Source organism: Paenibacillus sp. J2TS4, from assembly GCF_018403245.1.
GTDB lineage: Bacteria > Bacillota > Bacilli > Paenibacillales > NBRC-103111 > Paenibacillus_L.
On sequence record NZ_BOSH01000002.1, the window covers coordinates 288,358 to 519,043 of the forward strand.

General features: G+C 47.5%; 201 protein-coding genes, 12 pseudogenes and 2 other annotated features (2 of these 215 running past the window's edge). Of the genes and pseudogenes, 115 read left to right on the forward strand and 98 right to left on the reverse strand.

Features of this window, described 5'->3' with window-relative positions:
- The 3 genes in view from KJS69_RS05540 to KJS69_RS05550 are tightly spaced (at most 25 nt apart) and all read left to right on the forward strand, a layout consistent with a single transcriptional unit that may run on beyond the window.
- On the forward strand, positions 1-265 hold the final stretch of the coding sequence (locus KJS69_RS05540) for a LacI family DNA-binding transcriptional regulator (RefSeq protein ID WP_213582393.1). The gene continues 659 nt to the left of window position 1, outside the view; 265 of the gene's 924 nt are visible here — the last part of the coding sequence; its start codon lies beyond the left edge, outside the window; it ends in the stop codon at positions 263-265.
- 25 nt (positions 266-290) lie between these two features.
- Complete coding sequence (locus KJS69_RS05545; protein ID WP_213582395.1) at positions 291-1,643, forward strand: alpha/beta hydrolase; 1,353 nt, start codon at positions 291-293, stop codon at positions 1,641-1,643.
- The gene (locus KJS69_RS05550; protein WP_213582397.1) at positions 1,640-2,701 is read left to right on the forward strand and encodes an alpha/beta hydrolase; all 1,062 of its coding nucleotides are present in this window, start codon (positions 1,640-1,642) and stop codon (positions 2,699-2,701) included. The genes KJS69_RS05545 and KJS69_RS05550 overlap by 4 nt, the downstream gene beginning before the upstream one ends.
- Positions 2,702-2,746: 45 nt before the next feature.
- Here KJS69_RS05550 and KJS69_RS05555 read toward each other — a convergent pair whose 3' ends face one another.
- Positions 2,747-3,235, reverse strand: a complete 489-nt coding sequence (locus KJS69_RS05555) for a LysR substrate-binding domain-containing protein (RefSeq protein WP_213583054.1) — start codon at positions 3,233-3,235, stop codon at positions 2,747-2,749.
- A gap of 283 nt (positions 3,236-3,518) precedes the next feature.
- On the opposite strand from KJS69_RS05555, the gene KJS69_RS05560 reads away from it, so the two are divergent.
- The 20 genes from KJS69_RS05560 (at position 3,519) to KJS69_RS05655 (ending at position 25,084) form a co-directional block, all read left to right on the forward strand.
- Positions 3,519-4,715, forward strand: coding sequence for a D-alanyl-D-alanine carboxypeptidase family protein (locus tag KJS69_RS05560; RefSeq protein WP_213582399.1), 1,197 nt, complete (start codon positions 3,519-3,521; stop codon positions 4,713-4,715).
- 220 nt (positions 4,716-4,935) lie between these two features.
- Positions 4,936-5,913: a Gfo/Idh/MocA family oxidoreductase gene (locus tag KJS69_RS05565; RefSeq protein ID WP_213582401.1), complete on the forward strand. Its 978-nt coding sequence runs from the start codon at positions 4,936-4,938 to the stop codon at positions 5,911-5,913.
- A 199-nt stretch (positions 5,914-6,112) separates the two neighbouring features.
- A complete protein-coding gene (locus KJS69_RS05570) occupies positions 6,113-6,952 on the forward strand; it encodes an HpcH/HpaI aldolase family protein (protein ID WP_213582409.1) in 840 nt (279 codons plus the stop codon).
- Entirely contained in the window at positions 6,949-7,731 is a 783-nt protein-coding gene (locus KJS69_RS05575) for an SDR family oxidoreductase (RefSeq protein WP_213582411.1), read from the forward strand. The genes KJS69_RS05570 and KJS69_RS05575 overlap by 4 nt, the downstream gene beginning before the upstream one ends.
- A gap of 71 nt (positions 7,732-7,802) precedes the next feature.
- Positions 7,803-8,573 carry an SDR family oxidoreductase gene (locus KJS69_RS05580; protein WP_213582414.1) on the forward strand — a complete coding sequence of 257 codons (771 nt, stop codon included), beginning with the start codon at positions 7,803-7,805 and terminating at the stop codon, positions 8,571-8,573.
- A gap of 320 nt (positions 8,574-8,893) precedes the next feature.
- On the forward strand, positions 8,894-10,903 hold the full coding sequence (locus KJS69_RS05585) for an exo-alpha-sialidase (RefSeq protein WP_213582416.1): 2,010 nt from the start codon (positions 8,894-8,896) through the stop codon (positions 10,901-10,903).
- A 160-nt stretch (positions 10,904-11,063) separates the two neighbouring features.
- The gene (locus KJS69_RS05590) at positions 11,064-12,002 is read left to right on the forward strand and encodes an aldo/keto reductase (protein ID WP_213582418.1); all 939 of its coding nucleotides are present in this window, start codon (positions 11,064-11,066) and stop codon (positions 12,000-12,002) included.
- 186 nt (positions 12,003-12,188) lie between these two features.
- On the forward strand, positions 12,189-12,983 hold the full coding sequence (locus KJS69_RS05595; RefSeq protein ID WP_213582420.1) for an IclR family transcriptional regulator: 795 nt from the start codon (positions 12,189-12,191) through the stop codon (positions 12,981-12,983).
- 300 nt (positions 12,984-13,283) lie between these two features.
- Complete coding sequence (locus KJS69_RS05600; RefSeq protein WP_213582422.1) at positions 13,284-14,654, forward strand: ABC transporter substrate-binding protein; 1,371 nt, start codon at positions 13,284-13,286, stop codon at positions 14,652-14,654.
- 98 nt (positions 14,655-14,752) lie between these two features.
- Positions 14,753-15,625, forward strand: a complete 873-nt coding sequence (locus KJS69_RS05605) for a carbohydrate ABC transporter permease (RefSeq protein WP_213582424.1) — start codon at positions 14,753-14,755, stop codon at positions 15,623-15,625.
- A 43-nt stretch (positions 15,626-15,668) separates the two neighbouring features.
- Entirely contained in the window at positions 15,669-16,514 is an 846-nt protein-coding gene (locus tag KJS69_RS05610; RefSeq protein ID WP_213582426.1) for a carbohydrate ABC transporter permease, read from the forward strand.
- 119 nt (positions 16,515-16,633) lie between these two features.
- On the forward strand, positions 16,634-17,503 hold the full coding sequence (locus tag KJS69_RS05615) for an SMP-30/gluconolactonase/LRE family protein (RefSeq protein WP_213582428.1): 870 nt from the start codon (positions 16,634-16,636) through the stop codon (positions 17,501-17,503).
- A 181-nt stretch (positions 17,504-17,684) separates the two neighbouring features.
- On the forward strand, positions 17,685-18,542 hold the full coding sequence (locus KJS69_RS05620; protein WP_213582430.1) for a hypothetical protein: 858 nt from the start codon (positions 17,685-17,687) through the stop codon (positions 18,540-18,542).
- A gap of 47 nt (positions 18,543-18,589) precedes the next feature.
- Entirely contained in the window at positions 18,590-19,297 is a 708-nt protein-coding gene (locus KJS69_RS05625) for a hypothetical protein (RefSeq protein WP_213582432.1), read from the forward strand.
- 220 nt (positions 19,298-19,517) lie between these two features.
- Positions 19,518-21,374 carry an extracellular solute-binding protein gene (locus KJS69_RS05630; protein WP_213582434.1) on the forward strand — a complete coding sequence of 619 codons (1,857 nt, stop codon included), beginning with the start codon at positions 19,518-19,520 and terminating at the stop codon, positions 21,372-21,374.
- Positions 21,375-21,549: 175 nt separating this feature from the next.
- Complete coding sequence (locus tag KJS69_RS05635; protein WP_213582436.1) at positions 21,550-22,185, forward strand: ABC transporter ATP-binding protein; 636 nt, start codon at positions 21,550-21,552, stop codon at positions 22,183-22,185.
- A gap of 2 nt (positions 22,186-22,187) precedes the next feature.
- Positions 22,188-22,967: an ABC transporter permease gene (locus tag KJS69_RS05640; RefSeq protein WP_213582438.1), complete on the forward strand. Its 780-nt coding sequence runs from the start codon at positions 22,188-22,190 to the stop codon at positions 22,965-22,967.
- A 123-nt stretch (positions 22,968-23,090) separates the two neighbouring features.
- Positions 23,091-23,279, forward strand: a complete 189-nt coding sequence (locus tag KJS69_RS05645) for a hypothetical protein (RefSeq protein WP_213582440.1) — start codon at positions 23,091-23,093, stop codon at positions 23,277-23,279.
- 86 nt (positions 23,280-23,365) lie between these two features.
- Positions 23,366-24,763 (forward strand): RNA-guided endonuclease InsQ/TnpB family protein, encoded by a 1,398-nt coding sequence (locus tag KJS69_RS05650; RefSeq protein ID WP_213583055.1) that lies wholly within the window; start codon positions 23,366-23,368, stop codon positions 24,761-24,763.
- A 54-nt stretch (positions 24,764-24,817) separates the two neighbouring features.
- Positions 24,818-25,084 (forward strand): alpha/beta fold hydrolase, encoded by a 267-nt coding sequence (locus tag KJS69_RS05655; protein WP_213582442.1) that lies wholly within the window; start codon positions 24,818-24,820, stop codon positions 25,082-25,084.
- Between the two features lie 77 nt (positions 25,085-25,161).
- On the opposite strand, the gene KJS69_RS05660 is transcribed toward KJS69_RS05655, so the two are convergent.
- Positions 25,162-25,827, reverse strand: coding sequence for an SIMPL domain-containing protein (locus tag KJS69_RS05660; RefSeq protein WP_213582444.1), 666 nt, complete (start codon positions 25,825-25,827; stop codon positions 25,162-25,164).
- A gap of 1,126 nt (positions 25,828-26,953) precedes the next feature.
- Here KJS69_RS05660 and KJS69_RS05665 point away from each other — a divergent pair.
- On the forward strand, positions 26,954-27,502 hold the full coding sequence (locus KJS69_RS05665; protein ID WP_213582446.1) for a hypothetical protein: 549 nt from the start codon (positions 26,954-26,956) through the stop codon (positions 27,500-27,502).
- 551 nt (positions 27,503-28,053) lie between these two features.
- Here the strand turns inward: KJS69_RS05665 and KJS69_RS05670 are convergent.
- The 3 genes from KJS69_RS05670 to KJS69_RS05680 form a co-directional block, all read right to left on the reverse strand.
- Complete coding sequence (locus KJS69_RS05670) at positions 28,054-28,797, reverse strand: MerR family transcriptional regulator (RefSeq protein WP_213582448.1); 744 nt, start codon at positions 28,795-28,797, stop codon at positions 28,054-28,056.
- Positions 28,798-28,863: 66 nt separating this feature from the next.
- Positions 28,864-29,622 (reverse strand): ABC transporter permease, encoded by a 759-nt coding sequence (locus KJS69_RS05675; RefSeq protein ID WP_213582450.1) that lies wholly within the window; start codon positions 29,620-29,622, stop codon positions 28,864-28,866.
- On the reverse strand, positions 29,619-30,578 hold the full coding sequence (locus tag KJS69_RS05680) for an ABC transporter ATP-binding protein (protein ID WP_213582452.1): 960 nt from the start codon (positions 30,576-30,578) through the stop codon (positions 29,619-29,621). Before KJS69_RS05680 ends, KJS69_RS05675 begins: the two co-directional genes overlap by 4 nt.
- Positions 30,579-31,067: 489 nt before the next feature.
- Here KJS69_RS05680 and KJS69_RS05685 point away from each other — a divergent pair, with 489 nt between their 5' ends.
- The 3 genes from KJS69_RS05685 to desA all read left to right on the forward strand — a co-directional run bounded on the left by KJS69_RS05685 (position 31,068) and on the right by desA (position 33,664).
- Positions 31,068-32,027: an MsnO8 family LLM class oxidoreductase gene (locus KJS69_RS05685; protein WP_213582454.1), complete on the forward strand. Its 960-nt coding sequence runs from the start codon at positions 31,068-31,070 to the stop codon at positions 32,025-32,027.
- 237 nt (positions 32,028-32,264) lie between these two features.
- Entirely contained in the window at positions 32,265-32,465 is a 201-nt protein-coding gene (locus KJS69_RS05690; protein WP_213582455.1) for a cold-shock protein, read from the forward strand.
- Between the two features lie 188 nt (positions 32,466-32,653).
- A complete protein-coding gene (gene desA, locus KJS69_RS05695; RefSeq protein ID WP_213582457.1) occupies positions 32,654-33,664 on the forward strand; it encodes a Delta(5) desaturase DesA in 1,011 nt (336 codons plus the stop codon).
- A 151-nt stretch (positions 33,665-33,815) separates the two neighbouring features.
- Here desA and KJS69_RS05700 read toward each other — a convergent pair whose 3' ends face one another.
- Positions 33,816-34,775, reverse strand: a complete 960-nt coding sequence (locus KJS69_RS05700) for a TetR/AcrR family transcriptional regulator (protein ID WP_249730383.1) — start codon at positions 34,773-34,775, stop codon at positions 33,816-33,818.
- A gap of 153 nt (positions 34,776-34,928) precedes the next feature.
- Positions 34,929-35,172: a binding site (T-box leader), on the forward strand.
- Between the two features lie 105 nt (positions 35,173-35,277).
- Between KJS69_RS05700 and KJS69_RS05705 the strand changes: the two genes are divergently transcribed.
- On the forward strand, positions 35,278-36,462 hold the full coding sequence (locus KJS69_RS05705; protein WP_283777437.1) for an aminotransferase class I/II-fold pyridoxal phosphate-dependent enzyme: 1,185 nt from the start codon (positions 35,278-35,280) through the stop codon (positions 36,460-36,462).
- Positions 36,463-36,504: 42 nt separating this feature from the next.
- Here KJS69_RS05705 and KJS69_RS05710 read toward each other — a convergent pair whose 3' ends face one another.
- Positions 36,505-37,302 carry an IclR family transcriptional regulator gene (locus KJS69_RS05710; protein ID WP_213582459.1) on the reverse strand — a complete coding sequence of 266 codons (798 nt, stop codon included), beginning with the start codon at positions 37,300-37,302 and terminating at the stop codon, positions 36,505-36,507.
- A 172-nt stretch (positions 37,303-37,474) separates the two neighbouring features.
- On the opposite strand from KJS69_RS05710, the gene KJS69_RS05715 reads away from it, so the two are divergent.
- The gene (locus tag KJS69_RS05715; RefSeq protein WP_213582461.1) at positions 37,475-37,720 is read left to right on the forward strand and encodes a hypothetical protein; all 246 of its coding nucleotides are present in this window, start codon (positions 37,475-37,477) and stop codon (positions 37,718-37,720) included.
- Positions 37,680-38,720 carry a galactitol-1-phosphate 5-dehydrogenase gene (locus tag KJS69_RS05720; protein WP_213582463.1) on the forward strand — a complete coding sequence of 347 codons (1,041 nt, stop codon included), beginning with the start codon at positions 37,680-37,682 and terminating at the stop codon, positions 38,718-38,720. Before KJS69_RS05715 ends, KJS69_RS05720 begins: the two co-directional genes overlap by 41 nt.
- 363 nt (positions 38,721-39,083) lie before the next feature.
- Here the strand turns inward: KJS69_RS05720 and mgtE are convergent, their stop codons facing one another.
- Positions 39,084-40,442, reverse strand: coding sequence for a magnesium transporter (mgtE, locus tag KJS69_RS05725; RefSeq protein WP_213582465.1), 1,359 nt, complete (start codon positions 40,440-40,442; stop codon positions 39,084-39,086).
- A 204-nt stretch (positions 40,443-40,646) separates the two neighbouring features.
- Complete coding sequence (locus tag KJS69_RS05730; protein WP_249730407.1) at positions 40,647-41,579, reverse strand: phosphotransferase family protein; 933 nt, start codon at positions 41,577-41,579, stop codon at positions 40,647-40,649.
- A 466-nt stretch (positions 41,580-42,045) separates the two neighbouring features.
- Between KJS69_RS05730 and KJS69_RS05735 the strand changes: the two genes are divergently transcribed.
- Entirely contained in the window at positions 42,046-42,912 is an 867-nt protein-coding gene (locus tag KJS69_RS05735) for a M15 family metallopeptidase (protein WP_213582468.1), read from the forward strand.
- A 152-nt stretch (positions 42,913-43,064) separates the two neighbouring features.
- Here the strand turns inward: KJS69_RS05735 and speE are convergent, their stop codons facing one another.
- Both speE and pdxR read right to left on the reverse strand, forming a co-directional pair.
- On the reverse strand, positions 43,065-43,943 hold the full coding sequence (gene speE, locus KJS69_RS05740; RefSeq protein ID WP_213582471.1) for a polyamine aminopropyltransferase: 879 nt from the start codon (positions 43,941-43,943) through the stop codon (positions 43,065-43,067).
- Between the two features lie 117 nt (positions 43,944-44,060).
- Positions 44,061-45,530, reverse strand: a complete 1,470-nt coding sequence (gene pdxR, locus KJS69_RS05745) for a MocR-like pyridoxine biosynthesis transcription factor PdxR (RefSeq protein ID WP_213582473.1) — start codon at positions 45,528-45,530, stop codon at positions 44,061-44,063.
- 155 nt (positions 45,531-45,685) lie between these two features.
- Here pdxR and pdxS point away from each other — a divergent pair, with 155 nt between their 5' ends.
- Positions 45,686-46,570 (forward strand): pyridoxal 5'-phosphate synthase lyase subunit PdxS, encoded by an 885-nt coding sequence (pdxS, locus tag KJS69_RS05750; RefSeq protein ID WP_213582475.1) that lies wholly within the window; start codon positions 45,686-45,688, stop codon positions 46,568-46,570.
- A 17-nt stretch (positions 46,571-46,587) separates the two neighbouring features.
- On the forward strand, positions 46,588-47,181 hold the full coding sequence (gene pdxT / locus KJS69_RS05755) for a pyridoxal 5'-phosphate synthase glutaminase subunit PdxT (RefSeq protein WP_213582478.1): 594 nt from the start codon (positions 46,588-46,590) through the stop codon (positions 47,179-47,181).
- A gap of 182 nt (positions 47,182-47,363) precedes the next feature.
- Here pdxT and KJS69_RS05760 read toward each other — a convergent pair whose 3' ends face one another.
- The gene (locus KJS69_RS05760) at positions 47,364-47,696 is read right to left on the reverse strand and encodes a DUF2642 domain-containing protein (RefSeq protein WP_213582480.1); all 333 of its coding nucleotides are present in this window, start codon (positions 47,694-47,696) and stop codon (positions 47,364-47,366) included.
- Between the two features lie 360 nt (positions 47,697-48,056).
- Between KJS69_RS05760 and ade the strand changes: the two genes are divergently transcribed.
- The 4 genes from ade (at position 48,057) to KJS69_RS05780 (ending at position 53,734) form a co-directional block, all read left to right on the forward strand.
- A complete protein-coding gene (gene ade / locus KJS69_RS05765) occupies positions 48,057-49,880 on the forward strand; it encodes an adenine deaminase (RefSeq protein ID WP_213582482.1) in 1,824 nt (607 codons plus the stop codon).
- 66 nt (positions 49,881-49,946) lie between these two features.
- Positions 49,947-50,306: a Lin0512 family protein gene (locus KJS69_RS05770; RefSeq protein ID WP_213582484.1), complete on the forward strand. Its 360-nt coding sequence runs from the start codon at positions 49,947-49,949 to the stop codon at positions 50,304-50,306.
- A gap of 341 nt (positions 50,307-50,647) precedes the next feature.
- Positions 50,648-52,159, forward strand: coding sequence for a sulfatase family protein (locus KJS69_RS05775; protein ID WP_213582486.1), 1,512 nt, complete (start codon positions 50,648-50,650; stop codon positions 52,157-52,159).
- Between the two features lie 324 nt (positions 52,160-52,483).
- Complete coding sequence (locus KJS69_RS05780) at positions 52,484-53,734, forward strand: N-acetylmuramoyl-L-alanine amidase family protein (protein WP_213582488.1); 1,251 nt, start codon at positions 52,484-52,486, stop codon at positions 53,732-53,734.
- Positions 53,735-53,870: 136 nt separating this feature from the next.
- Here KJS69_RS05780 and KJS69_RS05785 read toward each other — a convergent pair whose 3' ends face one another.
- Positions 53,871-54,380 carry an AbrB/MazE/SpoVT family DNA-binding domain-containing protein gene (locus tag KJS69_RS05785; RefSeq protein WP_213582490.1) on the reverse strand — a complete coding sequence of 170 codons (510 nt, stop codon included), beginning with the start codon at positions 54,378-54,380 and terminating at the stop codon, positions 53,871-53,873.
- 117 nt (positions 54,381-54,497) lie between these two features.
- Positions 54,498-55,202, reverse strand: coding sequence for a DedA family protein (locus KJS69_RS05790; RefSeq protein WP_249730385.1), 705 nt, complete (start codon positions 55,200-55,202; stop codon positions 54,498-54,500).
- 512 nt (positions 55,203-55,714) lie between these two features.
- Here KJS69_RS05790 and KJS69_RS05795 point away from each other — a divergent pair.
- The 9 genes from KJS69_RS05795 to KJS69_RS05835 all read left to right on the forward strand — a co-directional run bounded on the left by KJS69_RS05795 (position 55,715) and on the right by KJS69_RS05835 (position 67,042).
- The gene (locus KJS69_RS05795) at positions 55,715-56,587 is read left to right on the forward strand and encodes a 5'-3' exonuclease (protein WP_213582492.1); all 873 of its coding nucleotides are present in this window, start codon (positions 55,715-55,717) and stop codon (positions 56,585-56,587) included.
- Between the two features lie 88 nt (positions 56,588-56,675).
- Positions 56,676-57,692: an AI-2E family transporter gene (locus KJS69_RS05800; protein WP_213582494.1), complete on the forward strand. Its 1,017-nt coding sequence runs from the start codon at positions 56,676-56,678 to the stop codon at positions 57,690-57,692.
- 164 nt (positions 57,693-57,856) lie between these two features.
- A complete protein-coding gene (locus KJS69_RS05805) occupies positions 57,857-58,621 on the forward strand; it encodes an HAD family hydrolase (RefSeq protein WP_213582496.1) in 765 nt (254 codons plus the stop codon).
- Positions 58,622-59,439: 818 nt separating this feature from the next.
- On the forward strand, positions 59,440-60,042 hold the full coding sequence (locus KJS69_RS05810; RefSeq protein WP_213582498.1) for a YqaA family protein: 603 nt from the start codon (positions 59,440-59,442) through the stop codon (positions 60,040-60,042).
- 412 nt (positions 60,043-60,454) lie between these two features.
- Positions 60,455-62,701 (forward strand): AraC family transcriptional regulator, encoded by a 2,247-nt coding sequence (locus KJS69_RS05815; protein WP_213582500.1) that lies wholly within the window; start codon positions 60,455-60,457, stop codon positions 62,699-62,701.
- Between the two features lie 203 nt (positions 62,702-62,904).
- Entirely contained in the window at positions 62,905-63,825 is a 921-nt protein-coding gene (locus tag KJS69_RS05820) for a type 2 periplasmic-binding domain-containing protein (RefSeq protein ID WP_213582502.1), read from the forward strand.
- 27 nt (positions 63,826-63,852) lie between these two features.
- Positions 63,853-65,172, forward strand: coding sequence for a phosphodiester glycosidase family protein (locus KJS69_RS05825; RefSeq protein WP_213582504.1), 1,320 nt, complete (start codon positions 63,853-63,855; stop codon positions 65,170-65,172).
- A gap of 179 nt (positions 65,173-65,351) precedes the next feature.
- The gene (locus tag KJS69_RS05830; RefSeq protein ID WP_213582506.1) at positions 65,352-66,140 is read left to right on the forward strand and encodes a sugar phosphate isomerase/epimerase family protein; all 789 of its coding nucleotides are present in this window, start codon (positions 65,352-65,354) and stop codon (positions 66,138-66,140) included.
- 398 nt (positions 66,141-66,538) lie between these two features.
- Positions 66,539-67,042 carry a hypothetical protein gene (locus KJS69_RS05835; protein WP_213582508.1) on the forward strand — a complete coding sequence of 168 codons (504 nt, stop codon included), beginning with the start codon at positions 66,539-66,541 and terminating at the stop codon, positions 67,040-67,042.
- 369 nt (positions 67,043-67,411) lie between these two features.
- Here the strand turns inward: KJS69_RS05835 and KJS69_RS05840 are convergent, their stop codons facing one another.
- Complete coding sequence (locus KJS69_RS05840; RefSeq protein ID WP_249730408.1) at positions 67,412-69,322, reverse strand: TOMM precursor leader peptide-binding protein; 1,911 nt, start codon at positions 69,320-69,322, stop codon at positions 67,412-67,414.
- Positions 69,323-69,592: 270 nt separating this feature from the next.
- Positions 69,593-70,411, reverse strand: coding sequence for an ATP-dependent sacrificial sulfur transferase LarE (gene larE / locus KJS69_RS05845; RefSeq protein ID WP_213582510.1), 819 nt, complete (start codon positions 70,409-70,411; stop codon positions 69,593-69,595).
- A gap of 112 nt (positions 70,412-70,523) precedes the next feature.
- On the opposite strand from larE, the gene KJS69_RS05850 reads away from it, so the two are divergent.
- The 12 genes from KJS69_RS05850 to KJS69_RS29915 all read left to right on the forward strand — a co-directional run bounded on the left by KJS69_RS05850 (position 70,524) and on the right by KJS69_RS29915 (position 81,799).
- Positions 70,524-71,228 (forward strand): GntR family transcriptional regulator, encoded by a 705-nt coding sequence (locus KJS69_RS05850; protein WP_249730386.1) that lies wholly within the window; start codon positions 70,524-70,526, stop codon positions 71,226-71,228.
- Positions 71,229-71,271: 43 nt separating this feature from the next.
- Positions 71,272-72,555, forward strand: coding sequence for a nickel-dependent putative hexonate epimerase (locus KJS69_RS05855; RefSeq protein ID WP_213582512.1), 1,284 nt, complete (start codon positions 71,272-71,274; stop codon positions 72,553-72,555).
- A gap of 866 nt (positions 72,556-73,421) precedes the next feature.
- Positions 73,422-74,435: a LacI family DNA-binding transcriptional regulator gene (locus KJS69_RS05860; RefSeq protein ID WP_213582514.1), complete on the forward strand. Its 1,014-nt coding sequence runs from the start codon at positions 73,422-73,424 to the stop codon at positions 74,433-74,435.
- A 32-nt stretch (positions 74,436-74,467) separates the two neighbouring features.
- Positions 74,468-75,073: an ECF transporter S component gene (locus KJS69_RS05865; protein WP_213582522.1), complete on the forward strand. Its 606-nt coding sequence runs from the start codon at positions 74,468-74,470 to the stop codon at positions 75,071-75,073.
- A 40-nt stretch (positions 75,074-75,113) separates the two neighbouring features.
- Entirely contained in the window at positions 75,114-75,866 is a 753-nt protein-coding gene (locus KJS69_RS05870) for an energy-coupling factor transporter transmembrane component T (RefSeq protein WP_213582524.1), read from the forward strand.
- On the forward strand, positions 75,863-76,726 hold the full coding sequence (locus KJS69_RS05875; RefSeq protein WP_213582526.1) for an energy-coupling factor ABC transporter ATP-binding protein: 864 nt from the start codon (positions 75,863-75,865) through the stop codon (positions 76,724-76,726). Before KJS69_RS05870 ends, KJS69_RS05875 begins: the two co-directional genes overlap by 4 nt.
- Entirely contained in the window at positions 76,723-77,553 is an 831-nt protein-coding gene (locus KJS69_RS05880; protein ID WP_213582527.1) for an energy-coupling factor ABC transporter ATP-binding protein, read from the forward strand. The genes KJS69_RS05875 and KJS69_RS05880 overlap by 4 nt, the downstream gene beginning before the upstream one ends.
- Before the next feature lie 46 nt (positions 77,554-77,599).
- Complete coding sequence (gene rbsK / locus KJS69_RS05885; protein WP_249730387.1) at positions 77,600-78,517, forward strand: ribokinase; 918 nt, start codon at positions 77,600-77,602, stop codon at positions 78,515-78,517.
- A 1-nt stretch (position 78,518) separates the two neighbouring features.
- Positions 78,519-79,493, forward strand: coding sequence for a nucleoside hydrolase (locus KJS69_RS05890; protein WP_213582529.1), 975 nt, complete (start codon positions 78,519-78,521; stop codon positions 79,491-79,493).
- The gene (locus KJS69_RS05895; RefSeq protein WP_213582531.1) at positions 79,493-80,422 is read left to right on the forward strand and encodes a nucleoside hydrolase; all 930 of its coding nucleotides are present in this window, start codon (positions 79,493-79,495) and stop codon (positions 80,420-80,422) included. Before KJS69_RS05890 ends, KJS69_RS05895 begins: the two co-directional genes overlap by 1 nt.
- Before the next feature lie 823 nt (positions 80,423-81,245).
- The gene (locus tag KJS69_RS29910; RefSeq protein WP_283777438.1) at positions 81,246-81,473 is read left to right on the forward strand and encodes a phosphoglycerate mutase family protein; all 228 of its coding nucleotides are present in this window, start codon (positions 81,246-81,248) and stop codon (positions 81,471-81,473) included.
- Positions 81,449-81,799 carry a histidine phosphatase family protein gene (locus KJS69_RS29915; protein ID WP_306434397.1) on the forward strand — a complete coding sequence of 117 codons (351 nt, stop codon included), beginning with the start codon at positions 81,449-81,451 and terminating at the stop codon, positions 81,797-81,799. The genes KJS69_RS29910 and KJS69_RS29915 overlap by 25 nt, the downstream gene beginning before the upstream one ends.
- Before the next feature lie 85 nt (positions 81,800-81,884).
- On the opposite strand, the gene KJS69_RS05905 is transcribed toward KJS69_RS29915, so the two are convergent.
- Positions 81,885-82,793 (reverse strand): DMT family transporter, encoded by a 909-nt coding sequence (locus KJS69_RS05905; protein WP_213582533.1) that lies wholly within the window; start codon positions 82,791-82,793, stop codon positions 81,885-81,887.
- Positions 82,794-83,051: 258 nt separating this feature from the next.
- Here KJS69_RS05905 and KJS69_RS05910 point away from each other — a divergent pair, with 258 nt between their 5' ends.
- From KJS69_RS05910 to KJS69_RS06015, 22 genes and pseudogenes are all read left to right on the forward strand, one after another.
- Positions 83,052-83,594: a P-loop nucleotide/nucleoside kinase family protein gene (locus KJS69_RS05910; RefSeq protein WP_213582535.1), complete on the forward strand. Its 543-nt coding sequence runs from the start codon at positions 83,052-83,054 to the stop codon at positions 83,592-83,594.
- 42 nt (positions 83,595-83,636) lie between these two features.
- Positions 83,637-84,512 (forward strand): phosphotransferase family protein, encoded by an 876-nt coding sequence (locus tag KJS69_RS05915; protein WP_213582537.1) that lies wholly within the window; start codon positions 83,637-83,639, stop codon positions 84,510-84,512.
- Positions 84,513-84,786: 274 nt separating this feature from the next.
- Entirely contained in the window at positions 84,787-85,107 is a 321-nt protein-coding gene (locus KJS69_RS05920; RefSeq protein ID WP_213582539.1) for a hypothetical protein, read from the forward strand.
- A gap of 506 nt (positions 85,108-85,613) precedes the next feature.
- Positions 85,614-86,780 (forward strand): amidohydrolase, encoded by a 1,167-nt coding sequence (locus KJS69_RS05925; protein ID WP_213582541.1) that lies wholly within the window; start codon positions 85,614-85,616, stop codon positions 86,778-86,780.
- A gap of 163 nt (positions 86,781-86,943) precedes the next feature.
- Complete coding sequence (gene purB / locus KJS69_RS05930; RefSeq protein ID WP_213582543.1) at positions 86,944-88,326, forward strand: adenylosuccinate lyase; 1,383 nt, start codon at positions 86,944-86,946, stop codon at positions 88,324-88,326.
- Positions 88,319-88,816: a GNAT family N-acetyltransferase gene (locus KJS69_RS05935; protein ID WP_213582544.1), complete on the forward strand. Its 498-nt coding sequence runs from the start codon at positions 88,319-88,321 to the stop codon at positions 88,814-88,816. Before purB ends, KJS69_RS05935 begins: the two co-directional genes overlap by 8 nt.
- A gap of 108 nt (positions 88,817-88,924) precedes the next feature.
- A complete protein-coding gene (locus tag KJS69_RS05940; RefSeq protein ID WP_213582546.1) occupies positions 88,925-89,731 on the forward strand; it encodes an amino acid ABC transporter substrate-binding protein in 807 nt (268 codons plus the stop codon).
- Positions 89,732-89,764: 33 nt separating this feature from the next.
- Complete coding sequence (locus tag KJS69_RS05945; RefSeq protein WP_213582548.1) at positions 89,765-90,436, forward strand: amino acid ABC transporter permease; 672 nt, start codon at positions 89,765-89,767, stop codon at positions 90,434-90,436.
- A gap of 13 nt (positions 90,437-90,449) precedes the next feature.
- Positions 90,450-91,196, forward strand: a complete 747-nt coding sequence (locus KJS69_RS05950) for an amino acid ABC transporter ATP-binding protein (protein WP_213582550.1) — start codon at positions 90,450-90,452, stop codon at positions 91,194-91,196.
- A gap of 90 nt (positions 91,197-91,286) precedes the next feature.
- Positions 91,287-92,627, forward strand: a complete 1,341-nt coding sequence (locus tag KJS69_RS05955) for an MmgE/PrpD family protein (RefSeq protein ID WP_213582552.1) — start codon at positions 91,287-91,289, stop codon at positions 92,625-92,627.
- A gap of 480 nt (positions 92,628-93,107) precedes the next feature.
- Positions 93,108-94,295, forward strand: coding sequence for an MFS transporter (locus KJS69_RS05960; RefSeq protein ID WP_213582554.1), 1,188 nt, complete (start codon positions 93,108-93,110; stop codon positions 94,293-94,295).
- 297 nt (positions 94,296-94,592) lie between these two features.
- Positions 94,593-95,068, forward strand: a pseudogene (locus KJS69_RS05965) (HAD-IIIA family hydrolase); the annotation flags it as partial.
- 49 nt (positions 95,069-95,117) lie between these two features.
- Positions 95,118-95,633 carry a GNAT family N-acetyltransferase gene (locus KJS69_RS05970; protein WP_249730409.1) on the forward strand — a complete coding sequence of 172 codons (516 nt, stop codon included), beginning with the start codon at positions 95,118-95,120 and terminating at the stop codon, positions 95,631-95,633.
- Positions 95,634-95,665: 32 nt separating this feature from the next.
- Positions 95,666-96,820 (forward strand): NUDIX domain-containing protein, encoded by a 1,155-nt coding sequence (locus KJS69_RS29920; RefSeq protein ID WP_213582556.1) that lies wholly within the window; start codon positions 95,666-95,668, stop codon positions 96,818-96,820.
- Between the two features lie 251 nt (positions 96,821-97,071).
- Positions 97,072-97,488, forward strand: coding sequence for a DUF1801 domain-containing protein (locus tag KJS69_RS05980; RefSeq protein WP_213582558.1), 417 nt, complete (start codon positions 97,072-97,074; stop codon positions 97,486-97,488).
- 386 nt (positions 97,489-97,874) lie between these two features.
- Positions 97,875-98,882: an ABC transporter substrate-binding protein gene (locus KJS69_RS05985; RefSeq protein WP_213582560.1), complete on the forward strand. Its 1,008-nt coding sequence runs from the start codon at positions 97,875-97,877 to the stop codon at positions 98,880-98,882.
- A gap of 95 nt (positions 98,883-98,977) precedes the next feature.
- Entirely contained in the window at positions 98,978-100,972 is a 1,995-nt protein-coding gene (fhuB, locus tag KJS69_RS05990; protein ID WP_213582562.1) for a Fe(3+)-hydroxamate ABC transporter permease FhuB, read from the forward strand.
- A 690-nt stretch (positions 100,973-101,662) separates the two neighbouring features.
- On the forward strand, positions 101,663-103,279 hold the full coding sequence (locus tag KJS69_RS05995) for an ABC transporter substrate-binding protein (RefSeq protein WP_249730388.1): 1,617 nt from the start codon (positions 101,663-101,665) through the stop codon (positions 103,277-103,279).
- A 137-nt stretch (positions 103,280-103,416) separates the two neighbouring features.
- A complete protein-coding gene (locus tag KJS69_RS06000; protein WP_213582564.1) occupies positions 103,417-104,463 on the forward strand; it encodes an ABC transporter substrate-binding protein in 1,047 nt (348 codons plus the stop codon).
- Between the two features lie 10 nt (positions 104,464-104,473).
- Positions 104,474-105,481 carry a FecCD family ABC transporter permease gene (locus tag KJS69_RS06005; RefSeq protein WP_213582566.1) on the forward strand — a complete coding sequence of 336 codons (1,008 nt, stop codon included), beginning with the start codon at positions 104,474-104,476 and terminating at the stop codon, positions 105,479-105,481.
- Positions 105,482-105,539: 58 nt separating this feature from the next.
- The gene (locus KJS69_RS06010; RefSeq protein ID WP_213583064.1) at positions 105,540-106,502 is read left to right on the forward strand and encodes a FecCD family ABC transporter permease; all 963 of its coding nucleotides are present in this window, start codon (positions 105,540-105,542) and stop codon (positions 106,500-106,502) included.
- Between the two features lie 362 nt (positions 106,503-106,864).
- Positions 106,865-107,737 carry an alpha/beta hydrolase gene (locus tag KJS69_RS06015; RefSeq protein WP_213582568.1) on the forward strand — a complete coding sequence of 291 codons (873 nt, stop codon included), beginning with the start codon at positions 106,865-106,867 and terminating at the stop codon, positions 107,735-107,737.
- Positions 107,738-108,059: 322 nt separating this feature from the next.
- On the opposite strand, the gene KJS69_RS06020 is transcribed toward KJS69_RS06015, so the two are convergent.
- The gene (locus KJS69_RS06020) at positions 108,060-108,998 is read right to left on the reverse strand and encodes a hypothetical protein (RefSeq protein WP_213582570.1); all 939 of its coding nucleotides are present in this window, start codon (positions 108,996-108,998) and stop codon (positions 108,060-108,062) included.
- On the reverse strand, positions 108,988-109,140 hold the full coding sequence (locus tag KJS69_RS06025) for a hypothetical protein (RefSeq protein ID WP_213582572.1): 153 nt from the start codon (positions 109,138-109,140) through the stop codon (positions 108,988-108,990). Before KJS69_RS06025 ends, KJS69_RS06020 begins: the two co-directional genes overlap by 11 nt.
- 207 nt (positions 109,141-109,347) lie before the next feature.
- On the opposite strand from KJS69_RS06025, the gene KJS69_RS06030 reads away from it, so the two are divergent.
- The 12 genes from KJS69_RS06030 (at position 109,348) to KJS69_RS06085 (ending at position 129,630) form a co-directional block, all read left to right on the forward strand.
- A complete protein-coding gene (locus KJS69_RS06030) occupies positions 109,348-111,129 on the forward strand; it encodes a vWA domain-containing protein (protein WP_213582574.1) in 1,782 nt (593 codons plus the stop codon).
- Positions 111,130-111,189: 60 nt separating this feature from the next.
- Positions 111,190-114,579, forward strand: coding sequence for a tubulin-like doman-containing protein (locus tag KJS69_RS06035; protein WP_213582576.1), 3,390 nt, complete (start codon positions 111,190-111,192; stop codon positions 114,577-114,579).
- Positions 114,580-114,623: 44 nt separating this feature from the next.
- Positions 114,624-117,038 carry a hypothetical protein gene (locus KJS69_RS06040; protein WP_213582578.1) on the forward strand — a complete coding sequence of 805 codons (2,415 nt, stop codon included), beginning with the start codon at positions 114,624-114,626 and terminating at the stop codon, positions 117,036-117,038.
- Positions 117,035-118,327 (forward strand): vWA domain-containing protein, encoded by a 1,293-nt coding sequence (locus KJS69_RS06045; protein ID WP_213582580.1) that lies wholly within the window; start codon positions 117,035-117,037, stop codon positions 118,325-118,327. Before KJS69_RS06040 ends, KJS69_RS06045 begins: the two co-directional genes overlap by 4 nt.
- Before the next feature lie 21 nt (positions 118,328-118,348).
- Positions 118,349-118,993 carry a hypothetical protein gene (locus tag KJS69_RS06050; RefSeq protein WP_249730389.1) on the forward strand — a complete coding sequence of 215 codons (645 nt, stop codon included), beginning with the start codon at positions 118,349-118,351 and terminating at the stop codon, positions 118,991-118,993.
- A gap of 63 nt (positions 118,994-119,056) precedes the next feature.
- Positions 119,057-120,319, forward strand: a complete 1,263-nt coding sequence (locus KJS69_RS06055; RefSeq protein ID WP_374706611.1) for a TRAFAC clade GTPase domain-containing protein — start codon at positions 119,057-119,059, stop codon at positions 120,317-120,319.
- Entirely contained in the window at positions 120,316-123,099 is a 2,784-nt protein-coding gene (locus KJS69_RS06060) for a GAP1-N2 domain-containing protein (RefSeq protein WP_213582582.1), read from the forward strand. Before KJS69_RS06055 ends, KJS69_RS06060 begins: the two co-directional genes overlap by 4 nt.
- Before the next feature lie 377 nt (positions 123,100-123,476).
- Positions 123,477-124,655 (forward strand): MFS transporter, encoded by a 1,179-nt coding sequence (locus KJS69_RS06065; RefSeq protein ID WP_249730411.1) that lies wholly within the window; start codon positions 123,477-123,479, stop codon positions 124,653-124,655.
- A gap of 131 nt (positions 124,656-124,786) precedes the next feature.
- Positions 124,787-126,538 carry an ABC transporter ATP-binding protein gene (locus KJS69_RS06070; RefSeq protein ID WP_213582586.1) on the forward strand — a complete coding sequence of 584 codons (1,752 nt, stop codon included), beginning with the start codon at positions 124,787-124,789 and terminating at the stop codon, positions 126,536-126,538.
- Positions 126,535-128,559, forward strand: coding sequence for an ABC transporter ATP-binding protein (locus tag KJS69_RS06075; protein ID WP_213582588.1), 2,025 nt, complete (start codon positions 126,535-126,537; stop codon positions 128,557-128,559). The genes KJS69_RS06070 and KJS69_RS06075 overlap by 4 nt, the downstream gene beginning before the upstream one ends.
- A 47-nt stretch (positions 128,560-128,606) precedes the next feature.
- Complete coding sequence (locus KJS69_RS06080; RefSeq protein ID WP_213582589.1) at positions 128,607-129,164, forward strand: non-canonical purine NTP pyrophosphatase; 558 nt, start codon at positions 128,607-128,609, stop codon at positions 129,162-129,164.
- Between the two features lie 64 nt (positions 129,165-129,228).
- Positions 129,229-129,630: a GNAT family N-acetyltransferase gene (locus KJS69_RS06085; RefSeq protein ID WP_213582592.1), complete on the forward strand. Its 402-nt coding sequence runs from the start codon at positions 129,229-129,231 to the stop codon at positions 129,628-129,630.
- A gap of 207 nt (positions 129,631-129,837) precedes the next feature.
- Here KJS69_RS06085 and KJS69_RS06090 read toward each other — a convergent pair whose 3' ends face one another.
- Positions 129,838-130,251, reverse strand: coding sequence for a VOC family protein (locus KJS69_RS06090; RefSeq protein ID WP_213582599.1), 414 nt, complete (start codon positions 130,249-130,251; stop codon positions 129,838-129,840).
- 348 nt (positions 130,252-130,599) lie between these two features.
- Here KJS69_RS06090 and erm point away from each other — a divergent pair, with 348 nt between their 5' ends.
- The 3 genes from erm to KJS69_RS06105 all read left to right on the forward strand — a co-directional run bounded on the left by erm (position 130,600) and on the right by KJS69_RS06105 (position 132,461).
- Positions 130,600-131,511, forward strand: coding sequence for a 23S ribosomal RNA methyltransferase Erm (gene erm / locus KJS69_RS06095; protein WP_306434394.1), 912 nt, complete (start codon positions 130,600-130,602; stop codon positions 131,509-131,511).
- 192 nt (positions 131,512-131,703) lie between these two features.
- Complete coding sequence (locus tag KJS69_RS06100; RefSeq protein ID WP_213582602.1) at positions 131,704-132,117, forward strand: DUF6157 family protein; 414 nt, start codon at positions 131,704-131,706, stop codon at positions 132,115-132,117.
- A 44-nt stretch (positions 132,118-132,161) separates the two neighbouring features.
- A complete protein-coding gene (locus KJS69_RS06105; protein WP_213582604.1) occupies positions 132,162-132,461 on the forward strand; it encodes an MGMT family protein in 300 nt (99 codons plus the stop codon).
- A 241-nt stretch (positions 132,462-132,702) separates the two neighbouring features.
- Here the strand turns inward: KJS69_RS06105 and KJS69_RS06110 are convergent, their stop codons facing one another.
- The 20 genes and pseudogenes from KJS69_RS06110 to KJS69_RS06210 all read right to left on the reverse strand — a co-directional run bounded on the left by KJS69_RS06110 (position 132,703) and on the right by KJS69_RS06210 (position 149,415).
- Positions 132,703-134,295 (reverse strand): M56 family metallopeptidase, encoded by a 1,593-nt coding sequence (locus KJS69_RS06110; RefSeq protein ID WP_213582606.1) that lies wholly within the window; start codon positions 134,293-134,295, stop codon positions 132,703-132,705.
- Positions 134,288-134,683: a BlaI/MecI/CopY family transcriptional regulator gene (locus tag KJS69_RS06115; RefSeq protein WP_213582608.1), complete on the reverse strand. Its 396-nt coding sequence runs from the start codon at positions 134,681-134,683 to the stop codon at positions 134,288-134,290. Before KJS69_RS06115 ends, KJS69_RS06110 begins: the two co-directional genes overlap by 8 nt.
- A 444-nt stretch (positions 134,684-135,127) precedes the next feature.
- Entirely contained in the window at positions 135,128-135,568 is a 441-nt protein-coding gene (locus KJS69_RS06120; protein WP_213582610.1) for a type II toxin-antitoxin system VapC family toxin, read from the reverse strand.
- Positions 135,562-135,813, reverse strand: a complete 252-nt coding sequence (locus KJS69_RS06125) for an AbrB/MazE/SpoVT family DNA-binding domain-containing protein (RefSeq protein WP_213582612.1) — start codon at positions 135,811-135,813, stop codon at positions 135,562-135,564. Before KJS69_RS06125 ends, KJS69_RS06120 begins: the two co-directional genes overlap by 7 nt.
- An 880-nt stretch (positions 135,814-136,693) precedes the next feature.
- Entirely contained in the window at positions 136,694-137,161 is a 468-nt protein-coding gene (locus tag KJS69_RS06135; protein ID WP_213582622.1) for an SRPBCC domain-containing protein, read from the reverse strand.
- A gap of 500 nt (positions 137,162-137,661) precedes the next feature.
- Complete coding sequence (locus KJS69_RS06140) at positions 137,662-138,006, reverse strand: hypothetical protein (RefSeq protein WP_213582624.1); 345 nt, start codon at positions 138,004-138,006, stop codon at positions 137,662-137,664.
- 6 nt (positions 138,007-138,012) lie between these two features.
- A complete protein-coding gene (locus KJS69_RS06145) occupies positions 138,013-138,444 on the reverse strand; it encodes a hypothetical protein (protein ID WP_213582626.1) in 432 nt (143 codons plus the stop codon).
- A 13-nt stretch (positions 138,445-138,457) separates the two neighbouring features.
- Complete coding sequence (locus KJS69_RS06150; RefSeq protein ID WP_213582628.1) at positions 138,458-138,823, reverse strand: DUF2089 domain-containing protein; 366 nt, start codon at positions 138,821-138,823, stop codon at positions 138,458-138,460.
- Positions 138,824-139,178: 355 nt separating this feature from the next.
- Positions 139,179-140,057, reverse strand: coding sequence for a hypothetical protein (locus tag KJS69_RS06155; protein ID WP_213582630.1), 879 nt, complete (start codon positions 140,055-140,057; stop codon positions 139,179-139,181).
- Complete coding sequence (locus KJS69_RS06160; protein WP_213582632.1) at positions 140,054-140,605, reverse strand: RNA polymerase sigma factor; 552 nt, start codon at positions 140,603-140,605, stop codon at positions 140,054-140,056. The genes KJS69_RS06155 and KJS69_RS06160 overlap by 4 nt, the downstream gene beginning before the upstream one ends.
- Before the next feature lie 319 nt (positions 140,606-140,924).
- A complete protein-coding gene (locus KJS69_RS06165; protein ID WP_213582634.1) occupies positions 140,925-141,800 on the reverse strand; it encodes an alpha/beta fold hydrolase in 876 nt (291 codons plus the stop codon).
- 91 nt (positions 141,801-141,891) lie between these two features.
- Positions 141,892-142,107, reverse strand: a pseudogene (locus KJS69_RS06170) (helix-turn-helix transcriptional regulator); the annotation flags it as partial.
- Complete coding sequence (locus KJS69_RS06175) at positions 142,104-142,736, reverse strand: type 1 glutamine amidotransferase family protein (RefSeq protein ID WP_213582638.1); 633 nt, start codon at positions 142,734-142,736, stop codon at positions 142,104-142,106. The gene KJS69_RS06175 and the pseudogene KJS69_RS06170, both read right to left, overlap by 4 nt.
- A 215-nt stretch (positions 142,737-142,951) precedes the next feature.
- Positions 142,952-143,476, reverse strand: coding sequence for an SRPBCC domain-containing protein (locus KJS69_RS06180; protein WP_213582643.1), 525 nt, complete (start codon positions 143,474-143,476; stop codon positions 142,952-142,954).
- Positions 143,477-143,517: 41 nt separating this feature from the next.
- Complete coding sequence (locus tag KJS69_RS06185) at positions 143,518-143,862, reverse strand: ArsR/SmtB family transcription factor (protein WP_213582646.1); 345 nt, start codon at positions 143,860-143,862, stop codon at positions 143,518-143,520.
- 248 nt (positions 143,863-144,110) lie between these two features.
- Positions 144,111-145,016, reverse strand: coding sequence for a Vgb family protein (locus KJS69_RS06190; RefSeq protein WP_213582648.1), 906 nt, complete (start codon positions 145,014-145,016; stop codon positions 144,111-144,113).
- Between the two features lie 49 nt (positions 145,017-145,065).
- A pseudogene (locus KJS69_RS06195) lies at positions 145,066-145,320 on the reverse strand (LbetaH domain-containing protein); the annotation flags it as partial.
- 506 nt (positions 145,321-145,826) lie between these two features.
- The gene (locus KJS69_RS06200) at positions 145,827-146,903 is read right to left on the reverse strand and encodes a sensor histidine kinase (protein ID WP_249730390.1); all 1,077 of its coding nucleotides are present in this window, start codon (positions 146,901-146,903) and stop codon (positions 145,827-145,829) included.
- Positions 146,900-147,574 carry a response regulator transcription factor gene (locus KJS69_RS06205; RefSeq protein WP_213582651.1) on the reverse strand — a complete coding sequence of 225 codons (675 nt, stop codon included), beginning with the start codon at positions 147,572-147,574 and terminating at the stop codon, positions 146,900-146,902. The genes KJS69_RS06200 and KJS69_RS06205 overlap by 4 nt, the downstream gene beginning before the upstream one ends.
- A gap of 62 nt (positions 147,575-147,636) precedes the next feature.
- Positions 147,637-149,415: an ABC transporter ATP-binding protein gene (locus tag KJS69_RS06210; RefSeq protein WP_213583069.1), complete on the reverse strand. Its 1,779-nt coding sequence runs from the start codon at positions 149,413-149,415 to the stop codon at positions 147,637-147,639.
- A gap of 84 nt (positions 149,416-149,499) precedes the next feature.
- On the opposite strand from KJS69_RS06210, the gene KJS69_RS06215 reads away from it, so the two are divergent.
- The 3 genes and pseudogenes from KJS69_RS06215 to KJS69_RS06225 all read left to right on the forward strand — a co-directional run bounded on the left by KJS69_RS06215 (position 149,500) and on the right by KJS69_RS06225 (position 152,084).
- Complete coding sequence (locus KJS69_RS06215) at positions 149,500-149,691, forward strand: hypothetical protein (RefSeq protein WP_213582653.1); 192 nt, start codon at positions 149,500-149,502, stop codon at positions 149,689-149,691.
- Between the two features lie 585 nt (positions 149,692-150,276).
- Positions 150,277-150,399, forward strand: a pseudogene (locus tag KJS69_RS06220) (mannonate dehydratase); the annotation flags it as partial.
- A 518-nt stretch (positions 150,400-150,917) separates the two neighbouring features.
- The gene (locus tag KJS69_RS06225; RefSeq protein WP_213582655.1) at positions 150,918-152,084 is read left to right on the forward strand and encodes an MFS transporter; all 1,167 of its coding nucleotides are present in this window, start codon (positions 150,918-150,920) and stop codon (positions 152,082-152,084) included.
- Between the two features lie 523 nt (positions 152,085-152,607).
- On the opposite strand, the gene KJS69_RS06230 is transcribed toward KJS69_RS06225, so the two are convergent.
- Positions 152,608-153,057, reverse strand: a complete 450-nt coding sequence (locus KJS69_RS06230) for a VOC family protein (protein ID WP_213582657.1) — start codon at positions 153,055-153,057, stop codon at positions 152,608-152,610.
- A gap of 123 nt (positions 153,058-153,180) precedes the next feature.
- Between KJS69_RS06230 and KJS69_RS06235 the strand changes: the two genes are divergently transcribed.
- Positions 153,181-154,119 carry a helix-turn-helix transcriptional regulator gene (locus KJS69_RS06235; RefSeq protein ID WP_213582659.1) on the forward strand — a complete coding sequence of 313 codons (939 nt, stop codon included), beginning with the start codon at positions 153,181-153,183 and terminating at the stop codon, positions 154,117-154,119.
- A gap of 183 nt (positions 154,120-154,302) precedes the next feature.
- Here KJS69_RS06235 and KJS69_RS06240 read toward each other — a convergent pair whose 3' ends face one another.
- The 5 genes and pseudogenes from KJS69_RS06240 to KJS69_RS06260 all read right to left on the reverse strand — a co-directional run.
- Positions 154,303-157,425, reverse strand: coding sequence for a hybrid sensor histidine kinase/response regulator (locus tag KJS69_RS06240; RefSeq protein WP_374706615.1), 3,123 nt, complete (start codon positions 157,423-157,425; stop codon positions 154,303-154,305).
- Between the two features lie 484 nt (positions 157,426-157,909).
- On the reverse strand, positions 157,910-159,328 hold the full coding sequence (locus KJS69_RS06245; protein WP_213582663.1) for a VWA domain-containing protein: 1,419 nt from the start codon (positions 159,326-159,328) through the stop codon (positions 157,910-157,912).
- A gap of 316 nt (positions 159,329-159,644) precedes the next feature.
- Positions 159,645-160,844 carry a VWA domain-containing protein gene (locus KJS69_RS06250; protein ID WP_213582665.1) on the reverse strand — a complete coding sequence of 400 codons (1,200 nt, stop codon included), beginning with the start codon at positions 160,842-160,844 and terminating at the stop codon, positions 159,645-159,647.
- 2 nt (positions 160,845-160,846) lie between these two features.
- Positions 160,847-161,631, reverse strand: a pseudogene (locus KJS69_RS06255) (DUF5682 family protein); the annotation flags it as partial.
- A 2-nt stretch (positions 161,632-161,633) separates the two neighbouring features.
- Positions 161,634-161,916: pseudogene (locus tag KJS69_RS06260) on the reverse strand (SWIM zinc finger family protein); the annotation flags it as partial.
- A gap of 362 nt (positions 161,917-162,278) precedes the next feature.
- Between KJS69_RS06260 and KJS69_RS29925 the strand changes: the two are divergent.
- Positions 162,279-162,344: pseudogene (locus KJS69_RS29925) on the forward strand (DUF1697 domain-containing protein); the annotation flags it as partial.
- A 14-nt stretch (positions 162,345-162,358) separates the two neighbouring features.
- Here KJS69_RS29925 and KJS69_RS06270 read toward each other — a convergent pair.
- The 6 genes from KJS69_RS06270 to KJS69_RS06295 form a co-directional block, all read right to left on the reverse strand.
- Positions 162,359-163,099: an ABC transporter permease gene (locus KJS69_RS06270; protein WP_213582667.1), complete on the reverse strand. Its 741-nt coding sequence runs from the start codon at positions 163,097-163,099 to the stop codon at positions 162,359-162,361.
- Positions 163,096-164,010 carry an ABC transporter ATP-binding protein gene (locus KJS69_RS06275; protein WP_213582669.1) on the reverse strand — a complete coding sequence of 305 codons (915 nt, stop codon included), beginning with the start codon at positions 164,008-164,010 and terminating at the stop codon, positions 163,096-163,098. Before KJS69_RS06275 ends, KJS69_RS06270 begins: the two co-directional genes overlap by 4 nt.
- A 73-nt stretch (positions 164,011-164,083) precedes the next feature.
- Positions 164,084-164,689 (reverse strand): response regulator transcription factor, encoded by a 606-nt coding sequence (locus tag KJS69_RS06280; RefSeq protein ID WP_213582671.1) that lies wholly within the window; start codon positions 164,687-164,689, stop codon positions 164,084-164,086.
- Complete coding sequence (locus KJS69_RS06285) at positions 164,686-165,786, reverse strand: sensor histidine kinase (RefSeq protein ID WP_213582673.1); 1,101 nt, start codon at positions 165,784-165,786, stop codon at positions 164,686-164,688. The genes KJS69_RS06280 and KJS69_RS06285 overlap by 4 nt, the downstream gene beginning before the upstream one ends.
- A gap of 568 nt (positions 165,787-166,354) precedes the next feature.
- Positions 166,355-166,753, reverse strand: coding sequence for a VOC family protein (locus tag KJS69_RS06290; protein WP_213582675.1), 399 nt, complete (start codon positions 166,751-166,753; stop codon positions 166,355-166,357).
- Positions 166,754-166,846: 93 nt separating this feature from the next.
- The gene (locus KJS69_RS06295; protein ID WP_213582677.1) at positions 166,847-167,650 is read right to left on the reverse strand and encodes a helix-turn-helix domain-containing protein; all 804 of its coding nucleotides are present in this window, start codon (positions 167,648-167,650) and stop codon (positions 166,847-166,849) included.
- A gap of 310 nt (positions 167,651-167,960) precedes the next feature.
- On the opposite strand from KJS69_RS06295, the pseudogene KJS69_RS06300 reads away from it, so the two are divergent.
- Positions 167,961-168,140: pseudogene (locus KJS69_RS06300) on the forward strand (PQQ-dependent sugar dehydrogenase); the annotation flags it as partial.
- 50 nt (positions 168,141-168,190) lie between these two features.
- On the opposite strand, the gene KJS69_RS06305 reads toward KJS69_RS06300, so the two are convergent.
- The 3 genes from KJS69_RS06305 to KJS69_RS06315 all read right to left on the reverse strand — a co-directional run bounded on the left by KJS69_RS06305 (position 168,191) and on the right by KJS69_RS06315 (position 170,965).
- On the reverse strand, positions 168,191-168,835 hold the full coding sequence (locus tag KJS69_RS06305; protein WP_213582679.1) for a hypothetical protein: 645 nt from the start codon (positions 168,833-168,835) through the stop codon (positions 168,191-168,193).
- 98 nt (positions 168,836-168,933) lie between these two features.
- Positions 168,934-169,590, reverse strand: coding sequence for an alpha/beta hydrolase family protein (locus KJS69_RS06310; RefSeq protein WP_213582681.1), 657 nt, complete (start codon positions 169,588-169,590; stop codon positions 168,934-168,936).
- Positions 169,544-170,965: a TolB family protein gene (locus KJS69_RS06315; protein WP_213582683.1), complete on the reverse strand. Its 1,422-nt coding sequence runs from the start codon at positions 170,963-170,965 to the stop codon at positions 169,544-169,546. The genes KJS69_RS06310 and KJS69_RS06315 overlap by 47 nt, the downstream gene beginning before the upstream one ends.
- Before the next feature lie 378 nt (positions 170,966-171,343).
- On the opposite strand from KJS69_RS06315, the gene KJS69_RS06320 reads away from it, so the two are divergent.
- The 4 genes from KJS69_RS06320 to KJS69_RS06335 all read left to right on the forward strand — a co-directional run bounded on the left by KJS69_RS06320 (position 171,344) and on the right by KJS69_RS06335 (position 176,103).
- Positions 171,344-172,018, forward strand: a complete 675-nt coding sequence (locus KJS69_RS06320; protein WP_213582685.1) for a hypothetical protein — start codon at positions 171,344-171,346, stop codon at positions 172,016-172,018.
- 451 nt (positions 172,019-172,469) lie between these two features.
- Positions 172,470-173,609: an ROK family transcriptional regulator gene (locus tag KJS69_RS06325; RefSeq protein ID WP_249730392.1), complete on the forward strand. Its 1,140-nt coding sequence runs from the start codon at positions 172,470-172,472 to the stop codon at positions 173,607-173,609.
- 17 nt (positions 173,610-173,626) lie between these two features.
- Positions 173,627-174,922, forward strand: coding sequence for a hypothetical protein (locus KJS69_RS06330; protein WP_213582688.1), 1,296 nt, complete (start codon positions 173,627-173,629; stop codon positions 174,920-174,922).
- Between the two features lie 2 nt (positions 174,923-174,924).
- Positions 174,925-176,103, forward strand: coding sequence for an MFS transporter (locus KJS69_RS06335; protein WP_213582690.1), 1,179 nt, complete (start codon positions 174,925-174,927; stop codon positions 176,101-176,103).
- 161 nt (positions 176,104-176,264) lie between these two features.
- Here KJS69_RS06335 and KJS69_RS06340 read toward each other — a convergent pair whose 3' ends face one another.
- Together KJS69_RS06340 and KJS69_RS06345 are read right to left on the reverse strand one after the other, a co-directional pair.
- Positions 176,265-176,621, reverse strand: a complete 357-nt coding sequence (locus KJS69_RS06340) for a GNAT family N-acetyltransferase (RefSeq protein WP_213582692.1) — start codon at positions 176,619-176,621, stop codon at positions 176,265-176,267.
- A 30-nt stretch (positions 176,622-176,651) separates the two neighbouring features.
- Entirely contained in the window at positions 176,652-177,071 is a 420-nt protein-coding gene (locus KJS69_RS06345; protein WP_249730393.1) for a GNAT family N-acetyltransferase, read from the reverse strand.
- Positions 177,072-177,405: 334 nt separating this feature from the next.
- Between KJS69_RS06345 and KJS69_RS06350 the strand changes: the two genes are divergently transcribed.
- Together KJS69_RS06350 and KJS69_RS29600 are read left to right on the forward strand one after the other, a co-directional pair.
- Positions 177,406-178,218, forward strand: a complete 813-nt coding sequence (locus KJS69_RS06350; RefSeq protein WP_213582694.1) for a class I SAM-dependent methyltransferase — start codon at positions 177,406-177,408, stop codon at positions 178,216-178,218.
- Between the two features lie 90 nt (positions 178,219-178,308).
- A pseudogene (locus tag KJS69_RS29600) lies at positions 178,309-178,503 on the forward strand (hypothetical protein); the annotation flags it as partial.
- Between the two features lie 139 nt (positions 178,504-178,642).
- Here the strand turns inward: KJS69_RS29600 and KJS69_RS06355 are convergent.
- The 6 genes from KJS69_RS06355 to KJS69_RS06380 all read right to left on the reverse strand — a co-directional run bounded on the left by KJS69_RS06355 (position 178,643) and on the right by KJS69_RS06380 (position 185,933).
- A complete protein-coding gene (locus tag KJS69_RS06355) occupies positions 178,643-179,371 on the reverse strand; it encodes a glycerophosphodiester phosphodiesterase (RefSeq protein ID WP_213582696.1) in 729 nt (242 codons plus the stop codon).
- A gap of 95 nt (positions 179,372-179,466) precedes the next feature.
- Positions 179,467-180,351: a carbohydrate ABC transporter permease gene (locus KJS69_RS06360; RefSeq protein ID WP_213582698.1), complete on the reverse strand. Its 885-nt coding sequence runs from the start codon at positions 180,349-180,351 to the stop codon at positions 179,467-179,469.
- 33 nt (positions 180,352-180,384) lie between these two features.
- Positions 180,385-181,269: an ABC transporter permease gene (locus KJS69_RS06365; RefSeq protein WP_213582700.1), complete on the reverse strand. Its 885-nt coding sequence runs from the start codon at positions 181,267-181,269 to the stop codon at positions 180,385-180,387.
- Positions 181,270-181,354: 85 nt separating this feature from the next.
- Positions 181,355-183,028, reverse strand: coding sequence for an extracellular solute-binding protein (locus KJS69_RS06370; RefSeq protein ID WP_213582702.1), 1,674 nt, complete (start codon positions 183,026-183,028; stop codon positions 181,355-181,357).
- A gap of 146 nt (positions 183,029-183,174) precedes the next feature.
- The gene (locus KJS69_RS06375) at positions 183,175-184,197 is read right to left on the reverse strand and encodes a response regulator transcription factor (protein WP_213582704.1); all 1,023 of its coding nucleotides are present in this window, start codon (positions 184,195-184,197) and stop codon (positions 183,175-183,177) included.
- A complete protein-coding gene (locus KJS69_RS06380; RefSeq protein WP_213582706.1) occupies positions 184,191-185,933 on the reverse strand; it encodes a sensor histidine kinase in 1,743 nt (580 codons plus the stop codon). The genes KJS69_RS06375 and KJS69_RS06380 overlap by 7 nt, the downstream gene beginning before the upstream one ends.
- 218 nt (positions 185,934-186,151) lie before the next feature.
- Between KJS69_RS06380 and KJS69_RS29605 the strand changes: the two are divergent.
- A pseudogene (locus KJS69_RS29605) lies at positions 186,152-186,247 on the forward strand (SDR family NAD(P)-dependent oxidoreductase); the annotation flags it as partial.
- A 28-nt stretch (positions 186,248-186,275) separates the two neighbouring features.
- Here the strand turns inward: KJS69_RS29605 and KJS69_RS06385 are convergent.
- Both KJS69_RS06385 and KJS69_RS30215 read right to left on the reverse strand, forming a co-directional pair.
- Complete coding sequence (locus KJS69_RS06385) at positions 186,276-188,531, reverse strand: ATP-binding cassette domain-containing protein (RefSeq protein ID WP_213582708.1); 2,256 nt, start codon at positions 188,529-188,531, stop codon at positions 186,276-186,278.
- A gap of 76 nt (positions 188,532-188,607) precedes the next feature.
- Entirely contained in the window at positions 188,608-188,769 is a 162-nt protein-coding gene (locus KJS69_RS30215; protein WP_374706612.1) for a Chromate resistance protein ChrB, read from the reverse strand.
- A 419-nt stretch (positions 188,770-189,188) separates the two neighbouring features.
- On the opposite strand from KJS69_RS30215, the gene KJS69_RS06390 reads away from it, so the two are divergent.
- Together KJS69_RS06390 and KJS69_RS06395 are read left to right on the forward strand one after the other, a co-directional pair.
- Positions 189,189-189,563 (forward strand): BlaI/MecI/CopY family transcriptional regulator, encoded by a 375-nt coding sequence (locus KJS69_RS06390; RefSeq protein ID WP_213582710.1) that lies wholly within the window; start codon positions 189,189-189,191, stop codon positions 189,561-189,563.
- Between the two features lie 9 nt (positions 189,564-189,572).
- The gene (locus KJS69_RS06395) at positions 189,573-191,090 is read left to right on the forward strand and encodes a M56 family metallopeptidase (protein ID WP_213582712.1); all 1,518 of its coding nucleotides are present in this window, start codon (positions 189,573-189,575) and stop codon (positions 191,088-191,090) included.
- An 82-nt stretch (positions 191,091-191,172) separates the two neighbouring features.
- Here KJS69_RS06395 and KJS69_RS06400 read toward each other — a convergent pair whose 3' ends face one another.
- From KJS69_RS06400 to KJS69_RS06435, 8 genes and pseudogenes are all read right to left on the reverse strand, one after another.
- A complete protein-coding gene (locus KJS69_RS06400) occupies positions 191,173-191,943 on the reverse strand; it encodes an alpha/beta fold hydrolase (protein ID WP_213582714.1) in 771 nt (256 codons plus the stop codon).
- Positions 191,944-191,956: 13 nt separating this feature from the next.
- The gene (locus KJS69_RS06405; RefSeq protein WP_213583071.1) at positions 191,957-192,424 is read right to left on the reverse strand and encodes an alpha/beta fold hydrolase; all 468 of its coding nucleotides are present in this window, start codon (positions 192,422-192,424) and stop codon (positions 191,957-191,959) included.
- Between the two features lie 191 nt (positions 192,425-192,615).
- Positions 192,616-193,671 carry an RNA-guided endonuclease TnpB family protein gene (locus tag KJS69_RS06410; protein ID WP_213582716.1) on the reverse strand — a complete coding sequence of 352 codons (1,056 nt, stop codon included), beginning with the start codon at positions 193,669-193,671 and terminating at the stop codon, positions 192,616-192,618.
- Between the two features lie 41 nt (positions 193,672-193,712).
- A pseudogene (gene tnpA / locus KJS69_RS06415) lies at positions 193,713-193,907 on the reverse strand (IS200/IS605 family transposase); the annotation flags it as partial.
- Between the two features lie 291 nt (positions 193,908-194,198).
- On the reverse strand, positions 194,199-194,675 hold the full coding sequence (locus KJS69_RS06420; RefSeq protein WP_249730394.1) for a GyrI-like domain-containing protein: 477 nt from the start codon (positions 194,673-194,675) through the stop codon (positions 194,199-194,201).
- 220 nt (positions 194,676-194,895) lie between these two features.
- Positions 194,896-196,836, reverse strand: a complete 1,941-nt coding sequence (locus KJS69_RS06425; protein ID WP_213582720.1) for an acyltransferase family protein — start codon at positions 196,834-196,836, stop codon at positions 194,896-194,898.
- A gap of 237 nt (positions 196,837-197,073) precedes the next feature.
- Positions 197,074-197,934, reverse strand: coding sequence for an anti-sigma-V factor RsiV (gene rsiV, locus KJS69_RS06430; RefSeq protein ID WP_213582721.1), 861 nt, complete (start codon positions 197,932-197,934; stop codon positions 197,074-197,076).
- Positions 197,935-197,948: 14 nt separating this feature from the next.
- Complete coding sequence (locus KJS69_RS06435; protein WP_213582723.1) at positions 197,949-198,437, reverse strand: RNA polymerase sigma factor SigV; 489 nt, start codon at positions 198,435-198,437, stop codon at positions 197,949-197,951.
- A 247-nt stretch (positions 198,438-198,684) separates the two neighbouring features.
- On the opposite strand from KJS69_RS06435, the gene KJS69_RS06440 reads away from it, so the two are divergent.
- The 5 genes from KJS69_RS06440 to KJS69_RS06460 all read left to right on the forward strand — a co-directional run bounded on the left by KJS69_RS06440 (position 198,685) and on the right by KJS69_RS06460 (position 201,272).
- Positions 198,685-199,161, forward strand: a complete 477-nt coding sequence (locus KJS69_RS06440) for a DUF2975 domain-containing protein (RefSeq protein WP_213582725.1) — start codon at positions 198,685-198,687, stop codon at positions 199,159-199,161.
- A gap of 9 nt (positions 199,162-199,170) precedes the next feature.
- A complete protein-coding gene (locus tag KJS69_RS06445) occupies positions 199,171-199,383 on the forward strand; it encodes a helix-turn-helix domain-containing protein (RefSeq protein ID WP_213582727.1) in 213 nt (70 codons plus the stop codon).
- A gap of 73 nt (positions 199,384-199,456) precedes the next feature.
- Entirely contained in the window at positions 199,457-199,687 is a 231-nt protein-coding gene (locus KJS69_RS06450; RefSeq protein WP_374706613.1) for a DUF3955 domain-containing protein, read from the forward strand.
- Positions 199,688-199,729: 42 nt separating this feature from the next.
- Complete coding sequence (locus tag KJS69_RS06455; protein ID WP_249730412.1) at positions 199,730-200,533, forward strand: DUF817 domain-containing protein; 804 nt, start codon at positions 199,730-199,732, stop codon at positions 200,531-200,533.
- A 247-nt stretch (positions 200,534-200,780) separates the two neighbouring features.
- Positions 200,781-201,272: a DUF3221 domain-containing protein gene (locus tag KJS69_RS06460; protein WP_213582731.1), complete on the forward strand. Its 492-nt coding sequence runs from the start codon at positions 200,781-200,783 to the stop codon at positions 201,270-201,272.
- A gap of 118 nt (positions 201,273-201,390) precedes the next feature.
- Here the strand turns inward: KJS69_RS06460 and KJS69_RS06465 are convergent, their stop codons facing one another.
- From KJS69_RS06465 to KJS69_RS06585, 25 genes and pseudogenes are all read right to left on the reverse strand, one after another.
- The gene (locus tag KJS69_RS06465) at positions 201,391-203,142 is read right to left on the reverse strand and encodes a sensor histidine kinase (RefSeq protein WP_213582733.1); all 1,752 of its coding nucleotides are present in this window, start codon (positions 203,140-203,142) and stop codon (positions 201,391-201,393) included.
- 10 nt (positions 203,143-203,152) lie between these two features.
- Positions 203,153-204,730 (reverse strand): response regulator, encoded by a 1,578-nt coding sequence (locus KJS69_RS06470; protein WP_213582735.1) that lies wholly within the window; start codon positions 204,728-204,730, stop codon positions 203,153-203,155.
- Positions 204,731-204,817: 87 nt separating this feature from the next.
- Positions 204,818-206,431 carry an extracellular solute-binding protein gene (locus KJS69_RS06475; protein WP_213582737.1) on the reverse strand — a complete coding sequence of 538 codons (1,614 nt, stop codon included), beginning with the start codon at positions 206,429-206,431 and terminating at the stop codon, positions 204,818-204,820.
- Between the two features lie 69 nt (positions 206,432-206,500).
- Positions 206,501-207,397 (reverse strand): carbohydrate ABC transporter permease, encoded by an 897-nt coding sequence (locus tag KJS69_RS06480; protein ID WP_213582739.1) that lies wholly within the window; start codon positions 207,395-207,397, stop codon positions 206,501-206,503.
- 18 nt (positions 207,398-207,415) lie between these two features.
- Entirely contained in the window at positions 207,416-208,336 is a 921-nt protein-coding gene (locus KJS69_RS06485; RefSeq protein ID WP_213582741.1) for an ABC transporter permease, read from the reverse strand.
- A 156-nt stretch (positions 208,337-208,492) separates the two neighbouring features.
- Positions 208,493-210,940 (reverse strand): glycoside hydrolase family 2 protein, encoded by a 2,448-nt coding sequence (locus tag KJS69_RS06490; RefSeq protein ID WP_213582743.1) that lies wholly within the window; start codon positions 210,938-210,940, stop codon positions 208,493-208,495.
- Between the two features lie 197 nt (positions 210,941-211,137).
- The gene (asd, locus tag KJS69_RS06495; RefSeq protein WP_213582745.1) at positions 211,138-212,214 is read right to left on the reverse strand and encodes an aspartate-semialdehyde dehydrogenase; all 1,077 of its coding nucleotides are present in this window, start codon (positions 212,212-212,214) and stop codon (positions 211,138-211,140) included.
- Positions 212,215-212,291: 77 nt separating this feature from the next.
- Positions 212,292-212,554, reverse strand: a binding site (T-box leader).
- A 252-nt stretch (positions 212,555-212,806) separates the two neighbouring features.
- Positions 212,807-212,947, reverse strand: coding sequence for a hypothetical protein (locus KJS69_RS06500; protein WP_213582747.1), 141 nt, complete (start codon positions 212,945-212,947; stop codon positions 212,807-212,809).
- Positions 212,944-213,825, reverse strand: coding sequence for a phosphotransferase (locus KJS69_RS06505; protein ID WP_213582749.1), 882 nt, complete (start codon positions 213,823-213,825; stop codon positions 212,944-212,946). The genes KJS69_RS06500 and KJS69_RS06505 overlap by 4 nt, the downstream gene beginning before the upstream one ends.
- A gap of 102 nt (positions 213,826-213,927) precedes the next feature.
- Positions 213,928-214,367, reverse strand: a pseudogene (locus KJS69_RS06510) (NUDIX hydrolase).
- A 424-nt stretch (positions 214,368-214,791) separates the two neighbouring features.
- Positions 214,792-215,676 carry a phosphotransferase family protein gene (locus KJS69_RS06515; RefSeq protein WP_213582751.1) on the reverse strand — a complete coding sequence of 295 codons (885 nt, stop codon included), beginning with the start codon at positions 215,674-215,676 and terminating at the stop codon, positions 214,792-214,794.
- 162 nt (positions 215,677-215,838) lie between these two features.
- Complete coding sequence (locus tag KJS69_RS06520) at positions 215,839-216,102, reverse strand: hypothetical protein (protein ID WP_213582753.1); 264 nt, start codon at positions 216,100-216,102, stop codon at positions 215,839-215,841.
- A gap of 156 nt (positions 216,103-216,258) precedes the next feature.
- Positions 216,259-216,978 carry a kasugamycin N-acetyltransferase AAC(2')-IIb gene (gene aac(2')-IIb, locus KJS69_RS06525; protein WP_213582755.1) on the reverse strand — a complete coding sequence of 240 codons (720 nt, stop codon included), beginning with the start codon at positions 216,976-216,978 and terminating at the stop codon, positions 216,259-216,261.
- A 440-nt stretch (positions 216,979-217,418) separates the two neighbouring features.
- Positions 217,419-219,179, reverse strand: a complete 1,761-nt coding sequence (locus KJS69_RS06530; protein ID WP_213582757.1) for an ABC transporter ATP-binding protein — start codon at positions 219,177-219,179, stop codon at positions 217,419-217,421.
- A 4-nt stretch (positions 219,180-219,183) separates the two neighbouring features.
- Positions 219,184-220,965 carry an ABC transporter ATP-binding protein gene (locus KJS69_RS06535; protein ID WP_213582759.1) on the reverse strand — a complete coding sequence of 594 codons (1,782 nt, stop codon included), beginning with the start codon at positions 220,963-220,965 and terminating at the stop codon, positions 219,184-219,186.
- A gap of 19 nt (positions 220,966-220,984) precedes the next feature.
- Positions 220,985-221,557, reverse strand: coding sequence for a TetR/AcrR family transcriptional regulator (locus KJS69_RS06540; protein WP_213582761.1), 573 nt, complete (start codon positions 221,555-221,557; stop codon positions 220,985-220,987).
- A 210-nt stretch (positions 221,558-221,767) separates the two neighbouring features.
- A complete protein-coding gene (locus tag KJS69_RS06545) occupies positions 221,768-222,556 on the reverse strand; it encodes a DUF4184 family protein (RefSeq protein WP_213582763.1) in 789 nt (262 codons plus the stop codon).
- A gap of 105 nt (positions 222,557-222,661) precedes the next feature.
- Positions 222,662-223,153 carry a hypothetical protein gene (locus KJS69_RS06550; protein ID WP_213582765.1) on the reverse strand — a complete coding sequence of 164 codons (492 nt, stop codon included), beginning with the start codon at positions 223,151-223,153 and terminating at the stop codon, positions 222,662-222,664.
- A gap of 126 nt (positions 223,154-223,279) precedes the next feature.
- Positions 223,280-224,392, reverse strand: coding sequence for an RNA-guided endonuclease InsQ/TnpB family protein (locus KJS69_RS06555; RefSeq protein ID WP_213582767.1), 1,113 nt, complete (start codon positions 224,390-224,392; stop codon positions 223,280-223,282).
- 368 nt (positions 224,393-224,760) lie between these two features.
- Entirely contained in the window at positions 224,761-225,519 is a 759-nt protein-coding gene (locus tag KJS69_RS06560; protein WP_213582768.1) for a class I SAM-dependent methyltransferase, read from the reverse strand.
- A gap of 474 nt (positions 225,520-225,993) precedes the next feature.
- Positions 225,994-227,433, reverse strand: coding sequence for a sensor histidine kinase (locus tag KJS69_RS06565; protein WP_213582770.1), 1,440 nt, complete (start codon positions 227,431-227,433; stop codon positions 225,994-225,996).
- Entirely contained in the window at positions 227,421-228,113 is a 693-nt protein-coding gene (locus KJS69_RS06570; protein ID WP_213582772.1) for a response regulator transcription factor, read from the reverse strand. The genes KJS69_RS06565 and KJS69_RS06570 overlap by 13 nt, the downstream gene beginning before the upstream one ends.
- A gap of 29 nt (positions 228,114-228,142) precedes the next feature.
- Positions 228,143-229,312 carry an ABC transporter permease gene (locus KJS69_RS06575; RefSeq protein ID WP_249730395.1) on the reverse strand — a complete coding sequence of 390 codons (1,170 nt, stop codon included), beginning with the start codon at positions 229,310-229,312 and terminating at the stop codon, positions 228,143-228,145.
- Positions 229,302-230,009, reverse strand: coding sequence for an ABC transporter ATP-binding protein (locus tag KJS69_RS06580; RefSeq protein ID WP_213582774.1), 708 nt, complete (start codon positions 230,007-230,009; stop codon positions 229,302-229,304). The genes KJS69_RS06575 and KJS69_RS06580 overlap by 11 nt, the downstream gene beginning before the upstream one ends.
- A protein-coding gene (locus KJS69_RS06585) for an efflux RND transporter periplasmic adaptor subunit (RefSeq protein ID WP_213582776.1) crosses the window boundary here: on the reverse strand, positions 230,006-230,686 show its 3' end. 789 nt of this gene lie beyond the right edge of the window; only the last 681 of its 1,470 coding nucleotides appear in the window; its start codon lies beyond the right edge, outside the window; the stop codon is at positions 230,006-230,008. The genes KJS69_RS06580 and KJS69_RS06585 overlap by 4 nt, the downstream gene beginning before the upstream one ends.

Below are 230,686 nucleotides of genomic sequence, written 5' to 3' on the forward strand. Positions count from 1 at the left end.
CGATTTTTTAAACAAGTTCACGGATCGCAAGGGACTTGTCATCAATGAGTTTCTCGCTAATGAAATTGTGCGGACCCGTGGAACTCAGGACCGGATTGCGGTTCTTTGTACAAGCCATTGTCCGGATATTTTGCCGGCTCATGTTGTGAATCTGTCATATGAATTAAACGATTATAAGCCGGTTGTGGGCATGATGAACGGCAATATCCAAGATGCAGATTACAGCAATCATAACAAATTCATTTATTTGTCCGTTACATCGTGACCCCCGGGTATGAGGAGAATGCCAGGTGGATGCATCGCGGTTAATTGAAATTAAAGATTTTCATTCTAAATTATTAAATAACGATCGGGATCTATTTATATATTTGCCCCTAAGTTATGCAAGTGAAGTCGATAAAAGGTATCCGGTTCTGTACATGCATGACGGGCAGCATGTCTTCTTTCAAGATCAGAAGGGCGAGTCGTGGGACGTTCATCTCACCGTTGACCGGTTAGTCGCAGAAGGAAAGATGCGGGAAATAATCGTCGTGGCGATCGCCCATGTGGAAGATGCAAGAATCGCCGAATATATGCATGCGAACCCGGACGGACGCGACGTGTTCGGCATGACGAACCAAGGGGAGCTATACGAGCAATTTCTGCTGCAGGAAGTCAAGCCTTTTATCGATAAGCAGTACCGTACCTTGCCGGACAAGGAGAATACCGCTCTGATGGGATCGTCTGCCGGCGGGCTTGTCTCGTACAATATCGGCTTCCGCCATCCGGACACGTTTGGCATGATCGGCGCGTTATGCCCTTTTTTTGTCAGCGTGGATTCGGCCACGATGGAGGAGCGATGGCTGAGCCAGGTGTATAAGCAGAAGGAGGAGCTGAAGATATGGATGGATATCGGCGATTCTGAAGGCTATACGGTAATGGAAAAGCATGTTCGCCAAGTGGCGGACATCCTTGTCCGGGCAGGCTTTAAGCCGGGAGAGGATTTCATGTTCCATATTGCGGTCGGCTCCGGTCATTCCCAGAAGGATTGGGCCGCCAGAGTTCATGCGCCGCTGCTCTATTTCTTCGGTGAGATCGGCTCGCCGATACGCGCCGAACTGCACGGTCCTAATGTCGTTGGTCTGGAAGGGCAGCGATGCTCGTTGAATGCAGTCGTGCACTACGACAGCGGTTTTATGATGACGGATTTGGACGCCCGCTATGAGGCAGCCAATCCGGAGGTCATTGAGGTCCGTGCAGATGGAACCCTGCTGCCGAAGAAGACTGGCAAAACGACGATAATCTATGCCGGACAAGATTTGACAGCCGGTCTTGATGTTGAAGTCATTCCTCACGTTTCCGAGACGGTTTCTATGGAGATGTATGTGAAGGTACCGGACAACACGCCACAGACGGACAGATTGTATGCCGGGATTGAGCTGCCGCTCGCTCAAGACGGGCTGTTCGGCGGTACGTTCGAGGTGCCGAGAAACGTAGCTTTTATGTTTCGGATATCCCGGGGGCTCGGCAAACATGAGACCGATGGGAAGGGGCATGAGGTTCCGTACCGGAGCTTTAAGGCGGAGGACGGATTGAAGCTGTATTACGAAGTGGAGAATTGGGTAGATATGTCGGGTGTGCGTTTGCAGGGGGGATTGCAATGACGAACAGGTCCACTATTTTACGCATCGAAAATTTTTATTCCGCGAGTTTCGATAACTGCAGAGATTTATTTATCTATTTGCCGCCAAGCTACCGGCAGGATACAACCAGGCGGTATCCTGTGCTGTACATGCACGATGGGCAAAATATTTTTCACCCGGCATTCAACGGTTACTCATGGAACGTGCACGAGACGGTCGACCGGCTCATTGACCTTGGCCGGATGGCAGAAATCATCGTGGTGGGCATCGCAAATATGGGGATGGAGCGGGCCGACGAGTTCACTCATGACCTGGAAGGCGTACAGTTTCGGTCCGATAAAGTGCAAATCCAGCCGAAAGGCCATTTGTATGAAGCATTTGTTATCGAAGAGGTAAAGGCCTACATCGATGCGGTGTTTCGGACCTCGTCAGGTCCGGAGCATACGGCGCTGATGGGGTCGTCGCGAGGGGGGCAGGTCACCTACCATATGGGGTTCCTACGTCCGGATATTTTCGGCAAGCTGGCGATCATTTCTCCGTATTTCTACTGCGTAGACCCCGCCCACGGCACAGAAGCGCCGCAATTGCATGTTTTTCGCCAGAAGCAGCCGTTGTCCAGCATCTGGATCGATCTCGGCGGCCGCGAAGGCACTCTAGTCATGGAGAAGCATGTGCGTGGAGTTGCGGAGCAACTGCTCGAATTGGGTTACACCGCTGACGGCGAGCTGGCGTATTATTGTGACCCGGAGGCCGGGCATGTGGAGAAGGACTGGGCGGCAAGACTGGCCTCGCCCCTCATTCATATGTTTGGGGCCAGGGGTGAGATACAGTCGCTTGCTTTGCACGGTTGCAAGGAGATAAAGCTTGCAGGGCCCGCATGCCGCCTCAATCCGATTGCGAAGTATAAAGACGGGGTTGCCATAACTGTTTTGCGGCCGGCTTATACGGCAGATGACTGTTCGGTGTTGGACGTGCGTGCAGACGGCACGATTGTTCCTAAGCAAGTAGGGGAGACGGAGGTCACGGTTGAATACGAAGGTTTAAAGGCAATTGCAATCGTCCGTGTAACCGCCGATTAGCTTAGCTTGAATCAAACGCCCGAGGTTTAGTAAATGCCCCGGAAGTCATTGATTCTGCATTCGTCCTGGTAGCGGATCGCTCCTATGGGAACAACACCATTTTACATGATACACAACATGGGGGCGGAAGCCTGCAGCCCGGCAGAATTCGTCATTCATGGTGCGAAAAGGATAGCCTTCCTTGTAGCCGACAAAAGGCTCATCTGCCGCTTGGCTTAAACAGATTCTATCCCGCTCCGCTAATCGGTGTCCGCTAGGAACGGCCAAAAACACCTCCTCATTCAATACAGGAAGTGCGCTAATTCCCGGACGTTCAATTGGCATCGCAGTGAAACAAAAATCGATCTCGCCATTCTCAATCAATTGTCCCATATCTTCCATAGAGGCCTGGGCAATGCGAAAGTTGACCTTCGGATACTGGGCCAAAAATGCGCCTACCGGCTCCTGGAAGTTCAAGGAGCCATCGATCTGAATCGATGGTACGCTCAGCCTGAGCTTTTTTGAATTCTGATAAGTGTCCCTTGCCTTTGAAATAAGAGGCGGGGCCCTTTTTTATTTATTCAATTATGGCCAAGGTTTGAATTTGCACGTCTGTTTTGGTATTATTTTTCAAAACTAAGTGAAAATCGTCTATCTATATTGTTGGTATTAATGAAATAGTCTATCGGTTTAACCGGGACCCCGAAAAGTTATGTAAGACCCTATTTTGAAGCTATGCCGACCCTGTTAAGGCGCGGGAGGATTTTGCTGCGAAGCATATCTTCGTTTTTTGGGGAGATAATGCCACTTATTTAGTCCATGAAAAGGAAAGGAAGCAATGAAACCTATTATCCAAACGTTATTTTTGTTTATTTTGTCGTTTATGATGGCTTTTCCAAATCTAGCATACGCAATGGAAGAAGATGAAGCGATATCGCTTCATAGTGAGGCGGCTATTTTAATAGACGCTGCTACCGGCGCTGTCTTGTTTGACAAAGAAAGTGACCGCCTCATGTATCCTGCGAGCATCACGAAAATCGTCACAGGAATTCTCGCGATAGAGGACGGCAATCTGGACGACATCGTTACGGTTAGCGAAAAGGCGAGAAATATCGATGGGACCCGGGTTTATTTGCTGGAAGGGGAGCAGGTTCCTTTATTAAAGCTGGTGCAAGGACTGCTCATCAATTCAGGCAATGACGCGGCTACTGCGATTGCAGAACATATGGACGGCAGCGAAGCTCAATTTGCCGAACGCATGAACCGCTTTGTTCGGGAGACGATCGGCGTCAAGAACACAACTTTCCAAAATCCACATGGCTTGTTCGATGAAAATCATCAAACCACCGCATATGATATGGCAAAAATTACCCAATATGCGATGAAGAACTCACTGTTTCGTTCGATTGTAGGAACGAAGGAAATGGAATGGATTGGCGAAGGGTGGGAAACGACACTTTACAATCATAACAAGCTTTTATGGCGATATGAGGGTACTACAGGAGTAAAAAACGGTTTCGTTAACGAGTCCGGAAATACTTTGGTGGCGTCAGTCCAGAGGGGGGAGTCCGAATGGATCGCTGTTACTCTGAAGGCCGATTCGGCAGAATCCGCATACAGCGATATGGAGACGTTATTTGATTACGGGTTTGCTCAATTTGAGACCCGGCAAGTCTCATTGCCCCCCGCCCTGTTGGAAGCTTATCAGGATCGCTTCGTCATCCCGCAGCAACTAACCTTCACAAGCCGCAAAGATGAAAATTTCGTGATCCAGATTAACGAATCCTCCGGTCAACTTGTCGTATCGAGTCTCGACGGAACCACGCTTTATTCCGAGGAGCTGGAAACCAGAGAGGGCGCCCATGTTCAATCTATGAAACCGATCAAGTCGCCGGACAATTCGGAAGGGACCTCTATGGAGAAAAAAGCGACTTCCTTTAAATTGAGCGCCAGTACAACTTTTGTGCTTACCATTCTCATTACGTTTGCCTTCTTGATCATAAGGAAAAGAATGAAAAGAAAAAATGCTCTCTAAAACATGGTTTAAATAATTGCAGCGAACTCTTGTAAAAGGGGGGCTGTTTTTTTTTTTTTATTTACGTTGGTTCCTGACTATTATATAATGGGGTTGTAGTCTATATAGGTATAGTGTCTCTATATATGAGACGATCTTATTTCTTCTTCCAAGAATGACATTGAAATGTGAGTGAATAGTTCAAAACGATTCAGATGACTAAGCCGTGGGGGGATAGAATATGGCCAACGCTTTGGTAGAAAGGGAAGTTATTCGTTTGGCGATGATCGGAATGGTTGATGGCAACGGGCATCCTTATTCCTGGAGCGCCATCTTCAATGGATACAATGAGAGGGCTATGCAGAGCTGTCCTTATCCCGGCATTCCGGAGTATTTGGCTAAAGAGCCGAAGGAGAATTTGCGCATTAAGGGAGCCGAGGTGACTCATATTTGGACGGATTCGCCGGAAGATGCCGCACTCGTTGCGGAGGCGTCCTTAATTCCCCATATTGTAAGCCATCCGGAGCAGGTTATTGGCCAGGTGGATGCGGTCATCATTGCAACCGACAAAGGGGGAGAGCATGTGGAGCGGTGCCGGCCTTTTGTAGAGGCTGGTCTTCCCGTGTTCGTGGATAAGCCGCTGGTGGATAACGAAAGCGATTTAGCTATATTTGCCCAATGGGCAAGAGAGGGCAGGGCGATCTTATCCTCCAGCTGCATGAGATACAGCAAGGAATATTTGCCTTACCGGCTGTCGACAGCGAATTTGGGTCGGCTGCGCTATGCAACGGTGGCTATGGCCAAGTCCTGGGAACGGTACGGCATTCATGCGCTGGAAGGAATCTATCCAATTGTGGGGCCGGGTTTTTTGACGGTGCGGAATACGGGCACGGAGGACCGGAACATCGTGCATCTTAAGCACCGGTGCGGGGCGGATATTGTAATCTCCGTTACAGCCGATATGTATGGAGGTTTTGGCCCCGTGCTTCTGTGCGGTACGGCTGGGCATGCGCATGTTTCTTTTCAAGATACCTTCTATTCGTTCAAAGCCCAGCTTCAAGCTTTTATCGATTATTTGCGCACAGGCAAAAGGCCATTTCCATTTGCGGAGACAGTTGAACTGATGAAGCTTCTCATAGCGGGAATTCGCAGCCGCGAACAGCAGGGAGCGGAAATTGCGGTGGACGATATAGCGCCTTCCCTTGCGGGGCTGGAATGACAGCATTGCTTAATTCTGTCAGCGGATCAGGCGGTCAGCAGAGGTGGCCGTTGGCCGATCAGCCGCCTGTCAGCCGTTGACGGACCAATCAAACGGTTAGCCTGTGACGGATCAGCCGACCGTTCAGTTGATGCTCCGGGAGCCGCAGTCAATACTTTTGCTGCTAACGATAACAACTCAATAATCAGGAGGAACCATTATGTCCGTAAGAAAGTACGCGATGCGGCCGAGCAGGGTGCTGCGAAGACTGCACGCGGGAGAAGTAGCTTATTGCACCAAGCTTAATCTGGCCGATTCCCGTACAGCGGAAATAGCCGCTATGTCGGGCTTTGACTGTATCTGGACCGATATGGAGCATGTGCCCAATGACTGGTCTGCAGTAGAAAAGCAAATTCTGGCCGCCAAGGCTCACGACGTGGATACGATTGTCCGCGTTGCACGCGGAAGCTATAGCGACTATATCCGCCCGCTGGAAATGGACGCTGCCGGCATTATGGTACCGCATATCATGAGTCTGGAAGACGCGAAGCGGGTGGTACGCAGCACGAAGTTCCATCCGCTTGGCTTGAGGCCGGTCGATGGGGGCAATTCGGACGGGGCCTACTGCAACGTGGACTTTAACGACTACATCAAGCAGGCTAATGAAGAACGCTTTTTGATCTTGCAGATTGAAGATGTGGAGCCGTTGGATGAACTGGAGCAGATCATCGCTTTGCCAGGGGTGGATATGATCTTTTTCGGTCCGGGCGACTTCAGTCAATCGATCGGAGCCCCCGGCCGGATGGATCATCCTTTGCTGTTGGAAACCCGGAAGCGGATAGCTGATCTTGCCAACAAATACGGGAAGTTCGCGGGCACCGTGGGGAGCCTGGACAACCGCGAGGAACTGATCGGGCTTGGTTACCGGTTCATCAGCATTGGAGCGGACGTCGTCGCTTTAAGCCAGTATTACAATGCCATTATGAAGCGGCTGATGTCGTCTGCCGGAAGAACGGCGAACAGCATCTACTCGGAAAGCTCGAAGGAGGGGACAACATGAATGTTATGTCATCTTTTTCACTCGAGGGAAAAGTAGCTGTCGTAAGCGGAGGCAGCGGCTTGTATGGGCGGCAAATTGCCGCCGCGCTCGCTCAGGCGGGTGCGATTACCCAGGTAACTTCCCGCAGCGGCGACAAGCTCGCCGAGATCGGATCGGGCTTTGCCGCTAAAGGGGTGCAGGTTACCGCCCGCCAGCTGGACCAGGCCGAGGAGCGGTCGATTCTGGCCCTAAGGGATACGCTGCTGGAGGAGTACGGACGCATTGATATCCTCGTCAACAATGCGGTGCTGCGTACGATGGGCTCCTGGCAAGACCCTTTGGATGCATTCACCAAGAGCATGGAGGTTAACGCCGCGGGATTATTCGCCATGACCCGCGCTTTTGGCGACGTGATGGCCGGACAGGGTGGAGGCTCTATTATTAATGTAGGCTCTATCCAGGGCATGGTGGGGCCTGACGCCGAAATTTACCGGGATGTCGATTTCCATGGCTTTGTTCCCGACTACTTCTTTCATAAGGGCGGCATGATCAATTTTACCCGCTTTACGGCCAGCTACTATGGGAAGAGCGGGGTGCGCTGCAATTGTATTAGTCCAGGTGGAATGGCTTCCGAGCGCACACCTCCGGCTTTTATTGATAGCTACAGCAGACGGACTTTCCTCGGGAGAATGGCGGGGGAAAGCGATCTGATGGGCAGCATCGTCTTTTTGGCTTCAGATGCTTCGGCTTATATAACCGGGGTTAACCTTCCGGTAGACGGCGGCTACACCGCCAAATAGCCGGTTTGCATAGCGTCAAGCGTCAGCACGGTAACGACCAGTATGGATTTGATAATTGAGGAGGCCTAAGCATGTACAAGAGTTTGTTTTCCTTGGAAAACAAAACTGTTATTGTCACCGGCGGAAACGGTTATTTGGGGCGTGAAATCGTTCGCGCCATGTCTGATTTCGGCGCTTCAGTGGTGGCGGCCGATCTGCAGCTCGCAGAGCATGAAGGAGAGAGAATCGTAAGCGCAGCTTGTGATGTTTCGGATACCGAATCGATTCGCCGCCTGTTCAGCGAAACGAGAGAAACGTTCGGCGGCATCGATGTTCTGATCAACTGCGCCACTTACGGGGCCGGGTATGGTCCGCTCGGAACCGTGGAGCGGATGTCCGACGAGGATTGGGCGCGCGGGTTGGACGGGGCGGTGGGCACCAGCTTCCGCTGTACCCGCGAAGCCGTGCCGCATCTGGAGGCTGCAGGAGGCGGAAGCATCGTCAATATCGCCTCCATGTATGGAATGGTCTCGCCCGACCCGTCCATCTACGGAACCAGCGGGGCGAACAACCCGGCCAATTACGGAGCCGGCAAAGCGGCCGTCATCCAGTTCACCCGCTATTGCGCGGCACATCTGGCTGCGAAGGGCATCCGTGTGAACAGCGTTACTCCGGGGCCATTTCCCAATCCCAAGGTTCAGCAGGACGAAGCTTTTTTGGCCCGGCTGAACAGCAAAACGATGCTTGGCCGAGTAGGAAAGGCGCATGAAATTGTGGGTGCCGTTCTCTACTTGGCATCCGGTGCCTCCAGCTTTGTAACCGGATCCAATATTGTAGTGGATGGCGGATGGACCGCTTGGTAGCTTCTTTATTCCATGCGCTGTTGTGTTTTGTGCCAATCCATCATTTGGGGAACAGCGATAATTCCGAAGAAATAATAAATTCACTAGAATTCACACATTCGCCCGCATCCAAGCATTCACCTTCACCCATGTTGATGTGCAACTAACTTGCATCTGTTACCGGGCAGCGTGTTATTGGAGGGAGGTGGGACGAGCAATCGGGAAAATGGACGAATAAATAGAAGTCGATTTCGGGAGTAGAGTCATTGGGACCTGCTGAGTGGCAGCCCTTCACTATGGCGTCGAGGTCTGCTAAATTTTCTAATTCGGAGGATGCTCTTATGAGAAAATTACCGATGATCATGCTGATGAGCTTGTTTTTGCTGATGATTCCCTTGGTGGCATTGGCTGCTGTGCCTAATCCGTCAGAGCCGGATGTGATTGTAGCCGCAAAGACGGCAGATGGTTACAATACCTTTTTCCCCTCTATGGAACAATTGCCGGACGGCAAGCTTATTGTAGTCTACTACAGTGCAACCGCTCATCAAAACACGAACGGCAGAATCGCTATGGTAGAGAGCACGGATGAAGGACTGACCTGGACTCAGCCGCGGATCATCATAGATACGCCAGAGGATGACCGTGATCCTTCCATTACCTTGTTGTCTGACGGAACGCTGCTGCTGAATTGGTTTAAACCCGATAACGGAGTAAACCAAGTATACGTATCCCGAAGCACGGATGAGGGCTTGACCTGGAGCGCGCCAGTCAAGGTACAAACGAACCTGATAAACGCAGCTGTTTCTTCCAAAATGATTGAATTGGATACCGGAGAGCTTCTGCTCCCTATCTATGGCTCCTACACTTCCGATCAAGGGGTTAGCCGATCGGTGGTTGTTCGCAGCTTGGACGGGGGTTTGACCTGGAATCCCTCGTTGGAAGCGACGATGGCCGAGCCGGTACCCTTGCCTCAGCCCAATCCGTTTCCGGCTATCGGATTTGTTGAACCGGTTATGGCCGATTTGGGCGGCGGGCACCTGATAAGCATGCACCGAACTTTTTCAAGCAGCGACAATGGGATTGCCTGGGAATCGGAGTCGTTTGATAACGGGCACACTTGGACTGCCGCGGTCAGAACCACGATGTATGCCCACTGCTCGGATCTGCTTGTGCTCAGCAACGGTACTGTGCTTCATACGTGGGGAGACCGCAAATTTGACTTCAGCAGCGGAAGAGCTGTAGTAGGACGAGTGTTGGAGCCCGGAACCGATTGGGATGATTGGGAGGATGCTCTCATCTATAAAAGCCCTGGCTCAACGGACATGGCTTATCCGAGTGCGGTTGAGCTTTCCGATGGGCGGATCTTTATCGTCTTCTACGATGCTCATTCCTCCAAGGGCTTCATAGGCGGAAAGTATCTTAACATGGAGGATGTAACGGTTGAGAAGCGCACCGACCGTATGGATCTGCTTGCCATGTATAATAATGGAAGTCTGCAGATTGATACCAATATGGACTATGAGGAGCCGGATACTCCTAGTCGCGTGCATGTCAAACCAACAGGAGCCATTGATGGAGTGGCGAGCTTGAATTACGCAGCTTGGGGAAGTGTCCCCATTCCGCCTGAATCCTATTACTACACTCTTATTTTACCAAAGACCTACAATATTAACGCTATCGGAATCAACTTGAAACCGCAAGCCGGAAGACCGGAGAGTGCGGTTGTTGAGTATAAGGATGGGCAGGGTCAGTGGAATTCCTTGTTCTCCTACACTGACGTTGTTCATGAGCAAGGGATTCTCGATATCCATGAATTTGATCCCGGTCTCCAGGTAAGGGAAGTTAGAGTGAGAATTACGAAAGTGTCCGGGCAAGCGGTTCTGAGCGAAATTGCATTATACGGCGAGCCTGCGTTGGCCCAGATTGATCTGCTGTCGCTATACAACAACGGCCAAATTCAGATTGATACCGATATGACTTATACATCGGGCAGGGTGGGCGTTACCGGGCCGCTGGACGGCAGTCTGAATTATTGGGATTCCGCCACGCGAAATTCTTCCACCCCACCGCCAGCATACTATACTGTAGAATTGGATGCCGTGAGAGAACTTGGTGCCATTGCGATCAATTTGAAGCCCAGAGAGTATGCGGAGGACGCTATCGTGTCGCTATCCGTAGACGGAACGACGTGGACGCCGGTTATTTCCTACACCGGGGCAAGGCACAACAGCGACTATTTGGATATCCATCATTTCGACACTGTCCAACCGGCCAAGTACGTCAAGGTGGAAATTACAAGATCAGAGGGCTGGCCTGTGCTGAACGAACTGAGGCTTTATGAAGAATACTAAACTAAACTATGAATAGGCAGCCACTAACTATCCGCTAGTCAGATAGGGCCATTGCTTACCCTAACGGTCAGGGAAGACAATGGTCCTGCATTTTTGTGTTGCAAAAAGACTGCGTATTGCTAGCTCGACGGTTGTTGAGTGAAGCGTGGAGAGGAGCATAATGATGGAACCAAATGCTGAACTGAAGGTATCGGGGCTTACTTTGGGTACGGTTCAATTAGGGATTCCATACGGCATTAACAACCGGGGAGGCATGCCTTCGGAGGAGCAGGCGCTGCGGCTTCTGGAGCTGGCTTGGAATGAGGGCATAACTTCATTTGACACTGCTGCAGGGTACGGCCGGGCGGAAGCGCTGCTCGGCCGGTTCAGCCGGGGCAAGAGTCCCTTCATTATTACCAAGCTGAAGATGGGGGCCGGCGGGAGGCTTGACCCCGATCATCTGGAGCAGGACATGCGAAGGCAGGCCATCGATTCCCTGCAGCTGCTCGGTATGTCCTCCATTCCGCTGCTAATGCTGCACAATACCGATGTTTTGAAGGAGCATGGGGACGTTGTTGAAGACGGCTTACGTTCCCTGCGTAAGGAAGGCTTGATAGAGCGTGCCGGCATTTCCATTGCTTTTAACACCGAGGAAGAGTATTCCGTGATTGGCAGCCGTTTGCTTGACGATCTTTATGAAGCGGTACAGCTGCCTATGAATCTGCTTGACCACCGCCCCTTGCGCAATGGCTGGCTGCGGAAGCTGAAGGAGAAGGGAAAGGTAGTGTTTGTGCGCAGTGTTTTCCTGCAGGGCCTTATCCTTATGCAGCCGAAGGAGCTTGGGGAAACGATGGCCAAGGCGAAAGCGCCGTTGATGGGGCTTCACGAACTGGCCGGGAAGTACGGGTTTCCGTTGTCCCAGATGGCGGTTTCCTTTGTCAGGGATTGCGGCGGAGTGGACAGTCTCGTTATTGGAGCGGAGACAGAGGAGCAGATTAGGGAGAACCTGCGGCTGATGGCGGGACCTCCATTGCCTGAAGGGCTTAGGGAAGAGCTCTTGAACCGTTTTGCACATGTAGATGATGCGGTTATTACCCCCCATTTGTGGACGGCCCGCTAACTTACGAAACTCGCCACGTCACTAATCGAGACAGCGTATTTTCTTTTTGGATTAGTTTGTGTATAATTTTATTATCCGTTTTCTTCGGATTTTTATTGAATGTAATGAAGCTATTATAGACTGTACGGCCTACAAAGGGGTTTAACCCGGCTAGTCTTTAATCACAGCGGGAGCAGGTGACTTGTCATGACAGACTCTTCCATCAAAACGAAAGATTCCCCCTACTTCCTGATCCAGTCCGTGGACCGGTCGTTGACTATTCTGCAAAGCTTTATAGAGGAAAGGCGCCCTATGGGGGTAACGGAAATTGCCAAGCGTCTTGGGCTGCACAAGAGCGTTGTTCACCGTTTAATGCTCACCCTGCAGGCACATGGTTATTTGCAACAGGTTCGGGATACCGACAAATATATGGTAGGCCCGAAGGCATTTGAGCTCGGATCCGTATTTACGGGCTCCACTTCCCTGGTAGACGAGGGCAAACAGATGCTTATGCAAGTGGTCGAGGAAATAGGCATGACTGCGCACCTGGCCATCCTGGACAGAGACTCGGTGCTGTATTTGGTGAACGTAGAACCGGATCATTTCAAGTATTTATTTGGAGCCGTCGGGCAAAGGAAGCAGATTTATAATACCGCCTTGGGCAAATCCTTGACCGCCTGGCTGCCGGAGGAAAAGACCAGGAAGCTGTTGGAAACCTGCAGCTTCGAGAAGCTGACAAGCACTACGATCGGCTCGGTGGAGAAATATTTGGAAGAGCTGGAGAAGGTCAGACAGAACGGTTATGCGATTGATAACGAGGAAGCGGTAGTGGGCATGAGATGCGCATCCGCACCGGTATGTGACCGTGGAGGCGATGTCATTGCGGCAATCAGCGTCAGCGGCTACAATGTCTCGTATGAGCAGATTCGTGAAATCGGAATCAAAATGAAGGGCCTTGCCGCACAATTTTCCCGCAGGTTAGGGTATTTTGGGGCAAGATAGAAATGCAGGACGGCAAGGCTATCCATAACAAGCCGGAGTTCCCACAAGGAGCTCCGGTTTTATTCTGCCCATTAACCTGATAAACATGTTAACTATAAAATGAAGGCGATTTCATTCCATGCTTGACACTAATTAGGCTCTATAATAAAATATAAGTAATTATTAGAGACTCTGTCTCTCATTGTGATACGCGAATATTTGCTTGAGTCCACCAGCAACGAATCGGCCCGGTGTTCCGTTTATAGCTGCAGGTTCGCCTGTTCCTATACATGACTATTATGATTTTAGGGGGGAAATGGGATGAGAAAGTTTCGTTTACCGATTATGAGCGGACTGCTCACGGTCTTATTAATGTTCACGGCTTGCGCCGGCCAGCCGGGAAGTTCTTCTCCGGGGGCCGGATCAGATGGGGCCGCCGGGGACAAGCCGGTCACCATCACTTATTGGATTGACCCGCGTTTTCAATTTATTGAGGGAATGGAAGATGAAACTAAAAATTACGGCGACTACGAGAAAATTCAAGCTCAGAAGTTTATGGATCTTCACCCTCATGTAACCATCGATATTCAAACGCTTACATGGGATGATCTTCCTAAGAAAGTGCCCATAGCCATCGCAGGAGGAACGCCTCCAGATATTTTGCGTGATTACCTTGGAAGAACTGCACAGTACGCCTATGAAGGGGTGCTGGAGAATCTGGAAGACCTGCTGCCGCAGGAGGAGCTGGATGATTATATTCAGGATTACCTGGATATGTATACCATTGACGGACACCTTCATGCGCTCCCTGCCTATGCGTGGGCGGCAGGCCTTGTCGTCAACAAGGAGTTATGGACGCGGCAGGGCAAGGAGGATCTCCTGCCGACACCTGAAAGCCCTTACTGGACGATAGAGCAGTTCGATGAGGCGATCCGTGCGATAGCCGAGAAGAACAAGGTCTTCCCATATGCCGCACAAATTGCGGTTTCGCAGGCCGACCAAGGCATCCTGAACTTCCTCTGGGGCTTCGGAGCCAAGCTGTTCAAGGACGGCGATTACAGCAAGACAGCTTTGAACAGCCCGGAGGCCATTAAAGCGCTGGAATATCTGGTTAAGCTGAACGACGAAGGCATGCTGCAGCCAAGTGCCGTTACGACTCAACACGGGGAATTAGATATGCTGATGTGGCAGGGTCAACTGGGCTCTTATAGCGATACATTGGCAGTCTGGGCCCGACTGAACGCCGCCAAGGAAGAAGGCAAGACGAAAGGGGAGCACGATCTGGTCATGGTCCACCAGCCTAATGACGAAAGAGTCAGCAATGGGGTTCCTGTAGGACCAACCGGCTTCGCCGTATTCAAACAGGATGACGAATACAAATTGCAATGGGTTATTGAATTCTTGTTATACCTCAACAATACGGAGCATCAGCAGGTGTATGCGAAGGGCGCCGGACAATTCCCGGTAAAAAAATCGGCCGGGGTTCCCATGGAAGAGGACGTTAACTACAAGGTGCTGCAGAAAATAATTGAAGAACGAGGGCTGGAGGATATGGGCCTGACCCATCCGAAATATGCGGAATTTCGCGTTCTGCTGCAGCCGGAAATTCAGGCGGTTCTATTAAAGCAGAAAACACCGGCCCAAGCGTTGGAGGATTACGAGCGGGAAGTAAATAAAATACTGGCGAAATAATATAGGAATGATACGGATGCCCGGGATAGCGGCATTCCGTACCCCTGTCTTTCGGTTTGCGTCTGCTTAGGGAATAGAAAAGGAAGGAGGGCATAAGGTTGATCAGAAAAATCGTACAGGCTAGATGGGCGTATTTTTTTCTCCTTCCGGCTTACTTCTTTTTTGTCATCTTTACATTATTGCCTTTGATTCAAGGAGTAGGCTTCAGCTTTTACGACGTTAAGCTGAATACGAGGGAATTCGTTGGGCTGCAGCATTATATAGCCCTCTATCATGACGATGCCTTTTGGAAGGCGTTAATCAACACGCTGCTTATTACACTGGGTGTCGTTCCGGCTGTTGTCGTTATTTCTATCCTGGTAGCCGTAGTGGTTTATCCGTTAAACAAACATGTCCAGACCTTCTTCCGGATGTCCTTCTACATGCCTGTTGTAGCGAGCGGAGTAGTCCTATCCATGGTTTGGGTATGGATTTATAATCCAACTTACGGGCTATTAAACTATTTGATCGGTCTAGTAGGGTTGGAGCCGGTCGCTTGGCTCGGAACTCCAGGCAAAGCGCTCGTTTCCATTATTATAGTTGTTATTACCTTGGTGCTGGGTCAGCCTATCATTCTGTATCTGGCCGCCTTAGGAGGAATTCCCCAAGATTTGCAGGAAGCGGCCATGATTGATGGGGCCAACAGCCGGCAGCGGTTTTTCCGGATTACGCTTCCTCTATTAAAACCGACAACGCTGTTCGTTATGGTGACGCAGACGATAGCCGTTTTCCAGGTATTTGTCGTTATCATGCTGCTTACCAACGGGGGGCCGGCTAACGGGACGCAGACGATTGTTTACCGCATTTATCAGACTGCATTTGATTTTTTTAATTTCGGTTACGCCTCCGCGCTTGGTGTGGTTATGCTGGTCATTGTCAGCTTCCTGGCCTGGTTTAACTTCCGCTTGCTCGGACAGGACACAGAGTTTTGATTTCCGAAATGACCGCTGATGGAAAAGGAGGACCCGTTAAAAGATGGATTACCGCAAAATGAGTGCGACAGAGAGAGGCTGGAGTGTGCTGGGGCTGGCGGTTGTGATTGTTCTGGCCCTGATTTCCCTAATGCCTCTGTACTGGATGCTGACCGGCTCCTTCAAAATTTTGTCAGATACGATGAAGATGCCCCCGGAATGGTTCCCGAAATCACCGACGCTGGCCAACTATGATCATTTGTTCACGAACAATCCGACCTTCCGCTGGCTGTTCAACAGCATTTTTGTTGCCGGCTGTGCCTCGATTGGGGCTATTCTGACCAGTACGACGGCAGGGTATGCTTTTGGCAAGAAGCAGTTTCCCGGGAAGAGGCCGTTGTTTTGGCTGATGCTGATCACGATGATGCTGCCGAATCAGGTCCTGCTGATTCCGCTCTACCTGTTAATCGCCGATTTGAAATGGATCAATACGTATGCCGGGCTGATCGTGCCTTTTATCGCTTATCCGTTCGGGGTGTTCCTGGTAAAGCAGTATATGCAATCGTTGCCCAATGAGCTTCTGGAAGCGGCCCGGATCGATGGAGCAGGGGAAATCCGAACGTTTATCAGCATAGTGCTGCCTATGGTTAAGCCGGCGATCGGCGCACTGGGGATCTTTTCGTTTGTGGCGGTATGGAATGAGTATTTGTGGCAGCTGGTCGTTACGGACAAGAGGGAAATGTTTACCCTGCCGCTTGCGGTATCGAAGCTGGCTTATGGAACGCAGAGCATTAATTTGGGGCTTGCCATGGCCGGGGCGACGGTCACTTTTATCCCTATGCTGCTGTTTTTCCTTGCTTTTCAGAGGTTTTTTGTAAAAGGAATTACGGTGGGCGCTGTTAAAGGCTGACGGTGCGTTGGGGGGCAAACTTGACAGCGCTTCCCAAACAAGGAAAAATAGCAAGCAGCGGGATAGAATTCGATTGGAAAAGGCGCCTTTCCCCAATTAAACAAATGAGGTGACGGATAATGGTAGAAACCGTAGCTGGTATTCAAGCAGTTCTGGGAGAAGGGCCGACATGGGATGAGCGGCGGAAAGTGCTATACATGGTGGATATTATCGGGCAAACGATTTACGAATACGATCCGCATAAGGAGACAATACATAAGACCGCCCTGAATCAGATGATCGGCGCAGTCGTTCCCCGCCGAGCGGGAGGCCTGCTGCTGGCGCTTCAGCATGGGTTCCATGCCTATGATCCAGAGAGTGGAAAGCTGACGGCCATTCATGATCCCGAACAGCAACTGCCTGGCAACCGCTTTAACGATGGGAAATGTGATCCGGCGGGCAGATTCTGGGCCGGAACGATGTCGTTAACCGGAGAGGGCGGCCAAGGAGCCTTGTACCGCCTCGACAAAGACTGGAAAGTATCGCGGATGGTGGAATCCGTATCTTGCTCCAATGGACTGGCCTGGAGTCCGGACGGGGACACTCTATATTACATCGATACACCAACTAGAGAGGTGGCCGCCTTTGACTACGAGGCGGTGACAGGGGCAATCAGCAACAGACGGGCGGTCGTCCGCTTGGAACAAGATCAGGGCTTTCCGGACGGAATGACGATTGACGAGGAAGGGATGCTGTGGATAGCTCATTGGGGCGGAGCCCGGGTGTCCAGATGGGACCCCGGAAGCGGCAAGCAGTTGGGAAAGATCGAGCTTCCGGTTCCACTTGTAACCTCCTGTACTTTTGGCGGCCCTAACCTGGATCAACTTTATATCACTACCGCACGGACAGGCATGTCTGAACAAGACCTGGAGGAGTATCCGCTAGCCGGCAGCCTTTTCCGAACAAAGCCGGGAGTAAAAGGGATGCAAACGATAGCGTTTCAAGGATGACAAACGGAACAATTGCTATATCGGCCATCGAAAGATCTGTCTCACTCCAAAAAAGAGAACAGCATGATGTAAATTTATGGTATGTTTAACTTGTCGGTGGCGAAATAGTGCCCATGGATGCAGGAATTACTCCTTGGGCATTTTTTCGTCATTCGTAAATCCCTGGTATGGAGTGATGACAATGGATTTGAATGTGCTGGCCAAGCAGGTGGAGGCAGGAAAATTCGAGCAACTTCTGGTTAAGCAATTTCCGGAAGAAACGGCTTTGCGTTTGGGCAAGATGACCGCTGCAGAATTGGAGAAAGAATTAAAGCAAGTGATCCGTGTCCCCATCCAGCTATCGGGGGAGATGGGCCCTGAACTGTTTGAATTGTTCTACACAGCATCATGGTTTAATCTTTTTGAGCGGCTGGCGGTCCCTGCCAATGCTATGCTTTTTGAAATTGCTGCGGGAGATACGGTTTATATTCCTAAAGCATTGGATGCGTATACAGGAAAGGGTGCACAATATGCAACCGCAAATCTGAACAAGGAATTGTCCCGCAATTTTAGGGCTAAAACAGCGGGGTTACGTATCGATATCCGGGTGATCGAGGATGACGGAGCCCATATTTTGAATTATTATGGGGGTGAATCCTTTGATGTCATCGCACTGCACCACGCCCTTAATGATATTATCCAGACGATCATCGCAAGCAAAGAGGGAATAGATACCGTAAACAGCAACTGGTGGACCATTGAGCCTCAATTGCTGCAGGCGGTGATGGATTATTATAACCGGGGAGAATTAAAGAACGCAGCATATGAAAGCTTTATTCGCATTATATCGACGCTAGGTAGATTGTTGAAACAAGGCGGGTATATGATTTTTGATAATTGCACTCATGCGGGTTACGAGAAATTAGGTTATTCTACGGAATTTCACAGCTCCTATATTCAATTAGCGAGAGAATGGATTCAAGAAGCCGATGTAGGCTTGGAAGAAGTGAAGCTTGAGCAATATAACAGCAAATGGTGGATGATTTTGCAAAAAAGATAGGGGAGTTGCAGTAAGGTAGAAAAATCAAAGCGAGTAAATTGAAGCCCATGAAGGAAAAATTCCAGAGAGCCTATCAGGCATTCCTAAATCAAACTTCACAGGACTCTGCGGTGTGTGGAGTTCTTTTTTTTGGATCGGTTCAGCAAGGACACGGCACAGATTCATCGGATCTTGATTTCTATATTGTCGTCCAGGGGAACGAAGGATGGAATAACAAGAAATATTATGAGGGAGTATTGGTGGAAGCCTACTATTATCCGGCTGCCTATTGGGAAAAAGCAATAGCAGAAAGTCAACCGGTGATGTTTGCCTTTGCGACAGGGTCGAAAGCATGGGATAGTCAGGGGCACTTGGAACAACTTATGGACAAGGCTCGGACTATCTACAGCCGGGGGCCGGAGCCATTAAGCGATCTCCAGATTAACAATTGGAGAATTACGCTAACCGAACTATTATCGGATATGGAAGGAATGAGCACAGCGGCCAGAGGGTCCAAAATTGGAGCGGCTTCGTTGATCACCCGGGCTTTGGAAGGCTACTGCGCTCTTAATAAAATTTGGTTGACGAAGCAAGAGAAGCTCGCAGAATCCGTATCACAAAGGGACCGGACACTTGGAAGTCTATTACACGAATACGAAGAGCATGGGAATCTGCAGCAGGCGAGAAATATTATTCAATACGTTCTAAACAGGCATGGCGGTCGAATGGATGAGTATGAAGGGCCGAGAATGAAGCTTGATAAAGAGAGATTATAGAGAAGAGAAGCGGCTAATTATAAGCCATCCTTCAAAGGCCTGATAGATATGCTGAGGTGGAACCATAAATTTGAGAAAGAAAATAAAAGGAAATTCCTTGAGTATATAGAACCATTTAATGATAAGCTGATCTTTGTAAAAGCAACCAAGAGATGACTTATGCGAAGCTTGCAGCCATCCAGAGCAGGAATAAGTCATTTGAATGAATGGGGGAGTTTGGATGAAAAGAAAACAAAAGCAAACGGCGCTGGCCTTAACCGCTGCCGCTATGTTAATCGGGTCAGCGACAGTATCGACCCACGGGGCGTTGGCCTCTAATGAGCTTTCTACGGAAGAGGAAAGTCAGGTATGGCGGCAGGAAGGACGGGCTCCCGGCTTCCCGTTGACTTTCGATGGACTTCAGGTCTATCTGCCTGCGCCCGCCGTCTTGGACGGCGATACGATGATGGTGCCGGCCCAAGCGTTGCTCGAAGGGCTAGGCTACCAATTGGAATGGGACGATTCGGAGAGGAAGCTGTCGGCTACCCGGCCTGCAGGCCCGACGCTGTATTATTGGGCAGATCGGCTGGAGGCGGGAATGGAAGGCCAGCCGGTATATACACTGCCTGCGGCCCCTTTCGTGGAAGAGGGGATGTTGTGGATTCCGTTGCGCCACGCAGCTGAAATGAGCGATCTGGACGTGCACTGGAATCCGGAAGAGCGCTCCGTCCTGGTGAGCGATCCGAATGCGCCGCTTAACTTCAGCATAGGAACTAGAGCAGATAATGGGGAAGCCCGTCCGCCGGAACAGCTGGTTGATTATATGAAAGAAGAAATGAAAGTGGATATCCGCTTCTCCCTGATTCCACCGGATCATTATAATGAGAAAGTCAATCTGATGATAGCAGCTGGGGACCCATCGGATTGGATGCTAATAGCGCATCCATACAATTATGACGACGAGCTGTTTCGTTCGTTTGCTTCCGATATGACGGACTGGCTGAAGTCTTTCCCCCGGCTCCAGGCTTTGGCGGAGAGCGGCGCTTCGTCCGCCCGGGTGATCGACGGCCGGATTTATGGCATCCCTCGTCCTTCCCATCCGCATGACTCCGCTTTCCCGGTAATGAGGCAGGACTGGCTGGAAAGACTCGGGCTGGTTGCTCCCGAAACGATGGATGAGCTTTATGAGGTGCTGCTTCGGTTTGCCAAGCAGGACCCTGACGGGGACGGCAAGGACAATACCGTTGGATTGACCGGGCGGATTGCCGGTAACGGACTGGGCTCCTTCTCCTGGGTGGAGCAGGCTTATTCGGGCATCCCGAGTCGCTTTGCAATCGATAACGGCGAGGTTCGCGATACGGTCATCGAACAAGGAGAGAGACAGGCTCTCGAATGGCTTGCCCGTGCCTACGCGGAAGGTCTGATCGATAAAGAATTTCCGGTGCGGAGTGAAGAAGCAGTGCTCCAGCAATTGAAGCAGAACCGGGCCGGAGCGGCGGCGTTAACCGTGGAGCAGGCTGCAGCGCTTATGGCCGATTCGGATCCCTCCGACGTGTGGGTGCCGATTTGGGTGCCGCTGCCGGCTATTCAAGCCAATAATGCTGCACCAGTGGTGCCCTGGGATACGGAAGGAGCCGGCTTGTACATTATTCCGCGCACCGTTTCGCCAGACAAAGCGCTGAAAATATTGGCATGGTTTGACCAAGGCCTGGCTATGCAAGAGGCAGGGGAATGGAAGGCCATTTCAGATTTGGAGGAGGTGGATCATTCTGCGCTTTCCAACGTATTCGGTTATTCCGAGCTGTTGTCTAAGCCCGGAACAGAACTTACCCAGCTTCCCGACGCGATCCGTGATTATTATGTCGAAGCCGTCTCCAATTGGGAGGGCTATTCCTATCAGGATATAACTATACCCGAAGCCCGGCTGGTGCTGCGCAATAAAGACTATATCGAGATGAATATGCTGTTGGAAGAATTGAAGGTTAAAGTAATTACCGGTAAAGCTACACTGGACGATTGGGACCGTCATATCGAACAGATGAAGAGCTCTGATGCTTACGAATCGATGATGGCGGAGCTGAATGCTCTGCTGCCGTAATCCGGCAGATCGATAGCTTATTCGAAGGAATAGAAGACTCTGCCAGAAATGGGGGCCGTTCTTAACAACGCCCCCTTTTTGCTTTATGGCTGCCGGATAAGGACAGTGTTAGTTTTGATAAATGCGGCTATAAGGCTGGCAATAAAGGATTAAACAATTAGGTGGTGACCGGGCGATGTTTCATTTGACCCATGTAAAAAAACAGATTCTCGACATTCCCGAACTGACGATTCCGGCTAATAAGGTAACTTGCATTGTCGGAAAAAGCGGCAGCGGAAAAACAACACTGCTCAAGCTGCTGAATGGAATGATCAGCTGTGACGAGGGGGAAATTTACTTTGACGGTGAACCGATCTCCAATATGGACTTGGTTGAACTAAGGCGCAAAGTAGTGATGCTGCAGCAAGCTCCCGCTATATTCAGCGGTAACCTTCGTCATAATTTGCTTATCGGTCTCCAATTCTCCAACAAACCTATGGTGACCGATGATGTCCTTTGTTCCACTCTGAATATTGTGCGGCTCTCTAAAGATTTGGAGCAGGACGGCGAACCCTTGTCCGGCGGGGAAAAACAGAGGCTTGCGATGGCCCGCGTGCTTTTGCTGCAGCCGCCGGTCCTCCTGCTGGATGAACCGACCTCCGCATTGGATGAAGGGACTTCGCATGAGATTATGGAGGCTCTCATCGAGCAATTCAAGCACAGGGGACAGACAGTCATAATGATTACACATTCTCCAACCGTCGTTCGTTCCTTTGCCGAATACATAATAGAGATTGACAATGGTCGTCTCATCCATGCAGGAGGTGCCTGATCATGAGCTCTGTCATCGATTTGGAATGGTGGCGTCTCGCCGCCGCATATTTATTTGTGCTCATCCTGATCGCCATTGTCAAAGCGAAAGGCATTTCCAGAGAAAAGGAAATCATCATCGCTACGGTACGAATGACGGTTCAACTTGTTATTGTAGGTTATGTTCTGGAATATGTTTTCACTAACGCTAATCCCTTCTATACCGTATTGCTAGTCGGAATTATGCTGGCTTTCGCTATTTACACGATCCAAAAACGGATTAAATCCGAGCTTAACCGGGCGATGAAAAATTTAGTTGCTCTTTCCATGTCGGCGGGAGTCCTGGTCAGTTTAATCTATTTCCTTCTTGTCGTAATCGGGGTGTCCCCTTGGTATCAGCCGACCTATGTTATTCCGATTGCCGGCATGATCGTCGGCAATTCGATGACTGGTATTGCGCTGGGCGTGAATACTTTAATGGGAGAAATGCATTCGAGAAAGCATTTGGTAGAAGCGGCATTGATGCTGGGAGCTACTCCCAAACAGGCCTGCAAGGAGATCGTAAACCGGGCCTTTGATGCGGCTATGATGCCGACTATCAATTCCATGGTCGGGATGGGGATTGTTTTTCTGCCTGGAATGATGACCGGTCAAATCCTCGGCGGTGCATCGCCAATCGTCTCTATTGAATACCAGATCGCCATTATGCTGGGAATTGTCGGCAGTGTATCCTTGTCGGTTATTTTATTCGTTCAGTTTGGCTATCGGACGTTCTTTAATCGCCGCAATCAGCTGGAGCTATAGCATCTTGCATCAGTTAATGATTAAGCTTGGACGATCTCCATGTGATGCTTGCAAATATTCGCTCTTGGGGGGCTCCAATCATGATAATATTTAGAGAGACGCCCACAGATAGGGGGATTATTGATGCTGTACATAGGCCAAGAGCAATTCGACGCTTATTACGAGGATTCGGTCCAAATGAGTACGTCCGCCCTTGTTAAAGTGCTTGAAGAAAATCTATCATTTCTCGCCGAGAGGACTCCCTCTTCTATAAGTGGCGAGGTGAATCGGCGACCTCCCGATTTTTCCCTCAAGATGCTCTTCCCTTCCTAAATCATTAGCGATATAATCGAATTAGGAACGTATATTCGTTTTTTTTGGCAGGGGAAGGAGGTGAGGTCGTGGCAGATTCAACATTCATGTACAGAACTCAGCAAGTGTGGATCAAGCCAGGCCATCGCTTGTTTGCTTACTTGGATCAAGCGTGTCAGTATGCCAAGAACGTATATAATACGACGAACTTTTACATCCGACAGGTATTTACTGCTTTTCGATCGAAGAAGCCATTACAGCCGTTACAGCAGCAAGTTTTGGATACGCTCACAGCGCATTTGGATTTGATGAACGAGCGGCGAAGCAACAAGAACCGTCTACATCCGTTCCAGTTGCCATCACAAGAAAAACCCTTTATTCATTACAACTTTTTGGACGCCTTGTTCAAAGTGATGGATCAAACCGATTATCGGTCGCTCCCGGCGCAGAGCAGTCAGGGGATCATGAAGGTCGTTTTCCACAATTGGAAGGCCTTTTTCCAGAGTGTCAAGGACTACCGCAAGCATCCGGATAAGTACAACGGGCCGCCCCGTATTCCGGGCTACGCTCGAAGCAAAGTGAAGGAAGTGGTGTTCTCCAATCAGGATTGTGTCATCAAACATCAGAAGTTTCTCAAATTTCCAGGGACGAAGCAGCAACTGAACATCGGCAAGTTGGGCTGTACCGATGGGAAATTGATGCAGGTGCGCGTCATTCCCAGCCATGGCCAGTACGTAGTCGAAATGGTCTTCGCGCATCCGATCGAAAAGAAGGAAGTCTCGTCAGAACATGTGCTGGCGATCGATCTTGGTGTCGACAATCTTGCAACCATCGTCACGACGACCGGGGCCAAACCGGTGGTAGTGAAGGGCAAGATCGTGAAATCGATCAATCAGTACTACAACAAAATGAAAGCGTACTATACCGGTATTCTTCGACAAGGGAAGAAGCCGCGTGAAGGCATGCACACCTCCAGACGATTAGAACGGCTGCATCTTAAACGTCAACGACGAATCAAGGACCTGTTTCACAAAGCGAGTCATCGTATCGTCGACATCGCCGTGGAGCAAAAGGTGGGTACGATCGTCATCGGTCATAACGATGGATGGAAGCAAGCCCCTGCGATGGGAAGGCGTAACAATCAAACCTTCTGTCATCTTCCCCACAAGAGGCTGATCGAAATGATTCGCTATAAGGCGGATGAACGGGGGATGAAGGTAATCCTGACCGAGGAATCCTACACTTCTAAAGCCAGCTTCCTGGATCAAGATCTGTTGCCGCGCTATGATGAAGAAGGAACATGGACCTTCACAGGCAGACGGATGCATCGCGGGTTGTATACAAGCCCCCGGGGCTTGATTCATGCCGACGTCAATGGTGCAGCCAATATCATGCGAAAAGTATTCCCAAACGTCTCCGCCAAAGGAGCGAATGGGATAGAGGGGTTGGGTGGTCACCAGGCCATCAACGTGTCAACTCCACTGGTGTTAAGCCTCCTGGGATAGCTCAGGAAGAGACATTAGAAACCTCCACTTCCATCGAAGCGACAGCGTAGATAAGTGGGGGAGTATTCATCCTACCGGATTCCAGATGGATTTAATAAAAATACGGCAAGAACATTAGTTCTGGTAGGGGGCCGGGAGAAAAAAGCACTCATTCAGTCAGCCCTCGCTCTCGTTCAGAGCAATGCGCGGTGCGAAGGATATGTCGCTCCAGGTATTGGCCACGGAATATCATTAGCCAATCCCGATTTGTTCAATCAAATCATACAAGCCTGGATGATGGATAAGAATCTGCCTAAAGAAATAGAGCCCCTGCCCATTTGAGGTAACACCTGACAGGGAAGAAAATAACCTTTCATTCTGTGAGAGATTGAAAGAGATCGTGTTTTCTTACATTTCATCTAGGAAAAAACATACCATACCCGAACAGCAGCAGAGATGGATAATTCGCCTGGTTGGACGGGGGTAACCGTACTGGCCGCAAGGACAGAGGCCTGATAGAGAACAGGCTCGGCAGGTCGGGATAGCTCTTGGACTTTACAGGGAATTGCGGTTAAGGACATACCCAAAGCATTGGCGATCGTTATCGCTTTGTTCCGGGCATTCCGAATGGCAAGGGACAGGGCTCGCTGCTGGTATACTTCTGGATGGGCCATTGTAAAGCGGATCCCTGTAACCCTATTCGCTCCATGGGCCACGGCGGTATCGACTATCTCTCCCGTTTGTCCTACTTTCTCTGTAATGATTTCCAGCAGGTGAGTCACATTATATCCGCGAAAAATTTGTTTGCCTTCCTGATAATCGTATTGAATTTCGATCCGATAATCCTGGGTCTGTATCTTTTGTCTTGGAATGTTAAGCGTAAGCAGGGAATGAATGATATTATTTACAACATTGGCGTTTTCAGCTTGGATCGTTTGCAGGACCGGGCCTTCCGTTACGGCTCCGAGAATGATTACAGCCCGATCAGGAATGGCCTGTACCACTCCTCCTCCCATGACTTCAATGACCGGCCGGCATTCAGAATGATTGGAAGCGGATGCCCTGTTAATGGGTTGACCGTTCATCGCGTCACTCCTTTCTTGTGAAGGTATACCTTAAATGTATGAAAAATTGGCCTTAAAGATGCTCTTCTTATATAAATCGGTGTAGGTAGTAAGGGTTTGTAGTTTGTATCGCAACACAAAGTAGTCACTAGTATGGAATTGAGCGCTTCCATATCAACGGCCATCAAACAACAGCACGATGAATGCATGTCAATGCCGAGGAACCATGTAAATATCGTCGTAGAAGACATGCAAAAATACATGTCAGTCGTCAGGAAACCGGTAAACATCAGTATACATCGCAGAAGTTCACAAACATTGCATCGAAAATTGAAGTTAGCTTCGAAAGCCTGCAATTGTACTGCCTTTTAATCCGTTTGTACCGGTTGCTGCAGCAAAGCTGCCAAAATACATCTTTCTTCTTGCTTCGATGGAGAATGGGGTGGTTTGGTACGGAAATTCATGTAGGATCGCAGGCATTTTCTCATTACAGCTTGTTTCGATAAGGAATCCATGTATAATTGCATGAATTCGTATTTCGTTTCGCAAGGGGAGTCGCTAGCCAACAACCCATCTCATCTCAAGTATGGACTAGTAAATGCGTACGCACAAAAAATACATGCCGTTCTCCACCAAACCGGGAAAATCGGTCAAATCACTAAATTCAGCTCCCCTAGGTGCGAACCCTAAGCTCACATGAAAACCCCGGGACATTCGCACCAGCGTAGCGACGCGGGTTTCGGGGATTTTACGAAAAAATACGGTCTGAAATAAGACGCAAAAATGGGGATTCGCACTTTCGGGCTCACGGGCCCTTGTGGTATGCTGTATTTGAGACTCCGCAGTCGCACTCTACATGAGTGCGTGGATTGAAATCGTACATCATCATTGTTTTGTTAGTTTTGTTTAAATGTCGCACTCTACATGAGTGCGTGGATTGAAATAGGTCACGCCAGCGCCGCATGGGTAACGCGATTGTCGAGTCGCACTCTACATGAGTGCGTGGATTGAAATGTCTCTCATAATCATCTACTATTAAGCTATCGCGGGTCGCACTCTGCATGAGTGCGTGGATTAAAATATGGGATACTTGTTGCATTCGGCCATAAGTCGCACTCTACGTGTGGCAAGGGATGAGGGGATTATAATGGTGTCGATTGAACTGTTTCATTATTATGAGCGGGAGACAGGGCCTTTTCGCAATCTATCGGATTTAAGTTTGGACGAGGCGAGGGACGTTCTCCATGAGCTTCGACAATCAGGAGAGGTTTTTTCCAGTCAACGCTCGGACGATTATATGGAAATCCGGCGTGATCTGGAGGATAGAGCGAGAGAGCTGTTTATTAGAAAGGGCGGTCAACCTATTCGCAAGCGTCCTCATTATATGACCTTGGGCGAATGCCCCTGGCTTAAGGGCTGGTATCGGGAAGGGCGGCAATTAATAATTCCTATAGAACAATTTGATGCTAAAGCCGTCAGTTTCACTTATGGGGATCTTTTTCCGACGATGAGATACAATGACGACAGACCCTATCGCAAGCAAGTCTATACTATGCAAGAAATAAGGGATATCATAGCCGAATATGGGATGCCTCAACAATGGAATAAAGACGGGACCAACGGTCCCGAACGATATATTGAGGCACAGGTATGGGACAATCGGCCCCTTTTGAAATACATGAAATCAGAGGTTTAAAGAAATCTGATGATATTTACTTAACTTTCGCAGCTTGAACTCGCTAATTTGCCGGGTCATGTCTGGATAAGGGCACAGCTACTCTGAAAATAAGCCATCATTATCACCCTACTGATGTGCTGCATGACGGTACCGTGATGCTTTCCGACTTCGTCTACCTTGAAAATCCGTCTACTTTCATTTTCTGCTGGTGCCGTACTTGCAGGGGGCTAAACAGCGGCCGTCTAAATGGATTTCATACAGCTAGTTTGCTCCTCTGGAGAGAAAGACGGAAACTAAGTGGAAAAACCGCAGCTAGTTTGTGCAAAAAAGGCGATTTCAGCAAAAAAACTCGATTCTAAATGCAGTTTTTCCATTTACTCTAATCACCCTCCACCATTGACTTGAATTTACCTACATGAAATACAGCTAAACCGTCTTTACCCATTAGAAAGCAATGGTTTTCTATTTGTGCAACATTTATATCCAAACTTATATTTCACCAGTTAAATCAATCTTTTAAATCGATTTTCGCTCTGCGAAAGTTGGGATATATTAATTAATGTTTCTCGTTATTCATTTTTCAAATAATTAGCTGCTGCTTTATTGAGAAAATAAGTGTAACCTACTTGCCATTGCTCTAACATATTTCTGTGAAAATCATCAACGATGAAAAACTCGGTCTGATTTAGAAAGTCTTGCGGTGTAGATGGATGCCCTTTTTTTTCTAAAAAGGTTAAATGTTCTTTTATACGTTCCAATACTTTCGGATCGTTTGCAGAGAAGCCTTCTTGTAAAAATCGAATCATATCTTCATTAAATGACTGTGCTTCCATGGCCGAGTCGTTCATTGATTCCACATCCATGGTTTGATTCGATAAGTCAAACTCATATTCGTTTTTCAAATGTTCATTGTGGTCTTTTAAGGCTTCGCGCCATTCTTTTTCCGTTTTAAACCCTTCAAACATAGTTTCCATATCTATAACGACTCCTTCTTCGGCACTTTTGATAGTAGAATTGATCGTCTTGATCAGTCCTTTAAATCTATCGATTTTATGTTCTAATAAATATTTTTGCTGAATCAACGTTTTTTCCCTGTCGATATTTCCGTCGAGCAATCGTTTGATTTCTTGAAGAGGAAAATCCAGTTCTTTATAAAACAGGATTTGCTGTAATCGTTCGATATCTTTTTTTCCATATAATCGATAGCCGGCGTCTGTCGTTTGTTCCGGAATCAAGAGACCTATTTTGTGATAATGATGTAACGTCTTCACTGTTGTATGAGCCAGTTTGGCAACTTCATGAACGGTGAACATTTCTTTTCCTCCTTTCCATATTCTTTATACTAAAGTATCCTCTAAGGTAAGAGTCAACTCATTGGTTCATTTTTTTCTTTGGGCCCCATACGTGAATATACAAAAGCAAACGGCTATAACAAGACTAGCTATAATCAGTAAATAGTAGCTGATTGCGGGTGAATGGCCGAATGTAGATTGTGATGCTCTAACTACCCAGTTCACCGGATTTATTATGGAAATAATACTTACCCACTGTGGCAACAGATTGTCCGGCATAAAGGCCGAGGATAAGAAAATCAATGGGAAGGACAGAAATTGCATCACAGCGATCATCGTGGAGTGCTTTTTCGTTAGAACAGCAATTCCTATGGAAATAGCTCCGATAAGACAAGAGAAGAGTGCTGGCGTAATGAGAAAAAGTAATGGAGAAAGAATCCCGGTCGGCAGTTTGAACCCCATAAAAAGGCCGATAATCACCAATAATAAAGATTGAATCCATTGAAAAATAAAAATATATAATAAATCACCAGCAATGAAAACGAGATTACGCTTTGGTGCGACTAAGTATCGGTTAAATATTCCTTCTCTCATGTCATCTAACGTACTCATTCCCAGATATATTCCACCAAATAGAGCATTCATGATCAAAATTCCGGGTAGAATATAAGCTGCGTAATTTGAACCTTCAAAACCGGTGACAGAAGAAATACTTGAAAATATCGTGCCAAATAGGACGAGAAAAATCAAAGGTTGAAACATTGAAAGGATAATTGCTATTGGATTTTTAATTAATGGTGTCCATCTCTTTTTTGCTAATAATAGGATTAACGATATATTGCTCATTGTATATCCCCTTTCTCTTTGAAGTTTGCCAAATAAAGATCATTTAAATTAGCTTGTTTAAGCTCGCTAGATGCAATGTCGGCATCGTTATGGATTAAAAATTTCAATAATTTGGACAAAATTTCTTGCCCCTTACTACTAATAACTGTTAACGAAGTGGGCTTTATTTGATAATCGACGACTTCAGTCAGGTCAGATACATACTCATCCAATGTCTGAGTCATTGTGGGATTTAGTGTGCTATAGTGAATTTCAATATGATCAGCTGCAAGTTGGTTGATTAGTTCTTTTGGTGTTCCCATATCCAGTATTTTTCCGTTGTTCATTAGTGCAATATCAGTCGCCACATCGTTCAATTCATCCAGATAATGGGTAGTTACAAAAATGGTGGTTCTTTCCCTGTAAGAAATAGTTGAAATGATTTGCCACAATGTATTTCTAGCTTCGGGATCTAATCCGGTTGTAGGCTCATCCAGTAAAAGAACTTCGGGTTGGTGAAGTAAACTTATGGCAATATCCAGTTTTCTTTTCATTCCACCTGAGTAAGTACCGACTAAATCATTGGATACTTGATGCAAGTTAAACTCCTTTAACAGGTATTCTCCTCGCTCCTTTATTTTTGAAGTTCTCATGCCATACATTTTTCCCGCAATCCATAAGTTTTCCCAAGCTGTTCCGGTTGAAAATACAGTTGTTTGCTGGAACGTGACTCCAACTTTTTTTCTAACCGGTTTCACATTAGAAACAACATCTAAATCTGAGATGGTTACGGTTCCTTCATCGGGTAACGATAACGTAGCTAAGATTCGGGTCAAAGTAGACTTTCCGGCTCCATTTGGACCCATCAGTCCAAAAATCGAGCCTTTTTTTACTTTGAGAGATACCTTATCCAAGGCCGTTTTTTTGCCAAATGCTTTGCTAACATCGTGTAAAGCTATTTCATAATGTTCATCCATACTGTTCCCTCCTCGTATTTCTTACAAAAGGAACTATAAGCTATCCTCTAAGAGGAGAGTCAACTATCTGTTTCACTTTTATAGTGAAGTCTATCATTTACACAATTTTACGAGCATATTTTACAGGAGCAGGAGGGTGTACTCTTACAGAAAATGGAACTCCTTCGTTCCAGCCTTGCAGCTATCGAGGCCCTTTGACAATGCGGATTGTATATCTTGCGTCCAATCTTTGAAGCCAAGGAAGAATGGTATCCAGCCTGTTGAGTACGCCAAAGAGCACCATCTCGATTTCTGGTCCAACTTGTACTAACGGAGTATATTAGACATTAAATATTAATGTTATTAATTATTAATGAAATAAATATTCGATAATTATTAAACTAAGCCCAGTGGCACCTCCCCGCGGAACAGAAGGGAAATTCACTTATTTCTTGTAAGTCATGATACAATGGAATTATACACACAGCGGGCAGAAAGAAGGGACTCTTCATGGCAATAAAACTTGGGGTGCTGGATCTGGTTCCGGTTCTGGAAGCAAGTGATTCGGCAGCCGCATTGGAGCAGGCCGTACGACTGGCCAGAACGGCTGAGGAGCTCGGCTACTCCCGTTATTGGGCCGCGGAGCATCATGACCTTCCAGGCTTGGCCTGTCCTGCGCCCGAGGTGCTGCTGGCTTATATCGGGGCACAGACGGAACGAATACGGCTCGGCTCAGGGGCATTATTGTTGCCACATTACAAGCCAATTAAGGTAGCAGAGACATTTCGCCTGCTGGCCTCCTTGTGCCCTGGCCGAATGGACTTAGGCATCGGGCGGGCTCCCGGCGGGTCAGCTCACGTCAGTCTTGCGCTGAGCGATAATTTTTTGGATAACGTCAGAAGACTGCCGGAGTCAATACAGGCATTATCCGCTTTGCTGACCGACCAATACGAGTTGGAGGGGCATCCGGTGACCGCCCGCCCGATTCCGCCCTGCCCTCCGGAATTGTGGATGCTGGGCACGAATGATCGGAGTGCCTCTTATGCGGCCCAATTCGGAACAGGCTATGTATTTGGTCAGTTTATGAGTGAACGCGACGGGGTGGAGGTGCTGTCTGCTTACAGAAAACAGTTCCAGCCTTCGGCACTAGCCCAAGCGCCTCAAGCGGTCGTTGCCATAAACATCCTATGTGCGGAGACCGAGGAGGAAGCTTTAAGACTTGCTTCAGAAGGAAGTTCTATGTGGAATCCGCATGGAAACAAGAAGGAAGAATCACAGACAGTTAAGCCCAATGGGCTGGTTGGAACCGCTGAACAGGTTAAAGCCCGATTGGAGGAATATCAAAAGCTGTATGGAGTCGATGAATTCCTCGCAGTGACTCTAACCGGCGATTACAATAGCCGCCTGCGCTCTTATGAGCTGTTGGCGCAAGCATTAAGCAGGTGCGAAGACGCTGATTTGAATGCGTAAGAAGACTTAACTAACATATAGATAAGATAGGGGCAGCAGTTAAGTAAAAGGTAAGTTAAAGGTAAGGTTGCTATGTGCGCAACAGTATGGTACTATGTGTTCGTAGACAAATTTTAACCTTAAATTTCACATATTGAAAAAGGTTGTCATTTGTGCGATGATCCCTTTTTCAATATGTGATTTTTGTTTGTCTGCAAAAAAAAACATGTTAATAAAATGGTTGGAGGTAATTCAATTATGGAAACAGGCACAGTGAAATGGTTTAACGCAGAAAAAGGTTTTGGCTTTATCGAAGTGGAAGGCGGAGATGACGTATTCGTTCATTTCTCAGCTATTCAAGGCGATGGCTTCAAAACTTTGGACGAAGGTCAACGTGTGGAATTTAACATTGTTCAAGGAAACCGCGGACCTCAAGCTGAGAATGTTGTAAAACTGTAACAGTAAGAAATTAAAAAACTGCCTTTAACATTGGTTAAAGGCAGTTTTTTTGGGAATATAAACAAATCAATACCTGTAACCCCGCGCTATCCTTCCCCGTATGACCGAGAAACCGCATATCATTCGCAGCCTCAGCATGGCTTATAGTCAGAAACAATATGATTCGATAGAGAGGAAGATCGATAAGAATGCTTCAGGAGAAAACAGGGGGTTGGCGAAAGAAAATTGCTCCTTATGAAAAATCTCGAATAAAACATAGTGTGTGGCAGCTCTTTAATACTCTGCTGCCGTTTTTTTTGCTCTGGTACTTGGCCTATCTGAGCTTATCCCTATCCTATTGGCTCACCCTTGCGCTAGCTGTGCTGGCCGGTGGGTTTTTGATAAGAATTTTTATTATTTTTCATGACTGCTGTCATTCATCATTTTTTAAAAATCGGCTGGCCAATGAGATCGTCGGAACGATAACCGGTATTTTGACTTATTGCCCCTACCACCAATGGCGCTACAGCCATTCTGTTCATCATGCTTCAAGCGGTAATTTGAATAAACGGGGGACGGGGGACATCTGGACACTTACCGTGGATGAATATTTATCCGCCTCTCCTCTAAAACGATTGGCTTATCGTCTCTATCGAAATCCTTTCGTCATGTTTGGTTTGGGTCCCATTTACATTTTTCTGATCGATTACAGGTTTAACCGGAAACGTGCGGGGCGTAAGGAGCGGCTAAACACCTATCTCACTAACCTCGGCATTGTTTCTATAGCGTGTTTACTATGTTGGGCTATAGGCTGGCAGGCATTTCTACTGGTGCAGGGTCCGATTTTCTTTGTCTCTGGGGCAGTTGGCGTCTGGCTGTTCTATGTTCAGCATCAATTCGAGGAAACGTATTTTGAGAAAGAAGAGGATTGGGATTACGTTAAGGCGGCTTTGCAAGGCAGCTCCTACTACAAATTACCGAAGCTTCTGCATTGGATCACAGGTAATATCGGCTACCACCACATTCACCATTTAAGTCCGCGTATTCCAAATTACAATCTCGAAGCGGTTCATAACCATCATCCATTCTTGCAGGATGTCAAGGCAGTCACAATAGCTTCCAGCTTCCGCTCACTCCGCTTTCGAATCTGGAACGAGCAAAGCAAATCATTTATTGGATTCAGAGAACTTCGGCGAATATCCGTCAAACGTAATGTATAGCCGAAGAACTATGCTTTAGAAAACGGACGAGCTAGAGGTTGTAAATACAGCACTTATCTACCCTTATGATCAAAAGTTAAAGCAGATGGTAATAAAAAATGGTGGCGCGGGAGCAGTCCTCGATCCACCATTCTTTATTTTGTATTAGCGTTCAGATTCCATGCAAATGCGAAATGGCGTGAGCCAGCTGCCGGGATTGTTCGTGTAAAATCTCCAACCGGTTCAAATTGGCCAGCATGCCCCGGAGAATAGCCCGGCGAGGATTCAGTTCCATCAATTCTTGTTCGAGAATATGAAGAGATTCCAGTGCGTCCTGTCGTTCCTCCTCCCCGATAGATAGGGAAGACAAGTTGGTTCTCATTTGTTGAGCCAATAGCAGAGGAGGAGGATTCCCGGCGGACTTCATATGAATGGCTTGAAACATAGCCGGCCAGTTATTCTCCGAAATTAAAGGAGCTGGCTGTTCCTCCTGCAGACCTCTCGCCACGTAATCGAGCGTAGTCATCACATACCCGCTGATCTGCTCGATATTAAGCTCTACCTCATCGACCAGGTTAATCCCCATAAAAGTAGCGGTTAGGCCCCCTAATATAATCGAAGCATCCAAAGTATAAGGCTGAAAGGAGTCCCCGTAGACTTCAATTAACGATTCCGTTAAGGCTTGCAAAGCTTTAATATGGATTCCCCGCAAAAATTGCTTGATTTCTGCATTGGAAAACCCGGGATTTTCCCGAATTTGGATTGTGACGAACTCGGGATATTCCAGCCACATGTTTAAATGGACCTCAATTTTTTTCAACAGACGTTGGCGAGGGCTAAGCTCTGTGTCTTGCTGGATCCATTGCATTCTATCGTCAAACAGCTGGTGAAAATATTTGTAAATGTCCAGCAGCAATTCTTCCTTGGAGGAAAAATGCAGGTATACGCTTCCTTTGGACATTTTGCAGTATTGCGCAATTTCCTGCATCGTCGTTTGTGTATATCCTTGAGTCGCGAACAGCTTCATGGCGGAGACGAGAATCTGCTGCTTTCGGTCAATAACTTTGTCCTGCATGATAACATTCACCTCAAAATGGGTCCGGTCCATCAATGACTCATGATTGACCTTCATCGTACCTGAGCATCCGTTAGGTTGTCAATCTGGAGGAATTCGGCATAGAGGCTCCGAGGCAAACCGTCGCAGCTAATAAAATTTTTTAGTAAATTTATCTTGAAATTCGGAACGAACCTAATTATAATGAGTTCAAATCAAATGAATGCAATTATAAATTCGATGATGAGAAAGAGTAAGTTATCGTTCCGATCTGACAGAGAGTTGGGGGAGCTGCAAACCAACGTTCGGAGCCTGACTGAAAGCCATCTCTGAGAAGCAGGCTGAAACTTTACAGTAAGCTCTGCCGCAGGTCCAGCGTTACAGGGAACGCGTATTGATAGATACGTTGCAGAGTGTCACGATTTATTTGGTCGTGAAACGAGGGTGGTAACACGGGTATAAACTCGTCCCTAGACAGGGGCGGGTTTTTTTGTTTTTTAGGATTTCCGTTATTTAGGATTCATAAAAGGGACATTGCAAATGTCCTGAATTAAACATTCTATACAAGGTGGGAATGAACATGGATAAAAGCTCAATGAAGGATTATTTATCACCGGCTGTACGGACGATACCACCTTCTGCTATTCGCAAATTTTTCGATTTGGTTGAGGGCAGTAAGGACATCATTTCGCTAGGAGTAGGAGAGCCGGATTTTGTTACTCCGAAGCTGGCCAGGGAAGCGTGCATGCTTGCTCTGGAAAAAGGAAGAACAACATATACCCCGAATGCCGGTCTTCCTGAGCTAAGGGAAGAAATCGCGAATTATCTGTATACCCAGTTTCAAGTAAAATACGATCCGGCGGATGAGGTATTGGTTACAGTCGGAGGAAGCGAAGCGATCGATCTCGCCTTGCGGGCACTAGTGACGCCCGGTGATGAAATATTGATCCCTGTTCCTTGCTATATTTCGTATTCGCCGATCACTTCGTTGGGAGGCGGCATACCGGTTGAAATCGAAACGTTCGCCCACAATAACTTCAAGCTTACGGCAGAAGCTCTGACAAGTAAACTCACGCCGCGCTCCAAAGTGCTTATCGTCTGTTATCCGAACAACCCTACCGGGGGAATTATGACTTATGAGGATTGGCTGCCCATCGCCAAAGTGGTTGAGGAGAATGATCTGATCGTCATTTCCGACGAAATTTATGCGGAACTGACCTATGACCGCAAGCATGTCAGCCTGGCTTCCATCCCCGGAATGAAGGAGCGAACGATTCTGGTCAGCGGGTTCTCCAAAGCGTTCGCCATGACCGGGTGGAGGTTAGGCTATGCCTGCGGCCATCCGGAGCTCATCTCTGCCATGCTGAAAATCCACCAATACACCATTATGTGCGCTCCCATTATGGGGCAGGTTGCCGCATGGGAATCGCTTCGCAACGGATTGGAAGAGAAGGACCGCATGATGGACTCCTACAATCAGCGGCGGCGGATGGTGGTCCAAGGATTAACGCAGATCGGCCTGCCTTGCCATGAGCCGCAAGGGGCGTTTTATGCTTTTCCATCCATCTCACATACCGGACTTAGCTCGGAGGAATTCGCCCAGCGGATGTTGGCAGAAGCCAAGGTTGTTGCGGTTCCAGGCAACGCTTTTGGGCATGGCGGAGAAGGCTTTATCCGCTGCTCCTATGCGACTTCGATGGCCCAACTTGAGGAGGCTCTAGCGAGGATAGACCGTTTCCTCCAAAGCTTGCCCAGATTCAGTTAGGACGATGGATTAAGAATAACGGGCTCAATGATGACTCGTTCTTCAATCTCTTGCTCCTCCTATCTGATTGGAAATTTGGTTAGCCGCACGCATGACTAATTGACCCGCCCGGTCCAATTTTTCCTGAGGAAGCCGCCATTTGGGACCGGCCACACTGATTGCGGCGACCACCTCGCCAAGATGATTGAAAATAGGAGCCGCGGCGCAATGAACTTCCGGTTCATGTTCTCCCAGATCCAAAGCATATCCGCGCCTCCGAATCGTATCCAGGTCTTGGAGGAGCTCGGAGCTGGTAGTGAGGGTATGCTCCGTAAACCGGACCAGGCCTTCATCGATAACGGCTTCGATAAGGGAGGGGGACGAGAAAGCGAGAATCGCTTTGCCAACTCCTGTGCAATAGAGAGGATTGCGGGTGCCCAGATTGGAATGCATGCGGATTGGTTTGCTCGTCTCCACTTTTTCGATATAGACGACCCGCTTCCCGTCCCTAATGACGAGGTGAACGGTTTCGCCGCTCGCTTCCATCAATTCATGCAAATGCCGGCTGGCTGCCCGTCTTAAATCTATATGCTTCATCGCGGCTGCAGCCAGACGCATACTGTACGTACCGATGACATACTTGTCTGTATGAGGATGCTGATCGACCAGTTGAAACTGCTGGAAGGCGGCCAGATGTTTACAAACGCTGCTCGCATGCTCGCCTGAATGACGGGCAAGCTCGGAAACAGAGACCCCTTCCGGCCGATCGGCGGAAAGAATCAACAGACTGTCCAATATGCGAAGAGCTTTAATTACGGTAGAAGAAGCGGCTTTATTGAGTAATGAATCCTTTTCTGTCATAGAATCCTCCTGTATGGATATGAAATGGAAATACCATTTAATTCAAAAATAATACTTGACGCGATCCAGAAACGTTAGCTAAGATTGCTATATACAATAAGAAATTAATTTCTATATTAGAAATTATACCTGCACAGAACCGGATTGCAAATAGGGGGCAAAGAAGCACGAATTGACACATGACCTTAATAATCAGGTTGCCAAGGGAGCGGAACTAATCTTCAAAGAGCTTCCAATAACAGCTGCCCTGTCTGGGATGCTGCCGGAGCTTCCTGCGGTTCAGAAGCTCGGGGGCATGATTTACGCTTCATATAAGCTGCCGACATCTATCAAGGATGAGAGAGAATGGCAACTAAACGCAGGAAGGGAGTCGAAGGATGCGAAATTTACGGGAGAAAATGAAAGCGCTTGTATATGAAGGGCCTCGAATCATGAACATGCGTGAGGTGGAGGTGCCTGTCCCCGGGAAGGGAGAGCTTCTTATTAAAGTGGAAGCGGCGGGTATATGCGGATCGGAGCTAGGCGGGTACCTGGGCCATAATTCTTTACGCAAGCCCCCCCTTGTGATGGGACATGAATTTACCGGAACGGTAGCGGTTGTTGGTGAGGGGAAGAGGCCGATTTTCCGGGCCGGGGACCGGGTAACCGTTAATCCTCTAGTATCGTGTATGCATTGCGATCGGTGCCGGGAAGGGGAGGCCCACCTATGTTCTGGGCGAAAACTGCTGGGAGCCGGCATACCGGGGGCTTATGCCGAATATGTGTTGGTTCCGGCGCGCAATACGTACCCTTTACCAGATGAGGTCAGTTTCATCGAAGGAGCCTTCACGGAACCCTTTGCCTGTGCCATTCATGTTTGCCGACTGCTGAACTTGAAACCGCAGGATCGCTTGCTGATCGTGGGAGCGGGTCCGATTGGACTCTTCACTCTTCAGGCGGCTCTCGGGTACGGGCTTCATCATATCGCCGTGCTGGATATCAATGAGGCTCGGTTGGAGATTGCGAAAGAGCTCGGAGCCGTGACGGCCACTCGGCTGGAGAATCTTAGAGCAGATTTCGTGAATTCCGAGCAGCCGTTGTTTGATGCGGCGGTCGATGCGGTCGGTATGACCGTGACGCGAAATCAATGCATGAACGCGGTCCGGGCAGGTGGAAAAGTAGTCTTTTCCGGACTGCATGAAGCCGACAGTTCATTGCCGATTAATTACGCGATTCGGAATGAACTGATTTTGATGGGAGCCTTCGCCTACTCTCCAGAAGATTTTGAATTAGCGCTGCAATGGGTGACCCGCCAACGGGTAAATTTACTGCCTTGGACAGAAATAGCCCCTCTGTCGGAAGGGGCTGCCTGTTTTGCAAAGCTCTTGGACCATCCGGGTAAAGTGGCCAAAATTATGCTGCAAGTAGCGGACGGATAGAGGCGGGAAATAGATGAATAAGGGCAGATATGCACTTCAACTCGATAGTTTTAGCAACTTTTGCGATTACCGTGTAATTGTGCACTTTAATTCCTTACTTTTTACGAAAAGGGACGTTTTCGTTAGGTCCAGAGGTATTTTTGCACTTCATTCCCATTAGCCGAAACGTTTCTGCTGTACCTCCGCTCTCCATGCAAGTATTGCAGGGTGGAGCGGATATATGATTTAAGGCTTAGCGAGTCCATGCTTCTGGACCAGTAACTTCGAAAGCTCGTGCTTACAGATGCTGAGGAGCAGAACTATGGGAACATTTCTATAAAACAAAAAGTAAGATAGCGAAAAGTTGTATAAAATTACACAAAGTCACATTAAATAGCTGATAAACATCGAAGCTGTGCCAAAGTATACCGTTAAGGAAAAAATATCATTCAACGTTGTAATAAGCGGGCCCGAAGCTACAGCCGGATCGACATTAAAACGATACAGAATAAGCGGGATGATAGTCCCGGCCAATGTGCCGATAATAAGAGTGAGGAACAGGGAACTGCCAACCACCAGGCCGAGAATGGGGCTGCCTTGCCAGAAATAGGCGATGCCGGCTATCAGCAAACCGCAGGTCGTTCCAATAATCAGTCCGACCCCTAACTCGCGAGAGACTAGGCGGATAACGGCCCGTCGATTCAAATCCTGCGATACCAGACCTCTAACGACAACAGCCAACGATTGGGTTCCCGTATTTCCTGTCATCCCGGCAATCATCGGCATGAAGAAGGCGAGGGCTACGACCTGCTGCAGCGTTTCTTCAAAGCCGCTTATAATACTGCCGGAAACGAGACCGAGAAAGAGCAGCAAAATCAACCACGGCAATCTTCGGATCGAAGCGGTCACGGCGCCGGTTTCGAAATCGATCGCTTTGCCGGAAGCCGCGAACTTGCCGATATCTTCATTCGCTTCCTGGATGAAGACGTCGATGACGTCGTCGACGGTAACAATCCCGATGAGCCGTTCGTCGTCATCCACAACCGGCACGGCAATGAAGTCGTATCGTTCAATAAGCCGGGCGACCTCTTCCTGGTCCGCATGAACGTTGACCGAAATGACCCTCGTAAACATGATGTCGTCAATTTGTTGATCGATGTCGGCCAGCAGCAGATCCCGATAGGAGACAACGCCGACCAATTTTTTATCGTTATCGAGAACATAGAGATAATAAAGATTTTCAGCCAATTCTGCAAAAGATTTAAGCTTGTCGATCGCCTCGCGGATCGTAAAATGCTTCTGAATCCATACATACCGGTTCGTCATTATTCCCCCGGCGGTTTCCGGAGGGTATTTCATCAGATTTTTAACGGACTGCTGCTCTTCTTCCTTCATGACAGCGAGAATTTCTTCAATTTTATCTACAGACAGCGTTCCCAGCAAGTCGGCCAGGTCATCGTTCTCCATCAGGTCCATAACGGCGGGCAGCTTGTCGATCCCCAATCTTTGCAGAACCTCGATTTGCGCCTTCACATCCAATTCCTGAATAAGAGCGGCGATTTGCTCGGGAGTCGAAAACAGCAGAAATCTCGTATGATGCTTGCTTGGAAGGTTTTTGTAAAGGACAGCCAGGTCATAGGGTTGAAGCTCGTCGACCGTCGTTTGGAACATTTCCTTATTCTGTTCCTTCAATTGTTTGATAATGAGTAAAGTAAGTTGATTTTCAGACATCTGTATAACCATGGCTACACCCCTTTCTATGTAAGGAACACGAATACGGACAGATCAAACCAAGGATGAATGACAGTCCATCCCGAACGTATGAATAAGTGTTCATTATGATTAATCTTGTAAAAATGGATATTTTCCTTATGATTCCACACGAGGTATAGATTTATGACGAGCCTAAAGCGGAGCTGTATAGCGTGAGGAGGGAAGGGTTGGATTTCAAGCCAGATGAACGGTGTTGATCTCCAATAAATTCAGCTGCCGGGACAGCTTATTATGATTTTCCTCATAAGCCTCTCTAGGTTCAGGGCTGCTTACAGCTAGCCGGTCCAAATAAAACAACAGCTTGCAAAAGGATTGCTTGAGCACATTCTGCGGCTCCAGAGCTTTGACTTGCTCATAACCTTCGTAAAAAGAAGGCAGGTAGCCAGGGAAGGAGGGGTCTAACCGATCATCGCTTTGCAGATCAAAAGCTGGATCTCCTGTGTGCGCCTGCTCGAACCCGATGATTCCAGTGAGCTCTCCGTTATGCTGCCACAATTGGTTCAAATGAAATTGACCATGCAGGAGAGAGGCCTTCTCCACTCGTTCGAATAAGGGGCGGAGCTTATCCAGTACCATTTTAATACGCGCTATGGTCGTTTTCTCTATCCTATCGGCATTGATGGCTTTCCGTGCATATTTTCTAAATTTATTCTGGATATAACGGTATCCGTTAGTAAATCCTTCATCACCGGGCGCAGCGGATAACGTCTTGAACGTATCAAAAGAATAAGTATGTATAGTGGCCAAGTAACGGCCTGCTTCCCTCGCAAGGTGTTCCCGGTCGGGAGCCTCCAAATCGGGCCAGCTTCTTGATAACGGTCCGCCCTTCAGTCGAGTTGTGATGAGGAAGCTGAAGGGGACAACCCGGCCGCTTTCGTCGAGAACAATGGTCTCGGGAACGGGAACGGATGCTCCTCTCAATATTCGATAAGCTTCTTTCTCACTATGCAGATCGACGGATTCATCCTGCAGGCTTGAAAAATGAATGACATATCGGTCATTCACAATATATCGTCGATAATCCGGGAGGAGGGATACGATCGATTGGACAGGAGCCAGGTTATATTCATGCCATATTCGTCGGATCGGTTCTTCCGCATTCATCATCACCGTAACAGCCCCCTTTGGTTTGCGCACCAAAGATAAACGCCTGCGGCGTCCTTGATTTCTGATCAAGAAAGCATGCGTTTACCATCGAAATTTACCGATAACGATTTTTATAAATTCTGGCGTTTAATTTAAATAAAAAACAAGCTTAGAAAAATCTTGTTTAATCTTACCATAAAGAAACAATGGGAGCAGTGTCAACTAAAAAAATAATGTCCCGAGGAGTAAAACGCGCCTTGGGATTATTTTTCCTGTTCTCCCCGGGAATAATCTATAAGGAAAAAGAAAAAGTTGAATTCATAGAAATGGATAGGTAGAATGGGCAGAGACGAGTATTCCTTGATACATATAGGGAACTTTATGCAAATATGAATTGTCATAAAGAGTAGAAGAGTGATGAAAAGCTAGAAAGAAAATCAAGAAGGTGGGATTAAGTTAGCCCAGCTTCGGATAGGAGGATCCAATCATGTTAAAAACTCGTTATTCTGCCGCTACTGCTATACTCCTTGCCGGATCTCTCGCTCTGCTATCCGCCTGTGGGGACCAATCTCCCGGACAGGCCGCCGAGACTCCGGGGGCGACTGCCCCGCCGATTGTGGAGAGTTCCCCCAGCGTTAGTCCCTCCCCTTCAATGAAGCCTGAAAAGCCTGAAGAGAATAAACCCGAGCCTACTCCTTCAGCAGAAGTTAATCAGGGAGGACAAGCGGGCTCCGATCCTGCAGACGATGCCGTTCAGGTAGCGGCGACCCCGGAAGCGATGAGCGTGCTTGTCAATAAGCAATTTAAGCTGCCGGACGGTTACAAGCCGGATGATCTGGTCGAGCCGGATGTTCATTTTATTTTTAGCGAGAAGCTTGAGAAGAGACTGATGCGCAAGGAAGCTGCGGAAGCTTTGGAGCTATTGTTCGAGGGAGCAAAGAAGGATGGCTATTTTCTAGGCGGGGTTTCCGGGTACCGGTCTCATGAATATCAAACCTCCTTGTTTAACCGATATGTGAAGCAGCAGGGCGAGGAAGAAGCGCGGAAGGTGAGCGCCGTTCCCGGACACAGCGAGCATCAGACGGGACTGGCGATGGATGTGTCGGACAGCAGCGGGAAATGCGCGGCTGAGGATTGTTTCGCCGATATGAAGGAAAGCCAATGGCTGGCTGGGCATGCTCACGAGTACGGCTTTATCATCCGTTACCCGAAGGGGAAAGAAGAGATCACCGGATATAGCTATGAGCCTTGGCATATTCGCTATGTGGGAACAGACATCGCCAAAGAAATATACGAACAAGGTATAACTTTGGAGGAGTACTATAATACGATACCGGTCTCGGCACAAAAATAAGCGGATTTCGTCGGGGCTGGTGAAATGAATAGCGTCTTAACATAATGCAGATAAGAGAAAAAAGGGAGGAGAATGGCTGGTTCATTCCCTCCCTTTTTTCTTTACACTCCATAACGGATGGTATAATAGCACTGCTCTATTAACGTTAAAAGCTATATGTGGATGGATTTTTTCTCCTCCAGAAGAGCTTTCACAAATTGCGGAAGCTGGAAGCAGCCGGTTAAAGCATCCTTGTTGGTATAGACCGTTTGTTTGTCGAAAGCCGCGATTCGGCTGAAATCGACTGGACGCTTGGAACCGAGAGTAAAGCTCCACATCCCTCCAGGGTACGTCGGAACGACGGCCCAGTACAGGTGAGATTGGAGGAACAGACTGTCGATGCGGCTGTAGGTTTCCGACATAATTTCCGGCTGGAAGATCGGAGACTGGCTTTGACAGACCATGATGCCGTCTTCTTTAAGCGCACGGTGGAGACTCTGATAAAAGCTTAGCTCGAACAACTGCTTGGCCGGTCCGACCGGGTCCGAGGAGTCCACAATGATGACATCGTATTCCCCTTGAACCTTCTTCGCATAATCGACTCCATCCGCGTAGATGAAGTTGACCCGCGGATCGGACAAATTGCCCGATACTTCAGGCAAATGAGCTTTGCTCGCAACGACGACGCTTTCGTCAATCTCCACCATATCAATTTGTTCTACCTTTCGGTATTTGCAGGCTTCCCGAGCAGCTCCGCAATCCCCTCCGCCAATAATCAACACCTTGCGCGGATCAGGATGTAACGTGAGAGGAGCGTGAACGATCATTTCGTTATAAATGTGACCGTCCATAGAAGTTGTCTGCACGGCCCCGTCAAGGACTAGCATTCTTCCGAAATCGTAAGAATCCAGGATCATTACATGCTGAAAACGAGACTTTTGTTCAAATACCACTTCTTTAATCCGGTAATTGATTTTAAGATTGTCCCTTTCGTTTTCGGTCAGCCAGAGTCCACCCTTATCCCGATGAAGATACATGGATAACCGTTCCATTTTCAACCCCCAATAAATTGATAGTAAGTTAGCAGGATCACGAGCCCGACCCAGCCACTGCCTTCATTGTACCAGAATCGGCTGGGGAAAGCTTGTCTTAGGCTTTTCAATTTGCCTTTAGAACAAAGGTGTGGTTCCTTTGCGAGTCCCGGAGTCGGCTAAATACGAGGCGATAACCGAGCATAATTCGGTTATTCCATGGCGCAGCTGCTCTTCGCTAACCTGAGAGAAGCTGATCCGCAAATGGTTCCATTCCAGATCGTTCGGATAGCAGGCCGACCCCGGCAGGAAGGTCAAATGGCGCGCTTCAGCTTCATCCAGCAGCTCGTTCGTATTCGCCTGCGGAGGGAGGGTCAGCCACAGGTTGAAGCCTCCTCTAGGGATGACCCACCGCACTCCTTTAGGCGCATGCCGCTTCAGCAGTTCAAGGGCCAGGTCGCGTCTTTGCTTGAGGGCGGTTCGCAGCTGCTGAAGCAAGCGTGTAATTTGGTTGGCCTCAAATATCGGCAGGATGACCTTCTGATTGAGCAAAGGGTTCCCGAGATCCGCGTTCGTCTTTGCCGTAATCAGTCGGTTAAGAATGGCGACAGAAGCTATTAAAAATCCGATCCGGCAGCCGGGCGACAGCATTTTGCTCAAGCCCTTCAAGTAGATGACATGCCCGTGGCGATCCATCGATTTGATATGCGGAGGCGGGACCGCGTCATAATAGATTTCACTCCACGGATCATCCTCCAGCACCAGACAATTCAAGTCTTCAGCCAGCTCCAGCAGCTGCTTGCGGCGCCGCAAGCTCATAACTTTGCCCGTGGGGCTTTGAAAGGAAGGCACCGTATAAATCAGCTTGGGGACGGCCTGATCGGCCAAGGCGGTCAGCCGATCGATCCGCATTCCTTCTTCATCCATCGGCACAGACAGAATCGTAGCTCCCCGGCTGCGAAAGACGTCGATAGCCGCCGCATAGGTCGGCTCCTCGGTAACGACAATGTCTCCCGGACCGATGAAGCTTCTGGCGACCAGGTCAATCCCTTGCTGGGAACCGTTTGTAACTAATATTTCTTGGGGCGATACGGAAATTCGTTCGTTGGTCAAGTAGGTTGCGAAGGCTTGTCTAAGCTCCAAATCTCCCTGGATTTCGCCGTATTGGGCGAGAACTTCCGGATAATAGCGAGCCAGATGTCTGAGACTTTCCGCCAGCTCTTGAGTAGGCAGCAAATCGGCTGCTACCGCCGACAAGGAAAAATTAATGGCTGCGGGCTTCTGGCTGTAGTGCATTGATTGAGAGCGGTGCAGGTAGTCGGGAAACGGCAAGGGGTGATTGTCGTCGTCTGGCTTGTCTTCCTTCGGTCTTTCTTCATAGACAAAGGTACCTTTACCCTGTATCCGGGTGATGAGCTTATTGGCTTCCAGCAGATCAAGAGCGTGCGACACCGTTACCGGGCTGACCTTCAGCATCCGGGTCAGCTGCCGGACCGAGGGCAGGCGGGACCCTTTAGGAAAATAACCGGACAGGATACGGTCGGCCAGCGCCTGATGAATTTGCTGCGCCAATGGAACCTGCGAGCTGCGATTCAGTTCGATTTTCATAAGATTTCTCTCCAGTTCTACTGTATTACTGTTCTACTCTTTCTCCAAACCGATCTTATAAGTAAAGTGTTACACTATGATATTGACTGTTACATACCATCCTACCTAAAATAACACCAAGAAACAATCTATGTAAAAAAAAGGAGCTGTCGAGAATGGCACAGACCGGGACAGATGTAGTCAAAAGAGGAATGGCAGAGATGCAAAAAGGCGGAGTCATTATGGATGTAATGAATGCGGAGCAAGCGAAGATTGCTGAGGCATCCGGAGCCTGCGCAGTTATGGCGCTTGAAAGAGTTCCTTCGGACATCCGAGCTGCCGGCGGAGTAGCGAGAATGGCCGATCCGACGATTTTGGAAGAGGTTATGAAAGTGGTTACCATACCGGTTATGGCGAAATGTAGAATCGGACACTACGTCGAAGCCAAAGTGCTGGAAGCGTTGGGCGCGGATTATATTGATGAGAGTGAAGTTCTCACGCCTGCGGATGATTTGTTCCATATTAATAAAAAAGAATTTACCGTTCCTTTCGTTTGCGGGGCCAAGGATATCGGCGAAGCGCTAAGAAGAATCGGCGAAGGGGCTTCGATGATGCGTACCAAAGGAGAGCCCGGCACAGGGAATATCGTTGAGGCTGTACGTCATATGCGGGTGATTAATTCGCAAATCAGAAAAATTCAGAACACTTCCAAAGATGAACTGATGGCAGAAGCCAAAAATTTGGGGGCTCCTTATGATCTTGTTTTATATGTCCATGAAAATGGAAAGCTGCCGGTCGTCAATTTTGCGGCCGGGGGAGTCGCTACTCCTTCCGATGCTGCACTGATGATGCATTTGGGAGCGGATGGGGTGTTTGTCGGCTCGGGTATTTTCAAATCCGAAAATCCCGAGAAGTTTGCCAAAGCTATTGTGGAAGCAACGACCCATTATCAGGATTTTGAGCTGATCGCCAATGTGTCCAAAAATCTTGGCGTGCCTATGAAAGGGATTGAAATAAGTAAACTGGACAGTTCTCAACGCATGCAGGACAGAGGCTGGTAAATTTCTGGGGTGAGTATATGAACATAGGGGTTCTAGGTCTGCAAGGAGCGGTATCCGAGCACCTTCTGATGCTGAGGTCGATCAACGTGGAAGGCAAGGTAGTCAAGCATGTGGAGGATTTGAGAGGGATCGATGGCCTGATTATCCCCGGGGGCGAGAGCACGACGATTGGCCGATTAATGAAGCAATACGGATTTATTGAACAGATCCGACAGTTTTCCAACGAGAAAAAACCTGTTTTTGGGACTTGTGCCGGCATGATTTCGCTAGCCTCCCAAATCAGGGATCAGCAGGAAAGCTATTTGGAGCTTATGGACATTACCGTAGCCAGAAATGCATTTGGCCGACAAAAGGACAGCTTTGAAGTATCCCTGCCGATTGATCACATTGGCGACGATATTCAAGCAGTATTCATAAGAGCGCCGCTTATCGAGAAAGTGGGTCCGAACGTCGAAGTGCTGGCATCTTTCGATGACTCGATTGTTATGGCCCGGCAAGAGCATCTGCTGGCCACTTCGTTTCATCCCGAGTTGACCAACGACTCTAGAGTGCATCAATATTTTGTTAATATGGTCTCCAAGTACGTGTTTGGGGACGATAGCAGTCTATGAGGCTGAGGTCGACAGCAAGGCTATAGTAACAAGCGAAAGAACCGGTTCAACAGGAGAGCCGGTTCTTTCGCTTGTTGGCGTAAATGGGGACAAATCTGCAGTTGCAGACATGGTATGGCCTTAAGTCTGTCCTTATGTTCTGTTATTCTTCATGGAAGCCCGATGGAGACTATGACGATGTTCTAAACGAAATAGATGATTTGATGATACAGAATATGATACTTTTTATCATGGGACGTCAAGGCGAGATGGTCAATGAAGGCGCCGTCCAGCTTTCCCTCCACTTTGCCTCCTGTAGTCATCACCGTTATTTTTTTGCCTTTGTGTTCCATGAGATGCTCCATAAACTTTGGTTTGACGATGGTCACTTCTTGAGGAACTCTCGTTTGGGCAGCTGCATGATCCGGGGAGGAACGGTTAATGTATGACGTGTTCCATGAATGACCGAAACCGGGGGTCGGGGACGCTGTTGTCCGCGCCGGCCATACGGGAACATTGCCGTAATACGAATTCATGCCGGTTACAACACTCCTCTGCAAACATTTATAAGACAGTTATACTATATGACAGATGCCCGTAAGGGGTTCCATCCAAACAATAATCGGTTTCTCGCAGGAGGTAATACTTAAAGGATGGGAGAACCGACAGTCCTTCGGAAAGAGGGCGTGTTGCCGCGTCCAGCTTTACCACAGAGAGTCCCGAACGGTATAATGGACAAGTAAGATATAATTCCCTAAAGCTGGATACAGCGATCCCCATCGAGGAGGGAAGGACATCCAACGCGTGATGGAGTCTACTTGACGAACATGCAAAGGAAAAGTTTTAGAAGTGTTTTACCAAATTAATCAAGATTCGAATAAAGGAGATTACATGGGATGACTAACAATACCTTATTTTCCAGACCCGAGCTGGCCGACTGCGTACCTGATTTGGTAGCGACCGCTCGAGGAGACAAGAAAGCAACGCTTGTTATTACGAATGCTCGTCTGATCAGTGTCACCTCAGGGGAAATTATAGAGGGAATGTCGATAGGCGTTCAAGGGGCGAGGATCGCCTTTGTCGGCAAGGACGCCAGTCATCTGATCGGGAAGCATACCCGGGTAATCGATGCTGCAGGACGTTACGTTTCTCCAGGATTTCTGGATGGTCACTGCCATATCGAAAGCAGTCAGATTACGGCGACCCAATTCGCCCGGGCAGTGCTTGTCAAAGGGACGACAGGAGGCTTCTTCGACGCGCATGAAATATCCAACGTTCTCGGGCTGCCCGGACTCAAGCTGATGCTGGAGGAAGCAAGGACGACACCGTTGGCCGCCTATCTGCAGGTAGCGTCCTGCGTTCCATCCACGGGACCGGAGCTCGAAACCTGCGGCGCGACGATAGGTCCGGCGGAAGTTGCCGAGGCGTTCACCTGGGGGCCGGATATGATCGCGCTTGGCGAAGTGATGAATTTTCCGGGAGTCGTATTCGGCGACGAGAAGATGATCGGAGAAATTCAGGCGGCGCTCAGGGCGGGAAGAGTAGCGGATGGCCATTATACCTGGCCGGTGAACGATTGGAGATTGTCGGCGTATGCGGCCAGCGGGATCAGCGGGGATCACGAGCCGGTCAGCGCGGAAGACGTTATCCAGCGGGTACGTCTGGGAATGTACGCGAAGATGCGAAGAGGATCGGCTTGGCACGATGTGGCCGCGACGATCAAGGCGCATACCGAGCATGGGATCGACTCCCGCCGCATGATTCTCGTCACCGACGACCGCAGTCCGGAATCGCTGGTCGATGAGGGCCATATCGACTTTGTAGTTCGCCATGCGATCCAGCAGGGAGTAAGGCCGGTAACGGCCATCCAGATGGTGACCATCAATACCGCTGAACGCTTTGGTGTCGCCCGTGATGTGGGGTCGATCTCTCCAGGGAATTTTGCCGATATCGTAATGATGGACGGCAACTTGGCGGACATCAACGTAGTGATGACGATTGCTGCCGGACAAGTAGTAGCGGAAAATGGACAAATGACGGTCGAATTGCCCGAATTCGTCTATCCCGAAGAAGCAATCCGTTCGGTCAAGCTGAGCCGCGAGCTGAAGGCGGCCGACTTTGTTATCCAAGCTCCGATCGCTTCAGGCGAAGTGAAAGCCAGGAGTATGGAAGTCCGCGAGAATCATGTGGATACGAAAGAGATTATCGTATCGGTTCCGGTGTCGGACGGACAAGTGAAGATCGATGCCAGCCGCGACTTATGCAAAATTGCTGTTATCGAACGGCATGGCATTAACGGGAACAAGGCGCTTGGCCTGGTGTCGAATGTGGGCTTTAATGTGCCTGCCGCTATTGCCACGACCGTTGCTCACGACTGCCACAATCTGATGGTCATTGGGAACTCGGACGAGCTGATGGCCCAGGCGGCGAATGCAGTAGCCAACGTCCAGGGCGGCATCGCCGTAGTGACCGAAGAAGGCGAGACCGTTCTTCCGCTGCCGGTAGCCGGCCTGATGTCGAACGCCCCGTTCGAGGAAGTAGCCGAGCAATCGCGTGCGATCGGTGAAGCATTGAAGCGGGCAGGCTGTACTATGAACTATGCGTTTATGACATTGTCCCTGCTGGCGCTGGTTGTCGTTCCGGAATTGCGATTGACCGATATCGGACTGGTCAAGACGACGGAGGCAGGCTTCGAGCTGGTGCCACTTTTTGTTGAATAATTCTGCCGGCGCTGACGGATTGCCTTATTGAACTCTCATTAAACTGAAAGCGGAGGAGCGTATTTGATGGAAAGGCTGTTTTTTATCGAACTGGGAATGGGAGCCGATCTGCACGGCCAGAATGTAACTAAAGCCGCCGTTCGTGCCGTTAAGAACGCGATACATCACAACTCGATGCCGGGTCTTCGCTCGGTGCTGCCTGATCACGATCTGAATCGGATGAAGGTCAGGGTGAAGCTGGCTGTCCCTTGTGATGTGGAGCAGCTTGATGTGGAGCAGGTGAAGGCTGTCATTCCTTACGGAGAGGTGACCGTAGAGGTCATGGACGGCGGCATGATCACAACGAGCGGTATCGTGCTGCCGGATAAAGATGATAGAAACGATCTTATCTACGTCGTTAACGCTTCGGTGGAAGTGGGATACTGATAGTATTGAATTGGGGCAAGCCATCCGATCCATTGAATCGGATGGCTTTTTGGCATCCACAATTCTGTATTCCATTTCTTCTGAGCAACATTTCCCGGGCAACCGCAAAATGTGAGAAATGTTTACAGACGGCGAGGAAAACTTTTGATCGTTTTCGACAGAATCCGGAATAAAGTGTCAAGCAGAAGGGGGGAGGCGTCCTTTAATTAAAATGATTTTGCAGGAAATGAAGAAATTTCAGTCTATACCTGACAAAATGACAAACGCTGCAGACATTCTTTCATTCCGAACGCCAGCCATACGCCCTATAATTAAAGGAAATAGCCAAGGGAGCTGAGACGGTGAAAAAGCCTAATATTTTGTTAATTACAAGTGATCAGCAGCATTGGAATACGATCGGGGCATTTAATAAAGAAGTCAAGACCCCTAACCTGGACCGGCTTGTTAAGGAAGGCACAACGTTTACGAGAGCTTATTGTCCCAATCCAACCTGCACACCGACCAGAGCCTCCATCATTACAGGCCAATATCCGAGCCAGCATGGAGCTTGGACGCTGGGAACCAAGCTTCCGGAAGAGCGGCATACCGTTGGGGAGGACTTGATGGCAGCAGGTTACCGTACCGCTTTAATCGGCAAAGCGCATTTTCAACAGCTGCAGGGGACAGAGGAGTACCCTTCTATTGAGTCATACCCGTATCTGAAGGATCTGGAATTTTGGAAGAGCTTTGATGATGTGTTTTACGGATTTGAGCATATTGAGCTCGCGCGAAACCATACGAACGAATTTTTGGTCGGTCAGCATTACGCTCTATGGATGGAAGATAAGGGCTGTGACAACTGGAGGGATTATTTCTCCCCGCCGGTTGGAAGGATGGACGAATCGATCCGCCATTCCTGGCCAATTCCAGAACGATATCATTACAACACTTGGATTGCGGAGCGGACGAACGCGATGCTGGAACAGTATCATCAGAACGAGGACAGCTTTTTCTTATGGGCAAGCTTTCCAGACCCGCATCCGCCGTATTTGGTGCCTGAGCCGTGGGATCGAATGTATGATCCGGACAGTCTGACCATTCCGACTGTGACTCCGGGGGAACATGTTCATAATCCGCCTCACTTTCAGATGACACAGGAGGATAGTCCGGATTTCTCGGCTTGGCAGGAGACCGGTCACCCGATTCACGGTTATCATTCCCATGTGATCCATTCGGAAGAGGAACGCAAGCAGTTGGTCGCCACTTATTATGGCATGATCAGCTTTATGGATAAATATATCGGCCGAATCCTGGACAAATTGGATGAGCTGGGTTTGACGGACAATACGATCGTAGTCTTTACAACGGATCATGGGCATTTCTTCGGCCAACACGGGCTGCAATTCAAGGGTGGCTTCCATTATGAAGATTTAATTAAAGTGCCCTTTATCGTTCGTTATCCCGGCCAAGTGAAAGCGGGGTGGCAGTCCCCGGCTATGCAGTCTTTGGTGGATTTGGCTCCCACCTTCCTGAGCTTTGCCAAGGCAGACATTCCGCGGACAATGACCGGGATCGATCAGCGCGAAGTGTGGACAGGCAAGGCCCAACACGCTAGAGATCATGTCATCTGTGAATTTCGGCACGAACCGACAACGATTCATCAGAAAACCTTTGTCGATGAAAGGTATAAAATTACGGTCTATTTCAATCAGACCTACGGCGAAATATTCGATCTTCAGGAGGACCCCGGTGAAATTCATAATCTATGGGACGACCCCGACGCCCGTGATTTGAAAACCCGGCTGTTATTGAAATACATCTGGGCCGAGCTCGGAAAAGAGCCCCTGCCAATGCCCCGGGTAGGCGGAGCGTAATTCTCCTGACCCGGCTAACGCGCGCCTATCCCGGCGCGCGTTGTGGCGCTGGCAGAAACCAGTCATGCCAACAACGGGAGTCTTGGGGACCTGGAATCATCAGATTTGTCGATTTATAAGAGAAGTTTCAGAGGCCGTTCGCTATAGTACTAGGAATATCGACTTAAATATTTAAAAACGATCATTCTTTTATCTTATTTTTGCCTTAAAATCTAGCAAAATACTTGTCAGAATCAGCTAATCAATGACATAATAGGGAAATCCCAATCTTTTACTCTATTCTTTATTTCTATCTTTAAATTTATTTTTTATAGGGAGGCCCAGATGAGAAATGTTCTTCGGTCGAAGTCCAATGGCCGTCTGACGTTATGGTGCTGTGCGTTTATTTTATGTTGGATTGTCTGGTCGGCTATACATATGCAGCAAGTCCATGCGGAAGCCGGAGCGGAAGCTTATACGGCTACCGTACACGCAACTTCTTTAAATGTCCGGGAAGAGCCTGCTATTAGCGCAACTATTATTGGAAGCCTCAAGCAAGGAGCAGAAATACAGGTGCTGAGCGAGCAATTCGGATGGGCGGAAATTAACTTCAATTCCGAACAGGGCTGGATCGCAGCACACTATTTGAATAAAGACCCTGCAGTTAAGACGGCTTTGGTCGAGGAGGAGGCAGGAAAGGAAGAACAGACCACGGCTTCACCTTCTTCAGAACCCGAGTCTCTTGTGCAGGCAACGCTTGGCAAAGTGACCGGCAAGGTGACTGCAGATGCACTGCGGATGCGGGCAGAGCCGGATCTCCAGGCGGAAATCATTGACCTGCTGCCGCAATCTTCGGCGCTTGAAATTTCCGGCCAGTCGGGCGAGTGGTTGGAGGTGACCACGGCTGACGGTCAGTCCGGGTGGGTATCCGGGGAATTTGTAGCTCTTGTTGAAGCCGGACAGAGTGAACCGGCGCCGGTTGCAACAAAGCCTCAAGATCCGCCGACGCCGACACCGACCAAGCCGCGTTTTGACGCCGCCGGTTTAAAGAACAAACGGATCGTCCTTGATCCGGGGCATGGGGGATCACAGCCCGGGACAATTGGGGTCAAGCTTGGAACATTAGAGAAGGATTTGAATTTATCTACTACGAAGCATGTTGCCGAAGCTTTGAAGGCGGCGGGGGCGGAAGTCATTCTGACGAGGGATACCGATAAGTTCCTTGATCTCTCTGATAGAGTAGAAATTAGCCAAGCGAATAAGGCGGATGTGTTCATAAGCCTCCACTATAATTCGGGCAAGGCAAATTCAAGAGGCATCATCAGCTTCTACTACTCCGAACAAAGGGATAAGCCGCTTGCCGCGGATCTTCAGAAGGCGTTAATCGCTGTCACGGGCATGGCAGACGGGGGCGATCGCTTTGGCAATTATCATGTGTTGAGAAACAATACCACTCCATCCGTTCTGTTGGAGCTGGGCTTCCTGTCGAATCCGAAGGAGGAAGAAGCGGTCAATACAGTCGATTACCAGCGCAAAGTAGCTGAAGCGGTCGTGCAAGGATTGCAGCAATATTTTGAGCCTGACAAGAAAGAATAACCTTCCTCTGCATTCCCGAACTTATGCAGCGAGGAATTTCATCACAATAAAAACAAGGACTTTATCCTCATCTGAGAAGCTTCTGGCGACCAAGCCAGCTTGCCAGCGAGGGTAGAGTCCTTTTTACGTTGCCAAACTATTGATCGGAAGAGGCTTCCAGCATCAGGATTTCTTTTTTTAATTGGCTTACTCGCCCTTGGCTAATGCCTAGCAATTCGGCCAACTGCTTCTGCGTAGCCTCCGGATTCCCTTGCAAAGCTTGACTTAATCGGAGCAGTGACTCTGATTTCTTGCTACGCTTCTTAGGAGAGAGGGTGGCGGCAGGCTCCTTCAGCTCGTAAACAGGATCATTTTCTGCCTGAACTTCCCCGCTAAAGGGATGGAGAGGGAGGGATTCAGGCACATCCTTCAATTCCGATATGCAGGATTGACAAACAAATTGCTGCTTATAATACGTTATGCTGTTTAATTCGCGGCAAAAAACGCACTCGGTAGATTTGTATTTTCTCATTACGATGGTGTTGTCGCTAGTAATAAAAAATTCCAGGGGGTCGCCAATATCGATGTTTCTGGTCATTCTGATTTCTGTTGGGATGACGATTCGACCGAGACTATCTAAAACGCGGATCATACCAGTGTCTCTCATAATTATTCCTCACCCATTAATTATTTTCCTTAGTATAACAGAAACTTCAATATTTTTACTATAGGATAAAATAAAATTGACATTAAACGGATTGAAATCCAAATTTATGTCAATAAGTTAACGGATATAGAAGCTTCCCGTTGCGAGCAAGAGCATAGCCTCCGTCATAGGATAGGCCCAATGGAACTTGGTCAAATCATTCGCCCGATGGCTGATCCAACGAGTCCCCTCGGTTATAAATATAAAAATAGATTTACGGTATTTGAAGCCTGTCCAGGCAGCAATTCCAAGCGAAGCAGTCAACAGAACCAGTTTTGCCATGGGCGTGGAGGCCAGCCGATGAAGAGCGTCCCAATTGGGGCCTAAGAGATGTCCCAGCGTTAGGAAGGTAAGCACCCAAAATATAGCTCCACTGTAAGCATACATGGCAAACGTACGGAAAGGAAGCTTGAGTATACCCGAAAAATATCCCGTAAAATGGCGAACTCCCGGGATAAAATAGGCGATGAATAAAATTTTATTTCCGTATTTATGAAACCAGCCTCCCGCCCGTTTCAATTTGGCGGGGGGAAGAAAAATGTATTTGCCATATTTATCGAAAAATACAGTTCCGAAGCAGCGGCCAATCCAATAAGTGATAGTAATGCCAATCATTGTACCAGCGGCGGAAATCAATACAGCGACAGACCAGTAGATCCGGCCGCTATAGCTGAGAAAGCCCGCATAGGTCATTACCGTTTCACCGGGAAAGGGTAGAGCCACGTATTCCAGAAGCAGGCCGAAGAATAGCAGCCAATAGCCATATTGCTCAAACCATTGCACAATTGTATCGATAGCGGTTCACCTCTTCATTACACCAAATCCAAAAGGCAGGCCTCCACCGCCTATTATTACAGCATCAGGGCACGCTTAACGGTTGCCCCCACCTGTAGAGACAGCAGCGATGTCATGCTCTTATATTAGTTACCAATCTATTATATCCCGAATAGAGCCGTTAAGCCTTTATTTAATCTTAAATTTTCCTTACTTTAAGCTTGTAATACGAACCAAATGGGTAAGCGTGCCATATCACGAATATAAAAACGTATAAACCACAGCTGCGAGATCAGAAGGTCAGGCCTACTTCTGGAGGAGTCCGTAAAATAATTAATAGAGTGAATCCGTAGTGGAATAGCGACTACGCCGCTCATCTCTATGAAGTTATGATATAATTTAATAGTCTGCTATACGGTCGGCAATTAAAAATAGTAGTCCATGAAGTAAAGAAAGAAAACTGAGTGGATGCTTGCTTCATTGCCGCATCAATAGTTCAATAAAATACGAAATTCGGAGAGATGAACGTGAATAATTCTTCAGTTATGCTTGTCGATGGAATGGCCTTATTATTCCGAGCTTATTATGCTACCGCTTATAGCGGCTATATTAGAAGAACGAGCGAAGGGCTGCCGGTCAATGCGATTTATGGATTCGTCCGATATTTCGCCGATGCGGTGCGAACGTTCGGTCCCTCCCATGTTGTCTGTTGTTGGGATATGGGGAGCCGGACGTTCCGCAGTGAGCAGTATGTAGATTATAAAGCCAATCGTCCGGAGGCGCCGGAAGATCTGGTGCCTCAATTCAGTATGATCAAGGAAGTCGTCGAATGCTTCGGCGTTCCCAATCTCGGGATAGAGGGCTATGAAGCGGATGATTGCATCGGCACGTTGGCCCATACATATAGCCAAGACATGGATGTGTATATTCTGACCGGGGATCACGATATGCTTCAGCTTATTACCGAAAAAACTAAAGTGATCATTATGAAGAAAGGCCACTCCAATTACCGGGTTTACGATCTGGCGGCTTTGTATGAGGAGAAGCAATTAACTCCGCGGCAAATTATCGATCTGAAGGGGCTGATTGGCGACCCCAGCGACAATTATCCGGGAGTCAAAGGTATTGGCGAAAAGACAGCGTTAAAGCTTCTAACCGAATACGAATCCATTGAAGGCATATTGGATAATCTGGCCGGGCTGCCCAAAGGGGTGCGCACCAAAATCGAACTGGATCAGGAAATGCTGCATCTCTCCCGGCAGCTCGCGACCATTAAGTGCGATGTTCCGCTGCAATGTTCGCTGGAGAGCAGTATTTGGAGACCGGACCTCAGTCGCATTCGGGCTAAATTTGAAGAACTGGAGATGGAGACGCTGGTCAAACAAATTAGCTGACCTTTTCCAACTGCTCCTTTGTTTTCGAAGGTTTACGTTGTATAATGAAAATGATTCTTCATACGGGTGTGAACAGGAGTTGTAGTCAATGTTTGAAGCCAAAACGTTGTTTCAAAACAGGGGGTTTCGCAGGTTCGTCATTTTGGCGACCATGGTTATTGTTTTGTACAGTATCCGAAGTATTTTGGATTTAATCCTAATAACGTTTATTTTTATTTTTCTCATGAATCGGCTTCAACATTTTGTGGTTACCAGATTGGAGAAAATCGTCAAGGTCAACCGAAAGCTAGTCATTCTGCTGCTATACACAGCCATTGTATTCGGCTTGGGCGCAGGCCTGTATAAATTTTTCCCCGTGATCGTTGTTGAAATCTCGCAATTGATTCGACAAATTACCGATTTCTATACGAGACCACAAGATAATGAAATCGTGAATTATATTGTTAACACCATTAAGGAAATTGAATTGACGGGTTATATGGAGAAAGGGTTTGACTTTCTGTACAAATCGATCAGCAATATTGGCAAATGGGGTTTACAAATCTTTCTGGCCTTGATCCTTAGTCTGTTCTTCCTGTTGGATAAACAGCGAATTCAACAATTTACATCCAAACTAAGGGAAAGCAAGATCTCTGCCTTTTATCAGGAATTGGAATATTTCGGGCAAAAATTTGTCGGATCCTTCGGCAAAGTTATCGAAGTCCAGTTCATGATCGCTCTGGTCAATTGCGTATTATCGGTGATCGTCTTGTCATTTATGGGCTTTCCCCATTTATTTGCCCTCGGCCTGCTGATCTTTGTTCTCGGGCTGATTCCGGTCGCTGGAGTCATTATTTCATTAATCCCTCTATGTACTATTGCCTTTACTATTGGAGGGATTCCCAAAGTCATCTATATTCTGATTATGATCGCCATCATTCATGCGGTGGAAGCCTATTTCTTGAACCCGAAGTTCATGTCCTCCAAAACCAATTTGCCGGTGTTCTACACCTTCGTCGTTCTAATCTTCTGTGAGCATTTCTTCGGCGTGTGGGGGCTGATTATAGGGATTCCGATGTTTATTTTTATTCTCGATGTGATCGAGGTGAAGGATTATAGTCACTAATTGTGTCGGGAGCTGCAGCCGGACAATCCCAATCGGTACACTTACACGTTAATTAAGGCCGTTCTTCCTATAACGGGGGAACGGTTCTTTTATTGATAGGCTTGTTTCCTTTCATTACATGTGCAAATGAGCTAGCACCTCACCACTCGATAGAGGAATATGATATGATATTAAACAATATGCGGCCGTCTGTTATGAGGATGGAGGAAGGAGGGACAGGATTGCACGGTCAAATTCGACTCATTCTATTTGACTTGGACGATACTTTGCTGCATTTTGACGATTATTGGGAGGCGAGTTCGAAGGAAGCCTTCCGCCATCACCCTTTAACCTGTGAAGAGGACCCTGATCAACTCTTTGCCTGCTTTCGTCAAAAATCGGAAGTGTACGAGCGGCAATATTACCATCAACAGATTAGCATTCAGCAATTCCGGGAAAAACGGTTTATCGAGACTTTGGCTGAATTTGGGAAGCAGGCTGACGAGCTCTCCGCCAAAGCTTTTGAAAAAATATATCAACAGCAGAGCAAAGCTTTTATGAAAGCGGATGAAAGATTAATTGAATTGTTGAGCACGTTGCAAGCCCGATACCTGCTGGGGATCGTCACCAACGGGACCGCCAGCTGGCAGCAAGATAAGCTTCAGGCATTAGGAGTTAATAGATTTTTTCCCGCCGAATCCGTTTTTATATCCGAGCAAGTCGGATGTGAGAAGCCGTCTCCCGAAATTTATTACAGACCATTGCGGCATTTTCGCGTAGAGCCGAATGAAGCCTTATTCGTAGGCGACTCCTGGAAGAATGATGTGGAGGGGCCGATGAGGATCGGAATGAAATCGATCTGGTTCAACAAGAAAGGAAGAACGCAACCGGCAAGTCCGGTCCCTGTAGGAACGATCAAACAGATTTCAGAGCTGAAAGCGTTTGTATGACCTGCGGTACGGATTTGTCCATCAGCAGTCGGCAAGCGAGTGGGAGAGGAGAGCGGTAAGGTCTGTTTCACCACTCGCTCCCCACTGGCTATAGGGAGTGTCCCCGTCTATAGGAGACACCCGAATGATTTCCCTGAACGGCATTTCCTGCTGCAGGTGCACGTGTGCATTGCGGAGGATCATTATTTTATGCTAAGCTGTTATTTGTGATCACTATCTGGAAGGATGTTGAAAAAGCAATGAGGATTTCCGCAACAAGAAAACAGCGCTATCTGCTTTGCGGCTTTGCTTTTTTACTGTGCTTCCTTTTAGTGATACCGGTCGCTCTGCACGACAACTTGCCCTCGGCTCCTCAAACGCCGATTTTAAACATGAAGTCTGCGTCCTACTCTAAGTCGGCTTACCATCCGTGGGCCGCCATTAAGACCATTCTTATTCTTCAATTGTCCGTTCTGTCTACGTTACTCCCCGTTTTGGTGAGCTTTCTTAATTCAAGCGAACAGTTTCGCAATCGCGCTTCCATTCCTATTTTATTTAAGAGCTTGATTTTATCCCCGATTAAATTCACTTCAATAACCTTTAACAAAGCGATGACACAGCACCTGTGAACGGAGACTGCAGGATTCCGTCCGCTTGGTGTCCGGACCTCTAATCTAGTAAAGTAAACCCTGCTTAAGCTATCCGGAAGAACAGAGCTTATTAAAGTCTTTATAGGTGAGGGAAGGGGTTGAACCCGTTCTTAAGCAAGCTTTCTCCAACTATGGATAGCAATCCCGCATGATATATGAACCCGCCATATTTTAGGAGGCCTCGGCAATATGTTTCAAACAGTCATCGATTTTTTAATGGATTTTGGTAGCCTGGGGCTATTTATTCATTCCTTTATGGATGCCGTTATTTTTCCGATTCCCGCTTTTTTTCTGCAAGTGCCGCTAAGCATCATTCATCCTTCCTCAGCCCTAAGTTTGGCAAGCGTAGGTTATCTTGGGAGTCTCCTCGGAACTCCGCTAGGATATTTAATAGGGAAAGGATTGGGCAAATCCGTATTATATAAATTTCTTAAGAAGGATTGGATTGAAAAAGCCTCCACCATGTTCAACCGCAATGGGGAGGCCGCGATTCTCGTCGGAGCTTTTACACCTATTCCTTTCAAAGTGTTCACCATCCTGGCCGGCTGCCTGAATTTCTCTGTCTGGAAGCTAATCCTTTATGCCGCATTAGGGCGCGCCGCGAAATTCTACGTCGTTGGAGCACTTTTCTATATGTATGGCCGGGCAGCAGAGAGCATGATCGACAGCTTGAAATATATTTTTCTCGGGATAGGTGTAGTGCTGGGAATCGGATTTATCGTTGTAAAAATAATAAAGAATAAAAAAGATCTTAAGCGCAAATCGGAGCAGCAGCTGGAACAATCGGAATAAAACGCCACAGCGGTATTACTGAGTTAAGGAACGAAATCTTATGAATATCCGGTTTAACTTCTCTAGCTCCATATATCGGAGCTAGATCATAAACAGCCCAGCCGGGCTGTTTTTTCAATAGTATAGAATTTATAAGTTCCGGGGCTCCCCGCAAAGTATTCGGAATACGCTTCGAAGGCAAACGTCACTTTGTGGGGTATTTTACGGGGCTCCCCGCAAAGTACTGTATAAACCTTTATCGAAGCAAATTCATGAAGAACGACCGCGATTAGAGGAAGGTTTAGACGCCGACTCCGTTGGAGTGCGGACGGAATACGCTTCGAAGGCTATGCGTCACTCCATGGGAATTGACAAAAGCAGATAGAGGAACCATGATAGAAAATATTAAAAATTTCAAGGGGGATGTGACTCCATGATCCGTAAAATGACGGTAACGAAGTCCGCTTTCCGCAAGCATTTGATCTTGTTCTTCGTTATGATACTGCTTCCAACTCTATTGCTCCTGACTCTTCAAATATACAATAAGTATCAGGATGCCGTTCGACAAAATGAAAGCATTTCCGAAGACTTCCTGAATCAATCCTCTCGCAATCTACAGCAGTTGCTCGATCAATTAGGACAAATGTCCTTGCAAATTTCTCTAACGCCGAATGTGCTGGAGATGCTGACTCGCCCCTTTGACCTGCAGGCTTATCAATATGCGGAAATTAAGGGCCAGCTGCGCAGCTGGATGAATTCCAATGCATTGTTCGAATCTATTTATCTGGATATTTTGCAGAATGGAAAAGTGTTGACGGTCAATGAGGGCTTGTATGACAAAGAGGACTTTTATGATCAAGATTTTTTACGCCAGGTGACTGGCTCCGATTCTGGATATCCACGCCCTTGGGTCGGTTTGCGTGAACGTCCGGGCGATCCGGACAAGGAGGTCCTGTCTTTCGTCAAGCCCGTCCCGACTACTCAAAAAACGGCCTTAGGCTATCTGGTGTTCAACATACACAAGGATGTGTTCATGAGCACTCTGCTTAATTTGAATTCGCAGCTGCCGGGACCTTTGATTGTGGCCGACCCGGGAGATCGTCTGGTCTCCGCAACAATCGAGGGACTGGATTTACATAAACAGTTTCAGAAAATCATGCCGGGAATCGTCTATACAGAAGTGGTTCCGCTCGCCGGAACGAAGTATCTGCTGAGCGGCTCCAAAAGCACAACGAATGGCTGGACCTTGCTGCATTTGAACCCTGTCGGTTCCTACACCCCGGTTATAATGGGCGCCATTCGCCAGGCTGCACTCATTATGCTCGGCGTTGTTGCGGTCGGCGTCGGATTGTCTTACTTGTTCGCTTCGATTCTGTACGATCCTTGGCGGCGTCTGGCCGCCAAGCTTCAGGGGCATGTACTGGGGACTCCCGGAGAGAGTCAGGACGCCTATGCGGTCGTCAACCGGGCGATTCATAATCTGATAGCCACTATCCGCCATAATGAGCCGATCGTTCGCAATCATGTCGTCCACGAATGGCTTCACAACCATCAGCCCGACGACCATGACGCCTCCCGGCGCTTCGCCGAGGCCGGCATTCATTTCGTCTCTCCTTATCATGCCGTACTCGTTGTCGCGGACGAGAGTGGGCGCGATCGGGAGAGCTCGGCCGGACATACGCTGTACTTGTTCAGCTTGGCAGAAGGCGAGCTGAATGCCCGATTTATGGCGGCAGGAACTATTCTCGAGCGAGGCAAGTTCGCCTTCATCCTGAATTTCGACCGGGGCCTATTCGACGGAGAGCTCATGGCGGAGCTGGAGGACGGCTGCCGGACAATCCAACGTTTGGCCCGCAGCCGATTGGAAGCGGAGCTGTACTTCTTCGTCAGCGGAATCCGGCCGTTAGAGCTGCTTGCTGAAGCTTACGAGCAAGTGAAACGGGCCATGGCCTATAAAGCTTTCCTGCCGCAATCGGCCGTTTGCTTTGCCGAGGAGACGAATGAATCCGGACATTTTCAATACCCGGCGGCTTATCAGAAGAAAATATTGAACACGATTCTGACCGGAGACCGCGACCGGGTGGAACATTATATGACCGAGCTGTTCGATAGGTATTTGCTGAGCAGCGGCTCTCCCTATCCCAAGCTGCTGCAAATGATCGTCATGCTCATGAGCCATGTTCTCGGCTCTCTGGTGCAGGAAGGATATGATATCGAGCCGCTGATGGATCAAGTGGACCTGCTTCAGCTGCAGCAATGTCAGAACCAGTTGGAATTACAGGGCATGCTCCTGCGGCAAATCGGGCAGATTATCGATTATTTGGAGACGGTGAGGGAGCAAGCGGAGGACAGCAGCCCCTGGGTTCGGCAGGCGATAGAGTATATGGAGTCTCATTATGCAAGCAATATCTCGATTGCGGATATCGCCTCGCACATCGGAATCAGTCCTTCACATCTGAGCCGCGTCTTCAAAGCGGAGGTGGGCAAGTCGCCGCTCGAATATTTGACGGAGCGGAGATTGAGCATGAGTAAAGTCCTGTTGAGAGACAAGTCGAAATCGCTGCAGCAAATCAGCCAGCTGATCGGCTATAACGACGCACATACATTTATCCGTTCGTTCAAGAAAGCGGAGGGAACAACTCCAGGCGAATATCGCAAAAAAGTGATGGATCTTTCTTGATCGGCCATGAATATTTTGTGTCCTTAAGCCTAAAATGCGGGATAAAATCCATGCGAATCAAAAACTCGTAATTTCCTCCCTGGTCGGAATCCATTACGATGAAAACGCAATCATAACTCGACGGAAGGAGGAATTCGCTTGGCATTGCCCGCTGTATCCCGCGAAATCGCAAACCGACAAACTACTGCTCGAGGGAAGAAGTATTGGAGAACATTTGCACGGCACAAATATTATTATGTTCTCCTCCTGCCAGGCATCATTTACTTTCTATTAATTCACTATTGGCCCATGTCGGGATTATTCCGACCTTCTGGATGGAGCGGGACGGACAGCTCAAGAAGGGGCTGGTCTTGCCGGAGATGAAAGAGGCGCTCACCCTTCTTCAGAATTGGTATAAGGACGGCTTGATCGATCATGATTTTCCGATCATGGAGGATAAGCAGAAGAACGAGAAAATTACGAACTCTCTGGTAGGATTGTTCGAAGGGGATGTCTACTACACCGAGAAAGGCTCGAATCCAACGGCACTGGCCCTCAGCAATGTTAATCCGGGTGCCGAGGTGGTTATGCTGGAAGCCCCGCTTGGTCCCGACGGCAAATGGGGTTACCAGGAGGTCAACGCCGTCTCCGCTGCCCCCTTCCGGTCTTTATCCGCTCATGCGCAGGATCCGAAGAAGCTGTTCCAGTTCCTCGATTGGATGGCTAACGATGACGGAGGCTTTAACCTGGTGCTGTATGGGATTGAAGATAAGGATTTCACTTATGACCGGGCCAGCAATACGATCGATCAAATTACACCATATGCCGATCTTTACAAACGGGGCTATTCCAATCCGATCCGAATGATCTATATTACGGACCGGCGTTACGCCAAGCCGCCAGTGCGCGAAGCGATCGAAATTGTCAATCAGCATCTGATCGTCAACGAATTGTGGAATACGCTGCCGGCGGAGAACGATTACCCGGATCTCGAAACCAAGCTGTGGAAGGAGTATTTCGTTAAAATCGTGACGGGAGTCTGGCCGGTCGACAAATACGACGTATTTATTCAAAAATACTATCAGCAAGGCGGTGCAGAAATCGAGAAGCAAGCAAACGAGCTGTGGAAGGAACTCAAAAACTAAAATGAATGAGGAAGAGGAGATGTTCGGATGCTCTTTATGAAGAGGCGCACGCGGACCCTTTCCGGTCTGCTTGTTCTGGGGAGTCTGCTGTTATTGCTTGCTTTCAACGGCGGGACAGAGGTTGCTGCGAACAACATCTTATCTCGGGCAGAGTTTCAGGTCGTTCCCGGCGTTCAACATGAAACGGGTACGGTTCAGATGTCCATGAATTTCCATATGATCGCGCCTTCGGAAAAAAGCAAAGACAAAGAGAAGGAAACCGTTCTGGAGTCGGACAAAGAAACACGTATTGTCAATGTGTTTCATAGGCTAAAGGCTCGGGCCGGCCATCCCCATCTTAAATTGGAGTTAGTTCCGGCCACAGAACATGTAACCGGTAAGGATACGGTGACAAACATTGCCGCCAAGCACGATAGGGAGGGGCACAGAGTCGTAGCTGCAGTCAATGCCGATTTTTTCGATGTCCCGACCGGAGTTCCGTTAGGCTTGCACATCATGGACGGGGAAATCCTAACCACGCCCACCGGTATGTCCAGCACCTATTTAGCCGTTATGACAGACGGGACCTACCGGATGGGCGGAAGTGTGCAGGTGGAGTCCTGGCTGCGGACGGAGAGCGGCGGCAGTCTCGAGCTCGATGGGTTTAACAAAATACGGAAGGACAAAATGACGGACCATGCTTTGATCCTGACGGATCGTTTCGGACCGAGTACACTGTCAGAGGGGAGCGGGGGAGTCGAGGTGATTCTGACTCCCGACGCTCCGAGCGAAAAGTGGCAGCCGGGCAAAGAAATGTCCGGCACCGTTGAAGCCATTCTGACCGGATTCAACCATCCTATTCCACAGGGGAAATATGTGCTTTCGGCGAGCGGGGCGAAAGCGGATTGGATTCGGCAAAATTTGCAGACCGGCGAAGCGGTTTCAGTTAAAATAGAGATAGATAGCGGTCTCGATGAGGCAGAGTACGTCCTGGCCGGATTCAACCACAGATTTGCCAATGTGTTGGTTCACGAAGGCAAGGTAGCTGAGTCCGTTCTGAATATTGAGGACAAAAACTATTTCGAACACCATCCGAGAACGGTGCTGGCCTTGAAAGACAACGAACTGTATGCCTTCGTCTTCGATGGCCGCCAGCCAGGATTCTCCGATGGAATCTCCACCCGGGAGCAAGCTGCCTTGCTTCAGGCCATGGGGATGGACGAAGCGATTAATGTGGATGGAGGGGGATCATCGACCTATGCGGTACGCATGCCGGGAGATACGGGACTTACTGTATTGAACCGTCCTTCCGACGGAAAGGAACGGCCCGTAGGCAATGCTCTGCTCTTAGTTTCCACCAAGCCATAGGTGGCAATGACACATCGGCTTCTATGGAATGAAGAGTGGATTGTCCTATAAATCGACATCGATCAGGACGAATGAAGGACGAAAGTGCTCATGGAAAATCTGAAATAACTGAGATGGAATCACAACATAGCCGAGTGATCGCCTATCAGGCATTTTACAAACAGAGGAGAGTGAAACGATTGAGCCCACTGGAAGGATGGAAGGTCGGCACTTCCTACAATGTTAAAAATACCGCCGGATTGGAGCAAATCAAGAGCGCCGGATTGAACTGCATTGAGCTGGTGCTGCACAGCAAGGACTGGATTAATCAGTTCCAAGAGCTATCCGAGCAATTTGCCGCGATTGTCCGGGAGGCGGACCGCTTGAACCTGGAGGTATGGTCTGTTCATTTGCCCTATGGTCACGATTGGGACGTCTCGTGCCCGGATCCTGGTAAAAGAGAGGGTATAATAGCCAATCTGTATAAATTGCTGCAGCTGGCGGAGAGCTGGGGGGTAGGAAGGGCAGTGCTGCATCCGAGCTATGAGCCTATTGCCATCGAGGATAGGCAGGAGCGGCTCTCCATCTGCCGGGATTCGCTGCACGATTTGGCCCAGCGGGCGAGCCATCTGAAGGTTCGCATCGCAGTCGAGTGTTTGCCCAGAACCTGCCTCGGGAATACGAGCGACGAAATTCTCGAATTGATAGGGCCTGACGGTGAATTGATGGTTTGCTGCGATGTCAATCATTTACTGCAGGAAACCGCTGCAGATTTCATCAGCAAAGTCGGTTCGCGGATTATTACCGTTCATATGTCGGACTATGATGGGATCGATGAGAAGCATTGGATGCCCGGGGAAGGGATCATCGATTGGCATCAAGTTGTTGCCAGCCTTGTCGAGCAAGGGTACTCTGGCCCGTTTATGTTCGAGGTCCGGAACCCTGCGCCAGAGGAGCTTAAAGCTTGCTGGGAGCGCTTGCTGGCATGAAGCCTTAATAATAGCTGGCTAATGGCAGCCCTAAATCAGAGTAAGTCTGATCTATTCTTGCCAAATTCAAGTCACCTACGGAACCCTTTTCCGCGAGGTGACTTGGTTTTTTTGCAAATCCGACCGTATAATCGTCCGGGGCCGCTATAGAAATCGGCACATCTGACTGTATGATATTTCGTACATAACGCACTCTTTCGCATCCATCTATCGCGCACTTATACCCCTATTTGACTTTGCAGGGGGCGGATACACCAACATAGATGCTTCTACAACAGTCTGAGAAACTGGACTTAGGTCCAGTTTCTAACTTGCCCGAGGTTGGAGGTAAATCTTGTCTGAACATGCTATGCTGATTTTATCTAATTCGCAGGGAAATTTGAGAAAGGAGCAAAACGATGAATTTACGAACTGTTTTTGGAGCTGTCCTGCTGCTTCTCGGGGCGTTCCTATTTTTAAACCGGGGGGAAACATTCGGAGTCGGAACGATTTTCGGATTGTTTTGGCCGAGCTTGTTCGTTATTCCGGCAGGATTGTTTTTTCACTGGATGTACTTCTCTATGACGGGGCGCAGAGGAGTAGGAATGCTGGTTCCCGGAGGGGTACTGTTGACGGCGGGGGTTGTTTGTCAAATCTCCATGCTGTTTGATAGTTGGAATTACATGTGGCCAGGGTTTATATTGGCTCCAGCGGTAGGACTATTCGAGCTATACTGGTTCGGAGGCCGCAACAAGTGGCTGTTGATACCGATTAATATATTGACAGTTCTGTCTATTTTGTTTTTCTCGGTCTTCTCCATCGGCTCCATGCTTACCCATCTGTCCATCGGATGGCCCATCATTCCAGTGGCGATGATCCTTGTGGGCGCATTCATGCTGGTCGCGAAGAAAAGGGAGAGCTAAAGCCTTCTGTCAGCTCTGCCTGACGACAGGAATCAGATCATTGAAGAAACAGATTTACAGCCTGAGCTAATTTTAGTTTCGGGCTGTTTTTAGTTATCGATTCTTGCCCGAATCAGTTGCTACAATGGACAGTATTTTAGGGGTTATCAAATAGGAGGGAATTCTTGACGACGGATGCTATAAATAATTAATATAGTTAATAATTAATGCGATTAATAATGTGGAACGGAGCAATAACTACAATTTATGGTAATAAGTAGGACGATTATAGGAACTACCCGACTAGGGGCAGATAGAGAAGAGGGACGGCCATAGCGGATGCCGTCCCTTAAATCACTGCAGGCATAAGTGATGACTCCCTAAATAAAATTACGGAAAAGGATGAGGATGCGGGTTAAGCTGCTCAAGCGATAGGGGCTGCTTCACATACCCTAGCTGTGCCGGAATTTTCAGAACCCTGTCCAGACCGTTCAAGCGAGTCAGATGGTGACCGAACGACATCGGGAGCATTCCTGGTATCAGCACTTTGACGCAATACAAGCCATTGCGCATCGTTTCCGGTGACGACTGATTGACGACAATCACATCGAGATTTAAATTAAGGAAAACCTGTAGCAAATCCTTCAATTCGTCGGTCAGATCCGGATGCTGTACCCTCGCATGGAATTCCTCATTAAAGGTTCGCAATGGACGCTGCTCATCCAGCAAAAATTGTAGCCGCTCCTCCGCTTCCGGCAAACAGTAAAGAAGGGAATGATCCTCCATCTGCTGCACGAGGGACGAGTCGTGAAGCATCGATACATATTCGTCCCGATGCGCCTCGAATTTCTCCTGAAGCGGTCTCATCATTCCGGACAATTCATGGATGGCGCTTTTGGCAGCCCTTATCGGATCAAGATGCGCCCCGGCGGCACAGAGGAGGTTGGGTCCGCGGGATCCCCGATTTTTGGCCAATGCCCAAATGCTCGGCACCCGATTCTCCATAGTCATGTTAAACAGATAAACATCATAACCAGCGACATTGTGCAACCAGTCAATCATTAATAGCAGCTCCTGGTCGTCAGCCGAACGAGGATCGAGGCGAGGAACGGGTAGCTGCGCGTACCAGGTGATCAGGAAAGAATCACGTTCCACGACTTCCAAAATACCGTATAAAATCGCTTCCTCCATACTTCCGCCAATAGCGCTCCCGTTAGAGGTTTCCTGGACAAACCCTCCGCCGTAATCCGTGCTATAATAAGCTAGCCGTTCAGGAACAAGAATCGGACGCTCCTGCAGGAATGAATACCCCCAAACCCAGTCGAGCGGACGGTCGGGATCAAACGGTTCAAATGGAAAATCGGGTTCGGCATATTGCTCCTCCGTATACACTCCTACTTGGATGGGATGGAGGGCCTGGTCTTGCAGATTGCGAAAGCTGTCCTTAATCACCGTTCGTTTACCGCGAGGAGTCAGTCCGCAGTTTCGTTCCAGGCCTTCCATAATGGCGGTTAGCTCGCTTTCTATAAAGGAATTGGAGCGTCCTCCCGTGACTTCGTCTCCTGTCGAGAACGAAGGCAAGTTAACAGTCACATTCGCAAAGGGAGAAGCCAACTCATGCATTCTGGCATTGAAAAGCCCGGTCCGGACGTCCAAATAATCCATGACCAGAACTTTTTGGAACTCATCGAGCGAACGACAACGGTAATGGCCCTTGCTTATTTTAGGACTTGGCTTAAGCTCAATCTGCGCCTCCGCCGCAGAGTCATCGGGCAGCCGGCCGCAAATGGAGCAGAATGGGTCCGGAAGGAAGAAGTGAAGGGAGCTTTGCAATGTCTTCAAATCTATTAGATACATCCGTTCCTCCGCACGAGTACGACTGCCTCGCAGCTCCCGGTAAGCTTCTGCGACGATCAACTGAGCCACTTGCCCAAGGGCTGTTCTGGAAGGTCTGGGATCCGGGGTCACTCCATCTGATGAAAGCAGGCCGCTGAGGAGATTTTCTAACCTCTCGTCGGATTCTCTTCCCGCAAGGAAACGGCGGGTATTGGCACACTGAGGGCATCCGGCAGCCCCAGGACGTACCCATGGACCGACGATACCTTCGTCACGTGCAACATATCCGTACAGCCAAGGAATGCCCAAGGGCTGCAGCAATTCATACGCCGCAAGGCAGCAGGAGGATTGCCATTCATCCTGCAGCACCAGCACTAATTTCGAGGATGAAGGTATTTTCTTCTTTAAATCAGAATGAGAAACAACCTTAAACAACTCAGAATCCGACAGTTCTGTACGTACCATATCGGCTAATAGCCCTTCACCAACAACCGTTACTATTTTCACTGCGAACCTCCTCCCGCACATTTCCAAGTTTTTACGATACCTTTCAAGTACGAGCTCTTTTGCAATAGTATGAAACGGCCAGTCACTTACGTTTCCTTCTTATAAACTCCCTAACAAATTATGATATGAATTGGGAATTAGTTCGCAATAGAATGCCGGATGGCAAGATCAACAAATAGGGAGAGCCCATCTGCATGGAACTCCCCCTAAAGAAGGTCTAAATCCAGTTTAATTAAACCCCGTCCCCAATACTTCATTCATACTTCCGGACCGATAGCCCTTCAGATCCAGAGTAACATAGGCGTAGCCAATTTCTTTAAGTTTAGCATGCACCGTTTCCGCCACTGCTAACACCTCTGCCAAATCCGCTGCGGGCACCTCTATCCTCGCCAGATTGTCATGCTGTCTGACCCGCACCTGCCTGAATCCCAATTGAATAAGGAAATCTTCAGCTTGATCGATCATCGAAAGCTTCTGCGCTGTAATAGCCTCCCCATAGGGAATGCGTGAAGATAAGCAGGCAAAAGACGGCTTATCCCATGTTCGCAACCCAAATTGGCGAGATAAATGGCGAATTTCAGATTTTTTAATATGTGCTTCCAGCAGTGGTGCGCGGACGCCCTGATCATGGGCCGCTTGCAAGCCGGGACGATGCTCTCCAAGATCATCAGCAATCGCTCCAAACACCACATGGTCATATCCGCGTTCCTTGGCGATAGGGATTAAGTGATCGAATAACGAATTTTTGCAGAAATAACAGCGGTTCGTCGGATTTTCGGCATAACCTGGAATAGCCAATTCACTGGTATGAATAATGAGATGCGGTGCATTCATTTCTTTAGCCAGCTCAATCGCTTCATTTTTCTCCCGTTCCGGATACGTTTCCGAATCTGCCGTTATGGCCAGTACGCATTCCGGTCCCAGAAATTCCAGCGCCGCCTTTAATAAAAAGGAGCTGTCCACACCACCGGAAAAAGCAACGACGATCTTCTTCATATCTTTCAAAATCTCACCGAGTCGAGCATATTTTTCGTCCATGCCTTGCATGAGATTCCCCTCCAATTAATCGGAAATAATGGAATAATAGAATAAAATTGACGTGTATACATGTATACGCGTATACTTGGAAGTAACAATATCATACCATATGGCGGTGAATATGAAAATGCGTTCCATCCCGTCCGTCTCTAATACACGAAACTTAGGCGAACAGGTATACGACAAGCTTCGAGATTCCATTATTACTTTGGAGCTTCTGCCAGGACAAACCGTTCAGGAAAACGAGTTGGGCGAATCGTTGGGTATTAGCCGTACGCCGATAAGGGATGCCTTCCACCTTCTTATTGCAGAAAAGCTGATTGACGTGCTTCCCCAACGTACCAAGAAAGTGGCATGCATATCCGCAACGAAGGTACTGGAAAGCAGTATGGTGCGCCTGAGTCTGGAAAGCAGCGCGTTCAAAACAGTGGCCAAACATTGGGGGGATACCCCGCTCTATATGAAAGCCGAGAAACAAATATTGCGCATTCTGCAGGAACAGCGAGAGGCTGCCGAGCTTCAGGATACCCGACAATTTTTGCAGCTGGATGAAGATTTTCACCGGCAAATCCTGCAATTAGCCGGCAATGAGACACTGTTGGAAGTTGTATACCATATGCGAGGCCACCTTAATCGTTTTCGCTTTTTGGCGATGAAAGAGCTGGTGTTGACCGACAAGCTGGTCAAGGAACACGATGAGCTTTTTGAATGTCTCAAGAAACGGGACGAAATCGGAATTGTGCAGCTGCTCGAGCTTCATCTCGGAAAGCTGGAAAGCGAGATTCCCCCTTTGCGTGAAAAGTTCCCTCAATATTTTCAGGACTGAAGCCCGTGCATACCAACGATTCTAATGAAAAGGAGAATGACTAATGGCTTGGTTTTATGAACAATCCGACGAAATTACACGAGAGCGCATGGAGAAGCTCGTTATTCAGAGCGCGGAGCAGTGCTTGCAGCGTATACATCCGAATCCCCGAAAGGTTCTCTTGCTGCCCCCCGATATAACCAGGGCACACTCGGGCGCAGGCTGGATAACCAATCTGCTGTATCATTTTTTTGCTCCTTCGGCTGAAGTGTATTTGATGCCGACCCTGGGCCAGCACGTTCCGCATACGCCTGAGCAGAATCAATGGATGTTCGGGGATATACCGGAGGAGCGCATCCTGGTTCATGACTGGATTAATGACTGCAAAACGCTCGGAACCATTCCCGCATCCTATGTTAAGGCTATCTCAGATGGGGCCGCCGATTGGGACATCCCGATAAGCATCAACCGCCTTGTGCTTGAAGGGGAGTGGGACATTATCCTGAATATTGGGCATGTGGTCCCTCATGAAGTGTTGGGTTTTGCCAACCACAACAAAAATTATTTTATCGGATTAGGCGGCAAAGATACGATTTGCGCTTCGCATATCGCTGCAGCCTGCTATGGTATTGAAAACAATCTCGGCAGTCTGGTCACACCGCTCCGGCATTGCTTCAACAAAGCGGAGTCCGAATTTCTATCCCATTTGCCTGATGCCTATATCCAGGTAGTGATGAAATACAATGATGGGGGCCAACTGGTACATAGCGGATTTTATTGCGGAGATGATCTCGATACCTATCTTCTTGCGGCCAAACAATCTCGCAGAGAGAACATTACGATCGTACCCCCGTTAAAAAAAGTCGTTGCCGTTATGCAAGGCGACGAATTTTTCAGTACATGGGTGGCGAACAAGGCCGTGTATCGAACTCGCAAAGCGATGGCCGATGGCGGAGAATTGATTATTGTAGGGCCCGGTTTATCACGATTCGGCGAGCAGGACTCGGTAGACCGAATTATTCGTAAATACGGTTACTCCGGTACGGAAAGCATCATTAAGCAATGGAAGGAAAATGAGGATTTGCAAGACTTGACACATGCTACGGCCCACTTGATTCACGGTTCTTCCGAAGGCCGCTTTTCCATCACCTATGCTCCCAAATATTTAACCCAAGCGGATATTGAATCGGTCCATTATAACTACCTGGATTATGAAGAAGCATTGGAGCTGTATCCGCCAGATCAATTGAAGAACGGCTTTAACCGCCTGGAAAATGGAGAGGAGATCTACTTCATTAGCACTCCCTCCGCCGGCCTTTGGACCACTCAAGAGAAATTAAATCAATAGCCTGCTGTTGATTCAGCTTGGCCTGGTTTTGGGGGCCGACCTTGGCAGGCGGTCGGCTATTGCAGTACATTTTTTAATACCTTTTGGAGGGCACAGCACAGAATAAAACTGTCGGTTATTGCAGCAAGTCTGCCCCTAGCATTTTCTAGCTTGCCTTATCTATCCAGCGTCTGGCCTATCTTCCCCATACGCGATGATTCTTGCGGTACCTTTTATGCTGATCTGGAAGAAGAGAGAATGGAAAATATGTGTGATTATACTTTAAATGGAACATCCAGTATTGCCGATAAAGCAGTCTAAAACTTGAAATCGTTTTAGACTGCTTTCTTATTTTGGTAAGGGAAAGGTTGCTTGGCTTAGCGGGTCTATAATGGAAATTCACATTCCGTTGGTTGTTTCTGCTTCGCAAACGTCGATCCGTCCTTATAAAAATGGTATACGTTGCAAACATCCGATTTGTCCGATTGCGAACTTTAGGCCAGCGGTGAACCTTGCCAGATGTGTCTGGGCGCCATTTACTGGGCGAATTTGCGCCAAAGATATTACGCCAGTTTTTTTATTTTTACCAATGCGGGTGGTCGTGCCGTTGTCGCTGGGGACTGCCTTACAATACTAAAACGTTTACTCTAAACATCCGTTAACGGGATTAAAACTACGACGTGAACGACAGGTGCAACAGTTCGGTTAATTCAAGCATTGTTTGTCGAGCGGTAGCCTGAATTTATGGGAAAATCAGGAGGATTCAGCACGTTTTTCAGTTCTGTTTTTTATTTCCGTATAATTTCCTGTTGCATTTCTATAACATCATGTTAAAATAAGACTTAAGAAAACGTTTTCTTAAAAATAAGATTAAAGAAGTGTGTGATATGTCATTAACCATTAAAGATATTGCCAAGATCGCAGACGTATCAATTGCTACCGTTTCGCGAGTGATCAACAACAAGGCGGAAGGCATCAGCGAAGAAACACGTCAGCGTGTTCTGCAAATTGTCAAAGAGCATAATTATACGCCGAACCGGATTGCGCGCAGCATGATTACGAAAAATACGAGGACAATCGGACTGATCATTCCTGATATCCGCAACCCGTTTTTTACCGAACTGGTACGCGGGGTGGAAGATGTGGCGAATCGTTTCCAGTACACCGTGTTTCTTTGCAATGGAGATAAAGAAGTGCACAAAACGATTGAATATTTGAATTTGATGAAAGAGAACAGCGCCGACGGTGTTTTGCTTACCGTATCCGACCAGATTATGGGCAAGCCGTTCCAGCAAGCGGTGGAACAATTGGACATGCCTGTGGTGCTGATCGACCGCGGTCATCAAAGCCTGAAATTCAGCGGCGTGTATATCGACAACGTCAAGGCTGGGTATAAAGCCGTCAATTATCTCATCTCTTTATCGCATACGGAAATTGGCTGTATTGCCGGACCGAAGGAGATTAAAAACTCTCACGATCGTTTGCAAGGCTATTTGGAAGCGCTTAAAACCGCCGGCATTCCGGTGAATCCGGAGTATATCGTGCATAGCAATTTTGAGATGGAGGAGGGGTATCAGGCTGCCAAACAGTTGTTGACCCGCCATCAGGTAACCGCTATCTTCGCACTGAACGATCTGATTGCTTTTGGCGTCTATCAAGCCGCAGAGGAACTCGGTTTGCGCATTCCGGACGACCTGTCGGTTGTCGGCTTCGACGATCTTGAGTATAACCGGCTGCTCAGTCCAAAACTGACTACCATTCGCCAGCCTATCTATGAAATCGGCGAAACGGCAGCGGAAATATTGTTGAAACAAATTCAGGGAAGGAGGCGTGCCCGTGTAGAAACATATATGGAAATCGAGTTGGTCGTAAGAGGAAGTACGGCGCGCTTTCAAAAGTAAAAATGTTGTAAACATACAAGGAGGAATGTACGATGCAAACTGTGAAAAGAGGTTTGAAATACGATTTTACGCTTATTGCCATTCTTTTAATTCCCATCGGTGTAGCCATAAATTTCGTAGGAGCGCAAATCGTCAACGTGTTAAAACTTCCAGTCTACCTGGATACGATTGGTACTGCGCTTACAGCGATGATCGCCGGTCCGTGGGTAGGCATGATTACGGGCGCCTGTACCAATTTTGTCAAAGCGATCATCAATCCTGTCAGTTTGGCGTTCACCCCCGTACAAATGGCAGTTGGTCTTGTTGTCGGTCTGCTGTCGATATACGGTATGTTCAACAAGTTTTGGAAAGTAATTATTGCCAGTGTTTTGGTTGCGCTTACAACGAGCATTGTCGCCTCTCCGATACAAGTCATGGTATTCGGGGGCGCAACGGGCAACTCATCCGACGCTCTTGTCGCTACGTTCCTCGCATCGGGCCAAAAAATCTGGACTGCCGTATTTTCGACCAAAATTATTAACGAAAGTATCGATAAAATTTTGTGCTTGCTCATCGCCTACTTTACAGTTATAAAAATGTCGCCCCGATACTTGTCAAAGTTGAATTACGGCGCATCATTTATCCGAAAGAAGAAATAAATCTCATCCATCGTTTACCTAGTGAAAGGAGAGTGGAGCTATGGCTGCAACACAATCGAACGCCATCCAGAGCTTGTATCCCTCTACCAAATTTTACTTTGTCCTGTTTTGTATGGTCTCTGTGTTTATTATACCGAATTATTGGTATGCCTATGCGATCTTGCCGCTTTGCATGGTGCTTTCTTACTTTGCCGGCTGCTTCAAACAATTTTCAAATCTATCATTAAAAGCGCTTTCCCTTATTGTCGTGTTCATCTTTATTTTGCAAAGTTTCTTTTATCCGGGGACCGATGTTGTGTGGAGCTTCGGGATATTTGCTATTAAGCGCGAAGGGATTTTGTTCAGTCTCGCTTTAACATCTAAGATCGTTGCAATCGGCTCCGCATTCATTCTGTTTTTTCGTACGACGAATGTGAAGGACATGACTTATGCGCTGGAGCGGCTCGGCATTCCACCAAAAGTGACATTCATTTTGCTGGCTACATTGCAGATTATTCCTGAGATGAAAAAGCTGACGTATGTCATTATGGATGCCCAACGTACGCGGGGCGTAGAAACCGAAGGCAAATTAAGCGTGAGGATCAAAGCTTTTTTGCCCACGATCAGTCCGTTGATCCTTGGCTCGATCGCCAATACGGAAGAACGCGTACTGACCCTTGAGTCCAGAGCATTTACGGCGAACGTAAAAAAAACGAGCTTATACACTGTTCATAAGACGAACGCCGATCGGATCATTGCGGCTATCCTGGCGCTGCTGCTTATTATCATCATTGCGGGGAGGGTTGTACTATGAGCATAATTTCGCTAAACAATGTCTCCTACCAGTACCCGACAAGTCAGAGCCCTGTATTGCAAGATATTACGCTCGACTTTGAGGCTGGCAAGTTTTATGCGTTGATCGGTGCGAACGGTAGCGGAAAAACATCGCTGTGCAACGTCATTCGCGGATTTATTCCTCATTTTTACAAAGGAGATTTGCAAGGGGATGTGATCGTATGCGGCAAAGATATTCGCCAGTGGCAGATGGGAGAACTCGCTCCGAAAATCGGCTATGTTTTTCAGAATCCATTCACGCAAATAAGTGGAGTTAAAGAAGCGGTATTCGACGAAATTGCGTTTGGATTGGAGAACCTGGGGGTGGAGACCGGTGAAATTCGGAACAGAGTGGATAGCGTCTTGACCCAACTTGGCATCGAAGCGCTGCGCGATAAAAATCCGTTCGAGCTGTCCGGAGGGCAGAAGCAAAGAGTAGCGCTCGCGTCTATTATCGTAATGGAGCCGGATATTCTCGTCATTGACGAACCGACTTCGCAGCTTGATCCGGAAGGGACGGAAGAAGTGTTTGCCATCATCGAACTGATGAAGCGAAGCGGGAAGACGATTATTCTGGTCGAGCATAAAATTGAACTCATCGCCAGTTACGCAGATCATGTCGTACTGCTGCATGACGGCAAAGTCGCCTTGAGCGGCGAAACGGAGCAAGTATTAACTGACGAGGCGGTGCTGTCTTATCATACCGCACTTCCGCAATATGCGCTCTTCGGAATGGAAATGAAGCGACAGCAAATGGATTTGGGGACGATCCCGCTTACCGAAGCGCAGGCGATTGCCGCCGTGCAATCATGGCTTAGAGCGAAGGAGGGAGGGGCATGAGCTTTCTGACTTTATCGGATGTATCCTACCAATACCCAAGCGGGCACCTGGCCGTAGATCGGGTGAACATGTCTTTTGCCAAAGGCGAATCGGTAGCCATTATCGGCCAGAACGGAGCGGGCAAAACGACGACAGTGAAAATGATGAATGGGTTGTTAAAACCGACAGACGGCAATGTGATCATCGACGGATGGAATACGCGTGAGTACACGACAGCGCAATTATCGCGCAAGGTCGGTTATGTGTTTCAAAATCCGGATGAACAGATTTTTCATAATGACGTCTACAGCGAAATTGAATTTGGACCGAAAAATTTAGGTCTGTCCGAGGAGCAAATCAAGGAAAATGTCATGCGATCGGCAGAGCTGACCGGCGTGGTTCCATTTCTTGAAGAAAACCCGTACAACTTGCCCTACTCGATGCGTAAATTCGTTACGATTGCTTCGGTGCTTGCGATGGACTCCAGCGTCGTTATTTGGGACGAGCCGACAGCAGGACAGGATTTGCCGGCGATGAAGCGATTGAGCGATCTGATCCGCATCCTCGTACAAGAGGGCAAAACGGTAATTACGATTACGCACGATATGGAATTTGTCGTCAACAACTTCAATCGTACCATCGTTATGGCGAATCGCCAAGTGCTGGCCGACGGGGATAAACGGGATATTTTCTGGGATCACGATATTTTGCGGCAGGCGAAGCTGAAACAGCCGCATATTAGCCGGCTATGCCATTCGCTGAATCTGGATGGAAAAATATTGACGTTGCAGGAGTTAACCCGGCATTTGTGGCAAGCTGACACAGTTACGGCCACCAACGGTAAATAGCAGCAAGTAAAAAAATAAACGGATGGAGATCGCGGGGTGAAACGTCTTGAACAACATTTTAGTGGTCGGGAGCTTGAATATTGATTTTGTTATGAATGTGCCGTGTTTGCCAAAGCCGGGAGAAACGTTGTTAAGCACCAAATTCTGTAAGCATCCGGGCGGAAAAGGAGCCAATCAGGCCGTGGCGGCTGCCAAACTGGGCGCCGAAGTGCGGATGATCGGTAAAGTCGGCGCAGACGAATATGGTGACATCCTGCTCGAAAGTTTACGTCTTGCCGGGGTTTCAACAGATGGAGTGGCGCAAGAAGGCGTCACCGGGATGGCTTGTATTACAGTGGGCGAGAATGCAGAAAATCACATTGTCATCGTTCCCGGGGCCAATGCCACATTGGACAAGCGGGATATCGACCGCATATCCGGAATGATACAGGCAAGCGACTGGATTGTGATGCAACTGGAAGTGCCGCTAGAAGTTGTCGGCTACTGTTTAGAAAAAGCGGCAATGTATGAAAAGCCTGTTATATTGAACCCGGCGCCTGCTCTTATACTGCCTCCGGCGATGCTCAAACATGTGCACACTTTGATTCCTAACGAGACGGAACTGCAAACGTTGACCGGTATGCCGACCGAAAGCGACGAGGAAGTGGAACGGGCGGCGCGCCATATGCAAACTCGCGGAGTGCGGCGAATTGTCGTCACCCGCGGGGCGAAAGGCGCTTATTTGTTGAACGAGCATACTCAATATTTTGTTTCCGCGTATCCGGTTGATGCGGTGGACACGACAGCGGCGGGGGATTCGTTCGTAGCGGGCTTCGCGGTTGCAAAAGGCAGGGGATTATCCGATTTGGAGGCGCTTGAGTATGCCAATAAAGTGGCGGCCATTACGGTAACTCGGGAAGGTGCGCAACCTTCTCTGCCGACTAAAGATGAAGTGGACCGGATTCTAAATAGGCGAGGTGAATAATATGAAGCAAGAAATGAAACGCATTCTGATGGATGTAGATACCGGAGTTGACGATGCGCTGGCGATTTTGTATGCGGTACGGTTGCCGGGATTGCGCATCGAAGGCATTACTTGCGGCTTTGGCAATGTCGACGCGAGGCAGGCTACCGTCAATACGTTGAACGTATTGAAGCTTGCGGAGCCGGATTATGATATCCCTGTCGCCACGGGAGCGGATGTTCCGCTATTTCGCCCGCGACGGGAATTCTCATCCGTCATTCACGGCAGCAATGGACTGGGAGGATACGAATTGCCTCCGAGCGACCATCAGCCGCTGCCGGAACATGCGGCAGACTTTATCGTCCGTAGCGTGAATGAAAATCCCGGCCAACTGACGCTTGTTTTTACCGGACGGCTGACGAACTTGGCCATCGCGCTGGCAAAAGACCCGACGATCGCGCGAAAAACGAAGCTAGTGCTGATGGGGGGCGCTTTGAACGTTCCAGGAAATATTACGCCGGTGGCAGAAGCGAATATTCACGGCGATCCGGAAGCGGCCGCCCGCGTGTTTGAATCCGGCATACCGATTACGATGGTCGGACTTGATGCGACGTCGCAGGCCAAATTCGGAGAACGCCATTTGGAACGGCTATTGGAAAAACTGTCGCCGCAGCAAACAGAGTTGCGGCAATTTCTCGCCCATCTGTTCTCGTTCAGTTTTGAGGCGAGCGCCGGATTGAATGAAGGTAAATTTCGGCTGCTTCATGACCCGCTGGCTGTCGGAGTCGTCTACGATCCCGGCTTTGTTACAATGGAGTCTTACTATATTTATATAGAAACGAAAGGCAGTCTGTCGTCGGGGGCGACATTGGCCGATCTTCGATATCCCCAGTCCAGAACGAACGCCAATGTTTGCATGGCTGTAGAAGACGAACGCTTTATCAGTCATTTTATCGATACGATTGCTTCCCGTTCTGATGATGGAGGTGACAGTTAATGCAACGTGTTATACTGGATGTTGATACCGGAATTGACGATGCTTTGGCGATTTCGTATGCCGTCCGTAGTTCCGAGCTCGATGTGGTAGGCATCACGACATGCTTCGGCAATGTTCCTGTAGAGCACGCCACTTGCAATACAAATTATGTTCTGGAGAAATTGGGAGCGGACATTCCGGTGGCCAAAGGTGCGGAGCAACCGTTGTTTCGTCCAATGGTGAAAGGGTATTCCACGCATTTTCACGGCGATAACGGGTTAGCGAATCTCGACATTCCCGCAATGACGAGCCGTATCTTGCCGCTGTCCGCCGCCCGTTTCATTGTCGAGCAAGTGAAGGCTCATCCGCATGACATTGTGCTCGTCTGCGCCGGATCGCTGACCAATCTGGCGCTGGCGATTATGCAGGAGCCGGACATCGCCCGGCTGTTTAAACGAATCGTCGTCATGGGCGGCGCCATATCGGTTCCGGGCAACAATCAAATGCATGCGGAGGCGAATATTTATGCCGATCCGGAAGCTGCCGATTACGTTTTTTGTTCGGGAGCGCCGATCACGCTCGTCGGGCTCGATGTCACGATGAAAACTGCATTAAACTTGCAGGAGGTCGAAGGATGGCGTGCCAAAAACACCGATCTGGGACAGTTTCTAGCCAACATCACAAAGTACTATATCGGAAGTTACCGCAAATTTTATGGTGATCGCGACCATTGCGCCCTGCATGATCCGCTCGCAGTCGCGGTAGCGATTGATCCAGACTTGGTGACACGGCAACCTATGTACGTACGGGTTGATCTGGAAGGCATTTATTCTTATGGCCGAACGATTGCCGATTTGCGAAAGCGCAACGCCAATCAGCCGAATGTCGAAGTATGCATAGATGTGGATGCGGACCGCTTCAAAACCCATTTTATGAAAACGGTTTGTTAAAGGACGAGCATGTCTCTTATTTCGTTACCCGCCAGGTTACGAATTTCGTAATGACGACATACATGACGGGAGAAAACCCAGGCAAGATCAACAAATTGCACGTCAACTCAGCAGTCCAGCCGACGAGAAAAGTATCCCGCAGCGCTGCGGTAGCGTACGTCGGTCGAAATATATACGAGCTCCATTGAAAAATGATAGGAAACTGGTTGATCTCGACCATAACCGGGGTAAGAAAAGTGACGACATCATTAATGTAAACGGAAATATCAAAGCCATCAGGAGTTCGGCGATGACTAATGAAAAGAACGAGCGCAATTGCTACGACCGAAAATCATGATTGTCGCTTATGGAGAATAACCTTGTTGGGTGCAAGAACCGGAGATCAGCACGATCGCCCAGCCGATTTACCAGCTTGGCGCGACAGCGACGAATCGTCTGATTGACCTGATCAACAATACGCAAATGTCGCTCCTCGACACTTTCATTCATTTAGGAAGTCCAATCTTTGAATTACTCGCTGCGAGCTCTGCCCGGACAAAGCACAGCATAAAATAATATAAGCACCTGTAAGCATCAGGAGGAAGCTGCATTTTCTTCAAGGATTATGTCGCTTCCTTTTTTTCAACTTCAGACCGCAGTACTTATATCGATCCAATGGTTTATTCATCTGGGAACAATCCGAAAGATCCTTTTTCTCGCCATAGGCTATTCAATCTTTTTTGCCAATTGCCTACAGTATAGTTTAAACATAGGGGTTATTGATTGTGTTGAGAGGCAGGCATCGCCGAATATTAAAAACAAACCTTGATTCAAGGAGGAAACGATGGCAATCTATCTTGTTAGACACGGTAAGGATGAGGATGGATATCGGGGAGGATGGAGTGACAGAGGACTGATTGACGAAGGAATACGACAGTCAGAAAAACTGGCACAATATCTTTGGGACAATAGAAGCTTATACAAGATTAAAAGCTTGAACTGCCCATCATCAGTTCGGAGAATTGGCGGGAAACTAACAATGGTGTACTGGCTGGAATGCCGAATGAAATAGCGGATGAAAAATATCCCGGTCTGTACTTCTCCAGTTTACGAATCGATGAAAAGTACCCGGGTGGCGAAAGTCCGATTGAAAATTTTACGCGAATAAAAGAAACATTCAATAAGCTGTGTATCGACCAAATAAACCAAAATCATAACGAGAACGTATTAGTAGTCACTCATGGCGGAGTTATCAATATTATTTATCATATTGTAAAAGGAATAGAGTGGACGAACAAGAACAAGTTTAATCCGGCCTTGAACACCAGCATTCACAAGATTGAATATCGCGGCGGGAAATGGGAGCTTACTTTGGAAAATCTAACTCCCCATCTATAATGGGCAAAATAAAGCTTGGTGGAGCGGGGATTTATCCAAAGAGAGAAAAAGGGAATGGCCTAATATTGGTCATTCCCTATAAGCTTCAGACCTGTCTTCCATTAGCCGAAATCGGGTCCTTGACTTTAACACTCTCCGAACGGTTCGGGAGGTTGAGCCAGACAAGTCCGATAATGAAAGCCAGCGCCCCCAAAAGGATATAAACCGTAATCGGCTCTTTGAAGAACAGATAGGACCATAGGATCGTAAACAGAACCATGCTATTGCTTATAATGACGGCAATGGAGAAATCAACCCTGCGCAGTCCTTCGGCGAACCAGTAAAAGCTCAAGCCCGTGATCACTCCCAGCCCGATTAAGGCGAAAACCGCAGAGAGGCTGACACTGCCGATCATCCCCTCAGAAAGAACCGGAAGGGGAAGGGCCGTTATAATGGAGGCCCAGAAGAAGACCGACAGGTTCATATTGCCTGCATCCATGTGCTGAATCAACAGCTTCTGACTGAGGACATGCACGGCTGCGCCAACTGCAGACAATCCGAACAGTAAGGTGATCTGCAGGCTGCCCTCCTTCAGCAGGGCAAGTGGCTGTCCGTTCCAACTGATCAACAGTACCCCGATAATGCTTAAGCCGGCTGCAACCCATCCCTTCATCGTTACCTTCTCCTTGAGCCACAGAATCGAAATAATCAGCAGTACGATCGTTTGGATCGGAGGTACGAGAATATTTCCGTAAGCATAACCAAGCGAGATCGCCATATTCTCGAATAAATAATTGCAGGCTTTCCCTGCTGCACCCAGCCAAATCCACTTCATATTGGAGCGAAGCAATAGCTTGCCGTCCTTGATCAGCAGGAAAGCAGCGAGAAACACCACACCAATAGCAAAACGTGCAAAAGTGATTATCGAGGTGTCTACCATCGTATTTGCCAGCTTGACGAGAATGCCGACCAAGCTCCATGCGAGTGTTGCGAGTATAAGCAGCAGTATGCCCATCTTAATATAGATTCCCCTCGTTCAATTATGACTGTAAGTATTCAATATCCGGACAATTCCGGGTCCGGCCATTCGCGAGGCCGCGGCTGTCGGCTTGGTACAGTCCCTGCCAAGCCCACCCTATAGTGAAGAAATTATATCATGAATGGGTCCGATAATTAGAAAGTTTTTATGCAAATGAATTTTCCCTTGTTATTGGCGGCACTGGCCACTACAATCGGGGGGGGGGAAGCAAGCTTCAAAAGGAGGAGACAAACCATGTTTTTAGAATCGCCCAGTATTATTCTAATTACGGGGATTATGGCAAGCGGGAAATCGACAGTCGCTCAATTGCTGTCGGAGCGATTGGATAAATCGGTTCATTTGCGCGGCGATGTTTTTCGGAAAATGATAGTTAGCGATCGAAAAGAAGTAAGTCCGAATGCCGGCGAGGATGAATTGGATCAACTGCGGCTCCGGTATCGCCTCACAGCCCAAGCGGCAGATACGTATTTGCAGGCCGGATTTACGGTTGTTGTCCAGGACGTTGTTGTTGGACGTATGCTGGATGACTTTATTTCGTTTGTCAAAAAACGCCCCTTATACGTTATAGTTTTATGTCCCAATGCGTCGGTTGTCGCCCAGAGGGAGGCTTTGCGATCCAAAAAAGGATACGGAATCTGGACCGTAACCGATCTTGATCATGTGCTGCGAAGCGAAACCCCACGAGTTGGATTATGGCTGGATTCCTCCGACTGGACACCGGAACAAACCGCTGAGCAAATTTTAACCAGATTGCAGGATGCGGTTCTGCAACCTTGAACGTAAACGGCTTTAAACCTTTGACATCGGGAGAATTAAAATATGGATTTTCGATATCTTGAACTTATCCAAAACGTATATCCGGACTTGTCCATTGAAGAAGTCGCACCGAACGATATTGGACAAAATAACGATGTTTTCATCATTAATCATTGTTATGTGTTTCGGTTTCCCAAATATAAAGCAGGGATCACGGGCTTGAAAATAGAGACGGCTCTATTGGAATCCATTCAACACCATGCAACGATACCTATCCCCAATCCGGTTTACAAATCGTTTGAAGCAATGGAAGTAGGGAAAGTATTTGCCGGATACAAGCTCATTCAGGGGACTCCTCTATGGAAAGAGGAACTGGTTAATATTCAGGATAAAAATGTGCTGAATGGGCTTGCAACACAGCTTTCCGCATTTCTTCATGCCCTGCATTCCATTCCCCGGAAACAAATCGCCCATATTTTTGGGCATGAAACCCGGGAGCCGGGTTGTGAAATTAAGGAATGGTACGCCAAAATTCAGAATATGCTGTATCCGTTAATGAGAGAGGACGCCCGAGAGAAAGTTTCCCGCATGTTTGATGCGTTTTTGGCAAAAGAAAAACATCTGAATATTAAACAAACGTTAATTCATGGAGATTTTGGGGCGTCGAATATTTTGTGGGAGGCGGACTGTTGCCGAATCTCGGGCATTATTGATTTCGGCGGCTCCGGTCTGGGCGACCCGGCTTATGATTTTGCGGGAATACTGGCCAGTTATGGAGAGGACTTTTTATCCAGGTGCCTTCATTTGTACCCTGATGGATTGGAGCTGCTGGACCGCGCCATTTTCTATAAAAAAACGTTTGCGCTGCAGGAAGCACTGCATGGGGTGGAACATAACGATAGGGAAGCTTTGGAAAACGGAATCAGGGATTACAGATAGAGCGTCATTCCAAGCAATCAGGAAAATACTGCAGCTCGTAGAAACAACTCACCGTCCGTGCTATTCATTACGGGGTGAAAATTATAGTTGTATCATTTATAAAAAGAGGGGCTGTCCCATAAAAGTCATCGAAGATGACCTGAGATCAGCCCCTTTTTTGTGTATCACCCGGTAGATAGGTATATTTGTCCCAGCTTCTAAAAGTTTCAAAGAATTCTCATTCGTGGTTGTGATAAACTGAATTTTAGGAGATAAAAAATAGGGGGAAGGACACATGGACAAACTTGATTTGATCCTGCGGAAGCTTGAAGCTCTTGAAGAAGGGCAAAAAGAACTTAATCAAATCAGCCGTGCGATCCGCGACCATCAAGAAGAAACCGATGCAAAGCTGGAGGCAGTGGCTATGGATGTACATAAACTGCAAGGCAAGGTCGAAGAACAAAATGAAAAGCTGAATGCCGTATCCAATGAACTGCATATCTTTCGCAGAGAAACGAAAAGCAACTTCCGTCAGTTGGAAGGTCACATGCGAATGCTCGACAATGACCTTGACGAAGCGATAGAACGCATTGACCAATTGGAGTCCCATTCATAGGGATCTCCTTTCCCGGCCATCTGACATCAAATGCCGCCATAAATATAAATTAAGTCGGTCATCCTAAGTCAAGGCAGGCAGGGGGCCGACTAATAATTTGGCAAGAACTGTAATATTTTCAATTTACGTTAATGGATTGGCGATACCTCGTACTAAAAAAGTGACCTTTCGATAGTGAAAGGTCACTTTTGACTTTCCGACCCCTAAAATTGCAGAGATACAGTTCTTTTAAAGACAAATCAATTAATAATTATAGATTGACAACGAATAGGTTCTACTATAGAATCAACATTAATTCACACTATTCCCATAGGATATATTGAATCGATAGATGAATAAATTATCCTTTTCTATCAGATTGCTTGTTCCCGATGGTCTGCTGCGCATGGAGCGGCTGCGAAACCGGGGAGGATATCTGATCAGTTGATTTAATAGAAATTATATAGTAGAAATCCATATTTCGCAAAAGAAATTCATATTAGACAAAAATAAAGGGGATATGCTCTATGACGACACTATCAACCTCCTTCCGCGAGGAAGCCGAAAGGTTGCAGCCTGAGCTTGTAGCGATGCGGAGGGAGCTGCATCAATTTCCCGAGCTATCTAATGAGGAATATGAGACAACCGCGAAGATTCGGTCCTGGTTAACGGAAGCAGGGATTCGTCTGCTGGACCTTGACTTGCCGACCGGCGTGCTGGCCGAAGTGAAGGGAGCGCATCCCGGTCCGACGATCATGCTTCGCGCTGATATTGATGCACTTCCCGTATTGGAAGAGACGGGCTTGCCGTTCGCTTCAACTGTTACCGGGAAGATGCATGCCTGTGGCCATGATTTTCATACGTCATCGATGATTGGAGCAGCGAAGCTGCTGCAAGAGCACGTCCATGAGCTTCACGGAACCGTCCGCATCCTGTTCCAGCCAGCGGAAGAACAGGCGATCGGAGCTCGCGCCGTTATCGAAGCGGGAGCGTTGGAAGGAGTCTCCGCAGTCTTCGGCATGCATAACAAGCCGGAGCTGCCTGTCGGAACCGTCGGCATACGAACGGGCCCTTTGATGGCCTCGGTAGATCGCTTCGAAATTAACGTCGCGGGCAGGGGAGGACATGCGGGAATTCCCGAAGCCGCGATCGATCCGGTTGTGGTGAGCAGCGCCATGGTTACGGCACTGCAAACATTGGTAAGCCGCAATGTCAGCCCGCATCATTCAGCCGTTGTTAGTGTGTGCAGGCTGGAAGCCGGTTCGTCCTGGAATGTCATCCCGGATAAGGGTGTTCTGGAAGGCACGGTAAGGACATTTCAGCCGGAGGCAAGAGAGAGCATTCCGGGTCATATGAAACGGGTAGTAGAGAATGTGGCGGCCGGATACGGAGCAGAGGCGCATTTGAAGTGGACGTCGATGCTGCCTGCGGTAAATAATGATGCCAGAATGGCGGAAATCATGCATACGGCGGCTCTTGCTCAAGGACTTAAAGTAGTGGAGGCCGTGCCTACGATGGGAGGCGAGGATTTCGCCTTGTATCAAGAGCAACTGCCGGGATGTTTCATATGGATGGGAACCGGCGGGACAGAGCAATGGCATCATCCGCGCTTCACGTTGAATGAAGATGCGATATCCATCAGCGCGGCACTATTTGCAGAAGCAGCCGTTGATGCACTGAAATCGATCGGTTAAGCTTCGATTCTATGTTCGACAACAGTCTGGCGGAACATCTTCGTCGATCCGCTGAAAGGGGCGCTGGCGGCGGGAACCGCTCGCGCCTCCGTATGTACGGGCAGAGTTTTGGATTGGAAACAGATTTGTGTTCATTCACCTGAGATCTAGGAGGAAAGCAGTTATGCCATCACATGTAATCGATATGTTCATGCTCCAGAATAATTTCGGAACCGCAGAAATGCGTCAGGTCTGGTCAGATGAGAACCGGCTGCAGAAGCACCTGGATGTTGAAGCGGCCCTTGCGCTTGCTGAAGCGGAAGTAGGACTCGTCCCGGCTGAGTCCGCACAAGCCATTGCTTCCAAGGCGAAGGCAGAGCTGATGAATATTCCGGAGATCGCACAGGAAGTTCTGAAGGTCAAGCACTCTTTAATGCCGACGTTGAAGGCGCTGCAAAAGCTTAGCGGACCCGAACACGGGGAATGGGTCCATTACGGTGCGACTACACAGGATATCGTGGATACAGGAATGATGCTGCAGCTTAAGGAAGCTCATCACATCATTGTACGCGATCTTCGCGCCGTTGCCCGCGAGTTGGCCCGGCTGGCGCGCGAGCATCGGGAAACCCCGATTGCAGGACGCTCTCATGGAATGCAGGGCTTGCCTACCACCTTCGGCTTCAAAATTGCGGTCCTTCTCGATGAGACGATCCGCCATCTGGAGCGGCTGCGCGAAGCGGAGTCCCGGGTGTTCACCGGCGTGATGGGAGGCGGTGTAGGGACTTATGCTTCCTTCGGACCGCTCGGACCGGAGGTGGAACGCAAGACGCTGGAGCGGCTGGGACTGCGAGCGCCGAATATAAGCTGGCACTCGTCACGGGATCGGTCGGCGGAATATGCCGGTCTATTGGGGATGATCAGCGGCACTCTTGGCAAAATGGCTAACGAATTTTACAATTTGATGCGCACGGAGATCGACGAGGTGGAAGAGCCGTTCAGCTCTGGCAAGATCGGCTCATCGACAATGCCGCATAAGCGGAATCCGGCGGCGCTGGAAGGGCTCGCCAGCCTTACCAAGCCGATTCGCTACAATGTTGCGCTCGTTCAGGAATCGATGATTGTCGAGCATGAGCGAGATGCGATGTCGTGGCGCGGGGAGTGGATTGCACTGCCGGAAAGCTGCATCTATCTCGCCGCCCAGTTAGCTTCCGCCAAGGCTATCCTCGCCGGATTGGTCGTGAAGCCAGAGAACATGCTGCGGAACTTGAATCAACTCGGCGGTCTCCTCCTTTCCGAGCGAGTCATGTTTGCTCTGGCGAAGCCGATGGGCAAGCAGACGGCTCATGAGATCGTCTATGAGCTGTGCATGAAGAGCGTGGAAGAAGGGATTCCCTTCCGCGAGGTGCTGCTGGACGATTCCCGCATCCGGGAAGCCGTGAGCCAAGAAGAGCTGGAGAAGCTCATGGATCCTTCCACCTATCTAGGCTCGGCCCCGCAAACGGTAGACCGGGTGCTGGCCGCCGCCGAAGCATCGGGCTGGCTCGGGGAGGATGAACAGCATGGCTGATTTCCGACTGGCCACTTTGGAGGACGCGCCTGCTCTCCTGGATCTGACCTTGCGCGCCTATGAACCGATTCGCAAGCTGGGCATTAACTTCGCCGCTGCTTCGGCAGACTTGGAATTGGTAGAGAAGAACATCCGCGACAATATGTGTTTCGTTATGGAAGAGGGCGGCAAGATCGTATCCACCATCTCGGCAAGAATGCCGTGGGGACCATCACCGGGTCCTTTTGGCGTACCTCATCTCTGGTGGTTTGCCAGTGATCCGGATGCCGGACGCAAAGGGATCGGACGGGAGATGATCACCTGGTGCGAGGAAGTAATGATCCGGGATACGTTGAAATCCCCGGCAGTCTCACTGGGTACAGCAGATCGACACCCTTGGCTGATTGAGATGTACAAGCGCCGAGATTACGAAATTCAAGGCTCTAAAGATTTGGGGCGCGGACATCTTACGATTTACATGAAGAAAAATCTTGTGAAAGCTGCTCCTTAATTATTTCCTCAAGACGATTTAGTGTGAGGATAAGCTTAGATGAAAGGCCATTTCGCGATGGTGAATAGCTGCACGAAAGAAATAACAGCATAAAAAGGGGAATGTCAGATGAGGAAATTATATTTTGTTCTGATTTCAGTATTACTTCTCGGTTTGATTACGACAGCGTGCTCCGGATCGAATTCCAACAATACCGGTAATTCCGGTAAAAGTGAAGGAGAGAAAGTTCTTCGCGTAGGTGCTACAGGACAATCTTATCCGAATAGCTATAAAGAAGGGGATAAGCTGGTCGGCTTCGATGTGGAAGTTATTGAGACGATTGCCGCCAAGCTCGGCTACACGGTAAAATGGACTAATTCCGACTTCAGCGGATTATTGGGCCAATTAGAGACCGGCAAAATTGATACCATTGCGAACGCCGTTGCGGTCACTAGCGAACGGAAAGAAAAATATGCCTTTACCGATGCTTACTCCTATGCCGGAATTACGATCGTAACACATAAAGACAACGAAAATATCCAAACGTTGGATGATTTGAAAGGTAAAACTGTGTCCGGTGTATTAGGCTCGCAAAACGTCAAAAACCTGCAAAAATTTGATGCGAACGGGGAAATCGATGTTCGTACTTATGAAAACCGCGACGGTGCCCAAAATGATGTCCTTAACAAGCGTGTTGACGGGTATGTCAATGCCAAAGCTTCTCTGCTGGCTGAAATCAAGAAAAATAACCTGCCTTTGAAATTCGTTGGCGAACCTTTCCATTATGAAGATATTGGATTCCCCTTCACCAAAAAGGACGAAAACACAGCTTTGATTGAACAAATCAACGCAGAGATTCAGAAATTGAGAGAAGACGGTACATTAAAGGAGCTTTCGGTCAAATACTACGGAGAAGATATTACAACGAAAGAGTAATGGTCTTGCTCTAACGTGAGTGAGTGATGATACATGAATTTTGATCCATCGTATATTATAGAGCTTATTCCCAAAATTGCCAAATATATTCCAATTACACTGTTAATCGCGGTAGTCTCCATGATTATCGCGGTTATCATCGGCTTGGTGCTGGCCTTGATTCGCAATAGCCAGCTCAAAGTATTGAGATCGCTGGCCGGCGTATATATTTCATTTTTTCGCGCCATTCCGATGCTGGTCCAATTATTTTTGATCTATTACGGATTGCCGCAGCTGTTTCCATTTTTCTCAAAAATGGATGCCGTAACCGCGGCCATTATCGGTTTTGGATTCAAGCAAGCGGCCTTCCTGGCTGAAATCTTCCGCGCGGCCTTCCTCGCGGTGGAAAAAGGTCAGATGGAAGCTTGTCTAACCGGCGGCATGACGAAGATGCAGGCTTACCGCCGGGTCATTCTGCCTCAGGCGGCACGTATTGCACTGCCGGCTACTGGCAATATTTTTATTAGTCTCATTAAAGAAACTTCCCTTGCTTTTACACTGGGGGTCGTAGAAATTTTTGCCGAGGCCAAAATGCAGGCCGCAGAGTCGTTCCGTTTCTTTGAAGCTTATTTGGCGGTTGCCTTGATTTATTGGGGACTAATCATTGTATACTCTTATCTGCAAGAACGGCTGGAGAAATTTTTAGATCGCCCATACAAGACGTAAAGGTTGAATGATTATGATAAAAGTCACGAATTTAAGAAAGAGCTTCAATGACTTGGTAGTCTTAAACGGGATTGATTTCGAAGTGAAGGACGGGGAAGTGCTCTCGATTATCGGTCCTTCCGGGTCCGGTAAATCGACGCTGATCCGCTGCTTGAACTTCCTGGAGACGCCCGATGCCGGTCTTATCGAAATCGGAAATGTGAAATTGAATGCAGAAAGCTGCACGCGCAAGGAAATTCAGCAATTGCGTTCGCAAACCGCGATGGTGTTCCAGAACTATAATCTGTATAAAAATAAAACGGCATTGCAAAATATAACAGAGTCGTTAATTGTTGTGCAGAAAATGCCGAAAAAAGAAGCAAACGAAATCGGCATGGAATTGCTGAAACAAGTCGGGCTGGAAACTAAAAAAGATAACTATCCGGCAACCCTCTCGGGAGGGCAGCAGCAGCGTGTCAGCATAGCCCGTGCACTGGCTCTAAGACCGCATGCGATATTGTTCGATGAGCCGACATCTTCCCTTGATCCTGAGCTGGTCTCGGAAGTGTTGCAGGTCATGAAGTCGATTGTCGAGACGAAGACAACGATGATTATCGTTACCCACGAAATGGACTTTGCCCGCGAAGTTTCCGATCATGTCATTTTTATAGCTAATGGTAATATTGTGGAGCAAGGAAAGTCCAAGGAATTTTTCAATAATCCTCAGGAGGATCGTACCAAACAATTTCTTAAGCACTTAACTTCGGAATCCAAATCCTAATTTCCTCAAGGTGCTGTGGATGATTCAGTTGCCTGGACCATCCACGGCTTCTTTGTCCCTCCATTAGTAATAGAAATGCAGGTGATAAACATGGGTAAAGATACCCTCACTTTCTCATTTGTCGAAAAGCTGTGGAACACCCCCTTTACTAAGGATAGCTTGGAGAAAGCAAAATATGGACTGTTGGATTACATTGCCTCTTCTTATGCAGGCAAGGATGACTCGGGAGTGGCCAAGCTTATCCAGATGGCCCGCATGGAAGGCGGACATACGCTTGCTCCCGTGTTATTCCACCCGTTAAAGGTTTCTCCCTCCCAATCTGCACTCATCAATGGCTTTATGGGCCACGCTTTAGACTACGATGACGTACATATCCAGGTTCGCGGGCATCCCAGCTCCGTTATTTTGCCTGCTTTATTAGCTTTATGCGAGGCTGGCATGTCAGGCCGGCGTTTTTTACAAGCCTACATCATCGGTGTCGAAGCCATGGCCAGAGTTGCCCAAGCGTTAACGAATGAACATTATGAGAAGGGCTTCCATAATACGAGCACTGCCGGCGTATTGGCGGCCTCGTTAGCCGGTGCATATTTCAAGTCCTATTCGGTCGAGAAGGCGTGTTTGGCGCTCGGTTTAGCCACGACTCAAGCCAGCGGCTTGCGTGTCCATTTCGGCACAGAAACCAAACCGCTGCACGCAGGGTTAGCCGCATCCTCAGCGGTGAGGTCGCTGCTATTAGCCGATGTGGATTTTCAATCCAACAGGACAAGTTTGGATGGGAACCTTGGTTTTTTTGCTGTGTTTGGTCAAGGATTAGATCAGGCCCGCAAGCAACTTCTGCAAGACAATGGACTGGCGTGGCGCATCGAGACTCCGGGGTTGTGGTTTAAGCTGTATCCCTTTTGCTCCGGAGCCTACTTTGGCCTTCATGCCGCAGAACAGATAGGTCCAATCCCTCTTCATGATATTAGTGAAATTGAGCTCATCTTTACGCATCATAGTGATGCAGCATTAATTAATCGCAACCCAAGCAACGGAGAAGAGGGAAGGTTCAGCATCGAGTACATTGTCGCACTAATCCTGAGCGGACACGGTGTACACCCGGATGACTTTCAGAGGGTTCCGATCCGTAAGGAGATCCGGGCGTATATGGAGAAAATGAAACGGACCAATATATTCGACGTTTCCGACACCGTAAAATATACGCAAATCATCGTTACCATGACGAACGGGAAAACGATAAGTGAAATCGGGGATTGCCCGAAAGGTTCACCGGGCAATCCGGTAACGGAAGAGGAGCTATTGTCCAAGTTTAATTGCAATGTAACAAATATTCATGCCCCCGTCGTTCTCGAGCAAATTTTAAGACTGGACGAGATAGGGGACATACACAAAGAATTTGCCAGGCAACTCTCTGAAGTGACGCACGAATGAAAAATTAACTGGCCGGAATGAAATCGTAGCTCAGGTCGAAAGTCATTTAATTTGACAGCAGACTCAAGGATGCGTCAATTCGAAAGGTATGCTTAGAAGTGGGCGATTCGTTCCGAGCTGCGGGTGGGTATCAACGAGCCGTCGAGGAGATCTTCGTTGTATAAACGAAGTCTAGGCATGACTGAATAATCGAGTTGCACCCCAATTAGATCAAAGGCGATGCAAGGAATAGACTGCTCTTTCGGAGCAGTTTTTTTGTTGGGCCGCATAAATCCTTCTAACCGTTAAAGTATTCCGGCTAGTGGTAGAGGAGGGACTCTTATCCATTGTATTATGGGGTGGATAATAGAGAATCTCCTCGGTATGGATTCGAAACCACTGGTCCACTCCTCCAAAGCTTCGTCGTTTCGCCGCCGTCAGCATCAATGGAAACAGGGAGAAACCAGACTGGGGATAGCTTATCAATAGGAGTGAGAGGATATGAAATACAGATTTATTATCATGTTTCTTATTGTATTGTGCGGGATGATCTCCATTGCGGCCTTCAATCCGATTATTGGTCCGCTCTCTCGGACACTTGGCTTGAGCGAGCTTCAATCAGGGTGTTTAGTATCCGTAGCAGGGCTTTGTTGGCTGCTTGGCGGGTATTTTTGGGAAAAACAGACGTTCATGAGCAGAAAAATGATGCTGGCCTCCATTATGCTGGTCTATCTGATCACACTCATCCTGTTTGCTCTGCTAGCCGACTATGCTGAGACCCGTTTAAAAGGTTCAACCAGCTTATTTTGGATTTTCTTAGTGCCGCGTGCGATCTCAGGGTTTTTCTTTGGGGGGATTACGGCGATAGCCCAAGCCTACGTGATGGGATGGACAACTAGGGAAACACGTACGCGGGGAATGGCGTTGTTCGGAGCGGCCAACGGACTGGGGTTCGTGTTAGGTCCGGCGATGAGCGGGGGAATGGCGGCGATTGGCCTTACCGCACCGATGTATGCGGCGGCTATCCTGATTTTTGCGATGATGCTCCTGTTTGTGCTGCTGATTGCAAATGAGCCGGAACAAGAGATGCATCGTCAGGCCTCTGTGCTTTCGCTTAACGATGGAAGGATTCGTTTCTATTTATGGATAGGTCTTGTCCTATCGCTCGCATTGAATATTGTGCAGGTGACAATCGCCTTTTATGTGCAGGATACGCTAGGGTATAATGTTCAGGCAGCAACGCAGCTCATCGGACTCGGACTGACTATTTCAGGCGTCATGGTCGTCGTCTCGCAAATCGTGATTAGCAAATATTTGCAATGGCCGCCCCAACGGGTGCTGCGTGTCGGGTTGCTATTTGTTGCCTTGGGCATGCTGGGATTGTTAACATTCATTCAATTCGCCTACATCGACTTTGTCCTTCTGGGGATTGGCATCGGGTTTACCTTACTCGGGTATAGCGCAGGGGCCTCTCATGCAGTGCAAGACCATGAACAAAGAAGTGTCGCTTCGTATATTGCAGCTTTGCAAGGGGGCGGCTCTTTCCTCGGGCCTGTTACCGGCACCGCGTTATATACGGCTCATCTCGCGTATCCGTATTCGTTCTGTATCCTATTGATTGGTGTTACCGGTCTATTGGCGCTTAAGAAGAGACCTGCTGCCATTTCATCAAGCTCTAGTGCCAAATGAAGAAAAATTAAATAATCCTGATTACGGTACTGTATTCGATATACGATTATCGTTTGGCTCCAGGCAAAGGAACGTACATGCAAAGGCATACGGTTCTTTGCTTTTTATATGTGTATAGCGGAAATGGAACAGCCTGCAGGCTTATAACTAACCCGGATGAGCAGTATCCCACCGCTTGGACGCAAAATGAATTGTTTGGATGATTTTGCAATAAATACATGAGATAATACATACAGATCATCCTATTATCGGTGAAAAAAGAAAATGGCTAATTATATTAACTATTAATATCATTAATTACATGTCCCCGGATCGTTTGAATTATTTCCCTCCACCCGAGAATCTATAAAACTGCTAAAGGACCTAAAAATAAAGCTGTACGGATTTACCAACCAACCGGGAATTTCCCGAGGAGAAGCAACAGAAATTGATTTGTTAATGAGATGATTAGCTTCGGGTTGGATGGTGTTTATATTTGTCCCCATCAGCATACAGAAGGATGTCCGTGCAGAAAGCCTAATCCTGGAATGTTATTTAAAGCAGCCGAAGATCATCATTTAGACCTGACAAAATGTATAGTGATTGGAGATAGATGGTCCGATATGGTTGCCGGCCATCATGCGGGTTGTATGAACATATTAGTTTTAACCGGAGCAGGTCAGGAGGCTCTAAACAAGTATAGGCACAAATGGTCATTCACTGAAGCAGACTATATTGCAGGCGATTTCGCAGATGCAGTGCAATGGACAAGGCAATATGTAGAAAATATCTAGCAGGGCAAAGATATTCAATAAAACTCTCAAGGAGGGAGGGAGCGTGGTCATGATAATTATAAGAGAAGCAAATTATAATGATTTGGAAGGAATCGCCAGAGTCCATGTGGAGAGTTGGAGAAGTACATATACAGGTATAGTATCGGAAGTCTATTTATCTAAACTGACTTTAGAGACGCGTAAGAAGAACTGGGAGTGGACCTTTAATCATTTAGATCAGGATGACAAAATATTCGTGGCTGAAGATGAAGGGAAAATTGTCGGATTTTCAACTGGGGGCAGGAATCGGGTGGACACTACCGAATATGAAGGGGAATTATACGCAATTTATATATTGCAAGAATATCAAGGGAAAGGAATTGGAAAAAAGCTGGTCCAGGAAGTCATGAATGCTTTAAAGGAAATGAACTACCTTTCTATGCTGGTATGGGTACTTGAATTGAATCCCGCTATGGCATTCTATCGTAAGCTTGGTGGAGAAGTATTGACAAGAAAAGAAATAAAAATAGGAGAAAATCTATTATTTGAAGTAGCTCTAGGGTGGAGGAATTTGGATTTGCCATAGCGGCGCTTACTAATGGACGAGGAGGTGGGGTTTTGATTTCTCAAGCGATTCTATTTAAGGATGGCAAGTTCTTAATGGTCAAGCAGCATAAGCATGCCAGAATCTTTTGGAACTTTCCAGGTGGGCATGTGGAAGAAGGAGAGACACCCGAGGAGGCTTGTATCAGGGAAGTTAAAGAAGAAACCGGATTGGATGTTGAAATCGAACAAATTTTATGTCAAACCGAAGGTAAATTTACTTATATTGTTCAACACTTGGGCGGAGAGCTCAAAAAAGAACAGGGTCTGCTGGATATCGGTTGGATTGGACCCCAAGAAAGAGATAAATGGGATAGCAAAACAGAGGAAATCAAAGAAATGTTTATCCGCATGACTTTAAAGAAGGGGGAAGATAATTTGAGTGAATGGAAGGAACTCAATAAGGATTCACAAAGCAGGTGGAATGAAAATGCGGAATTTTGGGATGATTATATGGGAGAGGAAAGCAACCAGTTCCATCGTGAATTAATTAGACCTTATACCGAAAAATTACTGGAAATCGATGAAGGTCAAACCGTTCTAGACATTGCATGCGGCAATGGCAATTTCTCCAGAAGGCTCGCGGAGCTGGGTGCGAATGTGATTGCCTTCGACTATAGTGCCAAAATGATTGAGCGAGCCAGATTGCGCTCGCAGTCCTTTGGACAGCAAATCGATTACCGGGTTATCGATGCTACAAATTATGAGTCCTTGATGGAGCTTGGATATCACAGATTTAATAGTGCAGTCGCTAACATGGCACTGATGGATATAGCCGACATAACCCCGTTGATTAGAGCATTGTATGAATTGCTTCAAACACAGGGGACGTTCGTTTTTTCCATTACGCATCCATGTTTCCAAACCCCGGGGATGAGAAAAGTGCAAGAGACCGAAGAAATCAATGGTACGGTCGTTATCCGCAACAGTATCCAGACCTTTGGATATCTGACCCCTCAGCCCTACGAGGCGATAGGGATCAGAGGACAGCCGGTTTCGCATTTCATGTTCCACAGGCCATTGTCGACGTACCTAAAGCTGTTTTTTGAAGCGGGATTTGTACTCGACGGGATGGAAGAACCCAGTTTCAAGAAAGAAAAAGAAAATAATAAATTTGATTGGTATGAGATTGCGCCTGCAGTGATTCTGCGGTTCAGAAAAACAGATTAAAAGAAAGCAAGCTCAGACTACACGCAGGGCCGAAGATGCGAGCCTCTGATCCTATATTTGGATCAGAGGTTCTGCTTTTTTTTATTTGCTTCCTAAGATTATAATAGAGGAAGCGGGTTTCTATAGAATCAATCAATCATTAGAGCGAGCAACAGAGAGAACGATGTCCGGGCTGCTGAACTTGAGTCAATGCTCATTAAGCGGATCGTGTGCGTAGAAATATACAAGAAGTGGATTGGGAGGAATTGCCAATGTATGAACTGAAAACAAAAGAAACGGATAACAGTGTCCTGGAGTTTATTGAAAATGTGGAAAGCCCCAAAAAACGTGAGGACGCCTATCAGCTGCTAAATATTTTTACAGAAACAACAGGTTATCCGGCCAAGATGTGGGGACCGAGCATTATTGGCTTTGGCTCCTATCACTACAAGTATGAATCCGGCCATGAAGGCGATGCCCCGCTTGTCGGCTTCTCGCCTCGCAAAGCCAAAATCAGCTTGTATTTTGCCGTCGGTGACCCTAAGCGAGAACAATTATTACAAAATCTCGGAAAACACACAACCGGCAAAGCCTGCGTTTATATCAATAAAGTAGCAGATATTGATGTAGATGTGTTGAAAGCGTTAATCAACCAATCGGTTGCATTCTTAAAAGAAACCTACAACTGAGGAGCTGCTTTCTAACGCGCCTCTCCCGACAGATTCACAGTGCTGGGATGGGAGTGTCTGAACTAGGCTGTAAACAGCGGGGCTGCAGCCACTTCCTATCAATTATATTTAACAACAGTATAATCGTTTGATTGCTCCTGAGCTTTGCGGAAGCCGCCACGCGCTTTTGCAAAGCTTTTTTGTCTTTTGAGAAACGACGAACAACAACCAAGCTCAGCTTCCGTTGTTGAGAGAGGATACTGCCGATGCAAGGGTAAGAGAGAGGCGCTTTCTATAGGACAGAGGATTGCACAATGAATTTACTTGACAAGGAGGAGGGGAGCAAGGTTATAATCAATAATGATAATCATTATCAATTAAATTACATACTTATTGGAGGAATTATCGTGCGTCATAACAAACTATCCTTAGTCCTAATTATATTATCTTTAATGCTGGTGCTGGCTGCTTGCGGCGGCAACTCCGGCCCGGCTCCTGCGGCGTCTCCGTCAGCACCGGAAGGGGAGCAGAAGGCAAGTCAAGAAATCCGTACCGTTCAACATGCACTCGGGAACACCGATATTAAAGGCATTCCGCAGCGTGTAGTAGCTCTCGAATGGACTTATGCCGAAGACGTACTCGCTCTTGGTATCCAGCCTGTAGGCATCGCGGATATTGCCAATATGAAGAAATGGGTCCGACTGCCGGTTGAGATTGCACCGGAAGTCGTCGATGTAGGAGAGCGGATCGCTCCGAATCTGGAATCCATCATGGCGCTCAAGCCTGACTTGATTATAGGATTGAAAAGAAATGTGGAGGCCAATTATGCAGAATTGGACAAAATTGCCCCCACGCTTGTCTATGAGCCTTATCCGCAGGAAGGTCAGGGAGATCAGTATTCGGAGATGATCGACACCTTCAAGGCGATTGCCGATGTATTAGGCAAGAATGACGAGGCCGAACAAGTCCTTAAAGATTTGAACCAATCCTATGAAGAATCCAAAGCAAAGATTGCCGCAGCAGGGATGGATAAAGTTCCTTTCGTGCTTGCTATGGCTTACAGCAATCAAAATTCAGTGGACTTTCGTTTATCTACAGACAATTCCATGGCGGTCAAAATATTAGAGCATATTGGCTTGACCAATGCGTACAAAGCAAAGCAATTTGAAATTTACGGTTTCACCTTAACGGATGTAGAAGCGCTGCCGGCATTGCAGGACGCCAATTTCCTGCATATTATTCAGGAAACCGACAACGTGATTGAAAATCAGTTGAAGAACAATCCGGTATGGAACGGCCTTAATTTCGTCAAGGAAAATCGGGTATATGCTCTTGGTGGAGACATGTGGCCATACGGCGGCCCGTTGTCCGCGCAAATTATGGCTGAGAAAACCGCTGACTTGCTAACGAAATGAATCGTTTCCATCGTCAACCAGCGGCTTCCGCTCCTGTCTTGAACAACCATCCCGTCCCCTCCGCACGAGCCGGAGGAGGCCGGGGGCCGTTATGGATGTTGGCTGGAGGAGTGGCCGTTCTATTCATTACTGCGTTTCTGAGTCTGACGCAAGGGCTGGCGGATATATCCGTTCATTCCGTTATCCAGGCCCTTCTGTCCCCGCAGGATATATCCGATCATCATATGATTCGCGGCGTTAGACTTCCGCGTACAGTCATGGGCCTGCTATCCGGGGCGGCCCTTGCCGTGTCCGGCGCGCTCATGCAAACGGTCACCCGAAATCCGTTAGCCTCGGAAACGACACTGGGCGTCAATGCGGGAGCTTATTTCATCGTTGTGCTTGGCACGATTTTCTGGCCGGCTTTGCTGCATCAGCATCCGCTACCGTTCGCTGTGCTCGGAGGCGCCTGTGCGGCGGCCGCTGTGTATGTCATGGCAGGGGGGCGCAAGGGCACTCCTATCCGGATAGCTTTGTCCGGGATGATTATTACGTTGGTGTTCTCCTCTCTCACGAGCGCGCTTCTGTTGTTCAATCAAGAAACAGCTCAAGGGATTTTCCTGTGGGGCTCTGGCTCACTGAAACAGAACGATTGGAGCGGGGTTCTCTTCAGTTGGCCGTGGATTCTCGGGGGAATTATAGTCGCCTGTCTAGCGGCGCGACATCTGGACTTGCTGTCTTTCAGCGAAGAAACGGCGCGTTCCTTGGGGCAAAAGGTAGGAAAGACCCGGTTATTCGTTATGGCCATCGCCATATTGGCGGCCTGTGTCAGCGTCAGCGTCGTCGGTCCGATCGGATTCATCGGTCTGCTGGCTCCGCATTTGGTCCGCCTATCGGGAATGAGCCGGCACGCCTGGCTTATTCCCGTCAGCGCCATCTGGGGAGCAGCCATATTGACCGGCTCGGATATGCTGGCCCGCACGTTTATCAACGCTTATGGAGAGCTGCCGGCCGGGGCCATTACCGCCGCGATTGGCGCCCCATGGCTGATTTGGCTGGCCCTGCGTGTATCGCGTGCCGTCAGTACGGGCTCCCGATCGGGGCAATCGCTCAGTATGGGCAGCGGGTCGCAGCGGGTGGCTTATCCCGTCTGGGTGATCCTGCTCAGCGTGCTGCTCGCAGTCCTCTCGATCAGCAGCTTGACGAGCGGAACCGTGCCTATTCCGCTTTCGGATGTTGTCGCGGCGCTCATGGGACAAGGAGATGACTTCTATCGGCAAATTCTGTTCGAGCTGCGCTTGCCGCGAATGCTGACGGCAGGTCTGGCCGGCGTGGCGCTGGCAGTCAGCGGCAGCCTGATGCAGAGCGCCGTCCGCAATCCGCTGGCGGATCCGCAAATCGTAGGTGTCACGAGCGGTGCCAGCGTCGGTGCGATTCTGATGCTCATCGCTTTTCCGCAGCTCTATGGCTGGATGCCGATAGGAGCCATCCTTGGCGGGATAGCCGCTTCGGCGATCGTGTATGCGATCTCCTGGAGAAGGGGGCTTAACCCGATCCTGCTGACGCTCGTCGGAATCGCTGTAGCTGCGGCCGGCTCGGCGTTCGTCAATATACTCATCATTCAGGCCAAGATGACCGCCGCGCCGGCGCTCGCCTGGATGGCCGGCAGCACCTATGGACGAGGGTGGACCGAGGTAAGCCGTTTGGCGCCGACCCTTGCTGTATTGCTGCCGATAGCGTGGTGGCTCGGCCGGAAGGTCGATCTGCTTTCCTTCCATGACGAAAGCTCTATCGGGCTGGGCCTTCAGGTCCGCAAGACAAGGCTATCCGTCACCTTGATCGCCGTATTGCTTTCCTCGATAGCCGCATCGGCTGTAGGCGCAGTCGGCTTCATCGGCTTGCTCGCGCCACACGCCGCACGCATGCTTGTCGGGACGAGTCACCGCAGGTCGATGGCCATTGCGGCTCTGCTCGGTGCGGTGCTGCTGGCCGCAGCGGATTGGATCGGGCGAATCGTACTCATCCCCAGGGACATTCCTTCCGGGATTATAACGGCACTGCTGGGTGCCCCTTACTTGTTCTTCTTAATGTTTAAATCGGCGCGAAAGTAATTCCGGCGATGGCTAATCCTTTATTCTGGTTTATAAATATAGATCGGTCTCGCTGCGAGACGGGTCTATTTTTAAGTGAATTTATATCTTGCATCTCCACTTTCGCAGCTTAACCTTAGAAGAAAATCTTTGATATAGCTGGAGAAACCCACACCCCCCATGCTCTGGTTGCAGTTTGCTATATTAATTCTTGGGAACATGAGTAGCCATTGGAATTCCGTTCCATGCTTAGCCTTTCATTTCACATATATCTGAGGGCGGTCAACCGTTCACAGTGCCAATGGTAAACACGAATTCCTGCGATTATACCGTTATTATGAATCGCGTTCGATCGTTCAAAAGAAAAGCCTGCGATAATGCAGTAATTTTCGTATGAAACCAACCGAACGCCACTGGAACGAGAAAAAGGATGTAATTTTGTAGGCTTTGCGGCGGAAACGGAGCATAACGACCTGAAAGGCTGCACAATTGCAGGCTTTCTACCAGTTGCTGACGCGAAATGATAATTCATCATGTTACATGTTATATATTCCAAGGTTCACCTTAAGAAACGCATCCGTCTTCTATAGAGGTGAAACCGTTTCTTCTCATGCGCTCTTTACGAACGACTGATATCGAAGGTTATCCGTTGTCCGGATGATTACATGGGACGAATAACCTCAGCGTTCTTTTATCGTTTCATAGAGAGGAGTGTTACTTTTGTCCGATCCACTGAATACAGAACATCTATGTCTTTTATTGGATAGTATGGGCTACAGACTGCAGAGCGTAGAGTGGCTGCGTACAAGTGAGCTCGAGCCCCAGCTCGTTCATTCGCATGTATTGTTCGTAGTTAGGAAGGGCAGGGGAAGGCTGACCATTGATTATACACAATATGGCTTGAGAGGCGACGCAGTCCAATTTGTTCTGCCGGGACAAACGATCGGCCTGACTTCCGAGTCCGACGATTTGCTGGACCTATATGTGCTTACCTTCGATATCATAACGAATTCGGAGAAAGCCGAAGCTTTTCCGCTGGCGGGGGAGGTTCCGATTCATCCGGATACGCAAATCGTTAAGCTGTGCAAAATAATACTCCACTGTTCTAATAGCGGACAGTCGTTGGAACGGTTTCGCGGGCAGTCAGCCTTTCAAGAATTACTGTACTGGATCATGAAAAATGTTCGGCTGCGCCCCGAGGATGATCCCCGCACGGCGCTTGATCGGAGCAAGGCCTATATCGACGCCCACTACAGCGAGAGTCTGACCATTGAGCAGTTGGCTCGTCTGGCTGATATCAGCCCCAAATATTATGTGGATTTATTTAAAAAAACATATGGTCAAAGCGCCATCGATTACATTACGGAGGTAAGGCTCAACAGTGCGAAGCAGCTTATGGCGCAGTCGGATCTCCGGCTGCGTGATATTGCTCATCAAGTGGGGTATAGTGACGAGTTTTATTTCAGCCGCAAATTTAAAAAGGAAATAGGGGTAGCACCCACCGTCTATATGAAAAACCGCCGCCGCAAAATCGCTGCTTATACGGCCCCCATTCTCGGTCATTTGCTGGCGCTTAATATAATTCCGTATGCAGCCCCGTTGCATCCGAAATGGACGGCCTACTATTACCGGACTTATCGGGCCGATATTCCCGTTCATTTGAGCGCCTACCGGTTTAATCAAGACTGGGAATCGAAGCTGGAAGCGCTCAGCCATGCCCAACCCGAAATTGTCATATGCAGCGATGATCATCTGTATTCCCGTGAAAGGATGCAATTGAATCAACTGGCGAAGGTGTTCTCCGTTCCTTGGCGGGAACGAAATTGGCGGGAGCAATTCCAGCTCATTGCGCAATATCTCGATGCCTCTCATGAAGCGGATAGTTGGCTGATGAGCTATGACAGCAAGCTCAAGTCCGCGAGAGAGCGGCTCCACCGGGAATTACAGGAGGATATCCTGCTTGTTATGAGTATTCATAAGCAAAATTACTATCTATGGCCCGCTCGAGGAATGACCGAGGTGCTCTACGAGGACCTGCAGCTGAACAGCGTGCCGGACTTTGATTCCTCCTCGCACAGGCAAAGGATAACCGTGGAGCAGCTGACCGAGCTGGATTGCGATCGGATTATGTTGAACGTGTGCCAGGAGCCGGAATCATTGAGCCAATGGAGGAAATTGCAAGCTTCTCCGATATGGCTCGATTTGAAAGCTGTGCGCCGGAACCACGTCTATTTCATTTCTTCGGATCCTTGGCGAGAATATTCCGCTTATGCCTGTGAACGGATGGTGGATGATCTGCTGAGGCAACTAACCGCAAGCACTCCGTAAACCCGCTCTTACTCGTCATATATGGAAATCGTCCAAAACGATTCTGGATATTGTCCATGTTGTTACAGGGGGACGTAGTTTATAATCTAATTGAGAATGATTATCATTATATAGAGACGATGGAGGGAGCTATACAAATGAAGAAGAAGTTATGGACAGGCGGGGTCGTTTTTATACTGCTGCTGCTGGTACTGGCAGCCTGCGGGACGCAAGGTGCCCAGCCGGACAACACGGCAAACGTCGAGACGGGGAAACAGAGCGACAACGCAGAACCAAACAATGGGGCCAATAATGAGGGCAGCAGCGAAGGAAATGCCGAAGGTGCCGAAACCGAAACGCGGACCATTACATACCTGGATCAAAAGTACACCGTGCCGGCCAAAGCAGAGAAAATTGTCATCACCGGATCGGTGGAGTCGATGGAGGATGCGTTGGTTCTGGATGTCAAACCGATCGGTGCGATGACGACAGGCGGTCAATTCGCCCCGATGTTCGCTCCCATTACCCAGGATACGGTCGGTATTGGGGAAAAGACACAGCCTAATATTGAAGAGATTCTGAAGCTGAAGCCGGATGTCATCCTCGCCAGCACGAAGTTTCCTGCCGAAACGTTGGAGAAATTAAACAAAGTGACGACGACCATCCCCGTATCTCACATTTCGACCTATTGGCAGGATAATCTGAAGCTGCTGGCAGAGCTTGCAGGCAAGCAGGAGCAAGCGGAGCAGGTGCTGCAAAAATATGCAGAGGACAGCCGTGCCTTCAAAGAACAAATCGGGCCGGTCTTCAAAGATAAAAAGGTTGTCATCCTTAGAGTCCGTGCTGGTTCTCTCGCTATTTATCCTGAAGATGTATTCTTCAATCCGTCGGTATATGCGGATCTGGGAGCCAGTGTTCCGGAAGAAATCAAGCAAGCGAAGGCTCAGCAAACCATTTCCCTGGAGCAGCTGTCCGCGATGAATCCGGATTATCTCTTTGTCCAGTTTGCAGAGTCTGAAAATACCGATACCCCCAAGGCATTGGAAGACTTTCAGAACAACCCAATCTGGAAAAGCCTGAATGCGGTGAAAAATGATAACCTGTTTGTCAATCTGGTGGATCCGATTTGCCAAGGCGGCTCGACCTACAGTAGAATCACTTTCCTGGAAGCCGTTAAGAACAGCAAGCTAATTCTAGAAAAGTGAGTAGAGTCTAATGCAGACAAGGAGTTATGTCTCTGCTCTAATCTTGTGGAGCTCACCGTTTCTTATTGTATTTACGATTCTTTTGTCGGTTTTATACGGAGCCAAGAACATCGAGATAAGCACCATTAACGACGCGCTCCTCCATTTTGATTCCGGCAACGTCGATCATCAGATTATTGTCCATTCCAGAATCCCGAGAGTCATAGGTGCTCTGTTAATCGGAGCGTTCCTGGCCATCTCGGGAGCGCTTATGCAGGGGATGACCCGGAATTACTTGGCGTCCCCTTCCATAATGGGAGTGACCGACGGCTCCGCCTTTGCCATTACGCTTTGTATGATTTTAATACCTAATTCTTCGTCCATGGACATGATTATGTTTTCTTTTATCGGCTCGGCCTTAAGTATCGTCATCGTGTTTGGGCTGGCAAGCCTGCTTCCCGGGGGGCTTTCACCTGTTCGGATGGCCATTCTGGGCACCATTATCGGCACATTTTTGAGCAGTATTTCCGCGGCATTATCGACTTATTTTCAAGTGTCGCAAAATATCAGCTTCTGGTACAATGCGCGAATGCATCAAATGGACCCCGGATTGATCAAGCTCGCGATCCCCTTTGCCATTGTCGGGATTGGAATGGCCATCCTGCTTTCCAAATCCATCTCGGTCCTGTCGCTTGGTGAAGAAATTGCCGTTAACCTGGGACAGAAGACGACGTTCATTAAGTTTGCCGCAACACTCAGCGTAGTCATTTTGACCGGCATTTCCGTAGCGCTCGCGGGCAAGATTGGCTTTGTCGGCCTTATCATTCCGCATATCGTCCGGTTTTTGACTGGACTCGATTATAGATGGATCATTCCCTGCTCCGGTATAATTGGCGGAATTTTCCTTGCACTGTGCGATGTGCTCAGCCGATTCCTTAATCACCCGTTCGAGATGCCGATAGGAGTAGTCACTTCCATCCTCGGCGTTCCTTTCTTTCTCTATCTAATCAGAACGAGAGGGGGCGGGAAGCGTGAATAAAGCGACCTCAAGCAGCTACGCTATAGTTTGGATCAGCGGGCTTGCCCTTATTATCGTTATGAGCTATTTGAGCCTGACGAACGGCGCATTTGACATCAAGCTGATGGATGTAGTCCGTACGTTATTGCGTCTGGATTCGCAGCCCGATCAGGATTTGGTCATATTAGAATTTCGCCTGCCGCGAATAGTTATCGCCGCTTTGGTTGGAATGGGTCTGGGGATAGCAGGGGCAGTCATTCAGGGCATCACCCGAAACGGACTGGCCGATCCCGGAATCCTGGGGATTAACGCAGGAGCCGGAGCGGCTATAGTTATCTTTTTGTTTTTCTTTCAAGGAAAGATCAAAGGCATCGGTTTGGGATCTATTATGGCCATGCCTTTATTTGGACTGATCGGCGGGCTTCTCGCAGCATTTCTTATCTATCTTTTTGCCTGGAAGAAGGGGAAGCTGGAGCCTCAGCGTCTGCTGTTGACCGGAATAGCCATAGCTTCAGGTCTGGGAGCAGTCTCGCTTTTTCTATCTTTAAAAATGAATGCCAACGATTTTGAGATGGCCGTTGTATGGAATTCGGGCAGCATATACAACGCCAATTGGAAATATATTTTGGCGGCTCTCCCTTGGCTTCTTGTCCTCATTCCGATCATTATAAGGAAATCATATATTTTAGATTTGTTTCAACTGCATGAAGACAGCGTCATCAGCTTAGGGATTGCCTCGGAAAAAGAGAAAGCCGTGCTCCTGTTATGCAGCATCGGCATAGTAAGCTCCTGTGTTTCGGTTTCAGGAGGGATCGGCTTTATTGGTTTGATGGCTCCCCACATCGCCAAGCGCCTTGTCGGCAGCATGCATCGGCGCATCCTTCCGGTATGCGGAATCGTTGGAGCCTTGCTGGTTATGATCTCCGACTTGATTGGCAGGACTATCTTCGCACCGACTGAATTGCCCGCCGGGATCGTGGTAGCGATTATCGGGGTTCCTTACTTCATCTTTTTGCTGTACAGAAAAAAAGGGCGGAACTAACGGTGTATCTGAAAGTGCGGTGAAATCATGGCAGAGAACATCGCCTAAGATTTCGTCTTTTGGACTGGTGTATAGAGCGTGTCTTAAGGCATTGGTATATGGACTTCACCCAACGAAGGTTATCCTATCCAACGGCAGCCTGGATCTACTGCAATAATACATTCGATTCGATAATCATCTGCTATATTTTGAGCATTGCCTGCAAAAGTACAGCAAATAACCGTTAAAATTGGGTCATGGACCGAAATGGCTGATTTCCACTGCACTTTTGCAGTAGATCAATAGATATGGAGGGAAAAAGTCGCCCAAAGCCTGCACTTTTGCAGTAGATTCATAGATTCGATAAAGGAGGTTAAGAGACTATGGCTTATCAAGAAAAAAAACGGAACGAATCGCCAAGTCAAGACATAACTGGCGAAGAGGTAACCATACCACGGACAGAGCAATGGGATATGGGGTCCAGTGTCGGCCATCGGGAATACCGAATTTTCGTGGCTAAGCCGCATGAGGCCCCGCCCCCTGCGGGCTATCCGGTTATTTATGTGCTCGATGCCAATTCTATATTTGGAACGATGGTGGAAGCCATGCGCTTACAGTCACGCCGGCCCGAGAAGACGGGAGTTGTACCAGCCGTTATTGTCGGAGTAGGCTATCCGACGGAAGCGCCGTTCGATCCCGCCCGTTTCTATGATTTTACTCTGCCCACGCCGATGGAAGAGCTGCCGTTAAATCCGAAGGGAGAAGCCTGGCCAGAGCTCGGCGGAGCGCAATCATTTCTAGACTTCATTGAAAATGATTTGAAGCCTATCATCGAGCGAAAGCTTGATATAGACAGGAGCAGACAAACGATATTTGGCCATTCCCTCGGCGGTCTCTTTGTGCTGCAGGTGCTTTTTGCTAATTCCGATGCATTCCAGACGTATGTCGCTGGCAGTCCCTCTATTCACTGGAACCGATCGTTTCTGCTTGAAGCGGAGCGACAATTTGCGGCCCGCGCAGAGAGAGAAAGGTTAGCCGTCCATGTGTTGATTGGGGTGGGAGAGCTGGAAAAATCCCATCGCATGATCGACAACGCGAAGGAGCTGGGGGATCGACTATCGGGCTTGGCCGGATTTGGGGTCCGTTCCGAGTTCAAAGAGTTCGAAGGGGAAGGGCATATCTCGGTTCTGCCGGTCCTGGCCAGCCGCGCGGTGCGTTTCGCGTCAGCCCGTGTTGCCGATTGCGAGGATCAGTAGACCCGTAGACCAAGGACCAGCGTCCCTAAAGATCAGATGAAGCAATAAGGAGACCTAGCGTCGCTCACTTCCGGCATGGAAGAAGAGCGACGATTTTGTATTTAGCGGTATCCGCAGATCGGCGAACTGAGCCTCCGCCATGGCGACGAGGTCGGCTTAGTTCCAGCCGTAGTATATCCTGACCGCCGCCAAACCAAGGATGAACACGAGAAGAAGAGCGGCGGCGTTTCTGAAACGAATCGAGCGTTTATACGTAGAGACTGACATATAAGCACCGTCCTTTCTGCAAAAGCGGGAAACTGATGTAACGTAGGAATGCTCCTTACAGTATCCCCTGAAACTCAGGGTCGGAAGCGAATTTCAGCTTCACGACGTGACGAACTGTGGCGGTAAGCTCCGCGTCGTATTCCTGACTTTCCGCCAGCATCCGGCACAGCCGCAGGAGCCGTTCCTTGGGCAGATCGACGGCGCGTTCGAGCAGCAGCTGCCTGTACGTTCTCAGATATCCCTTGACGCGAAGAGCGGCGCCGGCCGCCGCCGTCAGCACATGCGGACCTTCGGGCAGCGCTTCGATCGCACTGCAGTATTTTAGTACATAGTCCAGCACTTCCCGGGTGAAGAGCTGCGGGCGGACTTTGCCGACCTCATGCATGTACCGGACGAAATCTTTGTTGAATTGGCCCGGCAGCAAGGAAGCCAGCTCCAGGTTCATGTCGCTGCGAATAACAAAATGATTCAAGCAATAAACCTTAAGCAGTTTGATCGAATCGTCGTTAATAAAATATCCGATTTCCCGGAACTTTTCGTAGGCGGTTTTTTTATCGCCTGCCTTGAAGTCTTTCTCCGCATCGCCGATGTCCAGAAGGAGGCCTTCGCGAATTTTTTTCATTTCGTGCAGTACTAATCGGCTCAGCGTACGTCTATATATAATGGACTTAAACTGTTTACTGAGCAAGGCGTACAGAGTAAGAAGCACAGCAGTGCCAATGAGCGCCAGTGCCATCTCTTTCGTATTGCGCGCCAGCAAAAAGGCGGCAGCGCCGATCGTGCCGATGAACAGCATGCTGGTCTGGGCCCGATGTTTCTGTACGGCTTGCACCATCTCGGGTACGTCGATCCAACACCGTTCGGCTCCGCACGAAAGACAGCGATCGTCCCACAGACAAGAGTAGTTGCCGCACTTGCGGCAATGCTTGATTCGCTGAAACAAATGGGCGGTCGTCCGGGTTTTTCGGAAATGGACGGCGACTTTATCGCTCATGCTTCTCACCGCCGCCTAGCCTCGCCGCGAAATCAGCATCGATTCTCGTCAGCGGCACATCTTTTTTTTGGCAATACAAGAAATAGAGAAAAAAAGATAGAACAAACAGGGCTCCGAGAGCCAGCGCGATAAGGGTCAGCATGATTCTCTCCCTATGAACGGTATAGTATGGCACGCCGTCTTCAGAAATTTCTAAGGTTTGTTTAGTGGAATTTTACTATTCAACCAGTTAATATGTAGATTAGTAGACGACATGCAGTTCCATTGTACTACCCCTTACGTCAATTTTCTACACCAGACCGGATCCGTTAGCGACAGTTCGACGATCCAACAATGTGAATGTGGAGGGATGAACCCAGTGAAAATCTTCGGAACGCTGCTTCGGCCGGTCGTCCTGCTGCTGCTTGCCGCTCTTGCTCCCTATACTGCATTAGCCGCTCCGGCGGCTGCGACCGATATGAGAATGGATGCCGTCCTGTCGGTGGACGTCAGCACGTCCATGAACGAGAGCGACGTCAATAATGTAAGCTATGAAGCGATGAAGATGTTCGTCGACATGGCTTCCGTGCAGGGCGACAAAATTGGCATCGTTGCGTATACAGATCAAATCATGCGTGAAAAAGCACTGCTCGAAATCAACTCCGCTGCGGACAAGGAGAACTTGAAATCATTCATCGATCAACTGTCCCGAGGGCCTTACACCGACATCGCCGTTGGCGTCAGCGAAGCGGTGAAGGTGCTTGAATCCGGCACGGAGCAAGGGCACGTCCCGCTCATCGTGCTGCTGACCGACGGCAACAACTCGCTCGGTGCCGGCAAGACGCAGCAGCAATCGGACGAAATGCTGGAGGATGCCATTCAGAGAGCCAAAGACAAAGGCATCCCGATCTACACAATCGGTCTCAATGCCGACGGGCAGCTCAACCAAACGGTGCTGGAGCACATCTCGGACGAAACAAAGGGCAAATCGTTCGTCACCAGTACGGCGGACAACCTGCCGCAAATTTTGAGCGAAATCTATGCGAGCCATTTCAAGCTGAAGGTTGTGCCGCTGACCGGCTTCGAGGCGAACGGCCAGTTCCAGGAAGTGGCCGTTAAGATACCGAATGCGAGCGTGCAGGAGGCCAATATTTCGATCATATCGCCGCACCCGGTGGAGCTCAAGCTGATCGACCCGTCCGGGATGGAGCAGGAGATGCCTTCTGACCGCCTTGTCTATACGGCTTCGAACGCCTACTCACTGTTGAAAATACTGAGTCCGGTTCAAGGGGACTGGAAACTTCAGGTCAAAGGCGTCCCCCAAGACAAGATTAACATCAATTTGATTTACAATTACGATCTGCAATTGATCATGGAGCCTTTGGCAAGCAACACGTTGAATCCGGGTGAAGAGGTAGCGGTCAAAGCGTACTTGGAATCGAACGGCCAGAAGACGGACGACGTGGATTTGTACAACAATCTGAAGGCTACCCTGCTGGTGACGGATCTGGATACGAATCAGACCGAGGAGAAGCCGCTAACGGCAGACGTGCAAGGCATTGCGGGCAGCTTTAAGGTAGCGGAGCCGCATGACTACGAGATTAAAGTGCAGGTGGAGGATGCTAACTTCCTGCGCGAGACACAGCCGGTGAAGATTACGGCTAAGCCGACGGGGGGCACACCCGAGCCCGGGCCGCAAGCGGATGCCGCCGCCCCGGCGGGCGGTCTAAGCATGGGCGTCTGGGCAGCGATCATCGCAGGAGTGCTCGTGCTTGCGGGAATTGCAGCATACGCGCTGTCGGCCTACCGCAAAGCGAATAAAGGGTTTGTCGGGCAGCTTGTGATCGAAGTGAAGGACGAAGATACCGGGGAACGAACGAACCCGCAATACCGCAAGCTGCACGCGTTTAAAGGCAAAGTGACGCTGCACCAGCTGCTCCAGCTCGCACCCGAATTCGCCGAGACGAGAGAGATCGTCTTCCGTCCCGGTCCCAACGATACTCTAGTGCTGCACAATGCTGGCTCTTGCGTGATCGAGAAAGGCGGACGCGTGTTCGATGCCGGCCAAGGCAAAGAAATTCGCGGCAACGACCGCATCAGAATTTCGCTTCAAAACGTCAATAAATCGATAGGCCTGGAATACTTGAAGTAAGTCCGACCAACGTTATACCATACAAAGAAAGGCAAAGGAATGCAGAGGAGGAGTCCGGACATGAAAGCAGTAGTCAGAGAACATATACAGCAATTGGACGTGTCGTTGGGCGGCGGCATAGTCAGCGAGAAAATCCGTGTCGATACGATCGACAACCCGATGCTGGTGATCGGTCTCGGCGGAACGGGAATTGATGCGCTGCTGCGGCTCAAATATCAGGTGAACCGGCGGTTCAAGCTGCCAGAGGATCCATTTACCAAGAAAAAACGCGAGAAGCCCGCCAACATCGAGTTCCTCGCCTTCGAAACGAACGAGCACGACCGCAACAAACGGTATAAGGGGATCGGACTCGATCCGATGACCGAATTCGTGCTGCTGTCGAACGCCGAAATTGGCAGCGTACTGCAGAACCGCAGCCTTCTCGAGCCGTATATCAAGGAATGGCTGTCGCCGGAACTGACGATAACCGATGGCATAAGCGGCGCCTCCGGCGTGCGGCAGGCGGGACGGCTGCTGCTCTTCACCAAGATCGTGCAGGTCGTTCAGACGATCGAGCGCAAGATCAAGACGCTGTCGGTAGGAACGAATAAGAAGCTGATGGTCTTCCTTCTGACGGGCGTTTCCGGAGGGACGGGGAGCGGCTGCTTCCTCGATATCGCGTATATCGTGCGCGGCATTCTGGAGCGGGATTACGGCTCGGCTGGCGTCGATAAGGTAAGCATTCTCGGCTACTTGTTCACACCCGACGTCAACTTGGCGAACAAGAGCCTGACCGAGCATTCGCGCGAATATATCAAGAAGAACGGCTATGCTGCGCTCAAAGAGCTCGATTACTGGATGAACGTAGACGAGCGGGGCGAACGGTTCAAGCAGCAGTACGCCAACATTCTCGCGGTGAATTCGCCGATGCCGCCGTTCAATCTGGCCCATCTTATCTCGGCGACTAACCTGGAAGGCAAGCTGCTTGAGAACGCCTATGATTACTGCATGAACGTGACAGCGGAGAACATCACGAACTTTATGGCCAGCGAGCAGAAGCAATCCGGCGAAGAATTCGCCATCCACGATTATATCAGCAACATCCGCACCAACATCAACCAGATGCCCAAGACTTATGCGGCCAACTACCAATACAACATTCTCGGCGCATCGTCCGCCGTTCTGCCGATTGAGGAAATGACGACTTATCTTGCGTATAAGGTGTTTCAGCGCATGGCCTCCATGTTCGAGGCGGGTCCGGCACAGGAGGACGTCGAGAAGCTGGCTCACAAGCTCGGACTCGATCCGGATTCGATTCACCGCGAATTCGACAAGCACGTGCCGGAGCCGCTGCCCGGCTACCAGAACAGCGAGCGGCTCAACTACAACAATGTGGTCAAGCAGCAAGTCGTACATATCGACACGGAGCTGGAGCAGAGCTACCTGTCCCGTGCACGGGAGGAATACATCAAGTGCCGCAGGCAGCTGCCAGGCCAGATCAAAGAAGCGTTCGCCGAGCAGATGGGCAAGATGTTCCGGCATCCGGAACAAGGGCCTTTCTACGTGTCGCGGATCATTTTGCAGGATAAAGGGTTCTGCCTGCTGAAGCTGATTTCGTCGTACATCGAGTCGCTCAAGGAGAACTTGTACCGCATTCCCCGCGACATTGATGCGGCCCAAGAAACCGCAATACAGAAGCTGTCGGAAGCGAAGAGCGCGTTCATCTCCAAGGACCGCAAGAAAGATGCGTACATCGAAGCGAAAATCCAGGAGTACTTGCTGCAAGCCGACCGTGAACGGATGGAGCAGATGATCGAGTTCTACGAAGATTTATACACACTGATCAACAACGACAACTCGCGTATTTATCAAGTATTCACTGAGTTATTGGGCGAGCTGAACAAAATTTTCGACAAAAACGGAAATATTCTTATCAATGGCGAAGAGGAAATCGACCATAAAGGAAACCGCACGTACTACTGGAACATCGTGAGCGTGCCGGACATGGCCCGCATGATCAGCGATGTCGCGGATGAGAAGAATGTGACCGAATTGATCCGCGACTTCACTCAGGAGCTTCTGGAGAAGTCGAACCAATGGATCAAGGAGCAGGAAGTGGATGTCGTGAACTCGATTTCCGAGTTTTTGACCCACCAGTTCAGCGATCTGATTACGAAATCGATGGAAGATTTTCTCGTTATCAAATACGGCCACGAAGACTCGATCGAGAAGCTCGTCGAGCAGAAGATCGCCGGCCGTTTGTACGAGGAGGCGAAACCGGTATTTCATCTGACCAACAGTTCGGGACATTTCAATTTCCCGTCCTGGGGCTTCGTCTCCGTGCCGGTGAAGGCGCCGAACATCTTCAAAGGAATCCGCAATTTTCAGGACAACGCCATTGCCAACTCCCGCTTTACGATCAAGGAGAGCGAAGTGAAGAACCGTGTGTTCTGGCTGAATACCCAGAACGGTATTCCGCTGTTTCTGTATACCCCGCTTAAAGTATACGAAGAGAGCTACGAACGCACGATTCTTGAGCCGGAAGGCGTGGGACGCCATCTCGTCCAGACCGACAAAACGAACTGGACGTACCTGCCGTCTCCCATCCCGGAGAAATCGTGGGGCGAGACGTACTTGAATCCACGGGTGCAAAGCTACAACACTCAAGTCCGCAGTATGTTCGAGCAAGCGGTGGAACGGCGCATCATCCGGGAGAAGTCGGCCGATCACGGCACGATGGCCCGATACGAATGCGTGTTTACGAAGCCGTTCGACTTGGAGCGAAAGCTGGAAATGTATCCGATGCAGCTCACAGACGCAAGACCGAATCTCGGCGAGATCAAACGCTGCGTTACGGACTTGAAGAGCCTTATGGAGGGCGGGCTTGAAGCGGACGGCGCCAAAGATATCTTCGGCAGCGTGAACGAGGAACTGGCAAAAGATAACTTGATCCGTTCCCCGGATCTGCTCGGCCGGGTCCGTGAGGAATTGCGCAAGTACGGCCAGATCGACCGGAAGATTGAAGAATTGGAGCAAGTGCTTAGCGCCCATCAGGATGAAGAGAAGTTCGTCCAGCAATTCATCGAAGGAATGTATACCGGCACGATTATCAGGAAAGGCGCGCTTTACGTGTACGACCATGACGCGGAGGAAGATCCGTGGGAGCCGTTCGTCAATTTGATGCAGACCGGCAAATTCCCGGAATACGAAATTTACAGTAAAATCCGCGCACTCGATGCGAAGCGTCTCGCCCTGCTTCAGCGCAAATCGTCCAAACGCAGCCAGCAGCTTACAGCTTCGGAAGATATCGGCAGCTTGCTGACCAAGCTGGAGGAGATGGCCGGCGCCTACCAAGATGCCAAATCCGCTCTCGATTACGACCGTGGCGAATATGTGAACGGCGAAGACATGTATCAATTCTACAAGCAAGTGTCGGGCAAGGTTAATGACATCTTGAGAAGCTTGAAATAAGCTTGAAAGCTAGAGGGGCCTTCCGGAAGGAGTGAACGGGAAGCATGAGGGAGCGATTGACGGCATTCGCGAGCGCATATGCCGCGGAAGCGGACAGCATGTGGGCAGGCGGGGATGAGCTTCGTAGTTTAAGCCATCCGCTCGTGTTTCTTTTTGTCGGCGACCGGTCGGCGGAAACGCTGGATCAAGTATATGAGCTGAACCGAAGGAAGTGGAACAACAGCGCCGGCATCGTGTATTTGCATGTCGGGACGCAAGAGCTCGCCGCCAAAGACAACGTCTACAATTGGCGGTTGGACGGCGGAAGCGAAGATAGAAGAACGCTGCGCTCCGGGCTGTACCGCCGGTTTTATGACGATGACTCCAAGCTGCTCGAGCTTAATGTGACGCTTCGGCAGATGAACAGCCGAATATCCGAATTCGGCCGGCTGTATTCGTCGCTGCAGAGGCTGCATATCGCTGTTGTGACACGCCTGGACGATCCTTGCAACGTATTGGTGCCCGAGCTGACCGTGCTGATGAAGTCGATCTTCGGCGAGAGTTTCCGCTCCGTCGTCGTCGATATGTACGGACTTCTGCAGGAGAAGCAGGTGGATGATGAATTTGCGTACACGGCGGCGCTCGGCATAAGCTTCCTGCGCGAGCTGGACGAGGTACAGCGCCGGGAGTTCCGGCTTGCGGCAGAGCTGCAAGTGACCGGAGACGGCATCAAGCTGCCGGTGGAGCATCGGGACGGACCTTTGTTCGATACCGCCCACCTGATCGGGGACAAGGACGAACGCGGTCTGTTCACCGGGGACGGCATGCGGTGCTGCAGCGAAATTATTTGCCACTTGAATCTGCTGAAAAACCGCAAAATAAGCGGAGATCTCGATCCCCGCCACGGTGTGTACAATCATCAGCAGTTTAAACAAAACATAATGCCGCCGGGAGAAGCGGAAGGAATATATGCGTCCGCAGGTTTCGCCAAGGTGACGCGGCCGAATCAAGCCATTGCTCTGACCGTACTGTATCATATATTCCGGCGGATGCTGCGAAGAATGCAGGACAATGCCGGCATGAAGCTAGGGGAACTGCTGGAGCGGATCGACCTCGATCCCGCAAGAACGGAGGCGGATGTCCGGACGTTTACCTGCGGGCACAGCCATCCGCTGGAGGCCATGCATGGCTTGCTCTACGAGAACGCGGCTTACCATGAGCTGAGGAAGATGACGCTGCGGCAAGCTGAAACCGCCTTGTACTCCGACAATGCCCGGGCGTTCTTCGATGCAAATGCGGTTCGCCAAGCCGAAGCGGCGCTTGCCGCACATAATGGCGCCGGAAGGCTTGAACAAGCGGTGCGCAGCAAGCTGATCGACAGCGCGGCGTACGGGTGTTACTGCACGTATGTATGGACATCGGAGCCCGCCCAAAGAACGGGAAAGGAGACTCCAAGCCTCAAGGAGACGGTAAGGGGATGGCGCAAGGAAGCGGAGAGACAGCTCGAAGACGGGAAGCTCGATCTTGAAGCGCTGTATGAAGAGCGGGTGGACGATCAGGGGTACGCCAAAGGATCGCTGTTCGGACTGCTTTCGTCCAAGAGCAGGATCAAGCCGCTCGCCCGCGGGCTGCTCGCCCGGATCTACGGCTTGAAGCTCGAACTGCTGGAGCTGGAGCTGAGGATTAAGCTGTATCGGGAATACGAACGAAAGCTCGAAGAAGTTCACGACCAGGTGAAACAGGATGTTGAACGGCTCCGCGAGATCGAATCCGTGCTGCACGAGGCGAGCCGCCGCAGCATATCGGAGATGGAGGACGAGCTTGGGCGCAACATTCACGAATACTACGGGCAAGTCGTGGACCGCATCGCGGATGAGGCGGAAGCGCGGTACGGGCCTCAGTTCTATTTCGACGAGAGATATATCGGAAACGTGACCCGGCTGCTTGCCGAAGGTGATGGCCAATTGATCGACAGGCTGATCGAAACGGCGCGTAAGGAATGGTTCGTCCATCCCTTGTTCCATCAGCCGTTCGAGCAGGAGCTGCTCGAACGGGCTAACGTCACGGTCAGCTACGACAACCGTGAGGCGCTGACTAAAGAACAGCTGTATCGTGACTTGTACGTGACGCTTGAGAGCGAAGCGGCGATCCGTCTGGATGTGTACGGGTACACGCACAAGCACAGGTATGAGGAGAAATATTTGTTCGGTGATTTTCACAGCGAATGGATTCAATATGCCTATTCAATCGATCAAGGAAGCCGTACATACAAGCTCGGATGTGTGCATGAGAAGAAGCAGAGCGGCGTGGAGAAGCTGAATCTGATGGGAGGGTTCCGAATCGCCGATCTCATGTACTACCGGAACGGCTGGCGCTATTACGACACCTACGTGCGCAACGGTTACTTGTTTCACGGAAGAGGGTTGGCGGATTCGGCGATTGGGCCGATGCAGGAACAAGAAAGTGGGGAAGACGGATGAAACGGCGAAAATGGAGCCCTCTGTTGACCGGTTTCAGCTTAACAGGAGGGCTGATCGGTTTTGCTGCGGGCGAAGCGGTACTCAGCCGGTGGGAAGGGATATGGCATGAAACGTTGGTGATGGGCGTCTACTTCGGACTGTTTGCGCTGATCGTCGGACTGTGCTGTCTGCTCGCGGAGATCATTGCTCCGGAACTGAACGGCAGGAACTGGCGCCTGCGTTATGCCGCCGACGGATGGAAGTGGCTTCTTCCTTCTACGCTGCTTCTGCTCTTTGCGTGCGGGGCGCTGTTTCAATGGATTTACGGACTTCAATTCAGTCACAGGACGGCGCTTCCGCAGGATTACGTGCTCGTGATGGACACGTCCGAGAGCATGAAGGAGACCGACCCGGACGAGCAAAGCCTGGAGGCCGCCAAATCGCTGATCGGGCGGATGGATAAAAATATGCGCGCAGGGATCCTGACGTTCAACGAGAACGTTGCCTGGGTGCAGAAGCTTACAGAGCTCAAAAATAATGCAGCCAAAAGCGAAGTCATGGCGCAGTTGGACGCAGTCGCATCCCCGATCGGAGGGACGGACATCGGGCTGGCCTTGACCGAGGCGATCGGGCATATGACCGAAGAGAAGCTTCCGGGTCGCAAAGGCGCGGTCATTCTTATCTCCGACGGCTACAGCGAAATGGACTTCGATAACGTGACGGCCCCTTACAAGCAGGAGGGGATTATTATCCACACGATCGGAATCGGACAGCCGAACGAGCAGGGCAGCCGGCTGCTTGCGCGCATTGCCGAAGCGACCGGGGGGACCTATCAGGACGTTAAGCAGGCCGAGCTCATCTCGGATGCGTTCCAGAACATCGACGTATCCGGCCATCGCTATCATTTGATGGGCGAACGAACGGGGCCAGCGGCGGCCAGCGGCTATTACGCGGTGCTGCGCGTTGTGATGATCATGCTGATCGGCGCACTGCTGGGATTATCGCTCGGCATCATATTCGACAACCGCTATTTGGCCCGAAGCTTTGCGTTGGGCGGCGCCGTGGCCGGCGTTCTGGCCGGTCTGATTCTCGAATTCGGCCTGTCCTCCAATCATCCGGTCTTCGTCCGCGGAGTGGCGGATCTCCTACTGGCGGTGGTGCTGTCGCTGTCCACCTTCCTATTTGCCGTTCGCGAAGGAAACACGGTGACGGTGATGCGCCGCAAGAGCGCCCGGGAATATTACGGCCGGCCGGAAGGAGAACGCAACCGCTTCGGCGACAACAGCAAGGCGGGCAGACGGTTCCGATAACAGGGGAACGGAGGTTGGCAGATGATGCAATGGAGCGAACCAGACGAACGATATCGAATTACAAATGCGGCTGCCCGGTTCGAGCAGGGGGAGGGAGAATGCATCCTTACCTGGAACTGGCCGCAAGACGTGAACTACGTATACATTTACAGCTTCGAGGATGGAGCGGGGCTGTCTCCGGACCGGGTGGACCCGCGGCAGTTGAAGCTGTTCACCCGTGAGGAATATAAGGTTAAGTCCGGTTACCGGATGCGTGTCGATTTTACGGGACCGCACTATTACCGGATTTTCCCTTGCGTGACGAGGGAAGGCGGCCTGACTGTGCTGATGCAGCTGGACAGCAGCAATCTGGCGCGCGTCAGCGGAGGGCGGGCCAAGATCCGATATTCTATTAAATACGGCAATCCGTGGTTCGGCAAGTATAAGTCGGTGCGGATTCGCCTGTTCTGCGAAATTCCGGTGCCCAGGGAGGCGCTGTGTTACGTTAAAAAAGAAGGCGCGGCTCCTCGCAACAAGGAGGACGGGACCGTCTATCCGTTCATGAATGATTTTCCGCCGGGACGTACCGAGCTGCCGCCTATCGAAGTAGGCCGCAGCGAATACATCCGCTTGTTTTTCAGCGACGGACCGGCTTTCGGCGAACGGTTCGAATTACTTCAGGAATAAGCTTGACAGCTAAACTTTACAAAGCAGCGCGGTCCTGCAGACCGCCCGAGGAGGGTTGACATAATGGGTTTTTTCAAGCAATTATTCGGAAAAAAGACTGAGGTGAAAGAGCGGCCGCCATATTACAGCATCGTCTGTCCCTATTGCTTCAGCAAGTTCGAGCCGGATGCGGTCGTATTCCGCGCCGCGCATACTAAGGAACATGACGACGAGTTTACGCTCCAGGAAGACGAGAAGCTGAACGCTTGGCGGCGCAAATTCAACCTGTCGCAGCCGGACATGGAGGCGGTGATCGAGCCGCATACGATCCCGGAAGAGAACCAGATCTACTCTGAGAACGTACTGGTGGCCGTGACCGACCGTTACGGCATCACAACCAGACGGCGACTGTGTCCGAACTGCCATAACGAGCTGCCGATTCTGTCGGGAAAGGTACCGAGCAATATTATTTCCATTGTCGGCGCTTCGCAGGTCGGTAAATCGGTTTATATGACGTCCCTGATCCACACCCTGCAGACGTCAACCGCTTCGAACTTTGGCGCCGCCTGCCTGCCGCTCAGTGCAGAAATCAGCCGGAAGTTCCGCCAGAACTACCTGGAACCGATCTTCGAACGCGGAATGATGCTTGAGTCGACGAACCCGAATGAGCAGCAGGAGCCGTTCATTTTCCAGTTCGTCTTCAAGGACGACCGGCAGGCGCCGCTGACACTCGTATTTTTCGATGTGGCCGGCGAAGGGATGGTAGAGCGGGATTATCTGGATATTTACGCCGCTCATATTAAGAACTCATCCGGTATACTATTTCTGGTCGACCCGCTGCAAATCCGCACCATCCGGGATAAAATCCGCTTGAGCGCGGGAGAAGAGGAAGGAGAGTTCGCGAGCCGGTATGACGAGCCGCGCGAGGTGGTGATCAGCCTGTTCGAAAACTTCATCGCACACCAACAAGGCAGCAAGACGGACATTCCGACGGCGGTCGTGCTCACGAAGAGCGATATGCTGCAGTATCTGAAAGAGGAAGACAGTGAGTATATCCGGCCGAACAGCAATGTGTTCCGCAATTTCATCCATAAAGGCCACTTGAACAAATCGGAATTTGAGAACATCGACGGTGAAATCCGCCGTTTTATCGAGAAGGTCGATCGGCCGTTCCAGGACGCGATCGACGTATACTTCCAGAATACCGCGTATTTTGCCGTATCCGCGCTCGGCTCGAATCCCGTCAACCGAAAAGTTACCGGTGTTATCAGCCCGGTCCGCGTGGATGAGCCATTCATTTGGCTGCTTCACAAGCTCGACTATATCGACAGGAGAGATGCGCAGTGAGCCGGGAGCGAACGATTCAGCAGCAGTATTTCACCCGAGACCGGGAAGGGATCTTCCGCACTAACGAAGGGTTCGATACGGTCGCGAAATCTCCCGGATTGGATAACGGCTTCATCAAGTCGGCGCTGCATCCGTACTGCGTCTATAAAGGTCCGCAGGAACTGCTCGGAAGCGACGAAGCGGACGCCAGCCGGTATCCTGATGCGCTCGGACTCTTCCATGCGGATAACGGGGATCTGGTCATCGGTCGCAGCGTCTATGTAAGCACAGATTTCACCGGACACCGCAGCGCTTTTTTTACCCACCAATACGTAGTGCCCAAGCAGCGGAAGGAAGAATTTGTCCGCGATCCGAGACGAATCTTCGCGATCCGGGGCTTTCAGAGTTCTTATGATATCCGCAGCGGCAAATCCATTCCCGAACTGCAGGACATCGACTATGATGCGGGAAGCTTCCCGGAAAACCCGGATGGCGTGCTTGCGCGACTGGGTATCGATCGCAAGCTGTTCCAACAGCTGCTATACGCGATGATGGCGTCCGCAACGGGCAAGAAGAAGGTGTACATCGCGCTGGATACGCACGTCTCCGCCAGCAGCGAAGAGGCGAAGCGGCTGATGGAGATCGTCTACAGCTGCCTGCCATACGCTATTCGCCGTCTGCTCGGCTTCGTCACTTACCAGCAAGAGCCGGAAGGGAAGCAGCATTACCACGTCATGTTTGTGGAGAAAGGAAGTATCCGTCTGCCGGACCGCCAACTGGAGAAAGACGTGTTGTTCGATTTTCCGAACCGGCGTTTCACGGGCACCGATCTGCCGGATACCCATCATCCTTATTTGGACTACGTGTGGGACCGCCGGCATGAACCGGAAAGCTTGCGGCAGCTGCACGACTTCTGCGATGAAGCTCTCGGCGGCGAAGGGACGGCCGCTGCCTTTGCTGCGATAGCCGTACCAACCTATGACGAGTTATGCACGCTGTTCGAAATCAAGCAAGGCCGTGAAGCGTTGTACGAGAATAACCGTACCGGAGTCATGAACAGCATTTTGAACTATTTGACCGCAGAGACGGCTGCGCACAAGCAGCAGCTGAACGATTTGTTCCGGCGTTTGTTCTCCAAGGAAGCGAGGGACGGGCATCAGGTGCCTTCGGCCGACTATATCGAACCCCTGCTGCGATTCTATTCCTTTGCGGACGAAAGTTCGCAAGCGACGTTGATTTCCTGCTTTGCCCTCTTTATTCAGCGTGCGGCAAGCACGTCTGAGAACGGCATTGCCGGGGCAGTCCCGCTGTTTGACCGGCTCCTCGGTGATGATGCGGTCTTGCGCTCCGTCCTGCGGCAGCTGTACGGGCAGCATCCCCGGACCGTCGAGCAATACGTCGCCTACCGGATCGAAGCGGCGGGGTCGGTCCAATCGTTTGTGGACGAGATGAGCTTCTGGCTGCAATCAGCCGATGAATGGGTGACACAGCGCTTTTTTGCAAACGAAGTGCTGGGAAAAATCAAGAAGCTGATCAATGCGGAAAAAGCGAAGCGATCCGGGGCAGCCAGAACGTTGTATACATACTTCGACCATCTGCCTGAACGGAAAAACAAGCAGCATCTCAAAACCTTATGCGAACAATTCAAGCTCGAAATAAGTCTTGAAACACTGGAAGGCATTGCGCTGCCGAATCTAGGCTATGACGATATCATACAGTTGGATTTCATGCTGGATCGGCCGTCGCCGGAGCTTGTGCAGAGCCTGGGCAGCGGAGGAAGGCTGACGCTGGATTTACTTATGGCCGTGTATCGCGTGCTCACGCTCGACCGGGGACGGGAGTCGAATGCGGCGAAGTCGCTCGAAAAGCTCGGACCTTTGGATTTGGAACACGCGCAAGAGATGATTTGCCGAGCGTTGGCCGACAGAATCGGCCCGGCCGATTTCAGCAAAATCACGTACGCTTTCTACCATCCTGGTGCCGGAATGGACAACAATGCGTGGGATGCGGCCGAGTACAATTTCGACCGTCTGTTGGAATATATATCAGAGCATACACGGAATACTAGCCTGATTTACGAATTTATGGCATGGAGCGCTGCAGACGAGCGGTTCTCCAGCGGCTCGGGCGTCAATGCGCATTACCGTTCTGCTTTGATTCGTTATTTCGACCGTCATGACAGCCGCGCCTTTAAGAATAAAGAGGTCAGGGACCTTCTGCTTGGCGTGCCGAATCGCGCTTTCGCTGCGCTGTTCAGAGAAATTAAGCTGCGTCAGTCGCCTGCACTCGTGAAGTTTATGGCGACGCGCAAAAAACGATTGTTTCGGATCGGTATTTTGGCTCTTCCGTTAGCTCTCGTCATCGTTCTGCTCTCCGTTTATTGGACGCCGATCACCGGCTTTATCCTGAAACCGACTCCGACGCTGACTGTCGATGCATTGCCGGAAAAAACCGCCGAGCCCGAAGTGACGGTAACGGCCAGCGCGTCCGATGGCGGGTATGATCCAGAGCCGAAAATATACGTAAACGGGGAGCTTGCGGGATACGGAAGCATCTCCAAGTCGGTCAGCCTCAAGGAAGGCGAGAATACGATCGAGATCAAGTCGGAGAACAAGTACGGCAAGGTAAGCGAGCCGCTGGTGAAGAAAGTGCTGCTCGATATCCCGGCGGACGAGCCTCCGGATAAGGCAACAGATTCGACGCCGGAGGATGGAAAGGGCGCAAGTGCCGGAAGCAGCACTGGTGGAAGCGGCACGGATGAGGCCCGGTCTGCAAAGGATGGCCGCGGGACGAAGCCGTAAACCGGGCAGTATAAGCCGGAAAACAGTGCCTCGAAACAGCAGCCGAAGCAGCATTAGAGTATGAGAATCTTTTTGTCGGCTGCCCCGAACATTTCGGTTTGGACAAGTGATCGGACGAGAAATACTCTATCATACAGAAGAGATCCTATTAATTGTAGGTTAACAAAAAATACCAAAAAACGCCTGATTTCTGTACGTTACTCACAGATCAGGCGTTTTTTTTATTTCTTGTTTCTCAACCGTTTGAAACAGTCGCGAGTCATTTTTTAGTATCTTCCTTCCGCAGATTGTGTTAAAATTTTGGCACATTCTGTAAGAGTAAGCGAGATATTGATATTCATTTATGGGAGTCGAGAGGAGCGCGGATTCGTTTGAATATGTTATCCGATATGAAACGCTTTTTACAGATCCAAGGTGCAGGCATGCTGCTGCTGACCTTATTTTGCTATGGGATAGGTCTCGGCATTTTGGCGCCGATGAACTCGATCTATCTCAGCGAGAGCATCGGTCTATCCAAGGGGCAGATTGTTTCCATATTTTCGATATCGCTTCTGCTAAATATGGTGACGACCCTGGGGATCGGAACGATAAGCGACAAGTTAAAAAGCAAGAAGAGGCTGGCGATGACAGCCGCCGCTTTATGCATGATCGGCTTGCAGGTTTACATGCGTGCCGACAATTACGTCGGAGCATTGATTGGAATGTGCATTGCCGTTGCTCCATCCGGATTGATTATGGGGCAGTTGTTTGCGATGTCGCGCAACCATTTTCAACGGGTCGCCTCCGATATTGTCGAGATGGCGCAAATTTGGCTGCGTGCAGGCCATAGTGTCGGTTTTTTTGCAGGATTGCTCATAGGGGCGAATTTGTATTTGCTGGCCGATTTCCGGGGGGTTTTATGGGGGAATACGGCGGGATACGCCATGCTGTTCGGACTGCTGCTGTTTTATAGAGAGTATAAGGGTGAGACGGTCAAAGCGGAAGCCAGGAACGGGGAGGCTTTCTCCCTGCTGATGCTGTTCGCGTTATTAATGCTCGCCTGCGCGGATGCGATTCGCGGTCTGTATCTGCCCCTAGTCGTTAAAGATTTATTCGGCAAGCCCGAGCTGATGTCCTACATATGGAGCATTCAAGCCGTATTTGAACTGTTGTTCATGACCGTCGCCGGGTATTGGGCGGCCAAATATGGCAGCAAACGAATTATTTTGCTCGGCGGTTTCGGGGCCTTCATCACATACGCCGTCTATGCATCTTCCGCGGCGCTTCCGGTATTTTTCCTTATTCAGCCGGTTTATTCATTCTTTGTATCTATCTTGTACGGAGTGGCGATGGGCTATGTGCAGCGGATGTTTATGAGCCGAACCGGCTTCGGGGCCAGCTTGTACGTGTTTATTTCTTTAACGGCGTCATTGATCGGGTATATGTTTCCGCTTTTTATCGAAGGGTATAACCCGCTTATCTTCGTTATTCCACTTACGTTGGTCGCCGGTTCGCTGCTGCTGATTGGATATGTGCTGGTGGTTGACCGGAAGCAGGAGGCAGGAATTTCCGGCTAATTGAAAGCAGGACGGGGTGCGTACCTGGAGGAGAAAAGCTATAGAAGAAAAACTCCAAAGGATGAAATTTAGACCCCGAACACTTCATCCGGACGGATAGATTTTTGATAAGGATAAAGGAAGGGATATTTATGTTTCGGGTGCTTGGGCAGCTATCCTGGTTTTTCAGAGAAGAATGGCGGCGATATACGGTTGCTTTGCTGCTGCTAACTATTGTGGGAATCCTTGACCTCGTTCCCCCGCGCCTGATTGGGATGGCGATTGATGATTTTCAACTTGGCGACTTAAGATCCGGCAGAACCGTTGCCTATATCGTGCTGTTAATCGTTGTTACATTGGTTTCTTACGGCATGACCTATGTCTGGATGTCGAAACTATTTGGCGGGGCCTTTGTCGTCGAGCGCAAGCTGCGTTCTCGCTTTATGCATCATTTATTCAAGATGGATCCGCCTTTCTATGAGCGGAACCGCACCGGAGATTTGATGGCGAGAGGGACGAATGATCTGAAGGCCATCTCGAGAACAGCCGGTTTTGGAATCTTGACGCTTGTCGACTCTAGTGTCTATATGCTTACTATTCTTACTGCGATGAGTATGATGATTAGCTGGAAACTGACATTAGCGGCTATTTTGCCGTTACCGGTAATGGGGATAGCTATTTCAATACTCGGTAAAAAAATTCATGCCCGCTTCATGCTTGCGCAGGATGCATTCGGAGACTTAAATGATCGGGTATTGGAGTCTGTTGGCGGAATGAGGGTGATTCGCGCCTATAGAAAAGAACGGCAGGATGAATCCAGGTTTCGGCATATGAGTGAAGATGTGTATGACAAAAATATGAAGGTAGCCCAAATCGATGCTTTATTTGAACCGGCGGTTAATCTGTTGGTCGGGCTCAGTTATGTTATTGGAATCGGCTACGGGGCTTATCTTGTATTTAAGCAGGAATTAACTTTAGGACTTCTGGTTACCTTCAATGTTTACCTTGGAATGATGATTTGGCCGATGTTTGCGGTCGGCGAGCTGATTAATATATTGCAGCGGGGAAGCGCTTCGCTCGATCGGATTAATGAAACGCTCGCAGTCGCAGAGGATGTGGCCGATCCGCAGCAGCCCAAGCAGATTGAGGCCCCCGACAGGATTGAATTCGTCCGAGTCAAGTTTAGCTACCCTCAGGCGAAAGGAAACCAGCTCGTCGACATATCCGCTCTGGTCCGGTCGGGAGAAACCATTGGAATTGTAGGAAGGACGGGAAGCGGCAAATCGACATTCGTGAAACAGCTTCTGCGCTTCTATCCTTCAGGAATGGGTGCGGTTCAAATCGGAGGGGTGCCGATTGAGAAGCAGAGGAAGAGAGACATTCGCGCGTGGATCGGTTATGTTCCGCAGGACCATGTATTATTCTCGCGCTCCATTCGGGAGAACATTCTATTTGGCAAAACCGATGCATCCGATGCAGAGCTCGAGGAAGCGATTCGGCTGTCGGCGTTTGACCAAGATCTTACTTTTATGCCTGACGGGCTTGATACTTTAGTTGGAGAGAAGGGAGTCGCTCTATCGGGCGGGCAGAAGCAGCGGATTTCGATTGCCCGGGCCTTAATCTCCGATCCCGAGGTACTCATTCTTGACGATTCTCTTTCAGCTGTCGATGCCAAAACCGAGGCGACTATTGTCCGCAATATTCAAGAGGAACGTCAGGGAAAAACAACCCTGATCACGACACACCGCATGTCCGCGATTGAACATGCCGATCTGATTCTCGTGCTTGACGAAGGCCGGGTCGTGGAGGCAGGAACTCATGAGTATTTGATGGAAACTAACGGCTGGTATAGTCAGCAGGTGAAGCGGCAAACGTTGGAGGGGGAAGGAGGAGATCCGGTATGAAGGTAGGAGCACGATTGGTTCGTTACGCCTTAACGAGCAAGATAACGATTTTGGTTGCTTTATTTTTGCTTACACTAAGTGTTGCTGCTGAATTAACAGGGCCATTGATCGCAAAAACGATTATCGACCGCCATGTGACCGGTATCGAAGAACCTTGGTATCCAACGGCCGCCGGGGAACAGGCTGTTTCATTTCGAGGACAGAGGTATACGCGGGAATCGAATTTGCCTGCGGGTTCCGATAAAACAAACCCGGTTCAGATCGCTCAAGTGGGAAGAAGTTTCATCTTTTCAGAAAAGCCCATTCCCCTTAATGGCAATCGAATATTTGAAGATGGGCGCCTAATGGTGACCCAAGGCTCTGTCAGGCATGAAACCGAAGCCACTCTGCTCTCTGCTGCCGAGGTTATGGCTTTTTATGCACCTGAAGTTGCACCTATTGCCCGTCTGCTAAGTTTTTATATTGCGCTTATTCTTATCTCATCCTTCTTCCAATTTGGCCAACGGTTTTATCTGCAAAAAGCGGCGAATCGAATCATTCAACGGCTGAGGACCGATCTATTTAACCATCTGTCCCGGTTGCCGGTTCGGTTTTTTGATAATTTACCTGCCGGTAAGGTTGTTTCGCGCGTCACTAATGATACAGAAGCGATTCGTGAGTTATATGTTGCCGTATTGGCTAATTTTTTCTCAAGCGGAATATATATGACCGGAATTTATGTCGCCCTGTTCCTTCTGGATGCCAGACTGGCTTTTATTTGTCTTGGGTTGCTGCCGCTTCTGGCAGCCTGGATCGTTCTTTATCGCAAATTCGCCTCTTTCTATAATCATCGAATTCGGTCCAAGATCAGTGAAATCAATGCATCTTTGAATGAGAACATCCAAGGGATGAGCATTATTCAAGCATTCAGGCGCGAAGAACAGCATAAGCAGGAATTCCGACAGTTAAACGACGAACATTACCATTATCAAAATAAATTGCTTCGTTTGAACGCCTTGACCTCCCATAATTTGTCTTACATGCTGCGGCAGCTTATTTTCGTCTGCATGATTTGGTATATCGGGGGAACGACTGCCGGGATTGGACAGGTTTTGACTTTAGGTGTTCTCTACGCGTTTGTTGATTATGTGAACCGTTTATTTGAACCGATCAAACAAATTGTAAACCAGCTGGCCAATCTCGAACAAGCCCTTGTCGCTGGCGAAAGAGTATTTGAATTTATGGATAAAGATGGTGAGGAAGTAGTCGATCAATCGATAGATCGTCCCCAAGGGGAAGTCGTCTTTCATCATGTCAGTTTTGGTTATAAGCCGGATGAATATGTGTTAAAGAATTTGAGCTTCACGGCCAGAGCTGGAGAAACGATAGCATTAGTAGGTCACACAGGCTCCGGCAAAAGCTCGATTATGAATCTGCTCTTCCGATTCTATGATTGTCAGCACGGTGAAATCACGATTGACGGTAAAGATATTAAGACGATTCCGCGTCAGGCGTTGCGAGAGCATATGGGAATTGTATTACAGGAACCGTATTTATTTACCGGGACCATCGCTTCCAACATTTCGTTGGACGATCCAAGGATCTCGCGTGAACAAATGGAAGAGGCGATGCGCCTCGTTGGCAGTGAACAAATTTTTGCCCAATTGGAACAAGGTTTGGATGAAGAAGTACAGGAAAAGGGAAGCACTCTATCCAGCGGACAGCGGCAGCTCATCAGCTTTGCCCGGGCGCTTGTCGTGAACCCGGCTATTCTAGTGCTTGACGAAGCCACGGCGAACATTGATACGGAAACCGAAGCGGTCATTCAGCAAGGAATGGAAGCCTTGAAGTCCGGCCGAACGACATTCATTATTGCCCACCGTCTGTCAACGATTCAAAATGCCGATAAAATTATTGTACTTAATCAAGGTCAGATCATCGAGCAGGGCAATCATCAACAGTTAATGAAATTGAACGGTGAATATGCGCAAATGTACCGCCTGCAGCAGCAGTCCCATACAGCCTATGCGGGACTATATTGAGTCAAATATGGCACAAATTACAAATTAAACCGAAGGGGCGCGTTTTTTTGGAGCTTTTTTATGTAACTTCAAATTCGGCGAAATTTGAAATTGCAACGAGGGTACTTGAAGGAACGAATGTGCATTTACAACAAAGTAAGATAGATGTACCTGAAATACAAAGTATGGAGGTATCAGACGTAGCCCATTTTTCGAGTATGTGGGCAAGAGATAACCTCGGTTGTTCGGTTGTGATTACCGATGTAGGTCTGTACATTAATGCTTTAAACGGATTTCCCGGTCCATTTGTAAAATATGCTAATAGCTGGTTAACGACTGAAGACGTTCTAAGACTATTAGAGGGTAAAAAAGACCGTACTGTGTTTATTAAAGAGTGCTTGGCTTTTTGCCCGGTGGATTCCAAGCCCTTGTTATTTCATAGACAGATTAAAGGTATGATTACAAGAGAAAAGACATCAGGGAAGGGATCGTTGATGGATAGGTTGGTCGTACCTGAAAATCATATTTTATTGTCAGAGCTCTCAAACGATGAGTTTATCGATTTTTGGGTCAAGTATAGTGCGTTTCATCTTTTTAAGGATTGGATTCTATCTAATCAGAACTGAAAGAAATAGGAAGTCATTACAGCCACTGTTGTAACTGTCCGAGAGAGCGAAAAGGAGAATAAAGATGGATATTCTGTATACTGAAGCTATTCCAAATCAAGATCAGATCTATAAACTATATGATTGCTTTGGATGGAATAATTTCCTAATATTGAGTAAGGAAAGCCTTCATCAAGCCATGGTCCAAAGCTGGTGTGTGATTAGCGCCTTCCATCAAGACGAATTGGTGGGAACAGGAAGGCTTGTTTCAGACGGAATCATCAATGCCTACCTTTGCGGGTTAGTTGTTCACCCCAACTATCAGAATCAAGGGGTGGGGAGTGAAATTGTACAGCAGCTAGTCAACAAAGGTCATAGTCATAACCTGCATATAGAGCTTTTTTGTGAGAGTGATAAGATTAAATATTACGAGAAATTTGGCTTTAAAGTTTTTGCTTCCGGCATGAAATATCACGCACTGCCTTAACCGTATTATGATGGATTATAAGTCATTTCGGAATTGTTTAATGTCATGAATATTTTAATGTATTAATAGATATTTTTGGGGCGGATAATGATCAAGGTCCTGGAGCCAGTAACTTACGAAATACATAGAAGAAGCTGCCCAAGACGGTAATGTTCCAAGCTTGGGCAGCTTCTGCTTTTTCCCTAAACAATTTATATAAATAAACAATCAGACTTCATGACTAAACTGCCATTGAATTCCAAATTTATCTGTTAAGCTGCCGTAACATTGGCTCCAGAAGGTTTCTTGAAGGTCCATGATTACCGTTCCGTCTTCTTTTAGTTTATTGAATCTCGCTTTAATTTCATCCATGTTCTTGCTAACAAATGCCAGGTTTATGTTATTTCCTGCGACAAAAGGCATACCAGGAAAAACATCAGAAAACATAACGTTGCTTCCATTAATGTTAAGCCGGGTGTGCATGACTAAATCTTTTGCCTCCTCCGGAAGAGTGAATTCGGGGTTCGGCGGCGTCTCTCCAAAGGTCATAATTTGAGGTTCTTCTGTGCCAAAAACCTGTGCATAAAACTCTACAGCTTCACGACAATTTCCATTAAAATTGATATAAACATCAACTGCCATTTGCTTCACTCCTTAGATTAAGTTTAGTCATGGTTTATCACTGATTAGTGATTTTCTCATTGTATCATTCAAATGTATTTTATCAAAGAAACGGAAACGAACTTCCATCAAAACACTAATTCTTCGGGTTAGAGGTAGAGAATCATCAATGGGGTGGAAGCTACTCCAATTGACGGTCAGTCATCTGTTTGCTAAACTAAGTTAGGCACATATTTTTTCTAGAACGCGAGGAGGAACCTCATCCATGTTTTGCATCGCTTTCATTCGTATTTGGTAGTATAAGGTACAGAACATTTATACCCTTCCTTTCATTTTTTTAAAACGGAATGGTCTGGGTTTATTTGTGCTGTGCCTTTTTCATTCACACTACCAACGAATGAAAGAGGTGTTTTTTTGTTGTCTAAAAATATTCAAAAAAATGATAAAAGGTCGAGAGCCCTAAACTTTTCTGCGCAGCATTTACTAATCGATAAACACTTGATTAAAGATTTGATCCTTCTGGCGAACATTACTCCGTCGGATACTGTGTTGGATATTGGTGCGGGAACGGGAGCCATAACCATCCCCTTGGCAAAGAAAGCAGCCCATGTATTAGCCATCGAGAACGATCCGGCTTATGTCCAGATCCTTTCAAATAAGACGTGTGAAGAAAACAATATAAGAATTAAACAGATCGATTTTCTGAAGATCCATCTTCCGAAAGGGCCGTTTTGTGTAGTGGCGAATATTCCATATTCGATTACCACTCCGATCTTAACCAAATTGCTTGACCATCCAACAAGCGTATTATTGCAGAGAGCTGCGCTGCTCATTGAAAAAGGAGCGGCCAAACGTTTTACCGCTGCTCGGATTACCGATCCACGCATATTGAAATGGAGAATGTGGTTCGATATTCGACTCGTTCGGACGGTATCGCCGAACCATTTTTCGCCGCCGCCCAATGTGGATTCAGCTGTATTAACTGTCTGTAGAAAGAAGAGCCCGGAGCTTCCTCCTCACCATCATGGAAGGTTTATGGCTCTGGCGTCACATGGACTTCGTCATCCGCATCTGCCCTTTTTCGAAGCCTTGGCTGACGTTTTTACACCTCCACAAATAACAAAACTGGTGAAAATGCTGAGGGTAGAGCGAAATCAGCCTATCTGTTCTCTGAATGAGCGACAGTGGGGAGAGCTTTACCTTGCGATGCTTCAGCACGTTCAACCCTTCCGCTGGCCAAAATTATGCAGTAGAAAAGCGAAGAAGAACAGACGATTTTAAAGTCTTGCCATTCAGATCGAGCAAGCCTTGAAAAACAGAGCGCTTCTATGTCAAAATCGAGTTAAATAACTATGGTCCCTTGTAGTTCCGGCAGCTATGCTGCTAATAATGTAAAAGAGTCCGTGAATCCTCCTTTAGAAAAAGAAGAGGTTCGTATGGAATATTCAGCAGAACAATTTGGAGGGCCACCCTATGAAAAACATGAATTATTATGACACTTTCATTGAAACTGCCGAAGATTGCCCTGTTACAGCAGCAGAAGTTCCAAAAACAAAAGGAGACTCTAAGACGATCCCGGTTTTGCAGTACGAGCTCATTGCGAATCATCCCTACAAATACACGCAAGAGGATGTATTATTTGAAGTGTTTGCTCAGCGCAACAATATTCCGGCAGAGCAAAAGCAAGCCGCACGCGAGAAGTTTTTTTCCAAAGGGCAGCCTTGTCTTCGTACATCGTCCTTGGGCAAACGCTATGGCTGGGGGATTCATAATGATGCACAGGGCAAAGTAGCGCTGTATGCTTGCGAATCTGAAGAATATAAAAAATTAGTGAACGATAAAAGTATAAAGCATTTCAAAGCCATGCGCTCCAGTCGCACTAAGTGAAAATAAAATAATATGTCATAGTCGACGAGAAGGAAGAGTAGTATATGAACGCTTTTACGAAAAATGCCGTTGAAATTATCCAAAGTATTCCTGAGGGGAAAGTGATGACTTATGGCCAGATTGCAGCGCTAGCCGGCAGTCCCAGGGGAGCTCGGCAAGTCGTAAGAATTCTGCATTCCATGAGTAGAAAGTATAAGCTTTGTTGGCATCGTGTAGTCAGTGCCCAGGGCAAAATCAGCATCAAGGATGAGGAAGGGTATAGGTTACAAATTATGCTGCTTCAGGATGAAGGAGTGGTCGTGACGAATGATGGCTATGTCGATCTGCAACAGTATGGTGCGTAAGTACCGGTGACAGAGCAAGAGATATTGATTTATGTGAAAAGCATTGTAGATACCGGTATGCCCGCTGGAAGTTGGCGTTGCTGTGGGTTATGGTCGGAGGACTGGTTATTATTCTCGCCGTAGCCTTGGGCAAGAAGTCGCTCAAGCGTTAGTATTTGGATATTGGCAAAGTAACCAGGATCGCGGCTTTCCCCGCGATCCTGGTTACTTTGTTTAGGGGCTTTTCGTTCAAGGTTGAGGTTCAAGGGCGAGGCGTCTGCAAACTATTGAGATTTGCCGAGTAGCGAACAGTCACGGAAGCATGAGATTCGTCCAGCAAGGATAGCCGCACGACGACGTCAAGAGCACTATAATCTGTATCTCCTATTAAAGTGGTCAAAACCTCAGGATCGACTTCGATGTGCCATTCCTCCAAATAGTCGGGCGAAGGAAGGGCTTGATCGGTCGGCAAGGCCGTCAATGTATCCAGCCGGTTGGGATGGCCGTCCATTGTGTCGGGTTGACCGTGCAGTTTGGCCAGTTCATCTCTAAGCGCTTTACTGACGGCAAAGGCATCCTGATGGTTGTCAAACCGGTATTGTAAATACATCAACAAATCATTGTAGAAGCCAAGCTGCAGTTGGCTCGAATGGCCATGTACTTGAACAGGCTGCTTCAACAGATATTCCGCACTGTCGGGGTTTAAATCCGTTTTCTCGGCATCGTTATCCGCATCAAGCGACAAGGCAGCGAACACCTCTTGTTCCGAGGAACCGAATAAAGCATAAAGCCCGGCAAAGCTGTTTTTACCTTTACTTTGAGCCGACTGGCTTTGGCAAGATACCAAGGTGCCTCCGGCCAGGATTATGATCAATAGGAGAGAGGAAATCCAGGCTGCCGATTTTTGGGGCTGATTTTGAAAAATTAACTTAAATCGCTCTTTCATGACACGATCCCCTCCAAGGAAAGAAGTAGATAAAGAAGGTCCTTTATTCACACTATTTTCCATATAATGGATGATGGTGTTGGCATAAAGCTGTCTAGTGTGAACATCAGCATGTTTAATCACGTGGCTGTCGCAGATTTTTTCCAGATCATCGTAGGCCATGCGGATCATCCAATGGACGAACGGGTTGAACCAGTGGAGGGCGGAGACCCATGTCATAAGCGCCATGAACCACAAATCTTTCCTCTTGGCATGCGTCAGTTCGTGCCGCAGGATCAGCTCAAGCTGCTCATCTGTCAGGCGTGTATCCGGCAGCAGGATGGAAGGACGAATATAGCCGATCAGCATCGGGCTGCTGGCGAGCCGGCATTGATACAGGCCGATGCGCCGGTTTACGCCCATGTCCGACTTCAGCGAGGACAACCGTGCTAGCTCGCGTGGACCGACTGACTGCGAGCAAGCCTTTAATCTTCGCAAGACAAGGTGATACTGGAGAAGCCTCCAGCATAAATAGCTTGCTGCACCAAGCAGCCATATCCAGGACAGCAAAGTCAGAATATCCGGAATATAGCCGGAAGTGGAGGTATCCGTATTTGCAGCGGACCACGATTCATCAATCGGACTGGCTTCAGTTGACGTTTCTTCGGATGAAGGCGCATTCACTATAGACGGCCCGGAGTTGGAGGTAAGCTGATCCACTACGATGTTAGGAAGCGTTAATACAGGGACGGATTGCGGCACTTGCCAGAATGGAAGCGCCAGGCGCAGACCCAAGACAAGCCATATCCAGTAGCGCCATTGCAGACGATATCGATGGCCGGTCCATCTGCCGATCCCTGCAACCAACAGGATGGTAATGACTGCGAAGGCAGAAGTCTCAATAATGATTGCAAACCAAGTGTTAATCATCTTCTTTACCTGCATTTCGGACGATTTCCGACAATTCGTCCAATGACTCACGACTAATTTTCCGCCCGCCTGTCAGTGCCGCAAACAAGCTTTTGTACGAGTTACGGTGGAAGCGGCTGAAGAAGCTTTGCGTTTCCTGCTCGGTATATGATTGCTGGTCAATTAAAGGATAATAGAGCTTCAGTCTGCCTTCATTTTTGAAGTCGATGTAGCCTCGCTGCTGCAAGCGCGTCAACAGGGATTGCAAGGTGGAAATGTTCCAATCCTTTCCTTGCTCCTCGTGGAGTCTGGACAAGATCACGGATGTCTTAAGCGGTTGTTCCGATTGCCAGATGATTTGCATAACGTCATACTCGGCATCCGGCAGACGTTCAAACGATGGTTTCATTGGGGAATCCCTCCATTCAGTGTAGTGGAACTTAATAACCTAAGGTGTCGTTGATCATCTAGCGTGTTGTAATGCTTTCAGTATAGCATGCGATTAATATTTCGTCTACAAATGTAGATGAAATGTCATTAAAATTGAGCGGAAGCTGAAACTACACGTAAAATGGATGTGAATATATGTAAAATGATGAACTTCTCCTCAGACAAAGAATTCAACGTCTATGGAAAATGTGTTAAAAATAGCGCGATTTGAAATCCACTTCGGGATAAGATTTCTTACCCGAAAGTAGGTTGCTAAATTGGAAGGGAGGGGGCTGGGGATGAAGATATCGCCCCTTACGGGAGAAGAAGCGAACTTTGGGGTGGTGTTAGCTTCGCTGATACTACCCCATACAATGAGGTTGGTGTATAACACTTGGGGTGCTATGAGGAAGGAGTGCTTGAATTAAAGTTGGTCCAATGACACGCATTTTATTTCTTTGACATTTTCGAGTCGTTGATCGTTCGTTATAAAAAAATCGGCATTGGCTGCAAGCGCCGTAGCTAAGATCAATGCATCCGGCGTTCTGATATTGTACTTTCCTCGGAGATAGGCCGCTCGTTCGGCGACCATGTTATCGATTGGTAAGATCGTAAGGTTGGGGAAGTGGGAGAAAAGCAATTTGTATTGCTTCTCCAGAGTCAGGTTTCCTTCACGTATTGGTTTAACCAGGATTTCAGTCAGAGAGACGGAAGAAGCCACCGCGGTAACAAGTCCATCTTCTATCTGTTCTAAAATCGATTTAGCTTTCTCTCCAAATTCGGGATGCTGTTCAAAAACATAAATGAATAGGTTCGTGTCTAACCCAATCTTCTTACTACCGTGTAGAAGGTTCGATATTACCATTCAGAACGCTCCTTGCGAATGTAATCTTCTGCTGATTCCTGTTCCCAGATGTCTTTGCCAAGTCCCCATAGTTTTTCAGAGAAAGATTTCGGTTTTGGCATGACAATGATTTCTTGGCGAATTTCATCGTACTGCCACAGTAATGAATCGCCAATATTAAGTTTTGCTCTCGTTCTTATTTCCTCGGGTATTGTAATCTGATATCTTGTTCTTATTTCACTTTCTGATTTAACAACATGACCCACGTAGATCATCTCCTTGATATATCTTATATATAGAAATTATATCATACAATTTTTTTGTTCGTCTAATCAGAATGGGTTTTATCATAGCGCAAAAATTGAGCGTCATCATCCATCCAATAACTGTTTTTGAAGGAGAATCGGAAGATAAGGATGTGCAATTTGAAGCTTTGCAGAATCTGTTAGCAGCAACCGATAAAGAAGTGGATTGGGCTTATGGCTTATGAAAGTTTGGGATCAGCTATTGGAATGGCTGACAGACAGTGTAAACCGAGAAGATCCAGATCAGCTCAGTTTCTCTCTAATTTAGCCGTCAGTGACCTAAATAAACTATGCCCCAAATAAGCATATTGACATCGCTTTTGATCGCTTTTATAAGGTGGATCAAGCAAGAAAGGGGAAAGGAACAGGACTCGGATTATGTATTGCCAAAAATTTAATGAAAAAATGAGTGGAAGTCTCTCTGCTGAATTGAAAGAGAATCAATTATTAATGAAATTTCAAATTTTAGTTTACATAATATACATTATCGGACTCAATAATAAATTCGGAGTCAATGTTTACAGGCTCAGCCTGATGCGTTTGACGCTGCCCGAATGTTGTTGGTGAATTAAGCACGCACAACATAAACAAGCGACGGATCGGTTCCATCGCCCACTTTCGTAATCCATTAGTTGTTCCTGATTATACGTCGGGCTGCTCATTAGGCGATGGTATATATCCATGGCAGGTGCTGTCAGTCCAGCTGAACAGCCCATGATGTTTACCTTTTGCTCCAAGTCACTAACATCGAGCGGCCGAACTTTGAAGCCTCGGGAAACTGTGGTGTTGGAATCGCGGCATCAAGATCATCCTTGTTTGAGTCATCTAGGATAAAAAGAGTTTACTGGCGGTAAGGTCCTTGATCGACCTCCCTAATATCACCCATACCGCTTTTACGGAGATTTATACCATATTCCATATATGCTTTTAGACAACATAGCATAAAGGTCCAACCGAACGTTTGTCCACGGGATCGCTCAAAACCATCCATTCCCTCTCCGAGCCCTTCTTCTACAATGGAAAGCTTAGTGGAATCATTCTCCGCTTCAAATCGCATGGTTACTATGCCTTCTACTCCGCTCCCTGGCCACAAAAAAACGATCTTCTCTTCGGGGATAACTTCAACTACCTGAACTTTTGGTGTCGATTCATATTCATCAAAACGCCACTGGACGATTCTGTTAGGTTCTAGTCGACCGCTTGCATAATCCGTAAAATATTGACAAAGTTTAACAGGATTTACGACGGCTTCAAAGACTTCAGAAATTGGTTTCGCTATCCGGAGTGTCGCTCGAGCACTATAATCCATTCTGTTCCCTCCCATTCGTTATCGCCTTCTGGCGATCTGGTTCTTAGCTAAATGAGGTTATGCCTCTAGATGACTAGCCTTCTCTCTTGGATGATAGTATATCCACATATTCTACAGATTCATGGACTCTCATAATATCGAGGATGCGCCGACCATTACTCCAAGATTAAAGATTTCATACTTTTATATTATCGTCATAACAAAATTGAATCTATAGTTTTTAAAAAAATGAATGGATTCCATGTTCTTAAGTGTCCTCGTATGTACAAGCACGAAGCAAAGACTACAGGAAGTGCATCTTTTTTGAGAGAACACATTATCCTTAGGCTGCCTCTGAGATAAGTGGATAGGTAAACGCGCTTGCACCTTCCACCGATTTTTTGCGGACAGTCCGGCAATCGTAGACGAACAGCAGCATCATTGCCATCGGAGTGATGTGAAGATGATGTCCAGACTCCGCAAAATATGGCGCATGGAACGTCCACGCATCAAAGCTTCGCCTACAATTTAATCAACACTTCCGTGCCGTCCTGAGCCTGGACATCGACCAGAACCGTCCCTTTGCAATGATGCAACTCCTTGATGAACTGTCTGATCGCTTGCTTCGTGCTCCGGTTTTCGAGAATCGACAGCACGATTTCGATCCCGAACCGGCTGCGGTCCGAATCGAAATCATGCTTCCCACTGGAGTGCCCACCCGCCTGTCCGCCGTGCTTGTTCAGCCAATCCTTCAGTTTGCGCTGGACTAAATTGGAAGTCAGGATTCCGCTCCCCATGCGCAATAGGGCATAAGGGACCGGAAGCGTAAAAGCGTGCTCCTTGCTCTTAACCTTCACAATCATCATGATCCATCACTCAATCACTACGGTGACGGTATCCTTTTCACCGGAGCGAACGTCAATGATTTGGCCGTCAAGTTCGTTCTCGATTGCATCGATCAGCAGGTCGATATCGATATCCTTCACGTATTTCGCAGCCTGCGGTATATTGGATGCGATACTGTGCCCCGCTCCGAGAACCGCCTTCACCAGTTTAATCGGCAAATTGATGTTGACATTATCATTTTCTTGGGATGTTACCCGTATTTTCAACGTTTTGTCTAAATAACCGCCGGATGCCGATGACAGTTTCCTCGAATAGTCGGGTTTCCCCAGCACCTGCACGGCTTGTGATGTATGAGCCATTTGCTTCTCCTTCAGCACAGCAATCAACTCCGAAGCCTTGTCTGAATCAATTTTGCCATCCTGCATCATGGACAGTACTTTGCTGATTTCTTCTTTCATCGTTTCTTCCTCCTTATTCATCCTTCAACATTTTGACCGCTTCGTCCGCGGTGATTTCGCCTTTCTCCAGCATGGATAGGACCTTCTTCTCATCGATTTCCGGCTTCTTTCGCGTATCGTATCCGAGGGCCGTGATGATATCGTTGAGCTTGCCGCGCACCGTCGGGTAAGATATGCCGAGCTCTTTCTCCACTTCCTTTATGTTGCCCCTGTTCACAAGAAAGGTGATCACAAAATGGAGCTGTTCGGGCGAGAGTAGAGCCAGCTTTGATAATTCAAACGTGTTTTCAATCGTCGTCCGGCAATGTCCGCATTCCAGCTTGACGGCGTGCAGCGAATGATCGCATACAGGACACTGTGTGATGATGGGATATTTCATACTCTACTCCTTTCTTTTTTTGAATTATAAATCAATACATTCAATTTGTAAATAAATAAAATCAATTATTTTAATCCCGTAATTAACTTTATTTATTTTACGGGTGTTATTCTAAACATTTTAAAATGCTCTATTTAAAAAAAGAAAGCCTCAACGAATCCATCGGGATGGAGCCCAGTTTCAACCTGGTCCATCCCTATCGACTCGATGAGACTCTTTTCATTTTGACCTGCTTTATAATAACAATCATACATTATCGATTCATTAACCTATTGCCATTCGTGCTTAGGTAAATAATTGCTTCGAGAGACGCAGTTAATTATTCATCTCAATTCATTGACTCTGCTGATGCCTGTTATTCAATTACAAAAGAATCGATAATTTTTTTCACCTCGGATGAAGGTATGTTTCCGGAAATGGTGTAAAACAAATTGTCATGTACAAACACTGTAATCTTATCTGTGGTATTGTCTGCTGCATAAATTAATAGCCTTTCCTCGCCGGATTCGACTTGGAACGTGTTTGTTAAAAGGTATGCTGTAATACCATTCACCGGGCTTATATATTTTTCATCATAATCATAGATATCCCAGTTGTCGGTCTCATAATTTGCGCCTTTTCCAGTGAAAAACAAAACACTCATCGATACCGGAGACTTGTAGATACTATCATGATCTGTACTGTAAGAAAGTTGTCTATCACCATTATCCAGTATGGTTTCACTGAAGTTTTTCAAATCCCCAATGAAGAATTCTCCCAATAAGAGCTGGGCGATATTTCGTTCTTCGAAGTATAAGAAAGGCACCTGTCTCCGAGCAACAGATTCATAACTCATCGTATTTTGTAACACATTGATCTTTAATTCATCTTCCGCGGCAATGATATCAGTATAAAGCTTCGACCCTACCCTTTTCGGCTTCTTACCGACCCATGTGAGATTACCCACCTTAATCGGTACCATTTCCAGATCGTCATTAATAACCAAGATTTCATTTTTCAAAGGTATTTGAATGTTCCTATATACGTTCTCAGCAATAGCCATTACCTGATTAAATTGGGCAGTGCCAATTATTATAACCAACAGAGCGGCTGCTGCCGAAATCTGGATCCGCCTCTTTATGCGTCGTTTATGGTTTTGCTTGCGAATCTGAATCTGTTGTAACACACTTGGTTTAATATCCAATTCGGGTGGATGAATTTCTTCTAATTGTTCACGAATAAATTCCATCCTCATTCCACACACTCCTCCTTCGTACAAAATATCCTATGTTCCCCCTTCTTTTCTGCCTTCTTAGCCAGTCTGTTGCGCAGTCGCTCAAATCGTTTCCTTAATGCCGCTTCAGAAGTGTTTAGGATCTGTGATAGTTCTTCGTATGGCCTCTCATCCAATACTCTGCCGTAAAGCAGCGCCCTGTCGGCCACTGATAAAGACAATAAAATACTATAGAGAGGTTCGGATATATAATTTCCTCTAGTATTGTTTATTTTTTCACTTTGTGCTTTGAATAGTTTAATTCTGCGTTTCCGCTTTCTCACCACATCGATGGCCGTTGTATAAGCAATGCGATACAGCCAGGAATTCATAGACGTGCCTAAGCAAAAATGCCTTCTTTTTTCGTATGCTTTGATAAAAGTTTCTTGTAAAACATCCTTTGCATCTTCCGAATCACATACAATTGAAATACAATATCGTAGAAGCGGCCTACTGTAAACATTAATTACTTCTTCAAGTGCCTTCTCATCTCCGCTAACAAAGGCATGAATTGTTTCCTGTTCCAGCAACTTTGCCCCTCCTTTCAATCTATATTCATTATGTATAACGTGTCATCTGCGATATTTGTGACATCGATCCTTTTATTTTATTTTCCATAGGGAATTCGAGTTCTGGCTGTTCAATCACTTCCATCAGGCAAAAATGCTCTAAGCGTAGCTGCCACCAGGGACAAAGTAGATGGAAAATATTGTATTTTACTAAAGCCTTGTAATTCCTGCGTAATGACATATCCCCTAAATGCATGGGGATAAAAATGAAAGAACCCTCCGCTTCTGGAGAGTTCTTTTTATGAGTAATAATTGTACTAATTGCAGCCTGTTAGTTCAACTAGCGTGTCCCGTTAGAGCGTAACAAAGTATTATGAACAAATTCCCTTATTGCCATTGCAATTTGTTCAGGCTGTTCTTCCGCTGAAAAATGTCCGCAATTTTCGATTATCTTGGCATTAATATTTTGCAGGCCGTTTTCTCTAAATTCGGCAAGGTATTTTTCAATATTTGTGTATTCATCCGATCCTCGCAAGTAAAGAACCGGCGTTGACACCATAACATTTTTTGACGCGGCATTATCCTTTTCATCCTCAAGGAAACTTCTGTATAAATCAAACCCTGCTTTCAATGCGTCTAAACGGGAATAGGCTTCGACATATGATTTCCTGCGGGCATCGCTCATTCTCTTGCCTTTTCCGGCTAACGCATCATAGAAAAAGGAGAAATAAGGAAGTTCTCTGCCTGAAATCAGTATCTCTGGCAATTCAGGTACGTTATGAAATGGAAAATGCCAGATGCAAGGATTACTTTTCACCTCGTTCCACGGATCAACACCGGGGATGGCGACATTCATAATCACCGCGCGCGAAAGCCTGTCAGAAAAGCTTTTCAAGAAAGCATACATCACCTGGCCTCCGGCATCACACCCTACTATAGTGACATCGTACAAATTCATGTGATCCATAATCCCTCGAACATACTCGGCTATATTGCGCTTGCTGTATGACTGCAAAGGAATTACTGAATTCCCGATACCGGGGATGTCGATAGCGATAACATGATACTCTTCGGCAAGCCTATTCATCACGCCTTCAAATTCCAACCAACAGGTCGGCCAACCGTGAATAAAAAACACTGTCGGCTTTGATATGGAATCGGCTTCGACTACATGGATCGGGACTTCTTTGACAATAACTTCCCGGTGTGTGAACAAACCTTCTCACTCCTTTTATATTTCTGATCACCTCACGATCTTAGCATTCAAAATATGACAACAGCGTGTCATGGTATATGCTGGGTATATGGTCAAGGATCGATATTCCCCCGCCCTTTCCCTGCAAGGTATAAATGGGAATACCTGCCGCCGATAAAGTCTCAATATCGCGCAGTATCGTTCTCACGGAGACCTCAAAATGTTCCGCTAATTCTTTTGAGGTTGCTCGTTTCTTATCCAGTAATAGATATATGAAGAGCTTTGAAATCTTTAGTGCCGAGTATATAGGTTGATTTTTCCAGATCATTTATTTATTGAATTCATTAACTGGAAAAAGTATTCAGGTTTATGAGTCTTATTTAGGTTATACCATGAATGTAATGTATCTGACGCAAATACATCTAATTTTTTCAGTACTTCCATCGCAAATTCCAGAGGAGCTACTCCTGATGCAGTAATCAAATTCTCACAAGATACTGCAGGTCCCAGCTTATAAAATTTTTCTCCTTTATAATTAGGACAAACTATTTTCATATACTCTAAGTCATTGCTTGTATGCTCTCTAGAATCTAGGTATCCACTATTCGCGAGGGCCTCAGTTGCACCACAAATTGCAGCAACAATAGTGCCAATCTTTAAAGCTTCACCAATTTTTTTTAAGATAGGCTGATGAATATCATCTCTCCAGGTATTCCCTCCAGGTAAGACTAAAAGGTCCTTACTCTCAAGAGTACAATCATCAAGGGAAATATCCGGTTGTACGCTCAGTCCTCCCATCGTAGTAATCATTTCTTTATTGGCTCCTACTGTAACTACTTTTAAAGGTGCTAAATCTTTTTTGAAATATCTTCCTGAGTTTAGTTCAGCAATTAAATACCCATATTCCCAATCTGACATTGTGCTAAATACATAAAGATAAACTTTTTTTGTTTGCATCCAATAACACCCCAATCGCAATTGATATAGCCTACTATAATATAACTTCCCTGACATCTAACGTCAGGGAAGTTATCCTAATTGATGAAATTGTATTAATTCCGACAGAAACTCTTTTTTTAAGACTTATTGGCTATCTTTATCCCAACTTTTTTTGCTTTGGCTATGTGCCGTGCTTGAAGCCGACACCGGCAATGGCCGCGGCACCGTATATGTCATTTGCTTTGAAGCTCTGCCAAAAAGTCGGCCAGTTGGTCCCAGGTTTGGGTTATCCCTTGAATGACTCCCATATCCAGAACAGACTTGAGCGTTTCTTCCGTCGCGTATTCCGTACGGCTGATCAATTTCGTCTTGCCGTCATGTTCGACAAATTCCAACATAATGCACGCCTCCGGCATGTTTTCGTTAACGTTGCCTTCCGCATCGGAGAACGCGTCAGTGTACACGATCCGTTCCGGTTCTACGATTTCAATAAAAACGGACCTGCCCCACGACTCTTGACCGAAATATTCCTGGTTTTCGTCATCGCATTTCATACAGTAGTGCCATACGCCCCCCGGACGAAAATCGATGTTGCAAACCGTAAGCGGCCAACCTTTAGTCCCGAACCAACGCATTAAATGTTCGGCCTTCGTGAAAACTTCGAACACCAATTCGCGTGGCGCGTCAAAAATTCGTTCGAGTACAAGCTCCCGGCCTTCCACCTTCGAAACCAATTTGTTCGTTGCTCCGTTTGCCATTTCATTCCCTCCCATCTTAGATACTTGCTAATAACGCCATTTTATTGCTTTTCCTTGTTCTGCAGTTCTCGCAAATAATCTTCCAGATTATCGAATCTCTCTTCCATGATGTGCCGGAAGGACTTCAACCAGGAATCCAGCGCTTGGAAAGGTTCGGGCCGGAGTTTATAGATCCGGCGGTTGGCCTCGGCCTTTGCCTCCAAAATCCCGTTGTCACTAAGCACCTTCAAATGCTTCGAGGCTTGGGGTTGTCGAAGCCCCAGCTGGTTGGCAATTTCCCCGACGGTCAGGGGGCCGCCACGCAAGAGTTCGACGATATTCATACGGTTCGGCTCGGCCAATGCACTGAGTGCCGCCATATCCATGCCCGGATTCTTCCCCGACATGTCTCTCACCTCGTGTAAACAAGTTCTTTGTGTCGGCCAATCCTCCCTTCATCTTGCCTGATTTAAATATACTCCATAAGGAATATTCTTGTAAAGGAATATTGTGAATAAACCATGCTATTCATTCAGTAATGAACTTGAACCGAGCGTAAAGACCAATCCTCAAGGCAACCTTGGAACCATTTAACGGATGAACCGATTAACAAAGAGTCTTGCCTTCTCATAATCTGTACATCGCCTATTTATCTTTATCTAGCAAAACATTCAGTATCGATCATCAAGCACGCAATCTGATTACACTCTTCCGCGAACCACACATGACCTTCAGGACAAACCGCAATGCCATGAGGTTCTGCATTCTTGGTAGGGATCTCATATTCAGTAATAACTCCTTGTGTTGTAATTCGACCGATTTGATTGGCCCCCCATTCCGTAAACCAGAGATCCCCTTTCTTCCCGGATATGATGGCATGAGGACGAGCGTCAGGCGTCGGTATTCCAAATTCGTTCATTTCCCCTGATATCGTAATTCTTCCAACTTTATTGCCGTTAATCTGAACAAACCATAGAGCGCCATCGGGTCCGCTTGTAATCCCGACAGGTCCCGAGTCAGGAGTTGGAATTGGATATTCTGTTATTTCACCATTTGTAGTTATTCGTCCGATCTTATTGTTCTGGTTCTCGGTAAACCATAGTGCCCCGTCGGTCCCCTGAGTGATAAAGGAAGGAAATGATTTTTGAACCGGTAAGTCAAACTCTGTAATTTCCCCTGATTTGGTAAGCCTTCCGATCCTGCCGCTACTCATTTCAGTAAACCATATTGCGCCGTCAGGCCCTTCCGAAATGCCAAAAGGAGATGAGTTCTCCGAAGGAAGTTCATATTCTGTAAAAAGACCATTCATCGACATTCGTCCGATCTTGTTTGCGTTATATTCTGTAAACCACAGGTCGCCATTATGATCCGAAACGATAGACATCGCCCCTGCACCCGATGTCGGGATTGGAAATGAGTCTATTTTACCTGTCCCTGTTATTCTTCCGATTCGATTACCTTTCTGTTCCGTATACCACAGAGCCCCATCTTGTCCAACGGTTATTCCATAGGGTCCCGCATCTGAATTGGCGACCGCATATTCGTGCATCATGATCCTCATCCTATCTGCCTCCTCTTCATTTTTCTGAGCATATCCATATTTCTGCTTCGACGGCTTCAGCACCTATGATGGCCCCATCGCCAATGCGCACACCCGGCATGATTGTTGCACGTCTTGCTATCCAGACGTCGTTGCCTATGATTGTATCTCCTTTGAGCGGCAGCTCTTCTAATGATGGAGTGAATTGTTCCCAACCGTTTCCAAAGAGGTTGAATGGGAAGGTGGAGCCGTCCATTCTGTGATTTCCGCCATCCATCATAAATCTGGTTTCTGGAGCAATGGAACAAAATTTGCCGATGATTAAACATCTATCCATAGATCTCCAGTTCCTCGATTAGCAAAACAAAAAACCTCCTTTTCCGGTCAACGGATAGGAGGCTTACATATGTACAAAAAGACGGACTGCCACAAGCGTAAACGGCTGCCGCCGTCCTTTAACGGTGGATTGACGTTTCGCGGTGAATGATAAGCAGATTATAAGGGTGAATCTTATAAATCCTTATAATTTTAAAAAAAGCAGCCGCACTTCATGCCAATATATAAAAAAGCCCATACTTTTCCTATCCGTAAAACCTAAATAAATAGATTTTTCTCATCAATGGATAGGATTAGTAGATCATTGGCTTTTGGTCACCCTTTCATTATAGATAGGTTAAAAATAACATCCTCCCTACATGGAGTCAACCGTATAAAACGGCTATATCTAAATATTCCGTTATAACGTGTTGATTGAATACCTTATCTCCGCCAATTTCCTTCTGTGTCGTTTATCGGAAGATTGCTTATTATTTAGGTCTACGCTTCCTTTTGCTATGGATGCGCCTGTTCGACTGGCAAGGTTACTGTCATCGTTGTCCCTTCTTGCAAACGGCTTTCCACACGAACGTTGCCCTGATGCAGTGTAATAATTTTTTTCACAATCGCCAACCCGAGTCCGCCACCGCTGATCGCGCGGTTTCGAGCTTTGTCCGCTTTGTAGAAACGTTCAAAAACATACTTCAGGTCCTCTTCCGGTATCCCTACTCCGGTATCCGAAATACGGATGATGGCGTCTTTGCCCTGCATTCGCAATTCGACGGTAATCGATCCGCCATCCGGAGTAAATTTAATGCTGTTATGAAGCAGGTTGATCCATACTTGGCTCATCAAATCTTCGTCGGCGATGATCGTGGTCGGTTCCAAGGAAGCCTCCACCCCGATCGATTTGCTGCGCCATTGCGGTTCACAAGCAAGAATATGATGACGAAGCTGTGTATCCAGACGATAACGCTTGGGCACGAATGGATGATGCTCCGATTCCAGTGAAGTCAACTTGAGCAGATTATCGCTTAGCTTCGATAGTCGCATACTTTCCGCTTCGATAATGCCGATATAGTACAGACGCTCGTCATGATTAAGTTTATCATTCCGAAGCACACGCGCAAAACCGTGAATGGATGTAAGAGGAGATTGAATTTCATGGGAAACATTCGAAATGAATTCCTGACGCATCTCCTCCATCTGATTCAATTGCTGAGCCATATGATTAATGCTGTTAACTAATTCGCCAAACTGGTTGTCCGGCCCTCCGGGAACGTCCAGACTCACCTTGAAATCCCCTTTGGCAATGCGTCTCAGCGCCTCGATAATCGAATGAAAAAAAGCCATCTGCCTCGGCCGGACAAACCAGGAGAAAAGAAACATCCCTCCGCCAAAAATAAAAAAGCTCAGGGTTGCATTGATTATATACTTGGCAAAATCGGAAGACGGGGCGTTGATCTTTCTGTATAGAGACCACGTGATGAAATAAGCGGCGGACCAACAGAGAAGTGAAAAAGCAATAACAAACAGGACACCCAATGTACTGCGGACAAGCTGCTTCCTCATGTGGTGTTTCGATTTGCTCATGAGTCCGCCTCCATGTAATAGCCGAGCCCGCGCACAGTTCGGATCCGGAAGGAATGTCGGTCCTCCGGAAACCGTTCACGCAGCCGTCTAATATGAACGTCCACCGTCCGTTCGTCTCCTTCGTAGTCATAGCCCCAGATGTCCTCTATCAGCTGCTCTCGGGAAAAGGTTTTGCCCGGATAACCGGCCAGCTTGAAGAGCAGTTCGAATTCCTTGAGCGGCAGCGTCACGCTTTCACTGTTGACGAACACCTCGAACGTCTTGCGGTCAAGGATTAATTCCCCGACCTGCACGCGTTGAGATACAGCAATCCGATAGCGCTTCAGGAGAGCTCTTACTCGAGCCACCAGTTCCTCCGGTTCGAACGGCTTGACAAGGTAGTCGTCCGTTCCGAGCTCGAATCCCTTCACCTTCTGCGCCGTTTCGCCTTTAGCCGTCAGCATCAGAATCGGAATGTCGTAATGGTCGCGAAGCTCGCGGCACAATTGCCAGCCGTCCATATTCGGCATCATAATATCGAGAATGACCATGTCGGCCTTGACCGATTGAAGTGTGGCGAGGGCTTCGACTCCGTCCGCCGCTTCATACACATCGAAGCCCTCGGCTTGCATAAACAATCGGACCAATTCCCGGATATGCGGGTCGTCATCGACAACGAGTATTTTGGTCATGTTGGGTCACGGTCCCTTCTATCTTGATTTGCGTATCCCTTTTCTGCCTGTTGTTCGAGCCGTTATGCTCGATCGGCCGCCAGTTCGTTCATTGGCGCGGACTCATTCATCCGCAATTGCTGGACGGCGAATTCCCGGTACATGGGATGGGAGTCCAGAAGCTGTTCGTGGGTTCCTTTGCCGGTAATCGTTCCTTTCTCAATAAACACGATTTGATCCGCATCCACGACCGTAGACAAGCGATGGGCGATGATGAGCGTTGTCCTCCCTTTCATCAGATTTTGCAGAGCCTGCTGGACCACGATTTCCGATTTGCTGTCCAGGCTGGAGGTCGCCTCGTCCAGCATTAAAATTTTCGGGTCCCGCAGGAGCGCGCGGGCGATAGCAATTCGTTGACGCTGGCCCCCGGACAGCTTCATCCCCCTCTCCCCGACTTCGGTATCGTACCGCTTGGGGAGCTCTTCGATAAATGGATCGGCATAGGCCATCTTTGCTGCTCGGCGCAATTCTTCTTCGCCGATATCCCGTTCCGACCCGTAACATAGATTGTCGCGAATCGTACCGGCAATGAGCGGACTTTCTTGGGACACATACCCGATCTGGCTTCTCCAAGAAGCCAGTGAGAACGTATCGATCGGGTCCGGCCCAAGGCGAATGGTTCCACTCTGCGGCTGATAGAATCGTTCAAGAAGTGAGAACAATGTCGTCTTCCCGCCCCCGCTTGGCCCGACAACTGCCGTCACTTTTCCGGGCTGAATCGAAAACCCGATCTCTTTCAACACCTCTTTATCTGGTCCATAAGAGAACGTTACCTTATCCAGGACAATAGGTTGATGCGCATTCCGGACTTCACGGCCCGAGGTGCTGTCTTCTTCTTCGAAGTTCAGCGTATCGATGATTCGTTCCGTGGCACCGACCGATTTCTGCAGTTGGGTGAAGAATTGGGTCAACTGGCCGACGGGCATCACGATTTGCACCAGATACAAGATGAACGCGACCAGGTCCCCTGCTGTCAAAGCGCCGGAGGAGACCCGCATTCCGCCATATCCGATAATGGTCACCAGAACGACCATCATGACGAAAGACATTAGAGGAGCGACCATTGCCTGGATTTTGCCCTCGCGCAAACCGAACCGGAACAGGTTCGTAATCCCTTCTTTTCCTCTCCGATATTCTGCCGGCTCTGCATTCGAGGATTTCACCAAGCGGATTTCCGATAAAACCTGGTTCAAAATCGCGGTAAAGCTGGCCGTTTCGTCCTGCATGCCTTTTGAGATTTTGAACATCTGCCTGCCGAGCGGCATCATGACGAGGAAGGTAATCGGAACGGCTATCAGAATCAGCAGCGTCATTTTCCAATCCAGAACAAGCAGGATGGCGATAGAACCGATGATGGAGATGACTCCGTTCAATAGGCCCGGCAAATGGTCGGTGATCAGGCTCTTAACGATAGAAGTATCGTTCGTCATGCGGCTGATCGTTTCCCCCGTCGGATGATGATCATAGTAAGGAACCGGGACGGCTAACAGCTTTCTCCATAACCGGTCCCGCAAGCTGGCCACGATGCCCTGGCCGATCCGGTTCAGGCAATAGATCGATAGCCCGGCGGCAATGGCCTGAATGATAAACACAATCGATAAGACAACGATCTGTAAAGGGGTAATGGTGCTGACTGTAAAGCTGTCTACAAGATTTTTCGTAAACATCGGAACGGCTAAGCCGGCAGCGGTTGTTCCCAAGCTCAGGATCAATGCGACGGTCAGCAGCCATTTGGACGGTTTCGTCTGTCGAATCAAATCGACAAATGAACGTAAATTTCCCGCTTTTTGTTCTTTTCTCATCATAGCATCACCTAATCCAAATATAAATTCAGTTGCTAGTATTGCCTGATAAGAAAGAAGATACCTCTTTAATATGAACTGTATATGAACTGGCTAAGCGATGCTGATCGGCTATATGTGTTTACGGCCTTATCGCTTGATGCGGACAACGATGCCGAGAAAACGGATTCAAACCCCGACAGCGCGGACTGCCTGCTGAAGCAGCCTGTTCAAGTACATGGCCATTCGGGCCAACTGCAGCGGTACGGTAATGCCCTTGCTAAAAATTCCTCTTAACTATTCGGTTTGTTATCAATTGGGCGAATCTCTTGTCGTTCATCCAATAACGCGCGAAGCTCCTTGCTCCAAGGATTGTTTTTGGGCCCATTCTCCTTTCTTGACCCCTAGTTCTGCTAGCGTTTCCCATACATGCATTTCAAAGATCGCTTGATCAAAACAAATAATTAAGTCAAACGGAGGCATTTCATCCAATCTTCTCAGGGCGAATATATATTTTGCTTTTGAATAAGGCATATGGTTTTCAAAAACTCTAATGTCTCCCTTGTCGCGTTAATGGCTTTGCGCATTTCTACTTCATTATCAGTTGTACGAGCCAGTTGATAGTTGTATATGCTCTGATAAGCTTTCCGTAATATCGGCTTGAACTTTTCAGTTGCTCGCTGTAAGCGACTCTGATCAGTCGATATCTGTTATCGACTTTCCACCAGTCCGGATATCCTTCTATAAATTTTTTCCAATTAACATATGTGTAGGCGTAAGGACATGGTTCTCTAAAATATCCTGACTTTCTAACACAAGAAATGTGACCACGAAGAAATAAGAAACCGCCTGATAAGGCGGTTCACCAAAGAGTCATAGAGTCGTCATATTTGGGACGAGCAGTGCAGACCCGGCTACGGTCTCTATGACCGCGCGCTCGGCATTATGCACCTGTGGGGCTTATGGGACGGGTATCAATATGCGGAGCAACAGCGGAAAAAATAAGTAACCTTTTTTGTGACACAACATGCCTACTAAACCTGATTATGTGGCATGTTTGTGTCACAATATTTTATACTTTATACCTCTAAGTGCATGCAAGGGATATCGTTTTTAATACTTTCCACGTTCCAGTGAAGCCATTCCCGCTGTTCCTTAGTTATGCGATATTACTAGCTTAAATAATTAGTATAAACTCACGTAACAAAAATGTTCGTTTTTGTTACTGATAACGATTAATAAAGTTGTTACAATTACAATAAAGTCATTTATTTACAATATAGTTGTTTAAAAAAGTCGTTTGTTTATAATGGGGAATTAAGATATAATGAAGAATTGGAGTTCTATTATTTTTAAACAACGAGGCAATCTAAATGAGATGTCTTTTTTTATTTTGATAAATTTTTAAGGAGTTTTAGAGAGGGTGAGTCAATTGACTAAAAATCTTAGGCAATTGAAAAACGTTTCAGTGTTCCAAACGCTTCTAAGTTAGAAAAAATAATTTAGAAGCGAGGAATAATTATATGAAAAATCAAAGAATCTTTAATAAATCATTTCTTTTTTTATTTATCAGTAACTTCTTAGTTTTTATAGGGTTTGAAATGCTGCTCCCTATTTTGCCAGCCTATTTGTTAAGCATGAATGCATCTTCCATTCAAGTAGGTTTAGTGACAACGTTATTTACTATAGGCGCTGTTTTAATCAGACCTTTTGCAGGGTACTATCTAATTGATAACCAGAGGAAAGGTCTAGCCATTATTGCAAGTGCAGCTTTAATGATTATTACATTTCTGTATCCTTTTCTTAATATTATATGGCTTTTTCTATTGTTACGACTTTTCCATGGTGCAGCGTGGGGGGTATCAACCACAGCCAATAGTACAATAGTAGTCGATTTAATTCCTAAGACACGGTTAGGAGAAGGGATAGGGTATTTTTCCATTTCAACAACGGTCGGGGCTATCATTGCACCGAGTATCGGTATCTTTATCTATTACTCTTTTTCCTTCGATATTTTAATTTGGTCATCAGTAGTACTCAGCCTATTGGCAGTAATTGCGCTTCAATTTGTATATTCGCCTACTCCTGTAAAGCTTGAGAAGCAACCATTTAGATTTTTGGATATGATTTTTGAAAAAGACGTATGGTTCCCAGCGTTACTGACGGTTATTACAACACTTGGTTTTGGAGCGATTATTACATTTTTAGTTCTTTTTGGCAAACAAAAGGGATTAGATCATATTTTTCTTTTCTTCCTTATCAATGCAACTGTCGCAACTTTACTACGTCCGTTTACCGGAAAATGGTATGACAAAAAAGGACCTTGGTCTATCATCATTGTGTCAGCTATGTTAGGATTTTTGTCACTTGTTATACTGTCTTATACGACAAATGATCTTCATCTTATTATTGCGGCGATTTTATTTGGAGCAGGTTATGGAACTGTTATGCCATGTTTACAAACATGGGCGGTGCAAAAGGTAAGTGAAGAAAAAAGTGGCGCAGCTAACGCAACCTTTTTTTCCAGTTTTGATGTTGGTGTTGGAGTTAGTGCATTTGTATTAGGTATTTTAGCTGAATGGATTAGTTTAGGGGTGATCTTCCGGGTTGTTAGTCTAAGTTTTATTGTTGTTGCTGTTTTAGTCTATAAGGATTATTTAAATGAAAAGAAAAGATATAAAAATATATAAATCGATCTAAAAGCAAACTATATCGAAAAATGACATGGAAAGCCCTGGGGCGTACTTATCCCCAGGGCTATTTTCTTATCATCCTGCCCGGCGCCTCCCGTGCTCCCGCAAACGGCGCTTTCGCCTTCCACCCTTACCTCTGGCATAACAGAAACATGCCCCCCGATCCGTATCCTCCATCTAATTTCATGGATGCCGGCCATAGAGCCCGCTTTGCTCAAGACTTCACTATCCGCCGGACCTGCCAACTGCGGTAACTGCTCAAACAGATGCTGCAAGCAAGCCTGTAGCTTCAGGCCATTGGCAACACTGCTGTCAAGCCAAAAATACGCCTTGGTTGCGACTTTGGATGGTCTCCCAAAACTTGAGACGTTACAGAAAAGAGCGATTCAGGGCGAACAAACGCTACCACGCTCTTTCCCGATTGGTTTTCCAGTCATAGGGCAGAAGCTCTTTCAATACAACAAACGTGTCGTTTTCAACCTCGACAACTGCTTTTATTGTGCTTATCGTTCTTGTTCTTTTATTGCAATCTATCATCATACATTAATTGTATTTGAATACCGAACGGGTCTTCAATAATACCGTATGCTTTGCTAAATACATTGCTGGATAAAGGAACAATAATTCTCACTCTGTCATCTGTCGTCAAGCTCTTGTAAAAATGCTCGATTTCCTCTAAGTTTGCACTTTGAATACACAATGAGGTGTTGTTGCCAACCGTATATTTTTCTTTGACATCCATTGTATCTTCTGCCAGCATGACCTTTGTTTTTCCGATGGATAAGACCGAGTGAGAAATATAATGCTTATTTTCATCCGTAACAAGCAAAGAGCTGTCACGTTTTGCCATGTCTTCATAGGTAACAAGTAACAATTCCTCTGCGTTAAAATGCTTTTTGTAAAAATCGACAGCTTCTTTTGCTTTTCCGTTCATGGATAAGAAAATAGCTACTTCTAGTGTTGCACTCATGGTATCAATCTCCTTTTATATAATGATTTTAGGCAGATATCTTATAAATTTGATATATTACCTTGAACTTATTATCATATATAAAGGTAGCAAAATATGACACCTTTATAAGGAGATTTAATTATGAAGAAATCGGAAAGATTAAATGACATGATAAGATACTTAAACAGTCGAGAGTTCTTTAATTTAAATGATCTAATGGATAAATACAATATTTCAAAAAGTACAGCTCTACGTGATATTAGCTCATTAGAACAATTAGGTATGCCTATTTTTTCGGAACATGGCAGACATGGACGATATGGTATCTTAAAAAATAGATTGTTATCCCCCATTATTTTTACTATTGATGAAGTGTATGCTCTGTACTTTGCCATGTTGACGTTGGAATCTTATCAATCCACGCCTTTTCATTTAAGTGTTAATCAACTGAATGAAAAGTTTGAAAATTGTCTTTCTAAAAAGCAAATAGAGCAAGTTCATAAAATGAAAAAAGTCCTGCAATTTGAAATATATCAGCATAAGAATGTTAGTCGTTTTTTAGATAAAATTCTAAAAAGCATTCTTAATGAGAGTAGCTGTAAGATTCAATATTTAAAAAATAATCAGAAAAAAAGCTACCATGTTCAATTTTTCAAAATTTCCGCCAAGTTTGGTCAATGGTATGCTGCTGGGATAGAGTTAAATACGAATAAATACAGAGTTTTCAGATGCGATCGAATAACCTCTATACAAGAAGAGGAAATCAAATCTCACTTCTCTATAGATGAACTCGTTAGTCGTTCCTTAGAAATTTATCAATCAGAGAAGAGTATTGACTTTGAAATAGAGATTTTAGAACAAGCAAAGGATATTTTTTATAAAGAACATTATCCTTCTATGAAAATTGAACATGGTAATCGAACCGTCATTGCGGGATTCTATAATCCAGGAGAAGAGGCATTTATAGCTAACTATTTTATGAGATATGGAAATAACATTGTATCCGTAAAGCCTGAAACATTAAAACAAATGATCCAAGATAGAATAGAGAATCTATTAAATCACTATCAAAAATTATAAGTCAGCTTGCAGACTCCAGGTCAACAAGCGACAATCAAGTTGCAGACCAACAACAATATTTTCGCCGTCACTTGGCGCATATATACTGCTGCGTAGAGATAGACGCGGCTCATATCGGTAGCAACAAGCATTTTATAGGTCGCTCCCTTATGTTCCATATCACAAATAAATACCTTTGTTCCGTTACCCCAAATTCCTGTTATTCAACCTGTTGCGTACATGAAATGTCACCTTGGTCCCTGCACCTAACGTACTTTTGATCTGAAGTCCTGTTCCGAAGTGTCGTTTTAATCGCTGATCCGTATTTATCAATCCGACTCCTGCCCTGCTATCTGCTTTTCTGTCCAATATTCGTTGCAATTGAACGTCGTCCATTCCGATTCCATCGTCTTCAACCGATATCTCTGCATGCGTTTCATAGACAGAAATCCGAATAAATATCTTTCCTCCAAGCGCGCGCTTCATGATGCCATGTCTTATTGCATTTTCGACTAAAGGCTGGATAGTAAGATAAGGGATTTTTAATTCCTCGCAGTCTTCTATCTCCCAGACAACCTGTAGCCTTTCTTCAAACCGAACCTTTTCAATAGATAGATAAGATCGCACTAGACCTAGCTCCTCTTTGATCGGAACAAGATCATCCATATTTTGGAATTGGAATTTATTCCTCAAAAAATTGCTGAATTCATTAAGCAAATTACGCATCTTATCCAGATCAATGTCACTTAAAGCTGTTATAGCATTTAATGCATTGAATAAAAAATGAGGCTGGATTTGCGCTTGCAGCCATGCAGCTTCTAATCGCAATTGTTCCCGAACGACTTGTTTAATCGTAGTTAGCGCCTCTATTCGCGATCTTATTTCTACTGCTTCCACTGGCTTTGTCACGTAATCGTTGGCTCCCGCAATAAAACCGCTTTGAATATCTTTCGGTTGGCTTCTTGCGGTAAGGAGCAAAACAGGGAGCTCTGTCAGTGTAAATCGCTTACGAATCATTCGTGTCAGCTCGTAACCAGACATCTGTGGCATCATAATATCAGAGATGACTAGATCCCATTCCTTCGTATCCAGCATAGCCAACGCTTCTTTGCCGCTCGTTACCATCGTTACATCATATTCGTCAGGTGGTAGTATGGCTTCAAGCACTTGAAGGTTGACAGGATCATCATCAACCATCAAGATGAGCGGACGATCATGATTCATTTCAATTAAAGCTGTTTGTTTTGTAGCTGGTGAGATTTCCGCTTCTTCCAAATGGATGGATTCTTCTTCCAGAATAGGGATGGATTGCAAGGGCAACTGTTCGAAGGAGTTGGAAATTTCATTCTCTTCCTTCGCTTTCGAATCTGCCAGCTTTAACGAAAATGTAAATTTGGAGCCTTCGCCTAAAACAGAGGATGCCTCTAACGTACCTCCATGAAGTTCAACCAGTTGCTTGCTTATACTTAACCCTAGCCCAAAGCCGCCTTCAATCATTGTCTTATTAGTGCTGGCTTGCTCATACGGACGGAATAGGCGCTTAAGCATATCCTCATCCATTCCAATCCCGGTATCGGTAATAACTATAAAAGCTCTTCCATCCTCTTCAAAAGCTTCAATCGAAATGACCCCTTCATTCGTATATTTCACCGCATTATGAAGTAAATTGAAAACGATTTGAACCACCCGATTCTCATCCGCAATCACCGGAGGAAAATCTTCCGGAATTCGATTTACAATTTTTACAGCTTTAACTTCTACGTTAAATTGCAGCATATCCATTACTCCGGTCATGATGGGCTGAATCCATATGACTTTTTTCTGCAGACGCGGATTACCTTCACGTAAGCTCATCACATCAATCAAATCATTTAATATCAATGTCAGCCGGCGTCCTACAGATAAAACCGTTTCAAGCTCTTTGATACTCCTTTCCTGCAACAAATGCCGTTCCCTTTTTAAAACGGATTGTGACATGTTAAGAATGCCATGAAGCGGATTTTTAAATTCGTGTGAAGTGTTTGCCAAAAACTGATCCTTATGGTCATTCATTCTTTGCAATGTTGCAGCAAGCTCCTTGGTGCTGGCATGCATACTAAAATAATCTTTAAACCATACAGAGGCAAAACAACCCATCGAAATAATGAGATCAAACGGATAGTGAACAACACTCAAACCGCTTTCCCGCCAGATGATCGACCAAACGAAATGGTGAACCAGTGCAAGAATAGAAAAAAGCAGTAAAAGATGGCTCTTTATATCCTTGATTACTTTTTTAAAGATGGCAATCATCGTAATCACTGCTGCAATACTAACCAATAAAAAATAAACCGGGAAGAGCATAATGACCTGATAAGGAGCTAAAAACAACGTAATGCCGGCCGTCCCTAAATTCATTGCCGTATAAACAGGATATATCCTGCCCCAATAAGGGAGTTCGCGATGATCCGTACACTCCAGCAAAGCATAGAATCCAATAATGAAAGCGGCGTTAGATAGCCGGAAATCCCAATTCAAGCCGATATAAAATAATTGGTGAAACAATTTCTCATCATTGCTTAATACATTTGTAAGTGTTACACATAGGGTCAGCAAAGAAAAATAGAGCAGCTTCTTTTCCCGATTTCCCAGTAAAAACAATATAAACGCATAGATAGAATGCACAAGAAATATAATGGCTGACAGAACCTGCATAGAAACGGAAACTTTCATTTCCTTTGCAATGGCTTCTTCTGAACCAAATTTAATCGAACGAATAATGCCGCTGCTTCGGCTATCCGCATAATTGGCCGCCTGAATCACCAGTTCGATTACGCCGTTCTCGTCTGCCGTAAAGGTTGTAGAATAAGGGAGGTTCTTCGCGATATATTGTTCTTCTGCTTCCGCCACCCGACCGGAATTAGCTAGCAAACGGCCATTGACATATAATTCCGATGAAGTGCGCACGCTGGGTACACGAATACTATAATTAAGGTCCTTTTCCGGATTTACATAAAGACGCAAGCGATAGGAGCCAAAACCATATGGCGTTGGCTTTTCAGCCTGCAAAGCTTCATTCCATCCTTCCGGAACCTGAATGAACATTGGCCCGTTCTCGCCTAATCCCGGTTGCCGCCTACCATCCATCAACCATTGGGAGGGATAAAACTCCCATTCCCCATCAAGCAAGAGAACGTCACCGTCTTCTGCATTCCAATTACGCAAATCGATTTGCCCATTCTTAATGGCCTGCTTATGATCGCGAAACGATTCCATCCACAAAATACGCGAGCAAGATAAAATGACTAATAATAACCCTAATAACAATATAATATGACTTTTTTTCATTTGGGAGTTTGGCGAATCACTTGCCAAGAAATACTCCTCTCTTATTTTTAGTATGACACATGTGAATATTTCATAATTTTAAGCCCTTACACACTATATCGGCCAGCGACAAATCTACCATTACTTATAATATAACTACAACGATAAACAGAAACATTATCAATTGCAACATGGATAAAAAAAACCTGGACCCCACAGGACGCAGGATCAGGTTTTTTTCTTGTCTTTGTATTTTTAATTCCGGTCACAGGACATCTCCGCTCACCATTCATGGCAGGGTCATTCCCTTTGTACAAGCGCATCAATTATATCATCGGTGGAATGCTGTTCCAACTCTGTCCAGATGTGGCATAGAACGTTGCGGCACCTACCTTCAACACGTGGAGCAACAGCGGATAACACCTTCAGGCACAGTCTTCTCTATCAGCATTTCCTGCAGCGTTTCGGCAAAAAAGATCCCTCAGAGCACGCTCCGCTAATTATTTTACTTATTCGTCAAATCATCGATATTTTTATTTCCTTCATCCTTTATATCGTCATACACCTTCTTACCGTTCTCGGTAACTTCGTCATATAGACGCTTCCCCGTTTCGCCGGCATAATTCCATGCGAAATTTTTGCGCTCGTTAATTTTTTGGAAGAGATCGTTCCGGGGAAGATCCTCTTTCTGGGTTTCCAAATACTTGAGGGCAGCCAGCAAATTCGAATTTTCTTTATTCGCCAGACCTTGCATCGTTTCCCGTGCTTTATTGAGTGTTCCCTGTTTTGTTTCTTTCTGTATATTGGCCTCTCCCGTTCCTTTTTCTTTCCATAGCGTCCATTCGCCTCGTAATTTATCATATGCCTTATTCAAATAATTTTTCAGCGCTTCATCATTATCAATGGAAGTAAATTCTCCTCCGCCGGATGCAGCCACCTGTCGGAGCAGTTTTTGGCCTTCATTATCCACATCAAAGCCAATAATATTTACAACGGTCTTCACCTGTGATTGATGGAGTTCTTTGGCAATCTGTACAGGGTCGCCTCCGCATGTTTCAATTCCATCGCTTACTACATAGACAACGGAATCGGTCGTTTCAGGATCTATGTCTTGCTTTACAGATTCCAGTGCATTCGCAATTGGCGTCCATCCAGCCGGTTCTACATCTTGAAGCGCAGTTTTAATTAGATCGGTCTGCTCGCCTTGACCATGAAAAATTTCTTCAGTGCTGCTGCATGATAATGAATAATCTTCCTGGCTTCCTGAACCTTTATGCCCATAAACCCTCACGGATATCTCTGCATTTTTAGGCAATTTATCGCCGAAACTCTGAATGGCTTCTTTTGCGGAATCCATTTTGGATTTACCATTAATTTGCTCCCTCATGCTGCCGCTTGCATCAAGCAAGATTGAAATATGCTGCTTCCTGCTGGTCGGCAATTTAATCTTCAAATTAGGCCGCTCGTTATCTACCGTAATCTCGGATTCAAAATCAATGAAAGTGGACACATAAGGCCGATAATCTTCAGCCAGCAAGAGGAGCAATTCTTCCATATATTGATCGGCCGTCAAATCAGCCGGCAACTGATCCAACGCCTCCTGAACATTCGACTCATCATAGTTGGAACCGGACAAACTCCCCGGAGGTTTCATTAATATTTGTTCATCCGTTAATACAATCTGAGGTTTGCTTTGCATCGAATCTGACGGGTTCTGATTGTTTGAATTATTCTCTTCCGGTTCGTTATCCTGCTCCGATTCCGACGGATTCTGATTCTGATTGTTTGAATTATTCTCTTTCGGTTCGTTATTCTGTTCCGATTCTGACGGGTTCTTGTTTGAAGTGATTTTTTCCGGCTCATTGCTGCAACCGGCAAGAATTACAAATATCGCCAAAACGATGAAGATAGCGCTTCGAATCATCAAACACACCTCCAAATAATCTCCTAATTTACGATCAAAAAGCCAGCTTCTTATCCTCCACAAACCCCTATGCTCGGCAGTTTCATAAAGATCCGACGAAGGAGATCGTCGCCGATCTCTCCGTCTAAAGTATGGTCCAAATTGACTATCTCCGGCCGGTAGATGTGAATCGCTGACACCTGTGCCTAGCGCATCCCTAACCGAAAGTTTGATGAGCATCTCACATTGCACTTCGAATGGTTTGACCATCGTCCGTTGAGCCATTGGCTGTACTTTGACAGGACACCAGACGACTGTCATACGCTGGCAGCCGGAACTAAACCAGCTTGGCACCGGCCCGCTTCGCCAGCTCATACAGATCCGCGCCCTTAAGCGCACCCTCTACAAAGCTCGGCAGAAGCTGCGGCGTGCAGGCAAAGCATGGCGTGCCATCGCGCGAGAGCGCCTTGGCTATTCCTTCATCATAGTAAGGCTCCCCGCCGTCCGATAAAGCGAGCAAGCCCATGGTCTTCACACCGGATTCTCGCATTTCGCGCATACGCCGCACGAACGCGGCGCGATTACCGCCCTCGCACATATCCGATATGAGAATAAAGATCGTCTTGGCCGGCTCCTCAATAAACTGCTCGCAATAAGCGACCGATTTGTTGATATCGGTGCCGCCGCCGAGCTGGATGCCGAACAGCATATCTACCGGATCGTTGGCACATTGCTCCGTCAAGTCGACGACCTCGGTATCGAAGACAACCACTCGCGTTCGCAAGGCCGGAATGCTGGCAAAAATCGAGCCGACGACCGAAGCCCAAATGACCGAGTCTGACATCGAGCCACTTTGGTCAATATCCAGGATGACCGTCCATTCCTGGCTTCTGCGCGCCCGATCGAAGAAGTAGAACTTCTCCGGAATGAGCTTGCACCGCTCCTGATCGTAATGCTTCAAGTTGCGCAGGATCGTCCGTTTCCAATCCATCCCGCTAACGGATGGCAGCGGCGTATGCTGCCTGCGGTTCAGCGCGCCTGTCACCGCGCGGCGGATATCGCTTTCCAGCCGCTTCGCCAGCTCCTCTACCACCATTTGTACAAGCATGCGCGCCGTATCCTTCGTCTTCTCCGGAATTTTGCCTTTGAGCGACATCAAAGTTCCGACCATCTGAATATCCGGCTTCACCTTGCCGAGCACTTCCGGTTCAAAGAGCAGCTGCTTTAGCCCCTTGCGCTCGATCGCATCATTCTGGATGACCGAGACGACATCTTCGGGAAAGAACGTCCGGATATCGCCAAGCCACTTCGCCAGCTGCGGAGCCGATTTGCCAAGCCCGGCCGAACGGGCTTCCGGCGTTCCTGCTTCACCGCCTGTATCATCATACAAAGAGGCCAGCGCTTCATCCATCACCTGCTCCTCCTCGCTCAACCCGATTCCTCCGCCTTGGCTGTATGCCTCAAGCTGCTGCTCCGCCGATTGGCCGAGGAGGAGCCGCCAACGTGTCAATTGCTTTCGTCTCCATTCATTGTTCATCTCTACAAATCTCCAAAATCAAAATCGTTCAAGTCATCGAGCATCTGCTCCTCGGCCTCCTTCAACTCTCCGGTCAGCACCTCTGCTGCCGCTTCGGCGTCAACGCCCCATATTTCGCCCAGCATTTCGGCCACCATCGTCTTCTCCCTGCTGTTAAAGCTGCTGAAGGCGCGGCGCAAAAAGACGAGCGCGCGGCGGAATTCCTCATTGTCAAGCTCTGCGATATACTCATTCAGCTGCTCCCAGAGACTCATCCGCGACAACAGGCTATACCGATTGCGCATCGACAGCCCCTCGAACCAGCCCGCGCCGAGATCGGCCGGCACACCCGGCGACAAGCGCCGCGACACTTCCTCCGCACATTCGCCGGCCGACAATTCGCCGCGTTCCAGCAATATGGCGCAGGCATAGCCCGATAGACGCGGATTGCGGTCATCACGGCTGGCGAGATGATGCAACTCCTTCACCCACAGCGCCTCATCGACGAGCTCATGGTGCTCCTGCGCAATTTGATTCAGCTCATGGATCGCAGTCAGCAGAGTGCCCGAGGCTTCGTCATTGCAGCCGCATGCGTCGACGAGAAAAAGGCATGCCCGCAGAAACAACTGCTCCAGCAAGGGCAAGAGCGGCGCTGTATCCAGTTTGCGAATATCGCCATACCCGATGATGATGGCCAACTGATGCGCCGCGCCGGCAATTTGACCGACATCCTGGCTATCGATGGCCAGCTTCTGCAGCGTTTCGCGGGCGGCCACAGCATCGCACACTCGCATGCCACCCGAATCAGCGCCGCTTCTCCGCCTTCTCCCGCTTGGATAAAATATCTTCGGGGATTGGCGCTATGTCGAAAGCCTCATTGCCCGCATAGGCGTAAAGTAGGCCCAATCCGTGCTTGCACGGAAACTGCCGGCTCGGGCATGAGCAGCGCAATACCGGTTTATCCGGGTCTATGAAATCGGCAGAGCATTGATAATTGGACAAAGCTGCGTTTCTTCACCAGCCCGCGCCCGTTTTTCACCGCCGAATCATTCGGAGCCAATGCATCTATGTATGACTCTGTCAGTGTAATCAATGTGTTCGTCTCCCTCCTGGCATCTCCTGGTTTTTCTCTCCATTACCATCATATCACGCCATAATATGTCAGCTCTCCCGGCCAAAAGTCCTATTTCCCGAACGAAAAGCGAACATATTTTGAACAAACTATCCATGGACTGCAGCTTTGGATCCGATAGAAAGTCAAAGCAGCTCCAGAGAATGGAACTGCTTATGATCAACCTATCTCTATAGACTTGTTTATTGGCCAGGATACAAGGGATAGTTGCACCACTCTTGATCTTCTTCCATCGATAAATGGATACTTATAATAACCTTTGGGCTATTCGCTTAGACTTAAGGTCGGTGAACATTTCCTTTAATGAATCTTAGGAGGTCTCTATGGTCTATGCTGCGCTGCTTCGCGGAATCAATGTTGGCGGGAACAACAACATCGACATGAAGTTGTTAAAGAAGTCATCTTATTCCCCGCTCCAGCGGAAAAACCGTGAGGACAAAATGATAGATATGATGGCGACACCTACTAGAACTACAACATCCACCCCATTCTCCCAAATCGGTGTGAAATTCCATGTTTGCCTTATTAAATCAATGACGTAGTAAAGCGGAAGGATGTGGGCGATAACACGTAATAGGTTTGGCATCCATTCAATCGGAAAGGTGGCTCCCGATAGAAAAATCATCAAATTCAAGGCAAGTGAGCTGATGGCCGAGGCCGTCCGAACTTTTTTGGCAATCGAATTGATCAACAGTCCGAACGGGAAGAAGGCAACCAGGCTTAATAGGATGGCCAACAAGGTACTTCCCAAATATTTCGGTACATGTAAATTGAAGACGAGGAATCCAAAAATGAGTATAATTACGGCACTGATGGTAAAAATGACGGTTCCCTGCACGGTTTGCGCCGTTAACACCATCCAAGGCCGCACGGTTGTGACCTGGTAGCGTCGCAGAATGCCTTTTTCACGATAGTTGGCCATCACCGTTCCGATTCCGAAAAACGCAGTGGTCAGGATGTTCACGGCAATCCAGGACGTGATGTAAGCATTGCTGTAAGTCATCCCTCCGATTTCTGTATTTCCGAACATCACCCCGAATAGCCAGATCATCAGAACCGGAAACAGAAAGGTCCAGAATACGGCCATTTTTTCTCGAAAAAATAATTTTGTTTCCATTATCGACAGTTTCACAATTTTATTCATGCTGATCGCTCCTTTAACAGGTGGACAAACAAATCATCCAGCGTGCCCCGCTCGAAACGGAATGCGGTCACTTTCCAATCGCGTTCTTCACATTCTTTTAAAACCAAATAGGCGGAATGCTGGAGATTCTCCGTTTGAATTCTCACCCGATCCCCGGATTTCTCCACGTGAATCACGCTGGGCAGGGCGATCAAAACATCGGGATCCACATCGAAACTCTCAAACGCTAGGTAATTAGTCGCCAGGTCTTCGAGCAATACATTCGGTTTCCCAAGTGCCCGAATTTGACCTTCGTACACCATTGCCACTCGATCACAGAGCTTTTCGGCTTCTTCCATATAATGCGTCGTGACCAGGATGGTGGTTCCTTGTTCCCTCAGGGTATGGATGACTCCCCACAACTCGCGGCGGGCCTGGGGATCCAGCCCCATGCTCGGTTCATCCAAAAACACGATTTCGGGTTGATGCAAAACGGATAGAGCGAGCGTTACCCGTTGTTTCCAGCCACCGGAAAGATCCTTGAAATACGAATTGAGTTTGTCTTTCAATTGTAGCTGTTCAATGATGTCCATCAGGACATGATTTGTGTCATAAAAAGAGGCAAACAGATTTATCGCTTCTTTGACCTTCATTAACTCCTGTATGGATGTGGCCTGGAACTGCACCCCGATTTTTTTATTTAATGGATAGCGGTCGGATTCCTTGCCGGGATCAAGGCCGAGTACGTGTACCTTTCCGGAATCTCTTGTCCGCAGTCCTTCCAGGATCTCAATGGTCGTGGTCTTACCGGCTCCGTTCGGACCGATGATACCGAAAATTTCGCCTCTTTCGACTGTAAACGAAATCCCCTGTACGGCTCGAGTTTCCCCGTATTGTTTGGTCAAGCCTTCAACTTCAATGACAGGTTTCATCTTTTTTCTCCTTCTCTCATAACAAAAGTCAGTCTTGCATCATATAAAATCGGTTTTGTTTTACAAGAAAGGGTTATTCCGGCAGCCACCCTTTATTTTCGGCAATGGAAACGGCATCCATCCGGTTTCTCGCTTCCAGCTTCTGAATAATTTCGGAGATGTAGTTGCGGATCGTAGCTGGAGAGAGATAGAGAGTTTTACTGACTTCATTGACCGTATCCCCCTTCTTCAGGTGCAGCAAAATCTCGGTTTCTCGTTTCGTGAGCGGGTTTATTTCTTCCATCATGGAAAAAGTAAGGTGCGGGCTAAAGACACGCTTGCCCGCGTGAATTTTTCGCAGCGCTTCCGCCAATTCGGACACGGGCGTATCTTTTAGCAAATACCCCATTACCCCGGCCTTCACGGCACGTTGCAGGTACCCGCTTCGGGCGAAGGTGGTCACGATGGCGACCCGGCATTCACTGCCTTCATCCCTCAACTTTTCCGCTGCCTCCAGTCCGCTTAACAATGGCATCTCTATATCGAGCACGGCAATATCGGCGTTTTTTTCCCGAATCAGCCGGAGAGCCTGTTCACCGTTGTCGGCTTCCCCGACAATTTCAATATCTTCTTCCAGGGCCAACAGCTGGCTGACCGCGGATCGAAGCATTCCTTGATCTTCCGCAATGACGATTCTCATTGGATTCCCTCCGTTATCGCCGGTTTCTTAACTTTCGGCACGATGATCGTGATTTTTGTCCCTTTTGTTTCCCCGGCTGCCATTTCAAGTTTTCCCTCGATCAGCAATAACCGTTCTTTCATTCCCAACAAGCCGCTGTGAAACTGGTCGTGATTTTCCTTCTCAATGCCGACCCCATCATCCTCCACCTGAAGAATGTATCTTCCAGGTTCTTCTTCAATGCGGATTGTGCATCTGCGCGCGCCGCTGTGTTTTACGACATTGGTAACACATTCACGAAGACACAGGCTCAGGATATTCCGGATAATCGGCGGGGCTCCCGAAAGTTCATCCTTCCGTTCCACGTTGAATGAAATCCCGGCAGACTCGCAAATTTGAGCGGCCTGTCGGCACTCCTCATCAAGATCGATGGACTGCATATCACTGATCAGTTCCCGCACCTGCAATAGGACGGATCTTGAAATATTTTGGATCTCACGTGCTTCTTTCAAGGCTTGATCGGGACTCCGGGGAATGAGCCGCTCCACCAATTCACCTTTCAACGTAAGCAGAGACAGGGTATGGCCCAACGTGTCATGAAGATCACGGGCGATTCTCTGACGTTCTTCATTTTTAATCAACCGGGAAATTTCATCATTGGCATATTGTAACCCCAATTTCATTTCATGTGACTTCCGAATCATTCTCACCATAAAGGGCAACAGGAAAAGTATGAAAAGAATCGAATACCAGCCAAGGTACATTGAATTCGACTCTCGCAAGAAATTGAACCCGACCGACCCGGCAAAGAGCGCAGCCATGAGTACAGTCATTGCGGTAATTTTGCGGTAGGATGAGTACTTGCCGATCACCAAAGCAGGATAAAAACCGAAGCTTAATTCCCATGGGGAGATGAAGGCTCCCCATAAAGCAACCGCGACCAGTTGAATAATGATGAAAAAGGTTCGGTGTTTCGCATTCATAATGCTGATCAAATGAGCCGTTGCGATTATAAAAAACAATAGATAGTTGTACCCCGTCTGTTGCGGAAAAATAATCATAGAAATCAATGGAGGAAGCAACATCATTGTTTCCAACGGCAGTCTGACGCGAGCCATTTTTACCACCTCCATCATTTTGCTCTATCATACCATCATTATTACTTGTGCCTCCTTGATTTATTATATAAGAAGCATATCTAAAAGCCGACGGGGCCGGTAGTTATGTATATCACTTCTTTGAAATGATAAATATCATTTTTCTAGAAGGTTTTTCGGATCGATTCATGTTATTAAGTTGAAAGGGAACTGGGAGTTAGATGCTAACTGACCACTACATCCTCATGCCTGATGAACAAAAAACAATATGGCCGTTCTACCTGCCTTGTCGATTGGCTTGCATCGAGGCAAAAAAATAACGGGTCGCGTATGGTTCCGCATACACACCCGTATTTTAGACACTGGCTTTATTTGATCAACGCAAGCGTTTATCTCGTTTATCCCGAGTACTCTCACCTCATCCATTGAGAACGACCGGCTTGGGAGCGACCAAGCGCCAACCCTGTATCAACAATCCTTGTATTTCTTCAGGATGGACAAGGTTCATCTGAATAAGCATGTAATTAAGCTTCGAGAAACTTTCCGGTAATTTACGCACCTCTGCCGTTGTTCGCAGAACCTCTTTCCTCTACCTAACCGTCCCCATAAATGTCGCGATGTACCAATGATTGCCAAACGGATCTTTCACGCCGGCACTCCGCTCACCATAAGGCATATCCGCGGGTTCATATAGAGAAGCGGCTCCAGCGGCGATCGCTTGTTCATAACATTTGTCAGTATCTCTTACATACAAGTGAATTGCACTTTGCATCGGGGGATATGGATCTCTGCCTTCCGAACATTCAATGATGGAGCCCTCCAGACGAATTTCTGCATGCCGGATACGTCCGTCAGCATCTGTCGAACGGTTCAATTCCTCCGCCCCAAAAGCTTGCTTCAGGAAATCAATCAATTTTTCCGCTCCCTGTACATGAAGATAAGGTGTGACGGTATGAAAGCCGTCCGGCACATAATGGTTCGCCTTCATCAATATATTCCTCCTTCAAACTTATTAGGAAATCACTTGCTATGCTCTTAATAATATCCTTCTCTCACGGTCAAGTATTGTAAATTTTTGACCTTACGTGACATACTTGGCATGATTATGGTGCCTTCCCAATATCGGACGGTATTCACTCGGATTGATGCCGGAGAAAGAACTAAAGTCCTTTATAAAATGCGCTTGATCGAAATATCCGCAAGCTTGAGCGATATTGACCCACGAAATATTTTCCCCGGAATGAACGAGACGCAGAACTTCCTGGAATCGATAAAGGCGGTTTAGTCGCTTAGGTGTCATACCGACTTCTGCTTTAAAAATTTGGTTGAATCTTCGATGACTGATCCCGGTCTGCTCAATGATCTCAGCGATCTGGCAACCATGAAGGTGGTTCAATACGAATTGTACTGCCGGGTCCCATTTCAAATCTTTCCTCGCAAGAGACAGCAAGCTGCGTTCAAGCACTTGGAACATCTCATCCGGTCCAGGGGAAGCCAGCAGTTCGTCGCGAATCTCGCTTACTTTGGACCCCCACAATATATCTAATGGAAAATGTTTATTGTGAAGCTCTACGAGCGGTTCTTTAAGGAACGGGTGGATACCGCCTTGTTTAAAGTGGATGCCGATCACTCTCGACTCGCAGGCCGTATCGATAACAAAATATTCCGAGTGCGGACCGCAGAGAATTGAATGGCCGAAAACCAACTCGCGATAATTGCTATCGAACAGTCGGATTTTGTCCTCGCCAAGATCGATGATCACATCCACAGATCCGTCCGGCAAAGCCAGTTCCTTGGAATGCGAAGGATTATAATCTTCCATATACCAAAAATAATCGACGAACAACGATAACGGCATTTTCGGAATGTACGTACGATGCAGCAAGGGTGCCCCTCCCTTCATCATTGTAATAACACTAGCAGATTCCTCGTAAATTCGGAAGAATCTCATGGATCGATCCCTACTGTTATTGTTTGTAATATTCTGAAGCCGATTAGTTATCCATTTCACATCATAGCTTGCTTCATCTAAGATTACCGTATTATACCAGTTCTTCAAGACCAAGGGGAAGTATGTATCATATAATCGCTTTCTTTTCATTTTCCGACATGAAGCCCTAAGCTCTCCAATGCTTGAATTAAGCCGGATGAATTCGGAAAAACATAATCAAAGCAGCTCCAGGGAATGGAACTGCACAGATTGTAAATTAAATGATTTTAGTGTTATTGAAACCGATTAAAATTTTGGGTCTCAATCCGCTTATTACATTAGTTTAGGGACGAATCTAAATCAAACCAGACTATATCTAGGCGTTTATGGCTCTACGAAAGTGGCTGATGCTAACCAAGGTACTGTTTTTGAAATTGTTCCATGATTCATAACTGTAAAATACAATGATATAGGTGGAACCAATCATTTGCTGTATTAATACATTTCCTGCCCCATCGATTTAGCGACTCTACCTCGAACTTCGTATGCTAATTCTGAGGCTCGAACGGTTGCATTCCAAATAGCAGGCTCCACTACTGACCGGCTGATGGCCAAGGCTTGCCGCGTCGGCTGCACCATGTGCATTAAGGTTCGCTCCGCTTGATCAACGGCAGACGCGTAACGGGGACCCGCCGCACGCCGCAGATTGGCTATGGCTTCAGGGAAGGTTTGCCATAATCGGAGAATCGAAAGCATGCAGCCGACCGCCAAAGGAAAATGGGAGTAACGGCCTCGTCCGGTTGCCAGAAGCTCTGCTGCTCCCAATGCAGAATAAAGATGGTAACTCAGGGGTGTGAGATAGCGGGAATGTACAATGTGCAGTTCAGGAAGACCCCATGTTTCGGGGAGGTACCGGAATTCGGAACTCATTCCGCATCCCAAGGCAAGAGCTTTACTGACAATCTGAAGGTGCTGAAGAACAGAGCCCATAGCCTGTCGAAACGAAGGCGAAGCTAAAGGTATTCGTTGCAGGATAGGCTGCAATCTTCTCATTTCCGCATTTTCATTACTCAGATCGGGTTGCGGTCTAGCCTCAAATATGTCGTTATAATTTGATAATTCCCATTGTGAGAAAGACATAGGATAGCTCCTTTCAAGGAAATGTATATCATCAGGATATGCGCCTACGCGTTTACCCGGCTTCGGACATTAGCCCATTTCATTCCGAGAGTCGTTCCTTAGCCGATTGGTTTTTTCAAATGCTCCCGGAACCAGTGGAGGATGTGGTCTAGCCGGATCACCCGGTGCCAAGGTTCTCCTTCACGAGATAATTCGTGTGTTTCGGTAAGAAATCGAACCATGCGCACCTTGCGCCGTAGAAACTTTAAAGCAGTGTAGAACTGTTCGCCCTGTTCGATGGGAACCCGAAAGTCATCATCGCTATGAATAAGCAGTAGCGGAGTTTCAACTTTGGCCACGAAGCTGATGGGAGATCGCTTAAGATAGCTCTCCGGAAGTTCCCAAGGCGGGCCACCGTATTCTTCGGCATGTAAGAAGCCTCCATCCGATGTACCGAAGAAACTATACAAGTTGCTGATCCCCCGCATGGAAACCGCTGCTTTGAACCGGTTGGTTTGGGTCACAATCCAGTTGGTCATGTATCCCCCATAACTCCCCCCTGCTACGCCTAATCGTCCAGGATCCAAAGGTTCCTGAGACAAGGCGGTGTCCACTGCCGACATAAGATCGGCAAAATCATGATTTCCCCAATCCCCCCGGATCGCATCGGCAAATTCCTGGCCGTAACCCATACTTCCACGAGGATTCGTATAAATGACGGTAAATCCGTTAGTTGCGAGCAATTGAAACTCGAAGAAAAACACGTAACCATACATGACGGTAGGCCCTCCATGAATTTGGAGGATAGCTGGAGCCGGAGATGGATCTGCCGAAGAATCGGGGGGGATGGAGAATCCAGCCCTCCCCTTGCGGTCCACCAGCCGATCGGAAGGCAAAGCGAGTCGGCCGTGCGAGAGCAACCTGATCCAGCCAGTCACTGTTCACATTTGTAAGCCTCCGCTCACGAACGGTCTCTCCGGTGATCTCGCCAACCCAAATATCATTAGGCAGCGTGGGGGTAGTTACAGCCATGGCTACCCTGCAAGCGCCAGAACTGAAATGAAGGTTGTAGATGACCAATGCCCCGTATGTTAGTTGGACCGCTCCCCCATCCGGAACGGAAAATTGCCACAGATGAACCGCCCCATATGCGCTGACATTCATATAGATCGATTTCCCGTTCGTGGACCAGCGGGGAGTAACTCCCGGCTGCGCCACCCCGAGGACATCTTTGATGGCATAATCGCCAACCGGGAACCTAAACCCGGCGGTTAGTTCCCTTGGCTCTCCTCCTTCAAAGGGAACGAGCCATATCCCCCGGTTCGTATAATATCCGGATCGTCGATCGTGACCCGTATATGCAATAAGCCGGCCATCCGGCGACCAGGACGGGTCGTTTGCAGGCCCCGTACTTCGGGTCAGCTGGCGTGGTGTTCCTCCGCCGGATGGAACGACCCAAATATCGTTGACTAATTCCAATTCCGTCCTCTCCGAAATCCGGTTACCGGCAACCGCGATAAATCTTCCGTCAGGGGACCATGCAGGGGAAGAAAAATTGTAGTTGCCAAACGTCAATTGTTGAAATGCGCCTTTCTCCGGGCCCATGACTTGAACGGTGAATAAATGCCAATTCTTATTTACGAGAAATCCTACGCTATCCAATTTGTACCGGAGTTGATCAATGACAAGCACATCTTTTGAAAATCGTTCTCTGGGACTTTGTTCCGGTTCCCCATCCCCTTCTTTGTCCTCCGCACTTAGACGAATGATACAGGCGATGGTTCGGCCGTCGGGACTCCATACTGGCGAGCCGGCAACGTTGCGGATACGGGAGAGCAGTTGCGGCTCCCCTCCGGTGGCGGGCATGATCCACAACTGACGCGATCCCGATCGGGTGGAGATGAAAGAAATTAATGTGCCATCGGGCGACCAACGAGGTGCGAAGTCTAACGCCGTTCCGGAAGTAAGAGGCCGCGGTTCATCTTGTCCTGAGGTGGTTACCACCCAGATGCGGCTTTTGTATTCGTTCGTGTTGCGGTCCATAATCGTTTCCACGTAGGCAATTTTAGAACCGTCTGGAGAGATTTGCGGATCGTTAACAGCCTTCAGGTTGAAAAGATCTTCTGAAATCAATGGTCTTCCATTTCTCATAGGAACCCTCAATATTATGATTTTTCATTCAGCATATGCCTAACTGAGGGAAGGAGTACCAATCTTGCGGGCTTTAAAAGTCATTGACTATATCTGTCCTTTCTGTCGGTTCCGGTCTGACCGCCTGCTTCCTCGCAATTTTGCTGCTTTTTTTCTCCAACCAAGCGAACTGATCGTATTTCCTTTCACGACAGGCCTACTGGGACTCGGGATTGGCAGTTCGCTGTCATATTTGAAAATATCGTATCGTTCAGTTTAGCATAACAATTACAATCGCATTCTGGTAATATATATCATTGAAGGAAGTAAAACTAAGAGTCGATATTCTCAAGCTGATTGTCTGGATATGAAAATAATTTTGAAAAAAATGGAGCATATATGGAAATATATAATAAGTTGATTCAGATTAGAATGGCGAACAAATCAACTACAAATCAAAAAGTGTTTTCAATAGTAATTGCAATGATTACCGGAGTTATTATGGGATTAACGGCAAAACTTGTGGATAATTCGAATATCAATCCCATATTTGACGATATCGGTGGACGTCTTGGTATATGGGTATTTGTTGCAACCATTTTATCGGTTTTCAGCTATTCGCCCAAAATGGCGGCCGTGAAAGTATTCGCCTTTTTTGGGTCGATGCTTACGGTTTATTATGTTTACACAACGTCTGTGCTACATTTTTTCCCGGAAAGAGCCATTGTTTTTTGGGGTATATGCGCGGCGGTATCTCCTATTTGTGCTTATGTTATGTGGTATGCGCGTGGAAGCGGATTATTTTCTAATATGATTTCGGCCCTTCCAATCACAGTGTTGCTGTCAGAAGGGTTTAAATTACGCGACGCTTACTTACCCATTCACCATCATTACTACTTAGTACCATGGCTTATGGGAGTATATCTAATAATGATAGTTGCTTTGTTACTTATAATTCCGAAAAACAAAAGGGAATTCTGGGTCATTCTGCCAACGGCCATTATATTATCTTTAATCATGTTAAATTTTAATATTTTGGGCCGGATATTCGGTGGAATGAACGGTGTATTGTAAGGCGTATTCTGATTTTCATTGCTGTCAGTTTCAGCGATAGTGTCAAGTGCAGAGTGTCAGTCTTGACCTGCAGCCCGGTTTGTCGTAGCGGTCAACGAAGAAATGTCGGATTCAGAGAAACCTCTGTCCGGCGTTTTTTTTGCGGTCATGAGTCATACTTCTATTGGCCGATCGGACCATTTTTCAAGTCGTTCAATCGAACTCTTCCCTATCTTCTTGCAAGCCAATCATCCTGATTCTTGTTAGGAATTGTTATTGACGACGATGACATTAAGGATGTATTATAAACTTAAATCGAGGATTTACATTGTTTTTGTATTGTTAATTAAAATTTATCTGTTTCATTACCCAATTTAAGTATGGTTTATAAACTTAAAAGCGTCTGGAAATACTGATGAAAGAAGTGTGATTACGAGCAATGCAAGTACATTTGCCCAGTACGATTCGGAGAATGAACAAAGAAATCGTTCTGAACATCATTAAAGATTCAGGACCTCTGTCCCGCACTGAAATCGCCAAGCAATCGGGCATTACGAAAGCAACCGTATCCGACATCGTCAAAGACCTTATTGAGGAAAGACTGATTTATGATGAGAAAGAGGATGCCGATTTCAGCAAGCGGGGCACCAAGCTTCATTTTTCCAAGAACGCGGCCTATGGGATAGCGGTTGATTTAGGCGGGACATCGATTCATTTTGGACAATTCAATTTAGCCGGGGAATGTATCGGAGAACAGACCGTCGCAACTTATCCCCTCTCGACTAGCCAAGCTTTTTTGGATCAGATGGCCGCAGATATGAAAACCTTTATCCAGCAATCGGGACAGCCGATGGAACGTCTTTCCTTTATTTGTATTGCCACACCGGGGATTATAGATCCGTCTAGCGGCGTTGTTTTGGAAGGCTCGCCCAATTTGCCCGAATGGAAGAACGTTCGATTAGCGCAATATTTTAACGATGTGTTTCATGTCCCCGTCACGATTGAAAATGACGTGCGCGCAGCGCTAGTCGGTGAAATGTACGAAGGAGCTCTTCAAGACTTAAGCTCCGCTGTATTGATCGGGATCGGAACGGGATTGGGTTCTGCCGTGCTCATGGATGGAAAAGTGATTCGCGGTGCCAGAAATGCTGCCGGTGAAATCGGATACATGATATTTCACAATCACCAATTATATGCTCCATCTGCGAAAGGGCATTTGGAAATGATATGTTCCGGGTCCGGGCTGGAAGCTGCCGCCCTGGCTTTATACAACAAGAAAATCTCGGCCAAGGAAGTGTTTCGTCAAGCGCAGCAGGTTGACTTGCAAGCCAAGTATTTAGTCGATCAATTTGAGGATCATTTGGCGATGGGAATCTTAAATATCATTGCCTTGCTGAATCCGGAAAAAATTGTATTGATGGGCAGCGTCACCAAATCATTATCTATGGATCAACTCAAGCGCAAGATCAGTCTCCATACATCCGATGTGACGGATGTAGCTATTGAAATTTCTAATTTGCAGCATCGTTCCGCTTTACAAGGCATGGCCATATTGGGCTTGAATCAAGCGTTTCCATCTTTACAGTTTTTGAAAGACAAACAACTTTATTAATAAGGAGCGTGGTTCCTATGTCAGGCATTCAATTGCATCCCCACGATATTTTAGACGAAGGCATGCCGCAAATTATCGCTTACATTCATAAATTGAAAGATATTAAATATATCTTTCCCGAAGTTAACACGATCTTCGAAAGAAATCCTTATCCCGTTGGAAAATTACCTCGAAATCCTGTACATGAAGTCGTCTTCGGGACAGGTACTATGCATGCGATTCTGCCTTCCTATGAAGATTCCGGGCTCGATCAACGAAGGGAGCCGACGCTGTCTACGGAACGCGATCCGCTGATGATCATCAAGGAAGCCGTGCAGCACGAGCCGTTCGAAGTCATTCCTTGGTTGAATATTTTGAACGGACATTTCGAAGGAGCTTTGCTCGCCAACAATTTGGTCACGGATGTGTACGGACAGGTCATCCCCCACTGGCTATGCCCGAATGCGCCGGATGTCATTAATTTCTGGGAGAAGGCGTTCGTAGATTTGTATCGGCGCTATGGCTTCACCTCCTATATGATCGACCGCATCCGTTATCCGGATTGGGCCGGACAGGAAGTGAATCCCAAAGGGCTGCTTACCTGCTTCTGCTCCCATTGTGAGAAGAAAATGGCCCGGCAGCATTTGGATGTGAATGCAGTCAAACAAGCTTTGCAAACCTGGTCCATGAAATTGAAAGAAAAGCAATTTGACGAGGCCGTATCTTACGCCGAACAAAATGCACATATTCAAGCGTGGATATCTTTCCGTCAAGAAAGCGTTTCCGGTTTTGTGGAGCGGTTGATCGAGCGGGTACGAAAAGTAAATGACGCCTTTACGATATGGCTGGATCTATGGCCGCCCGCATACAGCTGGATGCTCGGGCAGGATTATGCAAGCTTGACCAAGCTCTCCCCCGCTTTGAAACATTTTCCTTATCACAAACTGGGCGGAGGTGCCGATGTGCAGGGGTTGATCCGCTACCTGGCCGATACCGAGCAAGAGCAGGAGGAAGCTTTCCGGGCCTTCAAAAGGTTCTTCCATCTGCCTTATGATTTAACTTACCAAACTTTTCAAGAAGAGGGATTCCCCATTCAGTTCGTCGCCGATCAAAATAATATCGTGCGTGCCCAATCCGATCCGAACACACGCATATTCAGCGGCATTCAGATGTGGAATATATCGCCGTCCAATTTGATTGAAGCCGTAAAAGCGGGTGAAAACAGCGCTGCGGACGACCTTCTCTATTATTGCTACGGTTGGGCTGCGGACGAGTTATTCGACGCTATTCAGAACTATCGTGAAAAAAGTCATCGAGAGAAAGGAACGAACTAATCATGCAAAAAATACAACGGCCCGTTATCTTTTTCCTCATATTCGCCACCATGTTTGTGTTGGGCGGCATCCAGAACACGAAAGGCATCATCTTAGAGAAAGTGCAGAACGATATTCAACTCGACATTAGCCAAGTTGGCGTTATGGTGTCGGTGTTCCAGATCGGATTTTTGCTGGCGAGCCTTGTTGCCGGTATTTTGGCAGACCGCAAAGGCATTAAAGTGGCCATGAGTATCGGTACCGTTCTTATGATGATCGGTTTAGTTGGAACCGGGGCTGCGTTTACCGTTGCTTTCTTCCTTGGCTTCTATTTGATGGTCGGGCTGGGCATCGGGGCGATGACCGTATCGGTCGCTACCCTGATCCCTACGTTTTTTAAAGAACGCGCAGGCGTAATCTTTAATTTGGCCAACGCCTTGTTCGGCGTAGGAATGATTGTAACTCCACTTATATTAAATGTCATCTTTGCACAAAATATAAGCTGGCGCTTCTTTTATATCGGGGCTGCGGTTGTGATTGCGGTTATTTTGTTCGCTTTGCTTTCCTTCAAACCGGCACCCTCCTCTGCTCAAGGTCAAGATAAAGTGACGGTCAAATCCGTTCTGCAGCTATTTCAAGATCGTCAAATTTTGCTTGTCATATTATTCATTCTGTTCTATGTCGCGGCGGAAGCCGGGTTCCTCAATTTCTTCCCGATTTTCTATACATCGCTTGACATTGCGGGAATGGATGCCGAGCATAAAGCAGCGACTGCGGCCTATATTATTGCTAGCTTCGCTTTCCTGTTCACTATCGGCCGTTTTGTGGGCGGATTTATCATTTATAAGCTGGGCGAAAGACGCACCCTTATTGCTTTCTCTCTGTTTGCTCTGGTCTCTTTGATCGTTGGCCGTCTATTCATGACTGACTTCAGTTATTTAATGATGCTATTCGGTCTCGCCATGTCCGTCTTGTTCCCTACTGCACAAGGCATTGCCTCCAAGCTGACGAAGCAAGCCGGTTCTTTGCAAGGTTTAATCTATGTCGCTTCCGGACTCGGCGGAGCTGTCGTCGGCATTGTGATCGGGCAAGTCTCCAAAACGTTCGGCATCGGCAACGGGTTTAATTTGCTTATCCTGTTTACCGCCATCATATGTCTGCTCGCCTTCCTGATCCGAACTCCGAAGGTGACTGATCAATAACGGCATAACGGCACACTAAAACACATGCCCCCGTCCTGTTCTGGATGGGGGTAAAATAAAGTTTGTTAATTTTGTTAAATAAGGATACTTTAGCAATCGCGCCCTTTTGTTTACGATTGCTTCTGAAACACCCACATTGTTGATACATCTCGGTAACCCAGTTATAAATATAAAGGATGCCCCATTTGACTAGAAGCAAGTACACTCTTGACAGCGCCTTCCTGCTTGGCATCCATAAGCATTTTTCGGCATAGTGCTTTGCCTATTCCTTTACCCCTATGTATTTTCGAAGTAAATATATCACTCAAGAAACATACCGTTTTATCTAATAGTAAATAGCGTCCATATGATGCAGGTTGCCCGTTCTCCTCACCAACGTAAAAATGCAGATTTGGGTCATCTAATTTTTTCAGATCGATAGCAGCCCTATCGAAATAATGATTGATGCGTCGACCTTCTTCCTCTGTTTTCACCCGCTTGATGAGTTTGTTTTCTGTTTCAAATTTCTTGAGATACAATTACTGTTCAAGTCCTTCAAAATTGCATCGTCAATCAGACACCCACGCGGGAAAATACCCTAATCGGTGAGCTACTCTCTGTGAAGCAATGTTACTGGCGATTACGTCATAACTTGGTATCTCTCCACGTCCCAATATTTCAAAAGTTAACCTGTTTACAAGATAACTAGCCAATCCCAAATTACGATATTGGGGTAATACTTCTATGCCAATTTGCCACAGTTTTGCACAGGTTTTGCTTGCTCCTGCCAAACCAACAATTTCCCCATCTTGCTTTGCAAGCATAGCTAGATCAGTCTGCCAGGGAAGATTCGTATCGTATATAATAGCTTCATTGAATCTTGTAACATCAAGTAAACTGACCACTTCTTCCCGCTCAATTAGTTCAAATGAAAAAAATCTCGGCGGTGACATTGGCTTTATTCTTTTTACATCAGGCAGAAAATGCAAGTAAAGACCTCTGATAAATGGTAGATAATTTGCACACCCAACGTTAAAAACCCAGCCATCACAATGTGGCTGGGTTTCATAATTATTTACATCTTAATCAAGAACGTCTCCCCAGTTTCATCAAATACGTGCTTAAGGAATGGGGGCCTTTCCAAATAGTTAGTCTGCCCTCGCTGTATGGAAGATTTTAGGTGGATTTGTTCATAGAAAAATGGTAAATTATTTTGGGATCAATCGCGCAGATTGTTCGTGTTCGATATGTGTTATTGGAATAACGCGCAAGTCGGGATATACGTTTAGGCTCATATTATTGATATTTGGGGAGGATGTCGGCATGGACAAGAATTCCGTATATAAAACAAACATTATAGGCGCTGGCGAGGTTGGGCGCGCCATCTCGGTCGACATGGATAAGAATTTTGTGCATAAAACTAACAGCTTCTATTGGGATACAAAAGGAAATGACTTCTTAGGAGCAATCGTGCTTCCTTTGTATGGAGCATTTGTCTCAGAAGAAAAATGCCGGCTTTTTGGCGATGTCTCAGGGAAAAAGATGCTAGAGATAGGCTGTGGTAACGGTCAATCCTTGCAATATTTGGGGGAACGCAAAGCATCTGAGCTATGGGCTGTGGATATATCAGAAAAACAAATCGAAAAGGCAGCGCAACATTTGAAGGCATGCGGTCTTTCAGCAAAATTGATCTGTTCTCCCATGGAAGAAGAATGTGGCTTGCCAGTGGATTATTTTGACTTTGTTTATTCAATTTATGCCATAGGCTGGACCACCGACCTAGAGGGTACTTTTGGCCGGATCGCATCTTACCTTAAAAAAGACGGTGTATTTATTTTCAGTTGGTCTCACCCTATACACAAATGTGTTTCTGCAGAAAATAATATGCTTGCTTTTAAAAAATGTTATTTCGATGAATCTTGGTATTCGGTATCACTTAATGAAGATACGCTAACATTATCGGACCGTAAACTATCCACCTATGTGAATGCGTTGGCAAAAGCGGGATTTGTCATTGAGCAAATGATTGAGGAATCTGATGATGAAATTATACAATCGCGGGGCGATAACAGCGATTTTGCAAAAAAAGCAAAGATGCTTCCTGTAACTTTTGTAATCAAAGCAAGAAAACTATAATATCCGATAGCTTAATCATGACTAGCAAATGGGGGAAAATATGGACAGGGTTTTGCATGAGATAGCCAATTCGGTTAGAGGAGAAGATAAAAGATTTATTATTGGGATTTCGGAAGTATACGTGATGTTGCCGAAAGAGGAACAGATATAAATTATTTAAGAAAATCTCATGAAGAGCGCAGAATTCAATATGATTTATTTATGCATCCTTATCATCGGAATTTTGATTTAGTTTTAAAAAATTCCAATGAAGACTATATTCTTGAAAAAGGCAGTATCAATTAATATGTTTGCGTCGCCACCTTTCGATGGGTTTGCTATTCTGGTACGAAGTATGACTTCGTTGAATGAAATAGGTCTTAAACGATCCAATAAAGGAGCGAGGCTGGTGGTTATCTTCCGCCGACACTCGCTCTTTTGTCTTTCATCCATAGGTAAATCTTTGCTTCATCACCGCAAACAATAATTCCGGCTTGCGGGTAGTGATCGCGTCAACGCCAATATGGACAAACGTTTCCATCGCTTGCTGATCATCAACAGTATACGTCCAGACCGCCAGACCTGCAGCATGGGCTTCGCCGACGATTTCCGGAGAACAGGTGTCATACTTTACGTTCAGGCCGCAGTATCCGCTCCGCAGCGCCTGCTGACATAGCCGCTTCGCATAATTTCTGCTGCCTGCGAGCGACACATCCGCCGGTGAAATGGATGTATTGATCATGACCTGGATATCCGGATGCCGTTCCGGAATCTCTTCCGAATACCATCCCGTAATAAACGCCCGCTTCTCGGCGCCATATTTCCGAATCAGCCGAATAGTCGGCTCGACGCTTTCATTCGACTTCAAGTCAATGTTCAGCTCCGTGCCTAGCGGATCGGAGGCTTCAAGCACTTGACGCAAGGCAGCAAGCTCGTGTTTCTCGTAGGCTGTCCCCAATTGCTGGCGAATGTCAGGCCGATTTAGCTCCTCATACGTATACTGATGCAGCAGCGAAACATCGTCATGCAGCAGCACTACCGTCCCTCCTTTGCATACGAGCGCATCCACTTCGACAATCTGTGCCCCGGACTGGATGCCTTCGAGGAAGGAGGCCAACGTATTGGCCGGACTTTTGCCGGAGCCGGTATGTGCGGCAACCTTTGGTCTATGCACCAGTACACCTCCTTGGCCGTTGCAGCTAAGCGCATTTCTCTTCCGATTACAAACGGATCGTTGTCATCGTGACCTCTCCTTAATAGAGCCCCCCTTTACTCCTTCACCGATCCAAGCATAATCCCATGAATAAAATACCGCTGCAAAAATGGATATACAAGCAATATCGGCAGCATCGATACCATAATTTTTGCCGCGTTTAGCGTTTTATCGGACATTTTGGCAACCAGATCGACATTGGTCGAATCCATCATTTCAGGCGCAAGCTGCACAACAAGCTGCTGAATATAAGTTTGCAGAGGGTAATTCTCCACGCTGCGCATAAAAATCATGCCGTCAAAAAAGGAGTTCCAATGATTTACGACGCTAAATAAAGTAACCGTAGCCATCGCCGGTAAAGAAAGCGGCAGAAACACTTTAAACAGCATAAACCATGGTCCTGCGCCATCCATTAGCCCCGCTTCGCTCAGCTCCTTCGGCAAGTTTCTAAAAAAGTTCATCAGAAGAATGACATTGAACACTGGTACCGCACCTGGCAATACCAATGCCCAGATCGTATTGAACATGCCAAGCGATTTGACGACCAAATACAAAGGGATCACTCCGCCGGAAAACAGCATATTAAATAAAATGAACCACATATAATAATGGCGCGCCTTGAATTCCTTCCGGCTTCTGGAGAGCGGATAGGCAATCAAGATTGTCAAAATAAAGTTGAGCGAGCCGCCTATCAGCACCCTTTTGATTGAAACAAAAAAGGAATTGAAAAAGTAAGGATCGTCGATAATTTTCCGGTAAGATTCAATATTGAAGCCTACCGGCCAAAACGTAACAAAACCCCCCGCCGCTGCGGACATATTGCTAAAAGATACAGCTATCGTATGAATGACCGGCGCCAGTGACGAAAAGGAGATAACGACCATCAGCACAATTAAGCATATATTCCAGATCCGCGCGGAAACGGTTTTATCTTGTACCAATGCTAGACACCTCCTGTCCGCAGTCGATGATCATTAGAAAATGCGGTAATTCGCATACCGATAGGCAAGCCGGTACGAAATAATAATCAGGATAAAGCCGATGACCGATTTCAACAGTCCCACTGCCGTTGCAAATCCGTATTGCGCCTGCACCAGGCCGACCCGGTACACATACGTATCGATGACGTCGCCTGAAGGATACACAAGCGGATTATACAGGTTAAAAATTTGATCGAAGCCGGCATTCAGTATACTGCCGATGCTCAAAGTGGCCAACAAAATAATCGTCGGTACGATGCTGGGCAGCGTAATGTAGCGTATTCTTTGAAATCGGCTCGCCCCATCTATTTCAGCGGCTTCATACAAGGTAGGATCAATGCCCGCCAGCGCAGCCAGGTAAACAATCGCCCCGAACCCAAAATCCTTCCATGTATCTGAGCCGATAATGATCCACGGGAACCAGTCATTGCTGGCAAGAAACATAATTTTCTGCCCGCCGAACGCCTCAATCGCTCCATTGATAATACCATCCATAGACAACATATCAATTAAAATGCCGGCAAGTATAACCCATGATATAAAATGCGGCAAGTATACAATCGTCTGAACCCACCTTTTGAACAACACATGTTTCAGTTCATTGAGCAAAATAGCAAATGTGACAGGGAAAATTAAGCCGGCAATTATTTTCCCTACAGCGATAAAAATCGTGTTATAAAAAATCACCTTGCTGTCTCTGATTTGGAATAAATACGAAAAATTTTCAAGACCGATCCAGGGCGAATTTTTAATGCCCAGCCCGATATCAAAGTCCTGAAAGGCGATGATGACGCCAAAGAGCGGAATCGTAGAAAAGATGATCAGTAGAACGATACCTGGAAACAGCATAAGGTGATAATGCTTCTGAAAGCTCTTCATCTTGTTCTCCCCGTTTCATCGTTAAAGTAGAAAAGCGCCATCAAGCTTAGACAGGAGTGGCGCTTTTCACTTCTCTTGCTTTCCGTTATTTCATCTCGTTAATCTCCTTCGTAATTTCATCGCCGCCCTGCGCCTTCCAATCGGCTACGAATTGATCAAACTCATCCAGCGACTTATTGCCCATCACGATCGCAAAGAACATTTCATCCTCAATCTTCTCCAGATTGGCCCATTTGCGATCCATTGTTTTGGTCGTTATCGTAAACTCATTGTAAAGTGAATTCATTGGCTGTTTCAGCATTTCCGCAGGCTCAGTATAGCCCCAGAATTTGCCCCAGCCGGCCAGATCTGCTCTTGGAGCCGCCTCATCCGCTTTAGCGAAGTCGTACAATATCTTCATCTCTGGCGTCAATGCAGCCGCATCAATCTTGCCGGCGATCGCGTCAGCAAGAATATCGGCTTTTCTTTCCACCGCATCCGCATAGTCGAAGGTTGCGTTGCCGATCGGCCAAAACTCCGTACTTATCGTCGTATCCAGTTTGGCCGCATCAGGATCGGCTTTGCGTTCGGCACGAATAAAGTTGTTGGCATATACGACGGCAGCTTCCGGATGTTTGAAGCCTTTCTTGACGACAATAAATCTTTGGCTGACAGGAACCTGCAAGTTATTGATCACACCGCTATCATCGGTAATCATATAAGGCTTGAACACGGCATCGGGATCATTCGCATACGTATCTCGAATTACACCGCCAGACCACCAAGGCCCGAAGAACATCCCCGCTTGGCCGGAAATGACCGTTTGATCCGTATCTTTACGAAGCGCGAACTCTTTATCAATCAAGCCATTTTCATACATTTCACGAATTTTGCCGAGAGCTTCCTTTGTTTCAGGCTGTATAGATCCATACACAATATTGCCGTTTGCATCCTTGATCCAGTTGCGAGGATAAGCATGGTATGCAGCATATAACCCTTTCAAATTGTGGCGGCTTACTTTTTGCTGCATAGTCAGCCCGCTTGCGGTCAAACCAATCGTGCTTTCGCCGCCCATCTTATTGTCGACGAACGCTTGGGCAATTTTCTCTACGTCTGCCACTGTTTTCGGACCTTCCAGCTGCAGTTTGTCGAGCCAATCCTGCCGTACAAACAGCATGCTGACCGAGTCAGCCTGTACCGAAATATTAGGAATCGCCATCAGCTTTCCATCGATCGTCGCTTTTTCAATCGCCTTGTTGTTCGTAGATTCATAGAGCTCTTTCGTTAATGGCGCTGCATACTTGGCGAATACTTCCGTCAGATCCTCCAGTTGATTCGCGCGGGCAAGTGTGCGGAACGTCTGTTCGTCGACGATCATCACATCGGGAATGTCGCCGCTGCCGATGGATAGCTTGGATTTTTGTTCAAAATCATTGCCGGAGGCGTACCACAATATTTTGACGGAAATGTTGGATTTTTCCTTCAAATAACGAGAATACTGATTGTCCTCAACCGTATCTCCGGTTGGCAGCTTGGCGTCAGCTCCGACATGCTTAAAGGTTGTAAACTCGACCGGCTCCGGCAGCCTGTATGGATCGATCTCCGCCGACGTCCCCTGCCCGTTCTTTGGCTCTTGCTCATTGTTCCCTTCGGACTGAGCCGGCGGCTTGTCATTTCCTCCCGAGTTCGTCTTGCTTTGCTTCCCGCCATCAGAACAGGCAGACATAAGTAAGAGGAATACTAATAATAAACTGACCAACCAGCCTTTCTTGCCGTTCATATTAACCCCTCCTCCCTGTAATCGCTTACAGTCTTTATTATATAAAAGAAAAAAGTATGCAAGTGCCAATAATGTCCTCGGTTCATGTTCAAAACGTCTCTAATTCGCTTGCAGCCCTTTGGAATAGAAGATCAATTTATACATTATTAAGGACGATGTGTGACTTTTCCGGCAGATTTGCGGTAATCTCTGGGCTGCATCCCTGTTGACTGGCGGAACACTTTGCTGAAATAACGCTCATTCGGATAGCCCGACTGTAGAGCAATCCAACTGATCGAGCGATTCGTCTGCTCCAGCAGTGCCTTTGCCCGTTCTATCCTTAGATCCCTAATATAATCCTGAAATGTGCTGCCGATTATATCGCGAAAGCACTTGCTGAAATAGCTGCGGCTCATCCCGACCTTCCTCGCAATGATGGGCAGTTGGATACTATCTTTAAGCTCTTCCTTAACATAATCGACTGCCTTCATGATGCTGTTGACCACTTCCTCCGAGTACGCCTGATCTCCCATATCGCCCTGCATACGATGCCTGACCTGTTCCAGCCAACTTATCCATTCTTCCCAGCTTTGAGGATGGATTTGTTCATGGAAACCGATCATCTGGCGGTCCAAGTATCGGCCCCACTCCTCCAGCACGACATCAAACATATGCTTCAGTTGAGCGGCAGACATTCTCATAGCAGCGGTTCGCTCCAGCAGCTCCGCATATTTTTCCTTATCCGATATCCAGGCGATTCTGGACCAATCTTTACTGAGCTTTATGTATTCCACTTTATCCGGGGGCTGCTGTTCTCCGATCCGGTTGACGATTCGCTGCAAAATCTGCTCCATCTGATCGCCTTCCAGTTCTATTTTTGTAATATAATCCAACGCCCCCAGTCTTAGCGCATCCCGGATCAACTCAAAATCATGGTGAAAAGTAAGGACGACCATAAAAATATGCGGATACTTCTCCTTTACTTGCTTCATAAGCTCAATTCCTGTCATAACCGGCATCGCCAAATCCGTTATGAGCAGATCGACCGGATGTCCGGCAAGCTGCTCCAGCGCATCCATCCCGTTGCTTGCTTCACAGATGACCTCCAAACCAAATCGGCTCCAGGGCATAATGCGAATAAAACCTTGCCGTACCAAATAATCGTCATCGACAACCATCACCTTCAACATAGCGTCGCTTCCTCCTGTTCTATCATTGGCAAAGTAAGGGTAATTAGCGTCCCCTGTCCCAGAATGCTCTGAATATCCATGCTCGACGTGCCGGGGAAATTCAATTCCAACAGACGGCGCACATATTTCCAGCCGATCCCCATTCCTGTTCTGCTGGCGACGCTTTCACCCGAAAGCATGCGGGAAACTTCCTCCTCTGTCATGCCATATCCGTTATCCCTTACACCCATTGTAAAATGAGTGCTGCTCTCTTTACGTACAAATACTTCAATGACGCCCTGCTCGCTGCTTTTCGTCTTCAAACCATGAGAAATCGAATTTTCAACCAGCGGCTGCAAAATAAACCTCGGCACCGACATTCTCATCAGCTCGTCGTCTGCTTGAATTTGCACATCAAACTGAAAGTTATAGCGGACCCCTTGCAGCGTAACATAATTTTTCAGCGCGGCAATCTCCTCTTCAATCGGAGCCAGCTGCCCCTTGCCCAGGTTATAATGCAGCAATCGATTCAATGTAGAGACCAGCCGATCCGTCTCCTCTTGCCCGTTAACCCTGGCGAGCCAGCGAATCGTATCCAGCGTATTATGAATAAAGTGCGGATTGATTTTATACAGCAAATTTTCGATCTCCAGCTGCCGCTTGATCTCCGCATTCTCATCGATATCGCGAATAAGCTCATCTATTCTGACCCGCATCGCGGAAAATTCCTGATGAATTTCCGCGAACTCCCGAGCCACATCCTTCTTTAAACCGGGAAGCTCCGTCATTCTGCCGTTTTTCAGACGGCGTATGTTCTTCTGCAAATGCAACAAAGGAGAATAAATCATCCGCCAAATCATAAAGGCGAGCAAACAGCTGACAACGAGCGATAATGCTGCAAAAAATACAAATTTATTAATCCATTGGTTAATTTCTTTTTCATAAGTTTGTTTGGAAACAGCAGCCACAATTCGCCACGACTGGTTGCTCAATTCCTCGAACAAGTAATATCCTTTATCCTTACGGGCATCTTCCAGCGTGTCGGTCATCAGACGGCCTGCCGGAAAATCATCCTGATTTTCGCTATAAGCGATTCGATTATTGTTGTCTACGAAAAAATAAAATGTATCCTTCAGCAGATCGTCAGCATTTAAAATACGGTCAGTCAGCTTGAAATCCGTCTCCATATACAAATAAACGTCATCGCGATGGGGAAACTCCACTTTACGCACAACGGAAAGCACTTTGTAACCGTCTAACGGATTTAAAGAAAAATGCGGCCCATAATAGGTCAACGTCAGCTGCTCAGCCAGCAGCGGCAAGTTGAAAATATTAAAATCTTCACGAATATGGGAATTTTTAAATAAAATTTCGTCTGTATCCGTCTGATAATAAAAAATTAAGCCCAAAGAAGGGTTCGTAAAATGGATCAGGCTAATCTCGCTCTCTATCTCTTGATATAATTGCTTTTTTTCAAATAAATTTTCAGTGGTCAAATAGTTATTCAATTTGTTGCCGATCCGCCCCTCGAACACTAGCTGCTGTGAAGCATGATTCAGTTGGCTAAGCGTATTTTCGAAGGAAAGCCGCACATTGTGGAGATTGTTCATAATTCCCTTCTCCGCTTTATTCTTCAACATTTCATACATGGACGTATGTGTAATCGAGCCAATGACGACGAGCGGGAAAAGCGAGCATAGCAGCAGCAGTACAATCAGGCGGTTTTTAAGCGTTTTCGGAAATAACAGTCCCTTCATTCCCTTCCCTGCTTTCCAATGAAATCGAATGCCCCTCTCTTGTATTATAGTTAACTTATCGTATACTTAATGTAAAATTTATCTATATTAGATAAGCAGAGCTGAATGTAAATCAAGCGAAAACAAAAGACGGCCCTCATCCTCATTTGCTGACACCACCCGCAAGTTCAAAGATATAAATGTAAGAACCCTCCAAGTATGGAGAGTTCTTTTAAAAGGAAAAACCTGAAAAGCGATTTATGAAAGAGAACCGGCCAACCTCCATTATTCAAAGGCTTATTCGACCAGAAGAAATTGCACATCTTGTCACCTTCTCCAATACCTCGTGCTTCGTACTTAGCCTTACATCAAGTATCTTCCCGTGATCGACTGCTCCGCATGGATGATCTGCGGAGGTGTGCCCTCGAACACCACCTGGCCGCCCTTGCTGCCTCCGTCCGGTCCCATATCGATGATCCAATCCGCTTGGCTGATCACATCGAGGTTGTGTTCGATGACGATCACCGTATTGCCGGCATCAACAAGACGATTCATGATCTCGAGAAGGTGACCGATATCTGACATGTGCAGGCCGGTCGTCGGCTCGTCCATCACGTAGATGCTGCCCTTCTTATACAGCTCGCTTGCCAGCTTGATGCGCTGGCATTCCCCGCCCGAGAGCGTGCTGAGCGGCTGGCCGAGTGTAATATAGTTCAGCCCCACATCGCTCATCGCCTGGAGCTTGCGCACAACCTCTTTTAGCTGAAAAAACTCCAATGCCTGCTCCACCGTCATCTCCAGCACTTCTGCAATGGACTTGCCGTTCAGCTTGTACGCGAGCACCTCTTCCTTGAACCGTCTGCCTCCGCATACTTCGCATGGCAACTTCACGCTGTCGAGGAACGCAAGGTCTGTATACACAACACCCAGCCCTTGGCAGTTCTCGCAAGCCCCCTTGGAGTTGAAACTGAACAAGCCCTTGTTGACCTTGTTCGCGGAAGCAAACGCCTTGCGCACATCATCCATAATGCCCGTGTAGGTCGCAGGATTCGAGCGTGTGGACACGCCTACCGCCGATTGGTCGATGACGATCGCATCCGGATGCTGGCTGAGGAATACTTCGTTAATCAGCGTACTCTTGCCCGAGCCGGCGACACCCGTAACGACTGTCAACACACCTGTTGGAATATCTATACTCACGTTCCGCAGGTTGTGCAGTGTGGCATCTTTGACGGACAGTTTGCCGGACGGCTGCCTGCACTCGTGCTTCAGCTGGAGCGGCCGCTTCATATGGGTGCCTGTCAGCGTGTCTGCCTCCAGCAGGCCTTGGAAGCTTCCTTCATACACGATGGTACCGCCGCGGCTGCCGGCGTGAGGCCCAACATCGACGATATGATCCGCCACCTTGATCACATCGGGATCATGTTCGACGACAATCACGGTATTGCCCTTGTCGCGGAGCTTCTCAAGCAGTTCATTTAACCGGTGTACATCACGGGGGTGCAAGCCGACACTGGGCTCATCGAAGATGTAAGTGACATCCACCAGACTGCCGCTCAGGTGCTTCACCATCTTGACACGCTGCGACTCGCCGCCGGATAATGTATCCGTCTCACGATCCAGTGTCAAATAGTCAAGTCCGATATCCACCAGATGCTGCAGCCGCTCCGTCAGCGATTTGACGACCGGCGCGGCGATCGCGTCGTCAATCTCCCGAATGACGCGGATAAGCTGTCCGACCTCCATGGAGGACATCTCCGCAATGTTGAGTCCATTGATCCTGCAGCTTAGCGCGGCCTGACTGAGTCTCGCGCCGCGGCAGCTGGAACAGGGACCCTCGGAAATGTACGGCGCAACCGCTTTTTGTGTCCGCTCGGACTTCGTCTTCACATCCTGCTTGATGTATTTGTTGGTGAACTTCTCAATGACGCCTTCTACTGTAATATTCGTTGCCTTACCGGCGAAATCCATCTTCACTTTCCTTGCCTTGCCGTACAGCAGTTGCTCCAGTTCCTCATCCGAATAATCGCTCAGCTTCTTGTCGAGATCGAAGTCCCCCGACTGCACGATCATGTTCCATTCCCAGCCGTTCACCGAATAGTCCGGCAGCATAATTGCCCCTTCATTCAACGACTTTGACATGTCCACCGCCTTGCTCATGTCGACGCCCAGCCTGCGACCGATCCCATTGCACTCGGGACACATGCCTTGAGGATCGTTAAACGAGAACATGTGCGCTTCTCCAACATAGGGCTGGCCCGCTCGGGAGAAAAGAAGACGGAGAATGGGAGAAATATCGGTAATCGTGCCCATCGTAGAATGGGAACCGCCGCCCAGCCGCTTCTGATCCACAATAACAGCCATGCTCAGATTCTCGATCCCGTCCGTATCCGGCTGCGGAACGCGGGGCAGGAAATTGCGCACGAACATGCTGAAGTTCTCATTCAGCAATCGTGTGGATTCTGCAGCGATCGTATCGAAGACGATCGATGACTTGCCGGATCCGGATACCCCGGTGAAGATCGTGATCTTCCGCTTGGGAATGCGCAAGGATACATTCTTGAGATTGTTTTCCCTCGCACCCGAGATTACGATATACTCCTGATTAGATTCGCTCATGCTTAACATCCTTCCGATCGTGTTAATTTCTACTCATATTCACATTGTACTATTCGTCGTGCAAGTATAACTTATCTTAATTCTCTTCATTTACGATCCTTCCGTCTAGCTGTCCCTTGGTTTGGTACACTTGGTCTGTAAACTCGGCTAACTTGGCTTCACATAGATCCAGTTGACTTTTTGCCTGAGTTTCCCGTGCACATTGGAAAAAATCTCTCCTCATGATCTTTCGAAACATCGTTTCAATTTCCCCAAATCGGACGCTCTGTCGTAAAACTGGCTGCCGCCTCGAAATCCATAAACAACTCCATCATTATAATCTGAATTGACCGGCAGAGGAAGTCCGGTTACGACGGCAAACAACGTACTGAGAATCAAAGCTACTTTGGCCGCTTGTTTACTGAGTCTTTTTACGGAACAGGCTTACGACATTCCCACTCACCCTTAATCCCTATGTATGAACTGACCTAAAAAGCTCTCCATTACCGTTGGGGGAAAAGTATTTACAAGCTTTTTCCATGTCTCAAAAGCATGTTATTAAATTTATTCAGCTTCACTTGACAATCTACTACGCCACGTAGTAAATTAAAACCACTACGTAGTGTAGTAATTCAAATTTGTTATGGACGCATAACGAGAAGTAAAGAGGTGTACACCGTGAAAAATGTTCAAAAGTTGTCTGATACTGAAATGGAGCTCATGGAGGTGATTTGGGAATGTGACCCGCCTATCACATCGACCAAATTGCTGCGTATTTTTGCTGGGCGGGGGAAAGAGTGGAAGGCACAAACGATGTCCACCTTCCTATCGAGGTTGGTGGACAAAGGGGCGCTAGAAGCCACAAGGCATGGCCGAACGAACAAGTATGTTCCTCTCATATCGCCGAAAGATTACAAACTAGCGGAGACGCAACATGTACTGGACGGATTATACCAAGGATCGGTTAAAAACTTACTCGCTGCCTTGTATGACGGCGACAAGCTTTCGGATGAAGATATTGCAGAGCTGAAGCAATGGTTTTCGGGAAAGTAGGTGCAGTCTATGAGTAAACTTCTGGAACTGCCCGTCTCCCTTTCCGTCGCGGGAAGTACTGTTGTAGCCTGCATTCTCGTGTTGCGGCTTATTTCACCAGATGTCTTCCCAGCGAAATGGCGATATGCGATTGGAAAAATGGCAATAGGGTTTTATCTTCTGCCCATAGCTCTTGTTATACAATGGCTTTTGCCACTCTTCATTCCGAAGCAAACGGTAACCGGCCCTATGCCTGGATTACCTTTGAGTGTACAACAAACGCAGTCTGACCTGACCACAAGAGCCATGCCGGAACTGAATCTTTCTGCTGATGCAGCCCTCGTTTTTCTGAGTATTTGGGGAGCAGGAGCTTTGGTCTTTGCCATATGGCAGGTATATTGCTATCGCAAGTTTATAAAGAAATTACAACAAACCCGTTCGCCTGTACCGGAGAAAAGCGAAGCAGCCCAACAGCTAACCCTGATGAAGGTAGTTCTCGGCATGCAAAGCAACGTCCAGCTTGCGTACAGCTCTGCGATCCGAGGTCCTGTTCTGGTCGGGTTATGGAAACCGACCATTTACCTCCCTATGGAGAATATCGCGAATGTGGACATGAACATGGTGATTCATCATGAGTTGATTCACCTGAAACGGAAAGACTTATGGGTCAAGGCGATTACATTGGCAGCCAGTGCCCTGCACTGGTTTAATCCCTTCGTTCACATACTCCGGAAAGACATTCATACATGGAGCGAGCTATCCTGTGACGAAGAAGTCGTAAAGGAAATGTCTTATGTAGAGCGAAAACGGTACGGCGAAACGATCCTGAACGTAATGGCAGGTTCAAAGGGTGTGCCCATCAGATTTTGTGCTTCCTTATCCGGTGACGGCAAACAATTAAAAAGGAGATTAACGATCATGCTTAATGTGAAAAAACTGAAAAAACATACGATGATTATGACCGCAGCTGCAGTCATTACGGTTGGAGCCATCGGTACATCGACAGCCGCCTGGGCAGCCAAGAACACGCCCGAGGTCAGTACGGATACGAATCAAACCATTGAAGGTGCAGGTAACTCAATACTATATAAAGATGTTGGTGATTCTATCCCGATAAACGGCGTACAATACCTGAAATACAGTGCCCTTACGCCTGATGAACAAAAATTCATAATCGAGGAAGGATTAGGGGCACCAGTATACGCTCTTGAAGGATATGAGCACCCGGTATTTGTTGACGAGCTCACACCCGAAGAACAAGCACAGGTCACGATAGAGGAGGGGTATTATTCACCTGACAGCATCGCCAGATTAAAAGAATCCAGCGAGAAGTTCCCGCGTGGAACATCCGTTACCATCACTCATGAAGAAGACCCGTCGATTCCTCCCGGAACTTCAATGACAATAAGGAGTTTGACTCCTGAAGAAAGTGCTATATTCAAGAAAAGGCAAGAGGAAGCAAAATCAGGGGGATCAAGAAGCCTGACTCCTGAAGAAATAGCTGAGTTAAAAGCTTTGTTTCTTGGTTCCGGAAATACTCAAAAGTGAAAAAATGAATGAAATATGATGTTGCAGAAAGGGGCTGTCTACCTCGGTCACCGCAAGATGACTGAGGTGACAGCCCCGTTCATTATCTGGCTGCCTTCAAATCGGTTTGGTTTTGCTCCAGGAACTGAAGGATCGAATCATTTACCAAAGTTGGGTTTTCCCTTAACATATGAGGTCTATGGCTTCCTCCCGAGACAACTAGATATTTTGATCCTTTTACAAGGGAACTCAAATATTTAACCCTTTCCTCACCAACAAATGGATCATGTTCCCCTGATATAAACAGGGATGGACATTGAATACTTCCAAGCTGTTCCGCTTTAAGTTGAGGGTAAAGACGCCAATCTTGAGCCGATTGCCTCATGAATTGTTGCCAATTCCCTTTATGTGCTTCTTCGTGTCTTTCCATCATTTGATCGATGGTATGTTGTAATCCCTTTTCAATAAGCCATTCCGGCTCGAATTCTTCAACCCCGGTCGGGTCGCAAAATCCGCTTGTACCTATCGTAGTAAGCGTCATGATTCTCTCAGGATGATTAATCGCAAGGTAAAGCCCAACATTCGCTCCCAAGCTGTAGCCCACCAAATGCGCTGCATCCATATTCATTTGGTCCATAAATTCCATCATGTCATCTGCAATTTGCGGCGTAGACCATTCAAGGCTTTCGCATCTTGTTCTGCCATGCCCTCTAAAATCCGGGAAGTAACACGTGTATTTTTTTTGAAAATCCAAGATTTGACTAGCGAAAGCTAAAATACCGCGGGAATAACCGCTGTGCAAAAAAATGACATTCTCTCCATGACCCATCTTCTCGTAAAACATTTCCAAATCATTGACTTTTACATAAGGCATTATACTCCCCCTATCAACTGTTCATTTCCAAAAAATCAAGAATGGTATCGTTTACAAACGACGGGTTTTCTCTACTCATATGAGGTCTATGGCTTTCACCGGGTACGATAACATAATGGGAGTCAGGGATTAGATTTGTCACCCGTTTAAGATCTTCCTCTGGAGTTAACTCATCATATTCCCCAGCGACAAACAAAGCGGGACAGCTTATACTTCTTAATTGATCATCGGTTAGCCTGGGATAAGTTCGCCAATCCTTTAGTTTTTGCCTTAAAAATTCCTGCCAATTTCCTTGATGCGCATCAAAACCTCCCATGCCATAACCGATTAAATGGGCCCTGGGAATCTGGAGTTGATCCATAAAGGCAAAAATATCGTCTGCATGCTGAGGAGTACTCCACACGAGACTGCTGCTCCTTGTTCTTCCGTGCCCTCTGAAATCCGGAAAATAGCATTCATACTTGCGTTGGAAGTCGAGCATTTGGCTGGCAAAAGCCAATATTCCCCGAGAAAATCCACTATTTGAGACTCCCACGGCTAAAGCCGCAAGCTGACACCTTCGGTATCATTGGGATTCTTGGGTGGTAGTCGGCAGTGCATTTCTGCTAACCGTAGTTCCCCCAAGTTCAGGGCTGTCTCATCAGCCCATCCTAAGACAGTGCATCTAGCATCTTAGGCTGACAGACTGTTACCATCTGCCACAGGTTGACGCATGATATTGATCGCTCCAACCCGATCACGATGAGCGCTGAATCCGCATGAACATTCGTACCTTCTGTCTTTCGCTTTGTTCTTCTCTCCACAGGCAGGACATGATTGAGAAGTGTAGGCAGGATTTACCTCCACAACCTTTATGCCGACAAGGTTTGCTTTGTAGGTGATGAATTGTTGAAGCTGATAGAAAGTCCAACTATGCAGATTCTTTGCGTTTTTACGGCTTGTTCTTGCCGTCTTGCGAATGTTTTCGAGGCGCTCTAACTTGATAACGGATACACCCTCTTGAATGGCTGTATTCACCATTTGACGACTCATCTTATGATTTTGATCTTTCATCCAACGCTGCTCTTTATTACCTAATTTACGAATAGCAGTCAACTTTTTAAGTTTTCCTAGTTTTCGTCTACGTTGTTGGTATTTTCTTCGTATGTACTTGTTTTGTCTGCCGTTTCCAAAGAATCGGGTTTTGCCTGTAGTCGTCACAGCCACAGCAGGAACCTTCAACCCGAAGTCGATTCCCATGATTCCTTCGTGACTTGTTTCGCTTGTAGGCACTTCTACCGAAATTTGAGCGTACCACTTCCCGGACTTTTCAACCATTCGCATCAATCCCAGCTTGGCTTTTCTTAACAAATCCATGTCTCGACTCGTTGTTGTAGCAGGAAATGCCGTTTTTTTCGTTTTTCCATCGACAACGATAGGGAAAGCAATGGTATTTTCGGATACCGTGTAGTTTTGATTGTTAACGAAATATACAGGTTTTTTAAGAAGTGGACGAACACCAAGTTTCTGGATTTTATTGAAAACACTTTTGGCATCACGAATCGCTTGGTTACTAACGGCAGAGGGAAGAATGGTTTCTACATCTTTTGTCGTCATTTTCGGAAATGCCCCCCGTTGTTCAGCCCGTTCGGTTAGTTGATTGACGATCCGAATGTACTCATTTCCCAATTGACGCAGAATGGCCGGTTGATCAGGAAATATGCGTATCTTAACGGTTAAAGCTTGCATGGGTTCACCCCCTTTTCTTTTGTTCCTCAACATAACGCTAACAGATGGACATGATCGGGCATAACTTCCATATCCACGATAAGCCAGTTATTCTGATGACCTATTTCAGCGAGTAGCTCCTTGAATCGAATTTCCACTTGTTTTACTAATGCTTTTCTTCGAGAACGAGGGCAGAAAACAAAATGATAGTTAATGAGAGATACTGTTTTAGCTGTACGTCTATATTCTTGTCCCATAAAACAATTGTATTAGTTCAACTATACTACTGCAATATTGAACGAAAAGAATAGCACACGCACATGTGCTTTGTGTTTGCCCTGCCCATCCCATGAAGGGATGTTCTGACAAAGCCGTCTTTCATCCTACGATTAAAACCGTGGGCTTTCAGTCGGCAATTACTGCAAGAACAATACCGGACTTCCGATCCCCATCTTTTCATAATACATTTCTATGTTATTGCATTGAAGGTACGGCACCATTAATCAACTCCTCGTTAGACATAACTTGCCAGCTTAATATCCGTATCACTATATTTTTTCAATTGGAAAGTATAATGCCAATTGGTCTTTATTATCTTTAGGATCGTAAAATTCATGAATCGCTCCAGCTATTGTATATTTATTTTGTGGTAAAAAATCTGTAATCATATAATGAAAAGTTTCTTTATATGAATCTTGTGTACATTTGACCACAGCATACTTAAATGCTGGAATGACCCATTTGGTCCATCCATTTGGTGCTATAGCGTCGTCTTGAACTTCACATCCTGCTAAATATTTCCCTTCTTTCTTCCACCTTTCAAACTTCTCATCTACATCACTCATGGCCCCCCAAATCCCGGCAATGTTACCTCCCGCATCCAACTTCGCGAGATGGCTTATCTCGGCAAAGTTGCTATTTGCCTCCTGCCATAATTGAGGTATCCACTTTGGGCCTTCGTTAGCCGACCCCCTTCCTACTTTGCCGATAATTGAAAATCGTTGTTTTTCGACTATTTCAACCACTTTTTCCTCCTCCTGTTTCCGTATTAAAGTGCAATCGATGACAAACAAATGTTCCCTATATGTTACCATATAGTGGTAATCGGTTCAAGATGTTTTGAAAGGAAAGCGCGTTTAAACAAAGAGAGCCTTCGCTCCACGTCGGGATAAAGGCTCTCTAGACTTTAAGAATAATGATTATTCACTTGTGGCAGCAACTTCGCATTTAACGGCCGGCTACCGCCTAGCTTCCGGCATTCCCGCTTTGCAGCGGCTTGATCGCTTCCGCCACCAACGAAGCATAGACTTTCGCGCCTTCCTTGACAAGATGGACGCCGTCCGGTGAGAAATATGAATCTTTGTCGGCGCTGGCTGCGTACCAATCGACGAGCGTTACGTTGGAGAACTGCTGCGCCGTCTCTGCCAAGGTCGAATTAACATTGCTTTCCCAGGGATGCGGTACGCGCGTGTTTACGAGCACAACTTGCCGAACGTTTTCGAGCGAATGCAGCAGAGTAACGAGCGTCTTCTTCGAGAATGTTCCGTTCGTGCCGAGCTGGATGATGACAGCGTCGCCCAGCTCGTCTTTCGACTTGAGCCGATCAATGACGTCCTGCGCCTGAGACATCTGCCGGCCCACTTTGCCATCGATCGTGATGCCGGGAAGAAGGTCTTGCAGATACGAAGCAACGTCAAGCATGATCGAATCCCCGATTGCGTTCACTCCCTGTCCCGACTCCGGTTTCACTCTCTCAACAGCTTTAGAGCCGTTTGGCTTCGATATCTCCCCCGGCTGCGCTGTGCCGCCCGATTTAACTGAATCTTCAGGCAGGAATGTATTGTCCGGCCGCCATCCAGGACTTTCTGCACTGTCTGAACTATCGGCACTGTCCTGTACGGGGGATGACAATGCTGCCTTGTCCGCTTGAAGATCGCCGCCGTCGTGCGAAACCAAGCCCGCCGTCGTGTCTGATGCAAAGCTGGTCAAGCCAATCAAGGATATGACCGGTACGAGCAGCATACACACCGAAGCGATTTTGCGGCCGATCGGTACCCGTCCCCGCCGTATTTCCCGCGCACGCATCTGCCTCCATGCATTAATCAAACCGCCGTTGCGAATGGGCTCCTCGACAAACCGATACGAGAGTGCGGCAAGTATAACGCTGACTCCTATCTGCAATATCCCGCGTACGATATCGGTCCCGCCGGTGTTAACCGCAGGACTGGTCAGTACGATAACCGGATAATGCCAAAGATAAATGCCGTAAGAACGAACCCCAAGCCACCGCAGCGGTTTCCAGCCCAATGCTTTACCCAACCGGCTTACGGGATGAGCGAGCGCCGCCACAACCAAGGCCGTTGCGACAGACAGCAGCACAAAGCCACCTCGGTAAAGAAAGCCGTCGTACTGATCGACCAGCCAGATCATGGCCGCAATTATCGCCAGACCTGCCCCTCCGATGCTGTCAAGGATAAGGCGGGCTTGCGGAGCGGCCTTTACGGAGAGCTTGCCGCTCGGCCAAATCATGGCGAGCGCGGCGCCGATGAGCAGGGCGAACGCTCTCGTATCCGTACCGTAGTAAACCCGGCTCGGATCTGTGCCCGGCTCGTAAAGCAGAGCCATCGCTAGCGCTGAAACTAGCGCGAGTGCGAGAGTCAGCCCGAGAAGCCGCCATCGCTGCGGCGCCAAGCGAAGTCCGATAAAGAGAAGCGGCGGCCAGAGCAGATAGAACTGCTCCTCCACCGCTAGTGACCAGAAGTGGCCGAACGGGGAAGGCGGACCGAATCTCGAAAAATATGAAACCTCGTGAAATATACGCCACCAGTTGTTCACGTACAGCAGCGATGACAGCACATCTCCACGCAGCGACGCCAGTTGGGAACGATCGAATAGCGTGACCCATGCCGTGACGACCGTCACCATGACGAGCAGCGCGGGCATTAGCCGTCGTACCCGTCTTAACCAGAAGTCTTTCCAATCAATCTGCCCGCTTCTTTTCCATTGGGCAATGAGGATATCCGTGATCAGGTACCCGGACAATACGAAAAACACGCCGACACCCAGTAACCCCCCGGGCGCCCACCCAACATCGAGGTGATAGACGATAACCGCGAATACGGCGAGTGCTCTCAATCCATCGAGTCCGGGCATGTAGCGGCCTTTGCCGTTTAGCGGCTTAGGCATACCGTCCGCCCTCCCCACCTATATCAGCGTTTGTTGCGAATAATAAGAGTCGTTCGTTTGTCATGCGGTGCGCTGCGGTCCGTATACTTCTTTTCTGCTTCTTTTGTTTCATGATTTGCATCTGCATCTGCATTTGCCCTTTCGATCACATTTATGATAGGTATCAACTAAGCTGACAAGTAACTAATTTGAATACATATGTTAGATTGATAGATTTCCGTTACTTGATTTCTATTGTTACTTGATATATTCGCTACTTACTAATGCCTCAGCAATCACATCGGTCGGTATGATAAATTCCAACACGCCCATAGCCCCTGGAGCGGCTTCGTATTTATCAAAGGAGATGACAAGCTTGCCTTCATTGTTAATATAAAAGCTTTGATCTTTAGAAATGGTTTCAAAACTCATTGGACCTTCTACCCAATAAACCTTTTCAGGGTCCGCCTTCATCTGCTCTCTCATCTGTTCCTTAACATTTTCACTGATTAGGCCGATATAACTGTCATCCTTAAATAAACTCGGCAGGGTAATCAAAATTTGATTTTTCTTGTCTACCGTATCGTATTTAAATGTTGTCGAGGATGAGCCAACGGTATTTACAACATATCTGCCCACGACGAGGATCTGATCATTGTCGGTTTTGACCTCATAACCGCTTTCTACACCTACATGACCTCCGCCATTTTGCTTTAATTCCTCCATTTCAGCCACGAAATCGTTGTACAGCTTTTTACTTTCTTCCAGGTATTTGTCGTTTAGGGTGGCTTCTAACGTTTTATTTTCCATGTTTGTAATGGTAGGTACTTTTATATCGGCTTTGGCGTTTTCCTCCTCTACTTGAAATTCTGTAAAAGTGAGTACGTTGACGAACGAACCAACCCATGGCACTTCTGATAGGGCTTTTGCGAAGGTAGGGCTGGCATTAATCCCTGTTATCAATATAATAGCCGCTGCTCCGACCCCAACAAGAGGTTTCATCATGTTCATATTTCTTTTCTTTCTTTGCTTGAGGGCTTTCTTCACGACGAAATCCAATTCATCAGGAATAGACGTATTCTTATATTTTCTTCTCAATGGTTCCAGTTGCTCGCTCATTTTACTTGCCTCCTCTAAATTTCATGGCACATTTGAATTCGAAGTTTGCGAAGCGCTTGATACAATCGTGTCTTTATGGTATTGACGTTCTCATTCATCACTTCTGCAATTTCTTCAATTTTTAAATCTTCAAAATATCTAAGAACAACCACCGTCCGAAAGGCATAGGGTAATTCCTCCAAAGCCTTCTCCAGATCAGTGTCAGGGTAAACATCTTCACATGAGGGACTGTGGAATTCCAACGTCTTGTCATCGACAAGTTGAATTTTCTTTTGTTTTCTCAGGAAATCGAACGATGTATTCACCACGATCCTGTAAAACCAGCTTTTCATCGACCCTTCAGATTTTAAGGTTGCTGATGAGGACAGAGCCTTACGGATAGAATCCTGAACAATATCCAGCGCATTTTCGGAATTCTTAACATAACTGAAAGCTAATCGATACACGTTCTCCTTGTTTTCTGTAATAAAACCAATAAGTAATTTTTCCAACTTCCTATCCATTTAAAAGATTCTCCCCTTGATACGCGCGTATCATTGCTTGCTATATATACAAGACGTGTGAGCTTTCCAAAAAGTTTGTTCTTCGGTTAATAATAATAGGCATGGAATTCACCCTGTTCCGGTTATCCGCCAAAAACCGGCGATAGCTTGATTAATGATATATATTTACTGATATACATTAAAAATATATTGATAAACGATAAATCGCATGATATGCTAATGATAATAATGAATTGTGAGGTGCTCTATGATCCGAGGAAAAACAACTTTCCTGAAATTTGCTATCGTCATTATTGGTATTGTCGCTCTTAGTCTGTGTATATTCTGGCTGCCAGTGCTTGCTAGAAATACTGCAGAGATTAATCCTGATTATGCCTATTTGAGATATCCCGTGCTTATAGGTGTTTATATTACAGCGATACCGTTTTATATTGCTCTGTATCAAGCTTTAAAACTATTACATCATATTGAAAAGCAAAATGCTTTTTCAGAATTGGCTGTAGAATCATTGAAACATATAAAACACTGTGCCGTTGCGATAATCATATTATATGTAATAGGCGTCACATTCCTTTTGTTCCAGAACGTCTTACATTCTTCAATTGCAATGATGGGAGCCATCATTATTTTTGCCACTTCATCTGTAGCTGTTTTTGCAGCTGTTCTCCAGGAACTGTTAAAAAATGCGCTTGAAATCAAATCAGAAAATGATTTGACAGTCTGAGGTGTTCATATGGCGATCATAATCCATATCGATGTTATGTTGGCAAAAAGAAAAATGAGCGTAACCGAACTTTCTGAGAAAGTGGGAATAACTATGGCGAACCTTTCCATATTGAAAAATGGAAAAGCGAAGGCGGTTCGATTTTCGACCTTAGAAAAAATATGTGAAGTGCTAGATTGTCAACCAGGGGATATACTGGAGTATTCAAAAGATGCCCCTTAAAAACTATTAACAAAAAGTACCTAATGGAGATGGAATGACTATTTTTTAATCATTATTATTTATGGAGGTTGTGATGAATATGAAAGTTGCAAAATATCTTCCGGCTTTAACGCTATTTATTTTAGGAATAGGCTGTCTAGTTGCCCATAGCATCATCGGTGCGGAAGTCGCTCCGGATGGCACTCTTATAGAATCCTTTTTTCTCATCCCAACGGGTTACTTTCTCGTGGCTGTCGGTATAATAATTTGGATCGTGGCCGGCACTGTGTCACACTTTCGTAACCCTAAAATATCTGACAAGTGATCTTGCATAGGAGGGCGAATGCAAACGGAACAAACGAAGGGGATGGAAGCAAGGACGCAGCGCCGAATCCCTTATGGACAGGCGTTCCTGCAATTGCTTCATTTCGGTTATCAACAGGCGATGAGCTGCATATTCCCGGTAGCGATATTTGGAACGTTGGCTGTCTCCAAATGGCTCAACGTACCGTTCATTCACAGGTACGATCTCATTTTGCTTGTGCTGATTGCCGTGCAATACTTGATGTATCGCAGCCGATTGGAGACGCTTGATGAAATCAAGGTCATTTGCGTGTTCCATATCATTGGACTGATGCTGGAGCTTTATAAAGTACACATGGGCTCCTGGTCGTATCCCGAACTGGGATATACCAAATGGTTCGGTGTTCCGCTTTATAGCGGTTTTATGTACGCAAGCGTGGCGAGCTACATGTGCCAAGTATGGAGGCGGCTCAAGATGGATATGACCGGCTGGCCGGGAACGGTACCTGCCACCGCGCTTGGAGCGGCAATATATTTAAACTTTTTCACCCATCACTTTATCCCCGATTTTCGCTGGTGGCTCATGGCGCTCGTGGCGATTGTGTTTTGGAGAACCCGGATTTGGTTCACTGTTCGCACAACGACTTACCGTATGCCGCTAACGATGGCTTTCTTGCTCGTCGGCTTTTTCATCTGGTTGGCAGAAAATATCGCAACATTTTTCGGCGCCTGGAAATATCCCAATCAACAAGAAATATGGCAGCCCGTTAGCTTTGGCAAAATCAGCTCGTGGTTTCTGCTTGTCATCATCAGCGTCATTATCGTGGCGCAGTTGAAGTACGTGAAAGCAAATAGAACCAAGACATAAGAGAGAAATGAGAGCTATTCTTTAGTTCAACATATATAGGTATGCTAACTTGTCGTCGATCTTCTGCTTGGTCTGCCGAATGTAATCCCATCTGCCCAAGCAACTTCGATCCATTTTGCTTCCGGGCTCGATAAATCGCCGCGGCTAACTGATAGTCGTGCTATTGCGTATTTTAGGCGTAATCGTGCAACATATTGAAAGACCATAACGTTTATGATAACAAATCAAGAATATTAGGGTGATCTAAATGAGGAAAAATTGGTTTCAATGGACTGTTCCTCTGTTGCTGTTTGCTATAACTGCGTTAATCGGAGGTTGTTCCACCAATGCATTACAAGGAAAAGAAATGGTGCGTATCGATATCAGGGGAAGCATCACAGATATCTATTCCGTGGAGAAGGACGAAAGCCAGGCTCATACCGGTGACGGAAAAATAAAGAATCCCGACACACCGGTATCCAGCAGTGATTCACCTGACGAAAGAACTTTACATCCTGACCTTTTGGGTACTGTGACCGTTGAAGGCAAGTTAGAACAAGACACATCCTATGATAAGGCAGGAATCAGCATTAGGAAGTCAACAAAAATCTACAAAAAAGCAGGTGGAAAATTAGTTGCCGCACATTTCAAAGACCTGCAAGCGGGGAGCGAAGTCGAAGTTACATTTACGGGACCAGTAGCGGAGTCGTATCCGGTACAGGCAATCGCAGAAGAAATAGTAATTTTACGCAATGAATAATTGATGATTTGCAGCAGAAAAACCGATCTTCCTATACGGGAAAATCGGTTTTTTTGCTTCTGGCTTGGCCGATTTAACCAAAACCAGTCCGACCCGTTTGAAGAGTATGGTTACAAGCTTACGGGTCAACAGGATCGATAGGAAACGTCTCGCTATACGCAGGTATGACAATACGAACCGTTGTGCCGATCCCCGGTCCGCTATGCAGCATTACGCCGAACGATTCGCCAAATTGCAGCTTGATCCGGTCGTTGACGTTCCGAATCCCATACCCGATACCGGTATCCTTGTTCGCAAAAATATTACGGATCATTTCTGAGTCCATGCCAATCCCATCGTCGATCACTTTCATCACGATGGTCCCTTCCTCTTGATAAGCAACAATACGCAGATGAAGGCGCTCCTGAAACATGGCATGCTCCAGCGCATTTTCCACGAATGGCTGCAATATCAGCTTTACGGTGTCATAATTTAATACGGAAAGCTGAATGTCGTAGCTGACCTCCAATCTGTCGACATGCTTGGTTTTCTGGATATCAATATAGGATTGAACCTGGAGGATCTCTTCCCGAATCGGGATGATCGATCTTCCCTGGTTCAAGGTCAAGCGGTAGAAGGTCGCCAGTCCGCTCACCATCTTATGCAGTTTCTCCGTTTCTCCCAGACGGGCCAGCCTGCTGATCGACGATAATGTGTTGTATAGAAAGTGCGGTTTAATTTGAGTTTGCAGCGCTTCAAGCTCCGCTTCTTTTTTTCGGAGGTTGCTAATGTATACTTCCTGGATCAAACCCTCGATATTTTCAGCCATCTCATTAAACGCACCCGAGATGCGGGCAAACTCATCCGTACCGGAGTAGCTTATACGTTTGGCAAAGTTGCCTTCCTGGAAAGATTGAAGCGAGAGGACGATCTTTCGGATTTGCTTGGAAAAATAAGTGGATACGAACGCACCGAGCGCCATAATGACCGAAAAACTGAACAAACAGACGAGTAACGTGACGATTCTTACCCGGTCGGCCCCTTTTTCCAGCTCATGAAGCGGGACAAGCGCCATCACCTGCCAATGGAGCCCCTCGATCGGCTCGCGGATTTGCATATAATGTTCCGGACGCGATACCCAGTCTTCCGGCAGAGGATTTTTACTGCTCTCGTAAACAGGCTCGTTCTGCTCATTCATCACTGCCAAATAGCTGGGAACCCCTTCATTGCCGCCTCCATAATTCAGATTTCCAAACAAATCATCCATTTTAACAATGACTCGCAGCATGCCGATCGGCGAAACCGTACGAAAATCCATCAGTTTTCGGAGCAAGGATATATTTCCGTACTCCATGTCCGTATCCACCTGCTTCCACAGCGGATCCGTTCTCCATTCACGAGACAGTCGGACCCATTCCAGGTTCTCAACTCTGTCATAATGATAGAGCTCATAGCGTTTCCCTTGCAGCAACGGATCTTGACCGTCTCTCACCTGATAGATTTCCGGCAGCGTATCGTTATGCAGGAACAGCTCCAGCACGATATCGTTCGAAGCCAGATTCAGTGCGGCCTCCAATCGGGGAATGACATTGTTCAAAGTGGTTTGATAACTGCTCCAGGGCTCAACCTTACGATTTAGAGCTTGTTGAAGCGATTGGTCCAGGTAGAGTTGTGAATCCACCCGTTCCACCACTTTCATTTTTTCCAAAATATTATCGCGCGCCTGCTTCAAGATTCCTGATACGTTCTGCACCGTCTGCTCTTTGACATACTGGACGGTAGTCGTGTAGGCATAATAGCCGATCGTCACGACGGGAATCAGCACCAGCAACAGATAGGAAATCATAAGTTTATATCCGAACGAGAGCGGGATGCCGGGATATCGTTTCATTCGATCACACCTAACTTTGTTTGCGGTAGTCTAACGGCGCAAGGCCGGAGCTCTGCTTGAAATGCCGGCTGAATAAGGTGAGGTTTTGGTAACCGACCCGGTTTGCTACTTCGTAAATTTTCAGCTTCGGATCCGCCAGAAGCTCTCGCGCTTTCTCCATCCGTTTCCTTACGACAAAATCGCTGAAGGCTTCACGAGTCGTCTCTTTAAACATATAGCCGAGATAATTGGGCGAAAAGCCGAATACTTTCGCAACATCCCGCAACTGCAACGGCTGCTCGAGCTGATCAGCGACATAACGCTCAATTTCATCGATCAGCTTTCGATTCGGGTTTTTCTTCTTTAAATACAGATGCTCCGATACTTCAAATAACCGCCGGCGCAGCCATGACTTGATATCGTCAATCGTTTCGAATTCATAGAGAACATTCAAACTGTTCAACTCGATGCTTAGCAAGTCGTATAAACTGGCATTAATAGACCCCAGGAAAAAATCGATTTTGGAGACAGCATACAGGGCGAAGTTGTAGACCGACAGCTTGTCCCTCAGTCTATGCACCAATTCGAACAGTTGTTCCAAACTGTCGTCAATGCGGATAAGATCGTAATTCGCGGTAGCGGCAAACATCTCTCCCATGATCTGTTCAAGGTCGGTCGTGGATTGGGCGATCTCTCCCTCCGTTTGCTCAGGCGTGATGACCCGGCATTTGCCCACGAACATTTTGGCGCCAATGGCCTCTTGGGCTTGGCGATAAGAGAGCGGGAATTGTTGAACCTCTGACACGACGGAACCCAAACCGACCGTTACCGTCAGACTCGAATGAAGCCGCACATGATCGACCAGAGACTGCATAGAACTCAGCGGGTCGATTCCTGAGTTATTGATGACAATGACGATCTTGTCGTCGTCCGTTTTGCAATAAACGCCAAGTTGATGGTCTTGGATATAATCCTCTATCAGTAGAAAAACATGCTGAATGGCAAACCATTTCTGGTCGTCCGAGAACTGTTTCAGCTTCCATGCCCTGTCGTCGATTTCAATGATTCCGACGCAGCCTTGTCCGCCCTGCAAACGAATGCCGCAATTTTCATAGAATCGGTCCAGCTTGCGGAAATCGATTAATCCCTTCAGCCACTGGTGCATCATTTGGTTCTGCAAAAGCGGGATCGATTCCTCAATTTGCTCTGTTTTCTTCGACCGTTCCCGTTCATAGTTCAATTGTTCTTTGATAATCAGCAAAGCGTTATACAGTTCCTGGTCGTTCACGGGCTTTAAAATATAAGAGCTGGCATTCATAGCAATCGCTTTTTTGGCGTATTGGAATTCGTCATGTCCGCTTATAAAGATGATTTTTAACCCTGGGGAAATACCGCGCGCCTGTTCCGCCAGATCCAGTCCGGTCATAATCGGCATCTTGATATCGGTGATCAGGACGTCGACGCGCCGTTTCCGTATAATGTCCAAAGCGGCAAAACCGTTGTAAGCGGTTCCGGTAATCGTCATATCCAGTTGTTCCCACGGCACAAATCGCTGCAATACTTCCAAATCCAATTGTTCGTCATCCACAAGAAGCACTTTATACATCATAATCATCCCTTTAAGCAGATGTGGGGAGAGTATACTTTACTCAAGTATACTCTCCCGCCGAAAATAATCTATTAGTATTAATTGCCGTTAATTTCCATCCATTTTCTTTAAATTGTCCTGCCATTTTTCCTGGACGAAATCGATGACCTTCTGGAATCCGGCGTTCTTCATGTCTTCATCCGCTTTTTTCAAAATGGACAGCACTTCTTCGTCACTCTTCGCATAAATCATCCGGGAAAAAGCTTGGTCAAAAATATCTTGAGCCGATTGTAAAATAATCCCCTCTTCGGAATCGCCCTGCGGGTCCGTATTCGCGAAGGCCGTCATATCCATCGACGTTTTCCAAGCCACATTCAATTGCTGCGTCGTTTGAAAATCCCGTTGATCTTCCGGAAGCAGATTCTCTCTAGAAACTTTGGCCATGTCGACCCAAGTGGCATTACCGGCCATCATATTATCGGATATATGCAATTTGTCAAGCTCCGCTTTATCCATGGACATGTATTTTTCATTCGGAATCGGGATTCCGTTCTCATCCTTGTCATCCCACAGGAATCCTGGAGGTCCGAACCAAAGTACCGCCTGACCCTCGTCGCTTGTCGCCCAATCGAGAAAAGCAAAAATACGTTCCGGATCCTTTGCCTTCTTCGTGATGACGATTTTGCCGCCGCCCTCTCGGCCCGTATAATTCACATAAATTTTGTTTTTATCCAGCCCTTCCTTGTGGATCGGCCAAATAAACTCATATCCGCCGTCGGGATCCTGTGCCCGAAGAATGGAGTTCGGAACGCGGGCCCGGCCGGACAGGTTCGCTTCGAGCGCGACCGCCACTTTGCCCTGGCTCAGCTTCTCAACCATCTGATCCGTTTTTTGCGTAAAGACATCCTGCGTCATTAGCTTATCACGAAACAATTGGCTTGCATACAGGATGAACTCCTTGAAAGCCGGGTCTTCCGTAATCGGCTTAAGCTCGTTTCCATCCGGGTACAACATTCGGCTGACAAAATAAGGCGAGCTGTTTTCTTTAAAGGCCGAATACATCATCTTGATCGCATAAGGATTGCCGACCTCGAGCGGAATCATGTCCGGATATTTTTCTTTCACACTGCGCAAGTAGCTTTCGAAATCCGCTAACGTTTCCAGTTTCGGCGAGCCCATTTCACTATAGATTTTGCGATTGATCGCATATCCGCCGTTGCCGTTCAAATGATCTCCGGGAACATACCAGTCCGGAATCATATACAGCTTGCCGTCGCTCGAACGGTTAATGTTGAGGATTTGGTCTCCCGCCGATTTTTTCAGATTCGGATATTTGTCGAGATAGGGATCGAGCGCGACCAGCTGCTCTTCGCTGACCATCCGGTCCAGCTCGGGTCCCGGTCCCAGCGAAATGACATCGGAGAGATCGCCGCTGGCATACATCGTATTAAACTTTTGCTTGGCGTTGCCGTTGGTGGGAACATAGGTGATGGAGACATCCTTGTTCTCCTGGATCCATTTCGTCGTAACCGTTTCTCCCCATGCTGCAGGCTGCCAACCGTCTGAAAAGTTGTAATAGGTGAAGGAGAGAAGATTGTCCCCGTCCGGAGTTTGTAAAGCGGTCCCCCCTTCATTCGGCTTGTCTGCTCCGCATCCTGCAAGGAGCGTTCCCAGCGTCAAAACGGCGGCCAGTGAACCAGCTAGCCCTGTTTTCCTTTTCATTTGCCGCTATCCCCTTTCTAATTTTTGGTGTTATATAATTAAAGCCGTTTCCGGCTTGTAACATCTCCGTCATTCTTTCAAAGACCCTACAAGCACCCCCTTGACGAAAAACTTTTGTACAAAAGGATAGACCATCAGGATCGGAACGGTGGCCACCATCATCGTCGACATGACGACGGATTTGTGTGTCACGCTTTGCATGCCGAGCAGAAATTCCTGTTTGGTTCCGCTTATCTGTGTAGACGCCTCAACCTCAAGGATCGAGCTGATCGTTTGGTTCAAGATGACCTGAATCGGCAGCAGGTTCTGATTCGTAATATAGATCGAGGCGTCGAACCATGCGTTCCAATGGCCTACCGCTGTGAATAGCGACAAAGTGGCAATGACGGGGCCGGACACTGGAATGACGATGCGAAAAAAAGTTTGGAGATGATTGCAGCCATCGATCTTGGCCGATTCCTCCAGTCCGTCCGGAAGCCCCAGGAAAAAAGTGCGAAAAATAATCATATTCCATACGCTGATCAGGCCGGGAATAACGAGCACCCAAAACGTGTTCATCAAATGCAGCTCTTTGATCAATAAGTAACTCGGAATGAGCCCGCCGCTGAAGTACATTGTGACCACGCAAATAATCATATAAAATTTTTTGCCGATCAGGCCCCGTTTGGCCATCGCATAAGCAAACATCGATGTAAACAGAATCGACAGGAAAGTGCCCACGACCGTTCGGGCAACGGTAACCCAGAATGAATGAATCAGCCTGCTGTCCCTGAAAACGTACTTGTAGTTTTCCATCGTAAATTCCCTCGGCCAAAAGGTGATGCCCCCTGCCGCCGTATCATTCCCATCGTTAAACGAAATGACCAGAGAGTTCCAGAAAGGATACAGGGTGACGAAAGCAAGCGCTATCAAACATACATAAATGACGCTGTCCAGCACATAATCTTCGGCGGTTCGCCTCTTCAAAGTCCGCTCCCTCCTTCCTCACCATAGACTCGCGCTTCCCAGCTTTCTCGCAATCCAGTTCGCGATGAAGAGCAGTCCTACACTGACGACCCCTTTGAACAACCCGGCCGCCGTTGCATAGGAGTAACGGTAATTTTGGATCCCGACACGGTAGACGTAAGTGTCGATTGTTTCCGAGACCGGTCTTAATATGACGTTGGTGCCCTGATTGGTCAGCAGCAAGATTTCTTCAAAGCCCGCATTCAATATTTGACTCACCGACAAGATGAGAAAAATGATAATGACCGGCGCGATCGAAGGAATCGTAATCGAAAATAACTGCCGCATTCGTCCGGCCCCGTCGATCGAAGCCGCCTCGTACATATGGGGATCGACACCCGCAATAGCCGCCAAATAAACGATGGCTCCGAAGCCAACCTCTTTCCATATCCCTGTCGTAATCAGAATCGACCAGAAATATTCGGGAATTGACAACCAGTTAACAGGTTCCTTAATCAGGTCGACCTTTTGCAAGAGCATGTTCAAGCTTCCGTTATCGACGGAAAGAAGGGAAATGACGAAACCGGAAACGATCACCCACGAAATAAAATGGGGCAAGTAGCTGATCGTCTGGACGAGCCGTTTGAACGCCGCATTCTTCACTTCATTGAACATGAGAGCAAGAATAATCGGCGCGGGAAAGGCCACGAACAGCTTCAACAGGCTGATCACAATCGTGTTGCGCATAACTAGCCAAAACTCCGGCGCATTAAAAAACATTTTGAAATGCTTGAGGCCAACCCATTGGCTTCCCAGAAAACCTTTGGCCGGATTGTAATCCTGAAAGGACGTCAGTAGCCCCCACATCGGAATATAGGAAAATATGATGATGAGGATGATGGCCGGAATGACCATAATCTGCAAGTCCCATTGTTGCCAAAAACGTTTCGCCACTAGCATTCACCTCATCCTTCAATAGCAAATTGTCTTTTATAAGTTCTGGGGCTCCCCGCAAAGTACTGTGTGGGGTTATTTTATTCTAACGGTTATCCGAAAATAAACCTACTGACGCTATCAACGATATTTGCACTGTAGCAACAAAATAAGTCATTACCCCTATATAGTCGAAATGTGCGTCACCGCCGGACTCAAGCCTTGGGAGGAAACCGTCACAGTTATTTCGCCAGCTGTTGTAAGGGACTGAAGCAGCACTGTCGCAATACCGGCCTCTGCCCGTACCGGATTTTCACCGATGATGACCGCCGGACCTTCGATACTGAACATAACCTCGTGGATGGCGGAGGGGACCACGGTCCCGTTCGCATCTTGGATTTCCGCATAGACGAAGACGAAGTCGGCGCCGTCGGCGGAAAGGTCTTTCCCGCTCTTATCGATGCGGATGGATAACGTCTTGGGCTCAAGCGGGGTTTGCACGACGCATACGGCCGCTTCCTTCCCTCCTATTCGCCCTACTGCCTTCAGTTGTCCAGGCTCATAGTTCACTCCGGTGAATGTGAACGGCGCCCGTTCCAAGTTGCAGCAATTTCCCCCGTCATGCGGATAAACCTTCATATGGCCAGCATCCGTTTTCGCGTCGAATCCGGTCCCCTTCCCCTTATGCTGCTCCTCATCCGTAAGCCAATAATCCACCTCATAGCCTGTCACGCGCTCACCGTACTCCGTGTCCGGTCCTTGATCGGACTTGCGAATCCCGACAGATTTGCCGTTTACAAACAGCTCGACTTCATCGCAATTGGAGAAAACGACGACCTTGGCGGGGGTTGTTCTTTCCGTCCAAGTGTTCGCAATATATACCATCGGTCCGCTATCCACGTTCTCATGAATGATTTCCGGGCTTCTCTGGCTCTGATAAAAATAGTAGACGTATTTGGGCAGCCGGAACGTATCGAGTGCTCCGCATTCCGACAAGCGAGGGGAACAGCCGCGGTTATGGTCGATCCCGACCCATGATGCGTCTCCAAGCGACCATCGGTTCCCGCGGTTACGGTTCAGCGACCATTGATAATTCCAGGCCTGCAGGAGCAGTCTTTGTTCCCCGGCGCCGCGCGGCACCCGGCTTGTGCTCTCATGGCCTCCGAATTCATAATCTCCGTACTCCCTATCGAATCCTCCTTTGTCGGGGAGAACCTCCTCCAGAGGGCGGGATAAAGTTTCGCCGTTCCAAAGCGTGTAAGGCACGTCAAAGCCGACGTAAGCGGGATTTTGTCTTCCGAGCGTATCCCCGGATGTAAACATTTGATCTCCCGGATATTCTTCGTGCGCGATCAGATGCAGCTCGCGGAAAAATTCATCCGTTGCCCCCGGACGGCCATGATAAGTCTCATTTAAACTTACCTCCCACATAATCACACACGGATGATTTCGGTCGCGGCGGATCATATCCCGAACATTCTGCCGGACTATTTCCTGAAATTCGCCTTCCTCGCAGTACTGCCACCCGGGTACCGGTTCGACAACCATCAATCCGAGCTCGTCGCAGGCATCCAGAAAAGCCGGCGATTGCGGATAATGACCGAGCCTGACAAAGTTGAAGCCCCCCTCCTTCAGCTTACTCGCATCGCGATAATGGGCGTTGTCTGACGCTGAGTTACCGATATAAGGAAATTGCTGGTGGCGATTCGTTCCGCGGATAACGAGCCTTTCTCCGTTAATGGTGAAGCCCTCTTCTTTGCTGAACGATATCGTCCGAATCCCGATCCGGGTACGCGCTTCATCCGCCAATTGATCGTCATCCAACACTTGAGTATGCAAGTCGTACAAATAAGGACTGTCGGGATGCCAGAGCTGCGGATTCGTTAATGTCATGGATTGCACGAATGTCATGTCCCCGCCCGCGGCAACGCTCTCGACCGCTGTAACCGCCGATTCAATAATCCGGCCCTGCCTGTCCAGAATCGATGTCGCCACTTTTACTTTCTTGGCAGCATCGTGCTCGTTTAACACATGGGTTTGGATTTCAATCGCAGCCGACTCTTTCGAAACCCCGCTATATTTGACGAAGATTCCGCCACCCGCCGCCTTGCCGGCATATACGGCATCGGTGACATGGAGCTTGTCCGTAACATGAAGATGCACGTTTCGATACAGGCCGCCAAAATAGGAGAAATCAAGGCTTTCCAGCGGTTTGCCGGGAGGAATGCTTCCATTGTTACGATTATCCAGCCGGACGGCTATCACATTTTCCTCCCCGAACTCTACTTCGTCAGTGATGTCAATAGTAAACGGCAAAAAACCCCCTTTATAGTTCAGCTTGAACTTTCCGTTTACCCAAACATAAGCATTTTGCATGGCTGCCTCGAATTCCACAAAAAGCTTCTTGCCTTTGAATTTTTCCTCTGCGATAAACGTTTTTCTGTACCAGCAAATTCCTTGAAAATGCAAATCGACATGAAGCGGCTCTATTCTAGGGGCATGAGGTAAACAGACCGTCTCCCAGCTTCCGGCGGGAAACGGCTTCTGCTCGGCCCCAAGGATGTCCTCGCAAATAAACTTCCAATCCGTGTTAAAATTTATAGTTTTTCTGCTGTAATTTGAATCGTTCACCCTGGAAACCTCCTTTTGCTAATATTGTATTTTTTTCAAAGTTTGAAAACTACCGCGCGAATCAACGAAATCTGCATTATATCAACGATTTGCTCTTTTTTTTGCAAAAAAAGAACGGAGCCCGCTTATGGCGAACTCCGAACGATATCAGCAAGAGGTGTTGCACTGGATGACGGCGGTCGGTCGAACATTAATCTCTACTTCTGCAGCAGCCCCCTTGCCAACATGGATTCAGCGAGCAGAACCGCACCTTTTCCGGCACCCATCTTCGTATTGTGGGAAACCAAAACATATTTCACCCCACCAAGGACAGGCTCCTCCTCCAGTCTCCCCATACTTGTGGTCATACCGCCTCCGAGCTCGCGATCCAAGCGGGGTTGAGGGCGGAACGGGTCATCAAAAAGATGAATCATTCGTTCGGGAGCCGAGTGTAGAGGATGGCAGTTCCCGAAAGGATTATAACGTTGGATCGCTTCTTTAATTTCAGATAAGCTTGCTTGTTTCCTTAGACCCACAAATACGGATTCCGTGTGTCCATCCAGCACGTTCGCTCTCGTACATATACAATTAATGTGAATCTCAGCCGGAATAATGCCCTCGCCCGAATATTCGCCGAGAATCTTTAACAGTTCTTTTCTGACCTTCTCCTCTTCATTCGGGATGTACGGGATGATATTGTCCAGAATATCTAAAGAACGCACCCCTGGACTTCTTCCGGCACCGCTAAGCGATTGGCTGGAGACCATCAGAACATTTTGAATGCCAAAGTGTTCATGCAACGGTTTTAAAGTGATCGCCAATCCGGTAACCGTACAATTGGGAACAGGCAGCACGAAGCCTTGCCAGCCGCGTTCTTGCTGCTGTTTGCGAATTAAATCCGCATGATCGTCATTAACTCCGGTAATGAGAAGCGGAGTGTCATCGAAGTAACGAAAGGCGGATGCCGTCGAAAAAGTCGGGGTCGTTTCGGCAAACCAAGGCTCAAGCTCTTTGGCAAGATCGGATTCAATCGCCGTAAAAATAACGTCAACGGAGTCGGGACGGAACTCCTTGGAGGAGACGACCGGAACTTCCAGCATGTCTCCGGGAACCGGCGTACTTTGTGTCCATCTGGATGAACCATTCGATTCCAATAAGGCTTCTTCGTATGTTTCCATAGTTCTTGAGGTAACCATAACGACAACTTCAAAGTTCGGATGATTGGATAATGCCTGGACAAACTGCTGACCGGCCATTCCCGTCGCTCCGACGACTGCCGCTCTTAACCTGGACATATGGCTCACTCCTTGTTTGATATGAATTTCGTAGAACTTTCGTGTAAATAAAAAAAACTCACCCCCAAGACTTTAGTCTCAGGGACGAGTATTGTATGCTCGTGGTACCACCCGGATTCACAGATATGTCGCCATTTCTGCCTCTTCAAGTACGGCTTATCTTTAGTAAGACAGCTTATACTCTAGCTCTATAACAGGAGCTCCTGTTACACCATCCCCTCTTACGGTTCCGATGTACGGCTCAGAGGCTTTCTTCAATAAAACATTCTTCACTCCTTTTCAGCAGCCGGAGCTCTCTGTGGAAGAATGTTTTATTTACTTTTCTCGTCATCGCTTTTTCGATATTTTGGATACATCATATCAAGCAAAGAAAGTAGAGTAAAGGTAATTTTGTACCGGCATGGGCGCTAAATGGATTTCATCCAGCTATTTTGCTCCTTTTGATGTTAAAAACGAAAACTAAATGGAAAACCTCCATCTATTTTTCCGAAAAAGGGCGGTATCAGCCGAAATATTCCATTTTAAATGCAGTTTTTCCAGTTAGTCTAGTTGCTTTCTACCATTCACTAGAATTTACCTGCATAAAATCCAGTTACATCGTCGGAATCACATCGAGGGAATAAGTAAAAGCGATAACATCCGCATAAACAGAACCAATTTCTTCGCAGAGGGCGGCCAGTCTGCCGCTTAGCGTTCTTTCGTCGTTCCATATATTATAAGTTGCGATGATCATGTAATCGCCTCGTTCCTCAGCTTGCTCCAATAAGCCCAAGCTTTCAAATATTCAGGCAAATGTGAAGAATGGTACTTTAAGCATGTCGCAATCCTACAATAAAGCTGAACAAGTACTTCTTCCACCAACGACCGATGATCATCCCACTGCCACAAGGAAGGGTGTAAGGTACGGGCCGCACGCCTAAGTGTATCCATAGTCAAGTCGTCGGGAGACGAACAAAAGGCGAAGAGAAAATCATAATGCGAAGGTCCGACCATTGGCGATGGGTCGATGACGCCTCGCAATACGGACGAATCAAAAATAAAATTATGAACCCCACAGTCCCCGTGCAGCAAATATGCTTGCAGATTACCCGATCGGTATATGGCTTCAGGAAGCTGCTTAACCCAATCATGGTCGTCTTGTGGCAGCAAGCCTCGTATTTGATCACGCGCCTCGACGATCCGCTGCTGCAGGAACGCCGGCCAAGAGTCGGCAAGCGGCTCATCCAGCCACCCCCAACCTTGGTCAGCACTGGCGCGTTGATATCGATTTATGAGAGATTCAGCCAAGGCGGACAGCCATTCTGATTTGGACCCCATCTCTTTATTGGCGGTTCCTTGAATATACTCATAGACGAAGAATTGATGAGCCGGATCGACAAAATGAAGCTTGGGGAAAATCAATCCTGTGTAGGTTTGAAGAAAGCTTGCCACTAATTCTACGTGTTTAGGATCATCGATTTTCAGAACATAAAACGGTTCGTCACGAAAGCTGACAGTGTATACTTTGCCCGTAGTCGTACCCGACATTTGCCAGTTCAAAATACATGCCGGTTGAAGAATTCCTTGATTCTTCAACCGAACGAGTATCGATTGCGCTTGAACATCACTCATTCACACCCTACCTTCCTTTGCTTCTGTCCGTGATCCTATCCTTTCCGATCATTTTACTTCTTCTCCGAATTCTTCAGATAGTAAAGATTGATCATAATTAAACTATCCTGTACGGAACAGTTTTTTTCGCAAACGCTCTGCTCTTCTTACACTCTCCTTGGTCCACTCAGGGGTTCGGGATGATTCATGATTTCAGTAAAAGGCAACCAATAGATTTCTTCAACTTCATCGGGACTTTTACAATAGGCTGTTCCTTTGCCGTATTCGCACAGGAAAACGACATTGAGCACATGGCGTCCATCTTTTAAAACAAATGAGGAACTATACAAGAAATGCAGCTCTTCTTTTATCTCGATGCCAACCTCTTCAAATATTTCCCTCTTCACTGTTCTTTCCAAAACTTCAAGCGCCGTTTCTTCAGGATCCACCTTGCCCCCGACGAAAGAGAGGGTTCCTCCGGCGTGCTCTTCTTTCGTACTGCGTTTAATGACAAGCCATTTGTCTTCATTGAATACAGCGCCCTCTACATTCACTATATACATTTAATACCTACCTCCAAAAGAATATATGAACGACCTTTTTTAATGATTAGTTTGTCATAAAGTGAGTATGAAGTCTTGGTAGCCTTCAGGAGTCGGTTTTCCATCGGACACTTTGAGCATTAGTTGCTCTGGAAAAGCCATAAAACTGACCTGGGTAGTCTTTCGACATACCGGGTAATCACCCTCTTTGTGGCTTAGTATGGTCTTCATGGTTTGTTCGGACAACTGGCTTTGGGACAGCAAATCTTCGAGGGCAAGGTGTCGTTTATATCCTTCGGAGCTATCATCTATGTTATGATTTCATAAGGTGTTCCACGCAATGTAATTTTGAGCATTATGTCCCTCACCAAAAAATGTCTTAATTGCTAATCTCATCTTCTGATGATACCGGGTCGGCTGCAGAATAGGCGTGAAATATTTTAATTTATTTGTCAGTACTCTTGTCAAAAAATCTTCTATACCCTTTTTGAAAATCCGGTTTCCGAGGATCATTTTGGATATTTTCGACCATATCATACAACCCATAGATTCTGTCGTACATTTGACTTCTTTCATACAAGCAGCTATCTGCTGAACCATACTCCTCAAATACCGCTTGATGGAATTGTTCGGGATAATAACCCATATACATGAAATCCAGGGCGGGGTCTTCGATTCCTCCTTCATTGAAATCTATCACCCCAAGGCGGCCGGTCTTCTCATCCCAAAATATATTGTCGTAATGAAAATCGCCATGAACAACACATTTCTGAACCGATTCGGAAATTTTATAATATTCATTCAGGAACTCCATAACTTGATTCATCTCGGAATCGGAAAGCCTGGTCTCCAGAAGCGCGATGCCTTCTTTCATGTCATTTCGAACATCCTGTGCAAAACCGGTATGCAAATCCAATCCTTCTGCTGATACCCTGTGGAGTTGTCTTAAAAACCTGCCTAGTGATCTTCCTATTTGTTTTGCGTTTTCCAAATGTTCCTTTACATACTGAGGTGTGATTCGATGTCCCGGCACATATTTTTCCATAACGAAATCCTTCGTTGGAGAAATATATGAATTATTCGGCAAAACTGCCTCCGTGTGCTTCCCCAATCTGTGAATCAGTTCTTGTCTCACACCATAAGCGTCTAACTGAAGTCCATGACGATAGAATGAAATCACTGTTTTTTTGTCCAAGACCACAACATCTTTCTCGCAGCCTGTGTTTATGAATTCAAATGTCTGATAAGATAATTCTCCTAATTCAGCTTTCACAAGTTCCAGCTTGCGCTCAAGCGACTGCTCTCTCATTTTTATCCCTCCATCAATCATTTTCGAAACACCCTCCTGCTGCTGCTCAACCAGGCTAGTCGAACCATATTTGCTCCGTTCACATACGCTCAGCCATATGATATATGCAAGGATCTAGACCTTGCTGGAATTGGCACCGCGTTTTGCTAGCGGTACCGATGCGGATCTTGCTGTCTTTCCGTTTTATGCAGATGTCTTTACCCGATACCACTTGTATATTTCGGATATAATGTCGATCAGAGCGAAAAGTCCAATGGCAACAATGAGCCATTCGGTTACCCCGAACCATATCGAAACCACCGTGTCGAATCCTTCTCCGCCGGCTGATATAATTCCTGCCGCCTCCAACTGCTGGATAAAATCGGGATTCCAGACGGCCGGATCGGCCAGCATGACGCACACCAAAACCGTTGTTGCAACTGACATCACGATATGAAACGCAAGCATCTTGCCTGTCCTTTGGCGTACGATGATTCTGGTGCCCCTTGTTGTCAAAAAATAAAGCCCGTGTGCGTTGATCTCAAGCACACGAGCGAATATCCAGCTACATTGCGGGTGATGTCATGTTTATTAGTATTATACCAACCAGCCTCCGGAATGAGCTTAAGTAACTGTGAAATTGACTCCATACAAGGACAAGGCGGATTTTCTCGCCACACTTTGGGATGCAAGATTCTCCCACGAAGTACTGTACAGCGGGATTCCACCTAGCTCCCGCACCGCCATTGCCCATCCGGCAACAACTGCGGCGGCATATCCCCTTCCACGAAACAAGTCCAAGGTCTCAAGTCCTGCTTCGTGTGCATTGGAGGTGATGCGAACACTGCGGCAGATCGAGACGGCACGCCCTTCGCGCACTAGCGCAATACAGGGCTGCGCGTAGTCTATTTCGGAGGTCAGCCATTCGAAACCGCCGTGCAACCATTCCGTCATATTTTCCCGGGTGATGCTGACCACCTGCAGGGTCGGCTCGGCTTCGCCAGGAACAAGAAAACAAGGTCCCATCGAGAACCGTTCCCCTTGGAGGAGGTTCATATATGCCTCGAAATGTTTCGGTTTCGTCTGGAAGTCCCTAACGATCGGTTCGTCAGCACACAATCCCTCCAATTGCTCGATCAGAATCTCCGGGACATCATACCGAAACCGACAAATAGCCGTTCCCTCTATAGTCCGCCCTAAGAAAAACCGGGGCGCCGGGGCCTCTCCGGGCCAAGGCTCGTTTATCGAACGAAGCCGCATGTTCTGGTCATGCGTAAACAGCGCCTCAACATGGAACTCCATCAGGTCATGGGCGGTTGGTTTGATTTCTTGCCGGTCACTCATGTATCTATCCCTCAATTCATTAAAAAATACTTGCGTTGTTTGTCACTATTCATAGTATCAAAATATTCAAAGATAACCTGAGAAAATTTAATAATAATCGAACTATCCTGTCAGTTGCAGGAAGGTTGGATGAAGCAATCAATAAATGGAAAGCAATCATTAAATTCCTTCAAGAGAATGACTTTTACATGGAGGCGGAATGGCCGAAACGAGAATTGCAGAGGATTGAAAAGAAAAGAATACAATAGGAATGCCCCTTTTAATGGCGGGTATCCCTATAACGGGAGTAAACATCCGATTACCATCTGATTCAGTAAGAATGGCCATCATCATTCCCCCACGGTTCGCCGAATACCCAAAAGACGTGAAGCAGCACAATAGCAAAACCTCACCATTAAATGGCGAGGTTTTGCTATTGGATAAAGTTTTTACTGTATGAATTATGGTTGAAACTCATTATGCCTTCCCTGGATATCATGCAAGCGACTGTATGCTCCACCCACCTCCAGTAATTCATCATGTGTTCCTTGCTCCACTATTCTCCCTTTGTCGATTACATAGATAACATCGGCCTGCTTTATCGTTGACAATCGATGGGCGATCACAATAGTGGTTTTCCCTTCCATTAAGCGTTGAAGCCCCTGCTGAACAGCCTGCTCTGATTTAGAATCCAGTGCTGATGTAGCTTCGTCAAGCAGTAAGATGGGAGCATTTTTCAAAAATGCTCTGGCGATCGCTATCCTCTGCTTCTGGCCACCCGAAAGTCTCGCTCCCCGTTCCCCTACCATTGTGTTGTAACCATCCGTCAGTTCCATAATAAAGTCATGGGCATACGCAGCGCGGGCCGCGGCGACAACCTCCTCATTAGAAGCGTCCATCCGCCCGTATCGGATATTTTCTTCAATTGTCCCTTCAATAAGGTAGGTATCTTGGGAGACATAAGCCATCCTATCCCTTAGTTCTGATAGCGGATAATCTGCGAATCGCCTGCCCTCCATTCGAATTTCACCTTGCTCAAGAGAATAAAAACCTAGCAAGAGCTTAATTATTGTACTTTTTCCTCCTCCGCTGGGGCCTACGAGAGCGACAACCTGTCCTTTTTCAACTATTAAGCTTAACCCGTCCAGTACTTTTTCATTTTCGTTATAGGCAAACGCCCCGTTTCTAAACTCAATCATTCCCAGGGTTTCGTTATAAACGACCCCCTCCACTACAGCGGGATACCTTTCCGGTTCTTCGGCGAAATCTAATAATTCAAACACCCGGCTGGCTCCTGCCAACGACGATTGCAAATTGGACCAAAAATTTCCAAACTGGCGAAAAACATTCGTCACATGGTCCAGCAGTAGTATAATTGATAATAATGTCCCTACGGATGTCAGCCCGTTAATGACCATTAACGAGCCAAAAATAAAGACTCCGCCATTGTTTATCCACATCAACATATAATTCGTGCTGTTTAGAAAAGCATATTTATTTATGCGGGAGATGGATAATTTGGCCAACTGGTGATTAGTTTCTTTATATTTTCCGTTCATCCTGTCCAGCATTTGGAAGATGCGGCTTACTTGTGTTCCTGCTATCAGTTCCATTAACCGTTCCATTTGTCTGGCCGAACCTTGTTGTATTTCCGTGCTAATTTTTCGCAATGGTATGGCAAACCGGGTATTCACATAGGTGGACAACAACCCCATCAAAATCAGGGCAACGGCAAATCTCCATTCGAAGATTATCATAATGACAGCTGAATAAACTCCAGTCATGACCAAAGATATAATGTTACGTAAATTTCCTGATAAAGCGTGTTCCACTTCACCAACATCATTATTGATTCTCGATATGCTGTCGCCGCTGTGTGTGTTCTCATAATAGGAAACAGGAAGCTTTTCCATGTGGTGGAATACAAGCAACCGAAGATCCATCATGATCGATTTAACCGTCTTTCCGAACAAATATTGAAAGAATGGTGTGAGACAGAATAAAGCGGCAGTAATGAGAGTAAATCCCAGACTGACCATCCATAAGACATCCATATTTTTGTCGGTTATGGCATCGAGTACGAATTTTACCAATAGTGGGAACACGATGGCGACTATCGAATCCATGAGACTGCAGCCGAACAGTCCAATCAGGTAGGCTTTCTTTCTCGGTCTGATCAATCTCACCAGCCGTGAAACTTCAGAGTTACTGTCGTTCATCATGGTCTCAAGCTCCCTCCATTTCAAGCAGCGTCTGAGAGTTCCCTTGATGAATCAGTTGGTTGTTATATAAACGCTTATAGGCTCCGTCTTTAAGAAGTAATTCATGATGGGTCCCGCTTTCGACAATACGGCCTTCTTCCAATACAAGAACTTCACTGGCTTCGATGATTGTAGACAGCCGATGTGCAACGACCAACACCGCTTTGTCCTTCATGATGAGGTTGATGGCTTCTTGTACCAACATTTCCGATTCGGAATCAAGCGCTGAGGTCGCCTCATCCAAAAGCAATATCGGGGCGTTCTTCAAGATGGCGCGTGCGATCGATATACGCTGCCGTTGTCCCCCGGAAAGCTTTACGCCTCTTTCCCCGACATGGGAGTCGTATCCGTGAGGCAGAGACTGAATATATTCATGAATGTTCGCCATCTTTGAAGCCCTCACCACATCTTCCATACTGAAGTCACTTTTTCCACAGGTGATGTTTTCCGCTATGGATCCAGAAAACAGGAACGTCTCCTGCGATACCAACGAAATTTGGGATCGGGCATATGCAATATCCCACTCAGTGAGTGGTTCATCGAATAGCTTGATACACCCACCTTGGTAATTATAGAACCCGGAAATCAGTTTAAAAATCGTAGTTTTTCCGGATCCGCTTGGTCCCACCAAAGCTACCTTCTTCCCTTGCGGCAACGTAAAACTGACATTTTCCAAAATCTTCTTGTCTCCGTCATACGAGAACAAAACATCGGTGAACTCCAATGCGGGAGCCGACGGGGATATGTTCGGCCTTTTTTCGCCTATCCGTTCCGTCTTCTCATCGAGAATCTCAAAGAGATGTTCCGCAACCCCCGAAGCAATTTTGTATTTATTTATATAGTGGGGCAGAATAGCCATCGCCGGTGCGAGATAAGCGAGCAATTGGGCGAATGCTACCAGTCCGCCTGTAGTAAATTCTCCATTAATAACCATAAATCCCCCGAAAAGAAAAAAGAGTAAGTATGGAACGGACTGCACGATGACGTTCATAAAACCCATCATCGCTTTACGCTTTTCAACTTTCAGGGAATCCGTTAACATCTGTTCAAGCAATGCTTGAAATTTAGAAAATAAGATTTGAACCAGATTGTATGATTTGATTGTATATATGCCGTTAATGGCATCTTGGACTACAGAATTGGATTTCGCCAAGCTGCGCTGAAGGTTTGAGGAGTATTCATTTAATGGGCGACTAATCAAGCTTGTCAGAGCCGCCATTAAGGGAAGGACCATAACACAAATCAATAATAATTTCCAATTAAGAAAAAACATCGTCACAATACTTGCAATCAACCTAACCGTCTGGAAAACCATCCCCATGAGATCGTCCCTGATAAAATCCTCAATAGCATTAACACCATTGGTCATTCTCGAAACAAGATCTGCCGAATGATGTGTTTCCATATAGGAGATAGGCAATTGGCCAATATGAGAACTAAAGCTGTCATTCATATCACGGGCAGCATAAACACTGAACCGTCCGGATGAATACGTTTCCACGAAATTCATGATGATTCCGATGATAACAAAAAGAATCATATATTGAATAGATTTGCCTAACTCCGCCAGATCTCCGTTCAAGGAAGAGTTCACCAATATATTAAGCAAATAGACTAAAAAAATGTCATTCGCCGCATTCACTAATGTACTTAACAGTTTAATGATTACCCAGAAACGATAAGGTTTAAGAAAAGCAAAAAGTCTCCGTGCTATAAAAAAAGAAGAAGGACGGCGTGCATAACCCATATAGAATCACCTTCTTTTTTTAGGCTAACCCTTCTTTGACCGTTAGAGTTTGGTACATCTCTTCCAACATTTCTGTAGCCTCGTCAATATCGAGCTCTGACGTATTGGTGTTGATTATCATGCCAATTCCAAGCCAATAAGTGGTGAGTTTACGAAACATTTTCTCGGCCTTACTCTCTGCCATCGTGCTTAATCTTTTATCGAGCAGTAAAAAAGCAGCATACATTTCCTCTTTAAGTTTGTCCTTGTTCCTTTTTAAGTAATGCCTTCTATAATCAGAAAGGTACAGGGTTCGGAAAAGATGCTTTTCATTTCTGGCGAAAAGTAGACAACCGATCGCCAAGTTCATGGCAGGCGCGTTTTTGTCATTGTGGTACTGTTTCATGCTGGCAAGGGCATAGTCAACTGCTCGATTAAACACATCGTCTTTTACTTCTTCCATATTCCCATACACGCTGTAAATAGGCTGAGTTGAGCATTTAAGTCTTTGTGCTATACTCCTGGCTGTTAGAGCTTCAAGGCCTTCTTCTCGTACAATTTTAAACGCTGTGTCTAAAAGCTTTTCCTTAGTTATCTCTGCTTTTGGGGGCATAATATTATCATCTCCACATAAAAACAAATGTTATATAACGTATGTTATATGGATTTATATGGAATGTCAACATAAATTTTCGGTCAAATCCAGCGAAATGAAAAATAAATCTCGTCTCTAAGAGACAAGATTTATTCCCGTGATGCCACTCTTATTTTTAACGTTACAGATCCTCAATTTTATTATTCCCCGATGTACGTTACTGACTCTTCAAGTACATTTCGTAGAAATGGGCTTTATGGATACAATGGAAGCTATCACGATCCCCACAGCCATTCCGGAGAATGGAGCGACCATTAATATTTCGACCGCATGTCCTAGGAGTTCTTTCAGGAGATCTTCCGTATGCGTGGAATAAACGGACCAGACCTTTATAAAGGTTGCCATAACGATTGAAAATAAGACTATGGACCAATAAACAATTTTGTTTTTAGTGGCAACATAGGGTATCTCAAGTGAATTTTTCTTTGTTCGAAGCACGATCCGAATTAAGATAATTAATTCAATACTTAAAAAAATAATCGATAAAATATATTGCATGAAGATAGTAAATGACCAACGGATAGAAGAAGTCACCTGACCTTGAATGAAAGGCATAGACAGATATAAGGAGCTGTCTGTCAGGCTATCCAAAAATAAATGGCTTAAAAAACCAAGGACAACCGACAACAAAAATATTCCCCATCCCCTTGCCCCATCGAGCCTCCATTCTTTTTGAGCAAGAACGGATGCAGCTTGATTCAATGGTGATGGCAAATGTAGCGCCAAATTCTTTTTGATTAAATAATGAAACAGAAATGAGAGGATGATGGATAAAGGAATCACTAGAACCAGTAACCCCAAAAATGAATGACCGATCGTTTGTATCGGAACCATTTTAATAAAATATTCAAAATCTGGTGCCATGCTTCCCATGACCAACCCCGTAAAGCACAGCGATTTGGGGGCCAAACGTTTAAGGACAATCGCCGTAATCGGGTGTGCGAGTGTATAGGGCATGATCCTTCTCCTATCGCAAGAAAAATGGATGCATCGCTGATTCAGTACAACTATATCTGGTTATATAGCAATATTACCATAATTCGGAAATCCCGCGCCTATCTTTTACAAATATTGTTCACATCTCTTCATAAAACGCATGATCAGGATGGTCAGGGCAATGGAGAAAACAAAAAGAGCGACAATATAAATAATAGCCAGCGGTGGTATGATGATCATAACAAAGGCAACCATAGCCGCCACCTGCAGTAAAAGATATTGCGTCCACCTTTTTTCCGCTTCTTCGTATATCGTTGTTTTTTCTTGCCGATTTGCCATCTCCTTGATTCCCATAAATAAATAATAGACAATGACCAGACCCAGGATTAAGGAAACTATTCCAACAACCATGCCCATAGGGTTAAAATGAATTCCTCCACCTGTATCAGGCTGTTCGTATATACTGAAAATAGATAGGAAAATCATAAAAATATTCAGATTCCCGGCCTTTTTAAAATAGGAACTTTGTTCAGCTAACGTACTAAATCCAACAGCGAACAATATATAGCCTATGATATCAGGCAAAATATCAAAGCCCTGTATTCGAAAATCAATCATGGTCAACAACTCATGACTCAAGTCACGAGCTTGTAACTGCCCGGAAGTGAGTACGGCGGTTAGCCTCCTTCCTTGGGGGGGCGTTACCATAGGCAGGTTGACTGCTGCCCGACTGCATAGGTATACCTACACAGCCACTTCAGCGATGTACTGGATTCCAATGCGCTGAAGATTCATGGCGCCAATGCGATCATCATTCGAGCGATACCCGCACTTCTGACAACAGAAGCGGTGCTTTTTCTTATCCCGATTGGCTCTCTCTGTATGCTCACATTTGGGGCAGGCTTGTGAGGTGTAACGGGGATCAACCGCGATCACTTTGGCTCCATGGAGGATGGCCTTGTACGTGATCATCTGGCGCAGCTGATAGAAGGACCAACAGACGGTTTCATAACGATCCTGGACCCGAACCCGCTCTGTACGGTTTCGAATGCCCGTTAAGTCTTCCAGTACAAATAACGTATGGGCCCCATATCGGCGGACGAGTGCCTTGGATATCCGATGATTGATATCTGTCATCCAGCGGTTTTCTCGTCCCCCGATTCGCTTTAACTTACGGCGAGCGGAGGCTGTCCCCAGTTGCTGCAGCTGCTTTCGCAAATGCTTGTACTTCGAGCGCTTATTCTTAATGGGTCTACCGTGAAAGAACGTACATTGACCTTGGGAATCATAGCTGGTCGCGATAAAATTGACGCCCATGTCTAATCCGACCACTTGATTCAAAGATGGATCCGAGACTTCTTCCACTTCTTTGGTCATTGGAAGGTGTAAGAAGAACTTCCCTCGCTTGTGGACCAACTTGGCGGTCCCGAAGGACCAGGATCCATCCAAATACGTTTCCATGCCTTTCGATTCATAAGGTACCTTGATGCGACCATGCAGGGTGTTGATGGAAAACATCCGTTGCGTAAGCGAGTAATCTCGACGCCAAACGAGGTCAAGCTCCGGTTTCTTGAACCGGACGAATGTCCAGGGGTGGCGATTGCCGATTAACGACTTGTACCGAGCGATCACCGTTCGCATGACTGATTGAGCCATTTGAGATCGTAAGGAAAAGGTAGAACGCAGTTCACGATACGTCCGTTGATGTAGCTTCGTCTTGGAGAGAACTTTCTCTTCAAATACAAGCTTGGACAGGTGATCGCTTGCCAGACGGTAAGCCCCTAAGGTCTGTCGTAACCATTCGATTTGTTCAGGAGTGGGTAAGATTTTCACTTTGGCGGTTAAAGTGATCTTCAAGTCAAGTCACCTTGCTTCACGTTAAGATTCGGCTAGGCTGTAAGTTACTCACCCTAATCCTACACACTCCATTATATCAAACATATGTTCCTGTTTGAAGCAGAAATTCAGAAATAAGTGTAAGATCACTTATCTAATCAAAAGAGGAGGAGGAAAGGGGTGTGACTAATAAGAGAAGGGCGTAAATTCCTCTCACGACTCAAGTCGCGAGTATCCTTTACGCAGATCATGAACAGAAAGCCCCAATACAATTTGCTAAAACCGATATTATTCATGAGCGATCCTCTCTTTTCCAAACGATAGACCATACTCCATACCGTTCCCTCCTTTCTCTATTGGAACATTATATAGCAAAATACTTCAAATGGTCAGTGTTCCGCCTTCACCTTAGTTACCCACATTTTTTTCTTTGCTTTTATTAAGAGGAAGGAAGGTCTTCTTCTTTCGTTAATTAACTTTGGCATTTTAGAGAGCCCTTCCGGAGTAGATTCTGGCTCTTCCATTCTTTCTATCATAAAATCATTTTCTAGTAGTGTGTTTATTAGTGTAGATAGTTTTCTATGGTACTTAATGACACCTTCGACTCCCCAAAATTGTTCTCGAATTCCTTCTTCACCGTAATGATCAATAGGCCAATAAAGCTTCTCTCTATCCGAATTTTCTATCCAACCGGACTGTTCCTTTCTTGAAAGGACAACGGGATGTTCAGTCGAAAAAACCAAATATCCATTTACGGTTAACCAATTCGATATATTCATCATCAGTTCCTTGAAATTCTCTACATAGTGAAAAGCAAGCGAACTAACTATTAAATCAAACGCCCCTCTCTCAAAAAATAAATCTTCCATAGCCATACAATGATAAGTGATTCTTGGATCCTTATGGGCGATAGACAGCATTTGTTTAGAGATATCAATTCCGTGTACGGATTGAGCACCTTGATCGACACAGTACTTAGCAAGCTCACCGAATCCACAGCCTAAATCAAGTACTTTTAGATCCTTCAACTCAGGTAGTAGACGTTTAATGGCAGGCTGCTCAATAAAATCATTGTAGGTTACTCTTGTCTGTCTTAATTTATGATACATTTGAAAAAATTCGGGGTCATCATAAATATTTTGTTTCATATGAACCTCCTGTTTTTTAATCCTCATTTTCTACAGATAAAATTATACTTTGAATTGACCCGATAATATCCCCGCTCTTCTGATCACTTCCATTCGCTCTTCTCTATTCCCAAACCATCACTAGATTGCCATTGTCTAAAATAGGAACACAGTGTACCCCGCCTACAGGTTTGTCCGTTGGTAATTCAGAAATAAACTTCAGTATTCTGGAAACCCTCCTGATAGACTATTTAACTAAATTAATATTTAATGACAATAATATTTAGTGTCTTTAATGTATTAGATCTTCTCTGTGTTCGGCTCAACCCCGTAATCCATGCTTGAATAGCCTTTCGGAGTCAATAACTGATTATCGTTTTTAGCCCTTTTTCATTTACGTTTTTCTTCAAGATTAATTTCTATCGGTATTATCTCACGCCAAGCGTGCAAAAGCAGCCATAAATTACAAAAATATGGCTGCTTTTAGTACAATTACTATTTGATATGGCATGATGGATCAGAAACGTCTGCCTCCGCTAGCGGAAGACTAAATGTAAATGTCGTACCCTTTCCTTTAACACTTTTCACCTTGATTTCTGAATGATGTCTGTCCAAAATTTCCTTTACGATGGAGAGACCGATGCCCGTCCCGTTCTTCTTGGATCTGGCTTCATCCGATTTAAAGAACCGATCCCAGATTCGATCCAGTTCCTCCGGAGCCAGTCCGATTCCTTGGTCGATGATCTCGACGACGGCTTGATCGGTTTTTCGGATAACAATTTGAATTTCTTTCCCTGAATCCGTGAACTCGACGGCATTTTGGAGAAGATTGTGCAGTACCTGCTCAATCCGATCCGAGTCTCCGATGGCGTACACGTCCCTGCCTTCCTGCGAATCCATTTGAAAAACAACTCTGTGATGCAAAAATTGAGGCTCCATTCTCGCGAGCGTTCGACGAATCGTCTCAGTCAGATTAAAGGCCTGAGACACGACCGCGAATTGCCCTGCATCGACCGTGGCCATATCCAGCATATCGTTAACGAGCCGAATCAGACGCTTGGTCTGACCTTTAATGATAGCCAAATATTTTTGATTTTGTTCCGGCACAATCGTTCCATCCTGAAGAGCGCCAACATAACCGTGAATAGAGGTTAACGGCGACCTCAAATCATGTGAAACGTTAGCGATAAAATTTTTACGCATTTGATCGAGGCTGCCCAGTTCCTGCGACACCTGGTTCAACGTTTCGGCCAATTGCCCCAGTTCATCCCGGGAGCCTACCGGAACGACCTGTTTGAAGTCGCCCTTGGCGATTTTCCGGGCGGCCTCGATCATATTTTTAAGCCGGCGGGTAATAAGATTGGAAATAATGAGCACGAGAAAAAAACCGAGGATGAGCGTAGTCACGGCCGCATAGACCAATTGGCGATTCCAGCGATTAAAATCAGGCTTAAACACAGGAGAGATACTGATTACCTCCAGACCGTTATGGTCCGGGACAGCAGCGGCGGCGACAAACCAGTCCACCCCTTCATGCTGCAGCAAGCGGCTGGTCTCGGAGGTGGGCTGATTCATCGCAACGGAGAAGAAGGAGACATCGGGTTCAAAAGTCATCGTTTGCGGCACAACCTCAAACAAGACGGTATTCTGAACGCTGTCGAATACATACCACGCTCTTTGTCTTCCGTCTTTTAGCTTGAGTGCCGATCGAATGCCTTCGGTTGACCACCCGTCCGCAAGCGCCTCTCCGACAAAATCCGCGACTCCCTGAACTTCGTTGCGATTCTCAAATCTTCCATTCTTCAGAATGTCACCCCGCACCAATACACTTGAAATCAGGAGGAGCAGTGCTTGAGAAACAAACAATAGCACGATGACCGTTGCGACCAGCTTGATGGTGATCCGGTTCAACCGGATTCTGTTTAGCACACGCACCCTTCGTTCACCTCAAATTTATAACCGATCCCCCAGACCGTTACGATCCGCCAATCTTGACGCTCCCCGATTTTATCGCGGATTCTTTTAACATGAACATCCACCGTCCTTAGATCGCCTTCAAAGGACAATCCCCATACCTGATTAAGCAGTTGTTCGCGTGTGTAGACCTGATTGCGGTTAACGACCAGATAATGGAGCAGCTCTATTTCCTTCGGTGGAAAGCTGACCTTGTCACCATCCACAAACACTTTATATTCTGCCGGACTAATCTTTAGCCCGGGAAGTTGTACCGTTTCTCCCATCGTGACCGGGTTCAGTCGACGCAGCACCGCTTTAATCCGCGCTACCAGCTCCTTCGGTTCAAAAGGCTTAACTACGTAATCATCAACGCCTAACGAAAAGCCCTTCAATTTGTCGTAGCTTTCTCCCTTGCCTGTTATCATGATAACGGGTGTGTTGCGGATCTTCCTGATTTCCTCCATGACCTGCCAGCCGTCTTGCCTCGGCAGCATGATATCCAGCAGGATGAGATCAGGAGGCTCTTTATAAAATAAATCCAAGCCCCTGCTTCCATTCTCCGCTATGGCACAGCGAAATCGTTCTTTAACTAAATAAAGTGAAATTAATTCCGAAATGTGAGGGTCGTCTTCGATAATTAGAATGTAAGGCATGCGCATGCCTCGTCCCTCCTCTCTATTAAATGGCCTCAATCATATCTTAAAGCATCGACAGGCTTTAAGCGAGAAGCCTTGTTGGCGGGAAAGATGCCAAACATTACTCCGATAGTAAAGGAGAATAGAAAAGACATAGCTATCGTATCCCAGGTCATAACCGCTGTTGTGCCGGATTGATTCAGGAAATAAACGGCCGAATAGCTGACGATCACACCGAATACACCGCTCATACCGCTAATAACGAGAGATTCCAGCAGAAATTGAATCAGGATATCTTTACGCTTTGCACCAATCGCTTTGCGAATTCCTATTTCCCGGGTGCGCTCCGTCACCGACACGAGCATAATATTCATAATGCCGATTCCGCCCACGAGGAGGGAAATCCCTGCAATGCCTGCGAGTGTTTTGGACAGGGTGGACGACACCGCCGTCATCGTCTGCACCATATCCGCCTGGTTGAAAATACTGTAACTTCTCGAATCTCCCTTGAATTTCTTCGCCAGTTTATTTTCTATGACGGCCTGCACGGCAGTGAGGTCCTTTTCACTCTCCGTTTGAATATAAATTTGCCGTACACCGGAAGACCTGAGCAGCCGCTCTGCGGTACTGATCGGAATCATAATTTGGTTATCATTCGATCCGCCCAGGGAGCTTCCTTGCTCCTCCAGCAGGCCAACGACTTTAAAACGAATGCTGTTAAGCGAAATATACTGACCGACAGGATTGCGGTCGCCGAACAGCTCGCTGGCGGTCCCCGTCCCCATCAGTGCGACCTTCTGCCGGTACCTGTTATCAATTGCGTTAATAAAGCGGCCGCTCTGTACGTGGACATCCCTAACCTCCTCGTAGGAGGCCGTAACTCCCATTGTGTTGACATTCGCATTGTCCGCTCCATATTTCACCTGCGTGCTTCCGCTGACAACCGGAGCCACTCCGCGAACAGTCTCGATTTCCTCAAGCTCCATTGCTTCTTCCACACTAAGCGAGCTGACGGCGCCGCGTCCTGTAATGCTTACGGACAGGAGGTTCGTGCCGAGGCTTGCCATCTGATCCTGCACTTCCTTTTGCGTCCCCTTGCCTATAGCAATTAACGTGATGACCGAAGCAACGCCGATGACGATGCCAAGCATGGTCAGAAGCGTACGAAGTTTATTCGCCAGGATGGCTTTCCAAGCCATTTTAACCCCTTGACTAAATTGCAACGCTTCCCCTCCTAACTATCGTCAATTCCCCATCGGTTATGCGCACGACGCTTTGCGCGCGGTCCGCTACAGCCGGATCATGCGTAATGAGCACGATCGTATGCCCTTTGGCATGCAATTCCTCAAATATGGCGAGCACTTCATGGCCCGTCTTCGAATCCAGTGCTCCGGTCGGTTCATCGGCTAGCAGAATGGAAGGTTCGCTAGCCAGCGCCCTCGCGATGGCGACACGCTGCTGCTGTCCTCCCGAAAGCTGCTTCGGCAGGTGACTCCGTTTGTCGGCGATCCCCATCTGTGTCAACGCCTTGATCGCCCGCTCCCGGCGCATCTTGGCCGACATGCCGCGATAAACCAACGGAAGCTCTACATTCTCCAGTGCGCTAAATTGGGACAGCAGATGAAAGCTTTGAAAAATAAAACCGATTTTGTGATTGCGAATTTCGGCCAGCTTGGAGTCCCTCATTCGACTCGTGTCTTGACCTTCAATAATATATTTTCCTCTCGTCGGACTGTCCAGACAACCGATGATGTTCATTAAAGTCGATTTACCCGAGCCCGATGGACCGATAATCGCCATAAATTCACCACGGTAAACCTGAAGCGAAATGCCTTTGAGCGTCACAAGCGTTTCGCCGCCCATCGGGTATTCCTTAACGATCTCCTGCAGATCAATATCCATGGCCCTATTCTCGCTCATCTGCTGAAACCGCCTCCGCCGTTGGGGCCTCCAGTACCGGCAGGTACTCTGGTTCCGCCGCCGATCCCGCCGCCAAATCCGCCAAATCCCCCCATATTGCCGGGCATGCGCATTTGTTCCATGGAGGAAGACATAACGGCCGGTAGAATCACCTTCTCATTCTCTTGCAATCCATCGACAATTTCTATGTACGTATCGTTGGCGCTGCCAATCGTGACGATACGCATGGTGCCTGAATTTCCTTGCCCGGCCGAGCCTCCCGCATTACCCGGCATGCGTTGTCCCGAGCGCGGAGCGCCTTGCCCTGTTCCTTGCCCCATCCCTTGCCCGGCGCCGCGTTCCGGACGGGGCTCATTGCCCCGCTCTATACGGGAGTTGTCTGTATTCCCTGTGTCCGCTCCGCCCGCTCCTTCGGAGTCCCCCGCCGCGGACGGTGCTCCCGGGAAGGACGTTCCATTCGGCCGCTCTCCGCCCGCTGGCAGAGACGATCCGTCGGGCCGCTGTCCGGCCGCCGGGAACGAGGACCCGTCCGGGCCTTCCCCAGCCTCTCCCTCTTCGTTCGAGACCATGACGAATGTTTGCCCGCCCCGCTCCTGAACGGCCTCAATAGGAATCAGCAGCACATTCTCCTTGCTCTCTACCATGATGTCTGCCGATGTCGTCATTCCTACCCGAAC

What these genes read in the sequence shown, in the direction of transcription:
- KJS69_RS05550 (WP_213582397.1), top strand. Translation starts at nt 1,640, where the DNA reads ATGACGAACAGGTCCACTATTTTACGCATCGAAAATTTTTATTCCGCG.
- KJS69_RS05560 (WP_213582399.1), top strand. Translation starts at nt 3,519, where the DNA reads ATGAAACCTATTATCCAAACGTTATTTTTGTTTATTTTGTCGTTTATG.
- KJS69_RS05565 (WP_213582401.1), top strand. Translation starts at nt 4,936, where the DNA reads ATGGCCAACGCTTTGGTAGAAAGGGAAGTTATTCGTTTGGCGATGATC.
- KJS69_RS05570 (WP_213582409.1), top strand. Translation starts at nt 6,113, where the DNA reads ATGTCCGTAAGAAAGTACGCGATGCGGCCGAGCAGGGTGCTGCGAAGA.
- KJS69_RS05575 (WP_213582411.1), top strand. Translation starts at nt 6,949, where the DNA reads ATGAATGTTATGTCATCTTTTTCACTCGAGGGAAAAGTAGCTGTCGTA.
- KJS69_RS05580 (WP_213582414.1), top strand. Translation starts at nt 7,803, where the DNA reads ATGTACAAGAGTTTGTTTTCCTTGGAAAACAAAACTGTTATTGTCACC.
- KJS69_RS05585 (WP_213582416.1), top strand. Translation starts at nt 8,894, where the DNA reads ATGAGAAAATTACCGATGATCATGCTGATGAGCTTGTTTTTGCTGATG.
- KJS69_RS05590 (WP_213582418.1), top strand. Translation starts at nt 11,064, where the DNA reads ATGATGGAACCAAATGCTGAACTGAAGGTATCGGGGCTTACTTTGGGT.
- KJS69_RS05595 (WP_213582420.1), top strand. Translation starts at nt 12,189, where the DNA reads ATGACAGACTCTTCCATCAAAACGAAAGATTCCCCCTACTTCCTGATC.
- KJS69_RS05600 (WP_213582422.1), top strand. Translation starts at nt 13,284, where the DNA reads ATGAGAAAGTTTCGTTTACCGATTATGAGCGGACTGCTCACGGTCTTA.
- KJS69_RS05610 (WP_213582426.1), top strand. Translation starts at nt 15,669, where the DNA reads ATGGATTACCGCAAAATGAGTGCGACAGAGAGAGGCTGGAGTGTGCTG.
- KJS69_RS05615 (WP_213582428.1), top strand. Translation starts at nt 16,634, where the DNA reads ATGGTAGAAACCGTAGCTGGTATTCAAGCAGTTCTGGGAGAAGGGCCG.
- KJS69_RS05620 (WP_213582430.1), top strand. Translation starts at nt 17,685, where the DNA reads ATGGATTTGAATGTGCTGGCCAAGCAGGTGGAGGCAGGAAAATTCGAG.
- KJS69_RS05625 (WP_213582432.1), top strand. Translation starts at nt 18,590, where the DNA reads ATGAAGGAAAAATTCCAGAGAGCCTATCAGGCATTCCTAAATCAAACT.
- KJS69_RS05630 (WP_213582434.1), top strand. Translation starts at nt 19,518, where the DNA reads ATGAAAAGAAAACAAAAGCAAACGGCGCTGGCCTTAACCGCTGCCGCT.
- KJS69_RS05635 (WP_213582436.1), top strand. Translation starts at nt 21,550, where the DNA reads ATGTTTCATTTGACCCATGTAAAAAAACAGATTCTCGACATTCCCGAA.
- KJS69_RS05640 (WP_213582438.1), top strand. Translation starts at nt 22,188, where the DNA reads ATGAGCTCTGTCATCGATTTGGAATGGTGGCGTCTCGCCGCCGCATAT.
- KJS69_RS05645 (WP_213582440.1), top strand. Translation starts at nt 23,091, where the DNA reads ATGCTGTACATAGGCCAAGAGCAATTCGACGCTTATTACGAGGATTCG.
- KJS69_RS05650 (WP_213583055.1), top strand. Translation starts at nt 23,366, where the DNA reads ATGTACAGAACTCAGCAAGTGTGGATCAAGCCAGGCCATCGCTTGTTT.
- KJS69_RS05660 (WP_213582444.1), bottom strand. Translation starts at nt 25,827, where the DNA reads ATGAACGGTCAACCCATTAACAGGGCATCCGCTTCCAATCATTCTGAA.
- KJS69_RS05665 (WP_213582446.1), top strand. Translation starts at nt 26,954, where the DNA reads ATGGTGTCGATTGAACTGTTTCATTATTATGAGCGGGAGACAGGGCCT.
- KJS69_RS05670 (WP_213582448.1), bottom strand. Translation starts at nt 28,797, where the DNA reads ATGTTCACCGTTCATGAAGTTGCCAAACTGGCTCATACAACAGTGAAG.
- KJS69_RS05675 (WP_213582450.1), bottom strand. Translation starts at nt 29,622, where the DNA reads ATGAGCAATATATCGTTAATCCTATTATTAGCAAAAAAGAGATGGACA.
- KJS69_RS05680 (WP_213582452.1), bottom strand. Translation starts at nt 30,578, where the DNA reads ATGGATGAACATTATGAAATAGCTTTACACGATGTTAGCAAAGCATTT.
- KJS69_RS05685 (WP_213582454.1), top strand. Translation starts at nt 31,068, where the DNA reads ATGGCAATAAAACTTGGGGTGCTGGATCTGGTTCCGGTTCTGGAAGCA.
- KJS69_RS05690 (WP_213582455.1), top strand. Translation starts at nt 32,265, where the DNA reads ATGGAAACAGGCACAGTGAAATGGTTTAACGCAGAAAAAGGTTTTGGC.
- desA (WP_213582457.1), top strand. Translation starts at nt 32,654, where the DNA reads ATGCTTCAGGAGAAAACAGGGGGTTGGCGAAAGAAAATTGCTCCTTAT.
- KJS69_RS05700 (WP_249730383.1), bottom strand. Translation starts at nt 34,775, where the DNA reads ATGAAGGTCAATCATGAGTCATTGATGGACCGGACCCATTTTGAGGTG.
- KJS69_RS05705 (WP_283777437.1), top strand. Translation starts at nt 35,278, where the DNA reads ATGGATAAAAGCTCAATGAAGGATTATTTATCACCGGCTGTACGGACG.
- KJS69_RS05710 (WP_213582459.1), bottom strand. Translation starts at nt 37,302, where the DNA reads ATGACAGAAAAGGATTCATTACTCAATAAAGCCGCTTCTTCTACCGTA.
- KJS69_RS05720 (WP_213582463.1), top strand. Translation starts at nt 37,680, where the DNA reads ATGCGAAATTTACGGGAGAAAATGAAAGCGCTTGTATATGAAGGGCCT.
- mgtE (WP_213582465.1), bottom strand. Translation starts at nt 40,442, where the DNA reads ATGGTTATACAGATGTCTGAAAATCAACTTACTTTACTCATTATCAAA.
- KJS69_RS05730 (WP_249730407.1), bottom strand. Translation starts at nt 41,579, where the DNA reads ATGATGAATGCGGAAGAACCGATCCGACGAATATGGCATGAATATAAC.
- KJS69_RS05735 (WP_213582468.1), top strand. Translation starts at nt 42,046, where the DNA reads ATGTTAAAAACTCGTTATTCTGCCGCTACTGCTATACTCCTTGCCGGA.
- speE (WP_213582471.1), bottom strand. Translation starts at nt 43,943, where the DNA reads ATGGAACGGTTATCCATGTATCTTCATCGGGATAAGGGTGGACTCTGG.
- pdxR (WP_213582473.1), bottom strand. Translation starts at nt 45,530, where the DNA reads ATGAAAATCGAACTGAATCGCAGCTCGCAGGTTCCATTGGCGCAGCAA.
- pdxS (WP_213582475.1), top strand. Translation starts at nt 45,686, where the DNA reads ATGGCACAGACCGGGACAGATGTAGTCAAAAGAGGAATGGCAGAGATG.
- pdxT (WP_213582478.1), top strand. Translation starts at nt 46,588, where the DNA reads ATGAACATAGGGGTTCTAGGTCTGCAAGGAGCGGTATCCGAGCACCTT.
- KJS69_RS05760 (WP_213582480.1), bottom strand. Translation starts at nt 47,696, where the DNA reads ATGAATTCGTATTACGGCAATGTTCCCGTATGGCCGGCGCGGACAACA.
- ade (WP_213582482.1), top strand. Translation starts at nt 48,057, where the DNA reads ATGACTAACAATACCTTATTTTCCAGACCCGAGCTGGCCGACTGCGTA.
- KJS69_RS05770 (WP_213582484.1), top strand. Translation starts at nt 49,947, where the DNA reads ATGGAAAGGCTGTTTTTTATCGAACTGGGAATGGGAGCCGATCTGCAC.
- KJS69_RS05780 (WP_213582488.1), top strand. Translation starts at nt 52,484, where the DNA reads ATGAGAAATGTTCTTCGGTCGAAGTCCAATGGCCGTCTGACGTTATGG.
- KJS69_RS05785 (WP_213582490.1), bottom strand. Translation starts at nt 54,380, where the DNA reads ATGAGAGACACTGGTATGATCCGCGTTTTAGATAGTCTCGGTCGAATC.
- KJS69_RS05795 (WP_213582492.1), top strand. Translation starts at nt 55,715, where the DNA reads ATGAACGTGAATAATTCTTCAGTTATGCTTGTCGATGGAATGGCCTTA.
- KJS69_RS05800 (WP_213582494.1), top strand. Translation starts at nt 56,676, where the DNA reads ATGTTTGAAGCCAAAACGTTGTTTCAAAACAGGGGGTTTCGCAGGTTC.
- KJS69_RS05805 (WP_213582496.1), top strand. Translation starts at nt 57,857, where the DNA reads ATGATATTAAACAATATGCGGCCGTCTGTTATGAGGATGGAGGAAGGA.
- KJS69_RS05810 (WP_213582498.1), top strand. Translation starts at nt 59,440, where the DNA reads ATGTTTCAAACAGTCATCGATTTTTTAATGGATTTTGGTAGCCTGGGG.
- KJS69_RS05815 (WP_213582500.1), top strand. Translation starts at nt 60,455, where the DNA reads ATGATCCGTAAAATGACGGTAACGAAGTCCGCTTTCCGCAAGCATTTG.
- KJS69_RS05825 (WP_213582504.1), top strand. Translation starts at nt 63,853, where the DNA reads ATGCTCTTTATGAAGAGGCGCACGCGGACCCTTTCCGGTCTGCTTGTT.
- KJS69_RS05835 (WP_213582508.1), top strand. Translation starts at nt 66,539, where the DNA reads ATGAATTTACGAACTGTTTTTGGAGCTGTCCTGCTGCTTCTCGGGGCG.
- KJS69_RS05840 (WP_249730408.1), bottom strand. Translation starts at nt 69,322, where the DNA reads ATGGTACGTACAGAACTGTCGGATTCTGAGTTGTTTAAGGTTGTTTCT.
- larE (WP_213582510.1), bottom strand. Translation starts at nt 70,411, where the DNA reads ATGCAAGGCATGGACGAAAAATATGCTCGACTCGGTGAGATTTTGAAA.
- KJS69_RS05850 (WP_249730386.1), top strand. Translation starts at nt 70,524, where the DNA reads ATGAAAATGCGTTCCATCCCGTCCGTCTCTAATACACGAAACTTAGGC.
- KJS69_RS05855 (WP_213582512.1), top strand. Translation starts at nt 71,272, where the DNA reads ATGGCTTGGTTTTATGAACAATCCGACGAAATTACACGAGAGCGCATG.
- KJS69_RS05860 (WP_213582514.1), top strand. Translation starts at nt 73,422, where the DNA reads ATGTCATTAACCATTAAAGATATTGCCAAGATCGCAGACGTATCAATT.
- KJS69_RS05865 (WP_213582522.1), top strand. Translation starts at nt 74,468, where the DNA reads ATGCAAACTGTGAAAAGAGGTTTGAAATACGATTTTACGCTTATTGCC.
- KJS69_RS05870 (WP_213582524.1), top strand. Translation starts at nt 75,114, where the DNA reads ATGGCTGCAACACAATCGAACGCCATCCAGAGCTTGTATCCCTCTACC.
- KJS69_RS05875 (WP_213582526.1), top strand. Translation starts at nt 75,863, where the DNA reads ATGAGCATAATTTCGCTAAACAATGTCTCCTACCAGTACCCGACAAGT.
- KJS69_RS05880 (WP_213582527.1), top strand. Translation starts at nt 76,723, where the DNA reads ATGAGCTTTCTGACTTTATCGGATGTATCCTACCAATACCCAAGCGGG.
- KJS69_RS05890 (WP_213582529.1), top strand. Translation starts at nt 78,519, where the DNA reads ATGAAGCAAGAAATGAAACGCATTCTGATGGATGTAGATACCGGAGTT.
- KJS69_RS05895 (WP_213582531.1), top strand. Translation starts at nt 79,493, where the DNA reads ATGCAACGTGTTATACTGGATGTTGATACCGGAATTGACGATGCTTTG.
- KJS69_RS29910 (WP_283777438.1), top strand. Translation starts at nt 81,246, where the DNA reads ATGGCAATCTATCTTGTTAGACACGGTAAGGATGAGGATGGATATCGG.
- KJS69_RS05905 (WP_213582533.1), bottom strand. Translation starts at nt 82,793, where the DNA reads ATGGGCATACTGCTGCTTATACTCGCAACACTCGCATGGAGCTTGGTC.
- KJS69_RS05910 (WP_213582535.1), top strand. Translation starts at nt 83,052, where the DNA reads ATGTTTTTAGAATCGCCCAGTATTATTCTAATTACGGGGATTATGGCA.
- KJS69_RS05915 (WP_213582537.1), top strand. Translation starts at nt 83,637, where the DNA reads ATGGATTTTCGATATCTTGAACTTATCCAAAACGTATATCCGGACTTG.
- KJS69_RS05920 (WP_213582539.1), top strand. Translation starts at nt 84,787, where the DNA reads ATGGACAAACTTGATTTGATCCTGCGGAAGCTTGAAGCTCTTGAAGAA.
- KJS69_RS05925 (WP_213582541.1), top strand. Translation starts at nt 85,614, where the DNA reads ATGACGACACTATCAACCTCCTTCCGCGAGGAAGCCGAAAGGTTGCAG.
- purB (WP_213582543.1), top strand. Translation starts at nt 86,944, where the DNA reads ATGCCATCACATGTAATCGATATGTTCATGCTCCAGAATAATTTCGGA.
- KJS69_RS05935 (WP_213582544.1), top strand. Translation starts at nt 88,319, where the DNA reads ATGGCTGATTTCCGACTGGCCACTTTGGAGGACGCGCCTGCTCTCCTG.
- KJS69_RS05940 (WP_213582546.1), top strand. Translation starts at nt 88,925, where the DNA reads ATGAGGAAATTATATTTTGTTCTGATTTCAGTATTACTTCTCGGTTTG.
- KJS69_RS05945 (WP_213582548.1), top strand. Translation starts at nt 89,765, where the DNA reads ATGAATTTTGATCCATCGTATATTATAGAGCTTATTCCCAAAATTGCC.
- KJS69_RS05950 (WP_213582550.1), top strand. Translation starts at nt 90,450, where the DNA reads ATGATAAAAGTCACGAATTTAAGAAAGAGCTTCAATGACTTGGTAGTC.
- KJS69_RS05955 (WP_213582552.1), top strand. Translation starts at nt 91,287, where the DNA reads ATGGGTAAAGATACCCTCACTTTCTCATTTGTCGAAAAGCTGTGGAAC.
- KJS69_RS05960 (WP_213582554.1), top strand. Translation starts at nt 93,108, where the DNA reads ATGAAATACAGATTTATTATCATGTTTCTTATTGTATTGTGCGGGATG.
- KJS69_RS05970 (WP_249730409.1), top strand. Translation starts at nt 95,118, where the DNA reads ATGATAATTATAAGAGAAGCAAATTATAATGATTTGGAAGGAATCGCC.
- KJS69_RS05980 (WP_213582558.1), top strand. Translation starts at nt 97,072, where the DNA reads ATGTATGAACTGAAAACAAAAGAAACGGATAACAGTGTCCTGGAGTTT.
- fhuB (WP_213582562.1), top strand. Translation starts at nt 98,978, where the DNA reads ATGTTGGCTGGAGGAGTGGCCGTTCTATTCATTACTGCGTTTCTGAGT.
- KJS69_RS06000 (WP_213582564.1), top strand. Translation starts at nt 103,417, where the DNA reads ATGAAGAAGAAGTTATGGACAGGCGGGGTCGTTTTTATACTGCTGCTG.
- KJS69_RS06005 (WP_213582566.1), top strand. Translation starts at nt 104,474, where the DNA reads ATGCAGACAAGGAGTTATGTCTCTGCTCTAATCTTGTGGAGCTCACCG.
- KJS69_RS06010 (WP_213583064.1), top strand. Translation starts at nt 105,540, where the DNA reads ATGAGCTATTTGAGCCTGACGAACGGCGCATTTGACATCAAGCTGATG.
- KJS69_RS06015 (WP_213582568.1), top strand. Translation starts at nt 106,865, where the DNA reads ATGGCTTATCAAGAAAAAAAACGGAACGAATCGCCAAGTCAAGACATA.
- KJS69_RS06020 (WP_213582570.1), bottom strand. Translation starts at nt 108,998, where the DNA reads ATGAGCGATAAAGTCGCCGTCCATTTCCGAAAAACCCGGACGACCGCC.
- KJS69_RS06025 (WP_213582572.1), bottom strand. Translation starts at nt 109,140, where the DNA reads ATGCTGACCCTTATCGCGCTGGCTCTCGGAGCCCTGTTTGTTCTATCT.
- KJS69_RS06030 (WP_213582574.1), top strand. Translation starts at nt 109,348, where the DNA reads ATGAACCCAGTGAAAATCTTCGGAACGCTGCTTCGGCCGGTCGTCCTG.
- KJS69_RS06035 (WP_213582576.1), top strand. Translation starts at nt 111,190, where the DNA reads ATGAAAGCAGTAGTCAGAGAACATATACAGCAATTGGACGTGTCGTTG.
- KJS69_RS06040 (WP_213582578.1), top strand. Translation starts at nt 114,624, where the DNA reads ATGAGGGAGCGATTGACGGCATTCGCGAGCGCATATGCCGCGGAAGCG.
- KJS69_RS06045 (WP_213582580.1), top strand. Translation starts at nt 117,035, where the DNA reads ATGAAACGGCGAAAATGGAGCCCTCTGTTGACCGGTTTCAGCTTAACA.
- KJS69_RS06050 (WP_249730389.1), top strand. Translation starts at nt 118,349, where the DNA reads ATGATGCAATGGAGCGAACCAGACGAACGATATCGAATTACAAATGCG.
- KJS69_RS06055 (WP_374706611.1), top strand. Translation starts at nt 119,057, where the DNA reads ATGGGTTTTTTCAAGCAATTATTCGGAAAAAAGACTGAGGTGAAAGAG.
- KJS69_RS06065 (WP_249730411.1), top strand. Translation starts at nt 123,477, where the DNA reads ATGTTATCCGATATGAAACGCTTTTTACAGATCCAAGGTGCAGGCATG.
- KJS69_RS06070 (WP_213582586.1), top strand. Translation starts at nt 124,787, where the DNA reads ATGTTTCGGGTGCTTGGGCAGCTATCCTGGTTTTTCAGAGAAGAATGG.
- KJS69_RS06075 (WP_213582588.1), top strand. Translation starts at nt 126,535, where the DNA reads ATGAAGGTAGGAGCACGATTGGTTCGTTACGCCTTAACGAGCAAGATA.
- KJS69_RS06085 (WP_213582592.1), top strand. Translation starts at nt 129,229, where the DNA reads ATGGATATTCTGTATACTGAAGCTATTCCAAATCAAGATCAGATCTAT.
- KJS69_RS06090 (WP_213582599.1), bottom strand. Translation starts at nt 130,251, where the DNA reads ATGGCAGTTGATGTTTATATCAATTTTAATGGAAATTGTCGTGAAGCT.
- KJS69_RS06100 (WP_213582602.1), top strand. Translation starts at nt 131,704, where the DNA reads ATGAAAAACATGAATTATTATGACACTTTCATTGAAACTGCCGAAGAT.
- KJS69_RS06105 (WP_213582604.1), top strand. Translation starts at nt 132,162, where the DNA reads ATGAACGCTTTTACGAAAAATGCCGTTGAAATTATCCAAAGTATTCCT.
- KJS69_RS06110 (WP_213582606.1), bottom strand. Translation starts at nt 134,295, where the DNA reads ATGATTAACACTTGGTTTGCAATCATTATTGAGACTTCTGCCTTCGCA.
- KJS69_RS06115 (WP_213582608.1), bottom strand. Translation starts at nt 134,683, where the DNA reads ATGAAACCATCGTTTGAACGTCTGCCGGATGCCGAGTATGACGTTATG.
- KJS69_RS06120 (WP_213582610.1), bottom strand. Translation starts at nt 135,568, where the DNA reads ATGGTAATATCGAACCTTCTACACGGTAGTAAGAAGATTGGGTTAGAC.
- KJS69_RS06135 (WP_213582622.1), bottom strand. Translation starts at nt 137,161, where the DNA reads ATGGATTATAGTGCTCGAGCGACACTCCGGATAGCGAAACCAATTTCT.
- KJS69_RS06140 (WP_213582624.1), bottom strand. Translation starts at nt 138,006, where the DNA reads ATGATGATTGTGAAGGTTAAGAGCAAGGAGCACGCTTTTACGCTTCCG.
- KJS69_RS06145 (WP_213582626.1), bottom strand. Translation starts at nt 138,444, where the DNA reads ATGAAAGAAGAAATCAGCAAAGTACTGTCCATGATGCAGGATGGCAAA.
- KJS69_RS06150 (WP_213582628.1), bottom strand. Translation starts at nt 138,823, where the DNA reads ATGAAATATCCCATCATCACACAGTGTCCTGTATGCGATCATTCGCTG.
- KJS69_RS06155 (WP_213582630.1), bottom strand. Translation starts at nt 140,057, where the DNA reads ATGAGGATGGAATTTATTCGTGAACAATTAGAAGAAATTCATCCACCC.
- KJS69_RS06175 (WP_213582638.1), bottom strand. Translation starts at nt 142,736, where the DNA reads ATGCAAACAAAAAAAGTTTATCTTTATGTATTTAGCACAATGTCAGAT.
- KJS69_RS06180 (WP_213582643.1), bottom strand. Translation starts at nt 143,476, where the DNA reads ATGGCAAACGGAGCAACGAACAAATTGGTTTCGAAGGTGGAAGGCCGG.
- KJS69_RS06185 (WP_213582646.1), bottom strand. Translation starts at nt 143,862, where the DNA reads ATGTCGGGGAAGAATCCGGGCATGGATATGGCGGCACTCAGTGCATTG.
- KJS69_RS06190 (WP_213582648.1), bottom strand. Translation starts at nt 145,016, where the DNA reads ATGAGGATCATGATGCACGAATATGCGGTCGCCAATTCAGATGCGGGA.
- KJS69_RS06200 (WP_249730390.1), bottom strand. Translation starts at nt 146,903, where the DNA reads ATGAGCAAATCGAAACACCACATGAGGAAGCAGCTTGTCCGCAGTACA.
- KJS69_RS06205 (WP_213582651.1), bottom strand. Translation starts at nt 147,574, where the DNA reads ATGACCAAAATACTCGTTGTCGATGACGACCCGCATATCCGGGAATTG.
- KJS69_RS06210 (WP_213583069.1), bottom strand. Translation starts at nt 149,415, where the DNA reads ATGAGAAAAGAACAAAAAGCGGGAAATTTACGTTCATTTGTCGATTTG.
- KJS69_RS06215 (WP_213582653.1), top strand. Translation starts at nt 149,500, where the DNA reads ATGAACTGGCTAAGCGATGCTGATCGGCTATATGTGTTTACGGCCTTA.
- KJS69_RS06225 (WP_213582655.1), top strand. Translation starts at nt 150,918, where the DNA reads ATGAAAAATCAAAGAATCTTTAATAAATCATTTCTTTTTTTATTTATC.
- KJS69_RS06230 (WP_213582657.1), bottom strand. Translation starts at nt 153,057, where the DNA reads ATGAGTGCAACACTAGAAGTAGCTATTTTCTTATCCATGAACGGAAAA.
- KJS69_RS06235 (WP_213582659.1), top strand. Translation starts at nt 153,181, where the DNA reads ATGAAGAAATCGGAAAGATTAAATGACATGATAAGATACTTAAACAGT.
- KJS69_RS06240 (WP_374706615.1), bottom strand. Translation starts at nt 157,425, where the DNA reads ATGAAAAAAAGTCATATTATATTGTTATTAGGGTTATTATTAGTCATT.
- KJS69_RS06245 (WP_213582663.1), bottom strand. Translation starts at nt 159,328, where the DNA reads ATGATTCGAAGCGCTATCTTCATCGTTTTGGCGATATTTGTAATTCTT.
- KJS69_RS06250 (WP_213582665.1), bottom strand. Translation starts at nt 160,844, where the DNA reads ATGAACAATGAATGGAGACGAAAGCAATTGACACGTTGGCGGCTCCTC.
- KJS69_RS06270 (WP_213582667.1), bottom strand. Translation starts at nt 163,099, where the DNA reads ATGAATAAAATTGTGAAACTGTCGATAATGGAAACAAAATTATTTTTT.
- KJS69_RS06275 (WP_213582669.1), bottom strand. Translation starts at nt 164,010, where the DNA reads ATGAAACCTGTCATTGAAGTTGAAGGCTTGACCAAACAATACGGGGAA.
- KJS69_RS06280 (WP_213582671.1), bottom strand. Translation starts at nt 164,689, where the DNA reads ATGAGAATCGTCATTGCGGAAGATCAAGGAATGCTTCGATCCGCGGTC.
- KJS69_RS06285 (WP_213582673.1), bottom strand. Translation starts at nt 165,786, where the DNA reads ATGGCTCGCGTCAGACTGCCGTTGGAAACAATGATGTTGCTTCCTCCA.
- KJS69_RS06290 (WP_213582675.1), bottom strand. Translation starts at nt 166,753, where the DNA reads ATGAAGGCGAACCATTATGTGCCGGACGGCTTTCATACCGTCACACCT.
- KJS69_RS06305 (WP_213582679.1), bottom strand. Translation starts at nt 168,835, where the DNA reads ATGTCTTTCTCACAATGGGAATTATCAAATTATAACGACATATTTGAG.
- KJS69_RS06310 (WP_213582681.1), bottom strand. Translation starts at nt 169,590, where the DNA reads ATGTATGGTTACGTGTTTTTCTTCGAGTTTCAATTGCTCGCAACTAAC.
- KJS69_RS06315 (WP_213582683.1), bottom strand. Translation starts at nt 170,965, where the DNA reads ATGAGAAATGGAAGACCATTGATTTCAGAAGATCTTTTCAACCTGAAG.
- KJS69_RS06320 (WP_213582685.1), top strand. Translation starts at nt 171,344, where the DNA reads ATGGAAATATATAATAAGTTGATTCAGATTAGAATGGCGAACAAATCA.
- KJS69_RS06325 (WP_249730392.1), top strand. Translation starts at nt 172,470, where the DNA reads ATGAACAAAGAAATCGTTCTGAACATCATTAAAGATTCAGGACCTCTG.
- KJS69_RS06330 (WP_213582688.1), top strand. Translation starts at nt 173,627, where the DNA reads ATGTCAGGCATTCAATTGCATCCCCACGATATTTTAGACGAAGGCATG.
- KJS69_RS06335 (WP_213582690.1), top strand. Translation starts at nt 174,925, where the DNA reads ATGCAAAAAATACAACGGCCCGTTATCTTTTTCCTCATATTCGCCACC.
- KJS69_RS06350 (WP_213582694.1), top strand. Translation starts at nt 177,406, where the DNA reads ATGGACAAGAATTCCGTATATAAAACAAACATTATAGGCGCTGGCGAG.
- KJS69_RS06365 (WP_213582700.1), bottom strand. Translation starts at nt 181,269, where the DNA reads ATGAAGAGCTTTCAGAAGCATTATCACCTTATGCTGTTTCCAGGTATC.
- KJS69_RS06370 (WP_213582702.1), bottom strand. Translation starts at nt 183,028, where the DNA reads ATGAACGGCAAGAAAGGCTGGTTGGTCAGTTTATTATTAGTATTCCTC.
- KJS69_RS06375 (WP_213582704.1), bottom strand. Translation starts at nt 184,197, where the DNA reads ATGTTGAAGGTGATGGTTGTCGATGACGATTATTTGGTACGGCAAGGT.
- KJS69_RS06380 (WP_213582706.1), bottom strand. Translation starts at nt 185,933, where the DNA reads ATGAAGGGACTGTTATTTCCGAAAACGCTTAAAAACCGCCTGATTGTA.
- KJS69_RS06385 (WP_213582708.1), bottom strand. Translation starts at nt 188,531, where the DNA reads ATGAGCGAATCTAATCAGGAGTATATCGTAATCTCGGGTGCGAGGGAA.
- KJS69_RS30215 (WP_374706612.1), bottom strand. Translation starts at nt 188,769, where the DNA reads ATGTTTCGAAAGATCATGAGGAGAGATTTTTTCCAATGTGCACGGGAA.
- KJS69_RS06395 (WP_213582712.1), top strand. Translation starts at nt 189,573, where the DNA reads ATGAGTAAACTTCTGGAACTGCCCGTCTCCCTTTCCGTCGCGGGAAGT.
- KJS69_RS06400 (WP_213582714.1), bottom strand. Translation starts at nt 191,943, where the DNA reads ATGCCTTATGTAAAAGTCAATGATTTGGAAATGTTTTACGAGAAGATG.
- KJS69_RS06405 (WP_213583071.1), bottom strand. Translation starts at nt 192,424, where the DNA reads ATGCTCGACTTCCAACGCAAGTATGAATGCTATTTTCCGGATTTCAGA.
- KJS69_RS06410 (WP_213582716.1), bottom strand. Translation starts at nt 193,671, where the DNA reads ATGCAAGCTTTAACCGTTAAGATACGCATATTTCCTGATCAACCGGCC.
- KJS69_RS06425 (WP_213582720.1), bottom strand. Translation starts at nt 196,836, where the DNA reads ATGCCTAAGCCGCTAAACGGCAAAGGCCGCTACATGCCCGGACTCGAT.
- rsiV (WP_213582721.1), bottom strand. Translation starts at nt 197,934, where the DNA reads ATGAGCGAGCAACTGGAACCATTGAGAAGAAAATATAAGAATACGTCT.
- KJS69_RS06435 (WP_213582723.1), bottom strand. Translation starts at nt 198,437, where the DNA reads ATGGATAGGAAGTTGGAAAAATTACTTATTGGTTTTATTACAGAAAAC.
- KJS69_RS06440 (WP_213582725.1), top strand. Translation starts at nt 198,685, where the DNA reads ATGATCCGAGGAAAAACAACTTTCCTGAAATTTGCTATCGTCATTATT.
- KJS69_RS06445 (WP_213582727.1), top strand. Translation starts at nt 199,171, where the DNA reads ATGGCGATCATAATCCATATCGATGTTATGTTGGCAAAAAGAAAAATG.
- KJS69_RS06450 (WP_374706613.1), top strand. Translation starts at nt 199,457, where the DNA reads ATGAATATGAAAGTTGCAAAATATCTTCCGGCTTTAACGCTATTTATT.
- KJS69_RS06455 (WP_249730412.1), top strand. Translation starts at nt 199,730, where the DNA reads ATGGAAGCAAGGACGCAGCGCCGAATCCCTTATGGACAGGCGTTCCTG.
- KJS69_RS06460 (WP_213582731.1), top strand. Translation starts at nt 200,781, where the DNA reads ATGAGGAAAAATTGGTTTCAATGGACTGTTCCTCTGTTGCTGTTTGCT.
- KJS69_RS06465 (WP_213582733.1), bottom strand. Translation starts at nt 203,142, where the DNA reads ATGAAACGATATCCCGGCATCCCGCTCTCGTTCGGATATAAACTTATG.
- KJS69_RS06470 (WP_213582735.1), bottom strand. Translation starts at nt 204,730, where the DNA reads ATGATGTATAAAGTGCTTCTTGTGGATGACGAACAATTGGATTTGGAA.
- KJS69_RS06475 (WP_213582737.1), bottom strand. Translation starts at nt 206,431, where the DNA reads ATGAAAAGGAAAACAGGGCTAGCTGGTTCACTGGCCGCCGTTTTGACG.
- KJS69_RS06485 (WP_213582741.1), bottom strand. Translation starts at nt 208,336, where the DNA reads ATGCTAGTGGCGAAACGTTTTTGGCAACAATGGGACTTGCAGATTATG.
- asd (WP_213582745.1), bottom strand. Translation starts at nt 212,214, where the DNA reads ATGTCCAGGTTAAGAGCGGCAGTCGTCGGAGCGACGGGAATGGCCGGT.
- KJS69_RS06500 (WP_213582747.1), bottom strand. Translation starts at nt 212,947, where the DNA reads ATGATCATCGCAACTTATAATATATGGAACGACGAAAGAACGCTAAGC.
- KJS69_RS06505 (WP_213582749.1), bottom strand. Translation starts at nt 213,825, where the DNA reads ATGAGTGATGTTCAAGCGCAATCGATACTCGTTCGGTTGAAGAATCAA.
- KJS69_RS06515 (WP_213582751.1), bottom strand. Translation starts at nt 215,676, where the DNA reads ATGATTGATGGAGGGATAAAAATGAGAGAGCAGTCGCTTGAGCGCAAG.
- KJS69_RS06520 (WP_213582753.1), bottom strand. Translation starts at nt 216,102, where the DNA reads ATGCTTGCGTTTCATATCGTGATGTCAGTTGCAACAACGGTTTTGGTG.
- KJS69_RS06530 (WP_213582757.1), bottom strand. Translation starts at nt 219,179, where the DNA reads ATGATGAACGACAGTAACTCTGAAGTTTCACGGCTGGTGAGATTGATC.
- KJS69_RS06535 (WP_213582759.1), bottom strand. Translation starts at nt 220,965, where the DNA reads ATGGGTTATGCACGCCGTCCTTCTTCTTTTTTTATAGCACGGAGACTT.
- KJS69_RS06540 (WP_213582761.1), bottom strand. Translation starts at nt 221,557, where the DNA reads ATGCCCCCAAAAGCAGAGATAACTAAGGAAAAGCTTTTAGACACAGCG.
- KJS69_RS06545 (WP_213582763.1), bottom strand. Translation starts at nt 222,556, where the DNA reads ATGCCCTATACACTCGCACACCCGATTACGGCGATTGTCCTTAAACGT.
- KJS69_RS06550 (WP_213582765.1), bottom strand. Translation starts at nt 223,153, where the DNA reads ATGATTGATTTTCGAATACAGGGCTTTGATATTTTGCCTGATATCATA.
- KJS69_RS06560 (WP_213582768.1), bottom strand. Translation starts at nt 225,519, where the DNA reads ATGAAACAAAATATTTATGATGACCCCGAATTTTTTCAAATGTATCAT.
- KJS69_RS06570 (WP_213582772.1), bottom strand. Translation starts at nt 228,113, where the DNA reads ATGCGCATGCCTTACATTCTAATTATCGAAGACGACCCTCACATTTCG.
- KJS69_RS06580 (WP_213582774.1), bottom strand. Translation starts at nt 230,009, where the DNA reads ATGAGCGAGAATAGGGCCATGGATATTGATCTGCAGGAGATCGTTAAG.